This window comes from Collinsella aerofaciens, assembly GCF_015546965.1.
Classification (GTDB): Bacteria; Actinomycetota; Coriobacteriia; order Coriobacteriales; family Coriobacteriaceae; genus Collinsella; species Collinsella aerofaciens_X.
On the sequence record NZ_JADMUF010000001.1, the window covers coordinates 1 to 230,686 of the forward strand.

At 60.5% G+C, this 230,686-nt stretch carries 198 protein-coding genes, 9 tRNA genes, 1 pseudogene and 1 riboswitch (1 of these 209 cut by a window edge); of the genes and pseudogenes, 40 read left to right on the forward strand and 168 right to left on the reverse strand.

The genetic code is table 11. From position 1 onward, the window contains the following. Positions 1 to 502 precede the first annotated feature (502 nt). Positions 503 to 2,752 carry a DEAD/DEAH box helicase gene (locus I1M21_RS00005; protein WP_195191944.1) on the reverse strand — a complete coding sequence of 750 codons (2,250 nt, stop codon included), beginning with the start codon at positions 2,750 to 2,752 and terminating at the stop codon, positions 503 to 505. A gap of 589 nt (positions 2,753 to 3,341) precedes the next feature. On the opposite strand from I1M21_RS00005, the gene I1M21_RS09940 reads away from it, so the two are divergent. The 6 genes from I1M21_RS09940 to I1M21_RS00035 all read left to right on the forward strand — a co-directional run bounded on the left by I1M21_RS09940 (position 3,342) and on the right by I1M21_RS00035 (position 10,796). Beyond that, positions 3,342 to 4,304, forward strand: a complete 963-nt coding sequence (locus tag I1M21_RS09940) for an FHA domain-containing protein (RefSeq protein ID WP_195191945.1) — start codon at positions 3,342 to 3,344, stop codon at positions 4,302 to 4,304. Between the two features lie 171 nt (positions 4,305 to 4,475). Then, positions 4,476 to 6,560 carry a protein kinase domain-containing protein gene (locus I1M21_RS00015; RefSeq protein WP_195191946.1) on the forward strand — a complete coding sequence of 695 codons (2,085 nt, stop codon included), beginning with the start codon at positions 4,476 to 4,478 and terminating at the stop codon, positions 6,558 to 6,560. A gap of 497 nt (positions 6,561 to 7,057) precedes the next feature. Beyond that, a complete protein-coding gene (locus I1M21_RS00020; protein WP_195191947.1) occupies positions 7,058 to 9,400 on the forward strand; it encodes a heavy metal translocating P-type ATPase in 2,343 nt (780 codons plus the stop codon). Between the two features lie 147 nt (positions 9,401 to 9,547). Continuing rightward, complete coding sequence (locus tag I1M21_RS00025) at positions 9,548 to 9,769, forward strand: heavy-metal-associated domain-containing protein (RefSeq protein WP_117634829.1); 222 nt, start codon at positions 9,548 to 9,550, stop codon at positions 9,767 to 9,769. Between the two features lie 134 nt (positions 9,770 to 9,903). Then, positions 9,904 to 10,176, forward strand: a complete 273-nt coding sequence (locus I1M21_RS00030; protein WP_022094020.1) for a metal-sensing transcriptional repressor — start codon at positions 9,904 to 9,906, stop codon at positions 10,174 to 10,176. Positions 10,177 to 10,322: 146 nt separating this feature from the next. Beyond that, positions 10,323 to 10,796 (forward strand): hypothetical protein, encoded by a 474-nt coding sequence (locus I1M21_RS00035; RefSeq protein WP_195191948.1) that lies wholly within the window; start codon positions 10,323 to 10,325, stop codon positions 10,794 to 10,796. Between the two features lie 132 nt (positions 10,797 to 10,928). Here I1M21_RS00035 and I1M21_RS00040 read toward each other — a convergent pair whose 3' ends face one another. The 5 genes from I1M21_RS00040 to gltB all read right to left on the reverse strand — a co-directional run bounded on the left by I1M21_RS00040 (position 10,929) and on the right by gltB (position 21,144). Further along, positions 10,929 to 12,299 (reverse strand): amidohydrolase family protein, encoded by a 1,371-nt coding sequence (locus I1M21_RS00040; RefSeq protein ID WP_229025485.1) that lies wholly within the window; start codon positions 12,297 to 12,299, stop codon positions 10,929 to 10,931. A gap of 327 nt (positions 12,300 to 12,626) precedes the next feature. After that, complete coding sequence (locus I1M21_RS00045; protein ID WP_195191950.1) at positions 12,627 to 13,703, reverse strand: hypothetical protein; 1,077 nt, start codon at positions 13,701 to 13,703, stop codon at positions 12,627 to 12,629. Between the two features lie 194 nt (positions 13,704 to 13,897). After that, complete coding sequence (locus I1M21_RS00050; protein ID WP_195191951.1) at positions 13,898 to 14,605, reverse strand: hypothetical protein; 708 nt, start codon at positions 14,603 to 14,605, stop codon at positions 13,898 to 13,900. 354 nt (positions 14,606 to 14,959) lie between these two features. Next, positions 14,960 to 16,441, reverse strand: coding sequence for a glutamate synthase subunit beta (locus I1M21_RS00055; RefSeq protein ID WP_195191952.1), 1,482 nt, complete (start codon positions 16,439 to 16,441; stop codon positions 14,960 to 14,962). A 5-nt stretch (positions 16,442 to 16,446) separates the two neighbouring features. Further along, positions 16,447 to 21,144, reverse strand: coding sequence for a glutamate synthase large subunit (gltB, locus tag I1M21_RS00060; RefSeq protein WP_195191953.1), 4,698 nt, complete (start codon positions 21,142 to 21,144; stop codon positions 16,447 to 16,449). Between the two features lie 457 nt (positions 21,145 to 21,601). Here gltB and gpmA point away from each other — a divergent pair, with 457 nt between their 5' ends. Next, positions 21,602 to 22,375: a 2,3-diphosphoglycerate-dependent phosphoglycerate mutase gene (gpmA, locus tag I1M21_RS00065; RefSeq protein ID WP_195191954.1), complete on the forward strand. Its 774-nt coding sequence runs from the start codon at positions 21,602 to 21,604 to the stop codon at positions 22,373 to 22,375. 75 nt (positions 22,376 to 22,450) lie between these two features. Continuing rightward, positions 22,451 to 23,707 carry an Nramp family divalent metal transporter gene (locus I1M21_RS00070; RefSeq protein ID WP_195191955.1) on the forward strand — a complete coding sequence of 419 codons (1,257 nt, stop codon included), beginning with the start codon at positions 22,451 to 22,453 and terminating at the stop codon, positions 23,705 to 23,707. A gap of 387 nt (positions 23,708 to 24,094) precedes the next feature. Here I1M21_RS00070 and I1M21_RS00075 read toward each other — a convergent pair whose 3' ends face one another. The 6 genes from I1M21_RS00075 to I1M21_RS00100 all read right to left on the reverse strand — a co-directional run bounded on the left by I1M21_RS00075 (position 24,095) and on the right by I1M21_RS00100 (position 26,680). Then, a complete protein-coding gene (locus I1M21_RS00075; RefSeq protein ID WP_055251878.1) occupies positions 24,095 to 24,238 on the reverse strand; it encodes a rubredoxin-like domain-containing protein in 144 nt (47 codons plus the stop codon). 89 nt (positions 24,239 to 24,327) lie between these two features. Beyond that, complete coding sequence (locus I1M21_RS00080) at positions 24,328 to 24,831, reverse strand: flavin reductase family protein (RefSeq protein ID WP_195191956.1); 504 nt, start codon at positions 24,829 to 24,831, stop codon at positions 24,328 to 24,330. A 206-nt stretch (positions 24,832 to 25,037) separates the two neighbouring features. Next, positions 25,038 to 25,508, reverse strand: a complete 471-nt coding sequence (gene smpB, locus I1M21_RS00085; RefSeq protein WP_006235325.1) for an SsrA-binding protein SmpB — start codon at positions 25,506 to 25,508, stop codon at positions 25,038 to 25,040. Further along, entirely contained in the window at positions 25,498 to 26,415 is a 918-nt protein-coding gene (locus tag I1M21_RS00090) for a tetratricopeptide repeat protein (RefSeq protein ID WP_195191957.1), read from the reverse strand. Before I1M21_RS00090 ends, smpB begins: the two co-directional genes overlap by 11 nt. A 97-nt stretch (positions 26,416 to 26,512) precedes the next feature. Continuing rightward, positions 26,513 to 26,589, reverse strand: a tRNA-Glu gene (locus I1M21_RS00095). A 17-nt stretch (positions 26,590 to 26,606) separates the two neighbouring features. Beyond that, positions 26,607 to 26,680 (reverse strand) — tRNA-Gln (locus I1M21_RS00100). A 265-nt stretch (positions 26,681 to 26,945) separates the two neighbouring features. On the opposite strand from I1M21_RS00100, the gene I1M21_RS00105 reads away from it, so the two are divergent. Next, on the forward strand, positions 26,946 to 27,356 hold the full coding sequence (locus tag I1M21_RS00105; protein WP_117564211.1) for a hypothetical protein: 411 nt from the start codon (positions 26,946 to 26,948) through the stop codon (positions 27,354 to 27,356). Positions 27,357 to 27,428: 72 nt separating this feature from the next. On the opposite strand, the gene I1M21_RS00110 is transcribed toward I1M21_RS00105, so the two are convergent. The 6 genes from I1M21_RS00110 to ftsE all read right to left on the reverse strand — a co-directional run bounded on the left by I1M21_RS00110 (position 27,429) and on the right by ftsE (position 33,765). Continuing rightward, complete coding sequence (locus I1M21_RS00110; RefSeq protein WP_195191958.1) at positions 27,429 to 27,788, reverse strand: arsenate reductase family protein; 360 nt, start codon at positions 27,786 to 27,788, stop codon at positions 27,429 to 27,431. A 122-nt stretch (positions 27,789 to 27,910) separates the two neighbouring features. Beyond that, positions 27,911 to 28,492 carry a VanZ family protein gene (locus I1M21_RS00115; protein ID WP_195191959.1) on the reverse strand — a complete coding sequence of 194 codons (582 nt, stop codon included), beginning with the start codon at positions 28,490 to 28,492 and terminating at the stop codon, positions 27,911 to 27,913. A gap of 104 nt (positions 28,493 to 28,596) precedes the next feature. Then, positions 28,597 to 29,202 (reverse strand): recombinase family protein, encoded by a 606-nt coding sequence (locus I1M21_RS00120; protein WP_195191960.1) that lies wholly within the window; start codon positions 29,200 to 29,202, stop codon positions 28,597 to 28,599. Positions 29,203 to 29,378: 176 nt separating this feature from the next. Next, positions 29,379 to 31,514: a ribonuclease R family protein gene (locus I1M21_RS00125; protein ID WP_195191961.1), complete on the reverse strand. Its 2,136-nt coding sequence runs from the start codon at positions 31,512 to 31,514 to the stop codon at positions 29,379 to 29,381. A gap of 123 nt (positions 31,515 to 31,637) precedes the next feature. Next, positions 31,638 to 32,558 (reverse strand): permease-like cell division protein FtsX, encoded by a 921-nt coding sequence (gene ftsX, locus I1M21_RS00130; RefSeq protein WP_006235311.1) that lies wholly within the window; start codon positions 32,556 to 32,558, stop codon positions 31,638 to 31,640. Continuing rightward, on the reverse strand, positions 32,545 to 33,765 hold the full coding sequence (gene ftsE / locus I1M21_RS00135) for a cell division ATP-binding protein FtsE (RefSeq protein ID WP_271763142.1): 1,221 nt from the start codon (positions 33,763 to 33,765) through the stop codon (positions 32,545 to 32,547). The genes ftsX and ftsE overlap by 14 nt, the downstream gene beginning before the upstream one ends. Positions 33,766 to 34,416: 651 nt before the next feature. On the opposite strand from ftsE, the gene I1M21_RS00140 reads away from it, so the two are divergent. Continuing rightward, the gene (locus tag I1M21_RS00140; RefSeq protein WP_229025486.1) at positions 34,417 to 35,007 is read left to right on the forward strand and encodes a hypothetical protein; all 591 of its coding nucleotides are present in this window, start codon (positions 34,417 to 34,419) and stop codon (positions 35,005 to 35,007) included. A 123-nt stretch (positions 35,008 to 35,130) separates the two neighbouring features. Here I1M21_RS00140 and I1M21_RS00145 read toward each other — a convergent pair whose 3' ends face one another. The 6 genes from I1M21_RS00145 to rpmE form a co-directional block, all read right to left on the reverse strand. Further along, the gene (locus I1M21_RS00145) at positions 35,131 to 36,072 is read right to left on the reverse strand and encodes a transketolase family protein (RefSeq protein ID WP_195191963.1); all 942 of its coding nucleotides are present in this window, start codon (positions 36,070 to 36,072) and stop codon (positions 35,131 to 35,133) included. A 1-nt stretch (position 36,073) separates the two neighbouring features. Next, positions 36,074 to 36,904 carry a transketolase gene (locus I1M21_RS00150; RefSeq protein WP_195191964.1) on the reverse strand — a complete coding sequence of 277 codons (831 nt, stop codon included), beginning with the start codon at positions 36,902 to 36,904 and terminating at the stop codon, positions 36,074 to 36,076. A gap of 206 nt (positions 36,905 to 37,110) precedes the next feature. Continuing rightward, positions 37,111 to 38,001: a YitT family protein gene (locus tag I1M21_RS00155; protein ID WP_195191965.1), complete on the reverse strand. Its 891-nt coding sequence runs from the start codon at positions 37,999 to 38,001 to the stop codon at positions 37,111 to 37,113. Between the two features lie 167 nt (positions 38,002 to 38,168). Beyond that, complete coding sequence (gene prfB / locus I1M21_RS00160; RefSeq protein ID WP_195191966.1) at positions 38,169 to 39,317, reverse strand: peptide chain release factor 2; 1,149 nt, start codon at positions 39,315 to 39,317, stop codon at positions 38,169 to 38,171. Next, on the reverse strand, positions 39,317 to 42,124 hold the full coding sequence (gene secA / locus I1M21_RS00165; protein ID WP_195191967.1) for a preprotein translocase subunit SecA: 2,808 nt from the start codon (positions 42,122 to 42,124) through the stop codon (positions 39,317 to 39,319). Before secA ends, prfB begins: the two co-directional genes overlap by 1 nt. A 341-nt stretch (positions 42,125 to 42,465) precedes the next feature. Continuing rightward, positions 42,466 to 42,891 carry a 50S ribosomal protein L31 gene (rpmE, locus tag I1M21_RS00170; RefSeq protein ID WP_006235303.1) on the reverse strand — a complete coding sequence of 142 codons (426 nt, stop codon included), beginning with the start codon at positions 42,889 to 42,891 and terminating at the stop codon, positions 42,466 to 42,468. Between the two features lie 305 nt (positions 42,892 to 43,196). On the opposite strand from rpmE, the gene I1M21_RS00175 reads away from it, so the two are divergent. From I1M21_RS00175 to I1M21_RS00185, 3 genes are all read left to right on the forward strand, one after another. Then, entirely contained in the window at positions 43,197 to 43,484 is a 288-nt protein-coding gene (locus I1M21_RS00175) for an ACT domain-containing protein (RefSeq protein WP_006235289.1), read from the forward strand. A 77-nt stretch (positions 43,485 to 43,561) separates the two neighbouring features. Further along, complete coding sequence (locus I1M21_RS00180) at positions 43,562 to 44,980, forward strand: citrate synthase (protein ID WP_195191968.1); 1,419 nt, start codon at positions 43,562 to 43,564, stop codon at positions 44,978 to 44,980. Positions 44,981 to 45,067: 87 nt separating this feature from the next. Then, positions 45,068 to 45,910: a Cof-type HAD-IIB family hydrolase gene (locus I1M21_RS00185; protein ID WP_195191969.1), complete on the forward strand. Its 843-nt coding sequence runs from the start codon at positions 45,068 to 45,070 to the stop codon at positions 45,908 to 45,910. A gap of 142 nt (positions 45,911 to 46,052) precedes the next feature. Here I1M21_RS00185 and I1M21_RS00190 read toward each other — a convergent pair whose 3' ends face one another. Then, positions 46,053 to 46,847, reverse strand: a complete 795-nt coding sequence (locus I1M21_RS00190; protein WP_195191970.1) for an HAD family hydrolase — start codon at positions 46,845 to 46,847, stop codon at positions 46,053 to 46,055. A 208-nt stretch (positions 46,848 to 47,055) separates the two neighbouring features. Further along, complete coding sequence (locus I1M21_RS00195) at positions 47,056 to 48,876, reverse strand: adenine deaminase (RefSeq protein ID WP_195191971.1); 1,821 nt, start codon at positions 48,874 to 48,876, stop codon at positions 47,056 to 47,058. 310 nt (positions 48,877 to 49,186) lie between these two features. On the opposite strand from I1M21_RS00195, the gene I1M21_RS00200 reads away from it, so the two are divergent. Beyond that, the gene (locus tag I1M21_RS00200) at positions 49,187 to 50,299 is read left to right on the forward strand and encodes an IS110 family RNA-guided transposase (protein ID WP_229025487.1); all 1,113 of its coding nucleotides are present in this window, start codon (positions 49,187 to 49,189) and stop codon (positions 50,297 to 50,299) included. Between the two features lie 516 nt (positions 50,300 to 50,815). Here I1M21_RS00200 and tyrS read toward each other — a convergent pair. Then, the gene (tyrS, locus tag I1M21_RS00205; RefSeq protein WP_006235283.1) at positions 50,816 to 52,027 is read right to left on the reverse strand and encodes a tyrosine--tRNA ligase; all 1,212 of its coding nucleotides are present in this window, start codon (positions 52,025 to 52,027) and stop codon (positions 50,816 to 50,818) included. A 96-nt stretch (positions 52,028 to 52,123) separates the two neighbouring features. Next, positions 52,124 to 54,082, reverse strand: coding sequence for a U32 family peptidase (locus I1M21_RS00210; protein ID WP_195191973.1), 1,959 nt, complete (start codon positions 54,080 to 54,082; stop codon positions 52,124 to 52,126). A gap of 162 nt (positions 54,083 to 54,244) precedes the next feature. Here I1M21_RS00210 and I1M21_RS00215 point away from each other — a divergent pair, with 162 nt between their 5' ends. Continuing rightward, positions 54,245 to 56,437, forward strand: coding sequence for a transglycosylase domain-containing protein (locus tag I1M21_RS00215; RefSeq protein ID WP_195191974.1), 2,193 nt, complete (start codon positions 54,245 to 54,247; stop codon positions 56,435 to 56,437). Positions 56,438 to 56,624: 187 nt separating this feature from the next. On the opposite strand, the gene I1M21_RS00220 is transcribed toward I1M21_RS00215, so the two are convergent. The 23 genes from I1M21_RS00220 to yqeB all read right to left on the reverse strand — a co-directional run bounded on the left by I1M21_RS00220 (position 56,625) and on the right by yqeB (position 71,196). After that, positions 56,625 to 57,062 (reverse strand): arginine repressor, encoded by a 438-nt coding sequence (locus I1M21_RS00220; RefSeq protein ID WP_006235280.1) that lies wholly within the window; start codon positions 57,060 to 57,062, stop codon positions 56,625 to 56,627. 132 nt (positions 57,063 to 57,194) lie between these two features. After that, positions 57,195 to 58,193, reverse strand: a complete 999-nt coding sequence (locus I1M21_RS00225) for a glycosyltransferase family 2 protein (RefSeq protein WP_271763150.1) — start codon at positions 58,191 to 58,193, stop codon at positions 57,195 to 57,197. A 203-nt stretch (positions 58,194 to 58,396) separates the two neighbouring features. Next, positions 58,397 to 59,221 carry a tRNA pseudouridine(38-40) synthase TruA gene (truA, locus tag I1M21_RS00230; RefSeq protein ID WP_195191976.1) on the reverse strand — a complete coding sequence of 275 codons (825 nt, stop codon included), beginning with the start codon at positions 59,219 to 59,221 and terminating at the stop codon, positions 58,397 to 58,399. A gap of 92 nt (positions 59,222 to 59,313) precedes the next feature. Continuing rightward, positions 59,314 to 59,781: a 50S ribosomal protein L17 gene (rplQ, locus tag I1M21_RS00235; protein WP_195191977.1), complete on the reverse strand. Its 468-nt coding sequence runs from the start codon at positions 59,779 to 59,781 to the stop codon at positions 59,314 to 59,316. A 30-nt stretch (positions 59,782 to 59,811) separates the two neighbouring features. Further along, positions 59,812 to 60,753 (reverse strand): DNA-directed RNA polymerase subunit alpha, encoded by a 942-nt coding sequence (locus tag I1M21_RS00240; RefSeq protein ID WP_006235276.1) that lies wholly within the window; start codon positions 60,751 to 60,753, stop codon positions 59,812 to 59,814. A gap of 32 nt (positions 60,754 to 60,785) precedes the next feature. Next, positions 60,786 to 61,382 carry a 30S ribosomal protein S4 gene (gene rpsD, locus I1M21_RS00245; RefSeq protein WP_006235275.1) on the reverse strand — a complete coding sequence of 199 codons (597 nt, stop codon included), beginning with the start codon at positions 61,380 to 61,382 and terminating at the stop codon, positions 60,786 to 60,788. A gap of 19 nt (positions 61,383 to 61,401) precedes the next feature. Continuing rightward, entirely contained in the window at positions 61,402 to 61,806 is a 405-nt protein-coding gene (rpsK, locus tag I1M21_RS00250; RefSeq protein WP_006235274.1) for a 30S ribosomal protein S11, read from the reverse strand. Between the two features lie 14 nt (positions 61,807 to 61,820). Further along, on the reverse strand, positions 61,821 to 62,195 hold the full coding sequence (rpsM, locus tag I1M21_RS00255) for a 30S ribosomal protein S13 (RefSeq protein WP_022094275.1): 375 nt from the start codon (positions 62,193 to 62,195) through the stop codon (positions 61,821 to 61,823). Between the two features lie 14 nt (positions 62,196 to 62,209). Then, on the reverse strand, positions 62,210 to 62,323 hold the full coding sequence (gene rpmJ / locus I1M21_RS00260) for a 50S ribosomal protein L36 (protein WP_006363204.1): 114 nt from the start codon (positions 62,321 to 62,323) through the stop codon (positions 62,210 to 62,212). A 150-nt stretch (positions 62,324 to 62,473) separates the two neighbouring features. Next, a complete protein-coding gene (gene infA / locus I1M21_RS00265) occupies positions 62,474 to 62,692 on the reverse strand; it encodes a translation initiation factor IF-1 (RefSeq protein WP_035137443.1) in 219 nt (72 codons plus the stop codon). A gap of 104 nt (positions 62,693 to 62,796) precedes the next feature. Further along, entirely contained in the window at positions 62,797 to 63,585 is a 789-nt protein-coding gene (map, locus tag I1M21_RS00270) for a type I methionyl aminopeptidase (RefSeq protein ID WP_006235270.1), read from the reverse strand. Further along, entirely contained in the window at positions 63,582 to 64,208 is a 627-nt protein-coding gene (locus I1M21_RS00275; protein ID WP_055252238.1) for an adenylate kinase, read from the reverse strand. The genes map and I1M21_RS00275 overlap by 4 nt, the downstream gene beginning before the upstream one ends. Positions 64,209 to 64,226: 18 nt before the next feature. Then, on the reverse strand, positions 64,227 to 65,513 hold the full coding sequence (gene secY, locus I1M21_RS00280) for a preprotein translocase subunit SecY (protein WP_035137447.1): 1,287 nt from the start codon (positions 65,511 to 65,513) through the stop codon (positions 64,227 to 64,229). Beyond that, the gene (rplO, locus tag I1M21_RS00285; RefSeq protein WP_006235267.1) at positions 65,507 to 65,956 is read right to left on the reverse strand and encodes a 50S ribosomal protein L15; all 450 of its coding nucleotides are present in this window, start codon (positions 65,954 to 65,956) and stop codon (positions 65,507 to 65,509) included. The genes secY and rplO overlap by 7 nt, the downstream gene beginning before the upstream one ends. A gap of 3 nt (positions 65,957 to 65,959) precedes the next feature. Continuing rightward, positions 65,960 to 66,142, reverse strand: a complete 183-nt coding sequence (rpmD, locus tag I1M21_RS00290) for a 50S ribosomal protein L30 (protein ID WP_006235266.1) — start codon at positions 66,140 to 66,142, stop codon at positions 65,960 to 65,962. A 2-nt stretch (positions 66,143 to 66,144) separates the two neighbouring features. Then, positions 66,145 to 66,669 (reverse strand): 30S ribosomal protein S5, encoded by a 525-nt coding sequence (gene rpsE, locus I1M21_RS00295; RefSeq protein WP_022094279.1) that lies wholly within the window; start codon positions 66,667 to 66,669, stop codon positions 66,145 to 66,147. 14 nt (positions 66,670 to 66,683) lie between these two features. After that, positions 66,684 to 67,052, reverse strand: a complete 369-nt coding sequence (gene rplR / locus I1M21_RS00300; protein ID WP_006235264.1) for a 50S ribosomal protein L18 — start codon at positions 67,050 to 67,052, stop codon at positions 66,684 to 66,686. 75 nt (positions 67,053 to 67,127) lie between these two features. Further along, entirely contained in the window at positions 67,128 to 67,664 is a 537-nt protein-coding gene (rplF, locus tag I1M21_RS00305) for a 50S ribosomal protein L6 (protein ID WP_006235263.1), read from the reverse strand. Between the two features lie 33 nt (positions 67,665 to 67,697). Further along, positions 67,698 to 68,096, reverse strand: coding sequence for a 30S ribosomal protein S8 (gene rpsH, locus I1M21_RS00310; protein ID WP_006235262.1), 399 nt, complete (start codon positions 68,094 to 68,096; stop codon positions 67,698 to 67,700). Positions 68,097 to 68,215: 119 nt separating this feature from the next. Next, positions 68,216 to 68,401 carry a type Z 30S ribosomal protein S14 gene (locus I1M21_RS00315; protein ID WP_022094280.1) on the reverse strand — a complete coding sequence of 62 codons (186 nt, stop codon included), beginning with the start codon at positions 68,399 to 68,401 and terminating at the stop codon, positions 68,216 to 68,218. 79 nt (positions 68,402 to 68,480) lie between these two features. Next, entirely contained in the window at positions 68,481 to 69,038 is a 558-nt protein-coding gene (gene rplE / locus I1M21_RS00320) for a 50S ribosomal protein L5 (RefSeq protein WP_006235260.1), read from the reverse strand. 310 nt (positions 69,039 to 69,348) lie between these two features. After that, positions 69,349 to 70,392 (reverse strand): XdhC family protein, encoded by a 1,044-nt coding sequence (locus I1M21_RS00325; RefSeq protein ID WP_195191978.1) that lies wholly within the window; start codon positions 70,390 to 70,392, stop codon positions 69,349 to 69,351. Positions 70,393 to 70,401: 9 nt separating this feature from the next. Continuing rightward, positions 70,402 to 71,196, reverse strand: coding sequence for a selenium-dependent molybdenum cofactor biosynthesis protein YqeB (yqeB, locus tag I1M21_RS00330; protein WP_195191979.1), 795 nt, complete (start codon positions 71,194 to 71,196; stop codon positions 70,402 to 70,404). A 102-nt stretch (positions 71,197 to 71,298) separates the two neighbouring features. Between yqeB and yqeC the strand changes: the two genes are divergently transcribed. Then, positions 71,299 to 72,033 carry a selenium cofactor biosynthesis protein YqeC gene (gene yqeC, locus I1M21_RS00335; protein ID WP_195191980.1) on the forward strand — a complete coding sequence of 245 codons (735 nt, stop codon included), beginning with the start codon at positions 71,299 to 71,301 and terminating at the stop codon, positions 72,031 to 72,033. Between the two features lie 71 nt (positions 72,034 to 72,104). Here yqeC and hydA read toward each other — a convergent pair whose 3' ends face one another. The 5 genes from hydA to dpaL all read right to left on the reverse strand — a co-directional run bounded on the left by hydA (position 72,105) and on the right by dpaL (position 78,324). Further along, positions 72,105 to 73,472: a dihydropyrimidinase gene (gene hydA, locus I1M21_RS00340; protein ID WP_195191981.1), complete on the reverse strand. Its 1,368-nt coding sequence runs from the start codon at positions 73,470 to 73,472 to the stop codon at positions 72,105 to 72,107. A gap of 8 nt (positions 73,473 to 73,480) precedes the next feature. Beyond that, complete coding sequence (locus tag I1M21_RS00345) at positions 73,481 to 74,095, reverse strand: nucleotidyltransferase family protein (protein WP_195191982.1); 615 nt, start codon at positions 74,093 to 74,095, stop codon at positions 73,481 to 73,483. A 150-nt stretch (positions 74,096 to 74,245) separates the two neighbouring features. After that, positions 74,246 to 75,448 (reverse strand): knotted carbamoyltransferase YgeW, encoded by a 1,203-nt coding sequence (gene ygeW / locus I1M21_RS00350; RefSeq protein WP_055287465.1) that lies wholly within the window; start codon positions 75,446 to 75,448, stop codon positions 74,246 to 74,248. Between the two features lie 201 nt (positions 75,449 to 75,649). Continuing rightward, positions 75,650 to 77,035, reverse strand: a complete 1,386-nt coding sequence (locus I1M21_RS00355; protein ID WP_055252228.1) for a YgeY family selenium metabolism-linked hydrolase — start codon at positions 77,033 to 77,035, stop codon at positions 75,650 to 75,652. Between the two features lie 74 nt (positions 77,036 to 77,109). After that, complete coding sequence (dpaL, locus tag I1M21_RS00360; RefSeq protein WP_195191983.1) at positions 77,110 to 78,324, reverse strand: diaminopropionate ammonia-lyase; 1,215 nt, start codon at positions 78,322 to 78,324, stop codon at positions 77,110 to 77,112. 277 nt (positions 78,325 to 78,601) lie between these two features. On the opposite strand from dpaL, the gene I1M21_RS00365 reads away from it, so the two are divergent. The 3 genes from I1M21_RS00365 to I1M21_RS00375 all read left to right on the forward strand — a co-directional run bounded on the left by I1M21_RS00365 (position 78,602) and on the right by I1M21_RS00375 (position 82,105). Further along, complete coding sequence (locus I1M21_RS00365) at positions 78,602 to 79,255, forward strand: helix-turn-helix transcriptional regulator (protein WP_089573552.1); 654 nt, start codon at positions 78,602 to 78,604, stop codon at positions 79,253 to 79,255. Positions 79,256 to 79,378: 123 nt separating this feature from the next. Continuing rightward, positions 79,379 to 80,413: a hypothetical protein gene (locus I1M21_RS00370; RefSeq protein WP_195191984.1), complete on the forward strand. Its 1,035-nt coding sequence runs from the start codon at positions 79,379 to 79,381 to the stop codon at positions 80,411 to 80,413. Positions 80,414 to 81,106: 693 nt separating this feature from the next. Then, positions 81,107 to 82,105 carry a hypothetical protein gene (locus I1M21_RS00375; RefSeq protein WP_195191985.1) on the forward strand — a complete coding sequence of 333 codons (999 nt, stop codon included), beginning with the start codon at positions 81,107 to 81,109 and terminating at the stop codon, positions 82,103 to 82,105. A 602-nt stretch (positions 82,106 to 82,707) separates the two neighbouring features. On the opposite strand, the gene I1M21_RS00380 is transcribed toward I1M21_RS00375, so the two are convergent. The 7 genes from I1M21_RS00380 to I1M21_RS00410 all read right to left on the reverse strand — a co-directional run bounded on the left by I1M21_RS00380 (position 82,708) and on the right by I1M21_RS00410 (position 97,053). Beyond that, positions 82,708 to 85,137: a YhgE/Pip domain-containing protein gene (locus I1M21_RS00380; RefSeq protein ID WP_195191986.1), complete on the reverse strand. Its 2,430-nt coding sequence runs from the start codon at positions 85,135 to 85,137 to the stop codon at positions 82,708 to 82,710. A gap of 32 nt (positions 85,138 to 85,169) precedes the next feature. Then, complete coding sequence (locus tag I1M21_RS00385; RefSeq protein ID WP_195191987.1) at positions 85,170 to 87,296, reverse strand: efflux RND transporter permease subunit; 2,127 nt, start codon at positions 87,294 to 87,296, stop codon at positions 85,170 to 85,172. A gap of 382 nt (positions 87,297 to 87,678) precedes the next feature. Further along, on the reverse strand, positions 87,679 to 90,456 hold the full coding sequence (gene xdh / locus I1M21_RS00390) for a selenium-dependent xanthine dehydrogenase (RefSeq protein WP_195191988.1): 2,778 nt from the start codon (positions 90,454 to 90,456) through the stop codon (positions 87,679 to 87,681). Positions 90,457 to 90,468: 12 nt separating this feature from the next. Then, the gene (locus tag I1M21_RS00395) at positions 90,469 to 90,948 is read right to left on the reverse strand and encodes a 4Fe-4S binding protein (protein WP_195191989.1); all 480 of its coding nucleotides are present in this window, start codon (positions 90,946 to 90,948) and stop codon (positions 90,469 to 90,471) included. A gap of 11 nt (positions 90,949 to 90,959) precedes the next feature. Next, a complete protein-coding gene (gene ygfK / locus I1M21_RS00400) occupies positions 90,960 to 93,959 on the reverse strand; it encodes a putative selenate reductase subunit YgfK (RefSeq protein ID WP_195191990.1) in 3,000 nt (999 codons plus the stop codon). Positions 93,960 to 94,107: 148 nt separating this feature from the next. Next, positions 94,108 to 95,463 (reverse strand): putative aminohydrolase SsnA, encoded by a 1,356-nt coding sequence (ssnA, locus tag I1M21_RS00405; RefSeq protein WP_117802957.1) that lies wholly within the window; start codon positions 95,461 to 95,463, stop codon positions 94,108 to 94,110. A 195-nt stretch (positions 95,464 to 95,658) separates the two neighbouring features. Then, positions 95,659 to 97,053, reverse strand: a complete 1,395-nt coding sequence (locus I1M21_RS00410; protein WP_055285183.1) for a uracil-xanthine permease family protein — start codon at positions 97,051 to 97,053, stop codon at positions 95,659 to 95,661. 352 nt (positions 97,054 to 97,405) lie between these two features. On the opposite strand from I1M21_RS00410, the gene I1M21_RS00415 reads away from it, so the two are divergent. Continuing rightward, positions 97,406 to 98,062, forward strand: a complete 657-nt coding sequence (locus tag I1M21_RS00415) for a helix-turn-helix transcriptional regulator (protein WP_271763163.1) — start codon at positions 97,406 to 97,408, stop codon at positions 98,060 to 98,062. 112 nt (positions 98,063 to 98,174) lie between these two features. Here I1M21_RS00415 and I1M21_RS00420 read toward each other — a convergent pair whose 3' ends face one another. Next, positions 98,175 to 98,552, reverse strand: coding sequence for a RidA family protein (locus tag I1M21_RS00420; RefSeq protein WP_035137477.1), 378 nt, complete (start codon positions 98,550 to 98,552; stop codon positions 98,175 to 98,177). Positions 98,553 to 98,852: 300 nt separating this feature from the next. Here I1M21_RS00420 and I1M21_RS00425 point away from each other — a divergent pair, with 300 nt between their 5' ends. Together I1M21_RS00425 and I1M21_RS00430 are read left to right on the forward strand one after the other, a co-directional pair. After that, complete coding sequence (locus I1M21_RS00425; RefSeq protein WP_195191991.1) at positions 98,853 to 101,345, forward strand: U32 family peptidase; 2,493 nt, start codon at positions 98,853 to 98,855, stop codon at positions 101,343 to 101,345. A gap of 15 nt (positions 101,346 to 101,360) precedes the next feature. Next, positions 101,361 to 102,020, forward strand: a complete 660-nt coding sequence (locus tag I1M21_RS00430; protein WP_271763166.1) for an RluA family pseudouridine synthase — start codon at positions 101,361 to 101,363, stop codon at positions 102,018 to 102,020. 424 nt (positions 102,021 to 102,444) lie between these two features. On the opposite strand, the gene I1M21_RS00435 is transcribed toward I1M21_RS00430, so the two are convergent. From I1M21_RS00435 to I1M21_RS00565, 27 genes and pseudogenes are all read right to left on the reverse strand, one after another. Beyond that, positions 102,445 to 103,191, reverse strand: a complete 747-nt coding sequence (locus tag I1M21_RS00435) for a DeoR/GlpR family DNA-binding transcription regulator (protein WP_195191992.1) — start codon at positions 103,189 to 103,191, stop codon at positions 102,445 to 102,447. A 3-nt stretch (positions 103,192 to 103,194) separates the two neighbouring features. Next, positions 103,195 to 104,274 (reverse strand): Gfo/Idh/MocA family protein, encoded by a 1,080-nt coding sequence (locus tag I1M21_RS00440; RefSeq protein WP_195191993.1) that lies wholly within the window; start codon positions 104,272 to 104,274, stop codon positions 103,195 to 103,197. Positions 104,275 to 104,844: 570 nt separating this feature from the next. Beyond that, positions 104,845 to 105,150: a 50S ribosomal protein L24 gene (rplX, locus tag I1M21_RS00445; protein ID WP_195191994.1), complete on the reverse strand. Its 306-nt coding sequence runs from the start codon at positions 105,148 to 105,150 to the stop codon at positions 104,845 to 104,847. 13 nt (positions 105,151 to 105,163) lie between these two features. Then, the gene (gene rplN, locus I1M21_RS00450; protein ID WP_006235041.1) at positions 105,164 to 105,532 is read right to left on the reverse strand and encodes a 50S ribosomal protein L14; all 369 of its coding nucleotides are present in this window, start codon (positions 105,530 to 105,532) and stop codon (positions 105,164 to 105,166) included. A gap of 118 nt (positions 105,533 to 105,650) precedes the next feature. Next, a complete protein-coding gene (rpsQ, locus tag I1M21_RS00455) occupies positions 105,651 to 105,911 on the reverse strand; it encodes a 30S ribosomal protein S17 (RefSeq protein ID WP_195191995.1) in 261 nt (86 codons plus the stop codon). Positions 105,912 to 105,927: 16 nt separating this feature from the next. Beyond that, a complete protein-coding gene (gene rpmC, locus I1M21_RS00460) occupies positions 105,928 to 106,143 on the reverse strand; it encodes a 50S ribosomal protein L29 (RefSeq protein ID WP_006235039.1) in 216 nt (71 codons plus the stop codon). A gap of 86 nt (positions 106,144 to 106,229) precedes the next feature. Then, positions 106,230 to 106,646 (reverse strand): annotated as a pseudogene (gene rplP, locus I1M21_RS00465) (50S ribosomal protein L16); the annotation flags it as partial. Continuing rightward, a complete protein-coding gene (gene rpsC, locus I1M21_RS00470; protein ID WP_195191996.1) occupies positions 106,646 to 107,356 on the reverse strand; it encodes a 30S ribosomal protein S3 in 711 nt (236 codons plus the stop codon). The pseudogene rplP and the gene rpsC, both read right to left, overlap by 1 nt. 6 nt (positions 107,357 to 107,362) lie before the next feature. Further along, entirely contained in the window at positions 107,363 to 107,734 is a 372-nt protein-coding gene (rplV, locus tag I1M21_RS00475) for a 50S ribosomal protein L22 (RefSeq protein ID WP_006235036.1), read from the reverse strand. A 14-nt stretch (positions 107,735 to 107,748) separates the two neighbouring features. Beyond that, the gene (rpsS, locus tag I1M21_RS00480) at positions 107,749 to 108,009 is read right to left on the reverse strand and encodes a 30S ribosomal protein S19 (protein ID WP_006235035.1); all 261 of its coding nucleotides are present in this window, start codon (positions 108,007 to 108,009) and stop codon (positions 107,749 to 107,751) included. 32 nt (positions 108,010 to 108,041) lie between these two features. Continuing rightward, the gene (gene rplB / locus I1M21_RS00485; RefSeq protein WP_022094198.1) at positions 108,042 to 108,872 is read right to left on the reverse strand and encodes a 50S ribosomal protein L2; all 831 of its coding nucleotides are present in this window, start codon (positions 108,870 to 108,872) and stop codon (positions 108,042 to 108,044) included. Between the two features lie 179 nt (positions 108,873 to 109,051). Then, the gene (rplW, locus tag I1M21_RS00490; RefSeq protein WP_022094197.1) at positions 109,052 to 109,339 is read right to left on the reverse strand and encodes a 50S ribosomal protein L23; all 288 of its coding nucleotides are present in this window, start codon (positions 109,337 to 109,339) and stop codon (positions 109,052 to 109,054) included. Next, complete coding sequence (gene rplD / locus I1M21_RS00495) at positions 109,340 to 109,966, reverse strand: 50S ribosomal protein L4 (RefSeq protein WP_006235032.1); 627 nt, start codon at positions 109,964 to 109,966, stop codon at positions 109,340 to 109,342. A 46-nt stretch (positions 109,967 to 110,012) separates the two neighbouring features. Next, on the reverse strand, positions 110,013 to 110,633 hold the full coding sequence (gene rplC / locus I1M21_RS00500) for a 50S ribosomal protein L3 (RefSeq protein ID WP_035137484.1): 621 nt from the start codon (positions 110,631 to 110,633) through the stop codon (positions 110,013 to 110,015). Between the two features lie 449 nt (positions 110,634 to 111,082). Continuing rightward, positions 111,083 to 111,703, reverse strand: a complete 621-nt coding sequence (locus I1M21_RS00505) for a histidine phosphatase family protein (protein ID WP_195191997.1) — start codon at positions 111,701 to 111,703, stop codon at positions 111,083 to 111,085. Positions 111,704 to 111,893: 190 nt separating this feature from the next. Next, entirely contained in the window at positions 111,894 to 112,202 is a 309-nt protein-coding gene (rpsJ, locus tag I1M21_RS00510; protein WP_022094184.1) for a 30S ribosomal protein S10, read from the reverse strand. A gap of 60 nt (positions 112,203 to 112,262) precedes the next feature. After that, positions 112,263 to 114,362 carry an elongation factor G gene (fusA, locus tag I1M21_RS00515; RefSeq protein ID WP_195191998.1) on the reverse strand — a complete coding sequence of 700 codons (2,100 nt, stop codon included), beginning with the start codon at positions 114,360 to 114,362 and terminating at the stop codon, positions 112,263 to 112,265. 19 nt (positions 114,363 to 114,381) lie between these two features. Continuing rightward, positions 114,382 to 114,855, reverse strand: coding sequence for a 30S ribosomal protein S7 (rpsG, locus tag I1M21_RS00520; RefSeq protein WP_006235013.1), 474 nt, complete (start codon positions 114,853 to 114,855; stop codon positions 114,382 to 114,384). 73 nt (positions 114,856 to 114,928) lie between these two features. Next, complete coding sequence (gene rpsL / locus I1M21_RS00525; protein ID WP_006235012.1) at positions 114,929 to 115,306, reverse strand: 30S ribosomal protein S12; 378 nt, start codon at positions 115,304 to 115,306, stop codon at positions 114,929 to 114,931. A gap of 681 nt (positions 115,307 to 115,987) precedes the next feature. Further along, complete coding sequence (locus I1M21_RS00530) at positions 115,988 to 117,064, reverse strand: DUF4179 domain-containing protein (protein ID WP_195191999.1); 1,077 nt, start codon at positions 117,062 to 117,064, stop codon at positions 115,988 to 115,990. Then, a complete protein-coding gene (locus I1M21_RS00535; protein ID WP_195192000.1) occupies positions 117,015 to 117,533 on the reverse strand; it encodes an RNA polymerase sigma factor in 519 nt (172 codons plus the stop codon). Before I1M21_RS00535 ends, I1M21_RS00530 begins: the two co-directional genes overlap by 50 nt. 385 nt (positions 117,534 to 117,918) lie before the next feature. Then, on the reverse strand, positions 117,919 to 122,394 hold the full coding sequence (locus tag I1M21_RS00540; RefSeq protein WP_195192001.1) for a DNA-directed RNA polymerase subunit beta': 4,476 nt from the start codon (positions 122,392 to 122,394) through the stop codon (positions 117,919 to 117,921). A 6-nt stretch (positions 122,395 to 122,400) separates the two neighbouring features. Further along, positions 122,401 to 125,892 (reverse strand): DNA-directed RNA polymerase subunit beta, encoded by a 3,492-nt coding sequence (rpoB, locus tag I1M21_RS00545; RefSeq protein WP_271762663.1) that lies wholly within the window; start codon positions 125,890 to 125,892, stop codon positions 122,401 to 122,403. A 287-nt stretch (positions 125,893 to 126,179) separates the two neighbouring features. After that, entirely contained in the window at positions 126,180 to 127,088 is a 909-nt protein-coding gene (locus tag I1M21_RS00550) for a UTP--glucose-1-phosphate uridylyltransferase (RefSeq protein WP_195192002.1), read from the reverse strand. Positions 127,089 to 127,401: 313 nt separating this feature from the next. Next, complete coding sequence (gene rplL / locus I1M21_RS00555) at positions 127,402 to 127,779, reverse strand: 50S ribosomal protein L7/L12 (protein ID WP_006235005.1); 378 nt, start codon at positions 127,777 to 127,779, stop codon at positions 127,402 to 127,404. Between the two features lie 102 nt (positions 127,780 to 127,881). Further along, positions 127,882 to 128,403 (reverse strand): 50S ribosomal protein L10, encoded by a 522-nt coding sequence (gene rplJ / locus I1M21_RS00560; protein ID WP_006235004.1) that lies wholly within the window; start codon positions 128,401 to 128,403, stop codon positions 127,882 to 127,884. A 505-nt stretch (positions 128,404 to 128,908) separates the two neighbouring features. Continuing rightward, positions 128,909 to 130,045 carry a pyridoxal phosphate-dependent aminotransferase gene (locus tag I1M21_RS00565; RefSeq protein WP_195192003.1) on the reverse strand — a complete coding sequence of 379 codons (1,137 nt, stop codon included), beginning with the start codon at positions 130,043 to 130,045 and terminating at the stop codon, positions 128,909 to 128,911. Positions 130,046 to 130,138: 93 nt separating this feature from the next. On the opposite strand from I1M21_RS00565, the gene I1M21_RS00570 reads away from it, so the two are divergent. Continuing rightward, positions 130,139 to 130,801, forward strand: a complete 663-nt coding sequence (locus I1M21_RS00570) for a hypothetical protein (RefSeq protein WP_195192004.1) — start codon at positions 130,139 to 130,141, stop codon at positions 130,799 to 130,801. 1 nt (position 130,802) lies between these two features. On the opposite strand, the gene I1M21_RS00575 is transcribed toward I1M21_RS00570, so the two are convergent. The 6 genes from I1M21_RS00575 to I1M21_RS00600 all read right to left on the reverse strand — a co-directional run bounded on the left by I1M21_RS00575 (position 130,803) and on the right by I1M21_RS00600 (position 137,971). Then, complete coding sequence (locus I1M21_RS00575) at positions 130,803 to 131,366, reverse strand: uracil-DNA glycosylase family protein (protein WP_195192005.1); 564 nt, start codon at positions 131,364 to 131,366, stop codon at positions 130,803 to 130,805. 3 nt (positions 131,367 to 131,369) lie between these two features. Continuing rightward, a complete protein-coding gene (locus I1M21_RS00580) occupies positions 131,370 to 132,746 on the reverse strand; it encodes an alpha-amylase family glycosyl hydrolase (RefSeq protein WP_195192006.1) in 1,377 nt (458 codons plus the stop codon). A gap of 153 nt (positions 132,747 to 132,899) precedes the next feature. Next, a complete protein-coding gene (locus I1M21_RS00585) occupies positions 132,900 to 134,096 on the reverse strand; it encodes an MFS transporter (protein ID WP_195192007.1) in 1,197 nt (398 codons plus the stop codon). A gap of 125 nt (positions 134,097 to 134,221) precedes the next feature. Beyond that, entirely contained in the window at positions 134,222 to 136,582 is a 2,361-nt protein-coding gene (feoB, locus tag I1M21_RS00590; protein WP_195192008.1) for a ferrous iron transport protein B, read from the reverse strand. A gap of 121 nt (positions 136,583 to 136,703) precedes the next feature. Further along, positions 136,704 to 137,024 carry a hypothetical protein gene (locus I1M21_RS00595; RefSeq protein ID WP_117786142.1) on the reverse strand — a complete coding sequence of 107 codons (321 nt, stop codon included), beginning with the start codon at positions 137,022 to 137,024 and terminating at the stop codon, positions 136,704 to 136,706. 47 nt (positions 137,025 to 137,071) lie between these two features. Next, the gene (locus tag I1M21_RS00600) at positions 137,072 to 137,971 is read right to left on the reverse strand and encodes an alpha/beta hydrolase (protein WP_124785980.1); all 900 of its coding nucleotides are present in this window, start codon (positions 137,969 to 137,971) and stop codon (positions 137,072 to 137,074) included. A 246-nt stretch (positions 137,972 to 138,217) separates the two neighbouring features. On the opposite strand from I1M21_RS00600, the gene I1M21_RS00605 reads away from it, so the two are divergent. The 10 genes from I1M21_RS00605 (at position 138,218) to I1M21_RS00650 (ending at position 150,253) form a co-directional block, all read left to right on the forward strand. Continuing rightward, the gene (locus I1M21_RS00605; RefSeq protein WP_117583092.1) at positions 138,218 to 138,781 is read left to right on the forward strand and encodes a PTS sugar transporter subunit IIA; all 564 of its coding nucleotides are present in this window, start codon (positions 138,218 to 138,220) and stop codon (positions 138,779 to 138,781) included. Between the two features lie 181 nt (positions 138,782 to 138,962). Further along, positions 138,963 to 140,366 carry an asparagine--tRNA ligase gene (gene asnS / locus I1M21_RS00610; protein WP_022093883.1) on the forward strand — a complete coding sequence of 468 codons (1,404 nt, stop codon included), beginning with the start codon at positions 138,963 to 138,965 and terminating at the stop codon, positions 140,364 to 140,366. A 248-nt stretch (positions 140,367 to 140,614) separates the two neighbouring features. Next, positions 140,615 to 141,400 (forward strand): hypothetical protein, encoded by a 786-nt coding sequence (locus tag I1M21_RS00615; RefSeq protein WP_195192009.1) that lies wholly within the window; start codon positions 140,615 to 140,617, stop codon positions 141,398 to 141,400. 160 nt (positions 141,401 to 141,560) lie between these two features. Beyond that, a complete protein-coding gene (locus I1M21_RS00620) occupies positions 141,561 to 142,541 on the forward strand; it encodes an ABC transporter substrate-binding protein (protein ID WP_195192010.1) in 981 nt (326 codons plus the stop codon). A gap of 204 nt (positions 142,542 to 142,745) precedes the next feature. Further along, positions 142,746 to 143,669 carry an ABC transporter permease gene (locus tag I1M21_RS00625; RefSeq protein WP_006234992.1) on the forward strand — a complete coding sequence of 308 codons (924 nt, stop codon included), beginning with the start codon at positions 142,746 to 142,748 and terminating at the stop codon, positions 143,667 to 143,669. Further along, positions 143,662 to 144,456 (forward strand): ABC transporter ATP-binding protein, encoded by a 795-nt coding sequence (locus I1M21_RS00630; protein WP_195192011.1) that lies wholly within the window; start codon positions 143,662 to 143,664, stop codon positions 144,454 to 144,456. Before I1M21_RS00625 ends, I1M21_RS00630 begins: the two co-directional genes overlap by 8 nt. A 158-nt stretch (positions 144,457 to 144,614) precedes the next feature. Continuing rightward, the gene (locus tag I1M21_RS00635; RefSeq protein ID WP_195192012.1) at positions 144,615 to 146,639 is read left to right on the forward strand and encodes a bifunctional metallophosphatase/5'-nucleotidase; all 2,025 of its coding nucleotides are present in this window, start codon (positions 144,615 to 144,617) and stop codon (positions 146,637 to 146,639) included. A 128-nt stretch (positions 146,640 to 146,767) separates the two neighbouring features. After that, entirely contained in the window at positions 146,768 to 147,535 is a 768-nt protein-coding gene (locus I1M21_RS00640) for a mechanosensitive ion channel family protein (RefSeq protein ID WP_195192013.1), read from the forward strand. Between the two features lie 94 nt (positions 147,536 to 147,629). After that, positions 147,630 to 149,546 (forward strand): BMP family ABC transporter substrate-binding protein, encoded by a 1,917-nt coding sequence (locus I1M21_RS00645; protein ID WP_195192014.1) that lies wholly within the window; start codon positions 147,630 to 147,632, stop codon positions 149,544 to 149,546. Next, positions 149,543 to 150,253 (forward strand): metallophosphoesterase family protein, encoded by a 711-nt coding sequence (locus I1M21_RS00650; RefSeq protein WP_006234987.1) that lies wholly within the window; start codon positions 149,543 to 149,545, stop codon positions 150,251 to 150,253. Before I1M21_RS00645 ends, I1M21_RS00650 begins: the two co-directional genes overlap by 4 nt. A 125-nt stretch (positions 150,254 to 150,378) precedes the next feature. On the opposite strand, the gene rplA is transcribed toward I1M21_RS00650, so the two are convergent. The 11 genes from rplA to I1M21_RS00705 form a co-directional block, all read right to left on the reverse strand. Then, positions 150,379 to 151,086 carry a 50S ribosomal protein L1 gene (gene rplA / locus I1M21_RS00655; RefSeq protein WP_022093892.1) on the reverse strand — a complete coding sequence of 236 codons (708 nt, stop codon included), beginning with the start codon at positions 151,084 to 151,086 and terminating at the stop codon, positions 150,379 to 150,381. Positions 151,087 to 151,203: 117 nt separating this feature from the next. Then, the gene (rplK, locus tag I1M21_RS00660; protein ID WP_022093893.1) at positions 151,204 to 151,632 is read right to left on the reverse strand and encodes a 50S ribosomal protein L11; all 429 of its coding nucleotides are present in this window, start codon (positions 151,630 to 151,632) and stop codon (positions 151,204 to 151,206) included. Between the two features lie 120 nt (positions 151,633 to 151,752). Beyond that, positions 151,753 to 152,289: a transcription termination/antitermination protein NusG gene (nusG, locus tag I1M21_RS00665; RefSeq protein WP_006234984.1), complete on the reverse strand. Its 537-nt coding sequence runs from the start codon at positions 152,287 to 152,289 to the stop codon at positions 151,753 to 151,755. A 3-nt stretch (positions 152,290 to 152,292) separates the two neighbouring features. Further along, complete coding sequence (gene secE / locus I1M21_RS00670; RefSeq protein WP_022093894.1) at positions 152,293 to 152,631, reverse strand: preprotein translocase subunit SecE; 339 nt, start codon at positions 152,629 to 152,631, stop codon at positions 152,293 to 152,295. A 76-nt stretch (positions 152,632 to 152,707) separates the two neighbouring features. Beyond that, positions 152,708 to 152,783, reverse strand: a tRNA-Trp gene (locus I1M21_RS00675). Positions 152,784 to 152,796: 13 nt separating this feature from the next. Beyond that, positions 152,797 to 152,946 carry a 50S ribosomal protein L33 gene (gene rpmG / locus I1M21_RS00680; protein WP_022093895.1) on the reverse strand — a complete coding sequence of 50 codons (150 nt, stop codon included), beginning with the start codon at positions 152,944 to 152,946 and terminating at the stop codon, positions 152,797 to 152,799. Positions 152,947 to 153,225: 279 nt separating this feature from the next. Beyond that, complete coding sequence (gene tuf, locus I1M21_RS00685) at positions 153,226 to 154,416, reverse strand: elongation factor Tu (protein WP_117563790.1); 1,191 nt, start codon at positions 154,414 to 154,416, stop codon at positions 153,226 to 153,228. 96 nt (positions 154,417 to 154,512) lie between these two features. Continuing rightward, positions 154,513 to 154,589, reverse strand: a tRNA-Met gene (locus I1M21_RS00690). Between the two features lie 3 nt (positions 154,590 to 154,592). Then, a tRNA-Thr gene (locus I1M21_RS00695) sits at positions 154,593 to 154,668 on the reverse strand. Positions 154,669 to 154,678: 10 nt separating this feature from the next. Beyond that, a tRNA-Tyr gene (locus tag I1M21_RS00700) sits at positions 154,679 to 154,760 on the reverse strand. Positions 154,761 to 155,471: 711 nt separating this feature from the next. After that, positions 155,472 to 155,546 (reverse strand) — tRNA-Thr (locus tag I1M21_RS00705). Between the two features lie 162 nt (positions 155,547 to 155,708). On the opposite strand from I1M21_RS00705, the gene I1M21_RS00710 reads away from it, so the two are divergent. Further along, positions 155,709 to 157,049 carry a DNA-binding protein gene (locus I1M21_RS00710; RefSeq protein WP_195192015.1) on the forward strand — a complete coding sequence of 447 codons (1,341 nt, stop codon included), beginning with the start codon at positions 155,709 to 155,711 and terminating at the stop codon, positions 157,047 to 157,049. A 27-nt stretch (positions 157,050 to 157,076) separates the two neighbouring features. On the opposite strand, the gene I1M21_RS00715 is transcribed toward I1M21_RS00710, so the two are convergent. From I1M21_RS00715 to disA, 6 genes are all read right to left on the reverse strand, one after another. Next, a complete protein-coding gene (locus I1M21_RS00715; protein WP_006234978.1) occupies positions 157,077 to 157,754 on the reverse strand; it encodes an NYN domain-containing protein in 678 nt (225 codons plus the stop codon). A 3-nt stretch (positions 157,755 to 157,757) separates the two neighbouring features. Then, positions 157,758 to 158,672, reverse strand: a complete 915-nt coding sequence (gene rlmB / locus I1M21_RS00720; RefSeq protein ID WP_195192016.1) for a 23S rRNA (guanosine(2251)-2'-O)-methyltransferase RlmB — start codon at positions 158,670 to 158,672, stop codon at positions 157,758 to 157,760. Between the two features lie 186 nt (positions 158,673 to 158,858). Beyond that, a complete protein-coding gene (cysS, locus tag I1M21_RS00725) occupies positions 158,859 to 160,325 on the reverse strand; it encodes a cysteine--tRNA ligase (protein ID WP_195192017.1) in 1,467 nt (488 codons plus the stop codon). A gap of 3 nt (positions 160,326 to 160,328) precedes the next feature. Then, the gene (ispF, locus tag I1M21_RS00730) at positions 160,329 to 160,823 is read right to left on the reverse strand and encodes a 2-C-methyl-D-erythritol 2,4-cyclodiphosphate synthase (protein ID WP_006234975.1); all 495 of its coding nucleotides are present in this window, start codon (positions 160,821 to 160,823) and stop codon (positions 160,329 to 160,331) included. After that, complete coding sequence (gene ispD, locus I1M21_RS00735) at positions 160,813 to 161,541, reverse strand: 2-C-methyl-D-erythritol 4-phosphate cytidylyltransferase (protein WP_195192018.1); 729 nt, start codon at positions 161,539 to 161,541, stop codon at positions 160,813 to 160,815. Before ispD ends, ispF begins: the two co-directional genes overlap by 11 nt. After that, on the reverse strand, positions 161,541 to 162,581 hold the full coding sequence (gene disA, locus I1M21_RS00740) for a DNA integrity scanning diadenylate cyclase DisA (protein WP_006234973.1): 1,041 nt from the start codon (positions 162,579 to 162,581) through the stop codon (positions 161,541 to 161,543). Before disA ends, ispD begins: the two co-directional genes overlap by 1 nt. A gap of 374 nt (positions 162,582 to 162,955) precedes the next feature. On the opposite strand from disA, the gene I1M21_RS00745 reads away from it, so the two are divergent. Continuing rightward, positions 162,956 to 163,534 carry a manganese efflux pump MntP gene (locus I1M21_RS00745; protein WP_195192019.1) on the forward strand — a complete coding sequence of 193 codons (579 nt, stop codon included), beginning with the start codon at positions 162,956 to 162,958 and terminating at the stop codon, positions 163,532 to 163,534. A 78-nt stretch (positions 163,535 to 163,612) separates the two neighbouring features. Here I1M21_RS00745 and I1M21_RS00750 read toward each other — a convergent pair whose 3' ends face one another. From I1M21_RS00750 to asnB, 17 genes are all read right to left on the reverse strand, one after another. After that, a complete protein-coding gene (locus tag I1M21_RS00750) occupies positions 163,613 to 165,070 on the reverse strand; it encodes an aminoacyl-histidine dipeptidase (RefSeq protein ID WP_195192020.1) in 1,458 nt (485 codons plus the stop codon). 214 nt (positions 165,071 to 165,284) lie between these two features. Then, positions 165,285 to 167,927, reverse strand: a complete 2,643-nt coding sequence (locus I1M21_RS00755; protein ID WP_195192021.1) for an ATP-dependent Clp protease ATP-binding subunit — start codon at positions 167,925 to 167,927, stop codon at positions 165,285 to 165,287. A 185-nt stretch (positions 167,928 to 168,112) separates the two neighbouring features. Further along, entirely contained in the window at positions 168,113 to 168,706 is a 594-nt protein-coding gene (locus I1M21_RS00760) for a DUF2798 domain-containing protein (protein ID WP_195192022.1), read from the reverse strand. Between the two features lie 313 nt (positions 168,707 to 169,019). After that, complete coding sequence (locus tag I1M21_RS00765) at positions 169,020 to 170,588, reverse strand: threonine/serine exporter family protein (RefSeq protein ID WP_229025489.1); 1,569 nt, start codon at positions 170,586 to 170,588, stop codon at positions 169,020 to 169,022. A gap of 403 nt (positions 170,589 to 170,991) precedes the next feature. Beyond that, positions 170,992 to 172,956 carry a lysine--tRNA ligase gene (lysS, locus tag I1M21_RS00770; protein WP_195192023.1) on the reverse strand — a complete coding sequence of 655 codons (1,965 nt, stop codon included), beginning with the start codon at positions 172,954 to 172,956 and terminating at the stop codon, positions 170,992 to 170,994. Between the two features lie 78 nt (positions 172,957 to 173,034). Further along, entirely contained in the window at positions 173,035 to 173,505 is a 471-nt protein-coding gene (gene greA, locus I1M21_RS00775; RefSeq protein WP_195192024.1) for a transcription elongation factor GreA, read from the reverse strand. Positions 173,506 to 173,611: 106 nt separating this feature from the next. Then, positions 173,612 to 173,887 (reverse strand): twin-arginine translocase TatA/TatE family subunit, encoded by a 276-nt coding sequence (tatA, locus tag I1M21_RS00780; protein WP_022094895.1) that lies wholly within the window; start codon positions 173,885 to 173,887, stop codon positions 173,612 to 173,614. 112 nt (positions 173,888 to 173,999) lie between these two features. After that, positions 174,000 to 174,076, reverse strand: a tRNA-Pro gene (locus I1M21_RS00785). A 49-nt stretch (positions 174,077 to 174,125) separates the two neighbouring features. Beyond that, positions 174,126 to 175,022 (reverse strand): 4-(cytidine 5'-diphospho)-2-C-methyl-D-erythritol kinase, encoded by an 897-nt coding sequence (gene ispE / locus I1M21_RS00790; protein ID WP_195192025.1) that lies wholly within the window; start codon positions 175,020 to 175,022, stop codon positions 174,126 to 174,128. A gap of 2 nt (positions 175,023 to 175,024) precedes the next feature. Continuing rightward, a complete protein-coding gene (locus tag I1M21_RS00795) occupies positions 175,025 to 175,321 on the reverse strand; it encodes a Veg family protein (protein WP_006234957.1) in 297 nt (98 codons plus the stop codon). A gap of 129 nt (positions 175,322 to 175,450) precedes the next feature. Beyond that, positions 175,451 to 175,897: a D-aminoacyl-tRNA deacylase gene (dtd, locus tag I1M21_RS00800; protein ID WP_195192026.1), complete on the reverse strand. Its 447-nt coding sequence runs from the start codon at positions 175,895 to 175,897 to the stop codon at positions 175,451 to 175,453. 3 nt (positions 175,898 to 175,900) lie between these two features. Then, a complete protein-coding gene (gene rdgB / locus I1M21_RS00805) occupies positions 175,901 to 176,542 on the reverse strand; it encodes an RdgB/HAM1 family non-canonical purine NTP pyrophosphatase (RefSeq protein ID WP_195192027.1) in 642 nt (213 codons plus the stop codon). 143 nt (positions 176,543 to 176,685) lie between these two features. Then, entirely contained in the window at positions 176,686 to 177,411 is a 726-nt protein-coding gene (gene rph, locus I1M21_RS00810) for a ribonuclease PH (protein WP_117848021.1), read from the reverse strand. A gap of 54 nt (positions 177,412 to 177,465) precedes the next feature. Continuing rightward, positions 177,466 to 178,350 carry a glutamate racemase gene (gene murI / locus I1M21_RS00815; RefSeq protein ID WP_055286761.1) on the reverse strand — a complete coding sequence of 295 codons (885 nt, stop codon included), beginning with the start codon at positions 178,348 to 178,350 and terminating at the stop codon, positions 177,466 to 177,468. A 51-nt stretch (positions 178,351 to 178,401) separates the two neighbouring features. Further along, on the reverse strand, positions 178,402 to 179,313 hold the full coding sequence (locus tag I1M21_RS00820) for an HAD family hydrolase (RefSeq protein WP_195192028.1): 912 nt from the start codon (positions 179,311 to 179,313) through the stop codon (positions 178,402 to 178,404). Between the two features lie 107 nt (positions 179,314 to 179,420). After that, positions 179,421 to 180,983 carry a Mur ligase family protein gene (locus I1M21_RS00825; protein ID WP_195192029.1) on the reverse strand — a complete coding sequence of 521 codons (1,563 nt, stop codon included), beginning with the start codon at positions 180,981 to 180,983 and terminating at the stop codon, positions 179,421 to 179,423. A gap of 112 nt (positions 180,984 to 181,095) precedes the next feature. Beyond that, positions 181,096 to 182,976: an asparagine synthase (glutamine-hydrolyzing) gene (gene asnB / locus I1M21_RS00830; RefSeq protein WP_195192030.1), complete on the reverse strand. Its 1,881-nt coding sequence runs from the start codon at positions 182,974 to 182,976 to the stop codon at positions 181,096 to 181,098. A 187-nt stretch (positions 182,977 to 183,163) separates the two neighbouring features. Here asnB and I1M21_RS00835 point away from each other — a divergent pair. Further along, positions 183,164 to 183,239, forward strand: a tRNA-Val gene (locus I1M21_RS00835). 614 nt (positions 183,240 to 183,853) lie between these two features. Here the strand turns inward: I1M21_RS00835 and I1M21_RS00840 are convergent. The 11 genes from I1M21_RS00840 to I1M21_RS00890 all read right to left on the reverse strand — a co-directional run bounded on the left by I1M21_RS00840 (position 183,854) and on the right by I1M21_RS00890 (position 195,329). Next, complete coding sequence (locus I1M21_RS00840; protein ID WP_195192031.1) at positions 183,854 to 185,137, reverse strand: aminotransferase class III-fold pyridoxal phosphate-dependent enzyme; 1,284 nt, start codon at positions 185,135 to 185,137, stop codon at positions 183,854 to 183,856. Positions 185,138 to 185,205: 68 nt separating this feature from the next. Then, positions 185,206 to 186,186: an acetylglutamate kinase gene (gene argB, locus I1M21_RS00845; RefSeq protein WP_117583122.1), complete on the reverse strand. Its 981-nt coding sequence runs from the start codon at positions 186,184 to 186,186 to the stop codon at positions 185,206 to 185,208. Between the two features lie 80 nt (positions 186,187 to 186,266). After that, positions 186,267 to 187,532 (reverse strand): bifunctional glutamate N-acetyltransferase/amino-acid acetyltransferase ArgJ, encoded by a 1,266-nt coding sequence (gene argJ, locus I1M21_RS00850; protein WP_195192032.1) that lies wholly within the window; start codon positions 187,530 to 187,532, stop codon positions 186,267 to 186,269. 134 nt (positions 187,533 to 187,666) lie between these two features. Continuing rightward, positions 187,667 to 188,737 (reverse strand): N-acetyl-gamma-glutamyl-phosphate reductase, encoded by a 1,071-nt coding sequence (argC, locus tag I1M21_RS00855; RefSeq protein WP_195192033.1) that lies wholly within the window; start codon positions 188,735 to 188,737, stop codon positions 187,667 to 187,669. A 268-nt stretch (positions 188,738 to 189,005) separates the two neighbouring features. Further along, entirely contained in the window at positions 189,006 to 189,416 is a 411-nt protein-coding gene (locus tag I1M21_RS00860; protein ID WP_195192034.1) for a pyridoxamine 5'-phosphate oxidase family protein, read from the reverse strand. Between the two features lie 45 nt (positions 189,417 to 189,461). Further along, positions 189,462 to 189,908 (reverse strand): pyridoxamine 5'-phosphate oxidase family protein, encoded by a 447-nt coding sequence (locus tag I1M21_RS00865; RefSeq protein WP_195192035.1) that lies wholly within the window; start codon positions 189,906 to 189,908, stop codon positions 189,462 to 189,464. A 30-nt stretch (positions 189,909 to 189,938) separates the two neighbouring features. Further along, positions 189,939 to 190,739, reverse strand: coding sequence for an energy-coupling factor transporter transmembrane component T family protein (locus I1M21_RS00870; RefSeq protein WP_195192036.1), 801 nt, complete (start codon positions 190,737 to 190,739; stop codon positions 189,939 to 189,941). Continuing rightward, complete coding sequence (locus I1M21_RS00875) at positions 190,739 to 192,643, reverse strand: energy-coupling factor transporter ATPase (protein ID WP_195192037.1); 1,905 nt, start codon at positions 192,641 to 192,643, stop codon at positions 190,739 to 190,741. The genes I1M21_RS00870 and I1M21_RS00875 overlap by 1 nt, the downstream gene beginning before the upstream one ends. Next, positions 192,640 to 193,230, reverse strand: a complete 591-nt coding sequence (locus I1M21_RS00880; protein ID WP_055252299.1) for an ECF transporter S component — start codon at positions 193,228 to 193,230, stop codon at positions 192,640 to 192,642. Before I1M21_RS00880 ends, I1M21_RS00875 begins: the two co-directional genes overlap by 4 nt. A gap of 5 nt (positions 193,231 to 193,235) precedes the next feature. Further along, a riboswitch (FMN riboswitch) is annotated at positions 193,236 to 193,428 on the reverse strand. Between the two features lie 92 nt (positions 193,429 to 193,520). Beyond that, the gene (locus I1M21_RS00885; RefSeq protein WP_195192038.1) at positions 193,521 to 193,682 is read right to left on the reverse strand and encodes a hypothetical protein; all 162 of its coding nucleotides are present in this window, start codon (positions 193,680 to 193,682) and stop codon (positions 193,521 to 193,523) included. Positions 193,683 to 193,715: 33 nt separating this feature from the next. Further along, positions 193,716 to 195,329 (reverse strand): recombinase family protein, encoded by a 1,614-nt coding sequence (locus I1M21_RS00890; RefSeq protein WP_195192039.1) that lies wholly within the window; start codon positions 195,327 to 195,329, stop codon positions 193,716 to 193,718. On the opposite strand from I1M21_RS00890, the gene I1M21_RS00895 reads away from it, so the two are divergent. Further along, positions 195,328 to 195,753: a DUF4368 domain-containing protein gene (locus tag I1M21_RS00895; protein WP_229025490.1), complete on the forward strand. Its 426-nt coding sequence runs from the start codon at positions 195,328 to 195,330 to the stop codon at positions 195,751 to 195,753. The two genes, I1M21_RS00890 and I1M21_RS00895, sit on opposite strands and share 2 nt — an antisense overlap. A gap of 54 nt (positions 195,754 to 195,807) precedes the next feature. Here the strand turns inward: I1M21_RS00895 and I1M21_RS00900 are convergent, their stop codons facing one another. The 10 genes from I1M21_RS00900 to I1M21_RS00945 all read right to left on the reverse strand — a co-directional run bounded on the left by I1M21_RS00900 (position 195,808) and on the right by I1M21_RS00945 (position 207,171). Continuing rightward, the gene (locus tag I1M21_RS00900; protein ID WP_195192041.1) at positions 195,808 to 196,095 is read right to left on the reverse strand and encodes a DUF4491 family protein; all 288 of its coding nucleotides are present in this window, start codon (positions 196,093 to 196,095) and stop codon (positions 195,808 to 195,810) included. Between the two features lie 3 nt (positions 196,096 to 196,098). Then, on the reverse strand, positions 196,099 to 196,800 hold the full coding sequence (locus I1M21_RS00905) for a succinate dehydrogenase/fumarate reductase iron-sulfur subunit (protein ID WP_195192042.1): 702 nt from the start codon (positions 196,798 to 196,800) through the stop codon (positions 196,099 to 196,101). A 6-nt stretch (positions 196,801 to 196,806) separates the two neighbouring features. Next, positions 196,807 to 198,357, reverse strand: a complete 1,551-nt coding sequence (locus tag I1M21_RS00910; protein WP_195192043.1) for an FAD-dependent oxidoreductase — start codon at positions 198,355 to 198,357, stop codon at positions 196,807 to 196,809. Further along, entirely contained in the window at positions 198,354 to 198,893 is a 540-nt protein-coding gene (locus I1M21_RS00915) for a pilus assembly protein PilX (protein ID WP_195192044.1), read from the reverse strand. The genes I1M21_RS00910 and I1M21_RS00915 overlap by 4 nt, the downstream gene beginning before the upstream one ends. A 7-nt stretch (positions 198,894 to 198,900) precedes the next feature. Beyond that, entirely contained in the window at positions 198,901 to 199,401 is a 501-nt protein-coding gene (locus tag I1M21_RS00920; RefSeq protein ID WP_195192045.1) for a DUF6921 family protein, read from the reverse strand. A gap of 11 nt (positions 199,402 to 199,412) precedes the next feature. Beyond that, a complete protein-coding gene (locus I1M21_RS00925) occupies positions 199,413 to 201,992 on the reverse strand; it encodes a heavy metal translocating P-type ATPase (protein ID WP_195192046.1) in 2,580 nt (859 codons plus the stop codon). A 67-nt stretch (positions 201,993 to 202,059) separates the two neighbouring features. Further along, positions 202,060 to 202,416 carry an ArsR/SmtB family transcription factor gene (locus I1M21_RS00930; RefSeq protein ID WP_195192047.1) on the reverse strand — a complete coding sequence of 119 codons (357 nt, stop codon included), beginning with the start codon at positions 202,414 to 202,416 and terminating at the stop codon, positions 202,060 to 202,062. A gap of 667 nt (positions 202,417 to 203,083) precedes the next feature. Continuing rightward, a complete protein-coding gene (gene groL / locus I1M21_RS00935; RefSeq protein ID WP_006234938.1) occupies positions 203,084 to 204,721 on the reverse strand; it encodes a chaperonin GroEL in 1,638 nt (545 codons plus the stop codon). 96 nt (positions 204,722 to 204,817) lie between these two features. Continuing rightward, positions 204,818 to 205,111: a co-chaperone GroES gene (gene groES, locus I1M21_RS00940; protein WP_022094351.1), complete on the reverse strand. Its 294-nt coding sequence runs from the start codon at positions 205,109 to 205,111 to the stop codon at positions 204,818 to 204,820. Positions 205,112 to 205,533: 422 nt separating this feature from the next. After that, positions 205,534 to 207,171 carry an amidohydrolase gene (locus I1M21_RS00945; protein WP_229025491.1) on the reverse strand — a complete coding sequence of 546 codons (1,638 nt, stop codon included), beginning with the start codon at positions 207,169 to 207,171 and terminating at the stop codon, positions 205,534 to 205,536. Positions 207,172 to 207,339: 168 nt separating this feature from the next. Here I1M21_RS00945 and I1M21_RS00950 point away from each other — a divergent pair, with 168 nt between their 5' ends. Continuing rightward, the gene (locus I1M21_RS00950; RefSeq protein ID WP_195192049.1) at positions 207,340 to 208,803 is read left to right on the forward strand and encodes a M20 family metallopeptidase; all 1,464 of its coding nucleotides are present in this window, start codon (positions 207,340 to 207,342) and stop codon (positions 208,801 to 208,803) included. 122 nt (positions 208,804 to 208,925) lie between these two features. Here the strand turns inward: I1M21_RS00950 and I1M21_RS00955 are convergent, their stop codons facing one another. The 11 genes from I1M21_RS00955 to I1M21_RS01005 form a co-directional block, all read right to left on the reverse strand. Further along, the gene (locus I1M21_RS00955) at positions 208,926 to 210,206 is read right to left on the reverse strand and encodes a zinc-ribbon domain-containing protein (protein ID WP_195192050.1); all 1,281 of its coding nucleotides are present in this window, start codon (positions 210,204 to 210,206) and stop codon (positions 208,926 to 208,928) included. Between the two features lie 150 nt (positions 210,207 to 210,356). Further along, positions 210,357 to 211,271: a YitT family protein gene (locus I1M21_RS00960; RefSeq protein WP_411160861.1), complete on the reverse strand. Its 915-nt coding sequence runs from the start codon at positions 211,269 to 211,271 to the stop codon at positions 210,357 to 210,359. Positions 211,272 to 211,585: 314 nt separating this feature from the next. Next, positions 211,586 to 212,116 carry an Asp23/Gls24 family envelope stress response protein gene (locus I1M21_RS00965; RefSeq protein WP_195192052.1) on the reverse strand — a complete coding sequence of 177 codons (531 nt, stop codon included), beginning with the start codon at positions 212,114 to 212,116 and terminating at the stop codon, positions 211,586 to 211,588. Between the two features lie 44 nt (positions 212,117 to 212,160). Then, on the reverse strand, positions 212,161 to 212,538 hold the full coding sequence (locus I1M21_RS00970) for a DUF2273 domain-containing protein (protein ID WP_271762623.1): 378 nt from the start codon (positions 212,536 to 212,538) through the stop codon (positions 212,161 to 212,163). After that, positions 212,531 to 213,076, reverse strand: coding sequence for an Asp23/Gls24 family envelope stress response protein (locus I1M21_RS00975; protein ID WP_195192053.1), 546 nt, complete (start codon positions 213,074 to 213,076; stop codon positions 212,531 to 212,533). The genes I1M21_RS00970 and I1M21_RS00975 overlap by 8 nt, the downstream gene beginning before the upstream one ends. A 165-nt stretch (positions 213,077 to 213,241) precedes the next feature. Beyond that, complete coding sequence (locus I1M21_RS00980; protein WP_195192054.1) at positions 213,242 to 214,048, reverse strand: YebC/PmpR family DNA-binding transcriptional regulator; 807 nt, start codon at positions 214,046 to 214,048, stop codon at positions 213,242 to 213,244. Positions 214,049 to 214,226: 178 nt separating this feature from the next. Beyond that, entirely contained in the window at positions 214,227 to 216,410 is a 2,184-nt protein-coding gene (locus I1M21_RS00985; RefSeq protein ID WP_271762619.1) for a DUF6020 family protein, read from the reverse strand. Between the two features lie 80 nt (positions 216,411 to 216,490). Continuing rightward, entirely contained in the window at positions 216,491 to 217,312 is an 822-nt protein-coding gene (gene lgt, locus I1M21_RS00990) for a prolipoprotein diacylglyceryl transferase (RefSeq protein WP_195192055.1), read from the reverse strand. Positions 217,313 to 217,420: 108 nt separating this feature from the next. Then, positions 217,421 to 217,699 (reverse strand): NifU family protein, encoded by a 279-nt coding sequence (locus I1M21_RS00995; RefSeq protein WP_035137589.1) that lies wholly within the window; start codon positions 217,697 to 217,699, stop codon positions 217,421 to 217,423. Positions 217,700 to 217,870: 171 nt separating this feature from the next. Then, positions 217,871 to 218,395: a deoxycytidylate deaminase gene (locus I1M21_RS01000; RefSeq protein WP_089572276.1), complete on the reverse strand. Its 525-nt coding sequence runs from the start codon at positions 218,393 to 218,395 to the stop codon at positions 217,871 to 217,873. Positions 218,396 to 218,478: 83 nt separating this feature from the next. Then, complete coding sequence (locus tag I1M21_RS01005; protein WP_195192056.1) at positions 218,479 to 219,330, reverse strand: type III pantothenate kinase; 852 nt, start codon at positions 219,328 to 219,330, stop codon at positions 218,479 to 218,481. A 191-nt stretch (positions 219,331 to 219,521) separates the two neighbouring features. Here I1M21_RS01005 and I1M21_RS01010 point away from each other — a divergent pair, with 191 nt between their 5' ends. Next, on the forward strand, positions 219,522 to 221,225 hold the full coding sequence (locus I1M21_RS01010) for an OPT/YSL family transporter (RefSeq protein WP_195192057.1): 1,704 nt from the start codon (positions 219,522 to 219,524) through the stop codon (positions 221,223 to 221,225). A 222-nt stretch (positions 221,226 to 221,447) separates the two neighbouring features. On the opposite strand, the gene I1M21_RS01015 is transcribed toward I1M21_RS01010, so the two are convergent. After that, positions 221,448 to 224,981, reverse strand: a complete 3,534-nt coding sequence (locus I1M21_RS01015; protein WP_195192058.1) for a CAP domain-containing protein — start codon at positions 224,979 to 224,981, stop codon at positions 221,448 to 221,450. A gap of 288 nt (positions 224,982 to 225,269) precedes the next feature. Between I1M21_RS01015 and I1M21_RS01020 the strand changes: the two genes are divergently transcribed. Continuing rightward, a complete protein-coding gene (locus I1M21_RS01020) occupies positions 225,270 to 226,409 on the forward strand; it encodes a DUF389 domain-containing protein (protein ID WP_195192059.1) in 1,140 nt (379 codons plus the stop codon). 13 nt (positions 226,410 to 226,422) lie between these two features. Here the strand turns inward: I1M21_RS01020 and I1M21_RS01025 are convergent, their stop codons facing one another. The 4 genes from I1M21_RS01025 to I1M21_RS01040 form a co-directional block, all read right to left on the reverse strand. After that, on the reverse strand, positions 226,423 to 227,490 hold the full coding sequence (locus I1M21_RS01025; protein ID WP_229025514.1) for an aryl-sulfate sulfotransferase: 1,068 nt from the start codon (positions 227,488 to 227,490) through the stop codon (positions 226,423 to 226,425). Then, positions 227,423 to 228,160, reverse strand: a complete 738-nt coding sequence (locus I1M21_RS09720; RefSeq protein WP_271762613.1) for an aryl-sulfate sulfotransferase N-terminal domain-containing protein — start codon at positions 228,158 to 228,160, stop codon at positions 227,423 to 227,425. Before I1M21_RS09720 ends, I1M21_RS01025 begins: the two co-directional genes overlap by 68 nt. Before the next feature lie 161 nt (positions 228,161 to 228,321). After that, positions 228,322 to 229,281: a 3-hydroxyacyl-CoA dehydrogenase gene (locus tag I1M21_RS01035; RefSeq protein WP_195192061.1), complete on the reverse strand. Its 960-nt coding sequence runs from the start codon at positions 229,279 to 229,281 to the stop codon at positions 228,322 to 228,324. A 210-nt stretch (positions 229,282 to 229,491) separates the two neighbouring features. After that, positions 229,492 to 230,686, reverse strand: the end of a protein-coding gene (locus I1M21_RS01040; protein ID WP_195192062.1) for a 2-hydroxyacyl-CoA dehydratase. The gene runs 3,587 nt beyond the window's last position; 1,195 of the gene's 4,782 nt are visible here — the last part of the coding sequence; its start codon lies beyond the right edge, outside the window; its stop codon occupies positions 229,492 to 229,494.

Here is a 230,686-nt window from a genome sequence, read left to right on the forward strand (position 1 = left end):
GCGGTGTCCCCTCCCTTTCAAGAAAGAGAAGAGGCGGGGCATGCCCCGCCTCTTACACCACATCTCTGCGCGCTACCGGTACCCCATCCTGGCCCGTGCAAAAAACGGAGTATTCTGCAGCGTGCTCGCGCCAGCAATACCCCGAGCGGGCAAACCTTTAGGGCGCTGCGTCATTTTGGGTTCCGACATGGCGAGAATGACGCACCCCTGCTCCGGAAAACGGCGAAATCTAACTCAAAACGCTCATAGGGGATATCTGAAGGCCGCCGTTGGCAATACCGAATCGTATGCAGCCAGCTAGAGCTGCTGAATACTCCAAAAAATGCACGGCGCACCCCATAGGACCCATTGCTGCATGGCGGAAAATAGGTCCGCGGCATCCCCCAGATGCATTCCCGAGAAAATCACGTTTGAATTAGCGATGGACACGGCAAACAAAAGGGCCCGAGCGTTGTTTGCTCGGGCCCTTTTGTTTGTCTCACGCTAGCGGGCGATGCGTATGCTATTTGCGCTTGCCGCCGCCGTCACCGGGGCGACGGGAGCTGCCGCCGCGCTTGCCACCACGACTATTGCCATAGCTGCCACGGTTATCGCGACCGCCGGCACGGCCGCCACGGGAGCCGGCCTGGTTGCCGCCACGCCCGCCACGATAGCCGCCACGACGCTCCTCGCGGGTATCGTCGTAGTTGCGCCAGTCATCGCGACGATCGCGGCTGGCACGCGGGTCACGACGATCGCGCGACTCGTTAGAACGACTAGCGCCGCCGCGGCCGCCATTGCCGCGAGCACCCTCGCGACGCTCGCCGCCGCGGCTACCGCGCTCTTCAAAGCGCTTGCCGCCACGGGGCTCACCGCCACGGGTACCTCGCTCACCGCGACCCTCACCACCGCGACGCTCATCACGGCCACCGCGCTCGTCATCACGACCGGATCGACGGCGGTCGCCCGCGCCGCGCTTGCCACCGCGCGAACCGCGGCCCTCGTCCTCGCGCTCGACACGACGACGGCCGCCACGGTCCTCGTCCTCGCGGCGACGGCGATGTGCCTCGCCCTGGAACTGCTTGGCACGGCGCTCGGCACGGTTACCGCGCGCAGGCTGCTCAGCGGCACCAGTACCAGCGCGCTCCTCGGCAGCCACCTCGCGGGCCACGCTCTCAACGGCCTCATCCACGCGAGCTTGAACGCCCTCGCGCACGCGGGTCTTGCCGCCGCGCTTGGGACGGCTCGGGCGCTCGCCGTCGCTGCGGCGCTCGTCGCGACCGCGGTTGGAACGACCGGCAACATCGCCGTAGTCGTCGCCGTTGCGCTTGCCGTCGCGACGTGCCTGCTCAAGCTTCTTCTTGCTCTTGGACTTGCCGCGCTTGGTCTTCTTCTTCACCTTAAAGGCCGCAGGGTCGCGCTCGGGATCAACCGCAGGCGGGTTGGGACCCACATGCAGGTCGCCGGCCTCGTAGATGTCGGCGGTCTTGTCCATGAGCTTTTCGATCTCGTAGAACTCGTCCACATCCTGCTCGGTCACAAACGTGATGGCCCAGCCCAGCTCACCGGCACGACCGGTACGACCGATACGGTGGATGTAGTCGGTCGGCTCGGCCGGCACGTCAAAGTTCACGACGTAGCGCACGTCGCTAATGTCGATGCCGCGGGCGAGAACGTCGGTTGCCACCAGCACGTCGACGGTGCCATCGCGGAAGGCAGAAAGCGCGCGCTCGCGCTGAGCCTGGCTGCGGTTGCCGTGAATCGCGGCGGCCTTGATGCCCTTGCGCTCCAGACGACGGCAGCAGCTGTCGGCACGGTGCTTGGTGCGCATAAAGACGATAGTGCGCTCCGGACCCTCCTTTTTGAGGAACTCGGGCAGCAGGTTGTTCTTGGCCTCGATGGACACCGGGAACACAAACTGGTCGACGGTGTCGGCGGTCGACGTGGCGGGCGCGATCTCCACGCGAGCCGGGTCGCTCACCAGGTCGGTGATCTCGCCCACGGCCTCCTCGTCGAGCGTCGCCGAGAACAGCAGCGTCTGACGCTCGGCCGGCGTCTCGCGCACAATGCGGCGGACGGCGGGCAAAAAGCCCATGTCGAGCATGCGATCGGCCTCGTCGAGCACCAGCACCTTGACCTCGTTCAGGTGGCAGGCGCCCTGCTCGATCAGGTCGACCAGACGGCCCGGCGTGGCGACCAGGATATCGCAGCCGTACTTGAGTGCCGCGGTCTGCGGCTTGTAGCTCACGCCACCCACGACGGTCACGGCGACATGGCCGGTGACGTCGGCGATCTTGCTCGCGACCTCGTCGATCTGCTGGGCAAGCTCGCGCGTGGGGGTGATGACGAGCATCACGGGACCGCGGCCGTTGCCCTCGGGCTTCTTGGCACCGCGACGGCGGTTGCGGCCGCCACGCTCGCGCACGGGCTTGGGCGGAGCAATGTGCTCCAGATTGTTCATGGTCGGCAGCAAAAAGGCGGCCGTTTTGCCGGTGCCGGTCTGAGCGGCGGCAAGCAGGTCGCGACCCTCGAGCACCACGGGGATGGAGCCGGCCTGGACAGGCGTGGGCGCCGTGTAGCCCAGATTCTCGATAGCACGGAGCATCTCGTCCGAAAGGCCCAGCTCGTCAAAGGCGGGCAGGCTCTCGGTAGCGGACTCGACGGCCTGGGCAGCATTGGCCTCGTCGGCGGCATCGAAGGCAGCCTGGGTCATGGCCTCGCGGGCCTCGTCCAGGATCTCGGCGTCGGTGACGTCGGATACAGAATTACGCATATGTTGTTGTTCCTTATCTGCACGCGCAATGGGCACGGCATGCGGCCGCGCGGGCGTGCTTGGTAGTGCGCTAATACATACAAAAAACAGGTGCGCACAGAGAGGACGTTGCTCAGCACGCTGGCGATCGCTTTGGCAGCCCTATCACGCGCCGTCCAGACGCAGCAGCTCTAAGCGATGGAGCAGATTCGCCGCCGGTTAGTATACCCGTACTCCGTATGCCCCCACGTAAACCACAGATGACAAGGCGGACGAGGTGGGCCTGGCCGATTGTCTCAATCTGTAACATCTACAGGGCAAATCTTCCTCTACGTGTTACAGATCGAGACAAACGGTCGACACAGTTCACAAACGTCTCAATCTGTAACAGTTACCGAGTAAAATCGGTCCTAATTGTTATAGATCAAGACAGAGGGGGATTTCCGTCCAGTCCAAACCAAATCTCTCAGTCTTCCTGCAATTTCGAACATGTGGCCTATAATGTTGCTTTGGTTACGCTATATATTGCGCAGCCATTTAATACGTCGCCCACCGGGGGCCATTAATTCCTATCGCCATATTGGCTAGGAAGCAATCAAGGGAGGTATCCGTGGCAGCAGAGACGCCTTGCTCGGTCCTCTATAACGATATTCGCTCGTTCGGCGGTCTTAAACATCTCGAGATCGCCCGAATGCTCATCAATGGAAACTCTTATCTCGGCAGTACCCTGCTCGAGAAATGCTCTTCCAACCGCTCGTATCTCACCCGTTACATCGTCCATCGCAAGCCTGACCAGTGCGCGCCCGCCATCTACAGCGACTTTACCGTCACCACGCTCAACCTTTCCGCGGCAATCTGCAGCAAGCTCGGCGGCGGCGAGTCCGCCTATCGGGCAATCGCCGAGCACTATCGCGGTCCGGCCGCCAACGAAATGATGTCGGCTCTCGCCAGCTACAAACTGGACAGCCGCCTATATGCAAATGCCCTCAATCGCATCGACAACTTTGACGGCAATGCCGTGCGCGAGAAAAGCACGCTTTACCTTATGCTCTTTGTGGCAACGGGGGCGCTCGCCGATCCCGTTCAGGGCGTGGCCACCGTCGAGCGCTTTTGCGACAGCAAGACGGGCGGGCACTTTGGCACCACCGAAACTACCGTCGGACGTGGCTTTATGAGCAGCCTGGAGCAGCCGCGCACCGTCGCCCCCAACCTCGGTCTGCTCAGAACCCATGCCGACAACTGCGCCGACATGCAAATCCATCCCCTCACACGCAATCCGCGCGGCACGGTAATTGGGTCCTTGCCCAAAACCTCGCCCAGCATCACCGATGTAGGCGCCGACGCCTCGCGCGAGCATCTTCGCATTTGGCTCGAGGGTGAGCACTGGTACGCCCAGGGCCTTGGGTCGACCAATGGCACAGTGCTCGAATCGGGCGCGGGCGACGGCGATATTGTGATTGAGCCGCCGCGCGACCAACGCGAACCCGGCAAAGTCTATCCCCCCGTGGAAATCGCCAACAGCGACAGGCTCCATCTGGGTCTCTACACGACATTCCTTGTCATTGTGGACTAGCGCGGACGGCGATCGAAAGACGGCCGCCGTCCGTCTTTCGTCTGCTACCTTCTGCGTCGCAAACGACAATACTCAGCGGTATACGTGGGCAGTGCGGCTATCATGGTACTTTACCGATATCCGCACTGCTCACGTATGCGTGCGGCAACCCATGCCAGACAAAGGAACGCCATGGATACTACCAATAGCGCCTATGGCGACAAACTCATCCGTCTTGACACGTTCGACACCGCCGTGGCGGTCGACCCCAGCGCCGAGGACGAGGCCAAGCGTCGGTTTATGACGCTTATTCTCCAGACGGCCCACCGCAACAACGGCAACATCGGGCACGTGCTGCGCGCGACCAACACGAGCGGCGAGGTCTTTGCCGTCAAGCTACTCAAGGACAACGCCATCCTTTCCGGCCAAGCCCCCGACCGCTCCGCCGAGCAATCGGCAGCGCACCTGGCCAACACCGCTGCGCTGTTCGAGGAGTATCGTCATCTGTGTACCGTCTCGCACCTGCGCGGATTTCCGCGCGTCTATGGCTACGGTTCATGCGAGGACGACCCGCTCATCCTCATGGAGTGGGTCGAGGGCACCTCACTCAAGCAGGCGCTGCCCCTGCTTCCTCACGACGCCTCGGGCGGGCTGACCACCCAGATGGTCGCCGCCGTCGGAAACGCCGTGCTTCGTGCGCTCTTGATGACCCAAGGCCTCGTGAATCCGGTCGTCCATCGCGACCTGTCGCCTGCCAATATTATGTTCCGCACCACCAGCCGAACGCTCGAACAGCAGATTGCCGATTGCTCCTTTGACCCCTGCCTCATCGACATGGGCTCCGCGACCATGGCTCTCGGCGACGACACGATCACCCGGCGCGCCGACATCTGGCGCTTTGCCACGCCCGCATACGCCGCGCCCGAGATGCTCACACAGGATATCGAAGGCATCGCGGCCCTTCGCCGTTCGCCGGCAATCGACGTCTATGCGCTTTCGAGCATTCTGTACCAGCTCTACAGCGGTCGCAAACCGTTTGACTTTGAGTCGACGGACGCCGCTGCAACCGGCTCGTTCTATCTCGTAAAGACCAAGACCAAGCCGGCACCGCTCGAGCCGCGCTGCGAGGGCGATGAAGCGCTCGTCCAAATCATCATGAAGGGTCTCTCAGTCGAGCAGTGCGATCGTCCCACCGAGCAGCAGATGCTCGAGGTGCTCTCGGCATACCTCACCGATGCCGAATCCGAGGGCCGCGAAGGCGCGGGCAGTGACGCCGCAATCGACATCGACTCCGGTACACACCTTAAGGTCGACGTCGCCGGCGAGCGCGCGCGAGAGATCCTGGAGCAGGCCCGGCACGATGCCATGACCCGCCGCCGCTTTATTATCGGTGGCGTTGTCGCAGCCGTTGCGGGGCTCGGCGTTATCGGGGCGGCAACCCATGGCTTTGGCATCCCCGACTACCTGGACGGCATCCGCGGTTCACTTGATGACTACACCTGGGATCAGCTGCAGGAGATTTCACTCAAGATTAAGGCCGCCGAGACCCGTAGCGACGCGCGCGAGATTGCCAAGCGCTACCACCTGCTCGACGCTGATGGGCATATCCCCTATCCGTGCACCAAGCGTGTCACGCTCACCAACGGGCTGGAGGTCGGCGCGCAGCTTGTGGGCATCCGCCACGACGAGCTTCTGGACGGGACGGGCAAAGCCGGACTGACGTTTATGTTCGACGCGGGTATTGCCGAGCGCAACGCTGCGGCTGAACCGCCGAGCGCCGGCTGGGCAGATTGCGAGCTGCGGGAATGGCTCAACGGCGACGGCCTTAAGCTGCTGCCCAACGAGTTGCGCGCACTCATCAAATCTATCAAAAAGATCTCGAATAACGTTGGCGCCGCCAGAAGCGCATCGTGCCTGAGCGAGTTGCCCGCAACCCTTTGGCTGCCCGCCATGGTCGAGTTGTGCGGTACGCAACCGCCCGATTCGTTTGCCGAGGACTATCACTACCTGGCAGACATCTACAACGGCGAGGGCAAGGAGTATCAGCTCTTCCGCGAGCTCAAGGTGAGCCCGTATTCCACGAACGAGACGATGGTCCGCCAGTGGAAGGGCAAGGACACTTGTTGGTGGGAGCGCACGGTGAGCCCCGACACATCGGAGAGCGAAGGCACGCTCTATATGAACCGCGTGGGGCACGACGGCGACGTCTTTACGTACGCAACGCCTGCGGAAGAGCCAAACAAGCTAACCTGTGTGATCCCCGGGTTCTGTATCTAGGCGGCGGGCGTCTTGCCGTGACGGGACCCCTCCCCGGCAAATGTCTCGATCTGTAACACTAGCTCGGCAGATACAGGTCTAGATGTTACAGAACGAGACAAACCCCACCCCCCCCCCGAGACAACATCTCAATCTGTAACAACTAGGACCCAAATATCGGTCTTACTGTTACAAATCGAGATGTTCAGGTTACCCTCTAATGGTTTGTCTCGATCTGTAACATCTAGCAGGCAAAACGGTCCTCAGATGTTACAGATTGAGACGTTAAGTTGTGGCTCGATGTAATGTCTAGATTTGTAACAGTTACTCGATAAAAACGGGTCTAGTTGTTACAGATTGAGACATTAGACCGGCTACGGTCCGCCGACCTGGCTATCACCTCGGCCAATTAACAGAATGACATACATTTCAATCTCCACTGGACACCCCCAGGGGGTATGGGTGTATAGTATCGGCAGGTTAACAATTCCAACACCGAATCACGGAAAGGAGAAGCCATGGCTCAAGATAAGTTCGACGTGGGCGGCATGACGTGCGCCGCCTGCCAGGCGCACGTGGACCGCGCCGTGAGCAAGCTCGACGGCGTCCAAAACGTCGCGGTCAACCTGCTCGCCGGTTCCATGATGGTCGACTATGACCCCGCGCAGGTCTCTCCCGACGACATCTGCACCGCCGTCGACCGTGCGGGCTACTCGGCCTCGCCCGTCAGCACGGGCACCGACACCGCCAGCTCAAACGGCAGCACACAAGTCAGGTCCGGCGCCGCCCACATGGAGTCGCCAACCAAAAAGTTGGAGGCTGCCGCCTCTGCCATGCGTACTCGTCTCATCGCCTCGATCGTATTCCTTATCCCACTGTTCTACATAGGCATGGGGCACATGCTCGGCTGGCCGCTGCCCGGCATTTTCACCGACCATACCCACAGCATGACGCTCGCCCTCACCGAGCTCGTCCTGCTCATCCCCATCGTCTATGTCAACAACGCGTACTTTATCAATGGGTTTAAATCGCTCGCGCACGGCGCGCCCACCATGGACGCCCTCATCGCCGTCGGCGCCACCGCGTCCATCGCCTGGTCGCTCTACGCCATGTTCATCATGGCCGACCAGCTAGCCGCGGGTCAGGTCCACGAGGCCATGATGACGAGCATGGACAACCTGTATTTTGAGAGCGCCGGCACGATCTTGTCGCTCGTCACCGTAGGCAAATATCTCGAGACACGCAGCAAATCCAAGACTGGCGGCGCCATCGAGGCGCTCATTGACCTGGCGCCCAAGACCGCGACCGTCGTGGCCGTCGACGGTACCGAGACCACCGTCGATGTCGATGCCATTCTGCCCGGCCAGGTGCTGCGTGTGCGCCCCGGCGAGTCCATCCCTGTCGACGGCGTGGTACTCGAGGGCGCTTCGGCCGTGGACGAAGGTGCGCTCACCGGCGAGTCCATCCCCGTGGAGAAGACCGCCGGCGACACCGTCAACGCCGCCACGGTCAACCGCACCGGATCGTTTACCTTCCGTGCCACACGCGTGGGCGCCGACACGTCGCTTGCCAAGATCATCCAGCTCGTCGAGGACGCCAACGCCACCAAGGCGCCTATCGCCCGCCTGGCCGACAAGGTCGCCGGCGTGTTTGTGCCCGTGGTGTTTGCGATCTCGGCCGTGACCTTCGTGGCGTGGATGGCGCTGACCGGCAGCGTGAACGAGGCACTCACCTCCGCCGTGGCCGTGTTGGTGATCAGCTGCCCGTGTGCGCTGGGTCTGGCCACGCCCGTCGCCATTATGGTTGGCACCGGCAAGGGCGCCGAGATGGGCATTCTGTTTAAGAGCGCCGAGGCGCTGGAGAATCTGCGCAACGTGGGCACCGTGGTACTCGATAAGACCGGCACCGTCACCCGCGGCAAACCGGCTGTGACCGACATTGTGGTTGCCGCGCGCGCCGACGGCTCGCCCGCTATGAGTGAAAAGGCGTTACTGAAGCTCGCTGCCGCGCTCGAGCGCCCGAGCGAGCACCCGCTGGCAGAGGCGATTATGGCCGAGTGCGAGGCGCGCGGAATCGTGGCGCGCATGGTCGAGGACTTTGCCGCCGTGCCCGGTCGCGGCGTCACGGCGCGCGAGGGGCAGAATGTCATCGCAGCCGGCAACGTGCGCCTGATGAACGAGCTGGGCGCGAAGGTTCCCGCCGGCCTTGCCGAGCAATTTGCCACCGAGGGCAAAACGCCGCTGTTCTTTGCCAAGAACGGCGAGCTTGTCGGCACCATCGCCGTGGCCGACGAGGTCAAAGAGACGAGCGCCGAGGCCATCGCCGCAATGCGTTCACTCGGCGTCGATGTGCGTATGCTCACCGGCGACAACCGCGTGACGGCCGAGGCCATCGCCCGACGCGTGGGGCTCACCAGCGAGCAGGTTATCGCCGACGTTCTTCCCGCCGACAAGGAACGCCACGTGCGCGAACTGCAGGATGCGGGCGGCAAGGTCGCCATGGTGGGCGACGGCATCAATGACTCCCCCGCCCTGGCGCGCGCCGACGTGGGCCTTGCCATCGGCACCGGCGCCGATATCGCCAAGGAGGGTGCCGACGTGGTGCTCATGCGCAGCGACCTTATGGACGTCGCCCGCGCCATCGAGCTGTCGCGCGCCACAATCCGTAACATCAAGCAGGACCTGTTCTGGGCGCTGTTCTACAACGGCATCGGCATTCCGCTGGCCGCGGGAGTGTTCTTCCCCCTCACCGGCTGGCAGCTCTCGCCGATGTTCGGCGCCGCGGCCATGAGCCTGTCGAGCGTCTGCGTCGTATCCAATGCGCTGCGCTTAAAATCCTTTAAGCCAAAAGTGGCAAAATAAGCTCACCATTAAGTCCATTTAGAACGGGTTTTCCAGGTGCCCGAGATTGACCTGAAAGAGGAGCGACGCGTACTTTGGTACGCGAGCGACGGCTTGAAGATCAAGGTCGGGTGCCTGGGAAAGCCGACACAACAGAGAGGAATACCTATGCGATACACAATCAAGACTTCCGGCCTTATGTGCGGCCATTGCGATGCCACCGTCGAGACCGCGTTGCTCAACGTGGTCGGCGTGACCGATGCCGACGCCGATCACGAGACCCAGACTGTCCAGGTGGAGTGCGCCGACACCGTAACCGCCGAGCAGCTCGCCGCCGCCGTCGAGGGCGCCGGCGAGAAATTCCATGCCCTGTCCGTAACCGCCGCGTAGCAGGCGCCACCTGCCCCCTCAGAAGTTGCGGTGAAATACGGACTGTTGAGCCGCCCTAGGCCCTTAAACAGTCCGTATTTCACCGCAACTGACAGGGGGGCATCCGGAAGATCGACCAGAAACGAGGACCCGCCATGATGGCAGACCATAAATCGGTGACCCGCATGCTCAAGACGGCACGCGGTCAGATCGACGGCATCCTGCGGATGGTCGAGGAGGACCGCTACTGCGTCGATATCTCCACGCAGCTCATGGCCACACAGGCGCTCCTCGCGCGCATTAACGCCGACGTGCTCAAGGCGCATATCGAGGGCTGCGTGACTTCGGCAATCGAATCGGGCGACGAAGACCTCAAAGCCGCCAAACTCGCCGAAATCGAACGCGTCGTCGACAAACTCTCCAAGTAATTGGGGCATTGGGGACAGGTACGTTTGCACCGTCTTGGTATTCCGGGGACAGGTATGTTTGCACCACATTGGTGCAGATTAACCTGTCCCCCTTGCACCAAAAGGGGTATAAAGGCGTGCAGCATATCGAACGAAAGGCAATTTGCATGAATGACTTTATGAAAGGACGCAATGGCGCCGACGAGCTCACCATCGTGATGGGTTTTGCCGGCATCGTCATCGCGATGATCGGATCGATAGCCCGCATCCAGTGGCTCAGCTGGATTGCCATCGCCGTAATCGTGATTGGCGTGCTGCGCGGCCTGTCCAAAAATATCGACGCACGTCACAAGGAGAACGAGGCCTTTGTCGCCGCGACTGCAAACGTACCCGGCTTGGGCAAGTTTGTAGCTAGCTTGGGCGGCGGAGCTACAGCGGCCAACGCCTCGCGCGCAGCCGGTACTAGCATGGAAGACTTTGAACGTGCCAAGCGCACAGCCAAGAAGATGTGGAAGGGTCGCAAGACTACGACATACCTCAAGTGCCCCAACTGCGGCCAGATGCTCTCCGTTCCCAAGGGCAAGGGCAAGATCCGCGTCACCTGCCCCAAGTGCCATGCCAAGATGGAAACGCGCTCGTAGCGCCCGCACGCGGGACAAATTAATTAGGTTTGTTTGTCCCAAATCCTAAGTATTTGTTCGATAAAAAAGCCGAGGCCTCGTGTTGAGACCTCGGCTTTTGCATGCGGCAACGGAGCCGCCCCTTTGTCACACCTACGCCACGCCGTCGCGGGCAAGCTCCTCGGCCAACGCCTCGGCAGGCATGTCCATAATCGCGTCGAGCTCGGCGTCCACCTCGGGAATACGCTTCACCTTGAGCTTGCGCACCAGATCACCGCGACACATCACGTGCGTCGGCTCACGCAGTGCGCACAGGTCATCGAGCGGGTTCTTGCGCGTCACCAAAATGTCGGCCGCCTTGCCGCACTCGATCGTGCCGGTCTCGTTGCCCAAGCCCAGCAGCTCGGCATTGATCTGCGTGGCCGTGTGCAGCGCAAAGGCATTGCTCACGCCGACGTACTTGGCAAAGTACGCCACCTCGCGCCACATGTCGTACTGCGTCACAAACGGGCAGCTCGAGTCCGTGCCCAGGCCCACCTTAACGCCGGCATCCAGGGCAGCGCGAGCACTTTCGATAATGCCCGAGCACACGATGTCACCGTTCTTCTTTTGCGTATCGGTCGAATGGGTCTTCTCCGGATCGAGCAGTACAAACGGCAACGCCGGACTGATCGTGCAGGTCACGCTCGGTGCGCGCCCCTCGAGCTGCGTACCCGCGGCGCCGCGATACAGGTCCAAGATCTCGGGCGTCATCGGAGCGCCATGCTCGATCGTGTCGACACCGGCCTGAAGCGCGGCCTTTACGCCCTCAGTGCTCTCGACATGGGCCATAACCGGAAGGCCAACCTCGTGTGCCGCCTTGCACGCCGCCGCAGCGACATCAACCGGCATGCGCAGCACGCCTGGCTCGCCCACCTCGGTCGCATCGAACACGCCGCCCGTCACGAACAACTTGATGACGTCGGCACCGCGTGCATACAGGTCGCGCACCTGCTCGGCCGCCTCGGCAGGGGTATTGGCTACCTGCGCGAACAAGCCTGCGCCATGGCCGCCCGGCACCGTAACGCCCGTTCCCGGCGCCACCAGACGCGGGCCCAGATACTTGCCGGCGTCGATGGCGTTGCGCACGGCGATATCGGCAAACAGCGGATCGCCCGCACCGCGTACCGTGGTCACGCCGCTTGCCAGCTGTTGCTGGGCACTGCCCTTGAGGATATGGCGGACGATGGCGCGGCCCACGGGATTATCGAGCTTTTTCATGAGCGATCCTGCATCGCCTGCCGAGACTGGCTTACCCGAGCCGCACAGGTGCACGTGCATATTGATGAGGCCAGGCATGAGATACGCACCAGCCAGGTCAATGACCTCGGCACCCGCTGGTGCCTGCGCCACGGCACTCGGGCCGATCCAGGTGATGACGCCGCGTTCAACAGCCACGGCCATATCGGGTTGCGGCTCCATATGCTCCAAACCATCCAGAATGGTCGCATTGATAAACAACGTAGAACGATCAGCAGACGCCATATCGAGCTCCTCCCTCACGATTAACTTGTACATCTGTCCATTATTATCCAGTGTAGCCCGATTACCACAGACATATCGGTTAACGGAAGGAAGAGGGGATGTGGGGGACGGAATACGTTGCAGTCCCACCCCAGCGACACCAGGGAAATGTCTCGATCTGTAACAGGTACAGGGTTATTGGGCCCCTTGATGTTACAGATCGAGATCTTTCGGCAGCCGCCAACCTTCCGTCTCAATCTGTAACAGTTACGAGGCCAAACGGTCCCTTGTTGTTACAGATTGAGACAAACTCGGCAGGAACAACCACCTCCGCGTCAGTTGCACCCCTTAGCGCCCATACCACTGCCGTCTCCATTCCTCCGCCAGATTGACCCGCTGCAGAATGCCCGCCAGTCTCATCTTTTCAGCCAGCTTCCCCGGATTCTTGAGCTCATCAAACGTAAACCTCAGTACTTTATGTCCGAGCATCGTCAGATGGGACTCTCGCTGACGTTCTGCCACGAATGGGTCGACCGGCTCCCGACCTTCGCCGTTCTGCAAGGTGTACTTCCCCTTTCCGTCGAGCTCGCCGATGACACACGTCCCGTCCACGAGCCGCCAAAAATAGTCGACGCGAAACACCTGGCTCGGATCGAGCGGGTCGCGAAACTCCACCTGCAGCTCCGGAACTGGAAAGCCGTACGCAATAAAGAACGCTCGGAACCGAGACTCGCCGCCGTTTTCGGACAGCCCGTCCGCATACGACGCAATCACCTGTGCCCTGCGATACCCTCGCCTGCCCTCGCAATCGGCGCGGAGGCGCTCGCACAAATCCCAACGTGATACGCCTTTCGCCCGCAGTGCAGAATCGGCAATCGCCAACCCGTAGGAGAACGGCGCACGCAGCAAGCAATCCTCCACTGTGCGCCAAAACGACGTCACCCGCACGCCATCAACACGCTCGAGCGCGCCCGCCATCTGTGGACGCGACAACCTGCACCCGCTGCTCAACGTCACCGAACAACCTGTCTTAACAAGAAAACGCGGCCCGAGCAGATCATTCGGCACCTCCAGACCCCACAAAAGCGCCGCGTCATAGCCCCAAAACGCCCAATCGGGATGAAACTCCGCAAGCCCTTTGATAGTCCTCAACGCTCGCTCCGCCGGCGTCAATGCATCCCAATCATGCTGAAAACAGAACAGGTACGGCTCGGGCTCCGCGATATCGTCGGTTCCAACATGACGTCGCAGCCACATGAGCTCGGTATTGTCATGCGTTGCGAGCAGCGCACCTTGCTTGGCCGCCTCCGTGAGCCGCGCGAACATCCTATTCCGCGCCAACGTGTTGCGAGTCGCATGTTTGTGTTTGAGAACGGTATTAGACACTTTCGTCACCACCACGTCAGACAAATGGACCAGCGTCACCGTTGCCTCCGCTGACAAATGTCTTGATCTGTAACAGGAAGACAGTCTTTGAGCCTCTAGTTGTTACAGAACAAGATCTTTCGACAGCCGCCAAACCTTCCGTCTCAATCTGTAACAGTTACGGGCTCAAACAGCCGCTAAACGTTACAGATTGAGACAAAGTCAGGGCTGTAGGGCGACACCAGTCACATCCCCTACTCCCATTCTTGTTCGTAGATGTTGAGGGACTTTACGTAGCGCCCCTGGGCACCCATGATGTCGCGGACCAGGCGCAAAAAGAAGCTGATGCGCGAGGTGTCAAAACCGTCCTGCAGGTCCTCCGGATGCACCGCACCAGGCCCATCGACCGCCGTGTCACTCAGGCGTGCGATGTCATACAGATAGAGTTGTCCCGCCGTCAGCCAGACATCGTCGACGCAGGCGAGGCGCACCGCAATCGCTCCGTCGCTCCAATGCTCCTTTTGCACGATATGCGGGTCGTAGACATCAAAGCGACAGTCGGTGCGCGTGTCCTTCAGCGCGACCATACCAGTCGCAGAATCCTTGTCCAAAATGCCAAAGCGCGAGAAATACTGCGTGTCGCGTACCTGCTCGAGCCGCTTGAGCGAGGCAGGCGAAAGCGATGTCGGCGGCTCTTCAACATACAGCTCGAGCAGCGTCTTGCCATGGCGATAGGGGCGCTCAAACAGCAGCCAATCGGTAAACGCCATGTTGTAGGCCATGATTTCGTTTTGAGAAGGTTCCTCGCAATAGCTGAGCCACGGATCGACGATAATCTCGAACTGCTCGCGCGCCGGCTCCAGGAATTGAAACTTCCGCAGCATCCAAAAGTGAGCCATGTCGGCAATATCGTTGCCGACGGCTTCGGCCAGCTGCGCTCGGTCAAAAACTTGGTCAGTCATGGCATCCTCCTCAAACTGATGGACCTCAATTTGAGCTTACGAGGAGGGCGAGCAACCGAGGCAAGCGCGGGCAAAATAGGTCTTCGACTGCAAACCAGATGCCAACCAAACACTTGACGGGATGCTTGACCGAAAATGCGCACCGCAACAAAACCGCAGGTAAACATAGACGTCCAACCCGCCCTTTTGAGCCAGATACCCGCAGCCACCACAGAAACAACAGGTGACCACAGCCCAAGAAGTCGACAAATGAACACCCGTACGTCGACAAACGAGCAAATCGCTCGCAAAGAGCGTCCCCAACGACTAGACAAAAAAATGACTAGTCATTGGGGACGTTCTTAAATGACTACTTTACAGCTCCAGCGCATCGGCGACTTCGGCTGCGCAGGCCAGGGCATCGGCCATGGCGTTCACCACGAGCGAGCTGCCGTTGCGAGCGTCACCGGCAACATACACCGGCGCGGCATCCGCGGCGACGCCGTCGACACGGGCCGCAAGGTGCGAGCCCTCGGCAGCCATCACCGGCAGCGGACGACCAGCGGTGGCAACAGGCACGCTCACCGCATCGAACACGCCATGCTCGGGACCCGTAAAGCCGCAGGCGATGAGCACCAGCTGCGCCGGCACCTCGTGCTCGGAGCCCGCAATGCGTTCGGGCTTGCCGGCCGACCAATCCAGATCGACCACGCGCAGGCCCACGGCCGCACCCTTCTCGTCCAGCAGCACCTCGAGCGTATCCACGCCCCAGGCACGCATCTCGCCGTCCATGGCAGCGATAGCCTCCTGCTGACCGTAGTCGGTCTTCTTAACGTTGGGCCACTGCGGCCAAGGGTTGCTCGCCGCGCGCTTATCGGGCGCCGCCGGCAAGAACTCAAACTGGCGCACGCTGCGCGCGCCCTGGCGCACGGCGGTACCCACGCAGTCGTTTCCAGTATCGCCGCCGCCAATGACCACAACGTCCAGGCCACGCGCGTTCACCGCGGGCTCGCCGCCGTCGAGCACCGAGACGGTCGAAGCCGTCAGGTAGTCCACCGCGTACACCACGCCCGGAGCATCCACGTTCGCAGCCGAAAGGCCGCGGGGCGCACGAGCGCCGGCAGCCACCACGACGGCGTCAAAGCCATTGAGCTTGGCCGCCACCGCAGGGTTCGTAACGTCAGCACCCAGCTCAAACACAATGCCCAGCTCGCGCATGAGCGCCACACGGCGCTCGACCACGGACTTCTCGAGCTTCATGTTGGGAATGCCGTACATGAGCAGACCGCCCGGACGGTCGTCACGCTCAAACACCGTCACACGGGCGCCGCGACGCGCGAGTTCCCACGCCGCCACCAGACCAGCAGGACCGGAGCCCACCACAGCAACCGTGGGCGCGCCCTCCCCCACCGGCTCAAAGCGACGCGGACCGCCATGTGCCCACTCATGGTCGCTGATCGCACGCTCGTTGTCATGGATCGTCGTGGGCCGGCCATCGACCGAGCCCAGGTTGCACGCGGCCTCGCACAGCGCCGGGCACACGCGGCTCGTGAACTCGGGCATGGGCGAGGTGAGCGACAGACGCTCGGCAGCCTCGTCCCAGCGGCCGCGGTACACCAGCTCATTCCACTCGGGAATCAGGTTGTGCAGTGGGCAGCCGCTCGGGCGCGCCTTGCCAAAGCTCGCGCCCATCTGGCAGAACGCCACGCCGCACATCATGCAGCGGCTCGCCTGGGCGCGACGTGCATCGTCGTCGAGCTCAGCGTACAGCGGATCGAAATCATGGCTGCGCTCCTCCACGGGGCGAAGCTCGTGGGCCACGCGATCGATATCAAGAAAAGCACCGGGCTTACCCATGGCACTTACGCCTCCTTCTTGGTCGAAGCAACAGAGCTGGCAGCCACGGACGCAGCGCCCGCAGCACCGCCCGCGACATCAAAGCGAGCGACATCCGCGGCGCTCGCGCGACCGGTCACGATGTCAAACGCCAGCTCCTCGGCCTGCGCATGCGTCTTGCCGGCAGCCTCGCCCGCGGTGACAATCGCCAGCACGCGCTCGTACTCGGTCGGAATGACCTTCACAAAGTGCTTGCTCATCGTCTCAAAGCTGTAGAGCAGCTTAATGCCGCGCGGGCTCTGCGTCGCGTCCACGTGCTCCTGGATGAGCTCGCGAATCTGCGCCAGCTCGCCGGCCGTCGGGGCCTTGAGCTCAACGCTCTCGTGGTTCACGCGGGCATCGAGCGTGCCGTATTGGTCAAAGACATAGGCCACGCCGCCCGTCATGCCGGCGGCAAAGTTCTGCCCGACCTCGCCCAGGATGAGTGCCAGACCGCCCGTCATATACTCGCAGCCATGGTTGCCGCAGCCCTCGACCACCACGGTGGCACCGGAGTTACGCACGGCAAAACGCTGGCCGGCAAGGCCGTTAATGAAGCCGCGGCCGCTCGTGGCACCAAAGAACGCAACGTTGCCCACGATGATGTTCTCGTCGAACTTGTAGGTCGCATGCGGGTTGGGGCGCACCGACACCTCGCCGCCCGAAAGGCCCTTGCCAAAGTAGTCGTTGGCGTCGCCGCACACGTTGAGCGTAATGCCGCGCGGCAGGAAGGCGCCAAAGCTCTGACCAGCCGAACCATCGCAGTCGATGGTGATGGAGCCGGCGGGCAGGCCCTCGGGATGCGCCTTGGTCACCGCGTTGCCCAGGATGGTGCCCACGCAGCGGTTGACGTTGGCGATATCGGCACGGAAGCGAATCGGACGCAGGTGCGCACGGGCATCGGCCGTATAGGGCACAAACAGCGTGGAGTCGAGCGTCTTGTCGAGCTCGCTGTCCGCGGCCATCTGCGGCAGGAAGTGGCGACCGTCGGCGCCCGGAATATGGGCACCGAACTCGCAGGTCGCGCTCGCCAGCACGGGCGACAGATCGAGCAGATTTGCTTTGCGGTTGCCCGGGACCTCGATCTGGCGCAGGCACTCGGGATGGCCGACCATCTCGTCGATGGTGCGGAAGCCCAGGCTCGCCATGATCTCGCGCAACTGCTCGGCAACAAAGAGCATAAAGCGCTCAACGTGCTCGGGCTTGCCGCGGAAGCCGTGACGCAGGCGGCAGTTCTGCGTGGCGATGCCAGCCGGGCAGGTGTCCTGCTGGCAGTCGCGCTGCATGAGGCAGCCTATGGAGATGAGCGGCATGGTCGCAAAGCCAAACTCCTCGGCACCCAGCAGGCAGGCGACGGCAACATCGGTGCCGTCCATGAGCTTGCCGTCGGCCTCGAGCACCACGCGTGAGCGCAGGCCGTTTTGCAGCAGCGTCTGCTGGGCCTCGGCAAGGCCAAGCTCCAGCGGCAGACCCGCATGCCAGATAGAGTCGCGCGCAGCGGCACCCGAGCCGCCATTGTGGCCGCTGATCAAGATCTTGTCGGCGGCACCCTTGGCCACGCCGGTGGCGATGGTACCGACGCCCGCCTCGCTGACCAGCTTGACCGACACGCGCGCGCCGGGGTTGGCGTTCTTAAGATCGAAGATCAGCTCTGCCAGGTCCTCGATAGAGTAGATGTCGTGGTGCGGCGGAGGCGAGATCAGGCCGATGCCGGGCGTGGACTGACGGACCTCGGCGATCCAGGGGTAGACCTTCTTGCCGGGCAGGTGGCCACCCTCGCCGGGCTTGGCGCCCTGGGCCATCTTGATCTGAATCTCGAAGGCGCTGCACAGGTAGCGGCTCGTCACGCCAAAGCGCGCGCTTGCCACCTGCTTGATGGCGGAGTTCTTGGAGTCGCCGTTGGCCAGCGGGGTCTCGCGACGTGGATCCTCGCCGCCCTCGCCGGAGTTGGAACGGCCGTGCAGGCGGTTCATGGCGATGGCCATGCACTCGTGCGCCTCTTTGCTGATGGAGCCATACGACATGGCGCCGGTGTTAAAGCGGCGGACGATGTTGAGCGCAGGCTCGACCTCGTCGAGCGCCACCGGGGTGCGGCCGCTGGCATCAAAGTCGAGCAAGTCGCGCAGGCGCACGGCACGGCCGGTGCGGTGCAGGCGGGCGCTGTACTCCTTAAAGGTGTCGTAGCTGTCCTCATGGCAGGCGGTCTGCAGCAAGTAGACGGTCTGCGGATCGATGAGGTGATCCTCGCCGCCGAGCGGACGCCACTTGGTCAGACCCAGCGTGGGCAGCTGACCGGGAGCCGGGCTCTTAAGGATAGCGAGCGCGGCGTCGTAGCGCTCGTTTTGCTCGCGCTCAACGTCCTCGACACCCATACCGCCCACACGGCTCACCGTGCCGGCGAAGTACGCGTTGATGAACTCCGGCGTAAAACCCACGGCCTCGAAGATCTGCGCCGAATGGTAGCTCTGCACCGTAGAGATGCCCATCTTGGACATGATGGAGACGATACCGGCGGTCGCAGCCTTGTTGTAGTTGGCGATGCCCTGCTCGGCCGTCACGTCCAGGTCGCCGCGCGCCGCCAAATCGCGGATACACGCGTGTGCGTTGTACGGATAGATGCCGCTCGCGGAGTAGCCCACCAGTGCCGCAAAGTCGTGCGGGGACACGGCGTCACCGCACTCCACCACGATGTCGGCAAAGGTACGCACGCCGGCGCGGATCAGGTGGTTGTGCACGCAGCCCACGGCGAGCAGCGACGGCACGGGCACCTCGCCCGCAGCGGCACGATCGCTCAACACCACGATGTTCACGCCGTCGCGGACCGCAGCCTCAACATCCTCTGCAAGCTGCTTGAGCGCAGCCTGCAGCGCGCCCTCGCCGGCATCGCGGCGGTAGACGGCACGGAAACGGCGGGTCTTAAAGCCCACGCGGTCGATGGCGCAGATACGCTCGAACTCTTCCTCGTTGAGCAACGGGCGCTCCAAGCGCACCAGCTGGCAGGCCGTACGGGAATCCTCGAGCAGGTTGCCGTGGTTGCCCAGGTAGAGCGTGGTCGAGGTGACCATATGCTCGCGAAGGGCATCGATGGGCGGGTTCGTGACCTGAGCGAACAGCTGATAGAAGTAGTCAAAGAACGAGCGCGTCTTCTTGGACAGGCAGGCCAGCGGCGCATCGATGCCCATCGAAGCGAGCGGTGCCTTGCCCTGCTGGGCCATGGGACGCACGACCTCGTCAACATCGTCCCAGTGATACCCGAGCTTAGCCATGCGCACGGCGGCGGGTACCTCGGCGTCCTCGGCGGGCGTTGCCGCAACGGGCTCATCGAGCGCGTCAACGGTCAGCGTCTCCTCGGCAATCCAATCACGGTAGGGCTTTTCCTTGGCGTAACGGGCGCGCAGCTCATCGTTGTAGATGACGCGGCCGCGGGCAAAGTCAACCTCGAGCATCTGGCCCGGCCCCAGACAGCCGCTTGTCAGGATGTTCTCGGGGCTCACCTCGATGGTGCCCACCTCGCTCGCCAGCATAAAGCGACCGTCGCGCGTCACATAGTAGCGGGCGGGGCGCAGGCCGTTACGGTCGAGGGCGGCGCCCAGCGTGCGACCGTCGGTAAAGGCGATGGCCGCCGGGCCATCCCACGGCTCCATGAGCATAGACTGGTAAGCGTCGTAGGCGCGGCGCTCCTCGCTCAGGCTGTCGTTGTGGTCCCACGGCTCGGGCAGCAACATGGACGCGGCACGCGTAAGCGGGCGACCGTTCATGACCAGGAACTCGAGCACATTGTCCAGAATCGCGGAGTCGGAACCCTCACGATTGATGATGGGCATCACGCGCTCAAGATCATGTTGCAGTACGGGGCTGTACAGGTTGGGTTCGCGGGCACGAATCCAGTTGACGTTGCCCTTGAGGGTGTTGATCTCGCCGTTGTGGATGATAAAGCGGTTGGGGTGCGCGCGCTCCCAGCTGGGCGTGGTGTTGGTGGAGTAGCGCGAGTGGACGAGCGCCACGGCCGTCTTGACGGCGGCGTCGTTGAGATCGATGAAGAAGCGGCGCATCTGCGTGGCGACCAGCATGCCCTTGTACACGATGGTGCGCGAGCTCATGGAGCACACGTAGAAGATCTTGTCACGCAGGGCAAACTCGGCGTCGGCCTTCTTTTCGATGGTGCGGCGGCACACGTACAGGCGACGCTCGAAGGCATCACCGGCGGGCGTGTCGTCCGGACGACCCAGGAAGGCCTGCAGGATAGTGGGCATGCAGGCGCGGGCCGTCTCGCCCAGATCGTGCGGGTCGACCGGCACCTCGCGCCAAAAGAGCAGCGGCACGCCGGCCTCGGCGCAGCCCTCCTCAAACACGCGGCGGGCATCCTCTACGCCCTTGTCGTCCTGCGGGAAGAACAGCATGGCCACGCCATAGTCGCCCTCTGCCGGCAGAATCTGGCCGCACTTTTGAGCCTCTTTACGGAAAAAGTGATGCGGAACCTGGAACAGGATTCCGGCGCCGTCGCCGGTGTTCTTCTCGAGTCCGGTGCCGCCGCGGTGCTCCAAGTTGACCAGAATGGACAGTGCGTCGTCCAGAATCTGGTGATGGCGCTCGCCGTTGATATCGGCAAGCGCGCCGATGCCACATGCATCGTGGTCGAATTCGGGGCGATAAAGGCCCTGCTGCTGAGCGGAATCTGCCTGCATCGCGATCCTCCCCTTGGTGTTAGACAGTCAGTTGAATAGGCATACTAGAAGCATCGCCGGCCCGTTGTGTTTCCCGCCCGTTTCGAAACAATCGCGTAACGCACACCCTACGAGTGGACACCGCCGACCTCAAGGACGACGACAAGGCCCCAAGTTCGGCCTGCAAACTCACCTCTTCAAACATCTCAATCTGTAACAGTAAGACCCAATTTCGACGACTAACTGTTACAGATTGAGATGTTTTCGAGAGACGGTTCCGAATGTCTCAATCTGTAACACGAAGAGCCGGTTTTTGCAGCTAACTGTTACAGATCAAGACATTTCGGCAATCCCCTTTCACCATCCTATTCAAATACAACAATTTTGTTAGTCTTGGTTAACTTTTTAGCCTAAAACGGGTATCCTTTGCGGCGTCAAACAAACGGCACGCATGTCGCGCCACATTAAGGAGGCCCCTATGGCAAACCAGACAGACCGGCAGACGATCCAACTCGTCCTTATCCGCCACGGAGAGTCGGAGTGGAACAAACTCAACCTGTTCACCGGCTGGACCGACGTAGAGCTCACCGACACGGGCCGCGAAGAAGCCGCCGCAGGCGGTCGAGCCCTCAAAGAAGCCGGTTTCGACTTTGACGTCTGCTACACTTCGCGCCTCAAGCGCGCGATCCACACCCTCAACATCGTGCTCGGCCAAATGGATCGCGAGTGGCTGCCCGTCATCAAATCCTGGAAGCTCAACGAGCGCCACTACGGCGCGTTGCAGGGTCTCAACAAGGCCGATGCCGCGGCGGAGCACGGCGACGAACAGGTGCTCATCTGGCGCCGCTCCTTCGATATCTGCCCGCCGGCACTCGAGCCGAACGACGCGCGCGATCCCCACACCCAGGAGCAATACCGTGATGTCGCACCCGACCAGCTGCCCTACACCGAGTGCCTCAAGGACACGATAGCCCGCGCCTGGCCTTATTTCGAAGACGAGATTCGCCCCCAGATGCTCGCCGGCAAGCGCGTACTCATCGCCGCACACGGCAACTCCCTGCGCTCTCTCGTCATGAAGTTCGAGCACCTCACGCCCGAGGAGATCCTCAAGGTCAACATCCCCACCGGCGTGCCGCTCGTCTACACCTTCGATGCCGATTTCAACGTCCTCGACAAGCGCTACATCGGCGACCCGGCGACCATCGCCGCCAAGATCGACGCCGTGGCCAACCAAGGCAAGGCGCGCAGGTAACCCCAACCCAAACCCGACGCGTGGCGCCGCACGACCCAGATGCGACGCCACGCCGCCCATACACAGGAGCGCACCATGCTCAACCATCTCAAACAACACTTTGGCTGCCGACGCACCGGTGGTCACGGAGGCCTAGACATTGCGCGGCACATCGGCCCCGGGCTGCTCGTGACCGTCGGCTTTATCGACCCGGGCAACTGGGCCTCCAATATGGCCGCGGGCTCGCAGTTTGGCTACGCGCTGCTGTGGATCGTCACACTATCCACGATTATGCTCATTGTGCTGCAGCACAATGCGGCGCACCTGGGTATCGCCACGGGCGCCTGTCTTGCCGAGGCCACGACACGTTACCTCCCCCGCTTCGTTGGACGCACGGTGCTCGCCAGTGCCTATCTCGCGACCATCGCCACCGCCATGGCCGAAGTCCTGGGTGGCGCGATTGCCCTTCAAATGCTCTTTGGGCTGCCCGTGCGTGCGGGCTGCGTCATCGTGGCGGCAGTATCGATGGCGATGCTCATGACGAACTCCTACAAGCGTGCCGAACGCTGGATCATCGCCTTCGTAGGCGTGGTAGGACTCTCGTTTTTGGCCGAGCTTGCACTAGTCAAGGTCGACTGGCCGCAAGCCGCCGCAAGCTGGATCACGCCCAGTATGCCCACTGGCTCTGCCGCGATTATCGTGAGTGTCCTTGGTGCGGTCGTTATGCCCCACAACCTCTTTCTACGCTCCGAGGTCATCCAATCCATGCACTTCGAAGGCCAAGGCGAGCAGGTTATCGAAGAGCGTCTGCGCTATGAGCTCTTCGACACGCTCTTTTCGATGGGCGTGGGCTGGGCAATCAACTCGGCCATGGTCATCCTGGCCGCAACGACCTTCTTTGCGCACGGCATTGTCGTAGACGACCTCGCCGTCGCAGCGGACACGCTCTCCCCCATTCTGGGCCCAGCAAGCTCGACAATCTTTGCGGTGGCGCTGCTGTTTGCGGGCCTCTCGAGTAGCGTGACGGCGGGCATGGCGGCGGGCACCATCACCGCGGGCATGTTCGACGAGGAATACGACATCCACGACCGACATTCCTCGATCGGGGTGGCGGCCTGTTTCGTCGGCGCAGTGGCGGCGTGTCTGGTCGTCCCAAATCCTTTTGAAGGTCTCATCTGGAGCCAGGCACTGCTGTCGCTTCAGCTGCCGATTACGGTCTTTGTGCTCATACGACTCACCAGTTCGCCCAGCGTCATGGGCAAATACGCCAACTCGCGCCCGCTCAACGCGTTGCTCGTAGGGATCGGCGTCGTCGTGACGATTCTCGACATCGTGCTGCTAACGGGGATGTGATCGGACGGGGCACCTACCCAGGCAAACGTCTCGATCTGTAACACGTAGACCCCGTTTTCACTGCTAGATGTTACAGATTGAGATCTTCTGCCGGACGGTTTTGGTTTGTCTTGATCTGTAACAAGTGGACCCAATTTCCGCTTCTAGATGTTACAGATCGAAACATTTCTTCAGCTCCAACCTTTTGTCTCAATCTGTAATAGATAGACCCGTTTTGAGCCGCCAGATGTTACAGATTGAGACAAACGGTCGGCCGGACTCACGACAGACAGGATCGGCTAACAGCAGCCGTGATCCCCTGGGGACGGAGGAAAAGGGCCCCGGCCGAGAATTCGACCGGGGCCCTTGGACAGAGCTATATGTTGCTGCAAGTCGTGTGTCTACGAGCTACTCCTCGACGAGCTCAAACTGATCGGGACCCACACCGCAGACCGGGCATACGTAGTCCTCGGGCAGCTCGGGCGTGTCGACCTCAACCTCGTAACCGCAAACGACGCACACGAACTTATAGGTCTTTTTCTCCTCAGCCATGATGTTCTCCTCTCGAACGCGACTGGTGATGTACTTCGTCTATTAGTATAGATTCTCAATAATATAATGCAAGTATTTTTAGAACATTTTTAGCCTTGATACGACGGGGCTTTGGGCGGCGTCTTACCCTTTAGCACCTTGTGATAGTAGTCATACGTCAGCGGCGTCTCGTCGCTCAGGCGCTCGGCATCCTCGACCTCGCCAATAAACAGCAGATGCGTGCCCACATCCACAGTGTCGATCAAACGGCAGCCAAACAGGGCCGCCGCGTGCTCGGGCACATAGGGCATGCCCAGAGCCGTCTCACGGCTCTCGTATTTGGCAAACTTGTCATAATCGCTGCTGGTGCGGAACCCAAAGTTACCGATGTAGAGCATGTCGGCGGTCTGATCGATCACGGTCAGCGCGAACGCTTTGGCCGTGGCAATGACGCCCGAGGTGACGTTGTCCTTATTCACGGCAATCGAGATGCGCGGCGGGGCGGACGTCACCTGCACCGCTGTGTTGATAACGCAGCCGGCACGCAGCCCGTCGGCCGCGGCACTCACAACATACAGGCCGCTCGGCATCGTAAAGAACGCAGTTTTGTCCATAACGATCACTCCCCTAGCTCAGGTTGGAACCTCATGGATGTATGTACCCACAAAAAAGGCGGCACCCATAACGGACGCCGCCTTTGAGACATATGTGTCAGAACAGCAAGAAAGATGAAACGCCCGCAGTTGCGGTGAAATAGGGACTGAATAGCCCCTCAAACAGGCAAAACAGTCCGTATTCCACCGCAACTTATACAGAGTGTCTAGCGGTTGCGCTCTTTGAGGGCGCGGTCGATCTCGCGTTGGACATCACGCTTGGCCATGTCCTCGCGCTTGTCATAGAGCTTCTTGCCGCGACCCAGACCCAGCAGCAGCTTTACGCGGCCGTCGGTATTAAAGTAGAGCTCCAACGGAACCAGCGCATAACCACGGTTGCGAAGTTTGCCGTCAAGAAAGTCGATCTCCTTGCGGTGCAGCAGCAGACGACGCCGACGGTCGGGATCGCGATTCCACACGCCACCATGGCTATAAGGGTGGATATGCAGGCCGACGAGCCAGCACTCCCCGCCGCGGATCAGCGCGAAGGTATCGGTAATCTGGCAGGCGCGCTCGCGAATCGACTTGACCTCGGTGCCACTCAGTTCAATACCGCATTCGAACGTCTCATCGATAAAGTACTCGTGATGCGCCGAGCGATTCTTGGAAATGAGCTTGCGCTCGCGCTTACTGGGCATCGCCGGCCTCCTTGGCGCCATCGGAACCCTTGCCCGTAGCTTCGCGCTTAGCCTTGCGCTCGGCGTTGAGCTCGGCGTCGCTCTCGCGCACCAGTTTAATAATCGCCGCACAGGCCTCCTCGCCCACCAAGTCGCGAGCACGCACCGTCAGGCGCGTCGCCTCCTGCTTGTCGCCGTCGCTTGCAGCATCGGTAGCGCACATAATCAGGCAGATGGCAATCTCGGCCGAAGGCGAGGTCGGCACGCCTTGCAGGGCCAGTTCACCCATCACGTGCTCGTCGCTCTCCTCGGCGGCATCCGGATAGGTAGTATGGATCTTGTTGAGCAGGCGCGTCGTATGCGTATCGTTGGGCGCCAGGCGCAGCGCCAGACGCGCGCAGCCCACGGCAGCCGAAACGTTCTCGGTCTCGGGCTCCAAGAAGTACTGACCCAGATTGGCGTAAGCGCGGGCGGCGCACTTGCCATCGCTCGCGCGCTCTAGCACCGAAAACGAAAGCGAAGCCCACTCCTGCTTGTCCTCGAGAGCGCGGAACAGCTCGGCCAAATCCAAGCGATAGTTGCAGTTCATGGGGTCCCAACGCACAGCCTGCATCAAGGCATTACGAGCGCTCACATAATCCTGCTGGCGAATGTAGGCAAACGCCATGTCAGAGTACAGGCGGTCAAACGGCACCTCGACCTGCACGAGCTCGCGCGGATCCTTCTCCACGCGGCGATAGGCCAAGCGCTCAAACTTGCTATCGAAGCTAAAGTATTGGCGCTTCTCCTCCGTCTTGCACTCGGCGTCGATATACTCCTCGGCGAGCTCCACCAGGCGCTCCAGCAGCGGCGTCGCCGTAGCCAGGTCGCCCTGCGCCAGATAGTTCTCGGCATACGTGATGTCTTGCAAGCTGATGGGCAGGTCCATGACAACTCCTCGGTCCGGGCGGCAGACTCAACGCGCGCCTTAAACATCGGTCAATACACAAAACCCGGGTCTCTTACGAGGCCCGGGCGTTCAATTTTGGTAGCCCGTACCAGATTCGAACTGGTGATCTCCGCCTTGAGAGGGCGGCGTCCTAAACCGCTAGACGAACGGGCCATATGTAGCAAATGCAATGGCTGGGATGGAGGGAGTCGAACCCCCATTGACGGAACCAGAATCCGCTGTCCTGCCATTAGACGACATCCCAATGACTGCATCGCTGCGCTCGGCTGTGCCTTTGCGCAAGAAAGAAATATACGGGAAGTCCCGCCGTGACGCAAGCCCTAATTTTGACTTTTTTGAAATTCAGTCAAATACGGCCAACACGTGAAGGACCTGTGAAGCACCAGCGACACCTACGGCGTCAAAGCCCGTAAAACATCCCACATCTACCGCTGGTAGATTACAACAATGCAGCACTCACGGCTGATGGCACAATCGAACCGTCATCATTGCACGGATATCGAGGCGCCATGGACGAAGAGCTTGATTACCTATGGGAGACCCTGGGCCTCGAGATCACTGCTGACCTTTGGCCCGAACGGGACAAAATCCATCCCACACTGCGCCCCGCCATCACGGTGATGCAGGCAAAATACCGCCGTGCATCCTTTTTGATCATGCGGATGTCATGGCACGCGGGACTCCCCGACCTTAAGCGAATCCAGGCTAGCCTCGTCGAGCTGTCCGGCATGCCGACCGTCATATCCGAGGCGCACCTGGAGCAGCGCCAGCGCGAGCGACTGCAACAGCAGCGGATTCCCTTTATCTGCCCCGGCGTTCAGGCATATCTGCCCTTTATGGACGAAGAGTACTGGAGCGGCAAGCCCAACAAGCACGTAAAGGTCTACGATCCGCACGAATGGGCACAGCTCGAGGATTGAGCCGAGCGAGCCAGCCGATGGAAAACACGTCCCACCCTGAGTACTCAAAACGGGACGCACTTTCCGCAGCCGCTACAGTAACGCCTCGGCCCAAGCCGCTTCCCTAAAGCCGGGAATCGCAAAGTCGTCGCCCACCAGCAGCGGACGCTTGACCAGCATGCCGTCGGTCGCCAGCAGCTCGTAGCACTCCCGATCCGTCATGCCCGCATCCAGACGCGCCTTCAGGCCCAGCTCTCGATATTTCATGCCCGACGAATTAAAGAAGCGCCGCACCGGCAGCCCCGAACGAGCAATCCAGGTCGCAAGCTCATCAGCCGCGGGATTGTCCAAAACGATATCGCGGTCGATATACTCTACCCCATGTTCGTCCAGCCATGCCTTGGCCTTCTTACAGGTCGAGCACTTGGGATATTCAACAAACAGTACGGTCATGGGATTTCCTTTCTTAGAGAAAACAGGTGTCTGGAAAACTGCACATCGACGACCACTCGCGATTGCAGCCGTTATTGTAGTCAATGTCGAAGCGTAGGCAGTCGCGATGTCTCGTCTTAAGGCTAGTGCCTCGCATGGGCGCCGATCGGCCGAGTCACATGGCGCACCAACGCCGCTGCCAGCAATACCAACAGCATGGCGGTGATATAGCCCGCAGCATCGAATCCTAAATCGATAACGTCGAAATGCCTGCCGGGAACAAAGATCTTATGTACCTGATCGCCAACGGAGCAGGCGGCGCAAAAGAACAATACGGGCACGCAACGGGAGCACACGCTCCACGGACGCCTGGAAAGGCAAACCACGACCACCGAGGCGAACAATCCGACGAAGAAAAACTCTACGGTATGGGCAACGCGACAGACGTTCGCGCCCACCCACATGCGAATGGAAGCAAGTCGGCCAGACCGGACATTCGAGGCAGCCGAATCGGTGCCTCCGGTCATTCCGTTCTCCGTCTGGGCTTCACCCGTGGCATCGGCGGCCTGAACGCTCGTAGCCTGACCCTCCACCACACGCGCGGTAGACTCGCTCAACAACGACGTCTCCACCGCATTTTGCTCCGTCAGCACCCAGATGCCCGTCAGCGTTACAGCGAACAGAACGATCGCGGTCCATCCGATTATTTGTTTTACGCGTGCCAAGGGCCAACCTCCTTTTTTGAATATCAGCGAGTGTAGCCCCAAATGACATCGTCACCGTATCAAAATTTGAATCGCAACAGGAAGCGACAAAGCGACGCAAACCCCTACCCCGCCTCGCGCATCCAGCGATCGAACGTCCCCACGCACACGCCCAGGCACTTTGCTGCCTGGCTGCGGGTAATATCGCCCGCCTCATAGCTATCGCGCACCAGCTCAAACTGAGGAGGGCACGGCTTGCGAGGTCGACCGAAACGGACCCCTCGCGCCCGCGCCGCTGCAATTCCCTCTGCCTGGCGCCGATGGATATTCTCGCGCTCCACCTGCGCCACGTAGCTCAGCAGTTGCAGCACAATATCGGCAATCAGGGTGTTGGTCACATCCGGCGCGCCGCTGGCCCTGACGCGCGTGTCAAGCAATGGCATGTCCAACACCACAATGGCAACCCCGAGCTCCTTGGTAATGCGTCGCCATTCCTCAAGAATCTCGGAGTAATTACGGCCAAGTCGGTCGATAGAAAGCACCACCAGCACGTCCCCGTCTCCCAGGACGTGCAGCAGCTCGCGATAACGCGGTCGATTGAAGTCCTTGCCGCTCGCATGGTCGGCATAAATATTCGCCGAGCCCACGCCATAGGCGCCCAGCGCATCCAGCTGCCGATTAAGATTCTGATCGCGCGAACTCACCCGCGCATAACCGTACACCGTCGCCATCTCATCCCCGCTTTCTTGTAAACCTGCCAAAAGGGACAGGTTTATTTTGGTAGGTTTTACCTCTCAAATAGCAGGTAAGCGGGCGGCCGAGCAGACGGCAAGGTAGTCACGATTCAAATGCGGAGGACGGCCCCGAAAGACCGCCCTCCGCTCCCCCACCATCAGTCGGGATTTGGCTAATGGATAAGCTTAAAGTCCAAGTGCCCACGCGTGGTATTGACGCGCGAGACCTCGATGATCACGCGCTGCCCCAGCTCGTAACGGGTGCCCGTGTCGGCACCCGTGAGCGTTAGCGCGTCCTCGTCGAACTCGAACCACTCGTTGCCCAGGCTCTTGATCGAAACCAAGCCTTCGACCTGCGTTAGATCCAAGCGCACAAAGAGGCCCATGCTGCTAACCCACGAGACGGTTCCGGCATAGCGCTCGCCCAGACGGTCCTCATAGTACTGGGCAATCTTGATCTTTTGCGTCGCATGGCTGGCGGCATCTGCCGCGCGCTCGGCATCGCTACATGCGCGGCAGATCTGCGGCAGAATGCGCGGCAGCGACTCGCGCCCCTTGCCGATCAGCCGCGGCGTACGGACCAAGGCGTCCTTGCCGCCGAGCTGCTCATAGGCCAACTGCAGTTTGAGCACGCGGTGCACCACCAGATCGGGGTAGCGACGGATGGGACTCGTAAAGTGACAGTAGCACGGCGCGGCGAGCGCAAAGTGGCCCTCGTTGCGCGGCTTGTACAGCGCGCGCTGCATGCTGCGCAGAAGCAGCGTGTTAACGAGCGGTGCGTTGGCCGTACCGGCGGCAGCATCAACTGCAGCCTGCAGCTCATCGGGGCTCCCCAGGGCAATACCGGCAGCACGGCGATCGTCGATGATGCCTAGCTGCGCCAGCGCAGCGGCAGCACCGTGCAGGCTATCGGGGCTCGGATCCTCATGCACGCGATAGCAGGCCTCGATATCACGGTCTGCCAGCCACTCTGCAACGCACTCGTTGGCGAGCAGCATGGCTTCCTCGATAAGCGACGTGGCACACGAACGTTCACGCGCCACAATCTGCACGGGTACTCCGTCCTCATCCAATAGAGCGCGAATCTCGGCTGTGTCAAAATCGACTGAGCCGCGGGCGCGACGAATACGACGGCGAAGTTCGGCGAGTTCGTTAGCGGCGACAAGGAAATCGTCGAGGTCGATGTTGTAGCCGCGGGCGGCCTCCTCGCACGCAAGACCGCGCTCAAGCGCTTCCTCGCGCGAGGTCTCGGCAGCCGCAACATCCTCGGCTGCACCCTCCAGCACCGAATACTCAACCGCGCCGGCACGCACCAGCAGCGCCTCGGCGCCGTCATAGTCCATACGCACACGCGAGCGAATCACGCTGGGGTACGGATCGTAATGCCGCACGCGACCCTGCGCATCGAGCTCGATATCGACGGTAAACGCAAGACGGTCCTCGTCAGGGCGAAGCGAGCACAGGTCACAGGACAGGCGTTCGGGCAGCATGGGAAGCACGCGATCGGCCAGATACACCGATGTCGTGCGATGGCGAGCCTCAAGATCGATATGCCCGTCCCAAGCCACATAGTGTGAAACGTCGGCGATATGCACACCCAGCTTATAGCCGCCCTCGGGCGTGCGCTCCAGCGAAATGGCATCGTCAAAGTCGCGCGCGTCGACCGGGTCGATCGTGATGACAAAGCGGTCGCGCAGATCGCGGCGGAGCGGATCCTTAAGCGCCGCGGACACATCGAGCGAAAGCCCCTCGGCCTCGTCCAGCGCGGCCTCGGGATAGCTATCGGTATAGCCGTAGCGCGCCATCACATATTGAACGCCCAAATCGGGCGCGTCATCTCCGCCAATGCGGCGCTCGATCGTCACGGTGCCCGATTCCAGGCGCGTCGGGTAGGTCAAAATGCGCGCGACAACGACATCGCCCGGGCGGACGCCCAGGCGATCCGCCGAGGTATCCTCGGGCAGAATGAAGAAGTCGGCCTTCAGGCGCGAATCGAGCGGCTCAATCACACCGAGCGGACCGGCGGTCTGGTACGTGCCCACCACGCTTATAGCTGCGCGCTCAACCACGCCCTCGATCACGGCGCGACGCTCGCCATGCGGGCTGTTCTTAATGCTCACGGCAACGGTATCGCCGTCCATGATCTCACGCTTGCCGCGACCCATGACCTTGTAGTCGCCATTCTCGGTTATGACATAGGCACTGTGCTCATGGAGCTGCACGCGCCCGGTCAGGCTCGGACGGCGTTCGCTGCGCACCGGCCCGCGCTTATTGCGAGCTCCACGCTTATGCTTGTTATTGCGCCCCATGGCGCCTCCTAACTATCGATTGCCGTTTACATCCCAAGAGTCTACCCAAATGATCCCTAGGGGACAAAAAACGGGCCGCCCCATAAGAGACGACCCGTTGGAAGGGATGAATTCCAGGCATGCCTACACGCGCAGGTAGCGGCGCATGGCGATGGCAGAACCAAAGAGACCGATAATCACGCCGACCAGAATCAGCGCAGCATAGGTCACCAGGTAGTACTGCATCGGCAGGGCAAACGACATCCAGCCGATGCTCTCCTGCAGACGCGGAATCATCAGATTGCGCAGCAGCTCCAGAACGCCGATGGAAAGCAGCGAGCCCAAAATGGCCTGCAGTACGCCCTCGGTGATAAACGGGCCACGAATGAAGCCATTGCTGGCGCCGACCAGACGCATAATCGCAATCTCACGACGACGCGCCGTGATGGACAGGCGAATCGTGTTGTTGATGAAGATGAATGCGATAAAGGTCAGAAGGCCAACGAGCACCACGGCGGCGATGCGGATGTAGTTGGTCACCTGGAACAGGCGGCTCACTTCCTCCTGTCCGTACAGCACGCTCGCGTTGACGTCGCCGTCATCCGCGATCTTCTGGAAATCGGCATCCTTCTTGAGCTTCTCGGCCGTGCTCTCGACCTTGGACGGATCGTCCATCTCAATAGCGAAGGAAGCCGGCAGCGGGTTCTGGCCATCGAGCGCGCTCATGGTGGCGTCGGCGTTGCCCGACATCTTGCTCGTATACTCGGCCAGCGCGTCGTCCTTGTCCTTATAGGTCACGGACTTGACGTTATTCCACGTCTTAAGTTCGGCCTCAAAAGCCTGAACATCGGCCTGATCGGCGTCATCACTAATGAACGCGTTGATGACAACCTGATCCTCGACGGTGCCGATCACGGAGTTCAGCATCGCGGAGCCCATGATGAACAGGCCGATGATAAACAGCGAAAGGAAGATCGTGATGACGGCGCCGAGCGAGGTAGTCCAGTTACGGAAGAAGTGGCTGATTGCCTCTTTGAAGGAGTAGCCCACGTTAGTTGGTGCCATAGTTGCCGTAACCTCCCCTCTCCTGGTCGCGGATAACGTGGCCGCCCTCGAGGGCGATCACGCGACGGTGCATGCTATCGACCATCTCGCGGTCGTGCGTGGCGACGATCACGGTGGTGCCGGTGCGGTTAATACGCTCGAGCAGCTTCATGATGCCCAGCGAGATCGCCGGGTCGAGGTTACCCGTGGGCTCGTCGCAGATCAGCAGCGGCGGACGGTTGACCATAGCGCGGGCGACGGCAACGCGCTGCTGCTCGCCACCGGAAAGCTGGTCGGGCAGCGAGTCCATCTGATCGGCCAGACCGACCAGACGCAGCACCTCGGGCACCTGGCTGCGAATGACGCCCTTGGGCTTGCCGATGCACTGAAGGGCAAACGCCACGTTTTCGTAGGCGGTCTTTTGCGGCAGAAGCTTAAAGTCCTGGAACACGGCGCCAATCTGGCGGCGCAGGAACGGAACCTTGCGGTTCTTGATCTTCATGAGGTCCTGACCGGCAACCAGGATGCGGCCGCTCGTCGGCTTGACGTCGCGGTTGAGCGTCGACAGCAGCGTGGTCTTACCCGAGCCGGAGTGACCGACCAGGAAGACGAACTCGCCCGGATAGATCTCGATGTTGATGTCGTCGAGTGCAGGCTTGTTGGGCTGTGCCGGATAGATCTTGGTGACATGCTCCATAAGGATGACGGGCTCGACACCGGCCTGCTTGGCCATCTTCTTGCGGCTGGCCTGGGGATCGATGGGCGCAAACACCGACGTAAAATCGGGGTTGTTGAGCGCGTTATCGAGGCTTGCGACCTCGGCGGCCTGATCGCTCTCGACCACCGGGGCAGCAGGCTGCGTGGGGTCGGGAATAGCGGCAAAGAGACCGGACTGTGCAGGCTGAGGAGCCGGCGTCGCAGGGGCCAAGGGGTCGGGAATGCCGGCCATGGTAGGCTGCGGCGTGGCGGCGCCAGCCTGAGGCTGCTCCACGCGAGCGGTCACGACCTGAACGGGCTCAAAACCCGCCGTGCCGGAAAGCGCGACATCGCTGGTGGGATTGTAGGCAAAGGGATCGGATGCCGGCTGTGCCTGATCTGCCGGCTGAACGGGGGCCTGAGCAACAGGCTGGCCCTCTGAATCCGGAGTGGCGAAACGACTGCCCTGGACGCCTGTCTGCGTCTTGGGGGCATCATCGCCCGCACCGGAGGTACGGAAGTGGTTACCCACTGGTGCTCCTTATCGTCGTGCGTTTAAACTACATGAGCGCTTTGTATTTTAGCAGCATTAGCTTTGCTGCACATAAGAAGCATGGCGGAGCCTGGTCTCACCGGCCGCGCACAGGGCTACCTCCCAAATCGTCCTCGGACATGTCGGAGCCCCCGCTGCGCACTACGTGCGGCGGGGGCTCCTCCGTCCTGCGGAAAGATTTGGGAGGTAGCCCTGTGCGCGGCCTGCGGCTACTAAGGGGCCGCCGCGTTTATCTTGGGGTGCTGCATATACAAAGTTGGAAGGGTCTGAATTGCACTTTGCTGTACTGGGCTCTTTTCCCTGATAAGGCATTGCTTGACAGGGCTTCTTCATAAGTTGCGGTGAAATAGGGACTATTTCACCAGCTAAAAGGCCTAATCAGTCCCTATTTCACCGCAACTTCTATTTGGGCTAATTGTTGCGCAACTTAGATTGGATTGATCGACTTACAGTGGCCTCGTTGGGATCTTCTTTGGTTGCGAGGCTGGTATGGATTGTCCTTGTTGTGGTGCTGAGTTGCGTGGTGGTGTGAGGTACTGCACGGCTTGCGGGGTTGCCGTTCATGGCTTATCGGCTGCCTCGGCGCTTTGGATACAGTCTCGGAAGCATATTGTGGTCGTTCTTGTTTGTATGTTGACGATTGCTTTTGCCGGCGGCAGCTGGCTGGGGCTTCAGCTGTATCAGGCAATGTCTTGCTTTATTTCGGCTCATTCGGAGCATGCTATTGTACTCAACATCTCGGCCGCGGATTGGGATACCGATAACGGGGCCTCGCGTGTCCCGATACACATTACGGGCAAAACCGTCGACGGAATAACAGTCGACGAGGTTGATTATGTAGCCTCCGACGGTTCCGGCATCAGCCTCATACAAGGCGTGTACACGCTCGAGGCGGCAGGCTCTCCTATCGCCGCCGACGGTACGATCTATCAAATTCCATGCACGAGCGCCACACTCACCCTCGACGATGTCTTCGCCACGGGCGAAACGATCAATCTGGCCGAGCTCGCCGAGCAAGACTCAATACTCACCTTCCGCCCCATCGATGCCGGCGATATGACCAACGACGAGATCTACAACGCCGCATTGCTTGCCATGGCATACAAAGGCAACGATGCGCCCAGTGTGGCAGCACTATGTCAGGCCGCAATCAATCGTCGTGCCGCCGCCAGCACAAGCGGGAACGCCTTCATAAGTTGCGGTGAAATACGGACTGATTAAGCCTTTAAGCTGGTAAAACAGTCCGTATTTCACCGCAACTGAAACAGGGGCGCCCTCTTATAGAGAGCGCCCCGTTCGCATTTCCATGTTGTTGGCATGAGGCCGGCTGTGAGCCACCTCGTCTTAGGCCAAGAACTCCTTGGTGGTCGCCACGATGTTGGCGGCGTCCAGGCCGTATTTGTGCAGGAGCTCGGCACCCGGGCCGGACTCGCCAAAGGTGTCATTGACGCCGATCTTCTTAAGCGGCGTCGGGCACTGCTCGCACAGGACATCGGCGACGGCGCTGCCCAGGCCGCCAATCACGGAGTGCTCCTCGACGGTCACGACGTGGCCGGTCTTGGTGGCGCTCTTGACGATCAGGTCGGCATCGATGGGCTTGATGGTGTGCATGTTGATGACCTCGGCGTCGATACCCTCGGCAGCGAGCTGCTCGGCGGCCTCGAGAGCCTCGCCGACCATCAGGCCGCAGGCGATGATGGTCACATCGGCGCCCTCGCGCATGACAATGCCCTTACCCAACTCGAACTTGTAGGTCTCGGGGTCGTTGATAACCGGCGAGGCCAGACGGGCAAAGCGCATGTACACCGGACCGTCGCACTCGTAGGCGGCGCGCGTCACGGCACGGGCCTCGATGTCGTCGGCAGGAACGATAACGGTCATGCCGGGGATGACGCGCATAAGGGCGATATCCTCGCAGCACTGGTGCGTGGCGCCATCCTCGCCCACCGAGATACCGGCGTGCGTGGCACCGATCTTAACGTTAAGGTGCGGGTAGCCGATGGAGTTACGGACCTGCTCAAAGGCGCGACCGGCAGCGAACATGGCAAAGGTGCTCGCGAAGGCAACACGACCGGTGGTCGCGATACCGGCGGCAACACCCATCAGGTTGCTCTCGGCGATACCCACGTCGAAGAAGCGGTCGGGGCAAGCGGCCTTAAACTTGCCGGTCTGCGTGGCGGCGGCCAGGTCGGCGTCGAGGACCACAAAGTCATCGTGCTCGTTGGCGAGCTCGACGAGGGCCTCGCCGTAGCTTACGCGCGTGGCGATTTTCTTGACGTCTGCCATCCTAGAGCTCCTCTCCGGCGGCCGTGAGCTCTGCCATGGCCTGCTCAAACTGTTCATCGTTGGGGGCCTTACCGTGCCAACCCACCTGGTTCTCCATAAAGGAGACGCCCTTGCCCTTCGTGGTCTCGGCGATAATGGCGGTCGGCTGACCCTTGGTGGCGCGGGCCTCGGCAAAGGCGGCGCGGATCTGATCGAAGTCGTTGCCGTCGGCGAGCTCCACCACATGGAACTTGAAGGCGCGGAACTTGTCGGCGAGCGGCATGGGGTCGTTGACCTCCTCGACGGGGCCGTCGATCTGCAGGCCGTTATGGTCGACGATCACGCAGAGGTTGTCGAGCTGCTGGTTGCCGGCAAACATGGCGGCCTCCCAGACCTGGCCCTCCTCGCTCTCGCCGTCGCCCAGCAGGGCGTAGGTGCGATAGTCGTCGCCCCAGTGCTTGGCGGCAACCGCCATGCCCACGGCGGCGGAGATGCCCTGGCCCAGCGAGCCGGTGGACATATCGACGCCCGGAGTGTCGTTCATGTTGGGATGGCCCTGCAGGTGACTGCCGATGTGGCGCAGCGTCTCGAGATCCTCCTTGGGGAAGAATCCGCGCTCGGCGAGCACGGCGTACAGACCAGGCGCGCAGTGACCCTTGGAAAGCACGAAGCGGTCGCGGTCGGCCTTGCGGGGGTCGGACGGGTCGACGTTCATTTCCTCAAAGTACAGATAGGTCATGATGTCGGCAGCGCCGAGCGAACCGCCCGGATGGCCGGACTTGGCAGCGTGCACGCCGGTGACGATGCCCTTCCTTACCTCGTTGGCAACCTTTTTGAGCTCTTCGTCGCTCATTGTGCCTTCCTTTCATCCTCATTAGACAAAATGCGCACGGCACCGAAGGTAATCCCAACACAGCCGCAATGCACGTACGTCATTCATTATGCTGGAAACTGATGGCTTTACCAGAGTTTTTATCATTATTTGAACAATTTAGCAGGCAGAACCGCTGATGAAACGGTTTATCAATGTGAACGTCTTTTGGATGGAACGCGGTCGCCCTACGCGCTAATGTCCTTGAATCCCTCGCCGAAGGCTTCCGTAACGTCAGCGACCGTCACAATGGCGTGAGGATCGCGCTCGCGCACGATCGTCTTGAGGGTATTGAGCTCTCGACGGCTCACGATTACCATAATCACCGGCTTCTCGGCACCCGAATACATGCCAGTCGCCTTAAACTTGGTACAACCACGACCCAGACCATACATGATATCGGCAGCGATATCAGGGAACTTGTCCGAGATGATGAGTACCATACGGCGTTTGTTGCCACCATCGACCACGGCATCGATCACGTAGCCGCTAATGACCATCGAAAGGCCTGCATACAGTGCGTTTTCGATTGAAAAGACCGGAGCCGACAGCGCACACACGGCAACATCGATCGCCATGACGGTCGAGCCCACCGGCAGCGAGGTGTTACGCGAGATGATTTGGCCAATCGTGTCCGAGCCGCCGGTGTTGGCGCCGGCGCGCAACACCATGCCGTAACCGATGCCCGTAATAATGCCGCCCCACATGGCAGGGAGCATCAGGTCCGCATCCGCCAGAGGTGCTACAAACGGGGCGAACAGATCGGTAAAGAAGCCCAGCAGCACAAAGCCCGTCGCGGTCTGCACCACGTAGAACATGCCGCCCTCGCGCATAACGACCAACAACAGCAAGGCGTTCATCACGATCGTCTGAATACCAACGGGAAGCGATAGGCCGCGCGATGCACCGAGCGCCTGAATAATGGTGGCAAGGCCCGTAACGCCACCGGCAGCAAGGCCGTTGGGAATCAAAAACAGGTCGGTCGCAATAGCGGCCAGAGCGCACCCCAACATAATCTGGGGCAGGTCGTGAAAGAAGTTCATCGAAAGAATGCGCTTGATGTCCAGACGGTATGCCATGCTGCCTCCCTCAAAAAAGCGCACCCCATCGGATGCGCTTTGAACTTCTTCTTGTATTCGATTCTACCGATTCGCCGGACAAAAACCACCCCTGCGCAGGGTTTACTCTGGATACAAAGCCACACCGCTGGGAGGGTTTTAATCCATTTCCACATAAACCGGGCGGTTTATGCAGACGGGGTCTCCGCGTCGGCGTTGCCGGTGGCCCAGCGATGGTAGCCAATAACAAACGGGTCCAGGTCGCCATCGTCAAGAACGGCCTCGACATTGCTGGTCTCCACACCCGAGCGCAGATCCTTGACCATCTGGTACGGGTAGAGCACGTAGCTGCGAATCTGGTTGCCAAAACCAATCGTGGTCTTGGGTCCGCGGATCTCATCGAGCGCCTCGGCGCGCTTCTCGAGCTCAATCTCGTACAGACGAGCCTTGAGGATCTGCATGCACGCGGCCTTGTTCTGGATCTGGCTGCGCTCATTTTGGCAGGTAACCACAATGCCGCTGGGGAAATGCGTCACGCGCACGGCGGAGTCGGTGGTGTTGACGCCCTGACCGCCCGGGCCACTCGCGTGGTACACGTCCACGCGGATGTCATCAGGACTAATCTCGATGTCGATATCATCGGGTAGCACGGGGATGACCTCGACGCCGGCAAACGTGGTCTGGCGGCGCTTCTTGTCGTCGGTGGGGCTAATGCGCACCAAGCGGTGGACGCCGGCCTCGGCGCGCAACATGCCAAATGCGTCCTTGCCCTCGACGGTAAAGGTCGCGCGGTCAATGCCGATGATCTCGGCCGCGGGACAGTCGTTGATGGTAACCTTCCAGCCGCGACGCTGGCAGTACTTCATGTACATCTTAAAGAGCATGAAGGTCCAGTCCTGGGCCTCCAGACCACCCTGTCCGGGCTTGATGGTCACAATGGCATCGCCGTGATCGAACTCACCGGTAAACCAGCTCGAAAGCTCAAGCTCATCGATGGCACGGGCCAGGCGCTCAGCCGTGGCTGCAGCCTCCTCGCGAAGGGCGACGGCATCGGGGTCATCCCCCATCTCCTCGGCAAGCTCCAGCGCGGCGCGGGCATCGGAAAGCTCGCCGCGCGCGGTGTCCACGGCAGCGATATCTTCCTTGGTGCGCGCGATCTCCTCCATGGTGGCACGGGCAGCGTCGGCGTCATCCCAAAAGCCGGGGGCCACGCTTTTAGCCTCGAGCTCGGTCACGCGCGTGCGCTTTTCGTCCAAATGGAGATACGACTCGACCTCGCCGAGCCGATCCGCAAACGCGTCCAGCTCGGCGGGCGTTACCTCTAAAGCCTCAGCCATTAACGATTCCTGCCGTGGCAGTACTTAAACTTCTTGCCGCTACCGCAGGGGCACGGGTCGTTGCGGCCCACGTTGACGTACGGATCGTCGCTCTCGGACTTGCGGTAGGTCGTCACCTTGCCACCGTTGTTGACGGCAGCCGGTCCGCCTTGGACAGCCGTGCGGGCCTGCACCTGCGCCTGCTTGCGCAGCACCGAGTCACCGTTGTCACCATCGACCTCGGCAGGACCGGAGAAGCGCGCGCCCTCGAGCGCGGGCTCCTCCTTGTGCTCCATGGCACGCGGGGCAGCCTTGATCTCGATGCGCAAAACCGTGCGCAGGTAATCCTCGTACATGGTATCGACGAGTATCTGGAACGCGCCGTAGGCCTCGGTCTTGTACTCGACCAGCGGGTCGCGCTGGCCAAAGCCGCGCAGGCCGATGCCGGTCTTGAGGTAGTCCATCTCCTGCAGGTAGTTCATCCAGCGGGTATCGATGACGCGCAGCATGACCTGGGTGTTGAGCTCGCGCATCAGGTCCTCGCCCAAGCGCTCGGCCTTCATGTTGTAGCACTTCTCTACGTAAGCCAGGACATCGGCAGCCAGAGCCTCATAATCCTCGTCGGGGAACTTCGGCGTATCGATGTGGCCGGTGAGCTCCACAACCCACTTGCGCAGGCCCTCCAGGTCGCGCTCGCCATCGTGACTGTCCTTGGTGCAGAACTCCTGCACGCAGCGGTACACGGTGTCGTGCATGACCTCGGTGATGTGGTCGGTCAGGTCCTTGCCGTCCAGAATCTTATTGCGCTCGGCGTAGATGACCTGGCGCTGCTTGTTCATGACGTCGTCGTACTCAAGGACGCTCTTACGCATGGAGAAGTTGATGCTCTCGACCTTGTGCTGGGCGCTCTCAACGGCCTTGGAGATGATCTTGTGCTGGATGGGCATGTCGTCGCCCATGTCGGCCGTGACCATCATCTTGGAGACGCGGTCCATCTTGTCGCCGCCGAACAGGCGCATGAGGTCGTCCTCGAGCGACAGGTAGAACTGGGTCTCGCCCGGATCGCCCTGACGACCGGAGCGGCCGCGCAGCTGGTTGTCGATACGACGGGACTCGTGGCGCTCGGTGCCGATAACGGTCAGGCCGCCGGCGGCAAGCACGCGCTCGCGCTCGGCCTTGCAGGTCTCCTTGGCCTCGGCGTTAAACTGCTCGAGCTGCTCGGGCGTCACGTCCTCCATGGTCAGGCCCTCGTACTCCAGGCGCTCGCGCACCAGCTCGTCGGGGTTGCCGCCCAGCAGGATGTCGGTGCCACGACCGGCCATGTTGGTGGCGATGGTCACGGCGCCGTAACGTCCTGCCTGGGCCACGATATGGGCCTCGCGCTCGTGGTGCTTGGCGTTGAGGACCTCGTGCGCGATGCCGCGCTTGGTAAGGGCAGCGGACAGCTTCTCGGAGCTCTCGATGGAGACGGTGCCCACCAGGACCGGCTGGCCCTTGGCGTGACGCTGCTCGACATCGTCGGCGACGGCGTTGTACTTGGCCTGAATGGTGCGGTACACCAGGTCCTCGTGGTCCACGCGCTGCACGGGCTTGTTGGAGGGGATGACCTCGACGGGCAGCTTGTAGATCTCGCGGAACTCGGCATCCTCGGTAAGTGCCGTGCCGGTCATGCCGGAAAGCTTGTCATACAGGCGGAAGTAGTTCTGCAGGGTGATGGTGGCCAGGGTTTGGTTCTCCTCGCGTACGAGCACGCCCTCTTTGGCCTCGATGGCCTGGTGCAGGCCCTCGGAGTAACGGCGGCCTTCCATAATGCGGCCGGTGAACTCGTCGACGATCTTGACCTCGCCGTTGGTGACCACGTACTGCTTGTCGCGGTGGAACATGTACTGGGCCTTCAGCGCCTGTTGCAGGTGGTTGACCAGCTGACCCGAAAGGTCGGCGTAGATGTCATCGATACCCAGGCGGCGCTCGATCTTCTTAAGACCGCGCTCGGTGGCGGCGATGGTGTGCTTGGCCTCGTCCATGACGTAGTCGCCCGTGGGTTCAACGTCCTCGGTGGCGGTAAGCATGTCGTGCGACACGTCCTCGCCGCGCTCAAGGCCACGCACGGCACGCGCGAAGTCCTTGTAGGTACTGGCGGACTTGGTGCCAGCGCCCGAGATGATCAGCGGGGTGCGGGCCTCATCGATCAGGATGGAGTCAACCTCGTCGACGATGGCGTAGTTGTGACCGCGCTGCACGCGCTGCTCGGGACGGGTAACCATGTTGTCGCGCAGGTAATCAAAGCCGAACTCGGAGTTGGTGCCGTAGGTGACGTCGGCCTGGTAGGCCGGGCGCTTGAGCTCGAGCGGCATGTTGTTCTGGAGCAGACCGACGGTCATGCCCAGGTACTTATAGATGCGGCCCATCCACTCGGAGTCACGCTTGGCAAGGTAATCATTGACAGTAACGACGTGCACGCCCTTGCCGGCAATAGCGTTGAGATAGCCGGCCAACGTGGAGACGAGGGTCTTACCCTCGCCGGTCTTCATCTCGGCGATGTGGCCCTCGTGCAGTGCCATGGCGCCAATGAGCTGCACGTCAAAGTGGCGCATACCCATGGTACGCTTGGAAGCCTCACGCACGGTGGCAAAGGCCTCGGGGAGCATGTCGTCGAGCGACTCGCCGTTGGCGTAACGCTCGCGGAACTTATCGGTCTGGCCGCGGAGCTCCTCCTCGGTCATCTTCTCAAACTGGGGCTCAAGACCGTTGATCTGGTCGACGATCTTGTAGTAGCGCTTAAGGTCCTTATCGGATCCAAAGGACAGCAGCTTTGACATGAATCCCATGTGGTTTTCCTTTTTGGCCATCGCCCACGCCGTGCAGCTGCGGGCGAGTTAAACACAGATGATTGTACTTTAGCCAAACAAGGCGCGGCCTATACGGTCGACCTCGACCGCCACGTAATAACTACGACCAACCTGCCACAGTGGAACAGGTTAATTTTGGCAGGTTTTATCTAGCCAAACGCCGCCTCTCTGCCATTTGGTGCAAACCAACCTGACCCCTTCGCACCAACTTGGTGCCGCGGGGTCAGGTTAGCTTGCACCATTAAAAAGAAAAGGGCCGCGCACCCAAATGGATGCGCGGCCCTTATGCCATGAATGCGAGTGAATCCGCGGCGAGCTATTTACTCAGCAGCCTCGGTGGTCTCGGCCTCGGCAGCGGCCTCCTCGACGGGAGCCTCTGCGGGAGCCTCGGCGGCCTGCTTGGCAGCCTCCTCGGCAAACTTAGCAGCACGCTTAGCCTTCTCGGCAGCCTTAGCCTCAGCGGCGGCCTTGCGAGCAGCCTCGGCCTCAGCAGCCTTGGCGGCCTTGGCAGCCTTGGCCTCCTCGGCCTTCTTGAGCTGGGCGGCAGCGGCGCCACCGAACTTGTCGGCGAAGCGCTGGACGCGTCCACCGGTGTCGACGAACTTCTGCTGGCCGGTGTAGAACGGGTGGCACTCGTTGCAAAGCTCGACCTTCATCTCGGACACGGTAGCGTGCGTCTTGAAGGTGTTGCCGCAGGAGCACGTCACCGTGCACTCGACATACTGGGGATGGATACCCTGCTTCATGGTAGGACTCCTTATTGGTCAGGCGCTGGTTACCGATCAGCGCATAAGGCGTCTTGGTTTCCGACCAAGACAACAAACTTGGCTATGGTACCACGGCGCCGCGCGTCCCACAAAAGGTTCACGGTCTTTGTGCAACGCGGCGTGACCAACCGCAGCGGACACGCACCCTGTTGCCCCTTCTCCCATGTTGCAGACGTGTAACGCCGCAGTAAGCACACCCCTTTTGGCGCCAGACAGGTACAATGATGAACACTGTACCGTAGCGGAGCGCCCCTGCGCGCCGCAACCACGCGAAAGGGTTTCCCATGGCCGAGATCTCGTCCTCCCGTATCGTCATCACCGTCCTTGGCAAGAACCGCCCCGGCATCGTCGCCGGCGTCACCCGTGTCCTAGGCGAGGCCAACGTCGACATCCGCGACATCACGCAGTCCATTATCGAGGACATCTTCACCATGACCATGCTGGCCGATACCGCCGAGTCCAAGCTCGACTTCGCCGAGCTGCAGAAGGCGCTGGCCGAGGCCGGCGAGCTTTCGGGCGTCAACGTGTCCATCCAGCGCGAGGACGTCTTCAACTTTATGTACCGCCTGTAGCGAGCAAGCCGCTGGGGATAGCCTGACGCGCGCATGCCCATGCAAGTCACCCCGATGCGGCCCGGAGAGGAGCGCGCATGGCCTACGACGCCAAGAAAATCTATTACCGCTTCGACGACCACCTGAGCCGCCTGGTCTTGGATTACGAAGCGAGCCGCCAGATTTCGACCGAAAGCGAAAATCTCTACTATGGCCTGCCGACTGACCCTTATGACGAGGGCCTATTTGTTGAGCACAATGTCAAGCGCGGCCTGCGCAATGCCGACGGCTCGGGCGTGGTCGCGGGCCTCACTCGCATCTCGGATGTGCACGGCTACAACAAGGTCGACGGAAAGGTCGTGCCCGATCAGGGCAAGCTCACGCTTCGCGGCTACAGCATCGAGGATCTGGTCAACAATGCCCAGGCCGAGAATCGCTACGGCTACGAGGAAGTCGCCTATCTGCTTATCACGGGTTCGCTGCCCAACAAGGAAGAGCTCGACGGCTTTTGCGAGCGCCTGGGCGCCTTTAGACATCTGAGCGACGAATACGTCAAAGAGTTCCCTATGACCACGGTGTCGTCGAGCATCATGAACGTGCTCCAGCGCGCCGTGCTGCTGCTCTACGCCTTCGATGCCGAACCAGACGTGATCACGCCCGAGCACGAAATCGACGTCGCCATTTCCATGCTCGCACGTCTCCCGCGCATCGCCGCCTTCGCCCACATGGCCTCGATCGCCAAGCTTCGCGGCTCCGAGGTTCACGTGCCGCACCCCACGCCCGGCCTCTCCACCGCCGAGACCATTCTGCAGGTCCTGCGCGGCGGCATGGCGTTCACCCGCGATGAGGCGATGCTGCTCGACGTGATGCTCATGCTGCATGCCGAGCACGGCGGCGGCAACAACTCCACCTTCGCTTGCCGCGTGCTGTCGTCTTCGGTCACCGACCCGTATTCCGCCTACGCCGCGGCTATCGGCTCGCTCAAGGGCCCGCGCCACGGCGGTGCCAATGCCAAGGTCGTGTCTATGCACGAGGACATCCGCGCGCATGTTTCCAACTGGGAGGACGAGGACGAGGTCGCGGCCTACCTGGGCAAGATCCTCGACGAGCAGGCCTTCGACGGCGCCGGCCTCATCTACGGCATGGGCCACGCCGTCTATACGCTCAGCGACCCGCGCGCCGAGGTCTGCCGCCGTTACGCGCGCTCACTGGCAGCCAAGAAGGACTTGGGCGAAGAGTTCGCACTCATCGAGCGCATCGAGCACCTGGCACCCCAGGTCATGCGCGACCACGGCATGACCAAGCCCATCTGCGCCAACATCGACCTGTACACGGGCTTTATCTACAAGATGCTCGGCGTGCCCGAGACGCTCTTTACGCCGCTGTTCGCCGTCGCCCGCATGGCAGGCTGGTCGGCGCACCGCATGGAAGAGCTCTTCTGCGCGCACCGCATCATCCGGCCCGCCTACCGTCCGGTTATCGAGCCGCTTGAGTACAAGCCGCTCGCCGATCGCTAGGACGCGGACCGTTATAGAACCCGAGCGTGGCCAGGGCATCACCGCCCTCGGCCACGCTTTTTATGCCAGTAGAAAGGATCGCAGCGAATGATTGTGTTTTCCGATATGGATGGAACGCTGCTGACGAGTGATAAGCAGATGAGCGACGCCACCTGGGCGATGCTCGACGAGCTTGCGCGCCGCGGTGTTGAGTTTGTGCCCTGCACGGGGCGCCCGCTGTCGGGCGTCTTTGAGCCCATCCTCGCCCACCCCGCCGTACACTACGCGGTCTGTGCCAACGGTGCCAGCGTCTGGCAGCTCGACGACGGTACGCCCACCGATGCCTCACGTGCCACGCGCATTTTGAGCCGACCGCTCGACCGCGCCATCGCCCACCGCGTCCACAGCATTGCCGCCGGCCATGACGTCACCTTCGATATCTTCGCGGACGGGCAGTGCTTCCTCCCCCGCTCGCTCTACACGCGCCTGGACGAATTCTGCGGCGGCGACCCCCACATCGCGGCTTCGCTCAAGCGCACGCGAACGCCGATCGACATGGATATCGACAGCAAGATCGACGAAGTCGAGATGCTCGAACGCATCGCCATGTACTGGCACGACCCGGCCGATCGCGACGCCATCGCGGCGGAGCTCGAAACGCTCGGAGGCATTGAGGTCACGCGTTCGTACGCCATGAATATCGAGGTTATGGGCGAAGGCGCCACCAAGGGAACGGCCCTCACGTGGCTATGCGAGCACCTGGGCGAGCGTCTCGCCGACGCCTGGGCGTTCGGCGACAACATCAACGATATCCCCATGCTGCAGGCAGCGGGTCACGGTATGGCCATGCTCAACGCCGAGCCCGAGGACCGCGAGGCCGCCGACGCCGTGACCGAGTACGACAATGACCACGACGGCGTCGCCCGCACCATCATGACCGTCCTCGCCTAGCCACACCCGGCAGTTAGGGACGTTCCTATTCTGCCGGCACCCTGGGACACTCCTTGGCGATAGTCATCGGGGACGTTCTTAAACGACTAGTCGCTGTGGACAGTCTTCGCCAAAATCGCAAGGACTGTCCCCAGGTGCCGGACTAGGAAAGGCTGTCCAGCACGCGGCGCAATTCCTGTTGAACGGCGTGATCGCGGTTGCAGCCGATGATGCGGTCGGCGACCGCCTTGAGCGCCGGACGCGCGTTTTGCATGGCGCAGCCCGTGCCCACAAAGCGAATGATTTCGTAGTCGTTCATCGAGTCGCCAAACGCCATGACCTCTTCGCGCTCAACGCCATAATGCTCCATGAGCTGGTCGATACCAGAAGCCTTGGACACACCCGGCTGCATGGCGTCGATCCACGCGTTGCCCGAAGGCGCGAAGGAGAACAGGCCGCCAAGCTCGCGCTGTAGCACGTAGGCATTGTCCATCACGTTGCCGTCATCGCAGATAATTGAGGCCTTGATGATGTTCACATGTGGGTCGGGCAAGCCCCAAATGCGCTCGGCATTGGGCAGGTCCTTATCGATCTCGCGGACGAATTTATCCTCGTCATCGAGCAAGAAGGATTTGGTGCGATCGAAGAGCGCCAGATGCATGTTGGGGAACATCTTGACCGTGCGCGCGAGTTTGCGAATCGCAAGATGCGAGTAAACTTCACGGTCGACCTCGACGCCGTCCGCATAGACCTGGGCGCCGTTGGCCGCGACAAAATCCATCTTGTCGACCACGGGCGCAAAGAACTCGCACAGGCGGTCGTAGCGGCGGCCCGACGACGCGGCAAAATGCACGCCATGCTCGCGTAGCGCCAAAATCAGTTCGTAGGTCTCGGGCGGGACCTGGCTGTTCTCGTCGAGCAGCGTACCGTCCATATCTGAAGCAATCAGTTTAATCATGAAAAAGCTCCTTTCGGGCTTGATGGAATCAGACATATATCCAAATCCACCGTACCCAAAAGGAGCTCGTCCAAGCCTGGAACAGCAAAAGGATTACAGGAAGCTGGCACGGGGCTCACATGCGTGGCCCAGGCAAGCGCGCCTGCATCACGAGCAGTCAGCCAAAGAGTGTCCCGGGCAACTAGTCGTTTAAGAACGTCCCCGATGACTAGTCGGCGTAGGTGAATGTGGTGACGTCGAACATGCCCTCGGGACGGATGCGGAGCGTCGGGATTACCGGCAGGGGCAAAAAGATGATGCCCATGATGGGGTCGAGCGGCGGCTCGATACCCATCGCGCGCGCCTTGACCATAAAGTCGTCGTGCTGCGCTGCGACGTCCTCGGCCGTACCTTCGCTCATTAAGCCGCCAAGTGCCAGCGGAATGCGCGCCACGACCTCGCCATTGCGCACCAGCACGTGGCCGCCCTGACCCACGGCCCCGACTGCCGCCATCATATCTGCCGCGTTATCGCCCACCACGCACACGTTGTGCGAATCGTGGCCAATCGTGGAGGCGATGGCGCCGCCCGTAATGGTAAAGCCACGCACCCAGCCGCGACCGATATGCTTGCCGACCAGGCCCAGACCAGCGGGGCCGTCACCGTCCGCACCCTCAGCCTGCAGCGACACGCCGCGGCCATGACGCTCGATCAGCATGATGCGGCGCAGGCCCTCGGCCGTCTCGGGACGGACCATGCCGGTAATCGCCTTGCCCGGCACCACGTCAATCACGGCCTCGCCCGGCTTAAAGGCATAGTCGAACACGTCGAGCGAAAGCTCGGGCAGTTTAACGGAGGCGCGCAGCTCATCGGCAAGGGCTGCAACCTCGGCAGTCTCGGGCGCGACCTCGCCCACAAAGGTGCCGTCCTGTGCCACAAGAGCGCCAGCTGCATACACGCGGTGCGGGGCCTTGGCAAAGGTCAGGTCGTCGAGCACCAGCAGGTCGGCACGCTTGCCCGGCGCGATGGCGCCACGCAGCTCGTGCGGGTCGCGGCAGCCGTGATCCAAGCCAAAGGCCTCGGCCGTGGAAAGCGACGCCATGGAGATGGCGACGACCGGGTCAATGCCGGCCTCGACAGCCACGCGGCAGGCATTGTCGATCATGCCGGTCGAAAGGGCATCGGAAGGAGCGCGGTCGTCGGTCGCAAAGCAGCAGCGACGGGCGCGGGCGGGATTGCCCAGCAGCATCGGCGACAGGTTGGCCAGATCGTGGCTGCACGTACCCTCGCGCAGCATCACATACATGCCGCGAGACAGCTTGTCGAGCGCCTCCTCGGGAATCGTCGACTCGTGATCGGCGATAATGCCCGCCGCGGCGTAGGCATTGAGGTCCTTTCCTGCAACGAGCGGTGCATGGCCGTCAACCTGCTTGGATGGGGTCTGGTTGGCAGCATCGATGCGCGCGCAGGTCTCGGGGTCGGCCATAAAGACGCCCGGCAGGTTCATCATCTCACCCAGGCCAAAGACGTCATCCGGATGCTCGGCGAAGAACGCCTGCATGTCCTCGGCGGTAATGACGGCACCGGCCTGCTCGTCGGGCAGCGCCGGCACGCACGAGGGCATCATGTACTTAATGGAGATGGGCGCGCGGCGACCGTCCTCGATCATAAAGCGCAAGCCGTCGAGACCGGCAACATTGGCAATCTCGTGGCTGTCGGCAATGGCGGTGGTAGTACCGCGCGTCGCGGCCATGCGAGCATACTCGGCGGGACGGATGTTCGAAGACTCGATATGCAGATGCCCGTCAATAAAACCGGGAGCGAGATAGCGACCTTGGCAGTCGATGACCTCAGTTGCCTCGTAGGTGCCAGCAGCATCGTCGCGACCATCGTAGAGCACGCCGACGATCACACCGTCCTTGACGGCAACGCTACCGGGCGCCACACGCTGGCCATACACGTCGACGATCTGCGCATTGGTAAACAGCGTGTCGACGGGCACGCGACCCTCGGCGGCCTCGATCACAGTCCTCATGACCTCAACGGACATACATACTCCTTTAACTGTAGAAATAACTGCAGAGCGGACGAGCCTTCACCGCAGCAAGCCAACAGCCATTGTATGCCCAAAAGGAGGCCGCCGATAACACCCCTTCCGTTTAACGGCACACGCCGCTTGGCGCAATGGGGACTGCCGCTGAGCACCAATACAAGGAGTGTCCCAAAGCGCCGGCACAGACGATATGAGCAGGACATAAAACATTGGGAGCCCCCGGCATGAAAGTCCGCGGATTAGGCCGACAATGGTGAGTGTCTAATTCAGCCGCGGCGGCCACGCCGCATTCATGGAAGGGGCTCCCATGCTCGATACTACCACCTTCGTCGGCCTCGACGTCCACGCCCGCTCGATAAAGGCAGTCTCCCTCGACGTCATGACCGGGGAGGTGCGCTGCGCGACCTTCGGCTACGACGCCGGGGCAGTCGCGGAGCGGGTGCGGTCCGTGGACCCAAAGGCCAAGTGCGTGTACGAATCCGGGGTCACGGGGTTCGACCTGCAGAAGAGGCTCTCCGGCCTCGGGGTCGACTGCGTGGTCGGCGCCGTCTCGAAGATGATCAAGCCCAGCGCGGACAGGCGCAGGAAGAGCGACCGCAACGACGCCGAGTTCCTCGCCCGCATGCTGTCGGTCGGCAACGTGGTCGAGGTGTGGGTCCCCGACGACGAGTGCGAGGCCGCCCGCGACCTGACCAGGGCGCTCGAGGACGCGAGGGACGACCTCTCGCGCTCGAAGCAGCGGCTCTCCAAGTTCCTGCTCAGGCACGGGCTCGTCTTCGACGAGAGGACGCCCACCGGCCGCAGGAAGGGCAACTGGACCCGGGCGCACTGGTCCTGGATCGAGTCGATTAGGTTCGCGGAGGGGGCCGACAACGACGTGCTCGCCTACTACGTCGACGCGGTCAGGCGGGCGGCGGAGGAGAAGGCGAGGCTCGAGGGGCTCGTCGAGGCCGAGGCCCGCAAGCCCAGGTGGAGGAGGAGGGTCGACTCCCTGCGCTGCCTCAAGGGCGTCGACACCGCGACGGCCGCCGACCTCGTGTTCGAGGCCGGCGAGTTCTCGAGGTTCAGGAACGCCCGGTCGTTCGCCGCATGGGTCGGCCTGACGCCCTCCGAGCACTCCAGCGGGGAGAGCGACCGCAGGGGCACGATCACCAAGGCGGGCAACAAACACCTGAGGAAGGCGCTGGTCGAGGCCGCGTGGCACTACCTGACGTGCTCGGGGCGGCCGAAGGACCTCGCCAAGGGCCAGGCCCCGGACCGGGTCGCCCGCAGGCATGCCGCCAAGGGCGTGCGGAGGCTGGTCGAGAGGCGGGAGGCGCTGCTCGCGCGCGGGGTCCACAACAACAAGGCGAACGTGGCCACGGCGCGCGAGCTCGCCTGCTGGGTGTGGGCGGTCGGCCTCATGGCCGAGGAGGCGTAGGGGGCCGGTCCCCCGCACATAAGCCGATCACCCCGGAAGCGGTTTGATCCGAAGCCGTTGAGGCGAACCTCAGGTCCCTTTTCTGCGAGCGCCCAGGGCGCCACACGCGTGCACAGACTGTCGGTTCGACGAAGAAGCCTCAGCCGTAGCAACGGATTGCCCAGCGAGAGATCGCCACGGGCGGATATTAAACTGCAAAGACGAGCGTCGGGAAGACACGCCGAGGTCGCCGCGGACGGGTTGATATAGGGAGAGGGCCTGACCCCATATCGTTGGGGCCAGGCCCGATTTTGCCTCTTGACAATGTCCTGCTCATATTAAAAGGAACGTCCCAAAGTGCCAACAACGGAAGCGCCGATGTTTTGGCAACGACAGCGAGCGGGCCGCATTTGAGACAAGGTGGCGTGAAACGAAAGGGCGCTGACCTTCTGGTCGCGCCCTTGAAGTTGAACGTCAGATTGTCCAAATGCGGCCCGCGCAGCGTCGGCCGGTCCGCCGTTCGTTAGAACGGCGGAACTAAATCAACTTGAAGCCCTTGCGCTTGCCTACGGAGAGGGTGTCGCCCAGCTTGAGGGCGCTAGGATCGATGTTATAGCTCTTGGGAGCCACGGCCTTGCCGTTGATCTTGACGCCGCCGCCATCGATATCGCGACGGGCCTGGCCGGCGCTGGCAGAAAGACCCAGGTCCTTGAGCAGGCCAGCGAGGTAAATCTGGCCCTCGTCGTTGACGGTCAGCTCAACGTGCTTCTCGGGGAAGTCGGCGAGCTGGCCCTCCTTGAATACGCGGTCGAACTCGGCCTGAGCCTCGTCGCCGGCGCCGGCGCCGTGGTAGGTGTCGCACAGGTCACGGCCCAGAGCGCGCTTGAGCTCATAGGGATCGGCAGAGCCGTCGGCCAGAGCGGCGTCGATCTTGTCGACCTCGGCCGGGGTGAGCGAGCTCGCCAGGCGGTAGTACTTGCCGATCATCTCATCGGGAATGGACATGGTCTTGCCGAACATGTCCTTGGGAGCGTCGGTCAGGCCGATGTAGTTGCCATAGGACTTGGACATCTTGCGCACGCCGTCGGTGCCCTCGAGCAGCGGCATGGTGAGCGCGATCTGCGGCTCCATGCCCATCTTCTCCATGAGCTCACGGCCGGCGAGCAGGTTGAAGAGCTGGTCGGTGCCGCCCATCTCCACGTCGGCCTTGATCTGCACGGAGTCGAAAGCCTGCATCACGGGATACAGGAACTCGTGCAGGGCGATCGGCGTCTGAGACTGGTAGCGCTTGGTAAAGTCATCGCGCTCAAGAATGCGGGCGACGGTGAACTTGGAGCACACCTGCAGCAGACCGGCCAGGTCCATCGAAAGGATCCAGTCACCGTTGTGCACGATGGTGGTCTTCTCGGGATCCAGGATCTTCATGGCCTGGCTCACGTAGGTCTCAGCGTTGGCCTCGATCTGCTCCTGCGAAAGCTGCGGACGGGTGGAATTCTTGCCCGAAGGGTCGCCAATCAACGCGGTACCGTTGCCGATGATGAGGGTGACGTTGTGGCCCAGGTCCTGGAACTGACGCATCTTGCGCAGGGGCACGGCGTGGCCCAGGTGCAGGTCGGGGCTGGTGGGATCGACGCCGAGCTTGATGTTGAGGGGCTCGCCCTTCTCAAGCTTCTTGCGAAGGTCGGCCTCGGGGACGATTTGGGCAGCGCCCGAGGTGATGATACGCATTTGCTCGTCAACAGACAGCATTGGGTATCCTCCTTTTGCTATAGCACCCTCGCCGAAAACGGCGGTGCTGGAAGTCCATAAACTCTCATATGATAACAAACTGACGCGACGCGGCACCTACGACAGGAAAATCCTCGTCCTGCCGCATGCGTCAATGGCAACTGGCAGACGTGTACCGTCACGCTCGACCAGATAGCGTACCTGCCGACGACGCAAGCAGTCGCGGCAACGGACCTGTCCCGTCGCATCGGTGGCACAGACGCCCTCGGCGGTCAGCAGGCAGTGCTCGCACACCATAAGCTCGGGACGGTCGGCGTCGACCGGACCCGAGACGCCGGGTTCAGCAGCCAGTTCGGCAATACGCTCCGCATCATTACCGAGCAACTCGGCCGGCAAGTACACCCGCCCCGCACCGAGTCCGCGCAGCCAGGTAAGCGTGGCCCGATTCGCGCAGAACACCGGCGCCGCCACGTCAAACGTCACGCCCAGCTCGCGAGCGATCACCACCTGTCCCAAGTTGCGGCAGACGACGCGCCCGGCACGCTGCATCAGTGAGCGGGTCCGGTCAGCGTCACCTGTGCGGTACACCTCGTCAAGCACCACAACGGCGTCGGACAAATCGAGTTCTCCGCGCGGGTCGGCATCCATCAGCTGCCAAGCAAAAACCATGCGAGCGGGAACCGCGCACCCCACCAACTCCGTCGACGCACCGCCATCCACCGCAACGTCCTCAAAGGGCAGTACCTCAACGGCACGTGCAACGGGCGCAATCGCATCCGCCTCGGCCCGCATGCGCTCCAACACCGCCGCCGTCTGATCCAACACGCCGGCGCTGCGAATCAGGTACACCTCGCAGCCCGCGTCCACCTTACGCTTGCAATGCACGACGATGCGCTTCCCCGCTGCGGCATCCACCGGGCAGGGCACCTGCGGCCAGCGCTTGGGCACATCGGGACGCGCGTCGACACCCGGATAGAACCGAATCTCGAGCGTGTCGCCCGCCGCCACGGCGGCGTCGAGCTCAACGGTCACCTCTTCGTGGCCCACAGCGACCAAACGCCCCACGCGCACGCCCTGGTTAATTGCGCGCTCAAAGCTCATCAGCTCGGCACCCGAACGCCCTCGCAGGTACGCATCGGTAAACCCACGGTTAAACGACCTCCCCAGCTCGCGTTCAAGCTCTTCCACGGCATCGGGGTCCCACGCGCCGTCGCGCAGCATATCGAGCGCCCGGCGCCACACCCGCACCACGTTGAATACGTAATCGGGGTTCTTCATGCGCCCCTCAATCTTGAGCGACGCCACGCCGGCATCCACAAGCTCGGGCAGATGCGCAATACCCAGATAGTCGCGCGGGCACAGCAGGCGATCTCCCTCGACGGCGACAACACTCTGCCCCGCCTCGTCCACCAGGTCGTACGCCAGACGGCACGGCTGCGTGCAGTCGCCGCGCATCGCCGAGCGCCCACGCCGCAGGGCCGAGAACTCGCACGCCCCCGAATAGCCGATGCAAATCGCACCGTGGCAGAATACCTCGATGGGCACGCCCGTGGCACATAGCGCCGCAATCTCGTCGACCGCCAGCTCGCGTGCCGTCGTCACGCGCTCAACTCCCAACTCCTTGGCAGCCAACTGCACGGCACCCTCGCTATGAGCGCCCGCCTGCGTGGACAGGTGAATCTCGACCCCGGGAATCGCCGCGCGCAGCGCGCAGGCCAACCCGGCATCGGCGACAATCAGAGCATCGGCGCCCAACTCCAGTGCATGAGCTCCCAGCGCCACCGCATCGGACAGCTCATCGTCAAACACGAACACGTTGAGCGTCACGTACACGCGCACGCCATGGGCATGCGCCACGGCGCAGCCGCGCGCAAACTCGTCATCCGTAAAGCCATGCGCGCTCACGCGGGCGTTAAAGCCGCCCAACCCCGCATAGATGGCATCGGCACCCGCGGCGATGGCCGCAAGCATCTGGTCGAGCCCGCCCGCCGGCGCCAGCAGCTCGGGCAGCGCCGCACCGGCAGCATCCAATCCAGTCTCGTATTGTCCGCTCGGCCCCATCGCCCGAATCGCCATCGGCAAACTCCTTACCAAGGTATGCATTCACTCTGAAAAATGCCGTCTTCCAGCATACACGAGGCCTCGCGCGCCCCGTTTGGTTTATCGTGTAATAACTTATGTCCATCCTGCCTCGACGGCACATCCACCGTCCGGCACGACATACCTGGAGGTCAATATATGGGTCCTCGCCAACGACAGGGACGCAGCCGTTCAAAGACGCATGCTCTGCCCATAATCCTGCTCTCATTTTTGGGCTTTTTGCTTATCGCGGGCGTCGCGTTTGGCATCGGCATGGTCGGCAACGTCAACCGCTGGCTGTCCGATCTGCCCGACTACACCGACGCCAACGCGTATCTGGTGAGCGAGCCCACCGAGATCGTCGACTGCAACGGCAACAAGATCGCGAGCTTCTACACGCAAAACCGCAAGTCCATCACCAAGGACGAGGTCTCCCCCTACGTGCTGCAGGGCACCGTTGACGTCGAGGACGAGCGCTTCTACGAGCACGGCGGTATCGACCTGTGGGGTATCGCGCGTGCTGCGGTGGCAACCCTCGGCGGCGGGCACGAAGGCGCCTCGACTATCACCCAGCAGCTGGTGCGCAACACCATCCTGCAGGAGGAGCAGTTCGACTCGACCATCGAGCGTAAGGTGCGCGAGGCCTACATCGCCATCAAGATGGAGGACATGTACTCCAAAGACGAGATCCTCATGATGTACCTCAACACCATCTATTACGGCCACGGCGCCTACGGCATCGAGGCCGCAGCCGAAACCTATCTGTCCAAGAGCGCCGCCGACCTCACCCTGAGCGAGGCCGCACTGTTGATCGGCCTTCCCAACTCACCCTCGCAGTACGACCCCACGGTCAACCCCGACCTGGCGCTGTCCCGTCGCAACAAGGTCCTTGACAACATGTTGCGCCTGGGCCACATCACGCAGGAGGAGCACGATGCCGCACAGGCCGAGCCCATCACCCTCAACGTGACCGAGATTTCGGGCAGCGGCGTCGACGTATACTCGCAGCCCTACTTTGTCGCCTATGTTAAGCAGCTGCTGGAGCAGGAGTTCTCGACCGACGTGCTCTTTAAGGGCGGCCTGACCGTCAAGACCACCATCGACCCCACGATGCAGCAGGTGGCAGAGAATGCCGTCCGCGAGCAGCTCGACACGCTCTCACTCGACGGCCTGGACATGGGCATGGTCGTCGTCGACCCCAAGACCGGCTACATCAAGTGCATGGTGGGCGGCTATGACTACAACGCCGACGAGAACCACGTAAACCATGCCACGGCCAAGCGTCCCGTCGGCTCCACCTTTAAGGCCTTTACGCTGGCAACTGCCATCCAAAACGGCATGAACCCCAACGTCACCCTCAACTGCAACTCGCCGCTCAAGGCCAAGGGCACCACGACCGAGGTCCAAAACTACGCCAACCATAGCTATGGCAACATCACGCTTAAGCAGGCAACGGCATACTCCTCCAATACCGGCTACATCCAGGTGGCGGAAGCCGTCGGCAACAGCAAGATCATCTCGCTCGTCAAAAAGCTCGGCATCGATCCCGCCAAGGACAACATCGAGGACGTTCCCGTCATGACCCTCGGCACCGGCTCGATCTCGCCGCTCGAGATGGCCGCCGCCTACGCGACGTTTGCCAACGGCGGCTACTATCGCCAGCCGATCGCCATCACCGAGATTGACTCTCGTACCGGTTCGGTGCTGTACCAGCACACCGACAATCCCTCACAGGTACTTACCGAGGGCGAGGCCGCCGCGGTCACCGATGTTCTGTCCGGCGTCATGAAGGGCGGCGGTACGGGTGCTGCCGGCGCCCTGAGCGTCAACCAGCCCTATGCCGGCAAGACGGGCACCACCGACAACACCACCAACCTGTGGTTCTGCGGCTATACCCCGCAGCTGGCGTGCGCCCTGTGGACCGGCTATTCCGCGGGCGAGATTCCCATCCAAAAATACGGCACAGACCTGCTGGGCGACAGCACCAACTTGCCTGTCTTTAAGCGGTTTATGAACACCGTTCTGACCGGTACCGAGCGCGAGGAGTTTGCGACCGGAACGGCGCCCACCTACAAGAACAACAGCGTCTGGAAGTTCTACGGCACCAACAACACCAAGAAGACGGAGAACGACGACAAGGACGAGAACGAGGACGAAGAGGAAACCACAACGACGACGACAACGACGACCACGACCACCGAGACCACGGGCGGCGACACCACCGGCGGCACCGGTACGACCGGTGGCTCGACGGGCGGATCCACTGGTGGTTCGACCGGCGGCGATGGCGGCACGCCTACGCCCACTCCCACTCCCGACCCCTCGCCCACGCCTGACGATACGGTCGGCTAGAAATCATCCGGCCATAAGCAACAAGGCCCCCGAGCAGCTTATTAAACTGCTCGGGGGCCTTTTTAGTTTAAAGCGACCTGATGGGCGGTCTTTATACCGGCAGACAAAAAAGGGTACCGACCAACGTCGATACCCTTTACAAGCCACCATGTCAGCGCGCACAGTGCCGAGCGCACGACCCGCACGCCTACTTGCGAGAATTGCTCAGCTTATTGATCAGTGCCTCAAGACGCTCGCCGTCCTCGGCCGTCTGGGCAATAACCAAAATCGTATCGTTGCCGGCAAGCGAGCCAAGCACATCGGGAAGCTCTGCCGCATCAACGGCGGCGGCGATGCCGGAAGCCGTACCAGGCTGAGCCTTGATCATAACCAGATTATCGGTGCGCAGAACGCCCGTTACGAGCTCGGAAACCATACGCTGCAGGTGCAGGTCCTCTGCCAGAACATAGATGCCCTCAGGGAGCTTACGCAGCCCCATATCGGCAATATCGCGAGAGACAGTCGCCTGCGTGCAATCAAAGCCCATAGCGCGGAGCTCATCGACCAGCACGCGCTGCGTGCGGACGTCCTTATTGCGCACAATATCTCTAATGGCATCCTGGCGCCCATTGCGTTTTTTAGCCATACAAACCCTCTCTCCAAAAGATGGCGGAGACAATCAATCAGTGATTGAATAGTTTAACGCTATTTGAAGGCTTTTGTGTATAAGAACGCATTTCGAAACAATTCTATGCAAATTTGTTTCGAAATGAGCCGTTTAGGCGGTTTTTGCGCCCGTCCGGTTAAGAAAAGCTGCCAGATGCGTACACATCACGCAGCGCGCGGGCTTGGCGCTGGCGATCGGCCCAAACAACAGACCGAGTCCCCGATGGTTATCCTTGAGCGCGGCGACCATCTGACGGGTTCGAGACGCCTCGAGCATATCACGCATGCGGGCGGAACGCTCGATTGACGACACTCCATGCGGGCTCAGACACAAATTCTCGATGCAGGCGACCAGTCCGGCAAAGTAGAACTTTTGGCTTGCCAGCTTGAGCCGACCATCGCTATCTGCTTCCGAGAGTGAGTCCGCAAGCTCGTCGAGCGCTCGAGTGTCATCGGATATCCTGGCATACATGGTGGGATCAAAGGCATCTGTAAGCTTAGGTGCCACCGCGTGGAAACAAGCGTCGCCGCAGCCGGACACGAATCGTGCCTGCGAGAGCGCATAAGCCATAAACTCAACCGTACGGTACGCCTTGCCGCGCGACAGGCATGCCTCAAACAGCGGACGGCCATACATCGCGCCAGAGGTCTGAGCGACTAGGCCGCCCAAAATCAACTGGGGCAGCCCAGTCACCATAGAAGACTCGTCTTCTATGGCAATAGAGGCAGCATCCAAGACGCGCGAATGACGCTCGCGATGCGCATCGTATCGATCGAGCGACACCGAGGGGAGCACAATGTCTGCCGCAGTATCGCACGCGATATCGACCATCTTGGAAAGGGCCTGCGGAGCAAACCACTCATCGGCGTTCATGGCGATGATGTGAGAGCCGCGCGAGGCATCAAAACCGGCACGAAGACAAGCGCCGCGCTTCGCGTCCTCGACGTCAATCAAATCAATATGGATGTCCCTGTCGGCAGCAACTTGAAGCGAATGGCGCACACCGGGCGCAGCATCGCGGCAGACAACGACAATCTGCAAATCGTAGAGGTCTTGGTTCTGGATACTCTCGAGCGCACGCATCGCATAGCTGGGCGAACCTTCTACCACAAGGATCACCGAAAGTCGCGGAAGCGAGCCACGTCGAACCAAGTTATCCGTCCTCTCGACAGCAATGAATCAAACCGTGGTTCATGGTACACCCCGGCAATAAAAGCAATGAGACACCGGTTGTATTGCACGCCAAGAACAGATGTTGCACACGCGCAGCCCACAGATGACAGGTGTCGACGCACGACGCGCCGAGCCCTCCCCTAGTCGAGCACGACAAGCTCGGCGGGATCGTAATCCACGCCCATAAACGTAAGGCCACAGGCAGGAGCCGTGGGGCCCGCAGCGGTACGGTCGCAAGCATCGATGACCTCGCGCATCCACTCGGGTTCACGGCGATGCATGCCAATCTCGACAAGCGTGCCCACGATCGTGCGGACCATTGAATGCAGAAACGCATTGCCCTCGATGGTAAACGTCAGGATGTCCTCGCCAAACGCAACCTCATGGCCAAACTCGGCACGCATCACGCAACGATGCGTGGGCTTGCCAACGGCCGAGGCAACCTTGCAAAAGCTTTTAAAGTCCTGCTCGCCCAAAAGCGCAGGGCAGGCGGCCGCCATCGCATCGACGTCGAGGGGATAGCGATGCCACCACACAGCACCGCGTGACAGCACGGGCCGCGCATCGCGATCGGCAATGCGATAGGTGTAAGTGCGAGAGCGCGCAGAAAAGCGCGCAGAAAAGCCCTTACGAGCCTTGTAGACCTCGTTGATGGCGATATCTTTGGGCAGCAGGGCATCCATAGCCCGCAGCCACCTACGGCGCGTACACGCGAGCTCAGCGTCCGTTACAGGCACGCTGATGTACTGAGCCACGGCATGTACGCCGGCATCGGTACGTCCCGCGCACGTCAAATCGATCGGGCGGCGAAGCAGCGTCTCGATGGCTCGACGTAGTTCACCCGCAACCGTCGTCTGTCCCGGCTGCTCGGCAAATCCGCTATACGACGAGCCATCATAGGCCACGCGGAAAACGAGCGTGGCGTCAAGCTCGGAAATCGAATTGAAATCAGACGGCGCAGTCATGGGCGCTCCCAACAAACAAGTAACGGTATCGCGACAAAAAAAGAGGGGTACGCGAACGTACCCCTCGAATATAGCCTATGCAGACGGAATGTCTACTCAGCGGTCTCCTCAGCAGGAGCCTCCTCGACAGCCTCGACCTTCTTGGGAGCAGCGGCCTTCTTGGGGGCCGGAGCAGCCTTCTTGGCCTTAGGCGTGCAAGGCTCGGTGACGAGCTCCATGATAACGATGGGAGCGTTGTCGCCCTTACGGTTGCCGAGCTTCATGATGCGGGTGTAACCGCCGTTGCGGTCCTGCCACATGCCCTGGGCAGCCTTGTCGAAGATCTCGGCAACGAGCTGCTTATCGCCGAGCTTGGCGATAGCCAGACGACGAGAGTGCAGGTCGCCCTTCTTGGCCCAAGTGATGATCGGGTCGACGACCGAACGCAGCACCTTAGCGCGGGTCTCGGTGGTCTTGATGCGGTCGTTCTCGAAGAGGGCCTTAGCAAGGCTCTTCTTCATGGCCTTGGTGTGGCTCGCATCGGTGCCGAGCTTCAGGCCCTTCTTAACGTTGTGACGCATGGTCTAGTTTCTCCTCAAATATGCGAAGCATTAAGCCTTCAGGCTCAGGCCCATGGACTCAAGCTTGTCCTTCACTTCCTCGATCGACTTAACACCGAAGTTACGGATGTTGAGCAGATCGTTCTCCGAGAACTCAACGAGCTGACGGACCGAGTGAATGCTGGCGCGCTTAAGGCAGTTGTAGGAACGGACGGAAAGGTCCAGATCCTCGATCTGCTTGTCCAGCTCGGCGTTGTCGTTGGTGACCTCGGGAGCGAAGATCGAAGCCTCCTCCTCGACCTCGGGGGTCTCGGCAAGGTTCATAAAGGCGGCCATATGCTGGTTGATGATATTGGCAGCCTGGACCACGGCGTCGCGCGGGGCGATGGAGCCGTTGGTCTCGATCTCGAGGACAAGGCGGTCGTAGTCGGTGTGCTGACCGACACGGCAAGCCTCAACGAGCTTGGCGCAACGGGAAACCGGCGAGTACAGCGAGTCGACGTGGATCACACCGATGGGATCGTTGTCGCGCTTGTTGGCCTCGCCAGAAACATAGCCACGGCCATAGCCGATGCGCATGCTCATGGTGAGATGGCCACCCTCGGTGAGCGTAGCGATGTGCTGCTCGGGGTTAACCAGCTCAAACTCGGACGGAATAAAGAAGTCCGCACCGGTGACCTCGCAGGGGCCGTCAACCGAGATGGTGGCGGTCGCCTCGTCGGTCGTGCCGAGAGCCCTGAAGACAAGACCCTTGACATTCAGGACGATGTCGGTGACATCCTCGACCATGTTAGGGATGGTCATGAACTCGTGCTGCGCACCATCGATCTGAATAGCCTCGACGGCGGCACCCTCGAGCGAGGACAGAAGAACGCGACGAAGGGAGTTACCCAGCGTATCGCCGTAACCACGCTCGAGCGGCTCGACGGAGACACGAGCAGACGTCTCGTTGATCTCTTCGACCTGAACCTGAGGCCTAATGAATTCTGACATGTATTACCTCCAGCCTCAGCAGCCCGGATGGACTACTTAGAGTAGAGCTCGACGATGAGCTGCTCGTTGATATCACCGCTGATCTGCTCACGCGTCGGCAGAGCGAGCACGTTACCAGACAGCTTCTCGATATCGACCTCGAGCCAGCCAGGGACCTCAAAGCGCTCGGAGGAAATCAGGGCCTCCTTGATGGGAAGGAGGTCACGGAACTTCTCGCCGACAGCGACGACGTCGCCGGCCTTGACGCGGTAGGACGGGATGTCCACGCGCTTGCCGTTCACGGTGAAGTGACCGTGACGGACGGACTGACGAGCCTCTTTGCGGGTGCGGGCGAAGCCAAGACGGAAGACGACGTTGTCGAGGCGAGACTCAAGGATAATCATGAGGTTCTCACCGGTGACGCCGTTCATCTTGCGGGCCTTGTTGAAGTAGCCGTGGAACTGCTTCTCCAGAACGCCATAGATGAACTTGACCTTCTGCTTCTCGCGCAGCTGCATGCCGTACTCAGATTCCTTGCGACGGCGCTTGGGCTGACGGATAGATTCCTTCTTGCTGCTGTAACCGAGCTCAGCGGGATCGATCCCGAGCTGACGGCAGCGCTTAAGAACAGGAGTCCTGTCGATTGCCATATTGATACGATCCTTTCAGTTACACGCGGCGACGCTTCTTGGGGCGGCAGCCGTTGTGCGGAATGGGGGTCTTGTCCTGGATGCTCGAGACCTCGAGGCCAGCAGCCTGGAGGGAGCGGATGGCGGTCTCACGACCGGAGCCGGGACCCTTGACGAAGACGGAAACCTTCTTCATACCGTGCTCCATGGCCTGCTTGGCAGCAGCCTCGGCAGCCATCTGGGCAGCGAACGGCGTGGACTTACGGGAGCCCTTGAAGCCCACCTGGCCAGCCGACTTCCAGGAAATGACGTTGCCCTGGGGATCGGTAATCGAAACGATCGTGTTGTTGAACGTAGAACGAATGTGAGCCTGGCCCACGGAAATGTTCTTACGGTCCGCGCGCTTCAGACGGGCAGCGCGAACGTTCTTCTTAGCAGTAGCCATCTATCTAGCGCTCCTTATTTCTTCTTCTTAGCACCGATCTGACGCTTCGGGCCCTTGCGGGTACGAGCGTTAGTGTGGGTGCGCTGGCCGCGGACCGGGAGGCCCTTGCGGTGACGAAGGCCGCGGTTGCAGCCGATGTCCATAAGGCGCTTGACGTTCTGGTTGCGCTCACGGCGGAGGTCGCCCTCAACCATGATCTGGTTCTTATCGATATAATCGCGGATGGCGTTAACCTCATCCTCGGTGAGGTCCTTAACGCGCGTATCCACGTTAACGTTGCACTCGACGCAGATCTTCGTCGCAGTGGTGCGGCCGATGCCGTAAATGTAGGTCAGACCGATCTCAACGCGCTTCTCACGCGGGAGGTCGACACCATTAATACGGGCCAACGTAGTCTCCTCTCTTAACCCTGACGCTGCTTATGACGGGGGTTCTCGCAAATGACGAGGACCTTGCCATGGCGCCTAATGATTTTGCACTTATCGCACATCTTCTTGACCGAAGGACGTACCTTCATCGTTCTTCCTTTCGGTAGCGCTCAAACTACTTCCCTACTATCTACTCGCCCAGCCGCAGGCGTTTAAAACTATGGCTGGTCTTCACACACAATCCGACCGTAGGTTGAGCTAAGCCTGCAGCCGGAAATGGAGTGCGTGTATGCGTGCCGCTATTTATAGCGATAGGTGATGCGGCCGCGGGTCAGGTCGTACGGGGAAAGCTCCACGACAACCCTGTCACCGGGGAGAATGCGGATGTAATTCATTCGGATCTTGCCAGAAATGTTGCACAGAACCGAATGACCGTTCTCGAGCTCAACCTTAAACATGGCGTTGGGCAGCGGCTCTTTTACCGTACCCTCGAGCTCAATTGCGTCTTCCTTCTTCACAAGCAATCATCTTTCTCTAGAAAACGACAGCGATTGAGTATTCTACAACACGTATGCACGCATCGTAATAACTTCGTAATGGCTCCACAACTAAGTGGAACTTGTTACATTTCTCCGCCTTGGAGCGAACACCAAGCACCTTGCGCATCCGTGGTGAGAATCACCGGACCGTCATTGGTGATGGCGACGGTGTTCTCGTAGTGCGCGGCGGGCAGGTGGTCGTTGGTCGTGACGATCCAACCGTCGGAACCCGTGCTCACATGGTTGGAACCCATCGTAACCATCGGCTCAATGGCAATGACCATGCCGGCCTGGAGGCGAACGCCCCTCCCCTTCTTTCCATAGTTAGGAACGTTGGGGTCCTCGTGCATCACGCGGCCAATGCCATGGCCCACATAATCACGAAGCACGCCGTAACCGTGAGACTCGGCGAGGGACTGAACGGCATAACCGACGTCCCCGATATGGTTACCGGGAACAGCCTGCTCGATGGCAGCCTTAAGGCAATCGCGCGTGACCTCGCACAAAGCCTTGGCTTCGGGCGTGGGGGTGCCGACGAAAAACGTCCAAGCGTTATCGCCGACCCAACCGTCGACAACGGCCCCCGTATCAATGGAGATGATATCGCCATCGCGCAGGATCATGTCGGGGTTGGGAATACCGTGAACCACGGCATCGTTGATCGATGCGCAGATGGTTCCCGGGAACCCGCCGTAGCCCTTAAAGGCCGGGGTGCCGCCATGCATGCGGATAATCTGCTCCGCGAGCTGATCGAGCTCAAAAGTCGAAACGCCGGGGCGCACCATGGCTCCAACGTGGCGGAGCGCCATCTTAGATAGCGCTCCTGCCTTCTTCATCTGCTCGATTTGCGTTGCAGACTTAATCTTGATCATAGACCGAGAGCCTCTTTGACATCCCCGTACACGGTCTCACGAGCCTGGTCACCGTTGACCGACTTAAGCAGACCCTGGCCACGATAGTAGTCGACGAGCGGGCTCGTGGACTTCTCGTAGACGTCGAGACGGTTCTTGATGGTCTCGGGCTTGTCGTCATCGCGCTGATACATCTCGCCTGCGCACTTGGGGCAGGTAGCATCGGCAGCGGTGCCGGTGTAACCGCAGGCGCGGCAGGTGCGACGCGAAGACAGACGATCGATGATGACCTCGGGGGCCACGTCGACCAGAAGGGCGCAGTCGATCTCGCGACCCATGGCGGAGAGCTCGGAATCGAGCGTCACAGCCTGGGCGGTGTTGCGCGGGAAACCGTCGAGGATGAAGCCCTGCTGGGCGTCATCGGCGGCAAGGCGCTCCTTGACAAGGTCGATCACGAGCTGGTCGGGAACGAGCTCGCCAGCGTCCATGTACTTCTTAGCCTGAATACCAAGCTCGGTGCCACCCTTGACGGCAGCACGCAGCAGGTCGCCCGTGGAAATGTGGGCGACGCCAAACTCGGCGACGAGCTCCTGTGCGACGGTGCCCTTACCGGCACCCGGAGCTCCGAGCAATACGAGGTTCATGAGCAATCCTCCTCTAGCCTATTTAAAGAATCCATCGTAATCATACATCTTGATCTGGCCTTCGAGCTTATCGACCGTGTCGAGCACGACGCCGACCATGATGAGGATGGACGTGCCGCCAAATGCCTGGATCAGATGGTTACCCGTGAAGGAGAAGATGATCGAAGGCACGATGGCGATGAGCGCCAAAAAGACAGCGCTGGGAAGCGTGATCTTGTTGAGCGCGTTCTTGATGTAGGCCGCGGTAGCCCTACCCGGACGCACGCCCGGAATAAAGCCGCCCTGCTTCTTAAGGTTGTCGGCCGTGTCATCGGGGTTGAACACCATGGAGGTGTAGAAGTAAGCGAAGAACACGATGAGGACAACATTAAGCACCCAGTTGAGCCAACCGGTCGAAAGAGCGGAGGCAACTGCCTGAATCCAGCCGATGCCGGGGAAGAACACGGCAATCTGAGCCGGGAAGTACAGCAGCGCCGAAGCGAAGATGATCGGCACGACACCCGCGGTGTTGACCTTGATAGGCAGGTAGGTGGTCTGGCCACCCATCATGCGACGGCCTACGACGCGCTTAGCGTAGGAGACCGGGATGCGGCGCTGGCCGCGCTCAAGGAAAACAATCAGCGGGATAACCAGCAGGATGATGGCGCAGATGATCACCATGGTGATGATGCCACCGGCATTGCCCTCGGTGCTGGAGAAGATAGCCTGCGGCAGACCGGCCATGATGTTCGCAAAGATGATCAGCGACATGCCATTGCCGATACCGCGCTGGGTGATGAGCTCACCAATCCACATGATCAGCATAGCGCCCGCGGTGAGCGTGCCGACGATCATGAGGTCGAAGATGATCTCGGGAGCACCGGCGCCATTAAAGCTGATGCCGAAGCTCTTAAAGAGGAAGAGGTAACCCACGGAGTTGAGGATTGCCAGAGCCAGGGTGAGGTAACGCGAATACTGCGTAATCTTGGTCTGACCGACCTCGCCCTCGCGGGCAAGCTCATGCAGGGAAGGCACGACGGCCTGGAGCATCTGGAGGATGATCGAGCTGGTGATGTAAGGCATGATGCCCAGCGAAAACACCGACACATAGCTCAACGCGCCGCCAGAGAAAAGATTCAGGAGGGCCATAGCACCTGCGGCGACCGAATTGTTATCGGTCGAGAAAAGGCCCAGCATCCCCTGGAAGGGAATGCCGGGCACAGGAACGTGCGCACCAATGCGGTACACGACGAGCATAGCTATGGTAAAAAGAATCTTTTCGCGCAATTCTTTGATGCGGAAAGCATTCTTAAGACCATTTAGCACGGCAGCTCGACCTTTCCGCCGGCGGCCTCGATCTTGGCCTGCGCAGAAGCGCTGACCTTGTCGACCTTGACCGTGAACTTCTTGGTGAGCTCACCATTGCCGAGCACCTTGACGGGCTCGAACTCGCTCTTGGTGATGCGAGCGGCCTTAAGAGCGGCACCGTCAATCACAGCGCCGTCCTCGAACTTGCGCTCGAGACGCTCAACGTTAACAGCGGTGTACTCGATACGACGGGGGTTGCGGAAGCCCGGAAGCTTGGGCAGGCGCATAGCCAGCGGAGTCTGGCCACCCTCGAAGCCGGCACCCTTGGTGCCGCCAGAGCGGGAACCCTGGCCCTTCTGACCGCGGCCAGAAGTGGTGCCGTGACCCGAAGAATTGCCACGGCCGACGCGCTTGCGGTTCTTGGTGGAACCGGGCGCGGGAGTAAGATCGTGAAGCTGCATTTGCTACTCCTCTACAATCTCGACAAGGTGCTTGACCTTGAAGATCATGCCGCGGACGGACTCGTTGTCAGCAATCTCGCGAACCTCGCGGATCCTGTGGAGACCGAGGGCACGGACAGTACGGACCTGGTCCTGCTTGCAACCGTTGGTGCTGCGGACCTGCTTGATCTTGATGGTGTCAGCCATGCTTAGTTCTCCTTACCGACGAACATCTCGGAGACCGTCAGGCCACGGCGAGCCGCGACGTCCTCAGGGCTGGAGAGCTCCTTGAGGCCCTCGACGGCAGCCTTGATGATGTTGAGGCCGTTGTCGGTACCGAGGGACTTGGACAGGACGTTCTTGATGCCAGCAAGCTCGAAGAGGGGACGCACAGCGCCGCCGGCGATAACGCCGGTACCCTCGACAGCGGGCTTGATGATGATGCGGCCGGCACCAAAGTGACCGAGAACCTCGTGCGGAATGGTGCCCTGATCGGTCACCGGCACGTGGAACATGTTCTTCTTGGCATCGAGAGACGCCTTGGAGATGGCCATGGGCACCTCAGCGGACTTGCCCATGCCAACGCCGACGTTGCCCTTGCCGTCGCCAACGACGACGAGAGCGACGAGGCTCATGCGACGACCACCCTTGACGGTCTTCGACACGCGGTTGATGTAAACGACGCGCTCCTCGAACTCGGAGGCCTCGCGCTGCTGCTTCTGATTACGAGCCATGTGCTACATACCTCCTAGAACTCGAGACCGGCGGCACGAGCACCGTCGGCGAGGGCCTTGACGCGGCCATGGTAGATACGGCCACCGCGATCGAAGGCGACCTTGGTGATGCCGGCCTCGATGGCGCGCTTGCCAACGAGCTGACCGACCTTCTCCGCAGCCTCCTTGTTCGAGGTGTGGGTGCCCTTGAACTCGGCCTCGAGGGTCGAGGCAGAGACGAGCGTCAGGCTGGAGCCCTTGCTGTCGTCGATGATCTGGGCATAGATGTTGGCGTTAGTACGGGTCACGCGAAGACGCGGACGCTCGGAGGTACCCGAGACCTTGCCGCGAACACGACGCTGACGACGCTTGAGGCCTTCCAGCTTCGCCTTATGCTTGTTCATACGTAAACTCCTAAAAAGGTTGATCTTGCCAGCACCTGACGGGGTGCTGGTCTTATGCGAGTGAGTCGGTTACGACTACTTGGCGGCCTTACCCAGCTTGCGGCGGATGTGCTCGCCAACGTAGTGGATACCCTTGCCCTTGTAAGGCTCGGGAGGACGATGGCCGCGGATCTCAGCGGCGATCTGACCGACCTGCTGCTTGTTGATACCCTTGACGTTCACGTGGGTGTTGTCGGGAACCTCGAAGGTGATGCCCTCGGGAGCCTCGACGATCACGGGGTGCGAGAAGCCCAGGGAGAACTCGAGGTTCTTGCCCTTCTGCTGCACGCGGTAACCAACGCCGGCGAGCTCGAGCTTCTTCTCGAAGCCCTCGGAAACGCCAACAACCATGTTGTGGATGAGGGCACGGGTGAGGCCGTGGCGGGCACGGGTCTCACGCTCGTCGTCGGGACGGGAAACGGTGAGGACGTTGTCCTCGACGTTGATAGCGAGCTTCTCAAAGACATCGAGCTCGAGCTGGCCCTTGGGGCCCTTGACGACAACGTTGTTGCCGTTGACTGCCACTTCGACTCCGGCGGGAATCTGGACAGGCTTATTACCGATACGAGACACGGTGATCTCCTTTCCTTCTACCTACCGAGCGAATTACCAGACGTAAGCGATGATCTCGCCGCCGACGTTGTGCTTGCGAGCATCGCGGTCGGTCATGACGCCATGGCTGGTGGAAATAATGGCGGTACCAAGGCCACCGCGGACGCGGGGCATGTCGGCAACGCCGGTGTACTTACGCAGGCCCGGCTTGGAAATGCGGCGGATGCCGTTGATGACCTTAGCCTTCTTGGGACCATACTTAAGCGTGATGTGCAGAGTCTTCTGGGGAACGGTGTCCTCGACATCGTAGCCCTCGATGTAGCCCTCCTCGTGCAGAACACGAGCGATCTCGACGAGCTTCTTGCTGCTCGGCATGGAGACCGTGGCCTTGTTCACAGAGTTAGCGTTACGGATGCGCGTAAGCATATCTGCGATCGGGTCTGTAAGGTTCATACAGATTCTCCTTCGTTCTTGATGAACACGTGCTCTTGGTTCTTCGCCGCCCTTAACGGCAAAGCCTTTTTAGCGCGTTTTCCCTGTTCCAAACTGATGCTTGAAACGCTGGTAGTGACTTACCAGCTGGCCTTCTTAACGCCGGGAAGCTCGCCCTTGAGTGCAAGCTCGCGGAAGCAGACACGGCACAGGCCGAACTTGCGGTACACAGAGTGCGGACGGCCGCAGCGCTGGCAGCGCGTGTACTCACGAGTAGAGAACTTCTGCTTGCGATTGCACTTGACGATCATCGATGTCTTAGCCACTTATATCCTCCTCACATAGAGTATTGTTCGCCCCAAGCGCCGCCCCCTTGTGGGAACGGCGCTTATAGGGCAGGTGAACCTATTTCTTGAACGGGAAACCGAAGGCGTCCAGAAGGGCCTTGGCCTCCTCATCGGTGTTGGCGGTGGTCACGAAAGTGATGTCCATACCACGCTGGTGATCGACGGAGTCGAAGTCGATCTCGGGGAAGATGAGCTGCTCGGTGACGCCCATGGAGAAGTTACCACGGCCGTCGAAGCTCTTGGCGGAGATGCCGCGGAAGTCGCGGATACGGGGGATCGCGACGGAGGTCAGACGATCGAAGAACTCCCACATACGGTCGCCACGCAGGGTAACCTTGCAGCCGATCGGCATACCGGCGCGCAGGCGGAAGGTAGCGATGGACTTGCGGGCACGGGTGATCATCGGCTGCTGGCCGGTGATGGCGCGCAGGTCGCGCACGGCACCGTCGATGGCCTTGGAATCGGTAGCGGCCTCGCCGACACCCATGTTCACGACGATCTTCTCAAACTTGGGGATCATCATGACGTTCTCGTACTGGAACTTGTCCTGAAGCTGCTGCTTGACCTCGTTGTTGTACTTGGTCTTCAGGCGCGGCACATACTTCTCTTCTGCCATTGTTCACTCCTTCTTGGGGTTTTAAGCACGGGGCGTGGCCACGATGGGTTGTCCTCGTGCCTCCTGGCTGCATCCGCGCCGCTCATGGCATTTCGCGGTTTGGACTCGACGCAGCAGGAGCCGACAAAACAATCGGTACTATACGCGCATCGGGAGCGTATTTCCAGAAAAACCTCGTCTGCCTGCACAACTCCACAACTCCCCCGCACAAATGGGTCCCAACAAGCAGTTGCGGTGAAATAGGGACTGTTGGCGACATAACAGGCCTAAACAATCCGTATTTCACCGCAACTTATTGATGGGGATGCGACTAGCGCTTGCGGGGGACGAGTTTGGTGCGGCGCAGGTGAATCATCTCGGCGGCGATGGAGATGGCAATCTCCTCGGGGTCCTCGGCCTCGATGGAAACGCCGATCGGCAGGTGCAGCCCGTCGATCTGGTCCTGCGTAAAGCCTTCCTGCTCCAAGCGAGCCCGCACAAAGGCCGTCTTGCGACGCGAGCCCAAGCAGCCCAGATAGGCGGGTTTGGCACGCATGGCCTGAATCACCACGTCGATATCGGACTTGTGACCCGCCGTGGCGACGACCACCAGGTCGCGCGGGCCGATGGGGCACTGCTTGCTCAGGCTCTTGTAGTCGACCAGACGACGGTCGTAGACACCGGGCACCCAATCGGGGGTCAGCGTGCCGGGGCGGTCGTCGCACGCCACGACGGCAAAGCCCGCCGCGGTGAGCACGCGCGCCGTCGCGGCGCCCACGTGTCCGCAGCCAAAGATGTAGGTCAGGCCCTCGGGGCAGAGCGTCTCGATGTGCACTGCGGGAATCTCGGAGGTGGCGTTGGTGTAGGTGACCTTACTCCCCTCCTCCACCAGCGAAAGCCCGGGGCAGCCCGCAATGGTGCGGCGCGATTCCTCGCCATGGTACTCGGCCACATCGCCCTCGAACGCGCTCGAGGTAAACGGCTCAAAGTCGATGACGAAGTCGCCGATGCGCCGATAGACCAAGACGTCGGCAACCGACTGGAGCAGCGGTACCTTGGTCGCGTCCAGGTGCAGATAGCACAGGCAGATGGCTCCGCCGCAGATCATGCCGGTATCGGAGTTCTCGCCGCCCATGGTGTAGCGGACCAGACGCGATTGCCCTGCGGCCAGCAGCTCGCGCGCCTCGTTCAGCGCAAAGAGCTCGATCTTGCCGCCGCCGATGGTGCCCGCTTGGCTGCCGTCGGCAAAGACGGCCATCCAGGCGCCCACGCCGCGCGGCGATGACCCTGCCGTGCCGGCCACGACCACGAGCTCGCACGTCTTACCAGCCTTCAGAGCGCCAAGCGCAGCATTCACCACATCGAGCTTTTCCATTGCAATTTCCTATCCATGGAATACACCGGTGAGCATGGCGAGTGCCTCGAGCACACCGCCGCCGACCGACGTCGCCTTGTCCGAAATGTAGTTGATATAGCTGGCATCGCCGCGCGGATCGACATCGGCGCATTTAAAGCCCTCAGTCACCTGCACGCCATTCGCCAAAAGCCCGCGCAGGCAGCCATCGATCTGCGTGCACATGGGCGTATCGTCCGCGTAGCCAATCACGTCTCCGGCGCTCACGATGTCGCCGATTGCGCGGTCGGATCGAAACACGCCGGCGGCGGGGCTGTGGATAACGCGCTCCCTGCCATAGCCAGCGATGACACCCGGCACGCCCGTGTTGGGCTGCGGCGAGCCTTGGGTAATGACACGGCCCAGGAAATGCCCGCGCATGGTTTCGACCACGGCGTCGCAGTCAACCGGCGCGGTAAAGCCCGGCCCCACGGCGATAACGGCAGGCGCCATGTCGCGCGTGGTGCCCAAGTTACGCTTGGCCAGAATCGCGTCGACCACAGCCGCGGGCTTCAGTTCGTCGAGCATCTTGGCCTGGGGGTCCACCACAACGGCAACATCCCCCGTTTGGATAATCTCGAGCGCCTCAGCCGGCGCCTGCGCCAAGCGGGCGCGAATGCCCTCGACCTCGACCTCGCCCAAGCGAATGGCCTCGCAAAAACTGATTGTGCGACGGATGCACGTGGGGACCGCGATATCGGCCATGACGACCGACACGCCGGCGCGCACCAAGCGAGCGGCGACGCCCGTGGCGATATCGCCGGCGCCGCGAACATAAACGAGCATTCCCGAGGCACCTCCCTGTGCTACGGTTTGAGCAGAGCAAAAGCGGTTCGACCGCTACTCTGATGATTATTTATTATCACAGTATTATACGGCGGTGAACAGATGGAAACGGTTAGCGGCAATCTTGCCTCGGCGCTCAGGATTGAGCCGGGCATTACCGCGATTATCGGCAGCGGCGGCAAGTCGACCTTGCTCAAGACGCTCGGCCTTGAGCTTATGCGCGCTGGCGGCCGCGTGCTCCTCTGCACCACCACGCGCATGTTCCCCGTCGCCGGCGTGCCGTGGGACGGGTCGAGCCGTCGCCTGGACGCCGCGCCCTGGAAGCCGGGTGCCTCACACGCCCCAGGCTGCACCTGCGAGGCCTGCGCGGGGCTTGTGCGGGGAAGCATCTGCCAGGCGGGTGTTTTGGACCCGGAGACGGGCAAGCTCTCCTCCCCTGCCGAGCCGCTCGACCAGCTGGCGCAGCGCTTTGACTACGTCCTGGCCGAGGCGGACGGCAGCAAGCGGCTCCCGCTCAAGGCCCACGCCCCGTGGGAGCCGGTCGTTCCCGCAGGCACGGCCAACGTTATCTGGGTCGTGGGCGCCTCGGGGCTGGGCAAGCCCATCAACGAAGCCGTCCACCGCCCCGAGCTCTTTTGCGAGCGTTGCGGCTGCGAGCTCACCGACATCGCCACGCCCGAGCGCGTCGCCCAGGTGCTCAATTCCGAGATGCAGGCGCTGGGACTCAGCACCGCACGCGTCATGCTCAACCAAGTCGACACGCTTGCCGACTCAACGATGGCAGATCGCTTCCAGGTAGCCCTCAGCCGCCCCATCATCGCCACCAGTCTCAAGTAGACCCGCTGGTCTAGCCCCCAGGGTAGCTAAAAGAGCCCCGTCCCAAATTAGCTACCCCGGCATCCTTCCTGTTAGCGGGGCACGTAGCGGCCGGGCTGGGCTCCAGTGGGCTCGCCGTCGCGCGCTGCCAGCACGCCGTTGACGAAGACGGCCTTGGCGCGGCCATGTGCCTCAAAGCCCTCGAGCGGCGTGTGGTCCACAGCCTGATGCTGCGTCGCAGCGCTAATGGTCCAGCGCGCCTTGGGATCCCACACGCACACATCGGCATCGGAGCCCTCGGCAAGACATCCCTTGCGCGGATACATGCCAAAGACGCGCGCCGGGTTCTCGCTCATCAAGCGGCACAGATCCTCGGGGCCCAGCTGTCCCTCAAAGCTCGTAGCGATCGCGACGGGGCGATGCTCCACACCGGGCCCGCCGTTGGGAATCGCGCGGAAGTCGTCGCGTCCGCGGTCCTTTTGCCCGTGTAGGTTAAAGCTGCAGTGGTCGGTCGCAATCGTATCGATCTCGCCTGCCACAAGCGCCTCGCGCAGTGCCGCACGGTCGCCGGCATGGCGCAGCGGCGGGCTCATCACATACTTGGCACCCGCAAAGCCGTCCTCGCCCTGCTCCAAATAGCACGTATCGTCGAGCATCAGATACTGAGGGCAGGTCTCGACATAGATATTCTTCTGCCCGCGCGCCTTGGCGGCACGGATGGCCTCGAGCCCCAGCTTGGTCGAAAGGTGCACCACGTTGACCGGTGCGTCGCCGGCCAGGTGCGCCAGATACAGCAGGCGGCTCACGGCTTCGGCCTCACACACGTCCGGGCGGCTGAGCGCATGCCCCTCGGGCCCATGAATCCCCTGCTCGTACATGCGCTTCTGCAGCTCATTCACCAGCGTACCGTTCTCGCAATGCACGCACAGTATGCCGCCAATACGCTTGAGCTCCTCCAGCACCTCGAGCGTCTCGGCATCGTCCAAGCGCAGATGGTCGTAGGCGAAGTAGGTCTTAAACGACGACACGCCCGCCTTGCGCATGGCCGAAAGGTCGGCGCAGTTGCGCTCGTTCCACTCGGCGAGTGCCATATGAAAGGCGTAGTTGGCCGTGCAGGTTCCGTCGGCGCGGCGATGCCACTCGGCCAAGGCATCGGGCATGGTCACGCCGCGATCGGCCGTCGCGTAGTCCACGATGGTCGTCGTGCCGCCGCAGGCAGCCGCGCGCGTGCCGGTCTCAAAGCTATCGGCTGTCCAATCCATGCCGGTCCAGCACTGCATGTGCGTGTGGCCGTCGATAAAGCCGGGGAACACCCAACAGTCGGTAGCGTCCTGGACGGTATCGCCCTCGCCCGGCTCGATTGCCGCGGCAATCCGCACAATCTTGTCGCCATCCATGGCAAGATCGGCGCGACAAAGCCCCTGGGGTGTCACAAGCGCGCCGTTTTTGATGATGATCATGTTGCTCCTTATTGGTTAATACAGTTGGCCACGCGATCAAAATACGAGCAGGCCGCGATATGCTCCGTTATGCGTCGCTGTCCCTCTGCGGTATCGACATCCCACAGCTCATAGGCGCGTGCTTCGACCAGCGCAACGTCGACGCGACCTTTGAGAATCGAGCCCCCGCCGTCCTTGCCCTCAAGACACATAAGTGCATCGAACAGTTCCACCGGAAAGAGCACCGGGCTCGAAGGCTCACCGTTGCACGCCAAGCGCACCGGATGTTTGCGGCCACGCTCGTCAAACGCGCGAACCATGGCCTCAAAAGAATCCGAACTCACGAGCGGCTGGTCGCCCGGCAAAAAGAGGCAACCTTTCCAGTTGCGTTCGACTCCCCACGAAAGGCCCGCACGGACGCTTTCGCTGCGCAGCTCGCCATCGTGCAGCACGCACGGGCAATGCTTGTCCTCGCAAATCTGGACGACCTCGGGCCAACGCGTCGAAACCACGACGTCAAAGCCCCAGGGAACCGAATCGATGGTCCGGGCAATCAGCGGCTCGCCATAGATATCGGCAAGCATCTTGTTAGAGCCAAACCGCTTGCCCTCGCCCGAAGCCATAATGACGCATCCAAGTCTCATGGTGATACCTCCCCTGAAACCATCGTACCCATAACTCGCGCTGCGGGCATCCACATCGAAAGTGCTTATCCCGCACGCCCGCGATGCAAAAAAGGGGCACCCCGCCGGTTGGCAGAGCGCCCCCTTTACATGGCTTACCTCAACCCGGCTTTAGGCCTGGAGCCAACGGGCGGTGTTGCGCTCGTCGAGGGCCTTGAGGGTAGCGGCGGGATCGGCAACCTTCTGCAGGAACATCATGGCTGCGATGGCATACGGCTTGTAGCTGGCCTCCTTGTACATGCCCACGCGGTGCATGTCGAAGACGTCGGCGTTAACCTCGCCGTGCTCGCAGGAGACACCGGAGATGTCGGCGGGCAGCGGGTGCATAAAGATGGTGTCCTGGCCGTTGGCAGTCTTCTCCATGAGCTCGGTCGTGGAGCACCAGTCCTGATGGGTAGCGTTCTGGGCGAGCAGCTCCTTCTCGAGCGCTGCGATGCCGGCGTCGTCGCCCTCGGCGTACAGGTTGGTACGCTTCTCCATGGCGGCAAACGGAGCCCAGCTCTTGGGGATCACGATGTCGGCGCCCTCGAAGGCCTCGGCCATGGTGTTGACCTGCTTAAAGGTGGTGCCGGACTCGGCGGCATAGCCCTTGGCGCGCTCGACGACCTCGGGCATGAGGTCGTAGCCCTCGGGGTGGGCCAGGGTGACGTCCATGCCAAAGCGGGGCAGCAGGCTGATCAGCGACTGCGGGCAGGACAGCGGCTTGCCGTAAGAGGGCGAATAGGCCCAGGTGACGGCAACCTTCTTGCCCTTGAGGTTCTCGAGGCCGCCAAACTCGTTGATGAGGTAGAGCATGTCGGCAGAGGACTGCGTGGGGTGGTCGGAATCGGACTGCAGGGAGATGAGCGTGGGACGGTGATCCAGAACGCCGTCCTCGTAGGCCTGCTGGACAGACTCGGAGACCTCGGCCATGTAGGCGTCGCCCTTGCCGATGTACATGTCGTCGCGGATGCCGATGACGTCGGCCATGAAGGAGATCATGGTAGCGGTCTCGCGGACGGTCTCGCCGTGAGCGATCTGGGACTTCTTCTCGTCCAGGTCCTGCAGCTCAAGGCCGAGCAGGTTGGCGGCCTTAGAGAAGGAGAAGCGCGTACGGGTGGAGTTGTCGCGGAACAGGGAGACGGCCAGACCCGAGTCGAAGATCTTGGACGAGACGTTGTTCTCGCGCAGCTCGCGCAGGGCGTCGGCGACGATGTAGAGAGCCTTGAGCTCATCGGTGGTCTTGTCCCAAGTGTGCAGGAAGTCGCTGCCGTACATACCCTTAAAATCGAGGCCGTTCAGCTGCTCGACGAGCTCGGTAAACTTGGCGTCCATGGAAATGTCCTTTCTAAAGATGAAACGATCGCAATGAGTAGATGTGCTCCGGCATGCGCGTGTGGCCAGAACATGCAGAGCACCATGACGAGGACCCGCCACCGTTGAGGAAGCATGGGAGATAACGACCGCGGGCCCCAAGTCAACAGGGGGTGCCGGGGACACGAGCGGCCCCCGGCTCAACAAAATCGAGGAATGGGACTAATCGATCTTGTTGTTGGTCAGACCGGCGCGGAACACGGTGGCGTCGCCATCGGCCTGGCTCGGATCGTAGAGGTTCAGGGCAGCCACGTACATGGCGGCAGCGGTGACCAGGTCGTCCTTGTAGGTGACCTCGTTGGGAGCGTGAGCCTGAGACTCGGCACCCGGGCCAAAGCCCACGCAGGGAATGCCGTAGCGGCCCTGGATGGAGACGCAGTTCGTGGAGAAGGTCCACTTGTCGCACAGCGGACGACCGGTGCGCTTGTCCATGCTGGGCTCGCAGCCGATGCGCTCGTCACCGAACATGGCCTTGTGAGCGTCGACGAGGGCCTTGACGTGCGGAGCGGTCTCCTTGTTGATCCACGTGGGGAAGTAAGCCTCGGTCTCGTAGACCTCGCCGGTCCAGGACGGACGGTCGTACATGTACATGGAGACCTTCACGTCGTCGCCGTACTTCTTGGCGGCCGGCAGGTTGCGGATCTCGTCCAGGCAGGACTCCCAGGTCTCACCGGCGGTCATGCGACGGTCGATGGAGATGGCGCAGGAATCGGCCACGGCGCAGCGGCTGGGGCTGGTGTAGAAGATCTGGCTGACGGTGCAGGTGCCGCGGCCCAGGAAGCGGGCATCCTCGAAGTGCTCGGGGTTGTACTTGGGGTCGAGCATCTTGACGAGACCCTTGATATCGGTCGACTCGTCGCAGCCGTTGTTGTTGAGGGCGCGGACGTCGGCGATGATATCGGCCATCTTGTAGATGGCGTTGTCGCCGCGGTCGGGAGCGGAGCCGTGGCAGGAGGTGCCGTGAACGTCGACGCGGATCTCCATGCGGCCGCGGTGACCGCGATAGATGCCGCCGTCGGTGGGCTCGGTGGAAATGACGAACTCGGGCTTAATGCCGTCCTTGTTGTAGATGTACTGCCAGCACATGCCGTCGCAGTCCTCTTCCTGGACGGTGCCGACGACCATGATCTTGTAGCCCTCGGGGATGAGGCCCATGTCCTTCATCATCTTGGCAGCGTAGGTAGCGGAAGCCATGCCGCCCTCCTGGTCGGAGCCGCCGCGGCCGTAGATGATCTCGTCGGTCTCGTAGCCCTCATAGGGATCGGCATCCCAGTTCTCGATGTTGCCGATGCCGACGGTGTCGATGTGGGAGTCGATGGCGATGATCTTGTCGCCCTCGCCCATAAAGCCCATGACGTTGCCCAGGCCGTCGACCTTGACCTCGTCATAGCCAAGGCTCTCCATCTCGGCCTTGATGCAAGCGACAACCTCACCCTCCTCGCAGGACTCAGAGGGGTGAGAGATCATAGCGCGCAGGAAGCGAGTCATATCAGCACGATGAGACTCAGCAGCAGCCTTGATTGCGTCGAAATCGAGTTCTTTAGCCATTGTTCATAACCTTTCAAACGAAGGAATCTACCTGTGAGGTGGCGGAGCGATACCTATTTACTCCGCCCCAACGATTAGCAAGTGGGATATTCGCCTTCCCAAACAATTCGACGATACTGATCGGGGTCCGTGTCACCTTCCGTGGAGAAGCAGAGCACGGAGCTCGTCTTATCCAGGCCGATGAGCTCCTTGAGCTCGGCGTACTCGGGATCGAGCATGAGAGTCTCGACCAGGCCGGTGGTCACAGCGCCGGACTCGCCGGAGATGACGCGCGGGTCGCCCTTCTCGGGAGCGCCCAGGGTGCGCATGCCGCGAGCGGTGACCCAGTCGGGGCAGGACACGAAGGCGGTGGTGTGGTTGCGCAGGATATCCCAGCCCAGGATGTTGGGCTCGCCGCAGCACAGGCCGGCCATGATGGAGGGCATGTCACCGTCCACGATACGCGGATCGCCGTCGCCGGCGGCAGCGCCCTTGTACAGACAGGCGGCAGGCGCGCACTCGACCACGACGAAGGTGGGCGGGTTATCGGGATACAGGTTGGTGAAGTAGCCCACCACGGCGCCAGCCAGCGAGCCCACGCCAGCCTGGACAAACACGTGCGTCGGGCGGTTGATGGCCATCTCACGCAGCTGCTCGGCAGCCTCGGAGGCCATGGTGCCGTAACCCTCCATGATCCAGGACGGGATCTTCTCGTAGCCCTCCCAGGCGGTGTCCTGAACGATGACGCCGCGCTCGCAGGCGTCGGCCTCGGCGGCGGCCATGCGCACGCACTCGTCGTAGTTGACCTCTTCGATGGTCACCGTGGCGCCCTCGGCGGCGATGTTATCGAAGCGGGGCTTGGTGGAACCCTTGGGCATGTGCACGACGGCCTTCTGGCCCAGCTTGTTGGCAGCCCATGCCACGCCGCGGCCATGGTTGCCGTCGGTGGCGGTAAAGAAGGTAGCCTGGCCAAAGTCCTTGGCAAGCTGATCGGAGGTCAGGTAATCGAAGGTGCAGTCGGCAACGTCCTTGCCGGTCTCGTCGGCAATATAGTTGGCCATGGCAAACGAGCCGCCCAGGACCTTAAAGGCGTTGAGGCCAAAGCGATAGCTCTCGTCCTTAACGCACAGGTTGGACAGGCCCAGGCGCGCAGCCTGACCGTCCAGACGGGCAAGCGGAGTGACGGTATATTGAGGGAACGACTGGTGGAAGGCACGGGCCTTCTTCACGTGGTCGAGACTCATGATTCCCAAGTGCCTGTCATCGCTCTTGGGCATCGTGTTGCCCGCCCACTGGATCTTATCGGCCATACGGTGAACTCCTTAAGTCCTCTCTTGCCGGCCCCCGCATACGCGTTTCAGCCCGATCCCATTCACACGGCTGAACTTTTATGTGGATGCCAAACAAAAAGTTTGTTAGCACTGTTCTATCACACTTTTTGATTGGCAAACCTAACAAATTGTTTGTTGCCGTAATCGGTACCTTTTCGCCGCCGAACGGTCATGAATTGCCTTGTTGATGGATTTGTTTGCGGTCAAGTGTGGTTTATGGCACAGTGAGCCCAAACTAATTTTTAGGAAGGTACCCATGACCCCCGCACAGATTGAGTTTTACAAGCGCCTCGCACACGGCCTGGCGCTCCAATTTGGCCCCAACTGCGAAGTCGTCGTCCACGATCTGGAGACCGAGGACGTAGACCACTCCATCGTAGTGATCGAAAACGGCCACGTCAGCGGGCGCAAACTGGGTGACGGCCCCAGCCATATCGTGTTTGAGTCCATGCACGAGGGCGCCACCGATGTACACGACCGCGAGCCGTACCTCACTAAAACCACCGACGGTAAGCTGCTCAAATCGTCGACGATCTTTATCCGCAACGACGAGGGCAAGCCCGTCGGCATTTTGGGCATCAACTTTGACATTACGCTCATGAAGGCTTTTGAGCGCTCGCTCGATGCCTTTACCGGCACCGGCGGCACGGGCTATACCGAGCCCGAGCCCATTACCAAGAACATCGGCGACCTGCTCGAGGACCTGCTGCACGAGTGCGAGCAGTTTGTGGGCAAGCCCGCGGCGCTCATGACCAAAGACGAGCGCATTCGTGCCATTGGCTACCTCGACCGTCGCGGCGCCTTCCTCATTTCCAAGTCGAGCGAGCGCGCCTGCGAGTTCTTTGGCATCTCCAAATACAGCTTCTATAGCTACCTCAATGAGGCCAAGGCGGCGGCCGGCGACAAGTAGGCACTCGCCTGGATTGCCCCTCCCCTTTTGGGCGCGAGTTCTGGAAAGCGCGAATCCAAGACCGAGCCGCTTGGGAAGTTCCATATAATCGATGTCATTAGTATTTCGAAAGGATGGAACAGAATGGCGTTGAGCAAGGCATCATGCACCGGTCGCGGATTGATTCCGGCAATTGGTGGACATGTGCACCGCATGTTCGATGAGGGCGAAGACGGCCTGTTTTCGCTGAGCCTCGACGACGTGATGAGCGACCGCCCCTGGACCACCGAGGAACTCATGGGCGGCGGCGCGCGCCCGACAAGCGCAAAGTCCACGCCAGCTACGGCACCCGCGCCGGCAGCAACGCCTGCCCCGGCATCTGTGCCAGCGGACGACTTTGCCACCCGACCCATTATGCAGACCTCGCGTACACCGGCCCCTGCGCCGCGCCCCACAAGCGATCCATCCGAGACGGCGGCGTTTCTTGCAGCCGCGGCGCAACGCCATACGCCCAGCGGCGCGCCCTTGTATGCAGCGCCGCAACAGCCGACGTACGCGGCTCCCGAGCCTACGCCCGAGCCCGAGCTCGAGCCGCCCGTTATAGACCTGGACGACCAAGCCGGCCGTCCGTTCGCCCTCGATGCCTGGGCGGCGACCGACCTGGACGAGACCTCAGCAGGCATGCCCGCGCTCAATGTGCCGGTAAACCCGTTGTTTGCAGCCAGCGAGGCGCACGATTCCGAACACATAGAAGTTGCAGCGTACCATGATCGTTTTAACGAAGAACCCCGCGCCTCTCGCATTGAGACCGAGGGCTACGGAGTCACGTCGAGCGACTACGACAGCGATCCGTTTGCCGCAGCGCCCGCAGCCGAATACCGTAACGCTGGCATAAAGGCAGCATCGGCATCGGCATATTCCCACGGCACCGATGACGAGCGCTTTAACGACTATTACGTCGAGGAAGGCTCGCCGCGATTTTCTGAGTTTCCCCAGGCGGCAAAAATTGTCTTTATCGCCCTGATCGTGGCCCTGCTGGGCATCATCGCATTTGAAGGCGTCCAGCTGTTCCGCGCCCCCACCCAGGCCGAGTCGGAGACGCAGCAACAAGAGGACGACAACGAATATATTGACATCAACACCCTTAAGGGCGACCCCAACGACGGGGACGACGAGTAGCTTCCGGGATGCGCTTTCCGCGGGAGGCTTCTGCTGGAAAATGCGTCCCGTTCTAGGCATCGAATCAGGGTCGCAGTTTCCGCGCGCCGCTTTGTTGGGAAACCGCACCCCAGTCTGGAGCCAAATTCCGGGCCGTAGCTTCCGCTGAAGGCTCCAACCGGAAACGACATCCCATTCTGAGCGCGAATTCCGGGTCGCAGTTTCCGCTAGGGGCCCCCATCGGGAAAGCGCATCCCGTTCCGAGCACCGATTCCGGGACGCGCTTTCCGTCTGGGGCCAGTTCGGAAAGTACGTCCCATTCCGAGCGCCGATTCTGGGATGTGCTTTCCACTTAGGACCTCAACCGGAAACTGCAGGCCATTTTGCACGGCGGCTCCGAAGGCCGCGCCACCGGACAGCAGCGACCGCTGTCTCTCCGCCCATATCACATGTCCTCGACCGCGCAATCCAAAGTCACAAAACAGCAGGAAAAACTGCCTTTTTCACAAAAGTACACGCCCATAAACTTACCAGGCCGCCACAACTGGCGACCGTTCACGGGTGCCGATTACCGCCCACCGATTCAGTTTTTAAAATTGACGTCAAAACAGGCCATCTACCTGCATGGTTAGATTTTGGTCAGCTTTTGGTCAGCTGAGCGGCAAGTTCTGGCTGATACGTTTTTGCTACCCCAAAAATAGGAGGCGGTAGCCCATGTCGCATAGCAACGACCAACGTATCGACCAGCTGTTGACCCAAGCCGAGCAGGAGGGACGGTGCCTAATTCCCCCGAGCACGGCAATCCGAAAAGCGCTGCTGCGGCGCACCGGCAGCACGGTTGTCTCGCCCATGCCGGGACTGTTCGCGCGCAAAGCGCGCTGGGAAGAGCTCAACCCGGCGCAACGTCACGGCGAGATTATCCGTGCCCTTGCGATCGCCCATCCCGATTGGACATTCTGTTCGTACTCTGCCGCGTGCCTGCTGAGCCTCGAAGTTTCGTGGCGACATCTGAACGTCGTGCATGTCTGTAGCTCGACAAAGCCATCGGCTCGTCCTGGAACGCGGATTCAGCGACACCAGATTGAGCCTGTCAGCGCAATAAACCAAGGCGGTATATCGATAACACCACCCATTCAAACGGTGACAGATTGCCTGCTACAAACCGGTTTTGCCGACGGCATGCCCATTGCCGATTCGGCGATCTCAAAGCTCGGCCTTACGCAAGGGCGCTTGATGGAAGAGGTTGAAAAACGGGCGGGCGCTCGCAACGGGCGCGCCGTCGCTACGGCCCTCACTACACTCCAATATGCTGACGCACGCGCCGAGAGCGGCGGAGAATCGGTAGCCCGAGCTATCATGATCGAGACCGGCTTTGCACCCGACCGGCTTCAATACGAGCTGTGCGACCCCTTCGATTCGACCAAATCCATGCGAACGGACTTTGCCTGGGAGCGCCAGGCAAAAGAGCTGACGCTGGGCGAACTCGACGGACTCATCAAGTACACCGACCAGACCATACTTGTAGGGCAAACCACGGCCGAGGTGCTTGTTGCCGAACGGCAGCGCGAGGCGCACCTATCGATTTACGGCCATCCGCTCGTCCGCTTTACCATGAGCGACGTCCGCTCGGCAGGAGTGCTCGCGAAAAAGCTGCAGACCGCAGGCGTCAGGCAAACCACGTTGCCGACATGGCTTAACGACGTAGAGCTGTAGGGGCTGTTGAGCCGCATATCGCCGCGCTGCATCTCGCCAATCTGGGACCTGCTTTCCCAACAGCCGCGCCAGCGGAAAATCCGTCCCAGTTCGAACGCCCAAACCGGGATGTGCCTTCCGGATGTCACGCCTAGCGGAAAGCGCATCCCAGAATAGGCGCTCAAACTGGGATGCATCTTCCAGATGACATGCCCGGCGGAAAGCGTATCCCACTTTGGAGGCCAATTCCGGAATGCAGTTTCCGCCGAGGGCTCCAAAGGGAAAGCGCATCCCATTCTGAGCGCGAATTCCGGGTCGCAGTTTCCGCTAGGGCCCCATCGGGAAAGTGCGTCCCATTCTGAAGCCCCGAAACGGGACGCGCTTTCCGCTTGGGGTCCGATCCGGAAAGCTCATCCCGTTCCGAGCATCAAATCCGGGACATGCTTTCCGCGCTCCACCCCTTGCAGAAAGCGCGTCTCCTTCCAAACACAAATCCTGCGGTACAGCTTCTGCAAAGACGCGAAGCGGCCGCTGACAGCAAAGAGGGGCTGCCGAGACAATGCCCGACGGCCCCTCCCCTCATAACTTACTATCGACGCCAATCGCCACAAGGGCGCGGCTGCCTACTTGCTAATCGCGCCCGTCATATAGACAAACTGTACGCGATTAATATGTCCGCCCTGCTCGCCGTTAACAAAGTCCGTCGGCGTAAAGCTGGGGTTGAGCATTTCCTCGATCTTGTCCTTAACGGTGTCGATGACCTGAGTATCGAGATTGCTCGTTCGGTCGGTAAGCTCCTGCATGCCGTTGCCGAGCTCGGATGCGCCGCTGGCAAGCGTACCCGCACCCGAGGAGAGGAGATTCATGCCGCTGGCAAGGCTCGCAGCACCCGTCTTGAGCTGCGCCGCACCGTTGTTGAGCTGCGAAACGCCGTTGGCAAGCGCGGGCGTGGCGCCGTTGAGCTGCTGTGCGCCCGCAGCAAGCTGATCGGTGCCCGCGGCAAGGACCGTGGCGCCATCGCTCAGCTGGCTCGCGCCCGTTGCTGCAAAGCCAACACCGGCGACAAGACCGGGGTTCACGGCCGTGGGGTTTGCCGGGTTGATCGCGCTGTTCATATAGGCGATGGCTCCAGCCAGGCTCAGCTGTTGGCCATCCTGAACAGTGGTGTAGCCCTGAATGGCGCTATCGAGCGCGGTGACGGCACCCTGAGCGCCGCCCTGGGCGCCGGCCGCCTGGGCCAAAGTCGTAACCTGATCGGTAAGCGTGCCAAACATGGGCTCGGCACCCTCAAGACCCTTCGACGCCTGCGTGTTAAGACCCTGCGCGCCCGCAACGGCATTGGATGCGGAATCGAGAAGCGCGGTAAGACCCGTCGCATCGGCGCTCGATGCCGCCGTGGCGGCGGCACCAGCGCTGGTAGCGGCACTGCCGGCACTTGCGGTGGCGGCATCCAGCTGTGTCGTAGCCTCGCTTAGCTTGGCTGCCGCAGCCTTGGCGGAGTCGAGATCGGCCGCTTTATCCAGCGCGGCCTGAGCATCGGCGACCGCCGCCTTGGCAGCGGCAATAGATGCAGCGGCGCTCTCGGCGCCAGCCTTTGCGCTCTCGGCGTTAGCCTTTGCCGCATCGTTGCCCATGGCGCTCGCGGCCTGCTTTGCCCCGCCGAGCGCCTGCTGTGCACCGGCAAGGTACTGCCCCTCGCCGCTGAGCGCCACCGTAAGACCATGCGGCCCGTACAGCGCGCTGTAGGCGTTGCCCGACGTAGCGGTCACAGCGTCCTGGGCCGTCTTAGCCGCAGCCTGCGCTTTGGCAAGGTTTGCCTCCTGAGCCTGCTTGCCCAGCGTCAGCGCGTCGACGTACGTATCGGACCCAGCGGCAATTCCACTTATGCCGCCCGAGATCTGCTGTGCGCTCCCCTGCAGCTTGGAAAGGCCCGCCGAAAGATCGGACGCACCACCCTTAAGCTGCGCTGCGCCGGCATTAACCCCATCGGCACCGGCATTAAGGCTGTTCACGCCTTCGACCAGCGTGGGGACCTGCGCGTTGAGCTGACTCGTACCCGCCGCAAGCGCAGCGGCGCCACTGGACAGCGTACCGGCACCGGTATTGGCCGTGGCAAGCGAGGCCGCAAGCGTCTTGGCACCGTCGGCAACCTGGCCAGCACCGCTGTTGGCCGTAGCGATACCGTTGGAGAGCTCCACGAGCTGGCTCGTATCCATGCTGCTCGAGTCCACGTCGATGGCAAGATTCAGCGGCACGCCGACAATCTGCCAGCCATCAAACTCAAAATCCTCAACATCGGTCGTAATGGTGTAGTCTCCGGTGCTGCCGGGAATCACCATGTAGGTAAGCTGCGTGTTGGAGCCGTTAGCAGCAACCGTGGCGCCCTCAGCCTCAATATCGTGTGCCTCGGCATCCTTAAGCTGACCGGTAATCTGAACCAGGTAGTTATCGGCATAATCGCCACCGGTATAGCCCTCGTTCTTTTCGACCTTGAGCTTCATGGTGAGCTTGCCGCTCTTGCCCGCCAAATCCTTGGCGTCGATATCGCGGCCATCGAGCTGGTATGCCACGGTGACGTTCCACGGCATCTGAGTGTTCTTGTCCAGATCGCCCTGGTAGACAAAGTCCTGCGTTCCCTGGCCCGTAACGGCAACCGACCCGCCGTCGTCCGTTAGCTTTTGAGTCGTCGATAGATTGGTCACTTTGTTATAGGTGCCGGCATCGTCGATCTTGACGCCCTTATTGGCCTCGAAGCTATTGACCACGTAAACACCTGTGCGATTGCCGTCGGCATCGGTTTTGACGTATATGACCTGGTTTTTCTTATAACCCGGCGTGCTGTTATCGGAGCCCATCGCCGACTGTTCACTCGTAGCCGAGGCAGCGCTCGTCGACCCTACGCCGTCGGCGAACACAACGGCGCCGGGAACGGCAAGGGCCACGGTCAGACCGGCGGCAAGAGCGAGCGCGGCGATGCGCTTGCGGGGACGACGTACAAGATCGCGTTGGGCTTCGAGCTCTGTCGAAGCGGTATCAGTGGTATGGGTATGCATTGCGGTATTCCTTCCAACTGCTTTGTAAAACGTTACTGAGCGGAGCCATCCGCATCCGATGCCTCGGTGGTGTCCGAAACCGGATTCTGGGCATCCTTGGGCAAAAAATGAGCTTTGAGTGTGGTCTTGCCGATGAGGCCATCGAGCACATACAAGAAGCCCGGCAACGCAAAGAGTACGGCGACCAGGGAGATGCTCACGCCGACGCCCAGGAACCAGCCGATCTGCTTGAGCACGCCGTGGCTCGAGATCGCATGGATCAAGAAGCCGCTAATCAGCAGAACCGATCCAGAGGTCAAAACAGGAATCGTGCAAGCTTCCATGGTCTCGAGTAGCGCTTCGCGCTTATGCATGGTCACGCGGTCCTCACGATAACGGTCAGCAATCAGGATGCCGTAGTCGACGGCAACGCCCAGCTGGATGGAGCTCACAATTAAGTAGGCGAGGAAGAACTCATGCATACCGGTGTAGAGCGGTGCAGCAAAGTTAATCCAGATCGAGGTCTCAATCACGAGCACCAAGATGATCGGCAGGCTCAGCGACTTGGTGGCCAGCAGCAAGACCGCGAACACGGCCACGACGGCGATGAGGTCGACCTTGCCCTTATCGACGGTGATGGTGTCCTTAAGGTCGGTGGTGCTCACGCCCTCGCCGGCGAGCATTGCCTTACCCGGATAATGTTTGTCCGCGATACAACGAATCTTCTTGACCAGCTTAAATGTACTCGGACCCTCGTAGGGCGCGGTAACCGTGAGCACCAAACGGCTGTAGTGCTCTCCCTCCACCAGATCGAGCGTGTCCTTTTCGGCCATGCCCGTGGGGATATAGGGACTCGCAACGTCAACATAGCTCTGGATGGACTTGACCTCGGGGAGCGCCTTGAGCTCATTGGAGAGTGCCTGCTCCTCGCTCACCTCTCCACGGGGAACGAGCACAACGTAGGTATCGGAGTTGCCAAAGACCTCCTTGACCTTGTCCATATCCTGACCAAGCCGCGTATCCGAACCAAAAATGTGCGAAGTGCCGTAGTAGTACGTGATATCGCTGGAGGTCGATGCCACACGCGCAGGGTAAACCACGGCGAGGATCACGACGGCAGCGGGGATACAGACCTTGAGCACCAGACGGGCGAACTTACCCAGCGGCGGGACAAAGGGCCTGTGCTGCGATTTTTGCACAAAGCCATCGAACTGAACGAACATCGAAGGAACAAAGGTAAAGACCGATACCAGGCTGATGGCGATACCCTTTGCAAGGGCAAGACCAAGGTCGGGGCCGATCTTAAACTGCATGGCGGCAAGCGCGATAAAGCCGATGCAGACCGTGCAACCGCTCGAAAACACGGCGACCGAGGACAGGCAGCATGACTGCACCATGTCTTCGGCAACGCTGCCGTGGCGGCCACGCTCCTCGTTAAAGCGGTGCAGCAAAAAGACCGAGAAGTCCAGCGCGATGGCAACCTGCAAAATGGAGCCCGCAGAGTTGGTGACAAAGCTAATCTCGCCAAAGATGAGGTTGGTGCCCCAGTTGATAAACACCGAGACGCCCAGGCCCAGCAGTACCAGGATGGGTTCGGCCCAGCTGGTAGTCGTGATGACCAGAATCACGAAGATAATCGCTATGACAGCGACCGTGATAATGCTGATCTGCTGCTCGGTCGATGTGGTGGCGAGCGCGTTAGACATGGCCGAGCCCGTAATGGCGCCCTCGTCGCCCACGATATCTCGGATAGCGTCGGTTGCCTCGATCTCCTTTTCGGAATTAACCGTCACCGTAAACAGGGCGTTGTTCTTTTTGTAATAGGTCTCAACGGTGTCTTTGTCTTGCGTGGCAAGCGGCTGATCGATATCTGCCGCGTCGTCAAGCCATAGGACCTCCTCGACGCCGTCGACCTTTTTGATTTTGTCCTTGTATTTGAGCGCCTGAGCGATCGAGACATTGGGCACCATAACGCGACAGTTGGGAATGTCGCCCTCAAACTCATCACCCATGGTATTCAGAGCGACGGTCGACGCCGCTTCGTCGGGCAGATAGCTCGTAATGTCGTAGTTAACGCCTACAAACTGGCGCAGGAACAGGCATACCAGTGCTGCCACCGCATAGAACGCGATGATGGGTTTGCGGTGCTTCACGACCCATCGAAATAGCTTCTCTTTCAACCTCAATCCTCCATAACGCTCAGCCTATGTTTTGTTCTTTGTTATATTCCACATTTGATAGTTATACAACATGTGTAGGATAAAGGCGCCATAAAGATATGCGATTGACGCGGTCCCGGAGCCAAAACAGCCGCTGCAGAAGCAGTTCGGAAAGTGCATCCCGTTTTGGAGCCAGATTCCGGGATGCAGTTTCCGCTTGGGGCCCCGTTGGGAAAGCGCGTCCCGTTCTAAAGTCGAATTGTGGGATGCGCTTTCCGATCGGCAGCCCTCGCTCGGCAAACAAAAGGCCCCGGCTCGCACGGAAGCCGGGGCCAAAGGCACAGCGTATGCAGTTGAAGTTGAGCGCGTGCGGCCCGTCAACAAAGACCGTCCGCGCTCTACCCTACCCGCGGTTGCGGGCGCGGCTGTATGGCGTATCCACCATGGGCAGATCCGGGCGCAGCTTGCCGTCGAATGCACGGCAGGCGTTCTGCACGGCGGGCGCCGTGGGGATCGTTGCGATCTCGCCGATGCCCTTGCCGCCGTATGCCACGGGCAGCAGCTCGTCCTTCTCCACGTAGATGGCGTGGATATCCGGAATCTCGGGCGCACGGAACAGCCCGAGCGTACCGTACCTTGCCTGGGGTACGCAGTCCTTGAGCGGCCAGTCCTCGGTAAGCGCATAGCCCATCCCCATGAGCACGCCGCCTTCGATCTGACCCTGGATGGAGATGGGGTTGACCACCTTGCCGGAATCGTGCGCAGCATAGACCTCGCTCACGCGACCGTCATCATCCAGAATGACCACATGCGTGGCAAAGCCGTAGCAGATGTGGCTCTTGGGGTTGGGAACGTCGGCGCCCAGCTTGTCGGTCGGCTCCAGGTACACGTAGCCAAACTCGCAGCCCTCGAGCGCCTTGATGGCGGCAGCGGGATCTTGAGGATGCATACCCTGGCCGGCGACGAGTTCCTGTGTGTGCAGCTGATAGGCGCGACCGTCGTCGTACTCGATCTTGACGCCGTCGCCATGCGCGCTCACGGGAGCATCGGGCGCAGGCTTGCCAGCCTCGATGCCAACCATAGCATCGCGCAGCAGGAAGGCGGCACCGCGCACGGCCTCGCCGGTCACGACCGTCTGACGCGAGCCAGACGTGGTACCGGAGTCGGGAGCGTTCTCGGTGGAGCACTCGCCGTTGGCAATGCAACTCAGCGGCAGACCGCAGGCCTCGGCAACGTCCTGCAAAAAGACCGTGTTGCAGCCCTGGCCGATGTCGGACGTGGCGGCATAGACCACGGCCACGCCGTTCTCGACGCGAATCTTGCAGCGGCCGGCATCGGGCAGGCCCACGCCCACGCCGGCGTTCTTCATGGCGCAGGCGATACCGGCATGCCCGGGATGCGCGTAGTAGGCATCCTTGACCTCGAGCAGCGTCTCCTTCAGCGCCGTGGAGCAGTCGGCGATCTGGCCGTTGGGCAAAACCTCTCCCGGCTCGATGGCGTTTCGGTAACGGATCTCCCACGGATCCAGGCCGACCTTCTCGGCAAGCAGGTCGATCAAGCTCTCGAGTGCAAACTCGGACTGGCAAACGCCAAAGCCGCGGTACGCGCCGGCGGGCGGATTATTGGTGTAGTAGCCAAAGCCGCGAATGTCGGTGTTCTGGTACTTGTAGGGGCCGACGGCATGCGTGCAGGCGCGCTCGAGCACCGGGCCGCACAGCGAAGCGTAGGCGCCGGTATCAAAGTTGATCTCGCAATCCAGGCCGGTAAAGTTGCCCTCGGCGTCGCAACCCAGCGTAAAGGTGCCGTCCATGGCATGGCGCTTGGGATGGAACGCAAGCGACTCGGCACGCGTGAGCTTGCACTTCACAGGACGCTGGAACTTATACGCGGCGAGCGCGGCCAGGTGCTGGATGGACACGTCCTCCTTGCCGCCAAAGCCGCCACCCACGAGCATGGTCTCGACGACCACACGCTCGGGCTCGCTATCCCAGCCAAACATGTGGGCACACTCTTTGCGCGTGTCGTAGGCGCCCTGGTCGGTCGACTGCACCTTGACGCCGTTCTTGTACGGGAAGGCGACGGCGCACTCGGGCTCCAAGAAGGCATGCTCGGTAAAGGGCGTGGTAAAGCGCTGCGTCACGGTGAACGCGCTCTCCGCCAGCGCCTTGGCGGCGTCGCCGCGCGTCACGTGACGGCTCTGGCACACGTTGTCCTTGAGCTCCACCGTGTTGCCAAAAGCAAAGAAGCTGTCGTGCAGGCGCGGGGCGTCGGCGGCCTTGGCCTCGGCGATGTTGCGCACGGGCTCCAGCGGCTCGTAATCGATCTTTACGAGCTTCTTGGCCTTCTCGAGCGTCGCCTCGTCCTCGGCGACAACTAGCACAATGGCGTCACCCACGCAGCGGGTGATATCGCCCTGGGCGATCATGACGTCCCAGTCCTGGATAAGGTGGCCGACCTGGTTGACCGGCACGTCCTCGGCGCGCAGGATGCCCACCACACCGGGCAGGGCCTCGGCCTTGGAGGTATCGATGGAGAGCACACGGGCGCGCGGATACTTGGAGCGCACGGCGCTGGCATAGGTCAGGCCCGGCTGGTCGATCTCGTCGATGTCGTCGGGGTACTTGCCCTCGCCGAGCACCTTCTTGCGCACGTCGATACGGAAGGCGCGCTTACCCACGCCGTAGTCATCGCCGCGTTCCAAGTCCTCGTCGATCTGCTTTTCGCCGCGGAGCACCGCAGCGGCCAGCGAGATGCCCTCGATAATCTTTTTGTAGCCGGTGCAGCGGCAGACGTTACCGCGGATGGCGTACTTGATCTGCTCCTCGGTGGGCTCGGGGTCCTCGGCGATGAGCGCCGCGCCCGCCATGACCATGCCGGGGATGCAAAAACCGCACTGCACGGCGCCCACGGCGCCAAAGGCGTACACAAAGGCCTCGCGCACGTCCTCGGGCAGGCCCTCGACGGTCACGATGTTGCGACCGGCGGCAAGAGCGGTGGTCAGTACGCAGGCCTTGACGGCCGCACCATCCACGTGAATGGTGCAGGTACCGCACGCGCCCTCGGAGCAGCCGTCCTTGGCAGAATGAATATGCAGGTCGTCGCGCAGGTAACGCAGCAGCGGCTTGTTCTGCGTCGTCGTGCGCTCCACGCCGTTAACGGTAAAAGTGAATTCCTGTGCCATGGCGATTCCCTTCTACACGCCGGCGGCGATGCCGGTGCGGTCGTGGATGGCGCCATGCGGGCAGACGACGGCGCACATGCCGCACGACAAGCAATCCGCGCCATCGATATGGGCGCAGTTGTCCTCGATGCGGATAGCGCCGGCGGGGCACCTTTTGGCGCACATGCCGCAACCGATGCAGCTCGTGTCGCAGATCTTGCGGGCAATGGCGCCCTTATCGGTGTTGTTACAGCGCACCAGAATGTTCTGATAGCCGGGAACAAAGGCAATCACGCGCTGTGGGCACGCCATACCGCACAGGCCACAGCCCGTGCACTTGGAGCGGTCCACGCGGGCGACGCCGTCGACCAGCGCAATGGCACCATGAGGGCAGGTCGTGACGCAGGCGCCACAGCCAATGCAGCCTTCGCTGCAGCGGGCGTCGCCGCCTGCGGAGGCGCAACCGCTTCCGCAGGCAACGTAGGCCACGTTATGTTGAATGGATTTGGCCATAAGAGACTCGCCTATTTCTTAAGAAGGTACGAATAGTTGTCGCGCACAGCCCTGATGGTCAGGCGGACGGCCTCAGGCAGACCGGTGTTGACGGCATCGACCGAGATGGTGCGGACCGTGCCGGCGACGCGGACCTTAAAGTGGTCCTCGTCCACGGCCAGGAAGCCCTCGTTCTCGGAGTTCTCCATGTCCTGCTCGCTCCAGAACAGGGTGAGCTTGTCCTTGTAGGGACGACCCTCCTGGTAGGGGCAGAACACGGCGCAGTTGCCGCACTCGTTGCACATGCCATCGACGTGGACGACCTGATGCTTAGCCAGACCCGGCACCTTAATTGCCACGTTGGCGCGGTTGGGACACACGTCGCAGCAGACCTCGCACACCGAGCCGCAGCCCAGGCAGCGAGTCTTGGTGCAGTTGCGCTTGTCGCGGCACAGCGACCCCTTGCGCTCGTAGCAGGTGTCCTCGCGACCGGCCTGAGCATTCTGGTCGGCGTACTTGTTAAAGTCAACGCCGGCGATGGCACGGGCAACCTCGGCGGCGTCGGCGATAGCCTCGACCACGGTGGCCGGACCGCGGCGGCAGTCGCCCGCAGCCCAGACGCCCTCGACGCCGGTGGAGGTGGCGGCAAGGCGGCCGCGACGGTCGTGCTCGACGCCCGCAGCATCGTACAGGCTGGCATCAATGCCCTCGCCCACGGCGCAGATCACCGTGGTGGCGGGAAGCTCGACGGTCTCGCCCGTGGCGACGGGGCTGCGACGGCCGCTTGCATCCGGCTCGCCAAGCTCCATAACGTCGCAGGTCAGCACGGCGCCGTTGAGTGCCTTGGGCGCCAGCAGCTCGCAGAACTCAACGCCGTCGGCAAGAGCAAGATCAAGCTCTTCCTCGTCGGCGGGCATCTGCTTCTTGGTGCGGCGATACACCAGGCGCACGTTCTTCACACCAGCCAGGCGCTTGGCCACGCGGGCAGCATCCATGGCGGTGTTGCCGGCGCCGATGACCACGACGTCCTCGCCCAGCTCGAGCTTCTCGCCCTTCTTGGCGGTCTCGAGGAACTCCAGCACATCGAGCTCGGCACCCTCGCCCAGGCCCGCAGAGCCGGGCATCCAGGCACCAGTGGCCACGACCACGTCGGTAAAGCCCTGAGCCTTGAGCTCGTCGATGGACTCCACGCGGGCGTTAAGCTGCACCTTGGCACCAAAGGCCAGGCAGAGCTCGGCATCGTGAGAGATATCGTCGCTCGCAATGCGAAACTCGGGAATCACGTGACGGACCACGCCGCCGAGCGAATCGCGGGCCTCGAAGATGGTGACGGGCACGCCGGCACGCGTCAGGAAGAACGCCGTCGCCAGGCCGGCCGGACCGCCGCCGATAACGGCAACGTTGCGCTCGCCGTCGTTGGCAATAGCCTGGGCGCGCAGCTTGGGCAGCACGGCTGCCATGGCCTCGTGGGCGGCCTTGAGCTTGCTGGCGCGAATCTGGGCGCCCTCGGGCTCGTAGAAGGCGCGCTCGCAGGCACGACCACAGGGATGCGGGCAGATGGTGCCGGTAATGAACGGCAGGGCGTTGCGCTCGATGATGATGTTGAGCGCGTCCTCGTAGCGGCCCTCGTCCACAGCCGCCAGGTAGGCGGGAATATCCTGCTGAATGGGGCAGCTCGTGCGGCACGGCGTGGTAAAGCAGTCGGAAAGCGGGCTCTTGCCGGCGACCTTGCGGTCGGGTAGCGGGCGCAGCGGCTTCTTGTAGAGCGGATTGGTGAGCGAATCGGTCTGGATCGCGGTCACCGCCTCGAGCGAAATGCCCGCGAACGGCTTGCCATCCAGGTCGGTAAACTCGCCGGCCATCTGGCTAAAGCGCTCGTAGCCACCGGGCTTGAGCACGTCGGTCGCCAGGGTGACGGGCCAAATGCCGGCGTCATACAGGGCGCGGATGTTGTAGACCGTAGCGCCGCCGGAGTAGCTGATGCGCAACTTGCCATCGAACTGCTCGGTAATGCGGCGGGCAGCCTCAATGGTCAGCGAGAACAGCGAACGGCCGGACATGTACATCTCGGTGGAGGGCAGCTCGTTCCTCGTCACGTCGACGGGGAACGTGTTGGTGAGCTTGACACCAAACTCAAGACCGCGCTCGGCGCACAGGGCAATCAGGCGCTCGAACATGGGCACGGCGTCGACCCACTGCAGGTCCTCGCGGAAGTGCGTGTCATCGAAGACGATGTAGTCAAAGCCCAGCTCGTTGAGGCGCTGACGTGCAAACTCATAGCCCAGCAGCGTGGGGTTGCACTTAATGTAGGTGTTGAGGCCCTTCTCGGTGATGAGGTAGGTCGCGATGCGCTCGATCTCGGCGGGCGGGCAGCCGTGCAGGGTTGACTCGGTGATGGAGTTGGAGACGCGTGCCGGGATGGACTCGACAAACGCAGCGTCGACATGCTCAAACTTGTCCAGGTTGGCGAACGCCCAGGCACGGCACTCGTTCCAGACGTCAGAGCCGCTGGCGTCCTTCATGCCCTCGATGTAGGCGTCGACCTTGGGGCTCTTGATGCCCTCCAGGTCATAACCCACGGACATGTTGAAGACAAAGCCGTCCGGGCTGCCCAGGCCGTACTCGCGAGCGATCAGGTGGCAGGCGAACCATGCCTTCACATACTCGGCAAAGGCCTGCGGAACCTCGAGCTCGGTCGACCACTCGCAGTTGTAGCACTCGTCCTGCGCCACGATGCAGGGCTTGTTCACACACTTGGAGAGCTCCTCGCCGTCCATAACCTGAACGGTCTTGAGCTCAAAGAAGCGAGAACCGGCCACGTAGGATGCCACGATGTTCTGGGCCAGCTGCGTGTTGGGGCCGGCGGCCGGGCCAAACGGAGTCTCGATGCGCTCGTCAAAAATGGGGAGCGCGCCCTCCTGGTTGGTCGTGACCATCTTACGCACGCCAAAGATGGCGTCCTGGGTCTTGTGCTCCTCGATGATCCAGTTCATCAGCTGCGAAAACGGGATCGGCCTCATGATGTCGCTCATAATGAGCTCCTCTCTGTAACGCCCGGCGAGACCGCGCGGCGGGCGCAAATACGGTGTAGCGCTAGCACAGCGCCGGCGACCCCGCGGAGGCCGCCTATACGCGCGTCGGATGCGGCGAAACATCCGACGCGCGTGAATCTACTTGTAATTAGTAGGCGCGATCGTTGAGCGTGCTCCAGAGCTTCTTGGACTCAGCCATGGTCCACGCGTTGATCTTGTCCTCATCAATCCCAACGAACTCGCGATCCTTGTACAGGACGCGGCCGTTGATGATGGTGGTGCGGCAGTTTTTGCCCATCATGCCAAAGAGCATGTGGCCGTCGATATTCTCCTCGCTCAGCGGCGTAAAGGGCTTGTAGTCCATGACGATGACGTCGGCGGCAGCGCCGGCCTCGAGCACACCGAGCTTGCGATCGAAGTACTTGCTCGCCATCTTGGCGTTGTTCTCGAACAGCATGGTCATAGCCTCGCACCAGCCCACGTTGGGCATGGCGGCGTTGTGGCGCTGAATGATCAGGAAGACCTTAAGGCTCTCGAGCATATCGTGGGTGTAGGCGTCGGTACCCATGCACACAGGAATGCCGCGGCGGAAGAATTCGAGCACGGGGGCGCAGCCCACGGCGTTGCCCATATTGGATTCGGGGTTGTTGACGAGCCAGGTGCCGGACTCCTTGACGATATCCATCTCGGCAGGCGTCACGTGGATGCAGTGGCCCAGCATGGTGTCGGGACCCAGCAGGTTGTGCTGCAGCAGGCGCTCGACGGGGCTGATGCCGCCGCGGTTGAGGCGGGAATCCCACACGTCGTTCATGCCCTCGCACACGTGGATGTGGAAGCCGGTCAGACCATTGTTGGCCTCGGCCATCTTGTCCATGGTCTCGTCCGACAGCGTAAAGGTGGCATGTCCGCCAAACATGGCGGCGATCATGTGGTTGTCGTTATCGCGACGCTCTTTAGCGGCCCACTGGGCAAACTCGGCGTTCTCGGCAATGGCCTGGTCGCATTTTTCCTGGCCGCGGCGATCGGAGACCTCGTAGCACAGGCACGAACGCATGCCCAGCTCCTGAGCTGCGTCCTTAATGGTGAAGAGGCTTCCCGGGATCTCGCAGAAGCTCGCATGGTGATCGAAGATCGTGGTAACGCCATCGCGGATGGAATCCAGAATCGTGGCATAGGCGCTTGCCTTGGTGCCGTCGAGCGTCAGGTTGTCGTCAATCTTCCACCACTGCTGCTCAAGATTCTCCAGGAAGTTGGTGGGGTTGCAGCCCTTAATGGCAAGGCCGCGGGCCAGACCCGAGTAGATGTGGGTGTGGCAGTTGATAAGTCCGGGCATGATGAGGTTGCCCTGGGCGTCGACGTACTCGGCATCCGGGTACTTGGCCTTGAGCTCGCACTCGGGGCCCACTTCGACGATCGTATCTCCGTCAATGGCGACCGCACCGTTTGGAATGAACGGGGTCTGAGCGTTGCGGGTAAAGACGGAACCGTTAGCGACCAGAAGCATGGATGCTCCCTTCAACATCAGAGGCGGGGTTTGACACCTCTGACATGGCGGAGTGCGAAGCGCCGGCCTACACCGGAAACGGGCCCTCTCCCGTCAACGCTTCACCAAAGGGACAAACCCTTTGAAGTGCGGCTTGGCGCCGCATGGCGTCGGCGGACGAGGCGATGCGTCCGCCGACGAATAGCACCGAATTGGTTACTTCTTGCTCTCGGGCAAGACCAGATCCACGGCAGCGTCCTTGGCAGCATCGATGTGCTGAGCCACGACCGGCGTCTGCGGAAGGATCAGGTTAAGGACAATGGCCATGATGGCGGTGGGGGTTACGGCATTGGAGCCGATGACGGTGGACACCCAGGCGGGCATACCCTCGCCGGCAAGGCAACCGCTGGCCATCCAGATACCCAGGCCAAAGACGACGGAGGTGCCGACGATAGTGGTAGTGCGCTGCGTGAGGCCCTCGCGGGTGAACATGCGCACGCCGTTCATGGTGATGGTGCCAAAGACGCCGACGGTCGCGCCGCCGATGACGGGCTGCGGGATAGCGGAAAGAACGGCAGAGAGCTGCGGGAACAGGCCGGCGATGGCAAAGACGGCCGCGATGATCACAAAGACCCACTTGTTGACGACCTTGTTGGAGCAGATGATGCCCACGTTCTGGCCAAGGGCGCTGGTGGGAAGACCGCCCAGCAGGCCGCCGACCATAGAAGTGAGGCCCTGGGACACGATAGCGCCGGAGAGCTCACGCTCGGTGGGCATACGGTCGATGGAGCCCAGGCAGGCGGCGGAGACGTCACCGATAACCTGGATGGCAACCATGGGGAACACGACGGCGAGGGTAATGCAGACCTCGGGATCAAATTCGAGCGCGTAGGGCATGAGCTTGGGAAGGGCGAAGACCTGAGCGGTGGCGACGCTGGAGAAGTCGATCATGCCAAAGGGGATGGAGACGATCATGCCAACGATCATGCCAAAGAACACGGATCCCAGCTTGAGCGTGCCCTTGCCAAAGTTGGCGAGCGCAAAGACCACGGCGAAGGTGATGAGAGCGACGCACCACGCCTGCGGGGTGCCCCACAGAGGCGTGCCCATGCCACCGGCCATGTACTTAACGGCCGTGGGATAAAGAGAGACGCCAATGGAGAAGATGACCGTACCGGTCACGACGGGCGGGAACAGCCACTTGATCTTGCTGTAAGCCAGACCAAAGAGGACCGCGACGGCGCCGCCGACGATCTCGCCGCCCAGCAGCGCACCAAAGCTAAAGCCCGAGGCACCCATGGCCTGCAGGGCCGGCAGGAACGCGAACGAAACGCCCATGACGATGGGCAGACCGCCGCCGATGCGACGGAAGGGAGCGAAGGCCTGAAGGGCCGTATCGATTGCCGAAAGAATGAGCGCGACCTGGATGATGTCGGTGCTCTGCTGGCTATTAAAGCCGTAGACGCCGGCCATGATGACCGCCGGGGTAATGATGCCGGCAAACGATGCCAGTACGTGCTGAAGGGCACACGGGATCATTTCCTTAACGGGAGGCATGCCTTCGCGAGTGAACAGGGCTTCAGTGCCGTTCGTAACCGTCTCCTGGGTCATTTGACCACCAATCCTCGAAGTAGTTGTTTTCGCATCTAACGCTCTATTGTGACGCAGTGCGGGGTTGAGGTTGTGCCTTCATTGCATATCGTATTAAAGATGATTCTCATTCTCAATAATAATTTTTTGTTATCAGACTATTCTTCAGCTGAAATAACGCATTTCCGCAGGTCAGGAAAGTGTCTGGTCAAAATAACATCTAACTTTTCTTTTGGTCAACCGTTTACCGCTAAATTCCTACCGTTCGTCTGCATTACGTAATGTACCTGCGGATATACGAGATGATGGGCAGCGTGTTACCATGAGAAAAAATTGTTATGAACATTTCCGATTTCACTCAAAGGAGTTGCCCGTGAACGAGACCGTACGCCGCTTTTTGCCGATGGTCGATTTTCTGGAGCAGATACTCGGCAAAAACAGTGAAATCGTGCTGCACGATTTCTCGGATCCCGACCACGCCATCGTCGATATTCGCAACGGCATCGTGAGCGGCCGCCAGGTCGGCGGCCCCGCCACCGATCTGGCGCTCAAGATCATGCACGACCCCAAGTATCGCGACCTGCCGTTTATTACGGGCTACGAGGGGCGCGGTGCCGGCGGCAAGACGTTGGAGTCAGCGACGTACTTTATCCGCGAGAATGACGAGATCGTCGGTATGCTCTGCGTCAACACCGACCTTTCGACCGTGCGTTCCATCAACGCCATGGCGCAGCAGCTCATGGCGTGCTTCGACGCAGCGCCGACGCGCACGGAGCCCGCCCCTATCGAGGTCGAAAGCCTTTCGGAGTCCACACAGGAGCTCATCGACCGCAGCATTGCCGAGTTGCTGAGCGCGCGCGGGCTGGACGTAGCGTCACTTGGTCAGAGCGACCGCGTGGACGTCATTCGCCACCTCAACGGCAACGGTGTGTTCATGCTCAAGGGTGCCGTGGCCTGCGCCGCCACCGCGCTGGGCATCTCGGAGCCCAGCGTCTACCGCTACCTGCAAAAAGTTCGCAAGGAGGGCTAACGAGCAAAATGGAGCGCGGCTCCACAAGCGACCCGTCACTTGACAAAAGACCCTGCAGCTCGCACGCGCTGCAGGGTCTTTTTGCATGTCATGTTTAGTTGTTGCCAACGCCTTAGAGAGCGGCGACGACCTCAATCTCAACCAGACCGCCAGCCGGAAGGGCGGCAACCTGGAAAGCGCTGCGCGCGGGGAACGGAGCCTCGAACTTGGAGGCGTAGATCTCGTTCACGGCGGCGAAGTCGGCGATGTCGGCCAGGTAGACCGTGGTCTTGACGACATCGGCAAAGGTGGCGCCGGCAGCGGTCAGCAGGGCCTCGACGTTGGCGAGGGACTGCTTGGCCTGGGCCTCGACGCCCTCGGGCATCTTGCCGGTTGCAGGGTCGATGCCCAGCTGGCCGGACAGGAACACCATGTTGCCGGTCTGGATACCAGGGGAATACGGGCCGATGGCTGCGGGTGCGTTATCGGAAGACACGACGGTCTTGCTCATGTTTATCTCCTTACGATCAGTTGAGAAAGCGTGAGCGCGGCGTTCACACCGGGAGGCACAGTTCGGTCTGAACACCGCGCTTGATTGGGATGGTACTCAAGGTTTCTGTTTGATGCAAGAATATTATCAGCTTGCGAGAATATTTTATCGCCCAACGGTCTCCCCGAACCGCTGAACGGTTCTCCACGGGGTCAGCCAGTCCAAGCTGCTGAAGACTTTATCCCGCTTGGAGCACGGGCATCGCCTGCCGCAACGGCGCCACTATACTTTTGAATATCTGAGCATTTTGAAAGGCAGGATATGACCGCAACCGCCAGTCGAACCACCAACCGCAGACCCGAGCTTTTAGCGCCCGCCGGAGGGCCCGAGCCCTTTGCCGCCGCACTCGCCGCGGGGGCAGACGCCATCTATTGCGGCATGGGCAGCTTCAACGCCCGCCGCAAGGCCACCAACTTTACCGACGAGGCCTTTGAGCAGGCCTGCCGCGCCGCGCATCTAGCCGGGTCGCGCGTCTACGTCACGGTCAACATCGTCATCAAGCAGTCCGAGATGGGCGATGCGCTGCAACTCATCCACCGCTGCTCCACGCTGGGCGCCGATGCCTTCATCATCCAGGACTGGGGCCTGTTCTTTGAGGTCAAGCGCACCATGCCCGGCATCGAGACGCACATCTCGACCCAGGCGAACATCCATGATGACCGCGGAACGCTTTGGTGCCGCGAGCAGGGCGCCGACCGCGTGACTCTCTCGCGCGAGCTCTCCATCGACGAGATCGCCGCCATCCACGACGCCGCGCCCGATGTGGACCTTGAGGTCTTTAGCCACGGTGCCATCTGCTTTTGCTACTCGGGTCTGTGCCTGCTGTCGAGCTTTGCCATGGCTGGCCGCTCGGCCAACCGCGGCATGTGCGCCCAGCCCTGCCGCCTACCCTACGAGCTAATTGACGAGAACGGCCGCTCGCTCTCCCCTGCCGGTCGCGAGCGCGCGCTGTGCCCGCGCGACACCAACACGTCGCAGCTTGTTCGCCGTCTGTATGACGCCGGCGCCGCATCGCTCAAGCTCGAGGGCCGCATGAAGGCCCCCGATTACGTGTATTCCATCGTCGACGTGTACCGTCATCAGATTGATGACATGCTTGCCGATGTTTCGACCTCTAAGGATGAGGATGCCGCCCGCCAACGTCAGCTCAAGCGCTGCTTTAACCGCGACTTTACGCACGCCTATCAGGACGGCACCTCGGGCGACGAGATGATGAGCTACGAGCGTTCCAACAACCGCGGCCAGATTGTGGGCACGGTGCTGGGCAGCCGCCTGGCCAACCGCGACGTGCGAGGGCTCAAGCCTGACGACCGCCGTCGCCGCGCCGCCATCGCCCGCATTGAGTTGTTTGAGCCCGTTGGCAAGGGCGACCTGCTGGAGCTTCGCCATGACGATGAGTTCGACCAGTTCCTGACCACCATCGCCGCCGATGATGCCGCTGCCGGCGATGTTATCGAGTGTCGCGTGCCCCGTAGCATGCCCGAGGGCTGCCGCGTGCGCGTGATTCGAAGCCAGCGCGCCATTGACGCCGCCGGCGCCGCGCTCAAGCGCGATGTGCTGCGCCGCCGAGCTGTAGACGTGTCCGTTGTGGCGCGTCTGGGCGAGCCGTTTACCGTGACGCTCACCTGCTGCGACGACCCTTCGCTTACGGCCACGGCCACGGGCTTCACCGTCGAGGCCGCCAAGACCCGCGCCGTCGAGGCATCCGATCTGGTGGAGCACGTCGGGCGTATGGGCTCCTCTCCCTTTGAAGCTGCGAGCTTTGAGGTGACCCTCGACGAGGGTTGCGGCATGGGCTTCTCCGCCGTGCACAAGGTGCGCGCCGCCGCTTGCAAGGCGCTGGAAGAGGCCATTCTGGCGCCGTACGAGGAGCGCGCGAAAACGCTCGAGATTCCGGTGCTCGACAAATGTACGCGCCCCATGCCCGAGCACTACCGCGATGAGCCGCAGATCTGCGCCACCGTCACCTCGCTCGAGGCCGCCGAGGCCGCTCGCGCGGAGGGCGCAACGCGCATCTACATGACCACCGACGCGCTCGATGCGGCCGAGCTCTCCCCCGCCGATGCATTTGAGCAGGGTATCGTGCCCGTACTCGACGAGGTCTGCCGCGCCGTCGACCACGAGCGCGTCGATCCCTGGGTTGTTGCCGGTGCCACGGTCGCTATTGGCAACATCTCTGAGCTTGCCCTGGCCGCCCAGGTTGGCGCCACGGCCGAGATTCGCTCTTGCCTGCCGGTTCACAACGCACCCTGCATGGAGGCGCTTGCCGAGCGCGGAGCCGGTGCGTTTTGGCTCTCGCCCGAAATCACGCTCGACGAGATTGTCTCGCTCGGCGCCGCCGCGCCCGCGGCTCTGGGCATCACCGTCTTTGGCCGCCCGCGCGTCATGACAAGCGAGCATTGCATTCTGCAGGTTGCCAACGGCTGCATCCACGATTGCGCCAACTGCCGTCTGCGTGCCCGCAAGCTCTCGCTCAAGAATATCGACGGAAAGGTCATGCCGGTGCGTACCGACATTCACGGCCGCTCTCGCCTGTACGATGCTTACCCCATCGACCTCACGCCGCATGTTCCTCAGCTGCTCGATGCCGGCGTGCGTCGTCTCATGGTCGACGGAACCCTGCTCGAGGCCGATGAGATTGGCCGTGCCGCCGCTCGCGTCCGTCGTGCCGTCGAAGCAGCGCAGGCCGGTCGCAAGCCCGCCGCCCGCCTGCGCGGCGCCACCTCGGGCTGCATGTTTGTGGGAATTAGCTAACCGAAAGGCTTACACGTGAACGAAGAACCTCAAGTCCTTTACTGCGACGCCTGGCTCATGGCCATCGACAAGCCCGCCGGCATGATCGTCCACGGTGACGGCACCGGCGAGCGCACACTTACCGACTACGCCAGCGACCTGCTGCTGGCGATGGGCGACGGCTTTGCCGCGACCGACATGCAGCCGCTCAATCGCCTGGACCGTGACACCACCGGCGTGGTGTTGTTCTCGCTCGACAAGCAGACGCAGCCCGCCTTTGACCAGATGGTGAACGACCACGCCTTCGAAAAGCACTATCTGGCGCTGGCCGAGGGCAAGATCGACTGGAACGAGAAGCTCATCGACAAGCCCATCGCCCGCGACCGTCACGACAGCCGCAAGATGCGCGTCGGTGCCAGCGGCAAGCCTTCTCAAACGCGCGTCAAGGTGCTCAAGCGTCTTAAGAGCCGTCGAGGCCTGCCCACGCGTTCGTATATCGATGTTGAGCTACTCACCGGCCGCAAACACCAAATCCGTGTGCACCTGGCCAGCGAGCATCACCCCCTGGTTGGCGATGACCTATACGGCACGCCGCGCCCTTGTGGCCTGATGCTCCACGCCCACAGTGTGTCCTTTACGCATCCCATAACCGGCGAGCACATCCACATCGAAGCCCCCTGCCCCTGGGAGCCCTAAACCACCACAACGGGGACAGGCACCTTTGTGGTGGTTTAGGCCGCGATGGTTCTACCGTGTCGCAAAAGATCTCAATCTGTAACAGTTAAAACCCATTTCCCGGTCTATCTGTTACAGATCGAGACATTCGAATCTCCCCTCAAGAGAAAATCTCGATCTGTAACAGTAACTCGGCAAAATCGGTCCCAGATGTTACAGATTGAGACAAAGGGACGGCTCGGTTCGGAATTATCTCGATCTGTAACATCTAGCCCACTTTTAACGGTCCAGTTGTTACAGATTTAGACAAACCGGTAGACAACAAAAGCGGCAACGCCCGGGATGGACGTTGCCGCTTTTCTATTGAGAAAACTACTCGGTTTTCGTTACTAACCACCACAATGGGGACAGGCACCTTTGTAGTGGTTTTGGCCTTGCCTCATCGCTAGACCGTGATGACGTTGTCCATCGTCTGGTACTTGGCGGGCACCTCGCCCGCGGTAATAATCGTTGCGTCGCGGAAGTCCGCGAACTTGACGGGCGCCACCATGCCAAATTTACTGGCGTCCGAGATTACGAAGCGCTTGGCCGTATGGCGCATCGAGATGCGCTTAACCTGCGCCTCCTCGATATCGGGCGCCGTGAAGCCCTGCTCGGCGGCAATGCCGTTAGAACCCCAAAAACCACAGTTGAAGTTGTAGCGGTCCAGGGTCGCCAGGGCATCGGGGCCAACGAGCGCCTCGGTCTCGGGCTTGAGCTCACCGCCCAGCACCACGGTGCGCATACCGCGCAGGGCGAGATGCTGAGCATGAAGCACGGAGTCGGTCACATAGGTGACGCCCTCAAGGAGTGGAAGATGCTCAATGAGCCTGAGCGTCGTCGAGCCCGAATCGATATACACAAAGCTCTCGGGCTCCACCAGCGCCGCCGCACGGGCGCAGATACGCTCCTTGTCGTCGTTATGGAGGTCGCTGCGCTCATTAAGCGTTAGGTCGCGCGTCACGTGCGCGCGCTCAAGACTGGTCGCCCCACCGTGGACCTTGGCGATGCGATGCGCTCGGTCGAGCGTCTGCAGGTCGCGCCGAATGGTAGACGCCGTCACGCCCAGGGCTTCGGCAAGCTCCGGCACGGTAACCGAGCCGGCCTGCTGCACCATCGACACGATCGCGTTGAGCCTATCTTCCGCAAGCATCGCTTACTCCTCCTCGGGGTACACGACTCCCCAGTCGGCGCGGAGCTTGGTCATAAGTTCCATAACATCAGAAGCATAATCCAGCAGCTCGCGCTTGGTGTCGTCGCCGGCAACGGCTTTCTCCAGGTCGGCCATCTCGTAGCACAGTGCGTAGGCCTCGGTGCCAGCGTGGACCTCCTCGCGGTGGCCATCCGCAGTCCACGCGATGGTCGCGTGGTCGGCACGCGGATACTCGTTGACCTCGATATAGCACTTATCGAAGCTAATGACCGAGCGCTTGGGTTGCTTGGAGTGGAGCGTAAGGCTCACAACACCCAGCTGCTGCTCTGCATTACGGCAGACGATGCCGCCCGCAACGTCAACGCCGGTCTCGCAGGTGTTGCCCAGCGAAATGACCTCAGTGGGCTGGCTTGCCATAAAGAAGCGCATGACGGACAGGGCATAGACGCCAATGTCGAGCATGGCACCACCAGCAAGGTTACGATTGTAGAAGCGGTTGGTCAGGTCGCCGTACTCCTTGTAGCTGCCAAAGTTGAGCTGAGCGAGGTTCATGCGGCCAAACTCGCCGGCATCCATGCGGCGGCGCAGCTCCTGATACAAGGGCATGTGGAGCACCGTAGTAGCGTCCATGAGGACCACGTTGTGCTCGTCGGCGATGACACGCGCCTCGTCGAGCTCAGCGGAATTGAGGGTAATGGCCTTCTCGCAGAGCACGTGCTTACCAGCTGCCAGAGCAGCTCGCAGGTAGGTGATATGCGTGTTGTGCGGGGTGGTGATATAGATCGCGTCGATGTTCGGATCGGCATAGAGGTCCTCGACCGTTTCATAGACCTTCTCGATGCCATACTGCTCAGCAAAAGCCTGAGCCTTGGACAGCGTACGGTTGGCGACGCCCGAAAGCTTGCGGCCGGCAAGAGCGAGAGACTGGGCCATCTGGTTGGCGATAACGCCGCAACCGATCACGGCCCAACGGAGCTCGGGAGCCGTAAAGATGTCGTTAGGGAACGGCTTGTCCTGAACCGAAGCGAACGCAGCCTTTGCGGCCGCCGCAGCATCGAGCGGAGCCTGTTTGGAATCTGCCATGAGTGCCTCCTGTGTCATGGAACGTCTTTCATTTCTGACGGCTCTATATTCGCACAAATACGCGTGTATGTGCGTACTTCTGCGCGTATTACCGCCAAACGGTCATTATTCAACCGTAAACGGCGCATTTCTGCGCACGTTCACGCAATCCTGCGCACTCAAGTACGCAGAATTGCGCACCAAGTGATCCCCAGAAGAAAACGAACGTAACGAATCATCTGACCACAAAGGACTGTCCCAAACTGCCGGCAGGAAAGGAACGTCCCCGGATGCCGGCACATGGGGACGTTCCTTTCCTGCCGCATTCATCCAATCGCCGCGCATTACCACAGACCTCACCTAAGTTGCGGGGAAATAGGGATTGTTTGGCCCCCTAGAGCCCCTCATCAGTCCCCATTTCACCGCAACATGGCTGAAGACTGTCCCAAACGACTAGTCGTTTAAGAACGTCCCCAACGACTGCCAATCAACGGCCACTCATTTAAGTCTGTCCCCAATGAGTAGGTATAGAAAAAGGCCCGGGTGCCGTGGCGTCCGGGCCTTTGCTAGCAACTTGATGTTGCGGGCAGCTTAGAACTTGTGGCCGCACTTCTTGCAGACGCGCAGCTTGTTCTTGCCGTCCTTCTCGTGACCGACGCGGGTAACCTTACCGCACTCGGGGCAGACGAGATTGACGTTGGAGGCGTCGATGGGAGCCTCCTGCGAAACGATGCCGCCCTGCCGGTTGGCAGCGTTGGGCTTGACGGCCTTCTTGACGACCGAAACGCCCTCGACAACGACCTTGTTCTCGGCGGGGAGAGCACGCAGGATAACGCCCTGCTTGCCGCGATCCTTACCAGAGAGAACCTGGACCTTATCGCCCTTCTTGATATACATATATCTCCCCTAACTACAGGGTCTCGGGAGCGAGCGAGACGATCTTCATGTACTTCTTGTCACGAAGCTCGCGAGCGACAGGCCCGAAGATACGGGTGCCGACGGGCGAACCATCGTTGTTGATGACAACGCAGGCGTTCTCATCAAAGCGAATGTAGGAGCCATCCTTGCGGCGGATCTCCTTAACGGTGCGAACGACGACGCAACGGACAACGTCCTTCTTCTTGACGTTGGCGCCAGGGGTAGCCTCCTGGACAGCACCGATGAACACATCGCCGATGCCTGCATAACGACGCTTGGAACCGCCAAGCACCTTGATGCAGCGAATCTTGCGAGCGCCGGAGTTGTCGGCGACGTTCAGCATGGTTTGCATCTGAATCATGGTAGATGTTCCTCCGAACTAAGAACCGAAGAGAGGTGCGCAGCCTTTAAGCGGCTCGTGGTATGCAAACCAGGCATACGCACATCTTCGGAAACGTACAAGTCGTAAGAGCGACAGCTTATTTAGCGCGCTCGACGACCTCGATGAGGCGCCAACGCTTCATCTTGGACATAGGACGGTTCTCCATAACGCGGACGGTGTCGCCCACGCCAGCCGTGCACTCCTCGTCGTGAGCGTGCAGCTTCTTGGAGCTGGTCATCATCTTGCCGTACTTGGGGTGACGCTTGCGCTCGGTGATGGTGACGACGATGGTCTTAGCACCGGAGACGGAGGTAACGACACCCGTACGGACCTTACGCGAGTTACGCGAATCAGTCATGTTCTCTCCTTAGGTCCTACTCGGCGACAGCGGACTTCTCCGCTGCGATCTCGCGGGCGCGCTGCTCCGTGAGGACACGAGCGATGTCCTTCTTCACGGTGTTGACGCGAGCGGTGTTGTCCAGCTGGCTGGTGGCCATCTGGAAACGAAGGTTAAAGAGCTCGGCGCGCATTTCCTTCAGCTTCTCAACGAGCTGAGCGTCCGAGAGCTCACGAATCTCTGCGGGCTTCATTAGTTCTCCTCCTTGGCGGCGGCGGCGTCCTCAGCAGCCCACTTGGCCTCGAGAGCGGCCTCCTCAGCCATCTCCTTCTCGATGCGCTGCTCAGCGTTCTTAGCAGCAACAATCTTGGTCTTGATGGGAAGCTTGTGCTGTGCAAGACGCAGAGCCTCGCGAGCGACCTCCTCAGGCACGCCCTTGACCTCGAACATGATGCGGCCGGGCTTGACGACGGCCACCCACTCCTCGGGGTTACCCTTACCAGAACCCATGCGAGTCTCGGCAGGCTTCTTGGTGATGGGCTTATCGGGGAAGATCGTGATGTAGACACGACCGCCACGCTTCATGTAGCGGGTCATTGCAATACGAGCGGCCTCGATCTGACGGTTGGTGATCCAATGGGCCTCGAGAGCCTGGATACCAAACTCGCCGAAATGCAGCTCGGTATTACCCTTGGCCTGGCCCTTCATGGAGCCACGCTGCACCTTGCGGTGAAGAATACGCTTAGGGGCAAGCACTACTGACCCCTCCTCTCGGAGTTACGACGACGAGGACGGGAAGAGCCCTCGAGTGCAGGGTTGGGAACAGGCTGGCCCGGGAGCTTCTCGCCCAGGTAGATCCAGACCTTCACGCCGCAAGCGCCCATGGTGGTGCTGGCGACGGCCGTGCCGTAGTCGATCTTGGCACGGAGGGTGTGCAGAGGCACACGACCCTCACGGTACCACTCACGACGGCCCATCTCGGCACCGCCGAGACGACCGGAGCACTGGATACGGATGCCCTTAGCGCCGGCCTTGCGGGCGGACTGGACAGCCTTGCGCATAGCGCGACGGAAGGCAACGCGGCCCTCGAGCTGCTCGGCGATAGACTGAGCAACGAGGTTGGCGTCGAGCTCGGGGCGCTTGATCTCGACAACGTCGATGGAGAGCTGGCCCTTGGAGACGCCAGCGACCTTCTCGAGCTCGGTGCGGAGGGTATCGATCTCGGCACCCTTCTTACCGATGACAACGCCGGGGCGAGCGGTGAGGATGATGACCTTCACCTTGTCGCCAGCGCGCTCGATCTCGACGCGGGAGACAGCTGCGCGGGAAAGACGCTTCTCAAGGTACTTGCGGATCTCGAGATCGTTACCGAGGGTCTTAGCGTAATCCTTCTCTGCGAACCAGCGGGAGCGCCAGTTCTCGGTGATGCCAAGACGGAAGCCGGTGGGGTAGACTTTCTGACCCATACAGCTTTACGCCTCCTTTCGAGGAGCAACGACGACGGTGATGTGGGAAGTACGCTTCAGAATGCGAGAAGCGGAACCCTTGGCGCGGGGACGGATGCGCTTAAGCGTCGGACCCTCGTCAACATAGGCAGCGGCGACAACCAGGTTGTCGGCACGCAGACCGTTGTTGTTCTCGGCGTTCGCAACGGCGGAACGGAGAACCTTCTCGACATCCACGGCGACGGCGCGGTCGCAGAAGTGGAGGATGTCGAAGGCCTGAGCGACAGGCTTGCGGCGGATCAGATCGACCACCAGGCGGGCCTTGCTGGGGGAAACACGCACGTACTTAGCGACGGCGCGAACCTCGGTGGCCTCAGTTTCAATAGACTTAGTTGCCATTTACGGTTAACCCCCTATTTGGCCTTGTGGCCACGGAACGTACGAGTCGGCGCGAACTCGCCGAGCTTGTGACCAACCATGGACTCGGTAACATACACGGGCACATGCTTGCGGCCGTCGTGGACGGCGATGGTGTGACCAACCATCTCGGGGAAGATGGTGGACGCGCGGGACCAGGTCTTCACGACGTCCTTCTTGCCAGCCTCGTTCATCGCGGTGATACGCGAGAGAAGGCGAGTCTCCACGAACGGGCCCTTTTTGAGACTTCTGCTCATAAGTGCTTTCTCCTAAAACTCGGTATCCGAAATTACTTCTTACGGCGACGAATGATGTGCTGGTTCGAGACCTTCTTCTTCTTGCGCGTACGAAGGCCCTTCGTCGGCTTACCCCAGGGGGTAACGGAGGGACGACCAGAGGTGTGGTTCTTGCCCTCGCCACCGCCGTGCGGGTGGTCGACAGGGTTCATGACGGTACCGCGGACGGTCGGGCGCACGTTCATGTGACGCTTACGGCCGGCCTTGCCGATGACGATGTTGGAGTGATCGGCGTTGCCGACCTCACCGACGGTGGCGCGGCAGGTAACGAGGATGCGGCGCATCTCGGAGGAAGGCATACGGACGATAGCGTACTTGCCCTCCTTACCCATCAGCTGGCAGGAGTTACCGGCGGAACGGGCGATAGCAGCGCCCTTGCCCGGCTGGAACTCGACGGCGTGGATGAGCGTACCGACGGGGATGTCGGCGAGGGGCAGAGCGTTGCCCGGCTTGATGTCGGCGTCAGAACCGGACATGATGGTCTGACCGACCTCGAGGCCCTTGGGGGCCAGGATGTAGCGCTTCTCACCGTCAGCGTAGTGCAGCAGAGCGATGCGAGCGGAACGGTTCGGATCGTACTCGATCGTGGCAACCTTGGCGGGCACGCCGTCCTTGTTGCGCTTGAAGTCGATCACGCGGTAACGACGCTTCACGCCGCCGCCCTGGTGGCGGGTGGTGATGCGGCCGTTGTTGTTACGACCGGCCTTCTTGGGCAGGGGCTCGAGAAGAGACTTCTCGGGCTTGGTGCAGGTGATCTCGGAGAAGTCGGAGATCGTCTGCCAACGCCTACCAGCGGAGGTCGGCTTAAGGTGCTTTACAGCCATTACAATCCCTTTCAATAGGAATCCGTTAGCCATCGCAGACAGGGATTCGAGGTTCTGCCTCGGGTGCGATGACACCGGACGTATACACGGTTCCGGGCGTGTCCATTTTATACGCCCAAAACCTTGAGCTCCCGCCTCCCCTATTTGGGAGGCATGAGCTCACTCAACAGCAGCGAGTCTTAGGCCTGGTTGCCAAAGACCTCGATGGTGTCACCCTCGGCCAGCGTGACGATGGCCTTCTTCCAAGAACGGGTCTTGCCGGCGACATAGCGCACGCGCTTGGTCTTGGGCTTGACCGTCAGGGTGTTCACGCGAACGACCTTGACGCCGAAGATCTCCTCGACAGCGTCCTTGATCTGATACTTGTTAGCATCCTTGGCGACCTCGAACGTGTACTTGTTCAGCTCCATGCCGGAGAAGGAACGCTCGGACACGATCGGACGGATGATGATCTCGTGGGCGGTCATTTATGCAAGCACCTCCCCGAAGTGAGCGGCGATGTCGGCGGGCATCAGCACAGCGTTGTTGTTGACGAGATCGTAGGTGTTGGCCTCGTCAGCGGTGATGATGAACGTCTTGGGAATGTTGCGGAACGACAGGTAGGCGTTGACGTCCTCATCGCGAACGATGATGGTCAGACGCTTGCCCTCAAGGCCGAGAGCCTTGAGCATGGCGACGGCAGCCTTGGTGGAAGGCTTCTCGAAGCCGTAGTCGTCGACGAGCACGAGCTCGCCATCGGCCAGCTTGGCGGACAGCGCGGAGCGCATAGCCAGCTTGACCTCCTTGTTGTTCATACGCTTAGCGTAGGAACGGGGCTTGGGGGCGAAGACAACGCCACCGTGACGCCACTGGGCAGCACGGATGGAACCCTGGCGGGCACGGCCGGTGCCCTTCTGACGCCAAGGCTTCTTGCCGCCACCGGAAACCTCAGAGCGGCCCTTAGCGGACTGGGTGCCCTGACGCCAAGAGGCCATCTGGCACTTGACGATGTGGTGCATAACGTGGATGTTCGGCTCGATGCCGTACACCTCAGCGGCGAGCTCGGCCTCGGCGACCTTCTTGCCCTCGCTGTTCTTTACTTCAAACTTTGCCATTTAAGTGTTCTCCTTGGTATGACGCTGGGCTAAATGGGCTGGGCCCTTAGGCCATACGGATGGCGACGAGACCATTCTTGGCACCCGGGACAGCGCCCTTGACCAAGATGAGGTTCTGCTCGGCATCGATGCGGACAACGGAAAGGTTCTTGACGGTAACGCGCTCGTTACCCATGTGACCGGCCATCTTGACGCCCTTGAGGACGCGCGCAGGATAGGCGCACTGACCGATAGAACCGGGGTGACGCTGGAAGTGAGAACCATGCGTCATAGGACCGCGGCGCTGACCCCAGCGCTTGATGCGACCCTGGAAGCCCTTACCCTTGGAGGTACCGATGACGTCGACCTTCTCGACATCAGCGAAATCAGCGACGGTAACGACCTCGCCGACCTTGTGCTCCTCGCCGTTCTCGACGCGGACCTCACGAAGGAAGCGGACAGGCTCGACGCCGGCCTTGGCGAAGTGACCAGCCATGGGCTTGTTCACGTTCTTGGCCTTGATGTCGCCGAAACCGATCTGGACGGCGTCATAGCCGTCAGTTGCCTGAGTTTTAACCTGCGAGACAGCGCAGGGGCCAGCCTGGATGACCGTGACGGGAACGACGTTGTCGTCCTCGTCCCAAACCTGGGTCATGCCAATCTTGCGGCCGAGAATCATGCTGATCAAGATATGATCCCAACTCTCGCGTGGTCTTGGGACAATGCGTACACCACCGAGCGTACGCCCCTAGAGGACCACTACTTACACGACGTGCTCCCCAGCCTTGTATTACGTCCGGACTACCTGACAACCCTATTAAGCAGGCATTTTGTCCAGCCAGAATACTCCCCTGGTTTCACACAGCTGTTTAGTATACACGGCTGCGGGCGTATCCGTCGAGATTCATATTTCACTCACATTGTTTACGCAGGTAAAGTGCGTGGAGTCGCCTGGACCCGGCAGAGCGGCGGCGAAATATATTAAGGTTGCTGCTCTACAGTCCTGCGCAAGACGAAGGCCACATTAAGTGGCCTTCTTTGCGTGCGGAACTCGCGACAACCTTAATATATTTCGCCGCCGCCCTGCCGGGCTCGGGAGACGACACGTTGATGTCTGCTTAACTTTGCTCGCTCAGGCTAATGACTTTGTTGGGGATCAATGATTTGCCGCAAGGTGAACTTGCCTTGGGACGTGTCGCATTCTTCTTGCGAATCCTCAAAACTGAAGATCATGATGGCGCAGTTGGGGAGTTTTGCTGGGAGCTCGAAGCCCTCTGGGGCTGCAGCCTTGATGAATTGGCGGCTGGCGCTGCCGTGGCTTACTGCAAGGAGGGTTTTGACGCCATCAATGCCCATGAGATTGGTAAGGGTGCTTACCATGCGAGCTTGTAGAGCTTGGCTTCCCTCCCCTCCAAAGGGGACTAAATCCTCGCCGGGGTCCCAGACGTCGGTGGGTAGTGCGTCGTGGGGGCCTTCTTCAAAGGTACCGTAGCAGCGTTCGATGATACCCTCGCAGGGCTCGACGAGGGCGTCCGGACCGAGAAGCTCGGCTGCGACGAGACTTGCCGTGTCCATGGCTCGGCCTAAGGGTGATGAGACCACTTTGTCGGGAACGACGCCGTGGGCTTTGAGCCATGCGGCGGCCTTTGCGGCCTGCTGGCGGCCCAGGTCCGTTAGCGGTGAATCGCAGCGGCCCTGGACGAGCTTTTTGACGTTGAACTCCGTCTGACCGTGACGGAGCAGATACAGTTTCTTCATGGTCTCCCCTTTTGCACGAACGGCTCTACCGATACAACACTACTCACGTGCCGCGCCGACGTAGTCTTCATCGACCGTAATAAATCCATTGCGTAACCGGATCGTAGTGTAGCCACTTTATCCACAAGATACAAAAAGGCCGCAACCCAAAGGGCTGCGGCCTTGCAATGTGAGCTATCGGTAAAAAAGCTTAGAGCTTGATGTCGATGTCAACGCCAGCCGGGAGGTCGAGACGCATGAGCGAATCAACGGTGCCCGAGGTGGGGTCGAGGATGTCGATGAGGCGCTTGTGGGTGCGCATCTCGAACTGCTCACGGGAGTCCTTGTTCACGTGCGGCGAGCGGATAACCGTGTACAGGTTGCGCTCGGTGGGCAGGGGGACAGGACCGGAAACGCGAGCGCCGGTCTTCTGAGCGGTCTCGACGATGAGCTTCGCGGACTGATCGACGACCTCGTGATCATAGCCCTTGAGGCGAATGCGGATCTTCTGGGTAGCCAACTTAAACCTCCAAAGAGTGCGAGAGATGTTCTCGCGGATTACGTAACAGGGAGCTCGAACTTAGGCGTTCTTGCTCATGACCTCGTCCACGATGGACTTGGGCGCGGGCTCATAAGAGTCGAACTGCATCGTGTAGGATGCACGGCCCTGGGTCTGGGAGCGAAGGTCGGTAGCGTAACCGAACATCTCGCCCAGCGGCACCTTGGCACGGATGAGCTTGGTGTTCTTGCGATCCTCCATGCCCTCGATCTTGCCGCGGCGACCGGAGAGGTTGCCCATAACGTCGCCCATGTACTGCTCGGGGGTCTCGACCTCGACAGCCATGATCGGCTCGAGCAGCTGCGGATCGGACTTCTTGAGGGCGTCCTTGATAGCCATGGAACCGGCGATCTTGAAGGCGGCCTCGGAGGAGTCGACCTCGTGGTAAGAACCGTCGAACAGGGTGACCTTGACGTCGAGGACCGGGAAGCCGGCGATAACACCGGTGTTCAGGGCCTCCTGGATGCCCTTGTCGATGGACGGGATGTACTCCTTGGGCACGACGCCGCCGACGATAGCGTTGACGAACTCGTAGCCGAAGCCCTCCTCCATCTTCTCGAGCTTAATGACGGCGTGGCCGTACTGACCGCGACCGCCGGACTGACGGACGAACTTGCCCTCAGCCTTCTCGACGTCGTGACCAGCGGTCTCGCGGTAGGCAACCTGGGGCTTACCAACGTTAGCGTCAACCTTGAACTCGCGGAGCAGACGGTCGACGATGATCTCGAGGTGCAGCTCGCCCATGCCGGCGATGATGGTCTGGCCGGTCTCGTGGTTGGTGGACACCTGGAAGGTCGGGTCCTCCTCGGCGAGCTTGGTCAGAGCCAGGGACATCTTGTCCTGCTCGGCCTTGGTCTTGGGCTCGATGGCAACGTCGATAACGGGCTTGGCGAACTCGATCTTCTCGAGGACGATCTCCTTGCCCTCGGCGCACAGGGTGTCGCCGGTGGTGGAGTTCTTGAAGCCGACGCAAGCAACGATGTCGCCGGCAGCAGCGTCGTCACGGTCGATACGCTCGGCGGCGTTCATCTCGAGGATGCGGCCGAGGCGCTCGCGCTGACCGTTGGAAGCGTTGACAACGTAGGAGCCGGACTCGGCGCGGCCGGAGTAAACGCGGACGTAGGTGAGCTTACCGACGAACGGGTCGGTCATGATCTTGAAGACCAGGCCGGAGAAGGGCTCGTCGAAGGAAGGATGACGCTCGATCTCCTCGCCGGTGTCCGGATCGGTACCGGTGACGGCCTCGACGTCGAGCGGGCTGGGCAGGTAGTCGACGACAGCGTCGAGCAGCTCCTGGACGCCCTTGTTCTTGTAGGCGGAGCCCACGAAGACGAGGTTGAGCTCGTTGGCCAGAACGCCCTTGCGCAGAGCAGCCTTGAGCTCCTCGACGGTGAAGTCCTCCTCCATGAGGATCTTCTCCATGAGCTCGTCGTCAAAGCTGGCAGCAGCGTCGAGGAGCTCCTCGCGCTTGGTGGCAGCGATGTCGGCGAACTCAGCCGGGATCTCGTCCATCGGCTCGGGGTAGGTCATGCCCTTGTCGTCGGCCTTGAAGTCCCATGCGGTCATGGTGACCAGGTCGATGACGCCCCAGAAGTTGTCCTCGGCGCCCATCGGGACCTGAGCGGCCACGGCGTTAGCGTCGAGACGATCCTTCATGGTCTCGATAGCGTTGAAGAAGTCAGCGCCCACGCGGTCATACTTGTTGATGAAGGCGATGCGGGGGACGTTGAAGGTGGAAGCCTGACGCCAAACGGTCTCAGACTGGGGCTGAACGCCGGCAACGGCGTCGAAGACGGCGACAGCACCATCGAGGACGCGCAGGCAGCGCTCGACCTCGGCGGTGAAGTCAACGTGGCCCGGGGTGTCGATGATCTGGATGCGGTAGTCCTTACCGTCCTTGTTCCAGAAGCAGGTGGTAGCAGCGGAGGTAATGGTTACGCCGCGCTCCTGCTCCTGAACCATCCAGTCCATGGTGGCAGCACCCTCATGGACCTCACCGATCTTGTGGGTCTTACCGGTGTAATAAAGAATACGCTCGGTCGTGGTGGTCTTACCAGCATCGATGTGGGCCATGATGCCGATGTTACGGGTATCGGAAAGCTTGTACTTAGGCTTAGCCATGTTAGTTCCTTACCTTAACTTACCAACGATAGTGAGAGAACGCGCGGTTGGCCTCGGCCATCTTGAAGACGTCCTCACGCTTCTTGACGGAAGCGCCCAGGCCGTTGGAAGCGTCGAGGATCTCGTTGGCGAGACGCTCGGCCATGGTCTTCTCCTTGCGAGCGCGGGAGAAGTTGACGATCCAGCGGATACCCAGAGCGGTGGAACGACGGGAGTTGACCTCCATCGGGACCTGATAGGTAGCGCCACCGACACGCTTGGGCTTAACCTCGAGCGTGGGCTTGACGTTGTCCATAGCCTTCTTGAAGGTAGCGAGAGCGTCGCCACCCTCGGACTTCTCGGCAACGATCTCGAAAGCGGTGTAAACGATGCGCTCAGCGGTGGCCTTCTTGCCGTCAAGAAGGACCTTGTTGATGAGCTGAGTCACCAGGCGGTTGTTGTAAACGGCGTCAGGCTGAACCTCACGACGATTAGCTGCTGCACGACGCGGCATGTGAAATCTCCTTAAGTGTCTACCGTGCGGCGCTTAGGCGGCACACGGCGAAAGTATCAAAACGTTATCTGGCTTATTTGGCCTTGGGGCGCTTAGCACCGTACTTGGAACGGGCCTGCATACGGTTCTGGACCGGAGCAGCGTCGTAGGCGCCACGGATGACGTGATAACGGACACCAGGGAGGTCACGGACACGACCGCCGCGGACGAGCACGATGGAGTGCTCCTGCAGGTTGTGGCCCTCACCCGGGATGTAAGCGGTAACTTCGATGCCGTTGACGAGGCGAACACGGGCAACCTTACGAAGAGCCGAGTTCGGCTTCTTGGGGCTCGTGGTGAAGACGCGGGTGCACACGCCGCGCTTCTGGGAGTTGTGCTGCAGAGCAGCGTTCTTGGACTTCTTGGGCACGGAACGACGGCCCTGGCGAACCAGCTGGTTAATAGTAGGCAAAGCGTACTCCTTCTCGAATGATTCCAGCTTTCTGTAAAGTGCAACGGCTTGAATCGAGGGGTCAGCATCCCCCTACGAAACACGCAGTTCGATAGGATACGTGGCGTTAGCTGTGCCGTCAACAGACCACGCCGCCGGGCGTATCCTTAAATAGCCACATTTCCGCAAAGCCTACACAAAAGGAATCCCCTCCTGTGCGCTTGGGAGGATTCCCGGACCGGGCGGCCCAGGTTTTAAGTTTGCTGCTCTACAGTCCTGCGCAAGACGGAAAGCACATTAAGTGCTTTCCTTTGCGTGCGGAACTCGCGACAAACTTAAAACCTGGGCCGCCCGGTCCGGGAATCCGACGTGCTCGTTGGGGCAACGTTCCCTTCCAAATAGGGACAGGTTTATTATGGTCGGTTTTATCTGGGGAAACGTCGCACTCCAGCGTTGATCTGCTCTCATCTGTCGCATGGAAATCGGCGGCGTCTTCGGAAGTATGCGGTAAATTCTGGACCTGCCGAGCACGCCGGGGTTTTGCGATAATAAACCCGCAGGCAGAGCGCTTGAGCATATGCGGTGTGGTCGACCCATCGAGATTTTGCCGCATACTTCCGAAATTCAGGCGAATATCGCTCAAAATAACCGTCCATATAACGCAAAATAGGCCGCTTCCCCTCTTGGGAAGCGGCCTAGACCTTACGAATAGACGATGGTAAAGGGTACTTCTGTTTCGGTCTCTCCTGTTGACGTGCACCTCGTGCCCTCAAGCGTTACTGAGACCACTTGGTCGACATCAATCAACTTCGTTGGCACCCAGATGTTCTCTCCGCTATTGCGCGCATAAGAAAAATATAAGTTGAACACCCCTGCGTTGTCATCTTCGATAATCTGCTCAGATCCATCCTTGTAGCTGACGGTCAGTTTATTATCAACTGCTTCATAACCCAAATCATCGATGTGCGTCTGGATGGAAAACGGGCTAATCTCAAGAGGTGAGTCACCGGAGCGGAGTTCCTTTGTATCGACGTACGCTCCAACGCTAAACTCGGGCGTCGATGCCTCGAACGGCTTCGCATCCTCGCCTTCGCCCTCGGTCCACGAGATATTCCAGGTGACCGCATGTTGAAAACCTCGCTCGCGATCCATAGAAGCAAAGTACATCGTGCCATTAATGACAGTATCGCTTGATGTGTCCTTATCAATGGTGCAGCGTGTGTCAGCCCATTCCTCGCCGAAGTTCATGCTGGGCGTGCCGATTCCTTGTTCTTCTTCACCATAGAGAACAAGTTCGCCAGTCTCTGCTGCCGGCTTGTAGTAGTTAACACCATTTGGATTGGACAACGTAAACGTCACGGCACCGCAACCGTTTTTATCGATAGCCATATCATGAATGTCGAGTGTATAGCCGTTGCCCTCGACGGACAGATTGACCTTCTGTACTGAACCCTCCAAGCTTTGGGGCGCGATGCCATCACCAAACTCTCTGGTGTAGGTATATTTAGTCCCCGATGAGCCGCCATTAGTCCAGGTAATGGAATCCCCGTTGCCGTGGTTTCCCCAGGCAGAGGCAAAATAACTGGAATTGACGACGGCGTAGGCGACCCCTCCGGTCGCCAGCACTCCGGCAAGGCATCCGATCACGGCAACATACAGAGGCTTCGCGTGACCCTTTCGGCGAAGCGGCTCACCAGCAGCGGCATAAAGAACACGGTCAGCAAGATCGCTATCGGCTTGGACGGACTCGAAGGCCTGCTTGATTTGATTGGATTTCACGGTCGCCCTCCTCTAGGATGAATTTGAGCTTCGATCGACCGCGAGCTAAACGCGTTCGAACGGTCGCGGCTGGCACATGCAGTAACTCGGCAATCTCTGAGGTCGAAAAGCCCAGATAGTAATAGAGCACGATGGGAACACGGAATCGCTCCGGAAGTCGCATGACGTCCGACAGGACGGCCTTAGTCTCGTCCTGCGCCGCCAAGAGCGAATCGGTCAGATTCTCGATATCCTCCACGCGCCTCCATGGCTTTCGAAAGAGCGATTTACATTCATTGATCGTGACCCGGATAAGCCAGCGGCGAAGATGTTCCCAACTTTCAAAGTGTCCATCGCTTTTAAGCAACTTAAGAAAGACATCTTGGGCAATATCGTCGGCATCGGCACGATCGCGCAGGTACGTCAATGCGATTCGAAACACGACATCTCGGTGATCTTCAACCGCCTGTCTAAAAGCTTGTTCTTCCATAATCACCTCCCGGTGACGTTAATGGTTCTCGATGAGGCCCTCACCATAGATACGCTCCGGCCGGACGAATTGTTTCAAATTCAGGCAGGAAATACCTACCAAAATAAACCTGTCCCTTATTGGCAAAAGGAATCCCCTTCTGTGCGCGGGGGCAGATTCCCGGAACGGGCCGCCCGCTGTTTAAGTTTGCTGCTCTACAGTCCTGCGCAAGACGGAAAGCACATTAAGTGCTTTCCTTTGCGTGCGGAACTCGCGACAAACTTAACCCCTATGCCGCCCGTTCCGGGAATCCGACGTGCTCGTCGGGGCAACGTTCCTCACCAAAAAAGACCCGCTTCCCTGTTGGGAAACGGGTCTTTGGAAGGGCGGTTAACGTACTAGGAAATTATTCCTCGTCGTTGTCCTTGGCCTCTTCGGCGTCGTCGGTGTCCACGAGCTGGTTGAGCAACTCGTCGAGGGAAGCCATGTCCTCGTTGATCGCGCCGTTGGCAGGAGCCTTCTTGTCGTCGATCGGGGCGCCCAGGAGCTCCTCGTCGGCGTCGGCGTGATGCGTCGGAGCGGAGGTACCCAGCAGGATATCGTCCGGACCGTCGGGGCTAAAGACCATCTGCAGCAGCTGCGAGAGGTCTTCCTCGTCGGCAACGTCGTCGTTGTTCTCGAGGATGTAGAGCAGGTCGTGGGCCTCCAGGCCGTCACGGAGCTCCTCGATCGCCTTGGCACCGATGCCATCAATGCGCAGCAGATCCTCCTCGGACTTGCCGACCAGGTCGCCGACCGTCTCGATGCCGACCTCGCTGAACTTGTTGGTCCAGCGCTGCGACACGCCCAGGTCGTCGAACAGGTACAGGCGAGCCTTCTCGGCGGAGATGGTGTGACCGTTGCGGGTGAACGAACCGTCAGCACCACCGAACTCGTCGTAGCCGGCCCAGTCGAGCTGCTGCGGGAGCTGCTCGTCCAGGTCCTTGAGCTCAACCGGAGCCCACTCGGGCAGCGACTTGGCGTTGGGCGAAGCCGGACCGTCGATGTCGACATAGCCATCGGCCGTGCGATACGTCAGCTTGGCGTTGGCGTACGGCTTGAGGCCAGTACCGGCCGGGATCTTCTTACCGACGATGACGTTGGACTTAAGGTCGAGCAGATGGTCGACCTTGCCCTCGATAGCAGCCTCGGTAAGGACGCCGGCGGTACGGATGAACGAAGCGCTCGACAGCCAGGAGTCGATGTTGGACGCGACCTTGAGCGTACCCAGGATGACGGGCTCGGCCACGGGAGCCTGACCGCCCAGACGGGCAACGCGCTCGACCTCGTCGGCGAACTCATAGCGGTCGACGTACTGACCAAGCAGGTACTTGGAGTCACCGGGGTTGGTGATCTGAACGCGACGCAGCATCTGACGTGCGAGCACCTCGATGTGCTTGTCGTTCAGGTCGACGCCCTGGCTGGTGTAGACGTCCTTGACGCTCTCGACGAAGGTGTGCATCGTCGACTCGATGTCGGTCAGCTTGCGCAGGTTGCGGAAGTTGACGAAGCCCTTGGTGATCTGGTCGCCGGCGCGAACCTCGCAGCCGTCCTCGATCTCGGGCATAAAGCGCACCGAAGCGGGGACGCGACGCTCGTCGAGGACACGGGTGTGATCCTCGGAGTCAGTGAGCGTCAGCACGTACTCGGACTTCTCGGGCTTAATCGAGAGGTGACCGGAGTACGGAGCCAGCTCGGCCTCGCGACCCAGGATCTTCTCGTTGACGTTGCCGACGATATCGAACATACGGCTGACCGTAGGCAGACCCTGCGTAATATCGTCGACGCCAGCGACGCCGCCGGAGTGAATGGTACGCATCGTAAGCTGCGTACCGGGCTCGCCGATGGACTGGGCGGCAATAATGCCGACCGCGGTACCGATGGCGACCGGACGACGGGTGGAAAGATCCCAGCCGTAGCACTTCTGGCACACGCCGTACTTGGAGCGGCAGGTGAGCAGCGCGCGAAGCTTGACCTTCTTAAGGCCGGCATCGACCATCTTCTGGATGTCGGCGACCTTCTCGATGTAGCCGTCCTGTTCAAAGAGCACGGTGCCATCGGGAGCCACGACGTCCTCAATGAAGCAACGGCCGACGAGGTCGGTGTTGAGGTCGGTGGTGCCGGGGATGATGAGGTTATAGGTGACGCCCTCGTGCGTACCGCAGTCCTCCTCGCGGACGATGACGTCCTGGGCCACGTCGACCAGACGACGGGTCAGGTAACCAGAGTCCGAGGTGTGGGATGCGGTATCGACCAGGCCCTTACGGGCGCCGTAGGTCGAAATGAAGTACTCGAGCGGCAGCAGGCCCTCGCGGAAGTTCGCCTTAATGGGAAGGTCGATCGTCTCGCCGGACATGTCTGCCATCAGGCCACGCATGCCGCCGAGCTGACGCAGCTGGGTCTTAGAACCACGGGCGCCGGAGTCGGCCATCATGTACAGCGGGTTCTCCTCGTCGAACATGTCGAGCATGAGCGCTGCAACCTTATCGGTACAAGCGGTCCACTCGTTAACGACTTCGATGTGGCGCTCCGTCTCGTTGATGAAGCCCTCCTCGAAGTACTCGTTGATCTGGTCGACGTTGGCCTGGGCGCGGTCGAGCAGCTCCTGCTTCTCTTCAGGGATGAGAGCGTCCCACACCGAGATGGTGAGGCCGGCGCGGGTGGCGTAGTGGAAGCCGGAGTACTTGATGGCGTCGAGGATCGGGCCGACCTTGGCCTCGGGATAGCGATCGCAGCAATCCGCAACCAGCTTGGCCACGTCGCCCTTGACCATCTTGTAGTTCATGAACTCATAGTCTTCGGGCAGGCACTGGCGGTTGAAGATGATGCGGCCGATGGAGGTCTCGAAGCGCGCGGTCTTGTTGCCGGTGACGTCGTAGTCGACAAACTCGTTCTTGCCGTTCTTGACGCGGAAGATACGGGTGCCGTCCTCGTTGATGACGTTGGCGTTCTCGGCAGACACGCGGACCTGAATCTTGGCCTGCATGTCGACCTCAGAGCGGCAGTCATAGGCGTGCAGCGCGTCGTCGAAGCTCGAGAACACGTGGTTCTCGCCCGGCAGACCGTCGCGGACCTGGGTCAGGTAGTACACACCGATGATCATGTCCTGCGAGGGGATGTTGACCGGCTTGCCGGATGCCGGCGAGCGCAGGTTATTCGCAGAGAGCATGAGCACGCGGGCCTCGGCCTGAGCCTGGCTGGACAGCGGCACGTGGACAGACATCTGGTCGCCGTCGAAGTCGGCGTTGAAGGGCGAGCAGACCAGCGGGTGCAGGTGGATAGCCTTGCCCTCGACCAGCACCGGCTCAAAGGCCTGGATGGACAGACGGTGCAGGGTCGGTGCACGGTTGAGCAGCACGACGCGGCCGTCGATGACCTCTTCGAGGATGTCCCACACAAAGGTGGCACCGCGGTCGATAGCGCGCTTGGCGCCCTTGATGTTCTCGACCTTGCCAAGCTCGACCAGGCGCTTCATGACGAAGGGCTTGAAGAGCTCCAGCGCCATGGTCTTGGGCAGACCGCACTGGTGCAGCAGCAGCTTGGGGTCGGTAACGATAACCGAACGGCCGGAATAGTCGACACGCTTACCCAGCAGGTTCTGACGGAAGCGGCCCTGCTTGCCCTTGAGGGCCTCGGCGAGCGACTTGAGCGGGCGACCGCCACGGCCAGAGACCGGGCGACCACGACGGCCGTTGTCGAACAGGGCGTCCACGGACTCCTGGAGCATGCGCTTCTCGTTGTTCACGATGATCGCAGGGGCGTCCAGGTCGAGCAGGCGCTTGAGTCGGTTGTTACGGTTGATCACGCGACGATACAGGTCGTTGAGGTCGGACGCGGCAAAACGGCCGCCGTCAAGCTGGACCATCGGGCGCAGATCGGGCGGAATGACCGGGATGACATCCAGGATCATGTTCGCGGGGCTGTTGCCGCCCTTCAGGAAGGCGTCAACGACCTCGAGGCGCTTGACGGCCTTCTCGCGCTTCTGCTTCTGGGAATCCTCGTCGGCGATGATGGCCTTGAGCTTCTCGGCCTCGGAGGGGAGGTCGATGGCGGCGAGCAGGTCGCGGACGGCCTCGGCACCCATGCCACCCTTGAAGTACATGGAGTAGTAACGGGTCATCTCGCGGAACAGCGGCTCATCGGAGATGAGGTCGCGCTCGGTGAGCTTCATGAAGGCGTTGAAGGCGTCCGTGCGGAGCTGCTTCTCGTCCTTGCACTCTTCCTCGATGTCGACGATGCCAGAGGCGATCTCCTCGGGGGTCAGCGGCTCCTCGTCGGAGAACTCGTCAAAGTTCTCGGGGTCGCCCTGCTCCTTAAGGGACTCGATCTGGCGGGCGCACTCGGCATCGATCTCTTCCAGATCGGCGGCGAGCTCCTCGCGCAGGTCGTCGGCGTCGGCCTCGCGAGCCTCGTAGTCAACCTCGGTGATGATGTAGCTGGCAAAGTACAGAACCTTCTCGAGGTCCTTGGACTTGATGTCGAGCATACGGCTCATCGGGAAGCTCGTGGGGCTCTTGAAGTACCAGATGTGGGACACGGGAGCGGCGAGCTCGATGTGGCCCATGCGGTCGCGACGCACCTTGGCCGAGGTGACCTCGACGCCGCAGCGCTCGCAGACGATGCCCTTAAAGCGGATGCCCTTGTACTTGCCGCAGGAGCACTCCCAGTCCTTGGCGGGACCGAAGATCTTCTCGCAGAACAGGCCGTCCTTCTCGGGCTTGAGGGTACGGTAATTGATGGTCTCCGGCTTCTTGACCTCACCGTGCGACCAGGAACGGATCTGGTCGGCGGAGGCAAGGGAGATCTTTACCGAGTCAAAATCAGTAGCTTCGAAATCTGCCACAGTCAACTACTCCTTATCAGTGGTCGTGGCGGCGACAGCCTCGGGTGCCTCGGCGGTCTCGGCATCCTGGGCCTCGACGTCGGCGTCAACGCCGGCGAGCGCAGCCAAGTCGTCGAGAGCAGAGGTCTCCTCGGCGGTCACAGGGGCGGAGACGTCCTCGTCGGCATCGTGCATGGGCTCGATGTCCAGTGCGAGGGAACGGATCTCCTTGACGAGAACCTTGAAGGACTCGGGGATACCCGGGACAGGAACGTTCTCGCCCTTGACGATGGACTCGTAAGTCTTAACGCGACCCACGGTATCGTCGGACTTGACGGTCAGGATCTCCTGCAGGACGTTGGAAGCACCGTAAGCGTACAGTGCCCAAACTTCCATCTCGCCGAAGCGCTGGCCGCCGAACTGGGCCTTGCCGCCCAGAGGCTGCTGGGTAACCAGGCTGTAAGGGCCGGTCGAACGGGCGTGGATCTTGTCGTCGACCATGTGGCCGAGCTTGAGGATGTAGGACGTACCCACGGTAATGGGCTCGCGGAACTCCTCGCCGGTGCGGCCGTCGAACAGGCGGGTCTTGCCGCGCTCGTCAAGCTGGGTGACGAACTCGGGACGCATGTGATCGCCAAAGGCAGCGGTGGCCTTGTTGAGCATGTTCTTGTTAGCACGACGAATGACCTCGGCGATCTCGTCCTCCTTGGCGCCGTCGAAGACGGGCGTGGCGGTGAAGAACGGACCGGGGACGTACTTGTCGGAGTCGGCCTGCTCGGTATCCCAACCGCAGGCAGCAGCCCAGCCAAGGTGGCACTCGAGCAGCTGGCCGACGTTCATACGCGAAGGAACGCCCAGCGGGTTGAGGATAACGTCGATCGGGGTACCGTCAGCCATGTAGGGCATGTCCTCGACCGGCAGAACGTTGCAGATAACACCCTTGTTGCCGTGGCGGCCGGCGATCTTATCGCCCTGCTGGATCTTACGACGCTGGGCGACGTAGACGCGCACCTGCTCGTTGACGCCGGGAGCCAGATCGTCGCCGTTCTCGCGGCTAAAGCGGACGACGTCGATGACGCGGCCGTAAGCGCCGTGAGGCATCTTAAGGGAGGTGTCGCGGACGTCGTGGGCCTTTGCACCGAAGATGGCGCGCAGCAGGCGCTCCTCGGCGGTCAGAGCGCTCTCGCCCTTAGGCGTAACCTTGCCGACCAGGATGTCGCCAGGACCGACCTCGGCGCCGATGCGGATGATGCCGTCCTCGTCGAGGTTGGCAAGCATGTCCTCGGAGAGGTTCGGGATCTCGCGGGTGATCTCCTCGGGGCCGAGCTTGGTGTCGCGGGCATCGATCTCGTGACGGGTGATGTTGATGGTCGTCAGCAGGTCCTCGGCCACCAGGCGCTCGGACACGACGATACCGTCCTCGTAGTTAAAGCCTTCCCACGGCATGTAGGCCACGGTGAGGTTCTGGCCCAGTGCGAGCTCGCCATGATCGGTCGAAGGACCGTCAGCCAGGGGCTCGCCCTGCTCAACGGTGTCACCGACGCGCACGAGCGGACGGTGGTTGATGCAGGTGGACTGGTTGGAGCGCTGGTACTTGGCCAGGTGATACTCGTCCATGCCGCCGGCATGCTTGACGATGATCTTGGCAGCGTCGGCAAAGATGACCTCGCCGGCGTTCTTGGCCAGGGTGACCTCGCCGGAGTCCAGAGCGGCGCGACGCTCCATGCCGGTACCGACATAGGGAGCGGCAGGGTGAACCAGCGGCACGGCCTGACGCTGCATGTTAGCGCCCATCAGCGTACGCTTGGCGTCGTCGTGCTCGAGGAACGGGATCAGCGTGGCTGCGACGGAGAGCATCTGACGCGGCGAGACGTCCATGTAGTCGACGTCCTCGACGGGCACGTCGGCGGGAGCGCCGAAGGAGCCGTCGAAGTCGCGGGTACGGGCAATCACGGTGTGCGGACGAACGATCTTGCCCTCGGCATCGGTCGTGATGAACTCGTTGGTCTTGGGATCGAGCGGCGTGTTGGCCGGCGCGATGACGTGCTTCTCTTCCTCGTCAGCGGTCATCCAGTCGATCTGGTCGGTGGCAACGCCGTTCTCGACGCGACGGAACGGAGCCTCGATGAAGCCGTACTCGTTGACGCGGGCGTAGAGGGCGAGCGAGCCGATCAGGCCGATGTTGGGGCCTTCGGGGGTCTCGATCGGGCACATGCGGCTGTAGTGCGAGTTGTGAACGTCGCGGACGGCCGTCGGCACGTTGGTGCGGCGGCTGGAGCCGGACTTGTGGCCGGCAAGACCGCCAGGGCCGAGTGCGGACAGGCGGCGCTTGTGGGTCAGACCGGTCAGGGGGTTCGCCTGGTCCATGAACTGCGAGAGCTGCGAGGAACCGAAGAACTCCTTGATGGAGGCCACGATCGGGCGGATGTTGATGAGCGACTGCGGGGTGATCTCGTCGATGTCCTGGGAGCTCATGCGCTCACGGACGACGCGCTCCATACGGCTCATGCCGATACGGAACTGGTTGGCGACGAGCTCGCCGACGGTACGGATGCGGCGGTTGCCAAAGTGGTCGATGTCGTCGACCTTGAAGCCCTGCTCGCCGGCAGCGAGGGACAGCAGGTAGCGCAGCGTCGCGACGATATCCTCGTCGGTGAGCACCGTGACCTCTTCCTCGGTGGTGAGGTTGAGCTTCTTTTTGACCTTGTAACGACCGACGCGGGCCAGATCGTAGCGCTGCGGGTTAAAGAGCAGGCCCTCGAGCAGGCTGCGGGAAGCGTCCACGGTGGGAGGCTCGCCCGGGCGCAGGCGACGGTAGATCTCGATAAGGGCATCCTCACGGGTGAGGGCGGTATCGCGCTCCAGGGTGCGCTTGATCACATCGGAGTTGCCGAGCAGCTCGAGGATGTCGTCGTTGGTGACGGCAATGCCAAGGGCGCGCAGGAACATCGTGGCGCTCTGCTTGCGCTTACGGTCAATGGAGACCATGAGCTGGTCGCGCTTGTCGACCTCAAACTCGAGCCAGGCACCGCGGGACGGGATGATCTGGGCCTTGTAGATCTGCTTGCCCGAATCCATCTCGGAGCTGTAGTACACACCCGGGGAACGGACGAGCTGCGAAACGACGATACGCTCGGTACCGTTGATGATGAAGGTGCCCTGATCGGTCATCATGGGGAAGTCGCCCATAAAGACGAGCTGCTCCTTGATCTCGCCGGTCTCCTTGTTGGTGAGACGGACGTCGGTCAGAAGCGGGGCCTGATAGGTCATGTCCTTCTCGCGGCACTCCTCGACGGTGTGCGCGGGGTCGCCGAACTGATGCTCGCCGAAGGTAACCTCGAGAACATGGTTCTGGCTCTGGATGGGGCTGGATTCCTTGAACGCCTCACGAAGGCCCTCGTCCTTAAAACGCTCAAAGGATTCCCTTTGAACAGAGATAAGGTTGGGGAGCTCCATGGCCTCCGGGATTTTCCCGAAGCTGACGCGCTTGCGCTCAGTGGCAGTGTATGCGTAGGTCACCAGGTTTTTCCTCCTTCACGGAAATGCTCGGTGGGTTGGCGAGGCATAGCTTCGCCAGTTATCGCAACCTAATAGTTTATCAGGTACCGACCGTTGGGCAAGAAAAGCCTTGACGCGATTGAGTTTTTGGAGTAGCAAAGTTTTTCGACAGAAAACACGCAGGTAGATGTATGTGTGTCGAACATCTGTTCATATATTTTCTGTGAACAGAGAGCCGGAAATCGCAGCTCTTATAAAAAACGGGCGCGAACCGAGGTCCACGCCCGTAAATGTCGATGCCCGAAGGCTTACTTGCGCATCAATCCGCCGCGCTCGTCGATGGCGTCCCAGAAGGCGCTTGCAAAGCGGGGGTCGCTTGCAGCCATGAGGGCGTTAGTGGCCATCCAGCCAGAGGGAGTGCCGGTGTCGTAGCCCGACAGCGGGTCGATGACGACAGCGTACATGGCCTCACGGTCAAGCGAGCGAGCCATGGCGTCGGTGAGTTGAATCTCGCCGCCCTTGCCGGCCTGCTGATCGGCGAGCAGGTCCATGACCAGCGGGCTCAGCAGATAGCGGCCGACGATGTACAGGTTGGACGGAGCCGCCTCGGGAGCGGGCTTCTCGACCAGACCGCCGATGCGCCAAACGGCACCGGGCTCGTCGTCGGCAGCATTCTCGAAGCCCTCGAGCGAGCCAACGCGATCGCCGGCGATAACGCCGTAGCGGCTGACTTCCTCGGGCGAGCAAGCAGCGACGGCGATAACCGAAGCGCCACCGTGCTCCTTGGAAACCGCGAGCATCTTGTCGCAAATGTCACGGTTAGGCACAACGTAGTCGCCCAGAAGAACCAGGAAGTTCTCCCCTGCCACGGCGTCGGCAGCAGAGCGGATAGCATGGCCGAGGCCCTTGGGCTCGTACTGATAGCGGAAGTCGACCGGCATACCGCCAGCGTGGGCGACAGCATCGGCATAGGCATTCTTGCCGCGCTCGCGCAGCAGGTTCTCGAGCGAACGGTCGGGCTGGAAGTAGCTCAGCAGCTCGGGCTTACCGGGAGAGGTAACGATGATGGCGTCGTCGACCTCCTCGGGGTCGAGTGCCTCCTCAACGACATACTGAATGACCGGCTTGTCGAGCACCGGCAGCATCTCTTTGGGCGTGCACTTAGTGCCAGGCAGAAAACGCGTGCCAAGACCGGCGGCGGGGATGATTGCCTTCATGTTATTCAAGGATCCTTTCGCAGGCGCAGAATGCGCCCTATGCGTGCGACACGGCGGCCGCAGACCAAATTGCGATACCGAAGTATCTTACCGCCGGAGACATACGTCGCCGTAAGGCAAACGCAATTCTTCAGCAGGTCAACGCAAATTATTGCTCGAATGGTGCAATTTTACGCCCCAGCGGTAACGGGATTGGCACGGCGAAGACAACGGTGTTCTGCGTGCTGAGTAATGAGAATGAGGGGCCAATACAAAAAAGACGGGGCTCGCAATGCGAACCCCGTCTGCAAAGAAATCTGGCGAGAGAGCCTGATTACTTGAGGGTGACAGCAGCGCCAGCAGCCTCGAGCTTCTCCTTGGCAGCCTCGGCGTCCTCCTTCTTGGCACCCTCGAGAACAGCCTTGGGAGCGCCCTCGACGACCTCCTTGGCCTCCTTCAGGCCAAGGTTGGTGAGCTCACGGACGGCCTTGATGACCTGGATCTTGTTGTCGCCGAAGCCCTCGAGCACGACGTCAAACTCGGTCTTCTCCTCGGCCTCAGCAGCGCCAGCAGCAGGAGCGGCGACAACAGCGGCAGGAGCAGCGGCGGAAACGCCGAAGGTGTCCTCGATAGCCTTGACGAGCTCGGAAGCCTCGAGAAGGGTCATTTCCTTAAGAGCATCGATGATCTCATCGGTGGTAAGCTTAGCCATTTCTAAGTCCTTTCGGTTTCCGTGCGGATGCACGGAGATCAGTTAAAACACGGCGCGAATGCGCCAAGGGTGCGGCGTTGCCGCCGCGAGTGAAAACAGCGACTAGGCTGCCTTCTGCTCGGAGACCTGCTGGATCGAACGAGCGAGACCAGAGGAAACGCCGTTGACGCAGACAGCGATGTCGCGAGCGAAACCGGAGATGAGACCGGCGATCTGGCCGAGAAGCTGGTCCTTGGTGGGCAGCTCGGCGATAGCCTTAACATCATCAGCGGAAACGGCCTTGCCGTCGGAGATACCGCCCTTGATCTCAAGGACGCCCTTGGACTTAGCGGAGAAGTCCTTAAGGGCCTTAGCGGCCTCGACCGGCTCGGACTCGTAGAACACATAAGCGACGGGGCCGGCGAGGATCTCGTCGAGCTCGGGCTGCTCCTGGTTCTTGAGTGCGATCTTGACCAGGTTGTTCTTGTAGACCTTCATCTCGGCGCCGCACTCGCGAAGCTGATGACGCAGCTCCTGAGCCTGCTTAACCGTCAGACCGTTGTAGTTGACGACGAACAGACCGGCGTTCTCGGCGATACGGGACTCGATCTCTGCAACCTTGTCGATTTTGTACTGCTGGGGCATGAATTACACCTCCTCGAATTCTTTCCGGGCACGGTCCGCCACAAGGACGTGACGGGGGCATGTCCAAAAAGAAAGCCCCCGCGCTGCATGAGCGACGGGGGCGAGAAGACATATCTACTCGACCACCTCGGCTGGCGGGATATCCCATTAAGCTCGCGGGTAAGACCCGTTTGCGCCGGCTGTCTCTGGCAGCGGATTCGTGCGTGAACCGAAAGTATTATGGCGGGGACCCCGGCGTCGGTCAACGAGAAACCGGGCTGCACACAATTCCACCATCCGGCCGCACCGCCGAAGGCCGGGCGCAAGGTTTTCGCTCGGTCAGGTCCTGGGCTCGCACGAAGAGCACATTAAGTGCTCTTCGGCTCGTGCGGAATCTACGAAAACCTTGCGCCCGGCCTTCGGCGGCGCGGCCTGCGGTGACTTTGGGGCAGCCCGGTTTCCCGTTGGCCGGCGCCCCCACTCATAAGCCTTAAGTCGGTGGGCTGATGTGTTGCGTCCCTGATGGCTACAGGGTTGAAATGAAGGTGGACAGGCGGTGGAGGCCTTCGTCTAGGTCTTTGTCGGAGACGCAGTAGCTGAGGCGGATGTGGCCTTCGGTGCCGAAGCAGTTTCCGGGGACTAGGGCTACGTTGGCCTCTTTGATGGCTTTGATGCAGAAGTCTTCGCTGACAAGGCCGAACTTTTTGATGCTCGGGAAAGTGTAGAAGGCTCCTGCTGGCTCTACTACGTCGAGGCCCATGTCGTCTAAGGCGGCGAGTGCGCGTTCGCGGCGGGCTCGGTAGACTTTGAGCATGGGGGTTGGGTCGACGGTCAGGGCTCGGGCTGCGGCGTCCATCTCGAAGGAGACGGCGCTCGATACTAGGTATTGGTGAGCCTTGGCGACCTCGGCGATGACGGGCCCTGCCGCTGCAAGCCAGCCCAAGCGCCAGCCGGTCATGGCCCAGGGCTTGGAGAAGCTTTCGATAACTACCGTCTGATCGCGAAGCGCCGGGTGGCGCTGGGCAAAGCGCTCGTAGCCATCCACATAAACCAGGCGGTTGTATACGTCGTCGCAGACCACGTAGATGCCCGCCTGTTCTGCCACGTGTGCCACGGCGTCGAGCGATGCCGCGTTGAGGATGCAGCCTGTAGGATTGTTGGGCGTGCAGATGACAATGGCCTTGGTCGCCGGCGTCACGCAAGCACGAAGTGCGTCCTCGTCAATCTGGAATTGCGCAGGCTCCGTATCCAAAAAGACCGCCTTGGCATGGTTGGCCACGACGATGCTTTCGTACAGGCCAAAGGCAGGCGTGGGGATAATGACCTCGTCGCCGGGGTTGAGCATAGCCATGAATGTTGCCGACAGTGCCTCGGTCGCACCGTCGGTCAGGATGACCTCGTCGGCCGAAAACATAAGGCCCGCGTCCCCCATATAAGCAGACAACGCCTCACGCAGGGCGGGGCGACCGTTGTTGGGCGGATAGTGCGTGTCACCGCGGCCCAACGAAGCAGTCACCTCGGCGCTAATCACATCGGGCGTGGGAAAATCGGGCTCGCCAAGCGCAAGCGCGATGCACCCCGGGTGCTGGGCGGCGAGCGCGTTGATCCGGCGGATACCGGAGGGCTTGAGCGTGGCAAGCGAGGTATTCATGGGCAGTCGCATGGCGTTCCTTTCGTAAGGGTTGCACTAGGATAGCGCGGCGGGGCGCCGCCAGACGGTGTAACCTAAACGGAAACGAGCCGGAAAGGAGATGACATGGAGACGACCGCGCGTGGCGACGTACCAAAAACACTGCAAACCATTGCGTATATCAGCATTCCCAATAGCGCCGATCTTGATTTTTTGCTCTGGGACCTGCAGGATGCCATCGCGGCCTATGCCCGGTTTTCCGGCACCGCACTCCCCCACTCGGTCGACTTGAAGGCAAATGACGCCGGCAGCGTTGCCGATGGCATCGTGCTGGCCATTGAAGATATGGCTGACGATGAGACGTTGACTGCTATCGAGCAGGCGCTTGAGCGCTTTGGCAGTACGGGAACACGTGTCTATGCCGTGATTCGAGCCGCACAACAGGGCGCTGAGCAGGCGCGTGAAGCCGCCGTTCGCCTGCACAAGGCATGTGAGCGCCATGACCAATTGTGGTGTGGCGGCGTTGCCATCTGCGCCGGCAGCGGCATTGCGGCGCTTCGTCGCTCCCCGCGCATGGGACTCTTGCGGCGACCGTTTTCGGAAGCGATGGATAAGCTTGTGGGCGCTGTGCGCATGGGCTGCTCCGTCGAGCATGCACAGCGACTTGGCGGCGGCAATGCCGCCAACGTCGACGCCGACGGCATGGTTTGCGCCGAGCCAGCCGTGCCCGCGCCGATCTGGCGAGGTGTTCTGAAACGTCTGGGCGCCCACGCTCAAACAAAAATCTAAATTAAATAACAGCCCAGTCGACGGCTTCGTGCCAACGCTCAACAAGACGCTCCAGGCGCCAGGCGGCATTGGCGGGACTTGTCGAGGGCAGGACGATGGCAGGCAGCCCCGTCCGATCTTGCAAGTAGCGTTTGTAGAGTCGCCCTGCCGTACCGCCGTTACAGACAACGACCTCGATCGACGCGACATCGGTAATGCGCTCGATATGTGCCGGCACAACGTTGCGAATGCTCGCGTCGCTCGAGCCCTTAATGTCGCAGCTCTCGATTGCATCCCACAGGGCCACGCCGCCGTTCAGCAGCATGACCCGCTTGGCGGCAATGGAAGCATCGAGCGTCGCGGGCTCACCACTTGCCAAAGGGTCGCCCTCGTTGGGTGGCACAGGCACACCGAGGCACGCGGCCATCACGCGCCAAAAGCGATTCTGAGGGTTGCCGTAATAAAAGGCATTGGCGCGCGAAAGCACCGAGGGAAACGACCCGAGCACCAAAACGCGCGAGTGCTGGTCGAACACAGGCTCAAACCCATGCTCAATATGTTGATAATCCTCGTCAGACACGGCCATGGGCTAGGCCCTCAACAGATAGCGCACCTCGTAGGGCGCAAGCTCAAGGGAGCCAGCCAGCTCGACCGTGGGCACGCCGTCGGCAAGCAGGTCGACAAAGGACCCGTTGAGTTCGCCGGCGCCAAAGGTGTAAGGCTCACCCACGGCATTCACCGCCACGAGTACCGTCGCGCCGTCACAGGCGCGCTCGAACAGCAGCTGCTTGTTCTGGATCACCACGTTGCGATAGGCACCGTAGCTGAGAGCACGGGCAGCCGCGTCGTCGGCCGAGCGAAGGTGTGCGAGTTGCGTGATGAACGCCGTCAGCTCGTTGGGCGCAGGCTCATTGAGCGCAGGTCGCAGTGCCCAGTCGCCATCGGGGCCACCCTTTTCGCCGGCAATTCCCCACTCGCTGCCATAGTAGACGCACGGGATGCCCGGCATGCCAAAGAGCATGCCATAGGCGGGACGCAGGCACGACTTGTCGGTGAGGATGCTCGCCAGGCGCGGCACGTCGTGGTTGTCGACAAACGACAGCAGATGTTTGCCGCGGTAGATGCACCACGGATCGCCGCCAAACTGGCGGTGCAGCGAATGGGCGATCTCGAACATGTTGACCGAGTTAAAGCTGGAGTACAGACCCTTGTAGCACTCGTAGTTGGTGCAGGAGTCGAGCATCTCGTCGTTGACGATTTGGTTGTAGTCGCCGTGGAGCGTCTCGCCGATCAGCACAAAGTCGGGCCTGAGCTCACGGGTAAAGGCGTGCAGGTGACGCATAAAGTCGCGGTCGAGCATATAGGCAACGTCCAGGCGCAGGCCGTCGACGCCAAAGACCTCGGCCCAGCGGCGCACAGACTCAAGCAGGTAATCGACCACGGCGGGATTTTGCAGGTTGAGCTTCACAAGCTCAAAATGACCTTCCCAGCCCTCGTACCAAAAGCCGTCGCCATAGCAGGAGTCGCCGTCAAAGCTGATGTGGAACCAGTCCTTGTAGGGCGAGTCCCACTTGCGCTCCTGCACATCGCGGAAAGCCCAAAAGCCGCGACCGACGTGGTTGAAGACGGCATCGAGCACCACGCGAATGCCATGGGCATGCAGCGTCTCGCACACGGCGGCAAAATCGGCATCCCCGCCCAGGCGACGGTCGAGATGGCGCAGGCTGCGCGTATCGTAGCCGTGGCTATCAGACTCGAGCGGCGGGTTGATGAGCACAGCGCCAATACCGAGTTCCTGCAGGTAATCGGCCCATTGGGCGATTTTCATGATGGGGGCATCGGGGTTGGGTGCAGTGCCGGCAGCTTGGGAGAGTTCGTCCTCGGCAACGGGCGCGGCGTTTTCGCGCGGAGCTCCGCAAAAGCCCAGCGGATAGATCTGATAGAACGTCGTCTCGTATGCCCACATAGCAACCTCCCGGTAAGCTCAACACAACGATATCCATTGTATGCCCAGCTTGTATCCTCTTCCCCAAAATAAGTTGCGGTGGAATAGTTCCTGTTTGAGCCTTCAGAGGCCTTAACCAGGAACTATTCCACCGCAACTGATGAGGGAACATGATTAGGCGACAGGCTTTGCACGGCGTATGGCCGGGAACAGTACGGTGATGGCGAGGATGACGCCCACGACGGTAATCGCCCCGCCCGCGAAGCCAATCCAAGCGATACCGGGACCCGAAACCACGGCGCCACCGATTGCGGTGCCCGTGCCGATACCCAGATTGAACAGGCCCGAGAAGATCGACATGGCGACGGCCGACGAATCCGCCGGTGTGTACTTGATGAGCTCGGCCTGAAACGCCACGTTAAAGGCCGTGGCGCAGCAGCCCCATAGCGCGCAAACAGCGAGAACGGCGACGAGCGACGGTGCAACCGGACCCATGAGCAGCAGAGCCACCGGCACGCCGGAGAGCGTGATAGCCAAGAACGGGAAGCGATGCCCATCGAACAGGCGGCCAAACAGCCAGCTTCCGAGCAGACCGGAGCAGCCAAACGCCGTCAGCGTCATGGTAATAGCGCTTGCGTCGACGTGCGCGACCTGTGCCAAGAAGGGCTCGATATAGCTGTAACCCGCATAATAGCCGGTCGCCATAAAGACCGTGACCGCATAAAGCGCGATGAGGAACGGATTCTTGAGCAGCTCGGGCAGCTGTTTGAGCGTAAAGCGCTCGCCCACCGGCATGGCCGGGAACACCGCGGCCTGGTAGACGACCGCGACAGCCGAGAGGACCCCGACCACGGCGAATGTCATGCGCCAGCCCACGGCCAGCCCGATGGCGCGGCCGATAGGCAGGCCAAAGATCTGCGCGATGGACGAGCCCGTGGCGATCATGCTAATGGCGAGCGCCCCGTGGCGACTGTCGACCAGGCGCGAGGCCATGATCGAGGCGACCGACCAGAACACGGCATGCGCGCAGGCGACCACCAGACGCGCGCAAACCAAAATAGGATAGGTGGGCGCCACGGCGGACAGGAACTGGCCCAGCGAGAACACGGCAAGCACGCCGAGCAGCATGCGCTTGAACTCGAAGCGCGAGGCGAACACCATAAGCGGCAACGACAGCAGCATGACGCCCCAGGCGTAGACCGAGATCATGATGCCGGCCTGGGCCTCGGTGAGCGAGAACGACGCGGCAATATCAGTCAGAAGGCCGATGGGCATGAACTCAGACGTGTTGAATACGAACGCGCAACAGGCGAGCCCGATAAGCGGGAGCCACTGCTTGAGTGAGATGCCATCTTGTCTTGCCTGAGCCATATAGGAAAACCTCTCCGATTGTCTTGAGCGGAGGGCGATTATATAGCAACGGCCCCGCATCCGTCAGCAACAGAAGCGGGGCCGCAATCAACTCAATACACAGGGGTTGCGCCGTCAATAAATAGCTAAGCCAACCCCAGCAATATGCCCGCCGAATGCACGACAAACGCCACGATCCAGGCGACCGTCACCTGAAACGCGAACACGGCAACGGCATAGCGCGCGCCCAGCTCGCTCTTGACGGCGCCGATGGACGCCACGCAGGGCGGGTACAGCAGCGTAAAGACCAGGAACACGTAAGCGGTAAACGGCGAAAACATAGTTGACAGCACCGCGGGCGACGTTGCGCCCAAAAGCACCGTGAGGGTCGAGATGACACTCTCCTTGGCGATAAGTCCGGTGACGAGCGCCGTGGATGCTCGCCAATCGCCAAACCCAAGCGGCGCCAGCGCCGGCGCGATGATGCTGCCGAGACCCGCAAGCAGGCTTTGCGACTGATCGGCGACCACATTAAAGCGAATGTCGAACGTCTGAAGGAACCAGATGACCACGGTAGCGGCAAAGATAATGGTAAAGGCCTTGGTAATAAAGTCCTTGGCCTTATCCCATGCCAGCATCACCGTCGTCTTGACGCTCGGCAGACGGTAATTGGGAAGCTCCATGATAAACGGCACCGGGTCGCCCTTAAATGCCGTGCGGTTGAGCACCAGGGCGGCAATGCAGCCGACCACGATGCCGATCAGATAGAGCGAAACCATGGCGGGAACTGTCGCCTGCGGGAAAAACGCTCCGCACAGCAGACCGTAGACCGGCAACTTGGCCGAACAGCTCATGAACGGCGTGAGCATGACCGTCATCTTGCGGTCGTGCTCGGATGGGAGCGTACGGGTCGACATGATAGCCGGCACGGTGCAGCCAAAACCGACGAGCATGGGCACGAAGCTGCGGCCCGACAGACCAAAGCGACGCAATACCTTATCCATGACAAAGGCCACGCGCGCCATGTAGCCGGAGTCTTCCAGAATGGAGAGGAACAAGAAGAGCACGACGATAATCGGCAGGAAGGTCAGCACGCTGCCCACGCCCGTAAGCACGCCGTCGACAGCCAGCGAGCGCACCACGTCGTTGGTGCCGAACGCTTTGAGACCCGCATCGGCCGAGGCAATGATGACAGCAATGCCGTCCTCCATAAGTCCCTGCAACGCCGCGCCGATCACGCCAAACGTCAGCCAAAAGACGAGGCCCATGATCACCAGAAACGCCGGAATGGCTGTGTAACGACCTGTCAGGATGCGGTCAATCTTGACGGAGCGCACGTGCTCGCGGCTCTCGTGCGGCTTGACGACGCAACGCCCGCACACGTCGCCGATAAAGCTAAAACGCATATCGGCCAGCGCAGATAGGCGGTCGGTGCCGGCCTCGCCCTCCATCTGGGTAATGATGTGCTCGATACCGTCGAGCTCATTGCGATTCAGGTGAAGCGCCTCGGTTACCAGCTCATCGCCCTCGACCAGCTTGGTCGCCGCAAAGCGCACCGGGATGTGCGCCGTCACGGCATGGTCCTCGATCAGGTTAGCAATACCGTGGATGCAGCGATGCAGTGCACCGCCGTCCGAGCCATCGGGCGCACAGAAGTCCAGGCGACCGGGGCGCTCGCGGAACCGTGCCACGTGCAAGGCATGATCCACCAGCTCGCCGATACCCTCGTTGCGGGCAGCGCTAATGGGGACAACAGGCACGCCCAACAGGCTCTCGAGCAGGTTGACGTCCACGGCGCCGCCGTTGGCCGTCACCTCGTCCATCATGTTGAGCGCGATGACCATGGGGCGGTCGAGCTCCATAAGCTGCAGCGTCAGGTACAGGTTGCGTTCGATATTAGTAGCGTCGATGATGTCGATGATGGCGTCGGGGTTTTCGTCCAGGATAAATTGGCGACTGACGATCTCTTCGCCCGTGTACGGAGACAGCGAATAGATGCCGGGCAGGTCGGTAACGCTTGCCTCGGGATGGTTACGGATGGTGCCGTCCTTGCGGTCGACCGTCACGCCGGGAAAGTTACCGACATGTTGGTTGGAGCCCGTAAGCTGGTTGAACAGCGTGGTCTTACCGCAGTTTTGGTTGCCGGCGAGGGCGAAATGCAGCGGCGCACCCTCGGGCACGGCCGTTTTTGCCGCACGGGGCAAATACGTCCCCTCGCCAAGTGCCGGGTGCTCCGTCGTGCCGATTGCGGCGTTAGTGCGCGGACCCGTGTCTGTGTCGTGAACACCCACGAGCTCGATGCGAGCAGCATCGTCCTTGCGCAGCGTCAACTCGTAGCCACGCAGGCGAATCTCGAGCGGGTCGCCCATAGGAGCGTACTTCATCATGGTGACTTCGGTGCCCGGCGTTAGGCCCATGTCCAAAATATGCTGTCGGAGTGCCTGATCGTCCGATGCCACCGATGCGACAACGGCGTCCTTTCCAATCTCGAGTGTATCGAGCTTCACGCGTTCATCCTTTCGTTAGACGCGGTTAACCGTTTACCGGGGCTAACCAACTCGTAACGACAAATGATAGCGCTCTGAACTATTATATGAAGTCAAATACCGATGTTTACCTGCGCAAACTTTATGCGGTGCGCCCCGAAAGCTCTTTGCGCATACCGCTCAGCGAGATCGAAATGGAACCCGACCGCGCGGTAGCAGTGAGTCGATCACCCTCAACCGACCCCGTGCATGTAAAGGGCGCCTTGCCCATCAAGACGTGGGAGATAGTGCCCGAGAGCTCAAAGAAATCGCACTCAGCGCGGGCACCCGAGAGAGCGATATTGAGACCCCTGACGTTTAGTACTGCCCTGAGCGCGCCGTTCACCCCATGTGAAAACGTCACCTCGCCGCGCTTGCTCCCCACCGGCGTCTGGGCCAAAACTACATACGTACCCTCAAGCATGGCTCCTCCTCTAAGCAGACTTTTTGAAACGGGCAAGTAGTCTACTTTTACATATGGCGTTCCAGGAAGCGGAAGGCCAGGCGGATCCAGGGACGGACGGAAACCTGCTTGTCCTCGTTGTCGACCGCGGTATTGGCGTTGCCGAGCGAAAGGCCGTGGCCACCCTGGTCAAAGACGTGCATCTCGCATGCAACACCCTCCTCGGCCATGCGCTGCGCAAACGGGTAGACCTGCGCGACCGGCGCCGTCTTGTCGTCCGAAACGCCCCACACAAAGGTCGGGGGCATCTGGCGCGAAACGTGCGTGGTAGGGCAAATGTCGGCCAGGTGCTCATCGGTCGCCTCGCCGCCCGTCACCATCGACAGATAGTCGTTGAGCAAATCGCGCCCTGTCTTGCCACCCGTCTTGGGCACGCGCAGGTCGATGCGCGGGTCACGCGTCTGCATATCGCGCACATAGGCAAGGTCGAGCAACGGATAGCCCAGCACCACGGCGTCGGGACGAATATCCTCCGGACGAGCCCCGGCAAGGCCCGCGAAAGGTCCGGTCTTCCACTGCGTTGCCAACGAGGCGCAGATCATGCCGCCCGCCGAGAAACCCACGATGCACACGCGCTTGGGATCGACATGCCACTCGTCGGCGTTGGCGCGCACGGTAGCGACCATCTTGGCGAGGTCCGCCTGCGGGTGCGGAAAGCTCACGTCGCCCGTGGCGCTCGTCACATAGTTGAGCACAAAGGCCTGGTAGCCGCGGTCCAAAAACGCAAACGCCACCGGGTCCTGCTCGTGCGGAGCGATATGCGTAAACCCGCCTCCGCCGCAGATGATCACCGCGGGGCGGCGGCCATTGGGCTTGTCGGGCAGCGGCTCGGCACCCAGATACGTAAACGTCGCCGGATAATCCTCGGTCGGCTCCTCGCCCCACAGCGCATGGTTCTCAATAATCATAGGTGCTCCCTCCGTGCGATTCGTGCGCACTCGTTTTTCGCACCTTAGCGTACCCCACTTGAGCCCGCGGCGCAGAAACACCCCCGCAATAAGTTGGCCTTCAACTGATATATCACAAAATCGCTGTTCAGAGGTATCGTTGGACAGCGTAAAATAGGAGCGCTGACCGTGCTGGGAAACACGTACGAAACGTTTCCGGCAAACCACACGCGTGCAACATGCGCGCCTGATACGTTGGAGGCATCTATGGGTCTGCTCGATTCGCTCAAGTCCACGTTCACTTCGTCGGGCGAGGCGTCCGTTCCGCCCGCAGCAAGCTTCGCCACCCGCGAAGGCGTCATCTACGCTCCTGTCAACGGCGTGCTCGTCAATCTGAGTGAGGTTCCCGACGAGACCATCGCCTCGGGCATGCTCGGCCAGGGCTACGGCATCGAGCCCATTACCGGCACCATTTACGCCCCCGCTAACGGCCGTATCGGCGCCACCACCGTCACCAACCACTCCATCGGCATGATCACCGAGGACGGTCTTCGCGTGTTCATCCATGTTGGCCTGGGCACCGTGGAAATGAACGGTAAGGGTTTTGCCCGCTTTGTCGAGATGGGCGACACGGTCAAGGCCGGCCAGCCGCTCATCAGCTTCGACCGCGACGCTATCAAGGCCGCCGGTCACGAGGACATCGTGACCGTCATCATCTCTGAGCTCGACCGCCTCAAGAGCATCGACCACGTCGGCGAGTCTGGCACGCTTATCGGCGGCAATCCGCTCGTCAAGCTTGGCGATCCGCTGCTGGTTGCCAAGACCAAGTAGCCAGGCCCCGCGCCACACAGCCAAAAGGCGCCTCGTCAAGCGCCCGCGACCATTTGGCCGCGGGCGCTTTTCGTTTGAAAAACCATCCCGCCAATGCCTTATCTGTATAGCCCAAATGAGCCGAGCTGCTAGAATATCGAACTGTATGGATAACTATCATTCAACCGTTATGGGAGGATACGTGAACCGCACCAAAATCGCGCAGCTCTATGCCGATGCCGAGTCGCTCGGCGGCCAGACCGTCACCGTCGCCGGCTGGGTCAAGTCCGTCCGCGACATGAAGAACTTTGGCTTTGTTACGCTCAACGACGGCAGCTGCTTCCGCGACCTGCAGGTCGTCATGAACCGCGAGGCACTCGACAACTACGACGAGATCGCCCATCAAAACGTCTCGGCCGCACTCATTTGCACCGGCACCGTCAAGCTGACCCCCGATGCGCCCCAGCCTTTCGAGCTTTCTGCCACCTCCATCGAGGTCGAGGGCACGAGCGCCCCGGATTACCCGCTGCAGAAGAAGCGCGCAACCGTCGAGTTCCTGCGCACCCAGCAGCACCTGCGCCCGCGCACCAACCTGTTCCGCGCCGTGTTCCGCATCCGCTCTGTCGCGGCTGCCGCCATCCACCGCTTCTTCCAGGAGCAGGGCTTTGTCTACGTCAACACCCCCATCATCACCACGAGTGACTGCGAGGGCGCCGGCGAGATGTTCCGTGTGACCACGCTCGACCCCAAAAATCCGCCCCTCACCGAGTCCGGCGAGGTCGACTGGAGCCAGGACTTCTTTGGCAAGCATGCAAGCCTCACCGTGTCCGGCCAGCTCAATGCCGAGAACTTTGCCATGGCCTTTGGCGACGTGTACACCTTTGGCCCCACCTTCCGTGCCGAGAACTCCAACACCACGCGCCATGCCGCCGAGTTTTGGATGATCGAGCCCGAGATGGCTTTTGCCGACCTTAACGACTACATGGATAACGCCGAGGCCATGCTCAAGTACGTCCTTAAGGACGTTATGGCCACCTGCCCCGACGAGCTCAATATGCTCAACAAGTTTGTGGACAAGGGTCTGCTCGAGCGCCTGGACCATGTCGCCAACTCCGACTTTGCCCGCGTTACCTACACCGAGGCCGTCGAGATCCTGGAGCAGGCAGTCGCTGCTGGCCACCAGTTTGATTACCCCGTCAGCTGGGGCATCGACCTGCAGACCGAGCACGAGCGCTTCCTGACCGAGGAGCACTTTAAGCGCCCGACCTTCGTGACCGACTACCCGGCCGAGATCAAGGCGTTCTACATGCGCATGAACGAGGACGGCAAGACCGTCGCCGCCGCCGACTGCCTGGTTCCCGGTATCGGCGAGATTATCGGCGGCTCCCAGCGCGAGGAGCGCCTGGATCTGCTCGAGGCCCGCATCAAGGACCTGGGCATGAATCCCGAGCAGTACAAGTACTACCTTGACCTGCGCCGCTACGGTTCCTGCAAGCATGCCGGCTACGGCCTGGGCTTCGAGCGTCTGGTCATGTATCTGACGGGCGTGGGCAACATCCGCGACGTCCTGCCGCACCCGCGCACCGTGGGCAACGCCGACTTCTAATCGCATCAACGCCACAAAACGCGCATGTAACATCGCGCCAGCGCCTCTCGGCAAGCCGAGGGGCGCTTTTTTCAACAGTATCCGTCAAGCTTTTGGCAAGATTTTGGTCAGTTGAGCAGGGCTGTTGAAAACTCGACCCGCCGCTTGCCGACGACTACCGACCGCCCGGAGTGTCCTGCACCCCTGGGAAAGCCCCGCGCCCTAGGCTCCATACCGTCGCCACCCAAAACGGAAAGGACGTGGACGCCATGACCGAAACCGCTGTTGAAACTTACGAGACCACGACGAGAGGCGCCGCCTCGATGGCAGCCTATCGCGCCGTTCGCATCCTGCAACTATTAAGCGAAAACACCGGCGAGGACAAAGCCATGCTTTCCGATGAGTTGATCCGGCGCCTCGCCCATCCCGACGACCCCGCCCGCATGCCCATCTCGGCGGCGCGGCGCAGCATCTACACCGCCATCTCCGCGCTTCGCCATGCCGGATACGAAATTGAGTACAAACGCGGCGTGGGCTACAAACTTCTTACCCGCCCGCTCACCGATGAAGAGATCATCCGGCTCCACGGTATGGTCATGCGCAACCGCTCCACACCTATCGCTATCCGCAAGAGCATGGCGCAGCACTTAGTTGCCATGGCGAGCGCCGACGTTCGCGGCTACCTCGATACACCCGAACCCGCTCCAAGCGCAGGCAGCAAGGCTACCAAGGCAACACGCACGCCCATCAAGCGCATCGACACGTGCGAGCTCGTCGAGCAGGCCATCGACCACGGAACCACGGTGAGTTTTGATATTTCGAGCGTCACGACACGCGGCGAAACCGAAGCAGCACGGATGACACTCCGTCCCTTTGCCATCAGGCAGCGCGATGGCATCTCGTATCTGCTGGGAACGGTCTATGACGCCCGAGGCGCCGATGACACGTTGCGTACCGTAGAGATTGGCCGAATGAGAAACGTCACCACACGTCTCCTCGACGGCAAGAAGCTTTTCGCCGCCCTAGACGAGGACGACGCCTCCTCCGCCGCATAAGACCCTCCACCGCCCATTCGACTACCCGTACCGCCCATCCGATTCTGTATTAAAAAACCCGCCAGGCTGTTGTAAAAATGGACATCAGCGCTACTATAGTTCCACTTGCACTTTGTCCCAGTGCAGTGTTTCCAGCCATTTTTATACTGGGGGTAATGATATGAAGGACATCACCATCAGCCGCAGGAGCCTTCTGGTCTCCGCCGGCCTGCTCGCGCTCGCTCCGCTCGCCGGATGCGGCGGCAACTCTGGTTCCGGCTCCGCAGCCGCCGGTTCCGACTACACCGTCGGCGTTCTGCAGCTCACCGAGCACTCCGCACTCGACGCCGCCAACGACGGCTTTGTCAAGGCCATCAAGAAGAGCGGTCTTAAGGTCAAGATCGATCAGAAGAACGCCCAGAACGACCAGTCCACGTGTAAGTCCATCGCCGACAAGTTCGTGGGCGATGGCGTCGACCTGATCTATGCCATCGCTACGCCCGCCGCGCAGGCTGCCGCTGGCGCCACCGCCGATATCCCCGTCGTTGGCTGCGCCATCACCGACTACGCCGCCTCGGGCCTGGTCCAGGACAACGATAAGCCCGGCACCAACGTCACTGGCGCCTCCGACCTCACTCCGGTCGCCGAGCAGCTCGAGATGATGCAGAAGGTCCTGCCCGACGTTAAGAAGGTCGGCTTGCTCTACTGCACCGCCGAGTCCAACTCCGACGTCCAGATCAAGGCCGCCAAGAAGGAGCTCGACAAGCTGGGCCTGGACTACACCGACTTCACCGTCTCGAGCTCCAATGAGATCCAGTCCGTCGTCGAGTCCGCCGTGGGCAAGGTCGACGCGCTGTACTCCCCCACCGACAACACCATCGCCGCGGGCGCTTCGCAGGTCGGCCAGATTTGCAAGGAGAACAAGCTCCCCTTCGTTACCGGCGAGGAGGGCATGTGCAAGGCCGGAGGCGTGTTCACCCTCTCCATCAACTACGAGGACCTGGGCTACGCCGCGGGCGAGATGGCCGTCAAGATCCTGAAGGGCGAAGCCAAGCCCGAGGACATGGCGATCAAGCACCTCTCAAGCAAAGACCTGGTCGTCGTCAAGAACGACGAGATGGCCGAGGCTCTGGGCATCGATCTTTCCGCTCTGGACGAGTAGCGCCATGCGCGGTAGCGCGTCTAGGGCACGCACTCGCGCCGTTGACGTGTTATTCAATATCTGAGCCACAGGGGCGAACGCCAAAGACCGGCGTTCGCCCTGCTTGTTTCGGATGAGTCAAAACATCCGGCCGCAGCTCTTTTATGCATTGTTACCGCTATCATGGTGACTCACGTGTCCACCCTATCCTAGGAGGTATGAAGCATGCTCATTGCATTGCAGGGCGCCGTTTCGCAGGGCGTCCTCTGGGGCATTATGGTGCTTGGCGTGTTTATCACGTTCCGCCTGCTCGACATTCCCGATATGACCTGCGACGGCAGCTTTGCCCTCGGCGGCTGCGTCTGCGCCGTGCTCATCGTCAATAACAACGTCGACCCGCTGCTCGCCGTGCTGGCCGGCATGTGCGCCGGCGCCATCGCGGGCGCCGTCACGGGCATTCTGACCACCGTCTTTGAGATTCCCGCGATCCTCGCCGGAATCCTCACCCAGATCAGCCTGTGGTCCATCAACCTGCGCATCATGGGCAAGTCCAATACGCCCATTCTTGCCAAGGGCACCGTGTTCTCGGCCGTCAGCAATATGACCGGTCTGCCGCAGTCCACCGTTGCCATCATCTTGGGCATCCTGCTCGCCGTGGCTATCGTTGCCATCCTGTATTGGTTCTTTGGCACCGAGATCGGCTCGGCGCTGCGCGCCACCGGCAATAACGAGTACATGATCCGCGCTCTGGGCGTCAACACCAACTCCACCAAGATGATCGCCCTCGTGCTCTCCAACGCCCTCATCGGCCTTTCGGGCGCGCTCATCTGCCAGAGCCAAAAGTATGCCGACATTGGTATGGGCACCGGTGCCATCGTTATCGGTCTTGCCGCCATTGTTATCGGTGAGGTGCTCGGCCGTCTGCTGCCCGGCGGCCTCACGCAGTTTAGCGTCCGTCTTGCCTCCGCCGTCTTTGGCTCCGTGGTGTACTTCCTTATCCGCGCCATCGTGCTGCAGTTGGGCATGGACGCCAACGACATGAAGCTGCTCTCCGCCGTGATTGTCGCTGTGGCCCTGTGCGTGCCCGTAGTTTGGGAGCGCTATAAGCTCCGCAGCTCCTACACGAAGGGGGATGAGGCAGATGCTTAAGCTCTCGCACGTCAAGAAGACCTTTAACAAGGGCACCGTCACCGAGAAGCGCGCGCTCACCGGCGTCGACCTCACCCTGAATGACGGCGACTTTGTAACCGTGATCGGCGGCAATGGCGCCGGCAAGTCCACGCTGCTCAACATGATCGCCGGCGTGTACCCGCTCGATTCGGGCGTTATTGAGCTCGACGACACCGACATCTCGTGCCTGAGCGAGTCGCAGCGCGCCAAGTACCTGGGCCGCGTGTTTCAGGACCCCATGCGCGGTACCGCTGCCGACATGCAGATCGCCGAGAACCTGGCCCTTGCCAAGCGTCGCGGCCAGCGTCGCGGCCTTTCGTGGGGCGTCACCAAGGCCGAGAAAGATGAGTACGTTGAGCTGCTCAAGCGCCTGGACCTTGGTCTGGACACGCGTCTCAACGCCAAGGTCGGCCTGCTCTCGGGCGGCCAGCGCCAGGCGCTCACCCTGCTGATGGCCACGCTCACCAGGCCTCGCCTGCTGCTGCTCGACGAGCACACCGCGGCCCTCGACCCCAAGACGGCCTCTAAGGTGCTCAACCTGACCGAGGAGATCGTCGACGAGAACCACCTGACCACGCTCATGGTCACGCACAACATGAACGACGCCATCCGTCTGGGCAACCGTCTGATCATGATGCACGAAGGCCACGTGATCTACGACGTGGCGGGCGATGAGAAGAAGTCGCTCACCGTAGCCGACCTGCTGCAGAAGTTCGAGGAGGTCTCGGGCGGTGAGCTCGCCAACGACCGCATGCTGCTGAGCTAAAACCTGCCAAAAAGGGACAGGTTTATTTTGGTAGGTTTTATCTGCGCAAACGTCAAAACCGCCGCTAAGGGACAGACACCCTTGCGGCGGTTTTCGCATATCATGCTGATAATCCGATATTCAACCAGACATTCTGGCTAAGGACTAAGGAGACTGCCATGAAAAGACTCCCCCGCCTTGCGTTAGCCGCCTCGTTGTTTGCCGGCGCGCTCGCAGGCATCCCAAGCCTCGCTTTCGCGGGGAACCCGCCCGCCGCTATTGACGGCTCTGTGACCGTCATGCACACCAACGACATCCACGGCAGCTACAAGTACAGCTACAACGCAAGCAAGGGCACCGGCACTGTGGGCTTTGACGGACTGGCGGTTCTCTATAGCGCCCAAAACAGCGCCCCCGATCTTTTGCTCGATGCGGGCGACACCTTCCACGGACAGTCCTTCGCCACCATGAGCGAGGGCAAGAGCATCGCCGAGCTCATGGACACCTTCTACGCCGACGGCTACGACGCGACCACGCCAGGCAACCACGACTGGAGCTACGGCGCGGACAAACTCCGCACCATGACCGGCTACAGCACCACCGGCACGCCCTTCGCCATACTCTGCGCGAACGCGAAGTCTACGAGCGGCGTATGGAGCTCGAGCATCACGAAGACGCTCGACCGCACCTGGGAGGACAGCGAAAATCACTCAACGTTCGCCTACCAGATCAAGGTCGGCGTTGTAGGAGCCATGGATGAGTCGCTTGGCTCCTCGCTGCGTGCAGACCTAGTCGCGGGCACCAGCTTCTCGAGTGCCGCGAACGCCATCAATGCCGAGGCAGAGCAGCTGCGCAAGGAGGGATGCGATGTTGTTGTGTGCATCGCGCACACGCTCGACGCCAAGACCTTTGCCACGCGACTCCGTGGCGTCGATGCCCTTATCGCAGGCCACGAGCACATCAACCTTAACGAGAAGGTGACGGGAGCCGACGGCAAGACGATCCACGTTGTCGAGGCGGGCAGCGCCTTTGCCGAGGTGGGGCTGCTTTCCATTCCGTACAGGTACGACACGAATGGCACCGAGACGACCAACGATGACACGGTCACGGTCCCTGCAGACGGCAGCGACGAGAAGCTCTACACCGCCAAGAACGTCAACGACCTTTTGGCAGACCCCGACAAGGGCTTCGACTACCAAAGCTGCCTTGAAGCCGTCCGCAACAAGATCAAGCCGCTCGACGAGGCCTTTGAAAACGAATCGAACAAGATGCTCGGCACATCCACCACCAACTATTTCTACGGCGAGGACGCCGCAGGCACGCATGGTTGGGAAATGGTGCGCACCACCGATTTCCGCCCCAGCAAGGAGGGCGATACCACCAAGGCCCAGACCATCGGCCACGTGATTTGCGGCTCCTATCTTGCCCTGACGGGCGCGGACCTCGCTATCGAAAACGCTGGCGGCATCCGCGGCGGCATCGCGGCGGGCAACGTGACCGCCGGCAACCTCATCGCCATCTCGCCCTACGGCAACACCGTGGAGACCTGGACCATGACCGGCGCGGACTTCCTGGCAGCGCTCGAGCACTCGCTGCAGATCAGCGACGAGTGCAATCACAGCTACGAGCTTCAGCAAGCCTACGTGGCAGCCGGCCATACCGAGCAGGAAGCACAAGACAAGTACAAGTGGCGCGATGACTCTGGCAGCGTTCTCTCCTTTGGCGGCATCAACGTGACGATTGATTGGACGCAGCCCGAAGGCAAGCGCATTGTGAGTGCCACACTCACCAAGGACGGCAGCACGCTCGACCCCGCCAAGACCTATACCGTCGCAACCAACAACTACATCATTACCAACACGGCCGACTTTCCCACCTTTGCACACGCCACCAAGTACACCGAGTGGGGCACGTGCGAGGCGGCGCTGAGGGCGCTGATTGGGCAGAACGGCTGGGAGAGCAAGATGGCCTCGCTCGCGGGCACCATCAGCTTCGGCTCCGCAGCCGTGGACCCCACGCCCACACCGGCCCTGACGCCTAAGCCCTCGCCTAAGACGGACACGACGGCCACGAAGGTCATCACCAAGAAGACGACCGGTAAGCTCGCCGCAACGGGAGACCGCACGCTGGCAGTAGTTGGCGCGTGCCTTATCGGCGGCATCATCGTCATCATGCTCGGCATTATCTGGAAGCGTCGACGCTAAGCTACACCGCCGGGCCTTACAGCCCCGCCGCGTAAACCTTATATCGAGCACAGAAGCCCGTCCGAATTTGATCGGACGGGCTTCTTGGTGGGTATCATGGTTGGACGATCATTAGGAGGTTTCCCTACATGGAATTGTTTGAGCCAATTCTTCATTTCTTTACACAACGATGGGTCCACAACATCATCTGGGCCGTCATCTTGGCGATAGGCACCGCCGTCGCCGCCAAGGTCGTATCCAAGACCCTGAACCATCTGCTCAACCGAGACGATAACCCGCTTCCGGCATCGAGTATCTTCATCAACATCGCGCGCGCCGTCATATGGATGATCGGCGGCAGCTTTATCCTCGACAACTGCTTTGGCATTAACGCAAACGCGCTCGTCGCCGCTCTTGGTGTCGGCGGCATCGCCATCTCGCTGGGCTTTCAGGATACGCTGTCGAACCTTATCGGCGGCATGCAAGTGACCTTTATGGGCATTATCAAGCCCGGCGACAATATCGAAGTCGGCGGCGTGTCGGGTGTGGTCCAGGACATCACTTGGCGCCACACGACCATCGAGGACGCCTCCGGGCAGACCATCATCGTCCCCAACTCAAATATCTCCAAGAACACGCTCGTGCACCTCATGCCCTTTGGGCGTGTAGCTGTGCCCGTTGCCGTAAAGGACACGTCCAAGTGGGCCTCGCTCGATGCACTGGCAGACGAGCTGACCAGCGCCGCCAAGACCGCCGTGCTTCCCATCTCGGGTTTTGACAAGGAGCCGTATGTGCTCTTTAGCGAGATCGGCGACTTTGGCATCAAGGGCAAGATTATCTTTATCGTCAGCGACGACAGCACCACTTTCACCGCTGCCGACGCCTGCATCCGCGCCATCGCCCCCATCATTGCCTAAAACCACCACAAAGGGGACAGACGCCTTTGTGGGGCTTTCGCATCGTGGTACCATGGTTCATATCGTTGTTTAAACGACTAAGGGAGTAGACACCATGGAAGAGGCCTATCGTCAAGCACGCAAGCGCGGCGAGCAAGGACGTCGACGCGCCATTAGCCAAAGCGAGCATCCATACCTTACGGACCTCGACAGTTTGGTTGCTCAGCTCCCCTTAGGTCAGCGAGAGAATGTCGGCCTAAGGGATATTCCGCTCGAAATGGTCGTCGGCACGGTCACCAAAGGCCGTCAGTCCGCCTTTTCATGCAACTTTATGCCCCTGCTGCCGTTTAACACCGAGTTCGCCCGCAAGTGGTCCAACCTCTACGACATCCAGGTAACCGAGGGCTATCGCGACCCCATCATCGTCACCGAGTTCATGCATCGGTTCTATGTCCAGGAAGGCAACAAACGCGTCAGTGTCCTCAAATTCCTGGACGCTCCAACGGTTTCGGCCAGGGTCACCCGTCTCTACCCCGGCACATGGGATTCCGTCGAAAGCCGCCTGTACGGTGAATTCTGCGCGTTTTGGCGCGTCTGCCCCCTATACGAGATCGAGTTCTCGCGTGAGGGAAGCTACGAGACGCTCGCCAAGATGCTCGGTCAGAACCTTATCGAAAAATGGCCGCAGAAGAAGGTCGACTACCTGCGCCACACCTTCCTGCTCTTTAAGCGCGCCTACCTTCGCGCAGGCGGCGACCACCTGGACATTACGCCCGCTGACGCCATGCTCGTCTACCTCAATGTGTACAACCAGGACCGCCTGCTGGATACGCCGACGGATATCGTCGTAAACCGCCTGTGCAAGATTTGGTGCGAGCTGGTCATTGCCGGCAAAAATGACGAGGACAAGGTCGATCTTGTCGAAGCGCCGAGCGTCGATGAGGAAGAGGCGCCCGCCAAGTCCACCTCCGGCGTGCTCAACTTCTTTATGGGCAAGACCGTCTACTCGGCGGCCAACCCCCTGCGTATCGCCTTTATCCATGAGTTCCCCTGTGCGGCGTCGAGCTGGGACAGTCTGCACGACCAAGGACGTCAGTATCTCGATGAGCACTTTGACGGTATCGTGCGCACCGAGGCGTTCGAGGACTGTCACGATCCGGACGTGTTCTACGCCGCCGTGGAAACGGCTGTCAAACATGGAGACAGCGTCATCTTCTCGACCTCGCACCGCCTGATGGAATACACGCTCAGAGCTGCCGTTGAGTATCCCCAGGTTCGGTTCCTTAACTGCTCTATCGGCCTTCCCCACCAAAGCGTTCGTTCGTACTTTGGCAAGATGTACGAGGCCAAGTTCCTCCTGGGCGCCCTTGCCGCCAGCATGGCGGACAACCATCGCATCGGCTACCACGCGTCGGTCTTCGCATCCGGCGCGCTCAGCGAGATCAATGCCTTTGCCATCGGCGCCTCGCTGCTCGACCCCCGCGCGCAAATTATCCTCACCTGGGGCGATGTGCCCGCCGGCGGTCTTGCCGAGGCCATGTGCCGCGAAGGCGTGAGCGTCATGACCGGCGCTGACATATCAAAGTCGCTCGAAGACCCCACGGCCTACGGACTCCACCGCCTGGTCGATGGCAAGGTTTCCGGCATCGCCATGCCGGTATGGAACTGGGGCCGTTACTACGAGCTCATCGTTCGCAGCCTTCTGCACGGCACGTGGGACGAGACCAGCGATGACAACCAAGTGCGCGCCGTCAACTACTGGTACGGCATGAGCTCCGGCGTTATCGACATCCGTTACGCTCCGGGCCTACCCTACCAGACGCGCAAACTCGTGCAGTTGCTCCGCAACGGCATTGTCGAGGGATCCATCAACCCCTTTGGCGGCGAGCTCCACAGCCAGAACGGCGTGGTACAGATCGAAGGCTTCCCTCCGTTGCCGAGCACGCAGATTGTCGAGATGAATTGGCTGGCGGACAACGTGGTGGGCGCCATTCCGCAGCTCGGCGATGAGCCGGGAGTTACCGCCCTATGAAGATCCTTGCCATAGCCGATACCGAAGAACGATGCCTTTGGGAGTGCTTTCGCAAGGAACGCTTTGAGGGTGTCGACCTGATTTTGTCCGCCGGCGATCTGGACCCGGACTATCTTGAGTTTTTGGTCACAGTCATCAACAAACCGCTCATCTACGTACGCGGCAATCACGATGACCGCTACGCACGTCATGCACCGGGTGGATGTATCTGCGTGGAAGACAGCGTGTACACATACCGAGGGATTCGCATTGCGGGCCTTGGCGGGTCCATGCGTTATCGCGACGGCGCCAACATGTACACCGAACGCGAGATGTCCAAGCGCATGCGTAAGCTGTCGCGTAAGGTTAGGATGGTCGGCGGGTGCGACATTCTGCTTACCCATGCACCCGCGGCCGGTATGGGTGATCTGGACGATCTGCCGCATCGAGGGTTTGAGTGCTTTAACACGGCGCTTGAGTCCTGGGGGGCCGACTACATGGTGCATGGGCATGTACACCAAAGCTACGGTTACGATTTTCAGCGCGAGCGGCAGCATGTGTGTGGAACGACGATCATCAACGCCTGCGGCTATACGCAGTTTGAGCTCGACCAGACGCGCTACCCCATCCGTGGCTGGCAGGCGGCCTGGCTCAATTCGCAAACCATGCGCCGCGAGCTCAAACGCCACGATGCCATCGAGTCCTCAACAGCCAGAACACCCTGGTAACCACCTCAAAGGTGCCTGTCCCCTTCGTGTTGGTTTTGCCACGAGACAACAAGAAACCCGGTCCTGCACAAGGCAGAACCGGGTTTCTTTAGCAATGCTTGCTTTGCTCAGGCAGTAACTAGCAGTTACTCAGCCAGGAAGTCACGCTGGACAGCGGGATCGACCTTGACGCCAGGGCCCATGGTGGAAGACACGGAGATGGACTTGACGTACTTGCCCTTAGCAGAAGAGGGCTTGACGCGCAGGATCTCGGTGTACAGGGCAGCGTAGTTCTCGACGAGCTGCTGCTCAGAGAAGGACTTCTTGCCCAGGGGCACATGGCAGATGCCGTAGCGGTCGGCGCGGTACTCAACGCGGCCAGCCTTGAGCTCGGAGACCATCTTGGCGACGTCCATGGTAACGGTGCCGAGCTTGGGGTTCGGCATGAGGCCACGGGGACCAAGGATCTTACCGATGCGGCCAACCTTGGCCATCATGTTCGGCGTAGCGATAGCGGCGTCGAAGTTGATCTCGCCCTTCTGGATCTGGGCGACGAGCTCGTCGGAACCGATGATGTCAGCGCCGGCAGCCTCGGCCTCGCGGGCCTTCTCACCCTCGGCGAAGACGGCAACACGAACGGTCTTGCCGGTGCCGTGGGGCAGGGAGATGGAACCACGGATGTTCTGGTCAGCCTTACGAGTATCGATGCCCAGACGGAAGTGGGCCTCGACGGTCTCGTCGAACTTGGCGGTGTCGAGCTCCTTAATGAGCTTGGCAGCCTGAAGGGGGGTGTAGAGCGTGGCGCGGTCGATCTTCTCGGCAGCGGCGTTATAGCTCTTACCATGCTTAGCCATGTGCATTACCTCCTGTGGTTAAACGGGCGTGAGCCCTCCCACATCGTATCGTGTGCCCTATTGCACACATATAACGGGCGCCCCGGTCGGAGCACCCGTCATTACCTAAAGAAATCGCTACTCAGCGATGGTGACGCCCATGGAACGGGCGGTACCGGCGATGATCTTCTTGGCGGCGTCAATGTCGTTGGCATTGAGGTCCGGCATCTTGATCTCGGCGATCTTGGTGAGCTGCTCCTGGGAGAGCTGACCAACCTTGTCAGCCTGGGGCTTAGCGGAACCAGACTTGAGGTTCAGCTCCTTCTTGATGAGGTGAGCCGCCGGCGGGGTCTTGGTGATGAAGGAGAAGGACTTATCCTCGTAGACAGAGATCTCAACGGGGATGATGTCGCCCTTCTTGTCCTGCGTCTCGGCGTTAAAGGCCTGGCAGAACTGCATGATGTTCACGCCAGCAGCGCCCAGGGCGGGGCCGACGGGAGGAGCGGGGTTAGCTGCACCAGCAGGAATCTGGAGCTTAATGACGTTGGCAACCTTCTTCTCAGCCATGGTCATTCCTTTCGAATCACGAGTGTGAAGTACTTGCTATATCGTAAGCACGCACGTGTTAGAAGCACTCCTGAGATGAGCAGTCACAGAAGAAGCACGCTCGCGCGAACGGACGAAAACTTAAGCGATGACAGCGACCTGGTTAAAGTCGAGCTCGACCGGCGTCTCGCGGCCAAAGATCATCAGCGTGACCTTGAGCTTGCCAGCCTCGGTGTTAACCTCGGAGACCTTGCCATCAAAGTCGGTAAGCGGGCCATCGGTGACGCGGACGGACGTGCCGACCTGAATATCAACCGAGGTGCGCTTGGGCGAATCGCCCTTACCGGGACGACGAGTCATCTTGTTGTACTCGTCGCGGGAAAGCGGAGCGGGCTTGCCGTTGCCGCCTAGGAAACCGGTGACGCCGGGCGTGTTGCGAACACACGTCCAAGCATCGTCATCCATCTCCATGCGGACCAGGACATAGCCCGGGAAGATCTTAGAATCCTTGGTCTCGCGCTTGCCACCCTCTTTGATCTCGGTGACGCGCTCCATAGGAATCTCGATATCAAAGATACGGTCCTGCATGCCCATGGTCTCGATACGATGCTCGAGATCGGACTTTACGCGGTTCTCGTATCCGGAGTAAGTGTGAACGACGTACCAACGCTTAGACATGGTTTAGCCCCTCAATCCAGAGAACAGAGCAAGAGCCTCGCCAAAGCCAGCATCGAGCAGAGCGATGACGACGCCGACGACGACCAGAGAAGCGCAAACGACGACCGAGTAGTTCACGAGCTCCTTCTTATCGGGCCACGTGACACGCTTCATCTCGGACTTGACCGAAGCGAAATACTTCTTGGTGCGGGCGAAGAAACCAGGCTTCTCGTTCTTCTTGGACTTCGCAGCCTTCTCGTTCTTCTTGGCAACGGCCTTCTTGGCCTCAACCTTGGAGTTGGCGGCAGCGCTGTTGGCAGGTGCCGGCTGCTGAGCCTTCTTCTTGTTCTTCTTGTTGGCCATTTGGGTTACCTCCGCGCAATGCGCTTATACATGAGTAAACCGTAAGCCCCCAAGTGGGAGCTTACGGAATAATGACTGGCACGCCAGGAAGGACTCGAACCCTCAACACTCGGTTTTGGAGACCGATGCTCTACCAATTGAACTACTGGCGTATGTGACTAGAGACTAGCGAGTCTCTTTGTGCAGCGTGTGGTGACGGCACCAGGGGCAATACTTCTTGATCTCCATACGATCAGGCATGGTCGACTTGTTCTTGGTGGTCGTATAGTTGCGGCGCTTGCACTCAGTGCACGCAAGAGTAACTAGAGTACGCATGTATCCTGAACCTTTCATTTCCGCCCCGTACGGGCACGAGTTGTTACTTTATCAGCTCCACGTAAGTGCTGTCAATGAAAACCTCGAGTCAATTGGTTCTCGGTGGATCCATTCATATTTGGAACACATCAATGAAGCCATCGAGAGCTAATCGACGGTGCATCCAGGACCATTATCGATCCTCTCGACACCAGCAACGGCTCAATATCCATTGCAGAAAAGAACCCGGCACCCATATAAGTGCCGGGTTCTCTAAGTCAGCTATATCAAAGAGCTAATTTACTCAATGATCGTGGAGACGATGCCCGAACCGACGGTGTGGCCACCCTCGCGGATAGCGAAGCGCAGGCCCTCCTCCATGGCGATCGGGTGGATGAGGTCGCCCTCGATGGTGATGTGGTCACCAGGCATAGCCATCTCGGTGCCCTCGGGGAGCTTGACCGTACCGGTAACGTCGGTGGTACGGAAGTAGAACTGAGGACGATAACCATCGAAGAACGGGGTGTGACGGCCGCCCTCCTCCTTGGTCAGAACGTAGATCTCGCCGGTGAACTTGGTGTGCGGGGTAACCGAACCGGGCTTGCAGAGAACCTGGCCGCGCTCGATGTCCTCGCGCTTGATGCCGCGGAGCAGCAGACCGACGTTGTCGCCAGCCTCGCAGAAGTCCATGGACTTACGGAACATCTCGATACCGGTAACAACGGTGTTCTGGGTATCCTTGATGCCGACGATCTCGACGGGCTCGTTGAGCTTGAGCTCACCGCGCTCGACACGGCCGGTAGCAACGGTACCACGGCCGGAGATGGTCATAACGTCCTCAACGGCCATAAGGAACGGGAGGTCGTTGTTACGAGCAGGCGTCGGGATGTACTCGTCGACAGCGTTCATGAGCTCGCGAATGGCGTCCATCCACTTGGCGTCGCCCTCGAGAGCGCCCAGAGCGGAACCACGGATGACGGGGATGTCGTCGCCGGGGAAATCGTACTCGGAGAGGAGCTCACGGGTCTCCATCTCGACGAGGTCGATGAGCTCGTCATCGTCGACCATGTCGCACTTGTTCAGGAAGACGACGATGTAGGGAACGCCGACCTGACGGGCGAGCAGGATGTGCTCGCGGGTCTGAGCCATGGGGCCGTCGGTAGCAGCGATGACCAGGATAGCGCCGTCCATCTGAGCAGCACCGGAGATCATGTTCTTGACGTAGTCAGCGTGGCCCGGGCAGTCAACGTGAGCGTAGTGACGGGCAGCAGTCTCGTACTCGACGTGGGAGACGGAGATCGTAATGCCGCGCTCGCGCTCCTCGGGAGCCTTGTCGATGTTCTCGAACGCAGTGAAGTCAGCCTTGCAGCCCTCGGTCTCGGAGAGAACCTTGGTGATGGCAGCGGTCAGCGTGGTCTTGCCGTGGTCGACGTGACCAATGGTGCCGATGTTAACATGCGGCTTAGTGCGCTCAAACTTCTCTTTGGCCATAAAGCCCTCCTCTAAACAGGTCGTCCCCGGACGGGACTTTGCCTTTATACCATAGTGGCCTCTCAACATACTATTGAGAAGCCACCGTGTTACCTATGGTAGCGGTGACTGGATTCGAACCAGTGACGCCACGGGTATGAACCGTGTGCTCTAACCAACTGAGCTACACCGCCGGATGGAGCCTGCAACCAGACTTGAACTGGTGACCTCTTCGTTACCAACGAAGTGCTCTACCGACTGAGCTATACAGGCACTTGACGGGTGGGAGCTATAGGATTCGAACCTATGTAGGCAGAGCCAACGGGTTTACAGCCCGTCCCCATTAACCACTCGGGCAAACTCCCAATCGTTCAAGTATCCGCAGGTTCTTTGGTCTTTTGGACCACCGCCCCCGCGAACGAAGAAGATAATACGATGCAACCTTGGGGGCTGTCAACGAAAACCTCTAGATACACGGTTCCGGGCGTATCTATATAGTCGTGACCTGCGGTTTTGTTGAGTTTGGATATGAAGGACGGTGGTTTTGGATACTGAGGTGACGTTTCCCGAGGTAACACTTTGGTGTAGTAGAGTACACCTTCAGAATCGAACTTCGATCACAGCCTATTTGCACCTATATATAGGTCGAGATCGGGCTTCCGTGGCAGATTCGAGCGTGGATTATCTCCCGTCTGAAGTCGAGCGTGGATAATCTCCCACTTTTGTCGTACCCCCAAGGCCAAAGTGACAGATTATCCACGCTCATTCACTAGGCAGGAGATTTTCCACGCTCGTTCGTCCGATAATCCACGCTCGACCAGGATGACTGGGATAGGTCCGGCCTTTGTCTCGATCTGTAACATTTAGAGAACATTTTCTCCCCTATCTGTTACAGGTCGAGATATTACGCAGAGACCTCCGCTTACGTCTCATTCTGTAACAGGAAGAACGGTTTTCAGCTTCTTCGTGTTACAGAATGAGACAAACCGAAAACGAGATGGGCACCAACCCGATGACACACCACCTAAAAAGAAACGGGCCCTGTCCCCACAAGGGGACAGGGCCCGAAACTCTCATGGAGCCAGTGACAGGAATCGAACCTGCAACCCACTGATTACAAATCAGTTGCGCTACCGTTGCGCCACACTGGCACACTTGGCGCTTTCGCGCGAAGCCAGTTAAGAATAAAGGAAATGAGGACGGGGCGCAACAGGCCCTTCACCCGACCACATCTCAAAACTATTCGCTAAAACGAATAGTTTTAATTATAATTGTTATATATAAAACTATTCGTTCTAACGAAGGGTTTCGCGATGCTTACTACCAAGGAAGCCGCCGAGCTGCTCGGCATCACTCCGCGCAGGGTGCAGGAGCTCATAAAAAACGGAGCACTTGAGGCCCGCAAGGCTTCTGGTGTATGGCTCATCGACAAAGACAGCGTCGACACGCGACTCCGCTCCGTGACCAAAACAGGGGGACGTCCCCGCCGCGGCCACGGTAAGAACGAGATCGCGTTCACCCTCATGAACCGCACGCACGAAGTCGCTCAGCTGGTCTACAGCACATCGCGAAAAGACTTTACCCACATCGGCGCCGACATCGATTACGCCCACGCCCCTATTGGAGTATTTGGCCCTAATAGCCCCATATCGCTCGACTCCTTCCGCATCTGGTGGCGCGGCCGCGGTATTCCGCTCGCACGCATTGGGCTAGCCTCCCTGCTTGCAGAAGCCGCAGTCGATGTTCCCGATGAACTCGTACAGCGAAATCTTGGCCTCTCCCTATCCGACCAGTATTGGATTAGACCCCAAGGTTCCGGTCTCGCGTGGGAAGATATTAACTTCTTCAATAACGCCTTTGATGACGTCTCGCTGTCCATTGCGCCCTTTGCCCCAGAGGGAAAAGCGGCTGCCGCAAAGCCCGATAACACGTCGGACGGCAATCTTCAAAAGTACTGGACGTGCGAGGGCGGGCGTCGAATTCTGCATAAGGCAGGAGCGCACCTGAACCAGGAACCTTATAACGAGCTGGTGGCGACCGCGCTCCACCGTCGCATCCTAAACGCCTGCGATTATGTGCCTTACTCACTCGAGGGCACGGGCACTTCCGCCCTGAGCATATGCGATGTCTTCTTAACTGATGAAGAAGAGTATGTCCCTGCGTTCTATGTAAACCAGCACGCAAACGCAGATGAACGACTAACCGACTACGAGCGATACGTAGCAAACTGCGAGGAGCTCGGGGTGGCAGGCGTCAAGGATGCCCTTGACCGCATGATCGCGTGCGACGACATCATCGCCAACTACGATCGTCATTGGCGCAACTTCGGCCTCGTGCGAAACGTCAACTCACTGGCCTGCAGACCAGCCCCCATCTTCGATTCGGGCTCATCGCTCTGGTGCAACATATCTCTAGAGGAGCTTAGGGCAGGAGAGCACAGTTTTGCCAGCGCGCAGTTCCATTCAAGTCCCGCGAAACAAATGTTGCTTGTTGAGGATATGAGCTGGTTTGACGGGGGCAAACTCGATGGTTTTGTCGACGAGGCAATCGAGATTCTGTCTAAAAACGATGCCCTAGCAGCGAGACTGCCTTATCTAAAAGAGGCGTTAACGTGGCGCCTCGAAAGAATGATCGACATCGCTGAATGGAGTTAGCAAGGCAGCATTGCCCCGCCAACTCCCCTACCGTCCGCGCAGGGCCTTGAGCTTGGCCAGGGCATCGGGACTCAGGCGGCTGCCCAGAGTCATCTTGATTTGCGGAGCTTCCTCTGCCTCGTGAACGTCGTTATCGATCTGTTTGATCTCGTCCACCAGCATACGGCTCGAGATGCGCGTGACGCCCTTGCCCATGACGACAGCCTGGATCGTGCCGTCGCTCGATACCACGGAGCACGCGCGGCCTTCCTCACGTGCCTCGATGCAGAGCTTCTGCACCACGGTATCGGCCGAAACACCCGTCGGCGAAAACTCGATGCGCACGCCACGGGCCGGCAGATTGGGGCGTTCGCTGGAGATATTGCCCGCGCCGTCAAACACGATTACGGCCTCGTAGCGGCCCTGGGCAAACGCCGCCACGTCGTTGATGAGGGCAGTGCGCGCCATATCGTGAACGTCGCTGGAATACGGATCGTCGGAATGGTCGTACACGAGCTTTTCGTAGCGCGGCGTGCAGTGGATCACGTTGTAGCCGTCGACCACCAGCAGCTCGGGCTTATTTGAGTGCACCGTCGAGACTGGGTCGGCGATAGCCTGCGCAAACGCATTGCCGCCCACGCCGTAGGTCGCGGCCGAAACAATCGGCTTGGCCGAGCCCTCGCCAAAGCGCTTGGCCTTGGACTTGGCACGGTTCTTTTTGGACATGCGCTACTCCTCCCCCATGAGCTCGCCGGCGTTGCGGCGCAGCCACTCAAAGCACAGTGCCGTGGTCGCCTGGGCAACATTGAGGCTCTCAGTCATGCCGCGCTGGGGAAGCTTGGTCAAAAAGTCGCATTTCTCGAGCACCAGGCGCGAGATGCCGTCGCCCTCGGAGCCCATGACGAGCGCCACGCGACCCTCGAAGGGAGCATCCCAGCAACTGCCTTCGGCGTGCTCAGAGGCACCGCCCACCCAAAAGCCGGCGGCCTTAAGGTCGTCGAGTGCACGGGCGATGTTGGGCACCTGCGCGATAGGCAGATGCATGACGGCGCCGGCTGAAGTTTTGTAGCTGCCCACGGTCACGCCGGCGGCACGCTTGTTGGCGATGATGACGCCCGCGGCGCCCACAACCTCGGCGGAGCGCACGATGGCGCCAAAGTTACCGTCGTCAGTCACATGGTCGAGTACGATCACAAGCGCCGGACCGTCGCCCGCGCGGTCGAGGATATCGGCAACATCGGCATAAGGGAAATTGCCCACCTCGAGCGCGATGCCCTGGTGAGCGCCATGGCTCGACAGCGCATCGAGCTGCGCGCGCGGCACGTACTTAATGCGGACGCCCGCGGCATTGAGGTCATCGACCAGGCGCGACAGGGCGGCATCGCGCTCCCCGCCCTCGGCAATGAGCGCGCACTTGACGGGAAAACCGGTGCGCAGTGCCTCGGCGGCAGCACGGCGACCTTCGATAAACTCGCCCTTGGGAGCCTGGGCGCCCTCGCGATTACGATCGCGCTGCGGACGCGCGGCCTGGGTGCGATCGCGCTGGCCCTTGGGAGCGGCAGCGCGGTCATTGCGGCGAATCGGACGCGAGCCAGAAGCAGTCTGCTTGCCACCACGAGGCGAACGCCTGCGATTGTCGGCCATAAAGCGACCTCCTAAATACAACTATCAAACGAAACAAAATAAACGACCGCCCATGAATATTAATTCGGGCGGTCGGTACGGGCTTTCCAAGTGCCCGAGATTACCGTGAAAGAGGAGCGACGCGTACTTGAGTACGCGAGCGACGGTTTGAACGGCAAGGTCGGGTGCTTGGGAAACCCGCAGGGATTAGAGAGATTTAATGCGGGTGCCAGCGGCCGTATCCTCAATGGTGAGGCCCAGGTCCTTGAGCTGATCGCGGATGGCATCTGCCAGATCCCAGTTCTTGGCGGCACGGGCCTCGGCACGAGCCTCGAGAATCTTGGCAGCCGCCTCGTCCACGTCGTCACCCGTGTAGGCAACCAGGCCGGCGGCAACGCCCAGCAGGCCCAGCGGCAACTCGACCTTAGGCTCGGGAAGCTCGATGCCAAACGTATCGAGCAGCTCGGCCAGCGTATCGGCGGCAGCCAGGGCTGCGGCCTTGTCGGCAGCATCGCCCGCCTGCTCCAGATACTGGTTGCACTCGGTCACAAAGCCAAAGACGGCACCCATGGCACCGGCGGTGTTAAAGTCGTCATCCATGCACTCCTTAAAGGCGGCACGGGTCTCGGCGACCTTGGCGGCAAACGCCTCGGCGGCAGCCGCATCGGCATCGGCCGTCGCGTGGTTCGCAGCCCAACGCAGGTTCTCGACCGTACCGGCGATACGCGTGAGAGAGTTCTCGGCACCCTCCAGGCGCTCCCAAGAGAAGTCGAGCGGTGAGCGATAGCTCGTCTGCAGCATCAGCAAACGCAGAGCCGCGGCAGAGTGCTGCTCGAGCACCTCGGCCAGCGTAAAGAAGTTACCGAGCGACTTGGACATCTTCTCGCCGTCTACCAGCAGCATGCCCGTGTGCATCCAGGTGTTGGAGAAGCCCTGGTGCCAGGCGCAGGTGGCCTGGGCGCACTCGTTCTCGTGATGCGGGAAGGCAAGGTCGGAGCCGCCACCGTGGATGTCGATCGGAGTGCCCAGGTAGCGGTGCACCATGGCGGCGCACTCGGTGTGCCAGCCGGGACGGCCCTCGCCCCAGGGGCTCGGCCAGCTGGGCTCGCCGGGCTTGGCGGCCTTCCACAGGGCAAAGTCGAGCGGGTCGTTCTTGTCCTCGTTCTCCTCGATGCGCGCGCCCACCATAAGGTCGTCGATGTTGCGGCCCGAGACCTGGCCGTAGTTGGGATCGCTGCGCACGGCAAAGTACACATCGCCGTTATCGGCTGCGTAAGCGTGGCCCTGCTCGATAAGCGTCTTGATCATGGCGATCATGGGGCCGATCTCCTTGGTGGCGCGGGGGCGCACATCCGGGTCGAGCACGTTGGCGGCGCGCATGACGCCGATGAACTTATCGGAGAACTCCGTCGCGACCTCAGCGGCCGTTCTGCCCTGCTCGTTGGCGCGCTTGATGATCTTGTCATCGACATCGGTGAGGTTCTGGGCGAACGTGACCTCGTAGCCGCTCGCGATGAGCCAGCGACGAATCACGTCAAAGCTGATGAACGTGCGGGCATTGCCGATGTGGATGTTGTCGTAGACCGTGGGACCGCACACGTACATGCGGACCTTGCCGGGCTCGATGGGCTGGAACTCTTCCTTTTTATGGGTAGCGCTGTTGTAGATACGCATTCGTTACTCCTTAACGGTTTTCTGTAGCAGGCAGACGGCCCAGGCGCCAATTCCCTCGCCTTGGCCTTCCCAGCCAAGCTTTTCGGTCGTAGTGGCGGCAACGCCCACGTTTTCGACGTCAACGCCCAGGGCATGGGCAAGGTTGGCGCGCATGGCATCGCGGTGCGGGGTGATCTTGGGTTGCTGACAGGCAATGGTGCAATCGGCATCGACAAACTCAAAGCCCAGCTCGCGCGCATAGTCCATCACGCGAGCGAGCAGCACCATCGAATCGGCACCCTCGTAGGCAGGATCGGTATCGGGGAACAGTTTGCCAATGTCTCCCCCGCGGCAGGCGCCCAGAATAGCGTCGGCCAACGCGTGCGCGAGCACATCGGCATCCGAGTGGCCCAGCAGGCCGCGCTCGTAGGGAATGTCAACCCCGCCGATGATACATCGACGCCCCTCCACCAGACGATGAACGTCGTAGCCATGGCCAATGCGCAGGTTACTGAACATGGGGAAGGTCCTCTCCCTCGGCCATACGACCGAGCAGAATCGCGGTTACGGGACGCAGGTCCTCGGGCACCGTCACCTTAAGGTTATCGCGCGGGCTCTGGACGCAGCGGACACGCCCACCCATGCGCTCGACCAGCGACGAATCGTCCGTGCCGATAAAGCCCTCAGCAATCGCCGCGGCATGGGCGCGTTTCATGGCGTCGACACTAAAGATCTGCGGCGTCTGTGCGGCCCAATACAGCTCGCGCGGCGGCGTCTCGACAATATTATCGCCATCGACGATCTTGAGCGTGTCGATCGCGGGCTGGCCGCACACGACACCGTCGAGGGCACGGTCGCTCTCGAGCACGTCGATAGCGTGGTCGATGGCCTCGGTCGTAATGAGCGGACGAGCGCCATCATGAATGGCGACGTATTCAAAGCCAGCCGGCACCGCGTGCACGCCTGCGCGGGTGGAATCCTGGCGGGTCGCGCCGGCATCGGCAAAACTGATGGGCGTGTCATAGTCAAACGGGTCGATGGCCAGGCGGCGCATCTCGGCACGACGCTCGGCAGGGCAAACCACGACGACGTGGCCGACCTTATCGCTACGATCAAACGCGCGAATGGACCAACTCATAAGCGGACGGCCCGCAACGTTGACAAGCTGCTTGCCGCCGGGATTTCCAAAGCGCTGACCGCTGCCACCGGCAACGACCACGGCGCACACGGGCGCCATTATGCGTTCCCCTGTTTGGTGCCCTTCATGCGGTACAGCGAGTCCGCAAGAATGGCAGGGTTGTTGACGCCAAAGTCGCCCAGGCGCTCCGGATCCTCGCTGATGTCGTCCATGAGCTCCTGCAGCGAGCCGTACTCGTCGACGATCTTCTCGGCCACGCCGTCGCGCACGACGGACACGCGCGAAAGCGTGCGCAGGCCCAGCGGCGTCATGACGGAGTCCTCGTCCAAGTCGTCATAGCCCAGAACTGCCGCCACGTGCTGCGGGTCGGACAGGTCCTTAGGCGTCATACGGGCAAGCTCGGCGCGGATCTTCTCGGCGTTGGCCTCAGAGGAATCGCTTGCGTAGTCGCGGATCATCAGGTCGTATTCGGTATCCATGCTGGAGCCCGCGAGCTGCTCGAGCTGCATCTGCACGAGCTTGCCCTGGTTACCCAGCTTGACGATGCAATCCTTAAGCTCGGTCTTTGCCTGCTGCATGATCTCGAAGCTCGAGAAGATGCCAGTGATGTCGGCGAGCGTGACGTAGTCGTCGAGCTCAAGGGCCGTCAGGCGCAGCAGGGAGCGATCGAGCGACTGACGGGTAGTCTGGAGCGTGGCGACGAGCTGGTTGACCGAGCTCATGATGGTGGTGACGGGCTGGATCTCGTAGCTCTTGCCGTGGACGTACACGTTGACGACGGCACGACGGGCCGAGACCGAGATCACGATGGCATCGGTGAGCACCGACATACGAGCGGCGGTGCGGTGACGCATGCCCGTCTCACTCGTGGCGAGCGAGGGATCGGGATTGAGGTGGAAGTTGGCGCGCAGGATCTGGGTGAGGTCGCCATCGATGACGATGGCACCGTCCATCTTGGAGAGCTCGAACAGGCGGTTCGAGGTAAACGAAATGTTGAGCGGGAAGCCGTCGTTACCGGCGGCGAGCACGTTTTCGGTGTCGCCGACGCAGATAAGGGCGCCCAGGTGACCGGCAATGATCATGTCGAGGGCGGTGCGGATCGGCTGACCGGGGGCAGTCAGGCGGATGGCCTGTTCCATACGCTTTTGCAGCTCGTTCTTATCCAAGGCATCGCTCCCATCGTATACGCTCCATAAACGTCAATAAGTTTCTCACGGTTTGCCCCTGTGACGCCCGCAAAATCCGATGCTTACAGAATGAGCGAACACAGCTGAGAGCCCCAATCCAAATGAGCTGCTTATGTGGTAGCATCGGGATTCGCATAAATGAGGGAGTAGTCGCGTGATCGGGTTCGCCTCCGGTGGCGCGGCAAGTCAACACACTGGCCGATGCGGCCTGGCTTGCCTTAATGAACGAGACTCGTGGCTGTGCGCGCAACGCGTACGCCACGGGTCTTTTTTGTTACTCCCCCAAGAGGTACACGCGGGCCCGCCCGCAGAGAGGGAGCCAGACTATGGGACTCGCAGAGCTCGTGTTGCTCGCCGTTGGCCTTTCGATGGACGCCTTTGCCGCTTCCATCTGCAAGGGCCTTGGCATGAAGAAGATCAACCTTAAAGTCGCCGTGGTGCTCGGCTTGTTCTTTGGCGGCTTTCAGGCCGGCATGCCCGTAATCGGTTGGGCGCTCGGCAGCCAATTCATGGGCATCATCGGACCCATCGACCATTGGATCGCCTTTATCCTTTTGGCCTTTATCGGCGGCAAAATGCTGTGGGAGGCTTTTACCGAGGACGAGGATGAAGGCGACGGCAAGGATGCCGAAAAGATTGAACTGGGCGAGTACCTGATCCTCGCCATCGCCACCTCAATCGACGCCCTGGCCGTGGGCATCTCGTTCGCCGCGCTTTCGGTCGACATCGTTCCCGCCGTATCGCTCATTGGCATCACAACGTTTATCTTCTCCGTCGCCGGCGTAGCGATCGGCCACACCTTTGGCGCGCGCTACGAAAAACCCGCCACCATCGTGGGTGGCGTCGTGCTCATCCTCATCGGGCTTAAGATCTTACTTGAGCATCTGGGGATCCTCGCGCTGTAACGAATAACGGCCGCCCGGCATTACGCCAGGCGGCCGTTTTCATAGCCAGCCGTTTTAGAGCGGCTTCACAGGCGACCTTTACGCAGCGAGGCGCTTGAGGACATCGATGAGCAGCTCGTAGAAGCGCTCGGCAGAAGCGAGCTCCATGCTCTCGTCCGGGGTGTGGACATCGGAGAGCGTCGGGCCCACGGCGATGGCGTCCAGGCCGTGCAGGGCCTCGGCAAACAGGCCGCACTCAAGGCCGGCGTGAATGGACTCGATGCGCAGCTCGGAGCCAAAGAGCTCGCGATAGCTCTCGACGAAGACGTCGCGGACCGGCGAATGCTCGGCATAGCTCCAGCCGGGATACTCGAACTCGAACTTGGCGTCGAAGCCCAGGACATCGGCCAGCGTCTGCAGGCGGTCCTTAAACTCGTTCTGCAGCGAGGTGATCGAGGAGCGCGGGGACAGCATGATCTTGACCTCGTCGTCAGAGGTGGCAACCACACCGATGTTGGAGGAAACCTCGACGGAGCCGTCGGTGGCGACGTTGCGGCGAATCACGCCGTTAGGGGCAAGACGCAGGGCGCGGATGAGGGCAAGCGCGGACTTCTGGTCCATGGCCTCGGCCTCGGCGTCGTCGGCAATCTCGACGGTGCAGGTAAAGCCGGGGTCGAAGACCTCGAGCTCGGCAGTGACGTCGGCGATGATGCCCTTTGCGATCTGGGCCGCGGCCTCGGCGGCAGCGTGGTCGGCGTAGACCAGAACAGCCTTGCACTCACGGTTGATGGCGTTGTCCTTGGTGCCGCCGTTGAAGCTGACGATGGCGGGCTCGCCGGCAACCATCAGGCGGTCGATAATGCGGGCCATGATGAGGTTGCCGTTGCCGCGCTCCAGGTGGATATCGCTGCCGGAGTGACCGCCCAGCAGGCCGGAGATGTCGAGCGTGAGGGTGCTACCGGTCTTGTGCTCGCGCGCGATCGGGCAGGTGTAGGTAACGACGACACCGCCGGCGCAGCTGACGGTGGCAACGCCCTCTTCCTCGGAGTCAAGGTTAATCATGGTGCGGGCGCTAATCTGGGACTTGTCGAGCGTCTCGGCGCCGACCAGGCCAGTCTCCTCGTCGGTGGTGAATACGCACTCGAGGGCAGGGTGAACGATCGAATCGTCATCGAGAACAGTGAGCATCAGAGCGACGGCGATACCGTTGTCGGCGCCCAGGGTGGTGCCGTTGGCGGTGAGGACGCCGTCCTTGACGACCAGGTCGATACCATCGGTCGTAAAGTCGTGCTCAACGGAGCCCAACTTGTCGCACACCATATCGATGTGGCCCTGTAGCATCACGGTCGGGGCATTCTCGGCGCCGGCAGATGCGGGCTTGCGAATGATGACGTTGTAGACCTCGTCCTGATACACATCGAGACCGCGCTCCTTGGCAAACGCGACCAGGAAATCGCTGATGCCCTTCTCGTTGCCAGACCCACGGGGGATCGCGCTGACCTCCTCAAAGAAATGGAACAGCTGGGCGGGCTCGTAGCCGGTAATCTTGTAGTCCATGGTGCCTCCTTGGCGCAACTGGTTAGACAGTAAGACATGCGACTTGTATATTCCCAGACTTTGCGTGCATAAACCAGTCGAAAACGCCGAGCGCCCTCGCATCATCGGCTAACGGTGGACCGTATAGCGTAACGGTCACAACTTCCGCAGCTCTACAAATCGAGGCGCCCTTTCCGGAGCGCCTCGATTGCGCGTATCAAATTGTCGCCACGCCCTACAGTGCGCCGGAACCGGCTTGCATCATGCCGCCGGGGCCCGAGCTCACGCCACTGCTCACAGGCGCGGCGTTTCCGGTGTGCGGCGCCGCCGGAGCGGTATCGCCCCCGAGTGCACCCGCCGGACGCGGCGCCGGGATCTCACCCGTGCCGTGGCTAAAGACAAACTTGCCGTCGACCACGTCGCACAGGACGGTATCGCCCTCGCCCCATTCGCCGGCCAGAAGCTCCTCGGACAGCGGGTCCTCGATAAGCTTTTGGATAGCACGGCGCAGCGGACGCGCACCGTTGGTGAGGTCGGTGCCCTCGGCCACGATCTTGTCATAGGCCGCATCGGTGAGCTTGATGTTCATGCCGTTGGCAATCAAACGCTGACGTAGGTCGTCCACCAGCAGGTGCGCGATCTTGGTGAGATTCTCGCCCGAGAGCTTCTGGAACACCACAATGTCGTCGATACGGTTGAGCAGCTCGGGGCGGAACAGGCGCTTGAGCTCGCCCATCGCGCGGCCCTTGATCTCACTCGACGTGAGACCCTGCTCGCCGGTAGTGCCAAAGCCAACGCTCGCATCCTGTGCGATCTCGCGGGCGCCCACGTTGGACGTCATGATGATCACGGTGTTGCGGAAGTCGACCGTCTTGCCTTGGCTATCGGTCAGACGACCCTCCTCCAGCACCTGCAACAGAATGTTGAAGATGTCGGGGTGTGCCTTCTCGATCTCGTCGAACAGCACAACCGAGTACGGGTGACGGCGCACAGCCTTGGTGAGCTGGCCGCCCTCGTCATGACCCACGTAACCCGGAGGGCTACCGATGAGCTTGGAGACCTCGAACTCGCTGCCGAACTCCGACATGTCAAAGCTGATGAGCGCGTCCTTGCTGCCAAAGAGGTACTCGGCGAGCGTCTTGGCGAGCTCAGTCTTGCCCGTGCCGGTGGGGCCCAGGAAGATAAAGCTACCGCCGGGGCGACGCGGGTCCTTGAGCGGCGAGCGGCTGCGGCGCACGGCCTTGGCGACGGCCTCGACGGCCTCGTCCTGGCCGATAATGCGGGTCTTGAGCACGCTTTCGGTCTGCAGCAGGCGACGGCTCTCGCTCTCGGTGAGCGAGGAAACCGGCACGCCAGAGGTCACGGACACGATGTCGGCAATCTGACTCACGTCGATGGTGAGCGGGCTGGCGTCGAGCTCGGCGGTCCAGGCGGCCTTGGCTTCGGCGAGTTCAATCTCGGCGGCCTTCTGCTGCTCGGTGATCTCGGCGGCCTTGTTCATGTCATCGCTCTCGGTGGCCTCCTGCGCGGCGGCCTTGAGCTCCTCTATGCGATGCTCAGCCTCACGCACCGGCTCGGGCGCGCGATTCGCGGCGATGCGAGCGCGGGCACCGGCCTCGTCGATGAGGTCGATGGCCTTATCGGGCAAGAAGCGATCCTGGATGTAGCGGTTGGAAAGGTTCGCGGCGGCCTCGATAGCACCCTGCGCATAGCGCACATGGTGGTGCTCCTCGTAGCGCGGCTTGAGCGCGGTCAGGATCTTGACCGTGTCCTCGACGCTCGGCTCCTCGACATCGATGGTCTGGAAGCGACGCTCGAAGGCCGGGTCCTTGGTGAGATACTTGCGGAACTCCTCGGCCGTGGTGGCACCGATGATCTGGAAGGCACCGCGTGCAAGCACGGGCTTGAGCATGGAGCTCGCATCGATGGATCCCTCGGCAGAACCGGCACCGATGATAGTGTGCATCTCGTCGATAAACAGGATGACGTCGTCGGCTTCGGTTGCCTCCTGGATCACGTTCTTGAGGCGCTCCTCAAACTCACCGCGATACTTGGCGCCCGCAACGAGGCCCGGCAGGTCGAGCGTCCAAATATTCTGGTTCATGAGGTTCTCGGGCACGTTGCCAGCTGCGATCTGCTGCGCCAGGCCCTCGACGATAGCCGTCTTGCCCACGCCGGGGTCACCCAGGATAAGCGGGTTGTTCTTGGTGCGGCGCGAAAGGATCTCCATCATGCGCTGGACTTCCTTTTCGCGGCCAATCACGGGATCGAGCTCGCCGTCGCGCGCCTTCTGCGTGAGGTTGGTGGCGAACTGCTTGAGCGTGTCGGTGCCGCTCCCCTTTTGCTGAGAGGCATCCGAGCCGCTAAAGAACGGCAGGCCCGCACCGGGACGACCAGCACCGGCACCGGCGAGCGGACGCTTCTTGTCCTGGTCCTTGGCGGTGAGTTTCTCGATAGCCTTTTTGATGGAGGCGGACGACACGCCCAGGCGCATGAGGATGTCCATGGCCATGCCGTTGCCCTCTTCGACGATGCCGATGAGCAGGTGCTCAGTCGACACGTAGGTCTGGTTGTTCTCGCGCGCCACGCGGAAGGAGCGCTCCATCACGCTGATGACGAGCGGCGTAAAGGCGAGCTTAGCGGCCTCGGTCTCCTCGCTGGGCTCGGGAACGGTGGTCTGGACTTCTTTGAGCGTGTCCATGATGTCATCGTAGGAGATATCGAGCGAGCGCAGTGCCTCGGCGGCAATGCCCTCGTCCTCCTTGGCGAGCGCGAGTAGCAGATGCTCGGTGCCCACCTTATTTGAATGAAGATCGAGCGCCTCTTGTTTGGCCATGGACATGACCTTGCGCGCGCGATCGGTAAAACGGTCTAACATGCTAGTTCCTCTTAGACGAGCTAGTTTTTCAAACGCAAAGCGCCACTCGTGGCGGCGCTTTGGTCTCTTTACCCATATGGAGTATATGTTAACCGCTGGGGCCTTTTCCGCATGCAGCCATACGACAACGTCTACAAAAAAGGAATCGCCGGGTGCGGCGGGCGCTCTAGGTTAGAGGCTGTTGCCTAGCAGGCAGGCTCGGCGTCCATGCTCTCGGCAATGTCATTGACGGCATCGGCAACGGGAGCGCCAGACATACGCACAAGCTCCATATGCTGCTCTTCAAAGACGGTTCCCATGGGGAAGGCGCGGCGGAAGACAAAGCGAGCAACCGGACCAGCCACCAGCAGGTTCCAGGGCAGGGCCATGATAAAGTTGCGCGGAATGTTGACGAGCCACATCATCGGCAGCGCCTGCAAATTGGCAAGCGGGCCGCCGGGCATATGGAACAGGCCTTCGCACGCGCCGTAGAGCGACATGATGATAACCATGGGAACGACCATGCAGGAGCTGACGGCGAGCGTCATGGCAAGCGGCGAGCTCTTGCCCGGCGTGACCAGGAATTTAAAGGCGAAACCCTTGGCAAGGGGGCTGGCAACAAACCAGTCGCAGCACATGGCAAAAATGTAGGCAACGGGGAAGCCGAGCCACGCGGCGGCAACAACCTCGCCGTTGATGGCCCCATGCTGCAGGGCAACGTTGTAGATGCTCATCCAGAGCACCATGCAAAAGCACATGATAAAGGTGAACAGCAGGCTCTCTCGTTTGTTGATAGGCATAAAGGGCATGGTCCTTTCTGTGTTACGCCGCGGCACCACGCAACAAAAACGGGCGGGCAAGATGGAGCTGTTGGAACTTCATCTCGCCCGCCCGTGGTACGTGCGTCTGCGACTACTTATGTGGTGAAACCAGCCTAGCATGAAAGGCCTGCGCTTCGTAAGCGTTGAGTTTATGAAGATGCAGGGCACCAATAATCCCCCGACCCCATAAGTTGCGGTGGAATACGGACTGTTTTGACCCTTTAAGCAGCAATTCAGTCTCTATTTCACCGCAACTCATTTGGTGCAAAGTGACCTGTCCTCCTTGCACCAATTAGCTGGTGTGGCGCCAGCGAGGGTCGGTGAGTGTACGTGCCACACCCAGACCAACGGGCAAAAACGCCACGATGAGCACTGCACGCACAAACCAACCGAGCATATTGACCGTATCGAAGGTGCACATGTAGTACATCGAGCGATAGAGATAGAGACCGGGCACCATGATGACGATCGACGGCACCGTGAGGGCGATTCGCGGGTAGGTGAGCCTGATCTCTGCCAGGCTTGCCAGCAGACCCGATACGAGCGCCCCGATAAATGCAGCTGCCTCGGGAGGCATTCCCGCGCTGAGGCCCAGGAAGGGAAGCATCGTCGGCGCATCGACAAGGGTCAAACGCAGGGTATTGGACACGGCACCGATGAGCCCTGCCGCCGCTGCCATCTTTACCGGGCTGTTGAACATGACCGAGAAGCCAAACACGCCAACGAAGCTCATCACCACGCGCAAGAGCGTAAGGGCAAGCGGCGAGAGGCCAAGCGGGGCAAAGTCGTCCGGCGCCAAGCCCACACACTCGGCAACCATCCAACCTACGAGCGTCGCCATCACAATAATCGAGACGGCATATGACAGACGTTCGATACCGCTTCGCATATCGAGCTTTGCGATGTCGAGTCCCGCCGTGATGAGGGGAAAGCCGGGAATCACAAAGAGCATGGCGCCGATATAGCCTTCTTGGTGCGACATTGCCCCCGGAATCACCTGGCCAAGGCCGAGCAATGCCAGCAGATACGAGATACAAGCAAGCGCGACGCCGGTCGTCAGCGCACTGAACTGGCCAAGACCCTGTTTGAGAATATGGGAGCGAGCAAAGTTGCCGACACCAGCGCCCACGAATGCACAGGCCATCTCGATGGGGCCGCCGCCGAGCAAAAAGACGAAAGCGCCGCAGGCACAGGCCGCGGCAAGCCCCTGCTGCCAGGGAGTGTAATCGGGCTTTGAGCTCTCAACGGTCTTGAGCATCTCGTGATACTCATGCACCGTAAAACGGCGCCCATACGTCTCGATTTCCTTTAAGAAGCTCTCCATCATCCAGATGCGATGAGTATTGACCCCCGTTGTGGGCAGGCTGACAACCTCGTTAAAGCAGTGGCCGCCTTCGATGCAGGTGCACTCAAACGACAGGAGGCTCAGGTCGACGTGAATCGTGACGCCGAGTACAGCGGCAACACGATTCATGGTATCGCGCACACGCCAGGCACCTGTTCCGCTTGCCAGCATAAGCATGCCGGTGCGGCAGATAATGGATGATTTATCGGTAAGCGGCGCATCGACGGCAAGCTCATCGCCTGCCGTCACGATCTGGCGCCAGTCAGTTTTCATATGAAGGGCACCGGCACGAACACCGTGGTGCAGAGGGACTCTTGAGAGCAACGAATCATGGTGCGAAGGCTGTGGGGGTTCCGTTGATTCGTCCTCAACCTCATCAGTCTCTTCATCGACCAGATCAAAGGAATCAAGCGGCGCTGGCTCGCGACGGTCGATCAGCTCCTCGTCCTCATCATCAAAGTAATTGAACTGATCGAGCATGTCCTCTTCGATTGCGCGCTCGCTCGCGTCGTCCATATAGACGCTCCCTTCCTACCGACTAACCCCCATCCTAGGCAGCAACGGCTAAAGGAAACATAAAAGAGACGACTGTCATGCGAACCATGTGCGCAATAGCCGTTGGGTAGTCGTTTAAGAACATCCCCAATGACTACAAGGAGTGTCCCCAAGTGCCGGCACAAAAGGAACTCCCCATCTGGCGTATCGCAGGTTGAGCATACGCCAGCGAGCGCCGTCCAGAGCGAACAAGTTGGCATGAAAAAGGCAAGGCATAGACCTTCTGGTCATGCCTTGCCTTTTGAATGACAAATTGTCGCTCTGGGCGGCGCGCAGCGTCGACCGGTCCGCCGTTCGGTAGAACGGCGGAACCTGAGGGCGCAGCGTCGAGCGGTTACGGCGTTTGGTAAAACGCCGTAACCCCCTAGTACATCTTTGCGCCGGCGGGGATGGAGGCGTCGAGCTGGATCAGGTTGAGGCGCTCCTCGCCCTCCTCCTCGTGGATGGCACTGATGAGCATGCCGCAGCTGGGGATGCCCATCATCTTGCGCGGGGGCAGATTGGTGATGGCGAGCAGGGTCTTACCGACCAGGTCCTCGGGCTCATAGTATTCATGGATGCCGGAGAGGATGGTGCGGTCGGTACTGGTACCGTCGTCGAGCGTAAAGTTCAGCAGCTTCTTGGACTTCTTGACGGCCTCGCATGCCTTGACCTTCACAGCGCGGAAATCGCTCTTGGAGAAGGTATCAAAGTCGACGAACTCCTCAAACAGCGGCTCAACGGCGATCTTGGAGTAATCGAGCGTGGGCTTAAGCGACTTAACGAACGGGCTCGCGGCGTTGCCGGCCTCGGCAGCCTTGGCGGCAGCGGCACCGGACTGGAAACCCTTCTCGGGCTTCATGTGCGGGAACAGCAGGACATCGCGGATGGAAGCCTGGTTGGTGAGCAGCATGACCACGCGGTCGATACCAATGCCAATGCCGCCCGCGGGAGGCATACCGTACTCGAGGGCGCGCACGTAGTCCTCGTCATACTCCATGGCCTCATCGTCGCCGCCGGCCTTCTCGGCCATCTGGGCAGCAAAGCGCTCAGCCTGGTCGACCGGGTCGTTGAGCTCGGAGAATGCGTTGGCGTACTCGTGGCCGGCAATAACCAGCTCAAAGCGGTGCGTCAGGCGCGGGTCGTCCTCAAAGCGCTTGGCAAGCGGGCTGACCTCGATGGGGTAATCGCACACGAACGTGGGGTTGACGATGGTGTCCTCGCCCAGCTCATCGTAAATCTCGGCGATGATCTTGCCAGCAGTCCACTCGGGCTTGATCTCCAGGCCCTTCTCGCGCGCGGCGGCAGCAAGCTCCTCGACCGGCGTGTCGATGGTGACCTGCTTGCCGAGCACGTCGGAGACGATGTCGGTCATGGGACGGCTGGCCCACTCACCAGAAAGGTCGATGGTCTGGCCCTGGTACTCGATGACCTCGGGGTTGCCGATGGCTTTGTTAGCCGCCTTAATGACACCCTGGGCGAGCGCCTTCATGCCCTCGAGGTCGGAGAAGGCACGGTAGGCCTCCATCGTGGTGAACTCGGGATTGTGGGTAAGGTCCATGCCCTCGTTACGGAAGATGCGGCCGATCTCGAACACGCGCTCAAAACCACCGACGATGCAGCGCTTGAGGTGCAGCTCGGTAGCGATGCGCAGGTAGCACTCCTGATCGAGCGCGTTGAAGTGCGTGATGAACGGCTTAGCGGTGGCGCCACCCTGGATGGTCTGCAGGATAGGGGTCTCGACCTCCATGTAGCCGTCGGACTCCATAAAGCGACGGAAGGTGGAGAGAATCTGCGAACGCTTACGGAAGGTCTCGCGAACGTCGTCGTTGGCGATCAGGTCGACATAGCGCTGGCGATAGCGGGTCTCCTTGTCGGAAAGACCGTGGAACTTCTCGGGCAGCGGACGAACGGCCTTGGCAAGCAGGGTCGCGCTCTTAGGAGCAACGGAAAGCTGGCCGCGCTGGGTGCGCACGACCACGCCGGTCACGCCCAGGATGTCGCCCAGGTCGAGGGCCTTGAGCGTATTCCAGGCAGCCTCGTCCATGTCGTTGATGCGGCAGAACAGCTGGATCTCGGCAGTCGCATCGCGCAGAACGATGAACATGATCTTGCCCTGGCCGCGCTTGGCGACCACGCGGCCACCGATCTTCACGACGTCCTCGGTATCCTCGCCATCGGCAAGCTCAGCATACTTGGCCTCGATATCGACAACGTAATCCTCAATATCGGAGTGCTCGGGATAGGGATTCTGACCCGCCTCGAACAGGGCGGCACGCTTGCCCAGGCGGGTGGCGCGCTCGTCGTTGAGCGTCGATGCCTGATCGGCGGCGTTCTGGTTCTCTGCCATAGTTAGCTCCTCAAACTAAAACGCCCCCCAGGATTCGGTCCCAGGGAGCGAAAACATACCTTTACGCGGGACCGTGGTCTAGCGTGCGATCTTGGCGATGGTGTAGACGCGAGTCTTGCCGGAAGGCGTAACGACCTCGACGGAGTCGCCCTCGCCGTGACCGATGATGGCGTGTCCGACCGGAGACTCGTTGGAGATCTTGTGCTCGAGCGAGTTGGTCTCGGTGGTACCGACGAGCGTGACATCCATGAGCTCGCCGTTGGGGTCGACCAGGGTGACGGTCGAGCCGATGGAGACGGTCAGGTCGCCCGTGGTGGCAGCAACCTGAGCGTTGGCAAGAATGGCCTGGATCTCGGCGATACGAGCAGCATTCTGGGCCTGCTTGTCCTTGGCGGCATCGTACTCGGAGTTCTCCGAAAGGTCGCCGAACGCGCGGGCTTCCTTGATGTCCTCGACGATCTCCTTGGCGTAATCGCCCTCACGCCAAGCGAGCTCCTCGACGAGCTTCTGGCGGCCCTCAGCGGTCAGTACGATCTGGCTTGCGTCCATACGGATATCTCCCCAACTCTGATCAAACAATCAACTGTCAACAAAACGAAAAAGACCGGCTAGCCTGCGGGCAAGCCGGTCAGGTGCTCACCCCAAAGGGATGGGACTACTCTGCGTCCGCGTCGCTGTCCTCTGCCTGCTTCTTCTTGGCAGCAGCGAGCTTGGCCTCGAGCTCAGCGATCTCCTTGTCCTCCTCGGACTGCTCGACCACGACCTCCTCGGCCTGCTTGGTCTCGGCCTTATCGTCGCCCTCCATACCCTCGCGGATATTCTTGACGGTAGAGCCGAGGGACTTGCCGAGCTTCGGCAGGTTCTTGGGCCCGAAGATAATCAGGACAACGACGAGAATAATGATGAGCTCAGGAGCCCTCAGTCCAAACATGTAGACCTCCACAATACAGCGAGACAAGCTCGAATGAGTATACCGCGGGTATCGCGGTATCACAACAATAGCTAAAAAAAGGGACCGCAAGAAGCGGTCCCTCCTCATGCTCTGGTCGGGTTGACTGGATTTGAACCAGCGACCCCTGCGTCCCGAACGCAGTGCTCTACCAAACTGAGCCACAACCCGTTAGCTCGACTATAGTAACAAAGATTTCCGTCGTGTGCTAGAGAAATTTTTACTTCTTTGGCACTTCGGCGCGAACCGTGTTGGGAATGAGCTCCGTCGCGCAGGACCACCAGCCGTTTTGCTGGGCAGCTTCCGCCAAGCGGTCTGCCGTGGCGACGGTATCGCAGATGGCAAAGGAGCAAGCGCCTGATCCGCACACGTCCACGGCAACGGTGCCGTCCTGTGCGCGCAGCCAATCGAGGACCGCCTGAATCTGCGGCTCCATCTGCGCGGAGATGACACCCAAGTTGTTGTGGATGAGCGCATAGGCAGTCTCGGCATCGCCCGAGCGAAGGGCCGAAGCGATGAGGCCGGGTTTGTCTGCCGACACCGGGGTCTCGTCAAAGCGTCGATAGGCTTCAATCGTTGAAACGCTTGCCTCGCGCGGCTTGACCAGCACAACGGACGTTGCCGGAAGCGCAGGATACTCGGTGGCGAGCACATCTCCCCCGCCCACGTAGAACGCGGGACTCGCATGCAAAAAGAACGGCACGTCGGCACCGATTCCGCGGGCGATATCATCGAGGGCAGCATCGGCACGGTCGATGCCCCACAACTCGGCCAGGGCGACGATAACCGCTGCGGCGTCTGTCGAGGGGCCTCCCAAACCTGCGCACAGCGGGATGTGCTTCTCGATCGTCACGCACACAGTAGCCTCGCAACCATAATGCTCGGCCATAGCAACCGCAGCCCGATACGCCGTATTCTTTTGCATGGGAAAATCTGATGCTGGAACCGTCTGGACGGTCAGCGCCTGCGCCGGCGTGACCGTCACGGTATCGGAAAGACCGACGGCCGCCATCAGGGAATCGACCCTGTGGTAGCCGCGGTCATCGCGCTCGGTATGAACCCCCAGGTAGAGGTTAATCTTTGCCGGCGCGGAAAGAGTCAGGGACCGATCGGTCACCGTTAGTGCTCCTCGAGCTGATTGCCGAGCGGGGTAAAGATATGCTCGCCGCTCTCAGGGTCGAACAGCTCGACCTGACCGGTGAGGACATCGATATACTGGTAGGACTGACGCGACTTGCGGCCACGGCGCTCGTCGACCTCGACGATAAAGACGGCGGGGTGGACGCTCTTGATGGTGCCCATGCGCTCGACAACGCGGGTGCGGCCCATGTTGGCCTTAACCTTGACGCGATCGCCCACCATATCGGTCAGCTTCTCGTGGATGTCGTCGACGTGATTGACTTCCATCTCTTCCATGAACAGGGCCTCCAGAAGGTGCAATTCAAAAAGGGGATAATACCCCTAAGATAGACAAAACTCTAATACTATAGCACCCTGCTGCCGTCATACGCAAGTAGCTAAAAAACCCGGTCCCAAATTGACTACTTACAGAGTATCGGTGTCCAAGACGATGGTGAATGGGCCGTCGTTGACCAGGTCGACCTTCATGTCAGCGCCAAAGATACCGTGCGCCACATGCTCAACGTCCTCGCGCACAAGCGTCAGGAAGTACTCGTAGAGCTCGTTGGCGATATCGGGGGCGCCGGCATCCGTAAACGATGGGCGGCGGCCGTGACGGCAATCGGCAAACAGCGTGAACTGCGACACCACGAGCACCTCGCCGTCGACATCGGCAAGCGCCAGATTGGTCTTGCCGTTCTCGTCCTCGTTAATGCGCAAGCCCCGGAGCTTGCCCCACAGCTTATCAGCCTCGGCACGCGTGTCGCCGTGACCCACGCCCAGCAGCACCAGGTAGCCGCGTCCAATGCGGCCCACGCACTCGCCGTCGACCGTCACACCGGCGTTGAGCACGCGCTGCACCACCGCACGCATGGCCTACTCCTCGCCCGTCAGCTTGGCGGACAGATGCTCGAGCGCGTGGAAACGATGGCTGATGGCGTTTTTCTCGTCAGCCGTCAGCTCGGCCATAGTCTTGCCCGGCGTATCGACCGGTAGGAACAGCGGGTCGTAGCCAAAGCCGTGATCGCCGCGGCCCTCGTGCGCGATAACGCCCTCGCAGGCGCCCTCGCCATAGGTGACCAGGCCGTCCGTATCGATAAGCGCGACGACGCTCATAAAGCGCGCGGTGCGGTCCTCATCTGCCACGCCTTCCAGGTTAACGAGGAGTTTGGCGTTGTTGGCGGCATCGTCGCCGTGCACGCCCGCGTAGCGCGCGCTATACACGCCCGGCTCGCCGCCCAGCGCGTCGACGACCAGGCCGGAATCGTCGGCGATGGCCATAAGGCCCGTCTCCTCGACGGCAGCCTGCGCCTTGATGATGGCGTTCTCCAAAAACGTCGTGCCGTTTTCCTCGGGGTCCTCAAAATCGCCCAGCTGGCCGAGCGCCACAAAGCGCACCGCGGGCATGACCTTGCCCAAAATGGCCTCGATCTCGGTGAGCTTATGAGCGTTTCCGGTTGCCACGACGATGGTCGCCGCCGGGTCGAGGGTGTCGATGTCGATCTTCTCAAGTGCCATAACTGGCCTCCTTGTCTCTATAGCAATGCCGCGCCGAGGGCGACGAGGGCCTCTGCCTCTTCCCTCTCAATCAACGGCAGTCTTGTGTCTAGACGTCTCCGCAGATAAAACCTACCAAAATAAACCTGTCCCTTTTTGGCAAGTTAGGCGAGGGCTTGGCGCTGAAGCTCGATGAGTTCGGCAATGCCCTTGTCGCCCAGGTCGAGCAGGGCGTTGAGACGCTTACGGTCGAAGGGCGCCTGCTCGCCGGTACCCTGGAGTTCGATCATCTCACCGGTGTCGGTAGCGACGAGGTTCATGTCGACCTCGGCGTGGCTGTCCTCGGAATAATCGAGGTCAAGCAGCGTATTGCCGTCGACAACGCCCATGGAGATGGCAGCCACCTGGCCGATAAGCGGGATGCGCTCGATCTTGCCCGCCTCGACCCACATGGCGAGGGCGTCGTGCAGCGCCACCCAGGCGCCGGTGATGCTCGCTGTACGCGTGCCGCCATCGGCCTGAATCACATCGCAGTCGACGGTGACGGTGTACTCGCCGAGCGCCTTCATGTTGACGACGGTACGCAGGCTGCGGCCAATGAGGCGCTCGATCTCCATGGAGCGACCCTTGCGGTTGGCATGCTCGCGCTTGCAGCGCTTGCCGGTCGACGCCGGCAGCATGGCGTATTCCGCGGTCACCCAGCCGGCCTTAGCCCCCTTGCGCCAGCCCGGCACGCCCTCCTCGATAGTGGCGGCGCACAGCACGCGCGTGTCACCGAACTCGGCCAAACACGAGCCGTGGGCGTGCTTCATGACGCCACGGGTGAGCTTAACGGGGCGCAACTCGTTGGCGGCGCGACCGTTGGCGCGGTTGACCTGCATGTACTCCATAGAAATATCCTTTCGGCAAAAGATGTGGCGAAGGCTTTGGCGGCCGCCTTACATCTATTTCAGCTCATCGATATCGATATGTTCGATGCTCTTGAGCGGCTGACCAAAGATAAAGCTGCCCGCCACCGCAAACTCGGCAATGTTATCGGCCGTCGTGGCAAAACGATGCTGCGGCTCGGCGGCGTCGCCCGCCAGCTGCTCGCGACGCGTGAGGATATCGGTCAGCTCGCGTGTGGTCTCCTCGGCGGAGCTCACGACGCGCACCCCAGGCCCCAGCGCATGGCGGATAGGTCCCACCAACAGCGGAAAATGTGTACAGCCGAGCACCACGGTATCGATACCGTGGTCGCGCAGCGGCTCAACCGTGGCACCCACCAGCGCACGCACGGCAGGCGTATCGAAGATGTCCTCGTTCTCAAGCCACTGTTCCTGCAGATGTGCACCCGAGGCGAGCTCGTGTTCGACAACCTCGACAAAGCTCGAGGCAGGACAGCCGTATACATCGACGCCGGCATCTAGATCCTGAATGGCGCGCGTGTAGGCGCCCGAGCGAATGGTGAGGTTGGTGGCGAGCACGCCCACGCGACGCGAGCGGGTGCTGTTGATTGCCGCACGGGCACCCGGCGCGATCACGCCGATCACGGGAACGTCGAGCACCTGCTGGGCCAGACGCAAGGCCGCAGCGGTCGCCGTGTTGCAGGCGATGACCATAATCTTGACGTCGTGCTTCGAAAGCCAACGGCCCGCCTGCAACGCAAACGAGCGCACCTCATCCTCGGTGCGGGTGCCGTAGGGGCAGCGCTTGGTGTCGCCAAAGTAGTAGACGGACTCGTGCGGCAGCGCCGTCGCGATGGCGCGCGCAACCGTCAGACCGCCCAAACCAGAATCGAACACGCCAATCGGGCGCGTGTCGCCTGCCGAATTCTCGATATCGGACATTACCTCACCAGTCTCTCTCGAAAAGACATGTCCAAGTGCAGCGACGCCGCGCTACGAACGCGCCGCGACCAGCAGCTCTGCCGTCGCCGCCCAACCGTCGACAATTTTGCCGCGCGTAACGAAAGCGTTCTCGCAAGCAGCCAGGAACTCGGGCGCGCCGGCGCTCGTCAGGCCATTCTCGACCAGACAGAACGTGCCCACGTGATCGGCCATGTAAAAGTCGGACTCGGAGTCGCCGAGCGCGAGCGTCTCCTCGCGCTCGATCCCCAGGTGCTCACAGAAGCGCGCAATGGCGACGCCTTTGTTGAGGCCCGCCGGATTGATGTTGAAGGCGCGACCGTCCTCGACGCGATCGAGCTCGAGCGTCGTCGGCTTGGACAGATGCGTCAGGTGACCGTTACAGGCCCACACCAGGCCGCAGCCGGCCTCGTCCAGGATGGCCTGGACCTCATTGTCGGGCACATCGCCGCGCATGCCGACGGTGACCTCGCGGTACTTGTAGCCGGTCGACATGTCGTTGTGATACTCGATCTTGTGCGGCCAGCGGGCGAGAATCTTCTCGCACACGCCGGTCTGCTCGATCACCTGGTGCGGCGTGAGGCCGCAGGCAGGGTCGTAGGGCATATCGCCGGTCAGATACTCCCAATCGTTGGCCTTGAGGTCGTACATGACCAGACCGCCCATTTCGCCGATGTAGGAGTTGAGGCCGAGCACGCGGGCGTCCTCGTGAATCATGGTGCGATTGCGGCCCGAGGTGGGAACCACCTGAATACCGGCGCGAGCGAGCGCGACGACCGCCTCGACGAGCTTGGTCGATGGATTGCCGTCGTTGTCGCGAAGCACGCACGAGCCGGGGGCGAGCATCGTGGCATCCAAATCGGTAAAGACATACTTAACCTTGGCAAGGCGTTCGCGCATCTCGCCCGAAAGGTCGGCGACGGTCGGCAGGGTGTTGTGGGACATGGTTACTCCGTTTACGTAGAAGGGTTTGGACTTGGACGGCATGTTTTGATTGAGGGAACACGCTTATGGCGACAGCGCGCTCAGGGCGCCGCCGCCATCATGGTTCATTAGTCAAACTGGGTAACATCGATCAGGCGATTGGCCAACGAAAGGTCGCTCTCGATGGGCACGAACTCGTCGCCCACGTGCATGAGCTCCTCGTCACCCTTTGCCAGCAGTAAGACAATGGTAGGAGCATCGGGGTTGATGTACTCCTCGCGCGCCGCCTTGAACGCCGCATGCACAGCGGCTTCGCGATCGAGGATGATCTTGTTCGGCGTATCGTCGGGAACATGTTCGGCAAGCTCGCGACAGACCTTCATCGGGTCCTCGTGAGCCGGGTCCTCATTGGCAAAGATCATCAGGTCGGAATATGGTGCGGCCTCGCGCGGAAGCTGCTCGCGGCGCTCCTGTGCCTTGCCGCCGGCAGCGCCAAACACTGCGATGACCGGGCTGGCGGGAAACGCGCGCTTCACCGACGAGAAAAGTGAGCGGAACGAAAGTTGGTTGTGAGCGTAGTCAACAACACAAATCACGCGGCCGTCCTTCGACTCCACGACCTCCATGCGGCCCGGCACACGCAGCTTGGAGAGGCCCTTCTTGATGGCATCGATACCGATGCCAATCTCGCGCGCGGCGGCGATAGCGACCAGCGCGTTCTCCACGTTAAAGTCTCCCGCGATGCCCAGCAGGATCTTCTCCCCCGCCTCGGACTCGTCGGCACACAGGCCATGCAAGTTGAACTCGATGCTAAAGCCGACCATGCGTACGTCGCTCGCCCACAGGCTTGCCTCGGGATGCTCGACGCCAACGGTCACCAAGCGCTCGGCCGTCGACGCTGCCTCCAGCACACGGTCGACCTCTTCGGTGCCCAGATTCACCACGGCGGTCTTTGCCTGGTCAAAGATCCTGAGTTTGCTCTCAAAATAATCCTCAAACGTGGGGTGTTCGATCGGCGAGATGTGGTCGCGGCCGATGTTGAGGAAGCACGCCACGTCAAACGGCAGATTCTCGACGCGTTGGTACTTGAGCGCCTGGCTCGAGACCTCCATGACCATGGACTGGCGACCGGACGTGCGACAGTTGGCGATATGGCGCCAGACCTCGGGGGCCTCGGGCGTAGTATTGGTGCTCTCGTAGCACTCGATACCATCGTCGGTACTCACCGAGCCGATCATGCCGCAGGACTCGCCTGCCGCCTTGATGATGGACTGGAGCATAAAAGCGGCCGTGGTCTTTCCCTTGGTGCCGGTGATGCCCACGATCTTGACGTCGTGGTCGGGACGGTCGTAGACCTCCGGCGGCAACAGGGCCATGGCCGTGCGGACGCTATCCACGACCAGCATCGCCGCGCCGCTCTCCTGCGCCAGCGGCTCCAGAGACTCGACCAGCGACTCCTCGCACACAAATGCGACGGCGCCCGCATCGAGCGCCATGCTCAAAAACGCGGGCTTAAAGGCAGCACCTTTGCAAAAGAACACGTCACCTGCCGAGACCGCGCGCGAATCAAACGAGCAGCCGGTCACGGCACGCTCGTCAACCTGCTCTGATGCGCGCAGCTCGCCGCACACATCGAGAAGCTTGGCAAGCGTATCGACCGTGGTCACGGTCGCGGAATCCGAATGGTGCATCTTTCACCTTTCTCAGCCATTTGGCAGGGACGGTTTTTATAGTAACTGAAACGCACCCACGCAAAAACGGCTCCCGGAGGAGCCGTTACGCGCAGGCGTTCGTAAGCCGAGGCTAGGCAGCCTGAACAGCGGGCTGGTCCTCGTCGATAAAGAAGCGCTTGTACCACACCAAGAACACGAGCGGCGTATAGATCTTGCGCTGGAAATCGCCCTTGCCCGCAAAGTGCAGATCGAGCAGGTGCATGAGCTCGTCGGTATCGAAGAACTCGCTTGCCCACGGCGCGGTGAAGTACTCCTTGACATAGTCGTACCACTTTTGCTCGCGCAGCCAGTAGACAATCGGCACCGGGAAGCCCACCTTGGGACGGGTGGCCCACTCATCGGGCAGCGACTTGTTGGCAGCGTGGCGGAGTACCTGTTTGTTGCCGTTCTCGTTGATGCGGTATCGGTCGGGAATGTGCTCGGCGAACTCCATGACTTTGCGATCCAGGAAGGGCACGCGCAGCTCCAGCGAGTGCGCCATGCACATCTTGTCGGCCTTGAGCAGAATGTCGCCCGGGAGCCACATGTTCATGTCCAGGTACTGCTTCTTGACCAGCTCGGGCTGGCCCTTCACGCGTGCGTAGATGGGTGCAGCGAGCTCAAAGGCGCCGTCGCCGGTGTTGTACTCAGGCTTGAGCACGCTGTCGACCTCGCGCTCCGGCCAAACCAGAGCCTGTCCCAGGAACGACTTCTCGGGGATCTCGGCACCCTTGACCAGGAAGTTATGTCCCTTGAAGTACGGCATATGCAGCGCCAGGTTACCGAGCGCGCGACGGATGGGCAGCGGCACCATCTTTTTGTACTTGCGCACCGGGACCGTATCCTCGTAGTAGGCGTAGCCACCAAAGAGTTCGTCGGCGCCTTCGCCCGAAAGCACCACGGTGACGTCCTTGCGGGCCATCTCGGCCAAGAACCACAGCGGCACGGAAGACAGGTTGGACTGCGGCTCGTCCATGTGATACTGGATGTCCTCGAGCGCACCGAAGAACTCGTCGGCGGTAATCATCTTGCGAACGTTTTCGACGCCGAGCTTATCGGAAAGCTCCTTGGCGTAGTTGGTCTCGTTGAAGTTCTTGTAGTCAAAGCCCACCGAGAAGGTCTTGTCGGGCATGAGGCAAGCGGCGATGTAGCTGGAGTCGACACCACCGGAGAGGAACGAAGCGACCTTGACGTCGGCGATGCGATGGGCCTCAACGCTCTCGTGCACGACCTCGTCCAGCTCATCGACATACTCTTCGAACGGCTTCTCGACGGCAGAGTAATCGCAATCCCAGTAGCGCTCGATGTTCATCTTGCCGGTCGGGATATCGACGGTAAAGTAGTGCGCCGGCGGCAGCTTGTAGACACCCTCGAAGAAGGTCTCCTCGGTTGCCGAATACTGCAGCGTCATGTACGGACGCAGAGCCTTTTTGTTGACCGCCTTGTGGAAGTGCGGGTAGTCCAGGAAGCTCTTGATCTCGGAACCAAAGAGCACGCCCGGAGCGCCGTCGCCCGCATCGACCATGGGATAGTAGTAAAGCGGCTTGATGCCAAAGATGTCGCGGGCGCCAAAAAGCTTGTTCTTCTTTTTGTCCCAGATGACGAAGGCGTACATACCGCGCAGGCGATCGAGGACGGCCTCGCCCCACTCCTCGTAGCCGTGCAGGAGGCTCTCAGTGTCGGCGCCGCAATGGAACTTGTAGCCCTTGGCCTCGAGCTCGGAACGGAGTTCTTGGAAGTTGTAGATCTCGCCGTTGAAGACAATGACGACGCTACCGTCCTCATTGGCCATGGGTTGGGCGCCAGCCTCGGTCAGGTCGAGGATCGACAGGCGGCGGAAGCCCAGGGCAACGCGGCCGTCGATAAACTGACCGCCCATGTCGGGACCGCGATGGACGATGCGGTCCATCATCTTGGTGAGCACCTCGGATTGGTTATCCGTCCCACCGACAAAACCGACAAAACCGCACATATACTATCCCCTCTGCTGTTGCTGGGCATCAAATCGAATCAGTAGCTTTTGAGTATACCCGAGGGCGTAAAGAGGGGCGGAATGTTCAGGCAATCTCAACTGAATCAGCTCCGCTGTGACACGCGCGAGTTACCTTTAATGGATATGAGGTGAATGAGGCGATTGTTTTGCTATACTCTCTCCGCACGGGCGATTGGCGCAACGGTTAGCGCAGGTGCTTTACACGCACAAGGCTGGGGGTTCGAATCCCTCATCGCCCACCATATGAATGATAAGGCTGTCAGCAATGGCAGCCTTTCTTTTTGAGCTCCTTGCAAAGGGATTCGAACCCGCCAGGGTGCGAAGCTGAGGAAACGCGAAGCGTTTTCCAGCGCAGCACGCGAGGGCCGGAGGCCCGAAGCGAAAGCGGGCGGCGCCAGCCGCACGCGGACATCCCTCATCGCCCACCATTTGATTGAAAAGGCTGCCAGTAATGGCAGCCTTTCTTGTTAGAGTTCAGTGCATGGGATTCGAACCCGCAGGGTGCGCCCCGTTTCAAGGGCGGTGTGCAAAAAATGCCAAATATGAGTACTGATACCTTTTTGGTAGCAGCGTTTTCAAGGTCATAAAGGACAAATCAGGCATTAGGACGACGATCGATAGTCCGGGCCAGCTTGTTTACTAACTATAAAACTGGACATATGTGGCCCAACCCGTCTAAATACGCCCAATTTATATGTTATGGAATTAGTGTCCGTACTCATATTTGCCGTTTTTTGCACACAGCCTATCCCAGCCATCAAAATCGATAGCAAAACGGGCTCCAGACCGCTGAATCATGCCACATAGGGCACGCCCGCAGTCCGGAACCCGTTCCAAGCGGCTAAATTTGCTCGCACTAGGCCAAAACGCCCGACAGAACCTCGATCAGACCATCCACGTCGGCTTCCTCGCACACGAGCGGCGGCAGGAAACGCAGCGTATGGGCACCCGTGGCGTTAATCACGGCACCGGCTGCCAGCGCATGGGCAACAATATCGTGCGCATCACCCGCAGCGTCATCCAAATCACAGCCGAGCATCAAGCCACGGCCACGTACCTCGGTCACGTGCGGCAGCTTGGCGAGCTTTGCCTCCATATAAGCGCCCACCTTGGCAGCATGTTCGGCATAATCGCCGCGCACAAGCGCGGCGAGCGTCGCGGCGCACGCGGCGACAGCCAGACAACTACCACCAAAAGTCGAACCATGGTCGCCCGGCTTAAACACGTCGGCAATCTCCTTCTTTGCCACGACGGCACCCATGGGCACGCCATCAGCAATGCCCTTGGCAAGGCTCATGATGTCAGGCTCCACGCCATAGGTTTGGAATGCAAATGGCTTGCCGGAGCGGAAGATGCCGCACTGGACCTCGTCGGCGATAAGCACGGCGCCCACTTCGTGTGCCAGGTCGCGCGCTGCCGCCATAAACTCCTCGGTCATGGGGTGCACGCCACTCTCACCCTGGATCGGCTCGAGCATCACGGCACAAATCTCGCTCCCCAGCTGCTTAAAGATCGCACGCAGCTCGTCCACATCGTTGGGCGTGCAGGCCACAAAGCCACCCGGCAGCGGGCGGAAGCTGTCCTGCAGCCAATCCTGCATGGTGGCGGCAATGGTCTCGAGCGTACGGCCGTGGAAGCCGCCGCGCATGCACACGATGGTGTTGCCACCATTACCGGCACGCTTGGCGTACAGGCGCGCGAGCTTCATCGAGCCCTCGTTGGCCTCGGCGCCGGAGTTGGCAAAGAAGGTCTCCCAAACCTGCTCATCCGCAGCCGGGGCACCAAGAGCAGCTGCCGTGGTCTCATCGCCGGCGGCAATGGCATCGGCAAGCACGCGCGCACCATCTACGTCGTCGTTAGCAAGCTTGGACAGCAGCGCCGCGACCTGTCCGCGCTGCTCGATGTAGAAATAGTTGGAGACATGCATGAGCTTTTTGGTCTGTGCCTCGAGCGCCGAGAGCACAGCCGGGTCGCCATGACCTAGGCTGCACACGCCGATGCCGGCAAGAAAGTCGAGGTACTCACGGCCATCGTCGCCGGTGAGCTTCATGCCGTGACCCTCGACAAACTCGACCGGCGAGCGACCAAAGGTGTGCATGACGTAGTGGGATTCGAGCGATTGTTGTGCCGCAAGTGACATGAGATACCTTTCGTTAAGCGCCAGGCAGTGCGGACTGCGGGCGTGATAGTGTGGCGATTTCGAACCGGCTAGACCGTCTGGAGCTTCTCGACCTCGTCGAGGTTCTCGGTCAGGCGCGCCGCAAAGGTCGAAAGCGGGTGCGGGTGCGTATCGAACTCGTAGGCCGTTTCGGTGGAATGGATCACGGTGCCGACGCCGGCATCGGTCAGCAGCTCCAGGAGCAGCGAATGCGGCGTGGTGCCGTTAATGATGTGGGCGCGGAACACGCCACCGGCAAGCGCATCGACGGCCGCGCGCAGCTTGGGAATCATGCCCTTATCGACCTCCCCGCCATAGAGCATCTCGTTAACCTCGTCGAGCGTTAGGTTGGAGATGAGCGAGTCCTTGTCGCTAAAGTCCTTGTACAGGCCATCGACGTCGGTCAAAAAGATCGCCTTATGCGCGTGGAGCGCCGCGGCAACGGCGCCGGCGGCGGTGTCGGCGTTGATGTTGAAGAAACCACCGTCCTCCCCCGCCGCGACGGTAGCGATGACGGGGATGTACTCGCTATCGAGCAAGCGCTCGATATAGTCGGTGTTGACGTGCGTCACTTTGCCCACGCGACCGAGCTCGGGATCGAGCGGCTCAGCGATGAGCGTGCCGGCATCGCTGCCCGACACGCCTACGGCCAGGTTGCCGTGGTGGTTGATGGCAGCGACCAGCTCCTGGTTAACCTTGCCGCCCAGCACCTCGCGCACGATATCCATGGTCGCCGGCGTAGTCACGCGCTGGCCGTTCTTAAATTCGACGGGAATATCGTAATGGCTCAGCGCCTCGTTGATGGCCTTGCCGCCGCCATGCACGATGACAGGTCGCATGCCGATGATCTTGAGCAAAACGATGTCGCTCATCACGTCGCGGCGCAGTTGCTCGTCAACCATGGCGGCTCCGCCATATTTGATAACGACCGTCTTGCCGGTCAGGTTTTTAATCCACGGCAGCGCTTCGAACAGCAGCTGCGCGGTTGCTTCGTTGGATTCGCTCGAACGACAATCGCGTGCGAATTTCATAATCTGCCTCGTCTTTCGTATCGTTATCACGCCGTGCTTCGCTGTCCGCAATGCGGCAAGATGCGCAGCGTGCCTGGAATCTAGGAACGGTAGTCGCCATTGATGGAGATGTACTCGTGCGTGAGGTCGCAGGTCCACACGGTCGTTGCCGCGTCGCCTGCACCCAGGTCGGCCGAGATCACGATCTCGGGCGCCTCAAAACGTCGCAGAGCTTCGTCCTCGTCAAAGGGAACAGTCAGACCGTCGCGACAGACAGGCATGCCCATCATGTCGATGGAAACGTCTTCCTGGTTAAACTTCACGCCGCACTTGCCGAGCGCCATGGCAACGCGGCCCCAGTTGCAGTCGTGGCCGGCGATGCAGGTCTTGACGAGCGGCGAGTTGGCGACGGCACGAGCGGCGATATCGGCCTCCTCGTCGTTCACGGCGCCGGTGACGTTAACCGTCACGAGCTTGGATGCGCCCTCGCCATCTGCGGCGATGTTGCGCGCCAGGCTCTCGCACACCTCATGCACGGCAAAGGCTAGCTCGTCGAAGGCGTCAGAGCCCTCGACAATAGGCTCGGCATTTGCGGCAGCGCCGGAAGCGAGCATGATGCAGGTGTCGTTGGTCGAAGTATCGGAGTCGACCGTTACCTTGTTGAAGGTCTGCTTGACGGTGGAGAGTAACAGGGCGTGGAGCGCCTCCGGCTCGACGGGGGCATCGGTAGTGATGACCGCGATCATGGTTGCCATGTTGGGCATGATCATGCCCGAGCCCTTGCACATACCGCCCACCGTATAGGCATTGCCTGCGTGCTCCGCGGCCTCGCTGCGGTAACACACGGCGTACTCCTTGGAATGCGTGTCGGTCGTCATGATGGCACGGGCCGCATCGGCGCCACCGTGGGCGGAGAGCGCCTCGTAGGCGGCAGGAACGGCAGTCTCAAACGTGTCAATCGGCAGAATCTGACCAATTACGCCCGTGGAGGCGACCAAAATCTGCTGGGGCTCGCAGCCGATGACCTGCGAGGCGATGTTGCAGGTCTCGCGCGCGCAGGCAAGACCGGTCTCGCCCGTGGCGGCGTTGGCGTTGCCGGAGTTGATAGAGACACCGGCAATGACGCCGTAGCCCTTATCGGCACCGCCCAGGTTGGCGCGGCTCACCTGCACAGGCGCCGCACAAAAGCGGTTAGTCGTAAACACGCCGGCCCCGGGACAGGGTTTATCGGGCACGACGAGCGCGTAATCCAAGCGCTCGGGATTCTTGCGGAATCCGGCATGGATGCCCGCCGCCTTAAAGCCGGCTGCCGCCGTTACGCCGCCCTCTACGGCACGAATCTTGATATCGAGCTGCTCTGTATTCATCGTCTTTATGACTCCTTATGTCAAACAAAAAATGGGCATCGGTTGGTGCGCCATACCAGCCACAATCATGAGACCAGCTTAAGAGTGGCGCCCCACTCGATGCCCGACTACCAAATCGTCAACAATCGAATGTGCTACACCGGGCATGCCACTGTGGGCAAGCCTCGTCGCTCGTCAAAACCAAAGACGATGTTGGCGCATTGGACCGCCTGGCCCGCGGCACCCTTGCACAAATTGTCGATAGCGCCCGTCGCCACCAGCACGCCCGCACGCTTGTTGAGCGCAAGGCCGATCTGGGCGGCATTGGTACCGACGACCGAAGCCGTCTTGGGCTGCTGACCGGCATCGAGCACGCACACAAACGTGCGACCGGCGTAGAACTTCTTGTAATGGTCGACGACGTCCTCAAGGGTCAACGTGTCGAGAGCCTGCGGCGCGAGCGGCATCGTCACCGTGGAAAGCAGGCCGCGCTTGAGCGGTGCCAGGTGCGGCGTAAAGACGATGCGGTCGACAAGGCCCAAAATCTGCTCGATCTCGGGCGTATGACGATGCTTGCCCACGCCGTAGGCCTCCAAGTTTTCGTCTGCACTGCAAAAATGGGTGCGGGCGTTACAGGACTTGCCGGCGCCTGTCACACCGCTGATGGCGTCGACGATCACGGGGCCGCTCTGGGCAACCCAATCGGCACGCACGGCCGGCGCGGCGGCAAGGCTCGTCGCCGTAGGGTAACAACCGGCGCAGGCGACAAGCACGGGCTTACCGGCGGCGTAGCTAGCCGCAGCGGTTTCCAGGTCTTGGCCGAACAGCTCGGGTAAACCGAAAGCGCGCGTCTTGAGCAGCTCGGGGCTCGTGTGCTCGGCGGCATACCAAGCCTCAAAAACGGACGCATCGCTCAAACGATAGTCGGCCGAAAGGTCGAAGCAGGAGACGCCAGCGGCAAGCAGCGCGGGCACCTGAGCCATGGCGGCAGTGTGCGGCACGGCCAAAAAGACGGCGTCGCAGGTCTTGAGCTCGGGATTGTCATGCGTGGTGAATGCCAGGTCGCTCACGCCGGCAAAGCTCGGATACACCGCAGACAGCGGCTGGCCAGCATCGGCATTGGACGTAATGGCGACAAGTTCAAACTCGGGATGACCGAGCACGAGGCGAATGAGCTCAGCGCCAGCGTATCCCGCCGCGCCGACGATTCCAACCTTGAGGGACATATCTAACTCCTTGTCTGCGGTTTATGCACCAATGCGCATTCCGCAGCCGTTGTTATGAGGTAGGTTGAGACTTTAACACCAAAAGATGCATATATACGCAAATCTTTTGCATATTCATGCATTGAAACAAACCGGACACATTCACTCGTAAAAATTGACAAAAAGAAACGGGGCGCAAAATGCCTGACACGCCCGGTGGCGTCACGGCATTTTGAGCCCCGCTGTATGCGGAGATTTGTGGTTTGAATCTGGAGGAGGTTCCGGATTTCTAGAGCTCGACCGGAACCCATTCATCGTGGTTGCAGATAAAGGCCTCGGGATCCTCGATGCTAAAGAAGACGAGCATAGGGTCGTCTGCGCCGTTGTAGTGCTCGCCCAGACGCTCCAGGTGCTTCCAACCCGCCTCGCGCATATCGGCCGCCGCCTGGTCGTCCAAGCCAGCACGCCCGCGCAGGATGAGCCAACCATGGCCCGGCCACCAACTCGTGGCCTCAAAGCGCTGGTTTTGCAGTAGCTCCTGCCACACATCTTTGGTGCGCGCTGTCACAAACCACAGCTTGCCATCCTGGATCTGTGCAAACGAGAACGGACGCACATGCGGCTGCCCGTCCACGCTCGTCGCCAGATACCACGCCGGCACCGACGTCAGATACTCCAGCACCGTATTCAATCCGTCCACGTTTCCTCCTGTCATTAACTACCCCGGAAGACTGGTTGACGAGCATTAGAGCTCGAGGAGCTCTTCGCTGCCGTCGATATCGCAGAACCGCGCGGCAATGTTGCGGACCGAGAAGAACGCAAGGCGGCCGTCGTTGGCGCTATCGTGTTGCTCGCCAATGCCCACCATGTGCCTAAAGCCAGCCTGGCGAACCTTGTCGCTCACGACTGCATCATCCTCGAGCGCGGCCTCGCCAGTTAACACGATCCAGCACTCCCCCGGCTTCCAGCCCGATACCTCAAACTTGGGATTCGCGCTCAACTCCGCCCACACGTCCTTGTCGCGCGACGTGCAAAACCACAGCTTGTCATCATCGACCATGGCAAACGAAAACGGCCTCACGCGGGGCTGGTGCCCGTCACTCGCATCGGTCGTGGCAAGATACCACGCCGGAATGCGTCTGAGATACGAGCAGACGCGCTCGAGCTGAGCCGTGCGATCGATGTCGGTCATAGAGACCCCTTTCTTGCGCTCGAATCGAGCTTAAACGAGTTGAAGATTGATAACGACAACGCATGTCACCAGCAGCGCCATCGCCAGCGCTGCCAATGCATCCCCGCGGCCAAACGTAAGCGCATGCAGACGCGTGCGCCCCTGCTCGCCGTGATAACAACGCGCATCCATGGCGGCCGAAAGCGTCTCGGCATGACGGAACACGCCGGTGAACAGCGGAATCGCCACACTGCCGAGCATGCGCACACCGCCGAGCGGACCGCCCGTCACGCGCGCGCCGCGACTTGCCTGTGCATCGGCCGTCTGTTTCATCTCGGTGGCAAATTGCGGCATAAACCGCAGCGCGATACCCATGATCATGCCGAGCTCGTGCGCCGGGAGCCCCACGCGCGCAAATGGTGCGAGCAGGCGCTCAAAACCCGCGGTGAGGTCGAGCGTCGGCGTGGTGAGTGTAATGGCGCTCATGCCGGCCATCATCAGGGTCAGACGGCACGCCATAAACGCCGCAGAACGCAGCGAGCCCTCGCTCACCTGCAAAAAGACAAGCTGCCACAGGGTGCGGCCACTCTGGTCGGAAAACAGGTTGAGTACCGCGACCACTACGACAATCGCCAGCAGTGGTGCCATCGATGACAGGACGCGACGAGCCGGCACCCGGGACACGGTATAGATCAGGATAACGAAGATTGCGACCGGGACCAGTCCGCGGAAGCTGCTGACCGTGAGCGTCGTGATCAGAAACACAAAGCCCAAGAGCAACTTAGTTCGCGGGTCCAGGCGGTGAATTGCACTATCGCCGGGATAGTAGCTGCCAAACGAAAACGCCTCCATTAGCAGCCCTCCTCTCGCGCGACCGTCTTGGATTTAGCAATGTCCGCGACGTTAGAAGGACCGTCCGAGCGACCGATTAGCAGGTCCACCAACTCGTCTGTCAGCGACTCAACCGTATAGAGGCCGTCAAAGCGCAGTGGCACATCTGCCTTCGCAAGCGCCAGCGCCATGCGCTGGGCAGCGGGAACACCCAAGCCGATCGATTTAAGCTCATCCGCTTGCGCAAAAACTTGAGCGGGCGTGCCCTCGGCAAACACCGTGCCCTCGTTCATCACAACGATGCGGTCGCAGAAATTGGCTAGGTCATCCATACTGTGTGAGACCATGACGACGGTCAGGCCCCCATGGTGAAGTCGATCGATGAGCTCCAGGAAATCACTGCGCGCCGCCGGATCGAGCCCCGCCATGGGCTCATCGAGCACCAGGACCTCGGGCTCCATGGCAAGCACGCCGGCAAACGCCACGCGCCGCTGCTGCCCGCCCGAGAGCTCAAAGGGGCTCTTATCGCCCACCGTGGCCAGGTCGAGGCCCACGCGCGCGAGCGATGACTCAACGCGGCGGGCAACCTCGGCCTGCGACAAGCCAAGGTTACGCGGACCAAATGCCACGTCCTGTGTCACGGTCTCGGCAAACAGCTGACGCTCGGGATATTGAAACACCACGCCGACCTTTGCCTTAACCGCGGCAGCATCTTTCTTGTTTACCAGGTCGAGCCCCAACGCGTAAACGGAACCCTCCTGGGGACGAATCAGGCCGTTGAGATGCTGAACCAGCGTCGACTTACCCGAACCGGTATGGCCCGCAAGGCCCAGGAACTCGCCACGACGCACCGTCAGCGATACATCACGCAGTGCCCACGGACTGCTGGGGTCGTTGCCCCAGAGAGCCTGTTTGTTCGATGCGCCCTCGACGGCTGAGCGCTTGTGCCAACGGCGACGCTCGCGGGCGCTCAGCGAATAGCTATACGAAAGGTGCGAAATCTCGATGACGGGCTCCAGCGCGTCTGCGCCATCGATTGCAGAGAAGACGTTGTCGGGAATACGAGAATCGGATGCGAAAGGCCGCCCGGCGATGCCTGTCCTACTCCGCTTGGTATAAGCCTGCGCTATATCGGCGACCATATCCGCCTCGCGCACCCGTGTGCAAATGGGCAAGCCCTTCGCGCGAAGCGCCCTGCCAAGACAGCACGATGCCGGCATATCCAGGTTCAGCCGCGCGAGTTCGTCCGCCCGCGTCAAGATCTCCTCGGGCGTGCCCAGCATTGCCACGCGACCGGCACGGAACACGGCAACACGGTCCGCCTCAGCGGCCTCCTCCATAAAGTGCGTAATCATCACGATGGTCATGCCGCGTTCGTGCAGCGCGTGACAGGCCTTCATAAGGCCCTTGCGCCCGCGCGGATCGAGCATCGAGGAGGCCTCATCCAAGATGAGCACGCGCGGCTCCATGGCGAGCACGCCGGCAAGCGCAACGCGCTGCTTTTGTCCGCCCGAGAGAGCGTGGGTCTCGTGGCGCTCAAAGCCCACCAGGCCCACGCCCTTCAGCGCCTCGCGTACGCGCTGCGCGATTTGTGCCGATGGCACGCCAAGGTTTTCGGGACCAAATGCAACGTCATCTTCGACAAGCGTTGCCACCAGCTGGTCATCGGGATTCTGGAATACCATGCCCGCGGTCGAACGAATGTCGTAAACCATCTCGGGGTCGGACGCATCCATGCCGTTGATGCGTACCGTGCCCGCATCGGGCTGCAACAGTGCATTCAGATGCTTGGCAAACGTCGACTTGCCCGACCCATTGCCACCGAGGATGCAGAAAAACTCGCCATCCTCGATGTTCAGATCGACGCCGTCGAGTGCCGGTACGGCACCGTCATAGCTAAAGGAAACGCCCCGACACTCAATCATGCGCGGCCTTTGACCTGGTCCTTTTTAGGCGTGATGAGGTTGGAGACCGCCTTGTACACCGCCAGCGTCAACACCGAGTTAAGCACGGTCTTGATAAGGTTGAACGGCAGCACGGCAGGAATCATGAGCGGGGCGATCACATCGACCGAGCCATACCAGAACCATACGCCAATGGTAAGGTTTGCGACCATAGACAACGCCGTAGCGGCAATGACGCCGAGCACCAGGCCAATCACGGCACCCTTATAGGTATGCATCTTCTGATACACGATGGCTGCAGGCAGAATATAGCCCAGCGTAGCCACCAGGTTCATAAGCGCGCCGACCCAGTCACCTGTGGTAAGCGCATGGATAACGATCGCCATGGCGGCAACAGCAGTACCGGCACCGGGACCATACGCAAATCCACAAACCATCGCCGGCACCAGCGACGGGTCATACGTCAAAAACGGCGCCGAGGGAAGGATGGGCAACTGCACATACATAAACAGGGCACCCAAGGCGCACATCAGCGCCATGGTAACGAGCTGTTTGGTGCTCCACCTATTCGTGTTCTCAAAATGGATATGCTGCGACTGTTCAGACATAAGATCACCTGCCTCTTTCATCCGGACTCTAACCGTTGGTACTGGGATCTCACCAGTTCAGCCGGCATGCGAACCAACGCACACACGGGTCGCGGACTCATCGGTTCGAACACAGGCACCTCGCCTGCGCCACGGCGCCCCTGTGGCACCGCCCGATTTACCGCCAGTGGGGAATTCCACCCCGCCCTGAAACAGCAATTGCAAGTGTAGCACGAGCAGATGCTCGCGCAAGTATGCCAAGGGCAATTTATCTTGCCTTGAAGCTGAGCCAGGCAGCAGGAAGCCTGGTTTTAAGAGACGCAGGCCGAAAGGACCATGCCGATATCGCCGTCGATGAGGATCGACCTCTTGTTGACGGCTTTTGGCGCGCATGCCTCGCCCAAGCTCACGCACGCATAGATGGCTTTTGGGTTCCTATCGACCGCGTTCCAGAACGGGTACTTGATGATCACCGGCGTGTTTTGTTTATCGCGCGCCGCATAGACTTATGCTCCCGCAGCCGCAATAGCTCCTGCTTCTGCAAGCAGCTTCGCATTCCTGCGAAGTCCGGGAGTCTGCAAGTTTTCGCCATCCATGGAACCAACTTTTCCGATGAAGCGGTAGTGAATATCCACCCGCATAATGATTTGTCCGTCTACCACTTCTTTTTCATGCACCACGATCTTCTCGACCAAGGTATGCAGAAGTTCGGCGGTTACTTCGGTGATGTTGGTATATCGTTCTACCAAGTCCGCAAATTCTTTTGCGCTGCGGGCTTTTCTCACATAAGCAGATAGCTGCGTCTGAATTTCCGTATAGTGCGTTTTCAGTTCTGTCATTTCGGCTTCATAGTTGGCAGACATAGCGGCGTAGCGTTCATCGGAAAGCCGACCAAACACATGATCGTCATAGATTCGCTGAAGCAGTGTGTCAAGCTCGTCTAATCTGCGCTTGCAGGCATCAGCTTCTCTCTGCTGAGATGCTTTTGTGCCGTTCCATTCACGCTCCGAAAGTTGGATAAGATGCTCAACATAAGCATCGCGGTCTTCGGCTGCCAATGCTGCGTGTTTTTGAATGTCACCCAGCAGCAGTTCTGTTACCTGTTCCAGCGTGATATAGTGGGCGGAACATTCCTTGCCGCCGTAACGCCGGTGCTTGTTGCAGCTGAAATGGCCCTTGGACTTTCTGCCTTTGCGGGTTGAAAACACCATCCGCGTATTGCATCCGCCGCAAATCATCAATCCCCGGAACATATTGTCGGAGTTCTCCCATGTGGCAGGCTGCTTGATTTTGATGCGTTCCTGCACTGTGTCAAAGGTAGCCTGATCAATCAGCGGTTCGTGGGTGTTCTCGACGATGACCCATTCACTTTCAGGACGCTCCATAATACGCTTATCCTTGAAGGAGCGTGTTGTGTACCGCTGACTGACCAGCTTGCCCAGATAAATCGGATTGCTCAGAATCTGATTCACCGTTGTTTTTGCCCAGCTGTACGGATGCTTCACCCGCTCGTTGGCAACATACTTGCCCTCGGTATTCATCAGATACGCCCGTGGCGTCGGGATTTTCTCCGCTTCCAAATACCTTGCGATATGGAAGCAGGTTTCACCCTCTAAAGCCATCTGAAACATTCTCTGCACAACGGGTGCAAACTGATCCGGCACCAGCTTATGCCCGTCCTCTGGGGACTTGCAGTATCCGAATGCAGGATAACCGCCGGTATATTCTCCGTTTTTTGCCTTTGTCCGAAATGCCGACCGCACCTTGCGGCTGCAATCTTTCGCATACCATTCGTTCATGAGATTTTTGATAGGAGCAAATTCGTTTTCGCCCTTGTCTGAATCCACATTATCGTTAATGGCAATGAAACGGACATCGTGTTCCGGGAAAATCACTTCCGTGTAATACCCGGTTTGCAGATAGTTTCGGCCCATGCGGGAAAGGTCTTTTACAATGACCGTCCCGATTTGTCCCTGCTCTACCAGCTCAATCATCCGCATGAAGTCTGGACGCTCAAAATTGGTTCCTGAATAGCCGTCATCCACGAAATACTGGCAGTTCGTCAGTCCGTGTTCTCCCGCGAATCGGGCAAGCATGGTTTTCTGCGTTTGGATGCTCATGCTCTCCTCGCTGAGTTCATCATCTCTGCTGAGTCTGCAATATAAAGCTGAAATGACAGAACTGAAAACGCACTATACGGAAATTCAGACGCAGCTATCTGCTTATGTGAGAAAAGCCCGCAGCGCAAAAGAATTTGCGGACTTGGTAGAACGATATACCAACATCACCGAAGTAACCGCCGAACTTCTGCATACCTTGGTCGAGAAGATCGTGGTGCATGAAAAAGAAGTGGTAGACGGACAAATCATTATGCGGGTGGATATTCACTACCGCTTCATCGGAAAAGTTGGTTCCATGGATGGCGAAACGACGGATAGCATTTCCGATAAAGCCATGCGGCGCGAATATGAGCGCCGGTATCCGCAACGGAAATCTAATAGGCAGAAGCAAAAGCACAATCATGATTTTGATATGAGCCGATAAAAATTCCCGGCAGCTACGCTTTGTAACTGCTGGGAATTCCTTATTTGTTATAAATCAATATTTCTTGTTTCTTTTGGGGAACCATCCCTTTGCCACTCTGCGCTCCTGTTCGACAACCTCTCGGATTCCCCAGAGTGCTGAAAAACCAAATAATGCAAGCAGTACGCTGATTTCTGTATTATCCGTAAGCATGGATACGCAAATGAATATAAACCCGATAATTGCAAAAATGAGGATGCATATTCTTTTTCCAAGCAGATACTCCCCTTTAATGACAATGAAGTGCCACAGTCCAATTATAGCAAGTGAAATCAATCCAACTATGATTCCAGAATAATTCATTACTTATCTCCTCCAAATAGCTGCTGCATTGGAGCGAACCGTAAGCTCCTCGACAGGAATATGTGCCGGACAAATATCCTGACAGGATAGAGATTTCCCGCAGCCATCAAAGAAAGCCGCTTTATACTTGGCGGACAGTTCTTCTCTGTGGGAGTGATCCTGTTCTTCGTTCAGAATGCGATATACATTCACCGGGGCAATAGCACCCGCAAAGCTGCCTTCTGCGGAGAAGTTGGGGCACACCTCAAGACAGCAGCCACACATCAGGCACCGGGCAGACTGATACCGTGCTTCATGGGTATATTCTGCCAGATAAGCATCGCTTTTCAGCCAAAGCTCTATCTTTTTCATGTTTTCAAACAGAATGGAACGGTCAACTACCAGATCCTTTACCAGCGGAAATTTACTCAGCGGCTCCAAGGTAACCGTTGTGCCTTTCAGCGTATTCAAAAACACGGAGCAGGCAAGGCGCGGAACGCCGTTGATACGCATGGCGCAGGCACCGCACTTGCGAACCATGCAGCCGCACTCCCAACTGATCGGCTTCGCCGGATTGCCGAAGGCATCTGTCAGGGGCATCCTGCCATTCAGTTCATTGAGGACTGCGGCAACAGAAGCATCTGCCGAACCATCGTAGGAAAATTCCTGCCAATAGGATTTTGTGTCCGGCGCAGACTGACGCTTGATCCGAATTTGATATGCCATTTGCGCTCACCGCCTTTCCGGAACAGCGTCCCACGAGATATGAACCGTCTGCCCGTCATAATACGCCGCCGTTGTTTTGTGAAACTCGGCGTCATTGCGCTGGGGATAGTCCGAACGCCAATGCGCTCCACGGCTTTCATTCCTTGCCAGCGCACTTTTCAGCACGGCCTGCCCCAGCAGCGGCAGACTGCCGTGCATTCCGGCAATTTGGGTCAAAGCATCCTGCATGGTATCTCCGCTACGCACAACGCCCAGTGCATGGAGCAGGATACGGTTCAGCTCTGCCTTGTCCTGCGGTTCGCAGGGCAGGACAGCGTTGCTTGGTTGAATCGAAACAGCTCTTTTTGATGCAGATTCTGCTTCTGCGCAGGCCGTCTGCGCTGCCACTCTGCCGCCGTACAGTGCGCCAAGCAGCGAGTTTCCGCCCAGCCGGTTTGCTCCGTGATACAGGGCGCAGCATTCTCCGGCTGCATAGAGATTTTGCACACCTGTCCGATGCTGCGCGTCCACCCGGATACCGCCCATGAAATAATGAATACCGGGGCTGACGGAAATCGGTTCCTTTCGGATGTCCTCACCTAAGTAAACCCTGCAATCCTCTGCCAGACCGGAAAGCTTTTTCTCGTATACATCCGGTGCAAGGCCGGTCATATCCAAGAATACTTCACTCTGCTGCCGGACTGTCCAAATCTCTCTTGCAGTGATGTCGCGGGGCATCAGGTTCCCCAGCTCCGGATATTTTTCCTCCATGAAATACCACGGCTTTCCGTCCCGCATGGCAAAGAGTCTGCCACCCTCTCCGCGGGCCGCTTCGCTGATGAGCATTCGCTTGCCGCCGATTGGTACGGTGGTAGGGTGATACTGAATCATTTCCAGATTTGCCATCGGAACACCCAATCGGAACAGCTCTGCCGTGACCGTCCCTGTATTGAACAAAGAGCCGGTGGTGTCACCAAATAGGCCGTGCATTCCGCCCGTGGCAATGATAACGGCATCTGCGGACAGCGTCAGACGCTCCCCAGAATATCGGTCACGAACAACACAGCCGCAGCAGGCTGCATCCTCCATGAGCAGCGTGACAAAATCGTGATGACTGAGCCTTTTAACGGCTCCGTTCTCTTCCTGCTCCCGCGCAGCATCAATCAGTGCGGTCATGATTTGCTTGCCGGTGTCGCTCTGGGCAAAAGCAGTGCGCTTCTTCTTTTGACCGCCGAAATTGCGCAGATCCGGCTCATCGATTCCGCTGGTGTTAAACTGAACGCCGATGCGATGCAGCCACCGGACAAGCTCCGGCGCTGCATGGGTCAGATTCCAGACTCCGTTTTCGTCCGCAAGGCCGCAGGCAGCATGGATTGTATCTGCGTAATGCTGTTCCGGACTGTCATCCTCGCCTTTGGTGTTCAAGGCAGCATTGATGCCACCCTCTGCCATGACGGACTGCGCCCGTTCGGAGGGATAGGCGGACACCAGTACGACTTTGTTGCCGTTTTCAGAGGTCTGCAAGGCTGCGGAAAGCCCCGCAAGACCAGCGCCGATAATAACGATTTTCTTTTTCATAGCTGCTGCCACCCCACATAATAAAGAATAACCGCAGCGGCGGAAAACAGGAAAATCACCGATAGAATCAGATAGAGATCGCCCCGCCGTTCCCGAAACCGGATAATACCAAGGGACACCAGCAGCGGGCGAATGTTGATCATCAGATGCACCGCCAGCGATGCAATCAGCAGCAGCTGCGCAATCAGCTTGACCGTGGTAAACGGAAACAGGATATAGGCACCGTCCTGCACACCGCCGAACAGTCCGATATGGAAAAACATCAGAATGAGAATCGCAAATCCGCTGGCGCGTCTTGCCCAGAACATAGCATTCTGTTTTCGATAATGATTGGGGCTATTTTTCTCTGCCCGGAGTGTCTGCACGGTCAAAATGATGCCGATTCCTGCATGAACCGCAAGAACAGCCACGCCCACCCATGCAAGAATTTTCCCGGCATTGCTGCCGATGCCGAGCAGCATAAAGCTGCCCATGATGCCGTGAAGCAGGAAAATCACCAGCAGAAGAACAGAGAGAATGGTATTCAGCTTTCGCATATCCTGTTCACCTCATTTCTGTGCTGTGCAGCGTGATACAGTCCGCATCGGCTACGGATTCGGCATCCATCAGATCTGCGGAGAAAAGCAGCAGCAGATATTGTCCGCTTACGGCTCTGGAACGCAACATGGTAGCACTGCATTCTTTCACCTGAATATCCAGTCCCGATTCCCGCAGAGTTTGGCATACCTTTTCCGCATACCGAATCAATGCGTAATCCGTATCACTGACATAGAGTTTCAGCTTTTCCGATGGGGCTGATACTGATTCATCCTCGCCGGAAATCATGTCTTTCAGTTCCGTGCGGAATCCGGAATCCGGCAGCTCTGCGGCGTTGATGCAAAACACATAATCTCCGCTGAGCTGTGCAGAAGCCTGCTCCGCTTTCTTTGCCTTTGGTGTCGCGCCGCTGATTGCATCCACCAGTGACGGCGGTGAATGCAGCAGCGCGCCAAAGCCTGCCAGCAGTGCCACAACCACTGCCAAAAGAATCAGCCTGCGCTTCATGGCAACACCTCTTACTTTTTCAGAATCCGCATTGCGTTCAGGACGGCAATGATCGTCACGCCTACATCACCGAATACGGCTTCCCACATTCCAGCAATGCCGAAGGCACCGAGAATCAGAAATACGCTCTTGATACCCAAGGCGATGATAATGTTCTGCATGACAATTCGTTTGGTGGCCTTTGCAACCTGAATGGCCTCTACCAGCTTAGAGGGTTCGTCTGTCATCAGAACCACATCCGCAGCTTCGATAGCGGCATCGGAGCCAAGTCCGCCCATAGCGATACCCACATCTGCACGGGCCAGCACCGGTGCGTCATTGATGCCATCGCCAACAAAGGCCAGCTTGCTACCGGGGCGCTTTTTCTTGTCCAGTTCCTCCAGCTTTTCTACCTTCTGGTTCGGCAATAGCTGTGCGCAGACCTCATCCAGACCTAACGCATTGGCAACCGCTGTGCCAATCTTCTCATCGTCGCCGGTGAGCATCACCGTTTTTTCAATGCCTGCCTGTTTCAATGCGGCAATCGCAGCTTTGCTGTCCGCCTTGACTTCATCGGAAATCAGAATGCACCCGGCATACACGCCGTCGATTGCCACATATACCTTGGTTCCGATTGCATCGGAGGGCGTGTAAGGAATCTGCTCTGCATCCATCAGCTTGCTGTTTCCGGCAAGAATTTTCTTGCCCTCGCTGCAAATGCTAATGCCATGTCCGGAGATTTCCTGATAGTCCGAAATAACAGACTGATCAACAGGCTTCCCGTATGCGGACAGAATAGATTTGCCGATGGGATGGTTGGAATAGCTTTCCGCCTGAGCTGCATGGAAGAGAACCTGCTCCCGGTCGAACCCGTTGGCGGTTTCGACTTCCGTCACCTGAAACACGCCTTTTGTCAGCGTACCGGTTTTGTCGAACACAACAACGCTGACCTTATTCAGTGCTTCCAAATAGTTGCTGCCTTTGACAAGGACACCGCGCTTGGAGGCTGCGCCGATTCCTCCGAAGAAGGTCAGCGGAATGGAGATTACCAGAGCGCAGGGGCAGGAAACAATCAGGAACACGAAACCTCTGCGCAGCCACTCCGCCCAGTTGCCGCCGGTGAGGATGGGCGGCAGGAGTGCCAGCAGCGCAGCCAGAATCACAACAACAGGCGTATAGTAGCGGGCAAATGTCGTAATGAAATTCTCGGTAGGTGCCTTTCTTGCGGAGGCATTTTCCACAAGATCGATAATTTTGGAAGCAGTGGACTCGCCGAAGCTCTTTGTGACCTGAATGGTCAGAACGCCGCTTTGATTGATGCAGCCGGACAGAACCTCGTCCCCCTTCTGCACCTCTTTCGGCAGCGATTCTCCTGTCAGCGCTTTGGTATCCAGCATGGAGCTGCCGTCCAGAATCGTGCCGTCCAGCGGGATTTTTTCTCCGGGCTTTACAACGATGGTTTCTCCCACGGCAATGCTTTCCGGGGAAACGGTGCGCAGTTCTCCATTCCGAAGAACGGATGCCACATCCGGGCGAATGTCCATGAGGTCGGAAATGGATTTTCTGGAACGCTTGACCGCCAGCGACTGGAAAAACTCGCCGATCTGATAAAACAGCATAACGGCAACAGCCTCCGGGTATTCGCCGATGGCAAATGCGCCGATGGTGGACAGGCTCATGAGGAAATGCTCGTCAAATATCTGTCCTCTGGAGATGTTTTTCACCGCTTGCCAGACAACATCTCCGCCAAGGATCACATACGCCACAATCAGAAACGCAAGCTCAACCGGAAGCGATACCTTTGCAAAGACGGTCAACGCCATGCCGATTCCGTAAAGCACGGCACCTGTAAACAAACGAATCGTCAGCTTTTTGTCCTCTGCATTGAAAATGGATGTTTTTTTCTGCTCCTGTGGCGCTGCGGTGTCTTCGCTTTTTTCCGACACCTCTACATCCGGCTCGTGGCTATGGACGATGGTTTCAACCTGCGGCAGAAGCGTGGAAGCAACCGCCGGAGCAGCCTTGACCGTCAAGGTCTGCTGCATCAGATTCATAGTAGACTCCGCAACGCCCTCCAGTTCGCCGACTTCCTTTTCAATTTTTGCGGAGCAGTTCGGGCAATCCAAGCCTTTTAGCAGAAAGGCTTTCGTGACAGTGGCAGTGAGCTTTTCCGACACTTCCACATCCGGCTCATGACTATGGACGATGGTTTCGACCTGCGGCAGAAGCGTGGAGGCAATCGCCGGAGCAGCCTGAACCGTCAGGGTCTGCTGCATCAGATTCATAGTGGACTCCGCAACGCCCTCCAGTTCGCCGACTTCTTTTTCGATTTTTGCAGAGCAGTTCGGGCAGTCCAAGCCTTTTAGCAGAAAGGCTTTCGTGACAGTGGCAGTCAGCTTTTCCGATACTTCCACATCCGGCTCGTGGCTATGGACGATGGTCGTGACAGTATCAAGCAGATTGGTTACAGATGCTTCTGCCTGAACCGTCAGGGTCTGTTTCATGAGATTCATAGAAGAAAGCTGGACTCCCGCCAGTTCTCCAACTTCCTTCTCAATTTTTGCAGAACAATTTGGGCAGTCCAGACCTTTGAGAATGAAGATATGCTCCATATTATCCTCCTTGATAATTGTGTAGTTGTTCAAACGCTCAACTTCAATGGTAAAAAGAAGGGGGGGGTCAGCCTTTCAGATGCTCAAACCCCTTGTCGATGATTTCTTTCACATGGTCATCAGCGAGAGAGTAATAAACAATCTGCGCCTCCTTGCGGAATTTGACAAGATTGGCAAGCCGCAATGCCTTGAGCTGGTGAGAAACCGCCGATTTCGTGACGCCAAGCAGCACGGCAAGATCACAGACGCACATCTCGCTTTGCTCCAACGCATGAAGAATCTGCACCCGCGTTCCGTCACCAAACAGCTTGAACAGGGACGCAAGCTGGATATAGTCCTCTTTTGTTTGCAGCTTATTCCGAACCTCATTCACCACATCTTCGTGAATGACATCGCAGTTGCAGGTGTATTCCGAATGAGCCATGGCATGAACCTCCTTTTATTTTTTAGTTGAGCAATTACTCAATTACTATATTATACGCACACTTCTCGAATTGGTTGATTTTCAATCTCAACGCAACAGCCTGAACGGACCCCGCGTTTCCGCAGCTAGCGCAACGCGGAACTAGCTCCCGGCACCTGGCCGTCGCCTCGTTTCCGCAGGTGGAGAGGCTATGGAGGCCGGCGTCCCCACCCTGCCGCGGCATGCTCCGCCAGCCCGCCGCGCAGCCGCTCCGGACTCAGCGCAACGGGCCCTCCGGCCCATGTCCCGGCGCGCCGGCTATCCCGCCAGCGGCCCCTCGCCCCTCGCGGCCCTGGCCCTGTCGATGCAGCCGGGCGTGAGGTCGAGCTCGCCGGGCGCCAGTACATCTCGATGCTGGAGAGGGGCCAAAGGGAGCTCAAGCCCATAAGGAGGGCCTACGAGGCGTGGGTCGAGGCCGGACTTCCGCTCGATTGGGACAGGCAAGCCTTCGAGGCCGAGCACAAAACGGATTCTAAAAAACACCTTGCCAAATAGGAGCGTCAGGACGCAAAGAGGCTCCGCAGCGCGAAGCGCGATGCGGAGCCTCTTTGCATGTCCGAGGACGTTCCGGAGAGAAGCCCCCGTCACGCCCCCGGATCCCCGGTGGGAGTTCTAGACCTTGTCGGCCTTAGTACATACCGCCGCCCTGCTGACCAGCGGTGGCAGCAGCGATAGCATCCTCAAGCTGAGTGTTCTTGGGCACATCGGAGACGGTGGCCTCGGTGATGAGGATCAGGCTGGCGACAGAAGCAGCGTTCTGCAGGGTGACGCGGCTGACCTTGACGGGGTCGAGGACGCCCATCTCGATCATGTCGCCCCACTCGCCGTTGGCAGAGTTGAGACCCTGGCCGGCGGGCAGCTCGGCAACCTTGTCGACCACGACAGCGCCCTCAAAGCCAGCGTTCTTGGCGATGGTGGCGACCGGAGCGGTCAGAGCCTTCTTGACGATATCGACGCCGATCTTCTCCTCGGGGTCGTCGATCTCGACAGCGTCGAGCGCAGGAGCAGCGTCCATGAAGGCGACACCGCCGCCGGCGACGATGCCCTCCTCAACAGCAGCGCGGGTAGCCTGCAGGGCGTCCTCGACGCGGTGCTTAATCTCCTTGAGCTCGGACTCGGTAGCAGCGCCGACCTTGATGACGGCAACGCCACCGGAGAGCTTGGCCAGGCGCTCCTGGAGCTTCTCGCGGTCGAAGTCAGAGGTGGTGTTCTCCATCTCGCCCTTGATCTGAGCGATACGGGCGTCGATGGCCTCCTTGGAGCCAGCGCCGCCAACGACGACGGTGTTGTCTTTGGAGATGGTGACGGACTTAGCGGTACCGAGCATATCGGCGGTGATGTCAGCGACCTTCACGCCCAGCTCGTCGAGAGCTGCCTGGCCACCGGTGAGGACGGCGATGTCCTCGAGGATGCGCTTGCGGCGATCGCCGTAGCCCGGAGCCTTGACGGCGCAGACGTTGAGGGCGCCACGGATCTTGTTGAGGACCAGGGTCGGCAGAGCCTCGCCGTCGATGTCCTCAGCGATGATGAGCAGGCCACGGCCAGCGCGCTGGACAGCCTCGAGAACAGGCATGATGTCCTGAACGCTGGAGATCTTCTGGTCGGTGATGAGGATATACGGATCCTTCATCACGGCCTCCATGCGGTCGTTGTCCGTGACGAAGTAAGCGGAGACATAGCCCTTGTCGAACTGCATGCCCTCGACGGTGTCGATGGTAATGTCGAACGTCTGAGAATCCTCGACGGTGATAACGCCGTCCTTGCCCACGACCTCCATGGCCTCGGCGATCTTCTCGCCGACCTCGGGGTCGCCGGCAGAGATGGTACCGACGGAAGCAATCTGCTCCTTGGTCTCGACCGGCTTAGCCTGCTTCTTCATCTCGGCGACGGCGGCGTTAACAGCCTTGTCGATGCCGCGACGAATCGCCAGCGGGTTGGCGCCAGCGGCGACATTGCGCAGACCGTCGTTGACGATGGCCTGGGCGAGCAGGGTTGCGGTGGTGGTGCCGTCACCCACGGTGTCGTTGGTCTTGGTGGCGACCTCCTTCACCAGCTGGGCACCCATGTTCTCGATGTTGTCCTCGAGCTCAATCTCCTTGGCGACGGAAACGCCGTCGTTGGTGATGGTCGGGGCACCGAACGTGCGCTGCAGCGCAACGTAGCGACCCTTGGGGCCCATGGTGACGGTAACGGCGTCGGCCAGAGTGTTGACGCCCTTGGCAAGCTTAGCGCGGGCATCGGTGTTGAACGTAATGTTCTTTGCCATGGTAGGTAATCCTCCAAAAGAAATGTGACTCGCGTCGCCGCTTCCGAGTCCTATGCGGCAGGCGCGTTCAAAGACGAATCAGAGATTCCGACGAGACTAGGCCTCGACGACAGCGTAGATGTCGTCGGCGCGCATCAGCAGATACTTCTCACCGTCGACCTTGACCTCGTTGCCACCGAACTTACCGTAGATGACAACGTCACCGACCTTGACGTCCATGGGGATGCGCTCACCCTTGTCGTTGACCTTGCCGGCGCCCACGGCAACGATGGTGCCGCGCTGCGGCTTCTCCTGAGCGTTGCTGGCGATATACAGACCAGAAGCGGTCTTCTGCTCGGCCTCGTCGGGCTTGACCAGAACACGATCTGCAAGCGGCTTCAAAGACGACATGCTTGTCTCCTCCTTTTTGGGCCGCGCGGTTATACCACGCGAATTAACCCTTTTTGTTTGCGTACGCGTTGAATGGTACCCACGAATGACGGGTTATACAACACGGAGTCAAAAAATCTTATTTTTTGGCACTTAGATTTTCTGAATGCCGGGGGATAACTTAGCGGTGACTCCGGGGCGGACCGGAGGGCATGAAGTTTGCTGCTCTACAGTCCTGCGCAAGACGGAAAGCACATTAAGTGCTTTCCTTTGCGTGCGGAACTCGCGACAAACTTCATGCCCTCCGGTCCGTCCCGGGAGCTGGGGTAACTTATTCGGGCCCGGCATTCAGAAAAGTCAGTGCAGCAAAATGGCGATGCAGATGGTGCGAACAAGAAAGGGGCACGTTGCTGGAACGTGCCCCTTATGGGTGGGGTATGGGGCTAGCGCTCGTAGATTAAGTTACCTGCCAGATAGGTGGCCTGAACCTTGGTGGCTTGCAGCTCTTGGGGGTCGATGGTGAGTGGGTTCTGGTCCAGGACTACCAGATCGGCGTATTTGCCGGGCTCCAAGCTGCCGAGGTTTTGCTCGTCGCTCGCTGCGTAGGCGCTGCCCAATGTGTAGTTGCGCAGGGCTGTTGCTGCATCGATGCGCTCGCTCGGTAACCAGCCGCCCTCGGGCCAGTGGCTGCGGGGATCTTGGCGCGTGATAGCCGTGTAGAGCACGTTCATGCTGGTAACGGCTGTGATGGGGCTATCGGTGCCGAAGGCTTGGCGGATGCCGTGCTGCTTATAGGTCGCAAACGGCCACATGATGCGGCTGCGCTCCAAGCCCAGGTCGCGCTCCGGACCACCCGGGTCGAGCGTGATATGGCAGGGTTGACTCGAGGCAATGACGTTGAGTTTGCGCAGACGATCGATGTCCTCGGGCAGCAGATTCTCCAAATGCTCAAGCGTATTATGGCCGTGCTGGGGCAAGCCGTAGAGCTCTGCCGCCTCCTCAAAGATATCGAGTGCGGCATGGATGGCGCCGTCGCCGATAACGTGGATGCGCACGGTGTGGCCGCGCTCGGCTGCCGCCAGAACCAGCTTGCGCATGCGCTCGGCGGGAACCGTCAGACGGCCCTGGTCGCCCGGGAAGCGCGGATTGGTATAGGGCTCGGTGAGATATGCCGTGTGTTCGCTCGACACGCCGTCGAAGAACTGCTTAAAACCAGGCGCCGAGAGCAGCGCGTTGTTCGCGTAGCGGGTCTGCAGCTCTTCCAAGCGCGACTGGTCATCCAGCAGCGTGGGGAACAGATGGGCTCGGATGCCCAACTTGCCGGCTGCCTGCAGTTTGTCGTAGACGTCGTCGCGGATAAAATCGCAGCCCGGCATGGGCATGAGCGACATATCGCATATCGAGGTGATGCCCTGCTCGGCCATACGCCTCATTTGATCGGCATAAGCGCTTGCAATGCGATCCTCCCCCAGCCACTCAAGGCAGCGCGGCAGCAGCTGCATGGCAGCCGCCTCGTGAGCAATGCCCGTGAGCTCGCCGTTTGCGTCCTTGTTGTAGCTGCCGCCCGCCGGCGGCTCGCTGTCGCGCGTGACGCCGAGCGCCTCGAGTGCACGGCTGTTGAGCCAAAGCGTGTGCCCGTCGCCCGAATACATAACGCAGGGACGATCGGGGAATGCCGCATCGAGCGACGCCTTGGTAGGATGCTCGGGCGGGTCCCAACGGTAGTCGCGCCAGCCCTGCGTCACAACCCAAGCGTCGTCGGGCAGGTCCTGGGAAAACTCGAGCGCATGTTGCACCAGCGCCGCCTCGGACGTGCCCATATCCATGAGCATGTAAGGCGAGGAGCCGACCGAGGTATGGAAGAAGTGCAGATGGGCGTCATGAAAACCGGGACAGACAAACTGCTCGCCATAGTCGACGACGGGCGTTGCAGCAGGGACCGCGGCAATCACATCGTCGGGCTTGCCGACCGCCATAATGTGATCGCCCGAGATGGCAATTGCCAGCTCACGGGCATTATCGACGCCATCTTGTGCGGTAAAGACGTTCTTGGAGCGAATGATCCGATCAATATGCTGCATGGGCATCCCCGTCTCTAGCAGGAAATTCAACACTCCCGAGTGTACTCCCCCGCCCCAGCTACAAAATGCAAAACGACAAACGGCGGCTTTGCCAGGCCAAGTGGCAGGTGGCATACTGGAAAGAGCTTGTACGATTTTGCGATTCAACCAGCAAGGAGCAAATCGACCATGACGAAGACCAAGGCACAGCAGATTATGGCGGCGACCGAGGCTCGCGCGGCTGACGACGTCACCGCAGCCATCAAAGATATCGCTACCGAGTTTGAACCCTACATCATCAAGCAGCGCCGCCACTTCCATAAGCACCCGGAGCTGAGCCTCGCCGAGGAGCGCACGACTTCTGACATCGCCAACCAGCTCGACGCCATGAATATCCCCTACGAGCGCCCCCTTAAGACGGGCCTGGTGGCGACCCTTCGCGGCACCGCGCCCGACGCCTATCGCGAGGACGGCACGCCGCGCCGCCGCATCCTGCTGCGTGCCGATATCGACGCCCTGCCCGTCACCGAGCAGACCGGCGAGGATTTCGCCAGCGTCAACGAGGGCTGCATGCACGCCTGCGGCCACGACTGTCACATCGCCATGATGCTCGGCACGCTGCAGATCCTGCGCCATATGACCGACGACATCCACGGCGAGGTCCGCATCGTCTTCCAGCCCAGTGAGGAAAACGGCCAGGGCGCCAAACTCATGATCGGCACGGGCGTGCTCGACGGTGTCGATGGCGCCTACGCCGCGCACATCTGGAGCGAGGTCGACGCCGGCACCGTAAGCTGTGAGCCTGGCCCGCGCATGGCCAATACCGACTGGTTCCGCATCGATGTCCGCGGCACCTCGTGCCACGGTGCCATGCCCCAGCGCGGCCACGACGCCGTTATGGTTGCCGCCGAGATCGTCAACGCCCTGCAGACCATCGTTTCGCGCGAGATCAGCCCCTACGAGCCGGCTGTCATCACCGTCGGCGAGCTGCACGGCGGCACCGCGCGCAACGTTATCGCCGGCACGGCCTACCTCGCCGGCACGGTGCGCACCTACGGTGATTCGACCCACGAGGAAATGCCGGAGCTTATGCGCCGCATCGTGGAGCATACTGCGGCCGCCTTGGGCGCCGAGGCAGAGCTCACCGACTACACCATCGCCAACTACAAGGTCGAAAACGACGCGGCCTCGAGCGAGCGCTGCCGTCAGGCCGTAATTAAGTGTCTGGGCCCCGCCGGCCAAGGCCATTATCGCGGCACGCTTTCGGGCGAGGATTTTTCGGAGTACCTGCGCCGCGTACCGGGCGTGCTCGCCTTTGTAGGTACGCGCAACCCCAAGATTGGCGCCACGTACGCCCAACATTCCTGCTTTTACAAGATTGACGAGAGCGTGCTGGCAAAGGGCTCCATGGTGGCAGCCCAGTATGCCATCGACTTTTTGGCCGAGCCCACGCAAGAGGAGCTCGACGGCCCCGCGATTACCGCGGTCGCCGAAACCAACCCCGAACTGGCCGCCAAGTTGCGCTCTGCCAAGGCGACGACCGCCGAGGCTCGTAACGCCATCCATGATGCCCGCACGGCTCGCCATGTCGCGATCAAGGGCATCCACGAAGCCCGCGCCGCCGCTCGTCACGAGGAGAAACACGACGAGTAGTCGTCACACCCATCCATAGCAGCCTGGCTAGAGCAAAGCGGGGGCGGACGTTTCAACACGTCCGCCCCCGCTCATTTGTCAAGCGCTATTTCTACCTCGCCCCCAAATGACGGGCGGCATGGCTACTCGTCCTGAGGGTCCTCGTCGGTACTTGACTCGGGCGCCGGCTCAGGCTCGGGCGCAGGCTCAGGTGCAGGTGCCGGCTCAGGCTCAGGCACGGGCGCCGGCTCGGGCGCAGGCTTGGGCTCAGACGCGGGCTCGGGTGCAGGTGCAGGTGCAGGCGCGACATCCGGAGCACTGTAACCCGAGGGAGCGGGCTTCTTCTCGAAGGGCAATACAAAAGTCAGGACGTCGTCCTTGTCCTCGTCGGCCCACTCGCTTGCATAACGTGCAACCCAATAGCCAACGGCACGATGCTTGAGCATCTTGCCAAAGACCGTAAGAAATACGGTGACAAAAGCGACCAGAACCAGGAACAGCACGAGTGTGATGCCACCGCCGGTAACAATCGCCTCGATACCCGTAGGACGATAGTAGTAGCTATACATACCGACAGAGGCAATGGCGCCAAAGACGACCGTCAAGATCCATGTGACAACGTTGGCGACCAAGCCCGTCAAAAACTCGGGAAGGAACGAAGCGCAGAACAGCTTGGTCTTATTGTTCTTAAAGGCCGCCCAAACCTTATCGAGCGAAAACGCGCTCTCGACGCGACCGGTCACCGCAAAATGCATCACGGCAATGTCGGCGAACATCTTAAAGAAGACCCCCAGGACCGCCGTGGCAATCATAGCCAGGACAAGCAAGCCAAGCGAGCCAAACAGCGCAGCCTCGAGCGCATAAGAGCCGTAATAAGAATACGAGCCCGCAGCGCCAATTACCACGCCCTCCACCAGCGAAAGCACTACACCGATCACGGGAATGGCAGCGATAACCTCGAGCACGACCGAGATAACGCTCGAAAAGACTCCGAGACCAAACGACGTGGAACGCATCAACGGGCGCTCCATGCCGTCATCGATCTTAAGCGACAGATCGCGACCCCACTCGATGCCAAAGCCCGAACCGCACACGCTCGCCACGTAGGCGACCAAAAAGCCGATGGCAGCTGCAATACCGCCGATAACGGGGATGAACAGCACGAGCACCGACACGACACAGATAAGCGCCGGCAAAAAAGCAATTTGGCACACGCGCTGCAGCACGCCCGGAGTCTTGGTCATATCCTCAAACGCCTGAGCTACACAGCCCTTGAGCGCGTTCGTGGGAGGCTGAGGGACAAATTGCTGAGGCTGAGGCTGACCCTGAGGGGCGGAAGCTGCAGCACCAGCATTAGGGGCACCGCACACGCCGCAGAACTTGTCGTTATCGCCCATAGGAGCGCCACACTGCGAACAGAACATCGAAATCATCCCTTCGTATCTAGAGCGAATCACCTGGATCGCAAACGATGTCTTTGGCATCATTATCACCCAATGTGAGGACAAATACTCTTAGATGACGTATTTGCAACGCGCGAGGCGCTTTTCGATTGTTTGATGAGTGTGTCCGCGCTAGTTCGTGCCGCGGAAACCCTTGCCGACGATCTCGGAGCTGTCGACAATCGTGATAAAGGCACCCGGATCGACCTCGCGCGCATAGCGGCGCAGTTGCACGGCCTCGCGACGGCTCAGCACGCTCATAATCACCGTGACGCACCTGCCCGAGAAGGCGCCGTAACCACGGCTGATTGTTGCTGTGCGGTTGAGATGCTTGACGATAAACTCCTCGACTTTGCGCGGTTCGGCGCAAATAATCGTACAGACCTTACGAAGGTGAATGCTCTCGATGGCCTTATCGACCACGAGCGTCTTGGCAAACAGGCCAAGTACGCAGTACAGGCCGACGCGCGGGCCATACAGGAAAGCCGCGACGGTCACGATGCCGATATCGACCAGCAACAAGGCGCGTCCGATCTCGAGCGTCGTACGACGCTTGAGAATCATGGCAAGGATGTCGGTGCCGCCCGTCGAGGCGCCAATGTCAAAGACAATGGCACTGCCCAGCGCCGGCAAGATGACGGCAAAACACAGGTCGAGCCACATATCGCCCGTCATCGAAACATCCGTCGGGATGAAGAGCTCAAACAGCGAGACGTAGGCCGAAAGCGCAAACGAGGCAAAGACGCTCCAAAGGATTGCCTTGCGCTCCAAAAAGATAAAGCCCAGGATGACCAGGACCGCGTTGATAATCCACATAAAGACGCCGACGGGCAGAGTCGGGAACAGCGTGGAAAGAATGACCGACACACCCGAGGTGCCGCCGAAGGCAAAGTGATTGGGCGTTTTGAAAGCCACGATGGCAAAGGCCGTGAGGATCAGCCCCAAATTGAGCTCGGCAAAAAAGCGCGGAAAGCCTGGCTCCTGGCTGCGCTTGCGGCCGGCGCGCTCGCCACGTTCGATATCCTCGCGACCGACAACGCGCTCCATCGGCACCACCGGAGGACGATGCACCTCCTCGGCGGCACGCGACGCCGCCTCTGCCGCAGCGGCCTCAATCGCCCATGCCTTGCTTTCGGTCTCGTGTTCGTCGGCATTACGGCAACCCCTCGTTAACAATTTGGAAACAATGCGCCCATTAGGGTAACGCGGAACGCGAAGATTGCAACCCTTAGTTAGACGAGCGGTATGACTAGATCGAGGCTATATAGAAAACGGTCGACTGCGCTTTTGCTTGCGCTGTCGACCGTTTGGCGTTTTCGCAGTTAAAACCTGCCAAAATAAACCTATCCCTTATTGGTAGGTTACTCGTGCTGGCTGGTGCGGTGCTCGTACTCCTCGGGGGTGATGACATCCTCGATGCGCAGGTTGACGCCTGCCACCTCAAGACCGGTCATCGCGGCCAGACGCTCGGTGACACGTGCCTTGACATCGTCGAAGATCGCGGGCGCATAGGCGCCGTACTCGATGATGACGGAGATGTTGACGACCACGCGGTTGTCGTCGGTGACCTCGACCGTCACGCCCTTGGTCAGGTTCTCGGCACCAAACTGCTCCTGCACAAAGTGCATAAGGTTACCCTTCATGCCCAGAACGTGCGGCACCTCGCGGGTGGCCATGGCGACGATCTTCTCGATCACGCCGTTGGAATAGGTCAGCGAGTCCTCGGACTCGTCCGCCTCCTCGTCGTCCTCGTCCGCCTCGTCCGCCTCGTCTTCGGACTCGGCCTCGACGAGCGTCTCGTCCTCGAGCGTTACATCCTCCGCATCGGCGGCGACGGTCTCGTCTGCCTCGAGCTCGGTATCGGCCACATCGACCTTCGTGTTAAAAGCCATGGTTCCTCCTTATGTCTGCCACGGATGCGACAGTCGAATACATATTAGCGGCCGCTAAACAGACGCCCGAAGAAGTTGACGATACCGTTCTCGCCGTCGCGAATCTGGCCGATCACGGCGCCGATCAACACAAAGAATGCGATGACGAGCGTGTCCCACAGGCCCAACGTAAGTACCAGCACGGCGAGGATAAAGCCCGCCACGGCGCCGAGCGTAGTGTTGGGGTGGCGCACGGCGTAGCTCCAGATAGCAGCGCCCGTACCTTTGATGAGACCCATGGCCTCGTCAAAGTCGTTGGCGGCGCCGTCGTACTGCTCGCCGGCCTCGGGCTTGGTGTCGGTGGTCTCGCCTGCCGGCGTAGCGTTCTGGTCGATCGTCAGGCGCGGCGTGCGGGCGGTCTTGTCTTGGTTGGTATCACTCACCGGAAACCTCCACGGTCTGGACGGTAGTCTTGGACGGCAAAAAACGGACGCGCGCGGTCGTGCCCGGCGTGCCGAGCATGGTGTCGCAGGCCTTCTCGATGCGCTGCTGCATCGCGGTGGCAAGAGAGGCGACGTCTTTATCATCCAGCGCGATGGCCTCGACCTTAAAACGAACGCGCGACTCGTCGGAGCCTTGAACGCGCGCCTCGATATGCTCAACCATCACGCGATCATCGCACTCCGCCGCGGCACGGGCGCACGAGGAAAGCGCTGCGAGCGTAACCTCGATATTGCGCTCCCCCGCCGGATGCACGCAGGACGGCTCACGACGCGCGAACATCAGGCGGAAAAAACCGATGAGCACGCCAAGCGCCACGATAGCGGCACACACCGTAACGACGACGCGAGGCATGGTGTCACGCAACAGCAGCATAAAGCGATACGTATACGGTCCCCAGAACTGGCAGACAAGCGTACCCAGCGCCACGATGGCGGCGGCAAGATACACGATCGCTAGGGCTCGTTTGAGTACGCGCACGCGCGCTCCCTTCAGGTTTCGGTCCACAGAATGCAAAACGGCTCGCATCATTATAAAAGAGCCGGGTCCGGTGCCATACGCACGCGGATCCGGCTCATCTATTCCACGAGGCTTGCATGCTCGCTTCATTATGCCCAGATATGCACGGCTTAACCCGTGTGGGCGCTACTCCTCCTCGAGGGCAGCGATGACCTCGTCGGTCATGTCCATGGTGCTGTAGACGTCCTGGACGTCGTCGAGCTCCTCGAGACGGTCGATGAGGCGCTGGACCTTCTTGGCGTCGGTACCGGAGATCTCCGTCGGGGTGGTCGGGACCATGGTGGTCTCGGAGCCCTTGACCTGGATGCCCTGCTCCTCGAGTGCCTTGGAGACAGCCATGACGTCGTTAGCAGCGGTCCAGACAATCCACTCCTCGCCGGCGTCCTCGTAGTCCTCGCCACCGGCCTCGGCGATTGCCATCATGAACTCATCCTCGTCACCGGCAGCACCGTTGGCGATCATGGTCTCCTTCTTGGCGTTCTCGTCCAGGATCTCCTTGGCGACGACGATCTGGCCCTTGCGCTCAAACTGGAAGGCGACGGAGCCGGAGGTGCCCAGGTTGCCGCCAGCGTGGGAGAAGGCGGAACGGACATCGGCGGCAGTGCGGTTGCGGTTATCGGTCAGGCAGTCGACGTAGACGGCGACACCGGCGGGACCATAGCCCTCGTACACGATGTTCTCGTAGACAGCGGCGTCGGCACCCGAACCGAAGGCCTTGTCGATAGCGGACTTGATCTTGTCCTTGGGCATGGACTGAGCCTTGGCCTTGGCAACAGCAGCGGCGAGGCTGGCGTTGTTCTCGGGCAGCGGGTCGCCGCCGAGACGGGCAGCAACGGTGATGTTGCGGCTCAGCTTGGAGAAGAGGGCGGAACGCTTGGCGTCCTGCGCGCCCTTACGATGCTTGGTTGTGGCCCACTTAGAGTGTCCGGACATACGTGTCTCCTATCGGTTTCGACCTAAAGCCCAGCGCAGATGCTCGGGCAATATAAACAAACGTCGTTATGATATACCTACTGGCCTGTGAGATAAACCCCAAAATGAAGGCGTCGTGATGATACAACCCTTTGGTGCATTGGGGTAGTGCAAAGCAACCTGTCCCCTTTACACCAAATTAGGACCAGAGGAGGTCGCTGCGGGTAATGGTAGCGCCGATGGCAAAGGGCATGCAGGCGATGACCGGATACAGGTAGCGCATGTAGGTCGAGCCGTTGCAAGGACCGATCAGGCACACGGCGAGCACGCCCAAAAGCGGCACCCAAATGGCCAGCCCGCGCCACGAATGGCGACGTAACAGATAGACCACCACGGCGATCATGATCCACACATAGGTGGCCGAGCTCATGGTGAGCGAGATAAACGGTATGCGCTGCACCGCCACGCGATACAGGTTGATCAGGTGATCGCACCAGCGCACGACCTTGCTATCGGCCGGATGGAAGTCGAAGTACTTGAGGTTATCGGGCTTCGCCATAATCTCGGCGCTGCGCGCCGTGCTGTAGACCCACGCATCGCGGGCACTCGGATAAAAGTAGCCGTAGTAGTTATTGATGAGCGCCGAGATATAGCACTCGGGATCCTTTTTGAACATCTGGGCCCACACCTCAAAATAGGCCTTGATGTCCTCCTGCGAGGCGTACTCGTTAAAGCAATTTTTGACGGCGTCCGACTTATCCGGGTTGTAGCGGCGGCCCAGATTCTCGTACTTGAGCACACGGTCGATCACGGCACGCTCTTCGTCGGTCACCAAGCCGTCGCAAGGAGCCTCCACGATGGTGCCGTCCTCCTTAACCGTGGGGTTGACGCCCGAGTTGAGGCCGTCGTGCTTTTGGACGAAACGAGCCGTCTGCTGGAACGGAATCGAGAGGATTTCGCGCTTGGAACCAGGCGTGATGTCGTGCGCCGGCATAAAGACCTTGGTGAAATACATATTAGAGGCAAGGCAGAATGCAAGCACCGCAAGAACTCCCACCCAGCGGAAACGCGGGATGGCATCCGAAGGCGCAGCACCATCCTGCTTGGCTGCACGACGAGCCACATGCGCGTCCCATGCGCAAAACGCCGCCGCGATTACGCATGCCGCCAGGGGAAACACCAGGCCGCCGTTGCGCAGAAACGTGGAACCCATGGTGCCCAGAGCGAGCAGCAGCCAGTCATGGCGCGCAAAGAGCACGGGCCTCTGTTCGCCCGCACGCTCGGCATTGGCATCGCGACGGGGCAGGCCGCATGCCACGAGCTTCACGGTCTGCACCAACAGCACCAAAAACGCGTCGGCAAACAGCACATCTTTGGTAAGCAGGGCCGCGTAGTTGGAGAACATGGGCATAAACACAAAGAACAGCAAGACCGCGCCGCGGACCGGCAGGCTCACGCCCAGCTTGCGCAGCGACGAGATGGAATAGGCCATGCAGGCGGCCGTAATGATGAACTGAGCGCAGGTGTAGATAGCAAGACCTGCGTTGGCGCTGTTGAACAGTGAAAGCCCCAGCTGGACGCACGAACCGATGATAGCCGTGTGCACCACGGGGTGATGTCCGTTGAGCAACACATTGGGATTGAGCAGACGCAAGTAGTCACTCGTGCCGTTGGGATAGTTGAACCACTGGCGAATCTGCGCACCCGTATCTCCCATAAAAAGGCCGGGCAGCGAAGCGATGAGTGTGGGCGCCCAGGCGATCATAAGCACCAGGAAGGGCCCGGCAAAGGGATGGACCGAGAGCACGGCGTGAGCCACACGCCATACGCGGCCAAAGTGCGCTTCGGAAAACGGAATGCGCCGAGAGCTCAGCCAATCTAGGCACTCAAAGGTAAGGTAGAAGGCAACGACCGCCAAGAGCATCCAGCCCACACCGCCTATCCAGGCGCAGATGATGCGGGCCTTGTCGCCGAGCACGATCTCGGCCGAATCGGTGAGGTCGTAGCTGCGGCCAAACACCATGCAGACGGCAAAGAACAGCGACGGAAGGATCACCGAGGGACGCCAAGCGTCGCCGCGGCCAAAGAATACGTAGCGAAACGGCAGCGTGAGCAGGCAGGCAAGCGCAAGCAGCATGACCGCGTCGGTATGGCCGGCAAACGAGAGGAGCACCTCGTAGCACACGTACAGCATGCCCGAGGCTTTGGGGTCAATCGCCAAGACCGCGTTGCTCGACACCGGGGCGGGATCGATGGAAAACGCCGTGGTCGCCAACAGTGCGAGCAAAAATGCGATGAGCGTCTGCTTGGCGGGATAGCGCTTAAACCAGACGATGCGGGCAGCGTCGCGCGCAGCCGTTGTGGAGAGGTCGGAATCCTTCACAGTCCGAAAGCCTTTCTAGAAACCTATCAAACTCGGCAAGACCACCACAAAGGTGCCTGTCCCCTTTGCGGTGGTCTTGGTTAGGCGTCGAGGTAGATGCGCTGGGGGCGATTGCGGTGTCGGGCGAAGATGATGAGCGCCAGGCCGGCGATCACGAGCGGCAAACTCAGCAGCTGGCCCATAGTGATGACGCCGCCCAACAGATAGCCCAGCTGCGCATCGGGCACGCGCACGAACTCAACGAGAAAGCGGACGATGCCATACCCCATCACGAACACGCCCATAAACGTACCCTGGGGCAGCAGCGGCTTTTTGCGGCTGAGCACCTGCACAATACAGAAGAGCACGACGCCCTCAAGAAACGCCTCGTAGAGCTGGGAGGGATGGCGCGGCATATCGCCCGCGGTGCCGCCAAAGACCACACCCCAAGGCAGATCAGTCGGTTTGCCCCACAGCTCGCCGTTGACGAAATTGGCACAACGGCCCAGGCACAGGGCCAGCGGGGCGCCGATCACAGCAAGGTCGGCGACGGTCCAGGCGTCAAGCTTGTACATGCGGCACACGATGATGCCGCCCAAGATGCCGCCCACCAGGCCGCCGTGGAAGCTCATGCCTCCCTCGTTGGTGGCAAAGATCTCGAGCGGGTGGGTCCAATAGTAGCCATCACCATAAAAGACGACGTAAAACAGGCGCGCGCCGATGATGAGGCCAAAGACCGCGCCGACCACGACGCTCGTCAGGTCATCAATCGTAATGTCGAAGCCCCAGCGGCGCTGCGTGCGATACATGACGACTGCCGTAAGCAGGGCGCCGACCACATAGGCCAGGCCGTACCAGTAGATGGTGATGGGGCCCGCCGAGATCGCGACGGGATCAAGCATATGGTAGAGGTCGTTGAGCATATCGATCCCCTGCTCCCTACATACAAATGCGGCCGCGGGCCTTACGCTCGCAGCCGCATGTTTGGGCGTAACGTCTATGCGGAGCGTACCGTCCGCAGCTTTCGCATCTTAGAACGGCGCGTACTCGTCGTACAGGTCCTCGGCCTCGCCGGAAGCATTGACCTGCTCAACGCGGGTAACACCGGGTACATGCTCCTTCAGGATGCGCTCGATGCCCATAGACAAGGTCAGTGAGCTCATGGGGCAGCCGGCGCAAGCGCCCTGCAGCTCCAGCTTGACAACGCCCTCGTCGTCGACGCCCACATACTCCATATCGCCGCCGTCGGCCTGCAGGTTGGGGCGGATCTCTTCAAGAACCTTCTTAAGCAGCTCTTCGTTAACAGCCACAGGGGCTCCTTTCTCACAATAACGCGGGCACGCCCGCGGACAGAAGCTATGTTACTACAGCCATGTACCCGCTCACGAGCCGTCCATGCGCGCAGACGCGACTTTCACGAGTAGTCAATTTGGGACGGGGCTCTTTGAGCTGCGTTCGTCGTCAGATAGCGACAACGCATATTACTGCTGAGCCTGTCCCCCGGTACCAATCTGGACATCGACGATGACCTGGCGGTAGCTGATGCCGCAGGAGTCGAGAATGCGGCGGCTGATACGGCCGTCATCGGTGTCGGCATACTTATTGTCCAGGTAGACGACCTCGCCCACACCCACCTGCGCCAGGATCTTGGCGCAGTCGTGGCACGGAAACAGCGTGACGTAGACCGTGGAACCCTCGAGGTCTTTGAGCGAGCCGCGGTAGTTGAGCACGGCGTTGGCCTCGGCATGAACTACGTAGTTATGCTTGTCCTGCAGCGGGTCATCGCTCGTGCCCCACGGGAAAAAGTCGTCGTTGAGCGCCGAGGGCGTACCGTTGTAGCCCACCGAAAGGATGCGGTGGTTGGTGCTGGCGATGCACGCGCCCACCTGCGTGTTGGGGTCCTTACTGCGGCGCTGCGCGGCGATGGCCACGCTCATAAAGAACTCATCCCAGCTAATGACGTCGCGGCGCTTGCCCGACGCGGTTTGATGAAGATCGTCCGACATGGCAGACACCTCCGAAATCGCAATAGTTTGACCCATTGTAGCAGGTGGAAGGTGGAGACGTTTTTGTCCCATCGCCCCCATCGCTACGCGCGGCGGGGCTTTTGGTTGATGTGGTAGAGCTCGGCGAGACCCCGCAACGTCAGCGCATCGTCGACCGTCAGGCTATGGCCGACCAGCGCCGCAAGCGCCTCGGCATCGTCGCCGGTAATGACGATGGGCACGTTGCCCTCCCCCGCGGCCTTGGTCGCGCGCATCTCGGCGAGCACCATGTCGAGCATGCCGTCGATGCGGGCAACCTCGCCCAAGACCACGCCCGAGCGCATGGCCTCACGCGTGTTGCGACCGATGACGTGTGTCGGCGCCGAGGGCTCAACCTGGGGCAGGCGCGCTGCTGCCGCCGAAAGCGAGCGGGCGCCGAGGGCCAGGCCTGGCGCGATAACGCCGCCGACAAAGGTGCCGCGCGCGTCGATGACCTCGATATTGGTCGTCGTGCCTAGGTCGATCACAATGCACGGCGAGCCGTAGACGGCGCGGGCAGCCACGGCGTCGGCGATGCGGTCGGGACCGATCTCGGCCGGGTCATCGTAGTGCACGGGTATGCCGGTCTTAAGTCCCGGCCCCACGGTGAGCACGCGCCCCGTGCAGGTACGGGAAAGCGCCGCCTTCCACGGGCGCACGAGCGCCGGGACCACGCAACTCAGCACAGCAGCCGCGGGCACAAGCGCGCCCGGCATGCCCGCATCGGCCGCCAGTGCGGCCATGACCTGCACGAGACGCATGCGCGCCTCGTCCGCCGTGATGCTCGACGGCGTGGTGATCTCGCACGTCGCAAGCGGACATTCCTGCGCCGCGGCCGAATCCTCTGCAAACAGGCCAAAGCGAATGAACGTGTTGCCCACGTCGACCGTCAATATATATGCGCACCCATTAAGCATCGTCGGCGCTCCTTTCGTCTGCCCAGCAGTATATCGCCTACCTAAACCAGTCATCCCAAAATGACTAGCTTGCGGCTATACTGGTGCGCGGTCGTTTGCGAGCTCACGCGGCGGCCTTTGTAACCCGACTTCCCGCGCCGTATCCGTAACGGCGCTCCCGGGGGAAGCGGATATACGCAAAGGAGTTCTATATGAGCAATCCCTCGAACCGCGCTTCGATGCGTGGGCAACTCACGTTGCGCGGCGTCGTCATCGGCGTCCTTGGCTGCGTGATCATCACGGCAAGCTCGGCCTACACCGCCCTCAAGATGGGCGCACTCCCCTGGCCGATCATTTTCGCTGCCGTCATCTCGCTGTTCTTCCTTAAGCTCATGGGCAACGCCAGCCTCAACGAGGCAAACGTCACCCACACCATCATGTCCGCAGGCGCCATGGTCGCCGGCGGCCTGGCGTTTACCATCCCGGGCGCCTGGATGCTGGGCTATGCCGACCAGATCAGCTGGCTCGACATGTTTATCGTGGCGCTCGCCGGCACCATCTTGGGCCTTCTGGCGACAGCGCTCATCCACCGTCACTTTATCGTGGACGCCGCGCTTGAGTTCCCCACCGGCAACGCCGCAGCTCAGACCCTGCGCGCCACCGAGGCCGGCGGCAAGACCGGCAAGCAGCTCTTTGGCTCCATGGCCATCGCAGGCATCTACAGCGTGCTTCGCGACGCCCTGGGCGTGGTGCCCAGCATGCTGTGCACGCTCAATATCCCCGGCGTGACCTTTGCCATCTACAACTCGCCCATGTTGCTGTCCATCGGCTTTTTGGTGGGCTTCGCCCCCGTCGCGTTCTGGTTTGCCGGCGCGCTGCTGGGCAATTTTGGCATCATCGTCGGCGGCACCGCTGCCGGTCTGTTTGACGTTATGACCGCACAGGGCATTGTTAAGTCCCTGGGTATGGGCCTCATGATGGGCTTTGGCGTCGCCGTCGTCCTCAAGGACATCCTGCCGCAGGTCGCCGGTATCGTCCGCGGCCTCGCCGCCGACAGCTCCACCGACACCGACGAGCAGTCGCTCATCTCGGGCTCCCTTAAGCTCGACGCCGGTATCATCGGCCTGGGCGCTGCCGCCATCGCCGTGATCGTTGCCATCGTACTCGATCTTGGCCCCGTTCCAGCCGTCATCGTCACGCTGTTCACCTTTGTCACCACCATCATGAGCGCGCAGAGCTGCGGCCAGACGGGTATCGACCCCATGGAGATCTTCGGCCTCATCGTCATGCTCATCGTTGCCGCCTTCGCGCAGCTCGCTCAGGTCAAGCTGTTCTTTATCGCCGGCATCGTGGCCGTAGCGTGCGGCCTTGCGGGCGACGTCATGAACGACTTTAAGGCCGGCGCCGTGCTGGGCACCAACCCGCGCGCGCAGTGGGTTGGCCAGGCCATCGGCGGCATCGTGGGCGCCCTGGTCGCCGCCGCCGTCATGGTCGCGCTCGTCACCGCCTATGGTCCGGACGCCTTTGGCCCCGACAAGAGTTTTGTAGCCGCGCAGGCAAGTGTGGTCGCCACCATGGTCTCGGGCATCCCGAGCGTGCCGTGGTTCGCAGGCGGCTTTATCGCCGGCATCGTCATGTACTGGCTCGGCATTCCGGCCATGATGATCGGTCTGGGCGTGTACCTGCCGTTCTATATGTCGCTCACGGCTTTCCTGGGCTCCTGCGTTAAGCTCGCCTACGACAAGTGGGCCGCTCACCGCGACGCCGAGGCCGGTCTTTCGGACGAGGAGAAGGCCGCCAAGGATGCCGCCTTCCAGGAGCAGGGCCTGGTCGTCGCCAGCGGCCTGCTCGGTGGCGAGTCTATCGTCGGCGTTATCCTGGCGTTTGTCTCTGTTGGCCTGAGCCTGCTGGGCTAAGCTGAGCAGCTGTTCGCTCGTACTTTAGCGACAGCCCGGTCGCAATCATATTGCCTACGGCTTGCCCGGTCGGTAGCTTTTGTGGCTGCCGACCGGGCTTTTTGATGCCAATACAAAGAAAGGCCGGCGCGCTGCGTATCACAGCACGCCGGCCTTATCGGTTGAGCCATCGAGTCGGTCTCGCAATTAACCGCAGCTCATGCGAGACCAGTACTCAAAATACTACATCTGCTTGCGACGACGATCGCCCAGCGTCACGCCCGCAGCTACGAGCGTAATGCCGCCGATGACGAAGACCTCGCCCGCAAGCGCGGAGGTGTCACCCGTCTGGGCGAGCGCACCATCCGCGGCCTGCTTCTTGGCAGCGGGGGCCTTTGCGGCGGCCTGCGCAACCTGGGGCTTGGCCTGCGGCTCGGCCTTGGGATGATACTTGTCGTACTCGGCCTGTGCGGCTGCCAGGGCATCCTTGGCGTCGTTAAGCTCTGCCAGCGCGGCGGCATAGGCGTCGTTGGCATCGGACAGCTTGGCATCGGCGTCGGTCTCGGCCTGCTTCAGACCCTTCTCGGCGTCGACGGCAGCCTTGTAGCGAGCATAGGCAGCATTGAGCTTGGGCAGCTGATTTTGTGCCGTCCAGCCCGCGTTGAATACCGTTACGCCAGCAGCAAGGGAAGCCTCATCATCGACATGCTCAAGATCGGCCTGAAGGGTCTGATCAGCAGCAAGCTCGGTCTGGGCATCGGCGATGGCCTTTTTGGCGTCCTCGACTGCCTGGTTGGCGGCATCGAGCTGATCCTGGGCAGCGTTCACGCTGGCGACAGCAGCTTTATGGGCTGCCTCGGCGTCATCAAGCGCCCTCTGAGCATCGGCATAGCGCTGGAATGCGGCCTTCGCGGCAGCGAGGGCCGTCTGGGCAGACGTGACCTTCTGCTGTGCGGCGGCAAGCGACTGCTCCTTGTTGGCGACTTCCTGCTGAGCATTCGAGAGGGCCGTTGCCGCGGCAGTCTGTGTAACCTGAGCGCTCTTTACCTCGGCCCGAGCGGCGGCGTCGGCCTTTTCGGCAGAAGCAAACGCGCTCTTCTTGCCCTCAAGATCCTCCCTTGCAGCCTCGCGCTTGTCGGTAAGGTCCTTGACCGAAGCAGTGGCGTCGGCATAGGCCTTGTTGGCGTGGTCGGACTTCGCCTTGGCGGCATCGTAGCTGCTCTGAGCATTCAGCTTACGAGTCGAAGCCTTAGAGGCGTTCGTTTGGCATTCGGTGAGCTTGGAGTTCGCCTCGTCAAGCGCGGTCTGCGCGGCGGTCGCCTCGCCCTTGGCGGTGTTGAGATTCTGCTGAAGAGCATCGATGTCAATGCCAGAAGCATCGAGCTCGCTCTTAGCGGCGTCATAGGCGCCCTTGGCGGTTGCAGTGGCAGCCTGCGCATTCTCATACTCGCCCTTGGCGGTATTCATGTTCGTATTGGCCGTGATGAAGGAGTCTTGAGCGTCAAACTGCTTGTTGAGCGCAGCGTTATAGGCAGCATTAGCAGTTCCAAACATCTTCTGCGCATCGGTGAGCTTGCTCTGAAGCTCCTTGAGCTGCTGCTTTTGTGCCTGCGTGCCGCCGGCGCTGTAAGCAGAGTCAATGTAGTCGTTCACGAGCTTCTTGAACTCGGAGACGGTGAAATCAGCTTGTGTAGAATCATTGCTGTAGTCGAAAATCGTCATCAACGCCTCGACACCCTTGCCGCTTCCAGTGGCGATGCCAATTGCCTTATGGGCCGAATCAATGATATTAAGATAGTGTCCGCAGGCGTCACCGTTGGGATTGCCATGCTCGTCATAGGTTCCGGAGAAGACTTGGGGGCAGCTGAACCAAATGTTCACACTGTTATAGCGATTTGCAATAAGGAATTGCCCCTCCTCACTATCCTCTCCGTACTTCCTAATCCAATTCTCATAGTTATTTTTCTCCTCCGTATAGAGACCGGTGTAGGGCCAGCCGAGCGTGTCGACAGTCTCGCCTCCGGTATAGACGCCGCCGCCCATGGCGAGATTCTCCGCATTATCGGCGTAACGATTTGAGTGTGTCTGCATATTCGATGAATAGGATGCGTTGAGCGCTGCCGCGGCCGTCATGCGGAGGCTGACACTTAGCTCGGACTGCCCGTTGGCCTTGCGGAGATTGTTCTGGGTATCGAGATACGTCAGTGCATTGCGCAGCTGCTCAAGAGAAAGCGGATTGGTATCGCGAGACATATCCTGATCGACATAGCTGTCATACCAATCAGCCTTCTGAATGAGACCAGTGAGCATGCCCTGAGCATTAACGGCATTGGCCTTCTGCTGGGCAGTGAAATCGCTGCCGTTGCTAATGTAGGCCATAAAACCGAGCATGCCATTATTGATGATGTCTTGATCGACGGTCATGCTGGACTTGAGCTGGGCAATCTGCTGCTCAAGCTTGTCCACCTCTGCGCTAGCGGCATCGCTGGCATCCTCCGCAGCGTCTGCGGCATCGCATGCTGCCTTGTACTCGGCGCGTTTGTCGTCCCTATCCTTTACGGCCTGATCGTAGGCAGCTTTCTTGTCCGCCTCGGTCTGCTGGACCTGCTCGTAAGCAGCCTTGGCGGTGTTGTATTTGCTGGTCAGATCACCGAGTTTGCCGTTGGCTTCGTCGTATGAAGTCTGCGCGGACGAAACGGCAGCGTTGGCGGCGTTGACCTTCTCCTGCGCGGCGCTGGCAGCAGTCTGTGCGGCCTGGAGGTTCGTTTGTGCGGTGGCGTCGGCATCCGTCGCGGCATTGAGCTCCGCCTGCGCGTCCTTGAACTCACCGGCAGCAGCTTTCTTGGCGGCCTCGAGCGCTTTCAGGTCGACGCCCGTGCCAGAAGTAGCGGCATCGAGCGCAGCCTGTGCCTGGTCCAGCTTCTTCTGGGCGTTGGCCTGTGCGGTGGTTGCGGTGGCGAGGGCAGCGGCAGTCTCCTGCTTCTTGGCCTGGGCGGACGTCAGAGCAGACTCGGCATCGCTCTTTGCCTGCTCGGCATTGGAGACAGCCGTCTTAGCGGCATCGAGCTCACCCTTGGCCGTCTTCACGCCGGCATTCGCCGCATCGAGCTTGGCCTGCGCGTCCTCGACAGCCTTCTTGGCGGCCTCGTATTTATCCATGCCCATAGCATCGAGCTTGGCCTTGGCGTCATCGAAAGCCGTCTTGGCCTCGTCCCGCTTGGCCTTGGCATCCTTGAGCGCTTGGGCCTTGTCCTCAACGCTCTTCTTGGCCTGGTCGAGCTGGCCGTTCAGGTCGCCTAGCTTCTTCTGCTGCTCCTCAGCCTTGTCGACGGCCGCCTTGAGCTCGTCGATCTTCTCATGAAGCGCAGCGACTTCTGCCGCATTCTGCTCGGCCGCGTTATCGGTCACGGCCTGCGAAGCCTGATCTTTTTGCTGCTGAGCCTGCTTCTGCGCCTGGCCCGCGGCGTCGGCCTTCTTCTGAGCCGCATCGTAGGCCGCCTTGGCAGCCTCAAACTGCTTTGCCGATTCCTCGGCCAGCTGCGCCGCCGTCTTCGCGACCGCCTGGTTGCCGGCAACGACGGTGCTCTCGATGGGGCTTTCGCCCTTTGCGGCATCGGTGGTGTCACCGGTCGGCGCGGCGATTGCCGCCAGCGGCGACATGAGCGGCTGGGCGATCAGGCCTGCCGTCAAAACGGTCGCGACGGCGCGGTTAGCGACGCCTCTCATGTTGACGGCCTTAGCTGGAGACGAAAGATGCTTTGGACTGTACTTTGCCATGCTGTACTCCCTTCGACACAACGCTATCTGCGTTACCGCGAGTCTAGGGCCGCATTTCCCAGTCTTTGTTGCGCAACAATGCGGCAAAGCGGGCAATTCGGTTGTTCAACAGCTTTCGACACAGTTCCGTCACATATGCAGTTGAGATTGATTCATTTTGCGAGGCGTTGCTAAATGCAGGCAAAGCCGTTTGGACGCCCCATCCCGCGCCCCGGAATCTGTTCCACTTGCCACGGTGTAGAGTAATAGCAGCAAGCGCAAGGCGGCCCGTGCTAGAACGAGGTGGACATGGAACTCGACAAACAACAGCTCAAGCGATTGCGCGAGCGCCATCATCGGCGCCACGGCATCCGTCCTGCCCATAGCGAGGCCCTGGAGAACGCCGGCCGTTTCCTTAAGCAGGCATTCAACATTCGCGAGGGCCGCGCGCCCTATCACGTGATTCGCAAGCGTTTTGTAAACGGGGCGCGCCTGACCGGCTCGCACTTATGCATCCTTATCATCGCCATGCTTATCGCGAGCATTGGCCTCGATATCGACTCGGATATCGCCATCGTGGGCGCCATGCTCATCTGCCCGCTCATGGGCTCGGTCCTTGCCATGGCATACGGTATTGCCACGCTCGACCGCGAGATTACCGTCGAGGCCGTCGCCGGCCTTGCCCTGCAGATGGCCTTTTGCCTAGTCACGTCCACGTTGTACTTTAAGCTCTCGCCGCTCGGCACCACCACGGCCGCCATCATCGACAATTCGACACCGACTGTGTGGGACCTTGCCGTCGCGCTCGCAGGTGGCTTTGCGGGTGGCCTGGGCAACTCGCGCGATCAGGAACCCGCCACGCTCATCGCCGGCGTGGCCGTGGCGACCGCGCTCATGCCGCCCCTGTGTGCGGCGGGTTACGGCATCGCCATCGCGAGCGGGTCGCTGTTCCTCTCGGCGCTCTACGAGTTTGGCATCAACGTCGTCTTTATCGCACTGGCGGCCGAAGCCGTATTACTTATCTTGCGCGTGCCGCTCAAGCGTGACCTCAACGGCGACGGCATTGTGACCGCCGAGGAAAACGCCGAGGTCGACGAGCTGTCGCGCAAGGTGCGCCGCCGCATCATCGTGGGTACGGTGATCTTTGCCATCCCCTGCATCGTTATGACCGCGGGCTCCATTGGCTCAGCGCAGGCCGGCGTGCAGGACGGCTATGGCGTCACCGAAACTACGCGCGAGCTTGCCGCGATACTGCCAGGCTTTAAGGATTACACCGTCGCCGTCGAGACCTCGGCCACCGAAGGCGAGGAGGAGGGCCTCGTCGAGCGCGAGGTTGTCGCCCATGTAACGACGAGTGAGGCGCTTGGGGCACACGACCGTCACCTCGCCCGCAAGCTCATCGACCTCAACGTGCCTGAACTCGATCGCGTGGAGTTTGACGTGAAGTGATGCCGGCGCAGCGCTACAGGTCGTACTTGTACACGCGGTAGATGTACTTCTCGGCTTCCATCTCGTAGGTGGCGATGGGTAGACCGTAGCGATCGTACTCGGCGAAGGTCTTGGCCTGGCCCGAAGCCACGAGCATACTATCTGAATCGCCGACGCGCTGCGCACTGCTGACGTAACCCGAGAACGGCACTGCGATCTGGTCCACAAGCTCGTAGGTGCGCGCGGTCTCGTCCACCGTAAAGATGCGCCCAAACGAATGCGTGCCGCGGCTGTAGTCGGTCACCACCGCGGCGCCCAGCTGGCCCCAGTCGAACTTGGGATAGCTTTCGGCCGCACCAAAGTTGTTGTCGTACAGCAGGACCTGGTAGCGACCGGTCGTTGCCGTGTCAGAACTCGGCAGATACGTCACGCTGTGTTGGCCCGCGTTAAGCGAAAAATCACCCTGGGCTTGCAGCAACTTGACTTCAAAGCCCGATCCGGCCCAAAAATCGGGCGAACCCATAAGCCAATCGACCGTGGGCGTACCGTAGATATCGGTGAGCTGGATAACTGTCGAGGTCTCGCGCGAGCTGAGCAGAACGGTGCCGCCGCCGAGCCACTGAATCGTGTTGATATGAATCCAATCCAGGTCGCCGTCCGAGGCCACCTTGGCGCGTGCCTTGAGGTCGGGGAAGATATCGCCCAGGTCCACGACTAGGGAGACGTCGCCCGTTGCTATGTCGATCTTGATGATGAGGTCCTCGACATTAGCGCGATCGTCCTTGTCTTTTTTGGCAGCCGCGCGATCGACGTCCAAATCGGCCTCGGAGCCGGCATGGCTCGCCAGCACCAGCAGATTGCCATCGTCATCAAAGGCGTAGTCGTGGTGTAACTCATAGTCGCCCGTGCTCCAAACGTTTACCACCTGGCCAATGGCGTTGATCTGGGCCATCTTGGTGGTCGAAACGCTCATGATCATGCTGCCGTCGCCCGGGAACAGCAAGCGGTGGCTGCGGTAGCCGATAATCGGCACCTCACCACGAATCTGGCCAGCGTTGTCGTAGAGGTACATAAAGTCGAGCTTGGACGAGTCGTTGCCCAAGATGGTAAAGAGGCCATCGGCAAGCGGCGTGTTGGACTCCCCCGTCGTGACGGCGAGCTGCTCTTCTTCTTCGCCCTTGAGAGCCGGCGTCTCGATCGTGAACGTCGAAGTGCGGCTGGTGCCATCTTGCGCCGTGCAGGTGAGGGTCACCTTGTTTTTTGTGGTTGGGAATGAGGCCGATAACCTTGAACTCGTGCTCCGTAGCCGGCGTGTCACCGCCGCGGGGCGTGTGGGAAAACGCAGCGACTTTGGGCACGTCACCGAGCTTTTTGCGACCGGCGACCTTGTAGGAGACGGTTACGGAATCCGCCGTTGCAAAGCGCACGTAGCAGCTCAGGGTATCGGTGCCAAAGGGATCTGCCTTGACGAACGGGGCGGTTTCGTCAAAGCTGCCTGCGGCGTAATCAGCATCGAGATGGTCTTTGATGGCCGACTGCTTCTTGACGTCGTAGGTCGCGACGATCTGCTTGTGTAGCTTCTTTTGCTCGTCGGTAAGCTCGTTGCGCGCAGTAGATGCGTCGCCCGCGGCAGCCCCGCCGGCCGAGCAGCCCATAAGCCCTGTCCCGGCAAACGCCAGCGCGCCCGCCACACCCGCAAGAGCCGCTCGACGCGAGAGCAGCCTGCCGTCTTTGTCGCTCAATTCCATATCGTTACCGTCTTTGAATGCCACCGTCGTTTTCCTCGTATAACCATGGCGTTTGCCCAGCCCTGTCCAATATGACTCGCAGCTTAACAAACACCCCTTAGCGGTAGCTTAGGCTTTCAGCACCGCGGAAACACGGCCTTGAGAGCACGACCGATCCGCTTTCCTCCGCACTCAAGAGATCTTCTTTAGTACTTGAAAAAGCCCTCGCCCGAGCTTTCGCCCAGCTTGCCTTCGTCGAGCATCTGCTTGAGGACGGATGCCATGGCCTTAAAGTTGTAGGGCATCATCATCTTTTTGAGCAGCGGGCTCACCAGGCCCGGGACCTTCTGATACTGCATAACGATGTTGTAGGCCGTCTGGATGCCCACCGTGTCGAATACGCGAAACGGGCCCTTGGGAGCGCCGGTACCACGCGTCCATGCGAGGTCGATGCTCTTGGGATCGCTCACGCCCGAGACGTACAGGTCCAGGCCCGAAAGCAGCCAGGGCACCAACATGGAGTTGAGCAGGTAACCGTTCTTTTCCTTGTTGACGGGCAGGGCAAGCATACGGATATCGTTAGCAAAGTCGACGAGCTCATCGAAATAGCGCTTGTCGGTCTGGTCCTGAGCCATGACCTCGGTCATGTTGTTCTTCCAGATGGAATTGGCAAAGTGCAGCGACAGGTACTTCTCGGGGCGGCCGGTGTACTTGGCAAAGGTACTCGGCAGCAGCGTGGAGGAGTTGGTCACGACGACGGTCTTTTGCGGGAGGACCGGGGCAAGCTTCTTGTAGAAGTCGATTTTTGCCTGGGTGTCCTCGGCCATAGACTCGATGACCAGGTCGGCGTCGGCCACGGCCTTGGCGAGGTCGAGCTCCAGCTTAAGTGTGGAGTAGGCACGCTCGACGGCGGCGAGTGCCGCCTCCTTGTCGAAGGGCTGACCGCTATCGGCGATACCGGCACACCACTCGCCCGTACCGTCCGCCATGCCCTCGATAGCCGCGATGTACTCCTCGCGTACATGATCGATCTTGGGCTGGGTGCGGCCGATGCTGCCCTCGCTGCGCAGCCAAATCGTCACATCAAAGCCGCAGTAGGCAGCCTGAAAAGCAATCTGGCTTCCCAGCACGCCGCCACCGGCAACGCAAACGGTCTTGTAGCTCATGGAACGGTCCTCTCTTATGTAATTCCATAGATGTGTATTTATTCAACCGTAAGGATGACGCGCGCCGGGGATGGGTTCTATAAACGGACGGTAATTTGCGGCGAACGGCTACATATGTTCATTATCTCAGGGTTCCATGTCCAGCAAAAGCGAGTGGTAACCGGTACGGCTACCACCCGCTTGCCTCATATCCAGCCCAAAGCAGACCAGTTACTTCTTAATGCCACGTCCCAGACGCTTGGCGACCGATGCCACGGCCTCCTCGCTCACCGAGTCACAGCTCACGCAGCCATCGTGGGCACGCATCTGGCCGGTGACCTCGTCCATCGCGAGCGGCGCCACTTTCTCAAGCTTAAAGCCCTTGCCGGCGCGCATGTTCTCCTTCGCCACGCTGATCATGAGCTTAATGCGGTTGAGCTGGTTGACCTCGGATGCACCGGGATCGTAGTCCACCGCGACGATATTGCTCTCGGGGTGCTGACGGCGCAGTTCCTTGATCACGGCCTTGCCCACCACGTGGTTGGGCAGGCACGCGAAGGGCTGCGTGCAGATGATGTTAGGCGCGCCATGGTCGATCAGGTCAAGCATCTCGGCCGTGAGCAGCCAGCCCTCGCCCATGTTGTTGCACACCGAAAGCACCGTACGGGCCTTGTCGGCCATGGTGCCGATGCGCTCGGGTGCCTCAAAGCGGCGGGACTTCTCGAGCATCTCCTCCACCGGCGTACGCATCCAGTCCACGAGCTTAATGAGCGCCTGCATGCCAGCGCGCGTAGTGGCAGAGCTTCCCAACTCGTCCTTCTGCAGCTCAGCATTGCTCATGGAGTACAGGAAGAAGTCGAGCAGGCCCGGCACCACGGCCTCGCAGCCCTCGCGCTCGATGACATCGACCACGTGGTTGTTGGCTGTGGGGTGGAACTTGACCAAGATCTCACCGACCACGCCCACGCGCGGTTTGGTGCCCTCGCCCACGAGCGGCATGGTGTCGAACGCGCGGATGGCCTCACGGCACAGCTTGGTGTAGTTGTGGCGGTTGAACTTGGGCGCCAGCTTGCGGGCGCGCGCCATGTACTCCTCGTAGAGCGCGTTGGCCGCACCGGGCGTGGCCTCGTACGGACGGCAGCGATAGAGCATCTGCATCATCACGTCGCCAAAGAGCACCGCATAGACTGCCTGCTTGAGCAGCGCCGGCGTAATCTTAAAGCCGGGGTTGTCCTCGCCGAGCGCCACGGCCGAAAGCGAGATCACCGGGATCTCGGGGTGGCCGCCCTCGCGCAGGGCCTTGCGAATGAGCGCGATGTAGTTGGTGGCACGGCAGCCGCCGCCGGTCTGGCTGATGACCACGGCTGTCTTGGACAGGTCGTACCGGCCGCTCTCGATGGCCTCCATAATCTGGCCCGTTACCAGA

Excerpts from the sequence above, each read along its gene's own strand:
- I1M21_RS00005 (WP_195191944.1), bottom strand. The coding sequence starts at position 2,752 with ATGCGTAATTCTGTATCCGACGTCACCGACGCCGAGATCCTGGACGAG.
- I1M21_RS00015 (WP_195191946.1), top strand. The coding sequence starts at position 4,476 with ATGGATACTACCAATAGCGCCTATGGCGACAAACTCATCCGTCTTGAC.
- I1M21_RS00020 (WP_195191947.1), top strand. The coding sequence starts at position 7,058 with ATGGCTCAAGATAAGTTCGACGTGGGCGGCATGACGTGCGCCGCCTGC.
- I1M21_RS00025 (WP_117634829.1), top strand. The coding sequence starts at position 9,548 with ATGCGATACACAATCAAGACTTCCGGCCTTATGTGCGGCCATTGCGAT.
- I1M21_RS00030 (WP_022094020.1), top strand. The coding sequence starts at position 9,904 with ATGATGGCAGACCATAAATCGGTGACCCGCATGCTCAAGACGGCACGC.
- I1M21_RS00035 (WP_195191948.1), top strand. The coding sequence starts at position 10,323 with ATGAATGACTTTATGAAAGGACGCAATGGCGCCGACGAGCTCACCATC.
- I1M21_RS00040 (WP_229025485.1), bottom strand. The coding sequence starts at position 12,299 with ATGGCGTCTGCTGATCGTTCTACGTTGTTTATCAATGCGACCATTCTG.
- I1M21_RS00050 (WP_195191951.1), bottom strand. The coding sequence starts at position 14,605 with ATGACTGACCAAGTTTTTGACCGAGCGCAGCTGGCCGAAGCCGTCGGC.
- I1M21_RS00055 (WP_195191952.1), bottom strand. The coding sequence starts at position 16,441 with ATGGGTAAGCCCGGTGCTTTTCTTGATATCGATCGCGTGGCCCACGAG.
- gltB (WP_195191953.1), bottom strand. The coding sequence starts at position 21,144 with ATGCAGGCAGATTCCGCTCAGCAGCAGGGCCTTTATCGCCCCGAATTC.
- gpmA (WP_195191954.1), top strand. The coding sequence starts at position 21,602 with ATGGCAAACCAGACAGACCGGCAGACGATCCAACTCGTCCTTATCCGC.
- I1M21_RS00070 (WP_195191955.1), top strand. The coding sequence starts at position 22,451 with ATGCTCAACCATCTCAAACAACACTTTGGCTGCCGACGCACCGGTGGT.
- I1M21_RS00075 (WP_055251878.1), bottom strand. The coding sequence starts at position 24,238 with ATGGCTGAGGAGAAAAAGACCTATAAGTTCGTGTGCGTCGTTTGCGGT.
- I1M21_RS00080 (WP_195191956.1), bottom strand. The coding sequence starts at position 24,831 with ATGGACAAAACTGCGTTCTTTACGATGCCGAGCGGCCTGTATGTTGTG.
- smpB (WP_006235325.1), bottom strand. The coding sequence starts at position 25,508 with ATGCCCAGTAAGCGCGAGCGCAAGCTCATTTCCAAGAATCGCTCGGCG.
- I1M21_RS00090 (WP_195191957.1), bottom strand. The coding sequence starts at position 26,415 with ATGGACCTGCCCATCAGCTTGCAAGACATCACGTATGCCGAGAACTAT.
- I1M21_RS00105 (WP_117564211.1), top strand. The coding sequence starts at position 26,946 with ATGGACGAAGAGCTTGATTACCTATGGGAGACCCTGGGCCTCGAGATC.
- I1M21_RS00110 (WP_195191958.1), bottom strand. The coding sequence starts at position 27,788 with ATGACCGTACTGTTTGTTGAATATCCCAAGTGCTCGACCTGTAAGAAG.
- I1M21_RS00120 (WP_195191960.1), bottom strand. The coding sequence starts at position 29,202 with ATGGCGACGGTGTACGGTTATGCGCGGGTGAGTTCGCGCGATCAGAAT.
- I1M21_RS00125 (WP_195191961.1), bottom strand. The coding sequence starts at position 31,514 with ATGGGGCGCAATAACAAGCATAAGCGTGGAGCTCGCAATAAGCGCGGG.
- ftsX (WP_006235311.1), bottom strand. The coding sequence starts at position 32,558 with ATGGCACCAACTAACGTGGGCTACTCCTTCAAAGAGGCAATCAGCCAC.
- I1M21_RS00140 (WP_229025486.1), top strand. The coding sequence starts at position 34,417 with ATGTTGACGATTGCTTTTGCCGGCGGCAGCTGGCTGGGGCTTCAGCTG.
- I1M21_RS00145 (WP_195191963.1), bottom strand. The coding sequence starts at position 36,072 with ATGGCAGACGTCAAGAAAATCGCCACGCGCGTAAGCTACGGCGAGGCC.
- I1M21_RS00150 (WP_195191964.1), bottom strand. The coding sequence starts at position 36,904 with ATGAGCGACGAAGAGCTCAAAAAGGTTGCCAACGAGGTAAGGAAGGGC.
- I1M21_RS00155 (WP_195191965.1), bottom strand. The coding sequence starts at position 38,001 with ATGGCATACCGTCTGGACATCAAGCGCATTCTTTCGATGAACTTCTTT.
- prfB (WP_195191966.1), bottom strand. The coding sequence starts at position 39,317 with ATGGCTGAGGCTTTAGAGGTAACGCCCGCCGAGCTGGACGCGTTTGCG.
- secA (WP_195191967.1), bottom strand. The coding sequence starts at position 42,124 with ATGGGATTCATGTCAAAGCTGCTGTCCTTTGGATCCGATAAGGACCTT.
- rpmE (WP_006235303.1), bottom strand. The coding sequence starts at position 42,891 with ATGAAGCAGGGTATCCATCCCCAGTATGTCGAGTGCACGGTGACGTGC.
- I1M21_RS00175 (WP_006235289.1), top strand. The coding sequence starts at position 43,197 with ATGGCCGAGATCTCGTCCTCCCGTATCGTCATCACCGTCCTTGGCAAG.
- I1M21_RS00180 (WP_195191968.1), top strand. The coding sequence starts at position 43,562 with ATGGCCTACGACGCCAAGAAAATCTATTACCGCTTCGACGACCACCTG.
- I1M21_RS00185 (WP_195191969.1), top strand. The coding sequence starts at position 45,068 with ATGATTGTGTTTTCCGATATGGATGGAACGCTGCTGACGAGTGATAAG.
- I1M21_RS00190 (WP_195191970.1), bottom strand. The coding sequence starts at position 46,847 with ATGATTAAACTGATTGCTTCAGATATGGACGGTACGCTGCTCGACGAG.
- I1M21_RS00195 (WP_195191971.1), bottom strand. The coding sequence starts at position 48,876 with ATGTCCGTTGAGGTCATGAGGACTGTGATCGAGGCCGCCGAGGGTCGC.
- I1M21_RS00200 (WP_229025487.1), top strand. The coding sequence starts at position 49,187 with ATGCTCGATACTACCACCTTCGTCGGCCTCGACGTCCACGCCCGCTCG.
- tyrS (WP_006235283.1), bottom strand. The coding sequence starts at position 52,027 with ATGCTGTCTGTTGACGAGCAAATGCGTATCATCACCTCGGGCGCTGCC.
- I1M21_RS00210 (WP_195191973.1), bottom strand. The coding sequence starts at position 54,082 with ATGGCGATTCGGGCGATGGGGCCGAGCGGACAATACGAGACTGGATTG.
- I1M21_RS00215 (WP_195191974.1), top strand. The coding sequence starts at position 54,245 with ATGGGTCCTCGCCAACGACAGGGACGCAGCCGTTCAAAGACGCATGCT.
- I1M21_RS00220 (WP_006235280.1), bottom strand. The coding sequence starts at position 57,062 with ATGGCTAAAAAACGCAATGGGCGCCAGGATGCCATTAGAGATATTGTG.
- truA (WP_195191976.1), bottom strand. The coding sequence starts at position 59,221 with ATGACTGCGCCGTCTGATTTCAATTCGATTTCCGAGCTTGACGCCACG.
- rplQ (WP_195191977.1), bottom strand. The coding sequence starts at position 59,781 with ATGCGTCACAACGTTAAGAAGGGCCTGAAGCTCGGCACCGATGCGAGC.
- I1M21_RS00240 (WP_006235276.1), bottom strand. The coding sequence starts at position 60,753 with ATGTCAGAATTCATTAGGCCTCAGGTTCAGGTCGAAGAGATCAACGAG.
- rpsD (WP_006235275.1), bottom strand. The coding sequence starts at position 61,382 with ATGGCAATCGACAGGACTCCTGTTCTTAAGCGCTGCCGTCAGCTCGGG.
- rpsK (WP_006235274.1), bottom strand. The coding sequence starts at position 61,806 with ATGGCTACTGCTAAGAAGAACGTTCGCGCTGCCCGTCTGAAGCGCGCG.
- rpmJ (WP_006363204.1), bottom strand. The coding sequence starts at position 62,323 with ATGAAGGTACGTCCTTCGGTCAAGAAGATGTGCGATAAGTGCAAAATC.
- map (WP_006235270.1), bottom strand. The coding sequence starts at position 63,585 with ATGATCAAGATTAAGTCTGCAACGCAAATCGAGCAGATGAAGAAGGCA.
- I1M21_RS00275 (WP_055252238.1), bottom strand. The coding sequence starts at position 64,208 with ATGAACCTCGTATTGCTCGGAGCTCCGGGTGCCGGTAAGGGCACCGTC.
- rplO (WP_006235267.1), bottom strand. The coding sequence starts at position 65,956 with ATGCAGCTTCACGATCTTACTCCCGCGCCCGGTTCCACCAAGAACCGC.
- rpmD (WP_006235266.1), bottom strand. The coding sequence starts at position 66,142 with ATGGCTGACACCATCAAGATCAAGCAGGTCCGCAGCACCAACGGTTGC.
- rpsE (WP_022094279.1), bottom strand. The coding sequence starts at position 66,669 with ATGGCTCGTAATCAGAAGCAGCAGCGCGAGGCCTCCGAGTTCGAGGAG.
- rplR (WP_006235264.1), bottom strand. The coding sequence starts at position 67,052 with ATGAACAAGCATAAGGCGAAGCTGGAAGGCCTCAAGCGTCGTCAGCGT.
- rpsH (WP_006235262.1), bottom strand. The coding sequence starts at position 68,096 with ATGAACCTTACAGACCCGATCGCAGATATGCTTACGCGCATCCGTAAC.
- rplE (WP_006235260.1), bottom strand. The coding sequence starts at position 69,038 with ATGGCAGAAGAGAAGTATGTGCCGCGCCTGAAGACCAAGTACAACAAC.
- I1M21_RS00325 (WP_195191978.1), bottom strand. The coding sequence starts at position 70,392 with ATGGAAAAGCTCGATGTGGTGAATGCTGCGCTTGGCGCTCTGAAGGCT.
- yqeB (WP_195191979.1), bottom strand. The coding sequence starts at position 71,196 with ATGCTCGTTTATGTTCGCGGCGCCGGCGATATCGCCACGGGCGTCGCC.
- yqeC (WP_195191980.1), top strand. The coding sequence starts at position 71,299 with ATGGAAACGGTTAGCGGCAATCTTGCCTCGGCGCTCAGGATTGAGCCG.
- hydA (WP_195191981.1), bottom strand. The coding sequence starts at position 73,472 with ATGATCATCATCAAAAACGGCGCGCTTGTGACACCCCAGGGGCTTTGT.
- I1M21_RS00345 (WP_195191982.1), bottom strand. The coding sequence starts at position 74,095 with ATGAGACTTGGATGCGTCATTATGGCTTCGGGCGAGGGCAAGCGGTTT.
- ygeW (WP_055287465.1), bottom strand. The coding sequence starts at position 75,448 with ATGGACGCCAAGTTTACCGAGCTCGTCGAGCAGCTGAACGGCCTCGAT.
- I1M21_RS00355 (WP_055252228.1), bottom strand. The coding sequence starts at position 77,035 with ATGGCTAAAGAACTCGATTTCGACGCAATCAAGGCTGCTGCTGAGTCT.
- dpaL (WP_195191983.1), bottom strand. The coding sequence starts at position 78,324 with ATGGCCGATAAGATCCAGTGGGCGGGCAACACGATGCCCAAGAGCGAT.
- I1M21_RS00365 (WP_089573552.1), top strand. The coding sequence starts at position 78,602 with ATGACCCCCGCACAGATTGAGTTTTACAAGCGCCTCGCACACGGCCTG.
- I1M21_RS00370 (WP_195191984.1), top strand. The coding sequence starts at position 79,379 with ATGGCGTTGAGCAAGGCATCATGCACCGGTCGCGGATTGATTCCGGCA.
- I1M21_RS00375 (WP_195191985.1), top strand. The coding sequence starts at position 81,107 with ATGTCGCATAGCAACGACCAACGTATCGACCAGCTGTTGACCCAAGCC.
- I1M21_RS00380 (WP_195191986.1), bottom strand. The coding sequence starts at position 85,137 with ATGCATACCCATACCACTGATACCGCTTCGACAGAGCTCGAAGCCCAA.
- xdh (WP_195191988.1), bottom strand. The coding sequence starts at position 90,456 with ATGGCACAGGAATTCACTTTTACCGTTAACGGCGTGGAGCGCACGACG.
- I1M21_RS00395 (WP_195191989.1), bottom strand. The coding sequence starts at position 90,948 with ATGGCCAAATCCATTCAACATAACGTGGCCTACGTTGCCTGCGGAAGC.
- ygfK (WP_195191990.1), bottom strand. The coding sequence starts at position 93,959 with ATGAGCGACATCATGAGGCCGATCCCGTTTTCGCAGCTGATGAACTGG.
- ssnA (WP_117802957.1), bottom strand. The coding sequence starts at position 95,463 with ATGCTTCTGGTCGCTAACGGTTCCGTCTTTACCCGCAACGCTCAGACC.
- I1M21_RS00410 (WP_055285183.1), bottom strand. The coding sequence starts at position 97,053 with ATGACCCAGGAGACGGTTACGAACGGCACTGAAGCCCTGTTCACTCGC.
- I1M21_RS00420 (WP_035137477.1), bottom strand. The coding sequence starts at position 98,552 with ATGAGCAAGACCGTCGTGTCTTCCGATAACGCACCCGCAGCCATCGGC.
- I1M21_RS00425 (WP_195191991.1), top strand. The coding sequence starts at position 98,853 with ATGACCGCAACCGCCAGTCGAACCACCAACCGCAGACCCGAGCTTTTA.
- I1M21_RS00435 (WP_195191992.1), bottom strand. The coding sequence starts at position 103,191 with ATGCTTGCGGAAGATAGGCTCAACGCGATCGTGTCGATGGTGCAGCAG.
- I1M21_RS00440 (WP_195191993.1), bottom strand. The coding sequence starts at position 104,274 with ATGGCAGATTCCAAACAGGCTCCGCTCGATGCTGCGGCGGCCGCAAAG.
- rplX (WP_195191994.1), bottom strand. The coding sequence starts at position 105,150 with ATGTATATCAAGAAGGGCGATAAGGTCCAGGTTCTCTCTGGTAAGGAT.
- rplN (WP_006235041.1), bottom strand. The coding sequence starts at position 105,532 with ATGATTCAGATGCAAACCATGCTGAACGTCGCCGACAACTCCGGCGCT.
- rpsQ (WP_195191995.1), bottom strand. The coding sequence starts at position 105,911 with ATGACTGATTCGCGTAACTCGCGTAAGGTCCGTACGGGTGTCGTTACC.
- rpmC (WP_006235039.1), bottom strand. The coding sequence starts at position 106,143 with ATGAAGCCCGCAGAGATTCGTGAGCTCTCGGACGCTCAGCTCGTTGAG.
- rpsC (WP_195191996.1), bottom strand. The coding sequence starts at position 107,356 with ATGGGTCAGAAAGTCTACCCCACCGGCTTCCGTCTTGGCATCACCGAG.
- rplV (WP_006235036.1), bottom strand. The coding sequence starts at position 107,734 with ATGGCAACTAAGTCTATTGAAACTGAGGCCACCGAGGTTCGCGCCGTC.
- rpsS (WP_006235035.1), bottom strand. The coding sequence starts at position 108,009 with ATGAGCAGAAGTCTCAAAAAGGGCCCGTTCGTGGAGACTCGCCTTCTC.
- rplB (WP_022094198.1), bottom strand. The coding sequence starts at position 108,872 with ATGGCTGTAAAGCACCTTAAGCCGACCTCCGCTGGTAGGCGTTGGCAG.
- rplW (WP_022094197.1), bottom strand. The coding sequence starts at position 109,339 with ATGACCGCCCACGAGATCATCATCCGTCCGATCGTGTCCGAGCGTTCC.
- rplD (WP_006235032.1), bottom strand. The coding sequence starts at position 109,966 with ATGGCAAAGTTTGAAGTAAAGAACAGCGAGGGCAAGAAGGTCGCCGAG.
- I1M21_RS00505 (WP_195191997.1), bottom strand. The coding sequence starts at position 111,703 with ATGAAGAAACTGTATCTGCTCCGTCACGGTCAGACGGAGTTCAACGTC.
- fusA (WP_195191998.1), bottom strand. The coding sequence starts at position 114,362 with ATGGCTAAGCCTAAGTACAAGCTTTCCGATACCCGTAACATCGGCATC.
- rpsG (WP_006235013.1), bottom strand. The coding sequence starts at position 114,855 with ATGCCGCGTCGTGCAGCAGCTAATCGTCGTGAGGTTCAGCCTGACGCC.
- I1M21_RS00535 (WP_195192000.1), bottom strand. The coding sequence starts at position 117,533 with ATGGAAGAACAAGCTTTTAGACAGGCGGTTGAAGATCACCGAGATGTC.
- I1M21_RS00550 (WP_195192002.1), bottom strand. The coding sequence starts at position 127,088 with ATGAAGGCAATCATCCCCGCCGCCGGTCTTGGCACGCGTTTTCTGCCT.
- rplL (WP_006235005.1), bottom strand. The coding sequence starts at position 127,779 with ATGGCTAAGCTTACCACCGATGAGATCATCGATGCTCTTAAGGAAATG.
- rplJ (WP_006235004.1), bottom strand. The coding sequence starts at position 128,403 with ATGCCCCAGCAGTACAAAATCGACAAGGTTGCAGAGATCGAGTCCCGT.
- I1M21_RS00565 (WP_195192003.1), bottom strand. The coding sequence starts at position 130,045 with ATGCGACTGCCCATGAATACCTCGCTTGCCACGCTCAAGCCCTCCGGT.
- I1M21_RS00570 (WP_195192004.1), top strand. The coding sequence starts at position 130,139 with ATGGAGACGACCGCGCGTGGCGACGTACCAAAAACACTGCAAACCATT.
- I1M21_RS00575 (WP_195192005.1), bottom strand. The coding sequence starts at position 131,366 with ATGGCCGTGTCTGACGAGGATTATCAACATATTGAGCATGGGTTTGAG.
- I1M21_RS00580 (WP_195192006.1), bottom strand. The coding sequence starts at position 132,746 with ATGTGGGCATACGAGACGACGTTCTATCAGATCTATCCGCTGGGCTTT.
- I1M21_RS00585 (WP_195192007.1), bottom strand. The coding sequence starts at position 134,096 with ATGGCTCAGGCAAGACAAGATGGCATCTCACTCAAGCAGTGGCTCCCG.
- I1M21_RS00595 (WP_117786142.1), bottom strand. The coding sequence starts at position 137,024 with ATGCTTGAGGGTACGTATGTAGTTTTGGCCCAGACGCCGGTGGGGAGC.
- I1M21_RS00600 (WP_124785980.1), bottom strand. The coding sequence starts at position 137,971 with ATGATTATTGAGAACCATGCGCTGTGGGGCGAGGAGCCGACCGAGGAT.
- I1M21_RS00605 (WP_117583092.1), top strand. The coding sequence starts at position 138,218 with ATGGGTCTGCTCGATTCGCTCAAGTCCACGTTCACTTCGTCGGGCGAG.
- I1M21_RS00615 (WP_195192009.1), top strand. The coding sequence starts at position 140,615 with ATGACCGAAACCGCTGTTGAAACTTACGAGACCACGACGAGAGGCGCC.
- I1M21_RS00620 (WP_195192010.1), top strand. The coding sequence starts at position 141,561 with ATGAAGGACATCACCATCAGCCGCAGGAGCCTTCTGGTCTCCGCCGGC.
- I1M21_RS00625 (WP_006234992.1), top strand. The coding sequence starts at position 142,746 with ATGCTCATTGCATTGCAGGGCGCCGTTTCGCAGGGCGTCCTCTGGGGC.
- I1M21_RS00630 (WP_195192011.1), top strand. The coding sequence starts at position 143,662 with ATGCTTAAGCTCTCGCACGTCAAGAAGACCTTTAACAAGGGCACCGTC.
- I1M21_RS00635 (WP_195192012.1), top strand. The coding sequence starts at position 144,615 with ATGAAAAGACTCCCCCGCCTTGCGTTAGCCGCCTCGTTGTTTGCCGGC.
- I1M21_RS00640 (WP_195192013.1), top strand. The coding sequence starts at position 146,768 with ATGGAATTGTTTGAGCCAATTCTTCATTTCTTTACACAACGATGGGTC.
- I1M21_RS00645 (WP_195192014.1), top strand. The coding sequence starts at position 147,630 with ATGGAAGAGGCCTATCGTCAAGCACGCAAGCGCGGCGAGCAAGGACGT.
- I1M21_RS00650 (WP_006234987.1), top strand. The coding sequence starts at position 149,543 with ATGAAGATCCTTGCCATAGCCGATACCGAAGAACGATGCCTTTGGGAG.
- rplA (WP_022093892.1), bottom strand. The coding sequence starts at position 151,086 with ATGGCTAAGCATGGTAAGAGCTATAACGCCGCTGCCGAGAAGATCGAC.
- rplK (WP_022093893.1), bottom strand. The coding sequence starts at position 151,632 with ATGGCTGAGAAGAAGGTTGCCAACGTCATTAAGCTCCAGATTCCTGCT.
- nusG (WP_006234984.1), bottom strand. The coding sequence starts at position 152,289 with ATGTCTAAGCGTTGGTACGTCGTTCACACTTACTCCGGATACGAGAAC.
- secE (WP_022093894.1), bottom strand. The coding sequence starts at position 152,631 with ATGGCCAACAAGAAGAACAAGAAGAAGGCTCAGCAGCCGGCACCTGCC.
- rpmG (WP_022093895.1), bottom strand. The coding sequence starts at position 152,946 with ATGCGTACTCTAGTTACTCTTGCGTGCACTGAGTGCAAGCGCCGCAAC.
- tuf (WP_117563790.1), bottom strand. The coding sequence starts at position 154,416 with ATGGCCAAAGAGAAGTTTGAGCGCACTAAGCCGCATGTTAACATCGGC.
- I1M21_RS00710 (WP_195192015.1), top strand. The coding sequence starts at position 155,709 with ATGCTTACTACCAAGGAAGCCGCCGAGCTGCTCGGCATCACTCCGCGC.
- I1M21_RS00715 (WP_006234978.1), bottom strand. The coding sequence starts at position 157,754 with ATGTCCAAAAAGAACCGTGCCAAGTCCAAGGCCAAGCGCTTTGGCGAG.
- rlmB (WP_195192016.1), bottom strand. The coding sequence starts at position 158,672 with ATGGCCGACAATCGCAGGCGTTCGCCTCGTGGTGGCAAGCAGACTGCT.
- cysS (WP_195192017.1), bottom strand. The coding sequence starts at position 160,325 with ATGCGTATCTACAACAGCGCTACCCATAAAAAGGAAGAGTTCCAGCCC.
- ispF (WP_006234975.1), bottom strand. The coding sequence starts at position 160,823 with ATGTTCAGTAACCTGCGCATTGGCCATGGCTACGACGTTCATCGTCTG.
- ispD (WP_195192018.1), bottom strand. The coding sequence starts at position 161,541 with ATGGCGCCCGTGTGCGCCGTGGTCGTTGCCGGTGGCAGCGGTCAGCGC.
- disA (WP_006234973.1), bottom strand. The coding sequence starts at position 162,581 with ATGGAACAGGCCATCCGCCTGACTGCCCCCGGTCAGCCGATCCGCACC.
- I1M21_RS00745 (WP_195192019.1), top strand. The coding sequence starts at position 162,956 with ATGGGACTCGCAGAGCTCGTGTTGCTCGCCGTTGGCCTTTCGATGGAC.
- I1M21_RS00750 (WP_195192020.1), bottom strand. The coding sequence starts at position 165,070 with ATGGACTACAAGATTACCGGCTACGAGCCCGCCCAGCTGTTCCATTTC.
- I1M21_RS00755 (WP_195192021.1), bottom strand. The coding sequence starts at position 167,927 with ATGTTAGACCGTTTTACCGATCGCGCGCGCAAGGTCATGTCCATGGCC.
- I1M21_RS00760 (WP_195192022.1), bottom strand. The coding sequence starts at position 168,706 with ATGCCTATCAACAAACGAGAGAGCCTGCTGTTCACCTTTATCATGTGC.
- I1M21_RS00765 (WP_229025489.1), bottom strand. The coding sequence starts at position 170,588 with ATGGACGACGCGAGCGAGCGCGCAATCGAAGAGGACATGCTCGATCAG.
- lysS (WP_195192023.1), bottom strand. The coding sequence starts at position 172,956 with ATGGCAGAGAACCAGAACGCCGCCGATCAGGCATCGACGCTCAACGAC.
- greA (WP_195192024.1), bottom strand. The coding sequence starts at position 173,505 with ATGGACGCAAGCCAGATCGTACTGACCGCTGAGGGCCGCCAGAAGCTC.
- tatA (WP_022094895.1), bottom strand. The coding sequence starts at position 173,887 with ATGTTTGGACTGAGGGCTCCTGAGCTCATCATTATTCTCGTCGTTGTC.
- I1M21_RS00795 (WP_006234957.1), bottom strand. The coding sequence starts at position 175,321 with ATGGAAGAGATGGAAGTCAATCACGTCGACGACATCCACGAGAAGCTG.
- dtd (WP_195192026.1), bottom strand. The coding sequence starts at position 175,897 with ATGCGTGCGGTGGTGCAGCGCGTGCTCAACGCCGGTGTGACGGTCGAC.
- rdgB (WP_195192027.1), bottom strand. The coding sequence starts at position 176,542 with ATGGCACTTGAGAAGATCGACATCGACACCCTCGACCCGGCGGCGACC.
- rph (WP_117848021.1), bottom strand. The coding sequence starts at position 177,411 with ATGGAGTACATGCAGGTCAACCGCGCCAACGGTCGCGCCGCCAACGAG.
- murI (WP_055286761.1), bottom strand. The coding sequence starts at position 178,350 with ATGTCCGATATCGAGAATTCGGCAGGCGACACGCGCCCGATTGGCGTG.
- I1M21_RS00820 (WP_195192028.1), bottom strand. The coding sequence starts at position 179,313 with ATGTCCCACAACACCCTGCCGACCGTCGCCGACCTTTCGGGCGAGATG.
- I1M21_RS00825 (WP_195192029.1), bottom strand. The coding sequence starts at position 180,983 with ATGCACCATTCGGATTCCGCGACCGTGACCACGGTCGATACGCTTGCC.
- asnB (WP_195192030.1), bottom strand. The coding sequence starts at position 182,976 with ATGTGCGGTTTTGTCGGTTTTGTCGGTGGGACGGATAACCAATCCGAG.
- I1M21_RS00840 (WP_195192031.1), bottom strand. The coding sequence starts at position 185,137 with ATGTCACTTGCGGCACAACAATCGCTCGAATCCCACTACGTCATGCAC.
- argB (WP_117583122.1), bottom strand. The coding sequence starts at position 186,186 with ATGAAATTCGCACGCGATTGTCGTTCGAGCGAATCCAACGAAGCAACC.
- argJ (WP_195192032.1), bottom strand. The coding sequence starts at position 187,532 with ATGAATACAGAGCAGCTCGATATCAAGATTCGTGCCGTAGAGGGCGGC.
- argC (WP_195192033.1), bottom strand. The coding sequence starts at position 188,737 with ATGTCCCTCAAGGTTGGAATCGTCGGCGCGGCGGGATACGCTGGCGCT.
- I1M21_RS00865 (WP_195192035.1), bottom strand. The coding sequence starts at position 189,908 with ATGACCGACATCGATCGCACGGCTCAGCTCGAGCGCGTCTGCTCGTAT.
- I1M21_RS00870 (WP_195192036.1), bottom strand. The coding sequence starts at position 190,739 with ATGGAGGCGTTTTCGTTTGGCAGCTACTATCCCGGCGATAGTGCAATT.
- I1M21_RS00875 (WP_195192037.1), bottom strand. The coding sequence starts at position 192,643 with ATGATTGAGTGTCGGGGCGTTTCCTTTAGCTATGACGGTGCCGTACCG.
- I1M21_RS00880 (WP_055252299.1), bottom strand. The coding sequence starts at position 193,230 with ATGTCTGAACAGTCGCAGCATATCCATTTTGAGAACACGAATAGGTGG.
- I1M21_RS00895 (WP_229025490.1), top strand. The coding sequence starts at position 195,328 with ATGCTCTCCTCGCTGAGTTCATCATCTCTGCTGAGTCTGCAATATAAA.
- I1M21_RS00890 (WP_195192039.1), bottom strand. The coding sequence starts at position 195,329 with ATGAGCATCCAAACGCAGAAAACCATGCTTGCCCGATTCGCGGGAGAA.
- I1M21_RS00900 (WP_195192041.1), bottom strand. The coding sequence starts at position 196,095 with ATGAATTATTCTGGAATCATAGTTGGATTGATTTCACTTGCTATAATT.
- I1M21_RS00905 (WP_195192042.1), bottom strand. The coding sequence starts at position 196,800 with ATGGCATATCAAATTCGGATCAAGCGTCAGTCTGCGCCGGACACAAAA.
- I1M21_RS00910 (WP_195192043.1), bottom strand. The coding sequence starts at position 198,357 with ATGAAAAAGAAAATCGTTATTATCGGCGCTGGTCTTGCGGGGCTTTCC.
- I1M21_RS00915 (WP_195192044.1), bottom strand. The coding sequence starts at position 198,893 with ATGCGAAAGCTGAATACCATTCTCTCTGTTCTTCTGCTGGTGATTTTC.
- I1M21_RS00920 (WP_195192045.1), bottom strand. The coding sequence starts at position 199,401 with ATGAAGCGCAGGCTGATTCTTTTGGCAGTGGTTGTGGCACTGCTGGCA.
- I1M21_RS00925 (WP_195192046.1), bottom strand. The coding sequence starts at position 201,992 with ATGGAGCATATCTTCATTCTCAAAGGTCTGGACTGCCCAAATTGTTCT.
- I1M21_RS00930 (WP_195192047.1), bottom strand. The coding sequence starts at position 202,416 with ATGGCTCATTCGGAATACACCTGCAACTGCGATGTCATTCACGAAGAT.
- groL (WP_006234938.1), bottom strand. The coding sequence starts at position 204,721 with ATGGCAAAGAACATTACGTTCAACACCGATGCCCGCGCTAAGCTTGCC.
- groES (WP_022094351.1), bottom strand. The coding sequence starts at position 205,111 with ATGTCGTCTTTGAAGCCGCTTGCAGATCGTGTTCTGGTCAAGCCCGAC.
- I1M21_RS00945 (WP_229025491.1), bottom strand. The coding sequence starts at position 207,171 with ATGCAGCATATTGATCGGATCATTCGCTCCAAGAACGTCTTTACCGCA.
- I1M21_RS00950 (WP_195192049.1), top strand. The coding sequence starts at position 207,340 with ATGACGAAGACCAAGGCACAGCAGATTATGGCGGCGACCGAGGCTCGC.
- I1M21_RS00955 (WP_195192050.1), bottom strand. The coding sequence starts at position 210,206 with ATGTTCTGTTCGCAGTGTGGCGCTCCTATGGGCGATAACGACAAGTTC.
- I1M21_RS00960 (WP_411160861.1), bottom strand. The coding sequence starts at position 211,271 with ATGGAGCGCGTTGTCGGTCGCGAGGATATCGAACGTGGCGAGCGCGCC.
- I1M21_RS00965 (WP_195192052.1), bottom strand. The coding sequence starts at position 212,116 with ATGGCTTTTAACACGAAGGTCGATGTGGCCGATACCGAGCTCGAGGCA.
- I1M21_RS00980 (WP_195192054.1), bottom strand. The coding sequence starts at position 214,048 with ATGTCCGGACACTCTAAGTGGGCCACAACCAAGCATCGTAAGGGCGCG.
- lgt (WP_195192055.1), bottom strand. The coding sequence starts at position 217,312 with ATGCTCAACGACCTCTACCATATGCTTGATCCCGTCGCGATCTCGGCG.
- I1M21_RS01000 (WP_089572276.1), bottom strand. The coding sequence starts at position 218,395 with ATGTCGGACGATCTTCATCAAACCGCGTCGGGCAAGCGCCGCGACGTC.
- I1M21_RS01005 (WP_195192056.1), bottom strand. The coding sequence starts at position 219,330 with ATGCTTAATGGGTGCGCATATATATTGACGGTCGACGTGGGCAACACG.
- I1M21_RS01010 (WP_195192057.1), top strand. The coding sequence starts at position 219,522 with ATGAGCAATCCCTCGAACCGCGCTTCGATGCGTGGGCAACTCACGTTG.
- I1M21_RS01015 (WP_195192058.1), bottom strand. The coding sequence starts at position 224,981 with ATGGCAAAGTACAGTCCAAAGCATCTTTCGTCTCCAGCTAAGGCCGTC.
- I1M21_RS01020 (WP_195192059.1), top strand. The coding sequence starts at position 225,270 with ATGGAACTCGACAAACAACAGCTCAAGCGATTGCGCGAGCGCCATCAT.
- I1M21_RS01035 (WP_195192061.1), bottom strand. The coding sequence starts at position 229,281 with ATGAGCTACAAGACCGTTTGCGTTGCCGGTGGCGGCGTGCTGGGAAGC.